At 63.6% G+C, this 230,686-nt stretch carries 173 protein-coding genes, 7 tRNA genes and 3 pseudogenes (2 of these 183 cut by a window edge); 61 read left to right on the plus strand and 122 right to left on the minus strand.

Translation table 11 applies throughout. The features are described from left to right. Nucleotides 1–2,587 carry the 5' portion of an InlB B-repeat-containing protein gene (locus CS006_RS01210; RefSeq protein ID WP_243386670.1) on the minus strand. Its footprint begins 1,154 nt before the window's first position, so only the first 2,587 of its 3,741 coding nucleotides appear in the window; it begins with the start codon at nt 2,585–2,587; its stop codon lies beyond the left edge, outside the window. Between the two features lie 108 nt (nt 2,588–2,695). Between CS006_RS01210 and CS006_RS01215 the strand changes: the two genes are divergently transcribed. Beyond that, on the plus strand, nt 2,696–3,244 hold the full coding sequence (locus CS006_RS01215) for a TetR/AcrR family transcriptional regulator (RefSeq protein ID WP_100509971.1): 549 nt from the start codon (nt 2,696–2,698) through the stop codon (nt 3,242–3,244). An 89-nt stretch (nt 3,245–3,333) separates the two neighbouring features. On the opposite strand, the gene CS006_RS01220 is transcribed toward CS006_RS01215, so the two are convergent. Together CS006_RS01220 and CS006_RS01225 are read right to left on the minus strand one after the other, a co-directional pair. After that, the gene (locus tag CS006_RS01220) at nt 3,334–4,035 is read right to left on the minus strand and encodes an ABC transporter ATP-binding protein (RefSeq protein ID WP_100509972.1); all 702 of its coding nucleotides are present in this window, start codon (nt 4,033–4,035) and stop codon (nt 3,334–3,336) included. 299 nt (nt 4,036–4,334) lie between these two features. Continuing rightward, nucleotides 4,335–5,642, minus strand: a complete 1,308-nt coding sequence (locus CS006_RS01225; RefSeq protein WP_100509973.1) for an ABC transporter permease — start codon at nt 5,640–5,642, stop codon at nt 4,335–4,337. 258 nt (nt 5,643–5,900) lie between these two features. Between CS006_RS01225 and CS006_RS01230 the strand changes: the two genes are divergently transcribed. After that, nucleotides 5,901–6,506, plus strand: a complete 606-nt coding sequence (locus CS006_RS01230) for a TetR/AcrR family transcriptional regulator (protein WP_100509974.1) — start codon at nt 5,901–5,903, stop codon at nt 6,504–6,506. 128 nt (nt 6,507–6,634) lie between these two features. After that, complete coding sequence (locus CS006_RS01235) at nt 6,635–7,249, plus strand: flavodoxin (protein ID WP_100509975.1); 615 nt, start codon at nt 6,635–6,637, stop codon at nt 7,247–7,249. 60 nt (nt 7,250–7,309) lie between these two features. Here CS006_RS01235 and CS006_RS01240 read toward each other — a convergent pair whose 3' ends face one another. The 6 genes from CS006_RS01240 to CS006_RS01265 form a co-directional block, all read right to left on the minus strand. Next, nucleotides 7,310–8,101 (minus strand): ABC transporter ATP-binding protein, encoded by a 792-nt coding sequence (locus tag CS006_RS01240; RefSeq protein WP_100509976.1) that lies wholly within the window; start codon nt 8,099–8,101, stop codon nt 7,310–7,312. Next, entirely contained in the window at nt 8,091–8,888 is a 798-nt protein-coding gene (locus CS006_RS01245; protein ID WP_100509977.1) for an ABC transporter permease, read from the minus strand. The genes CS006_RS01240 and CS006_RS01245 overlap by 11 nt, the downstream gene beginning before the upstream one ends. 112 nt (nt 8,889–9,000) lie before the next feature. Further along, nucleotides 9,001–12,330 (minus strand): bifunctional glycosyltransferase/CDP-glycerol:glycerophosphate glycerophosphotransferase, encoded by a 3,330-nt coding sequence (locus tag CS006_RS01250; RefSeq protein ID WP_100509978.1) that lies wholly within the window; start codon nt 12,328–12,330, stop codon nt 9,001–9,003. 84 nt (nt 12,331–12,414) lie between these two features. After that, on the minus strand, nt 12,415–13,695 hold the full coding sequence (locus tag CS006_RS01255) for a CDP-glycerol glycerophosphotransferase family protein (protein ID WP_165777170.1): 1,281 nt from the start codon (nt 13,693–13,695) through the stop codon (nt 12,415–12,417). Further along, nucleotides 13,692–14,228, minus strand: a complete 537-nt coding sequence (locus tag CS006_RS01260; protein WP_341476061.1) for an FAD synthase family protein — start codon at nt 14,226–14,228, stop codon at nt 13,692–13,694. The genes CS006_RS01255 and CS006_RS01260 overlap by 4 nt, the downstream gene beginning before the upstream one ends. A 49-nt stretch (nt 14,229–14,277) precedes the next feature. Further along, nucleotides 14,278–15,564 (minus strand): CDP-glycerol glycerophosphotransferase family protein, encoded by a 1,287-nt coding sequence (locus CS006_RS01265; RefSeq protein WP_100509980.1) that lies wholly within the window; start codon nt 15,562–15,564, stop codon nt 14,278–14,280. Nucleotides 15,565–16,159: 595 nt separating this feature from the next. On the opposite strand from CS006_RS01265, the gene CS006_RS01270 reads away from it, so the two are divergent. Then, a complete protein-coding gene (locus CS006_RS01270) occupies nt 16,160–16,681 on the plus strand; it encodes an NAD(P)H-dependent oxidoreductase (RefSeq protein ID WP_100509981.1) in 522 nt (173 codons plus the stop codon). A 118-nt stretch (nt 16,682–16,799) separates the two neighbouring features. Here CS006_RS01270 and CS006_RS01275 read toward each other — a convergent pair whose 3' ends face one another. Beyond that, nucleotides 16,800–17,765: an L-lactate dehydrogenase gene (locus tag CS006_RS01275; protein ID WP_100509982.1), complete on the minus strand. Its 966-nt coding sequence runs from the start codon at nt 17,763–17,765 to the stop codon at nt 16,800–16,802. Nucleotides 17,766–17,852: 87 nt separating this feature from the next. Then, complete coding sequence (locus tag CS006_RS01280) at nt 17,853–18,932, minus strand: AraC family transcriptional regulator (protein ID WP_165777171.1); 1,080 nt, start codon at nt 18,930–18,932, stop codon at nt 17,853–17,855. Nucleotides 18,933–19,097: 165 nt separating this feature from the next. Here CS006_RS01280 and CS006_RS01285 point away from each other — a divergent pair, with 165 nt between their 5' ends. Together CS006_RS01285 and CS006_RS01290 are read left to right on the plus strand one after the other, a co-directional pair. Beyond that, complete coding sequence (locus CS006_RS01285; protein ID WP_100509984.1) at nt 19,098–20,186, plus strand: glycerol dehydrogenase; 1,089 nt, start codon at nt 19,098–19,100, stop codon at nt 20,184–20,186. A 238-nt stretch (nt 20,187–20,424) separates the two neighbouring features. Next, a complete protein-coding gene (locus CS006_RS01290; RefSeq protein ID WP_207759978.1) occupies nt 20,425–21,081 on the plus strand; it encodes a sugar O-acetyltransferase in 657 nt (218 codons plus the stop codon). 18 nt (nt 21,082–21,099) lie between these two features. On the opposite strand, the gene CS006_RS01295 is transcribed toward CS006_RS01290, so the two are convergent. After that, nucleotides 21,100–21,945: a methyltransferase domain-containing protein gene (locus CS006_RS01295; RefSeq protein WP_100509985.1), complete on the minus strand. Its 846-nt coding sequence runs from the start codon at nt 21,943–21,945 to the stop codon at nt 21,100–21,102. 397 nt (nt 21,946–22,342) lie between these two features. Further along, nucleotides 22,343–23,620, minus strand: coding sequence for an MFS transporter (locus tag CS006_RS01300; RefSeq protein WP_243386580.1), 1,278 nt, complete (start codon nt 23,618–23,620; stop codon nt 22,343–22,345). Between the two features lie 153 nt (nt 23,621–23,773). On the opposite strand from CS006_RS01300, the gene CS006_RS01305 reads away from it, so the two are divergent. Further along, nucleotides 23,774–24,664: a LysR family transcriptional regulator gene (locus CS006_RS01305; protein ID WP_100509987.1), complete on the plus strand. Its 891-nt coding sequence runs from the start codon at nt 23,774–23,776 to the stop codon at nt 24,662–24,664. A 103-nt stretch (nt 24,665–24,767) separates the two neighbouring features. On the opposite strand, the gene CS006_RS01310 is transcribed toward CS006_RS01305, so the two are convergent. Next, nucleotides 24,768–25,559, minus strand: a complete 792-nt coding sequence (locus CS006_RS01310; RefSeq protein ID WP_100509988.1) for an ABC transporter permease — start codon at nt 25,557–25,559, stop codon at nt 24,768–24,770. A gap of 186 nt (nt 25,560–25,745) precedes the next feature. Next, entirely contained in the window at nt 25,746–26,537 is a 792-nt protein-coding gene (locus tag CS006_RS01315; RefSeq protein ID WP_100509989.1) for an ABC transporter ATP-binding protein, read from the minus strand. A 130-nt stretch (nt 26,538–26,667) separates the two neighbouring features. On the opposite strand from CS006_RS01315, the gene CS006_RS01320 reads away from it, so the two are divergent. Both CS006_RS01320 and CS006_RS01325 read left to right on the plus strand, forming a co-directional pair. Then, entirely contained in the window at nt 26,668–27,438 is a 771-nt protein-coding gene (locus CS006_RS01320) for a response regulator transcription factor (protein ID WP_207759979.1), read from the plus strand. Between the two features lie 37 nt (nt 27,439–27,475). Next, nucleotides 27,476–28,513: a sensor histidine kinase gene (locus tag CS006_RS01325; protein WP_165777172.1), complete on the plus strand. Its 1,038-nt coding sequence runs from the start codon at nt 27,476–27,478 to the stop codon at nt 28,511–28,513. Between the two features lie 151 nt (nt 28,514–28,664). On the opposite strand, the gene CS006_RS01330 is transcribed toward CS006_RS01325, so the two are convergent. Beyond that, nucleotides 28,665–29,288, minus strand: coding sequence for an endonuclease III domain-containing protein (locus tag CS006_RS01330; RefSeq protein ID WP_100509991.1), 624 nt, complete (start codon nt 29,286–29,288; stop codon nt 28,665–28,667). Nucleotides 29,289–29,418: 130 nt separating this feature from the next. Next, nucleotides 29,419–29,976, minus strand: coding sequence for a PadR family transcriptional regulator (locus CS006_RS01335; RefSeq protein WP_100509992.1), 558 nt, complete (start codon nt 29,974–29,976; stop codon nt 29,419–29,421). 205 nt (nt 29,977–30,181) lie between these two features. Between CS006_RS01335 and CS006_RS01340 the strand changes: the two are divergent. The 4 genes and pseudogenes from CS006_RS01340 to CS006_RS01355 all read left to right on the plus strand — a co-directional run. Next, nucleotides 30,182–30,814 (plus strand): annotated as a pseudogene (locus CS006_RS01340) (NADPH-dependent F420 reductase); the annotation flags it as partial. 241 nt (nt 30,815–31,055) lie between these two features. Beyond that, on the plus strand, nt 31,056–32,426 hold the full coding sequence (locus CS006_RS01345; protein WP_100509994.1) for an NADH:flavin oxidoreductase/NADH oxidase family protein: 1,371 nt from the start codon (nt 31,056–31,058) through the stop codon (nt 32,424–32,426). A gap of 24 nt (nt 32,427–32,450) precedes the next feature. After that, nucleotides 32,451–33,212: an SDR family NAD(P)-dependent oxidoreductase gene (locus CS006_RS01350; RefSeq protein WP_100509995.1), complete on the plus strand. Its 762-nt coding sequence runs from the start codon at nt 32,451–32,453 to the stop codon at nt 33,210–33,212. Between the two features lie 51 nt (nt 33,213–33,263). Then, a complete protein-coding gene (locus CS006_RS01355; RefSeq protein ID WP_243386582.1) occupies nt 33,264–33,632 on the plus strand; it encodes an ArsR/SmtB family transcription factor in 369 nt (122 codons plus the stop codon). Nucleotides 33,633–33,689: 57 nt separating this feature from the next. Here the strand turns inward: CS006_RS01355 and CS006_RS01360 are convergent, their stop codons facing one another. From CS006_RS01360 to CS006_RS01375, 4 genes are all read right to left on the minus strand, one after another. Continuing rightward, entirely contained in the window at nt 33,690–34,451 is a 762-nt protein-coding gene (locus CS006_RS01360) for a hypothetical protein (protein WP_243386584.1), read from the minus strand. A gap of 265 nt (nt 34,452–34,716) precedes the next feature. Further along, nucleotides 34,717–37,338 carry an excinuclease ABC subunit UvrA gene (locus CS006_RS01365; protein ID WP_165777173.1) on the minus strand — a complete coding sequence of 874 codons (2,622 nt, stop codon included), beginning with the start codon at nt 37,336–37,338 and terminating at the stop codon, nt 34,717–34,719. 116 nt (nt 37,339–37,454) lie between these two features. Beyond that, nucleotides 37,455–37,766, minus strand: a complete 312-nt coding sequence (locus tag CS006_RS11075; RefSeq protein WP_423734817.1) for a hypothetical protein — start codon at nt 37,764–37,766, stop codon at nt 37,455–37,457. A 293-nt stretch (nt 37,767–38,059) separates the two neighbouring features. Next, on the minus strand, nt 38,060–38,578 hold the full coding sequence (locus CS006_RS01375) for a helix-turn-helix transcriptional regulator (protein ID WP_100509997.1): 519 nt from the start codon (nt 38,576–38,578) through the stop codon (nt 38,060–38,062). 163 nt (nt 38,579–38,741) lie between these two features. Here CS006_RS01375 and CS006_RS01380 point away from each other — a divergent pair, with 163 nt between their 5' ends. From CS006_RS01380 to CS006_RS01400, 5 genes are all read left to right on the plus strand, one after another. Continuing rightward, nucleotides 38,742–41,837: a type I restriction endonuclease gene (locus tag CS006_RS01380; RefSeq protein WP_165777174.1), complete on the plus strand. Its 3,096-nt coding sequence runs from the start codon at nt 38,742–38,744 to the stop codon at nt 41,835–41,837. Continuing rightward, nucleotides 41,834–43,462, plus strand: coding sequence for an HsdM family class I SAM-dependent methyltransferase (locus CS006_RS01385; protein WP_100509999.1), 1,629 nt, complete (start codon nt 41,834–41,836; stop codon nt 43,460–43,462). Before CS006_RS01380 ends, CS006_RS01385 begins: the two co-directional genes overlap by 4 nt. Nucleotide 43,463: 1 nt before the next feature. Continuing rightward, complete coding sequence (locus CS006_RS01390) at nt 43,464–44,753, plus strand: restriction endonuclease subunit S (RefSeq protein ID WP_243386672.1); 1,290 nt, start codon at nt 43,464–43,466, stop codon at nt 44,751–44,753. A gap of 80 nt (nt 44,754–44,833) precedes the next feature. Continuing rightward, entirely contained in the window at nt 44,834–46,081 is a 1,248-nt protein-coding gene (locus CS006_RS01395) for an AAA family ATPase (RefSeq protein ID WP_165777175.1), read from the plus strand. Then, on the plus strand, nt 46,071–46,640 hold the full coding sequence (locus CS006_RS01400) for a hypothetical protein (RefSeq protein ID WP_100510002.1): 570 nt from the start codon (nt 46,071–46,073) through the stop codon (nt 46,638–46,640). The genes CS006_RS01395 and CS006_RS01400 overlap by 11 nt, the downstream gene beginning before the upstream one ends. 187 nt (nt 46,641–46,827) lie before the next feature. On the opposite strand, the gene CS006_RS01405 is transcribed toward CS006_RS01400, so the two are convergent. The 7 genes from CS006_RS01405 to CS006_RS01435 all read right to left on the minus strand — a co-directional run bounded on the left by CS006_RS01405 (nt 46,828) and on the right by CS006_RS01435 (nt 55,168). Continuing rightward, nucleotides 46,828–47,871, minus strand: a complete 1,044-nt coding sequence (locus CS006_RS01405) for a zinc-dependent alcohol dehydrogenase family protein (protein WP_100510003.1) — start codon at nt 47,869–47,871, stop codon at nt 46,828–46,830. 314 nt (nt 47,872–48,185) lie between these two features. Further along, complete coding sequence (locus CS006_RS01410; protein ID WP_100510004.1) at nt 48,186–49,163, minus strand: aldo/keto reductase family protein; 978 nt, start codon at nt 49,161–49,163, stop codon at nt 48,186–48,188. A 150-nt stretch (nt 49,164–49,313) separates the two neighbouring features. Beyond that, nucleotides 49,314–50,279, minus strand: coding sequence for an ATP-binding cassette domain-containing protein (locus tag CS006_RS01415; RefSeq protein ID WP_100510005.1), 966 nt, complete (start codon nt 50,277–50,279; stop codon nt 49,314–49,316). Nucleotides 50,280–50,289: 10 nt separating this feature from the next. Then, nucleotides 50,290–50,967, minus strand: a complete 678-nt coding sequence (locus tag CS006_RS01420; RefSeq protein WP_243386586.1) for a YczE/YyaS/YitT family protein — start codon at nt 50,965–50,967, stop codon at nt 50,290–50,292. Between the two features lie 52 nt (nt 50,968–51,019). Next, nucleotides 51,020–51,964 carry a hypothetical protein gene (locus CS006_RS01425; RefSeq protein ID WP_100510007.1) on the minus strand — a complete coding sequence of 315 codons (945 nt, stop codon included), beginning with the start codon at nt 51,962–51,964 and terminating at the stop codon, nt 51,020–51,022. A gap of 253 nt (nt 51,965–52,217) precedes the next feature. Continuing rightward, nucleotides 52,218–53,759 carry a DHA2 family efflux MFS transporter permease subunit gene (locus CS006_RS01430; RefSeq protein WP_243386588.1) on the minus strand — a complete coding sequence of 514 codons (1,542 nt, stop codon included), beginning with the start codon at nt 53,757–53,759 and terminating at the stop codon, nt 52,218–52,220. A 167-nt stretch (nt 53,760–53,926) separates the two neighbouring features. Continuing rightward, nucleotides 53,927–55,168: an MFS transporter gene (locus tag CS006_RS01435; protein ID WP_100510008.1), complete on the minus strand. Its 1,242-nt coding sequence runs from the start codon at nt 55,166–55,168 to the stop codon at nt 53,927–53,929. Nucleotides 55,169–55,396: 228 nt separating this feature from the next. Here CS006_RS01435 and CS006_RS01440 point away from each other — a divergent pair, with 228 nt between their 5' ends. The 4 genes from CS006_RS01440 (at nt 55,397) to CS006_RS01450 (ending at nt 61,081) form a co-directional block, all read left to right on the plus strand. Next, nucleotides 55,397–56,698 (plus strand): glycosyltransferase family 4 protein, encoded by a 1,302-nt coding sequence (locus CS006_RS01440; RefSeq protein ID WP_165777176.1) that lies wholly within the window; start codon nt 55,397–55,399, stop codon nt 56,696–56,698. A gap of 303 nt (nt 56,699–57,001) precedes the next feature. Continuing rightward, nucleotides 57,002–58,681, plus strand: coding sequence for an energy-dependent translational throttle protein EttA (gene ettA / locus CS006_RS01445; protein WP_100510010.1), 1,680 nt, complete (start codon nt 57,002–57,004; stop codon nt 58,679–58,681). Nucleotides 58,682–59,101: 420 nt separating this feature from the next. After that, on the plus strand, nt 59,102–59,383 hold the full coding sequence (locus tag CS006_RS10620) for a hypothetical protein (RefSeq protein WP_133119504.1): 282 nt from the start codon (nt 59,102–59,104) through the stop codon (nt 59,381–59,383). Nucleotides 59,384–60,208: 825 nt separating this feature from the next. Then, on the plus strand, nt 60,209–61,081 hold the full coding sequence (locus CS006_RS01450; RefSeq protein WP_100510011.1) for a PDDEXK family nuclease: 873 nt from the start codon (nt 60,209–60,211) through the stop codon (nt 61,079–61,081). 93 nt (nt 61,082–61,174) lie between these two features. On the opposite strand, the gene CS006_RS10625 is transcribed toward CS006_RS01450, so the two are convergent. Beyond that, nucleotides 61,175–61,570 (minus strand): hypothetical protein, encoded by a 396-nt coding sequence (locus CS006_RS10625; RefSeq protein ID WP_133119505.1) that lies wholly within the window; start codon nt 61,568–61,570, stop codon nt 61,175–61,177. Nucleotides 61,571–61,764: 194 nt separating this feature from the next. Between CS006_RS10625 and CS006_RS01455 the strand changes: the two genes are divergently transcribed. Further along, nucleotides 61,765–62,697 carry an acyl-CoA thioesterase gene (locus CS006_RS01455; protein WP_100510012.1) on the plus strand — a complete coding sequence of 311 codons (933 nt, stop codon included), beginning with the start codon at nt 61,765–61,767 and terminating at the stop codon, nt 62,695–62,697. A gap of 154 nt (nt 62,698–62,851) precedes the next feature. On the opposite strand, the gene CS006_RS01460 is transcribed toward CS006_RS01455, so the two are convergent. From CS006_RS01460 to CS006_RS01510, 11 genes and pseudogenes are all read right to left on the minus strand, one after another. Then, nucleotides 62,852–63,730 (minus strand): hypothetical protein, encoded by an 879-nt coding sequence (locus CS006_RS01460; protein ID WP_100510013.1) that lies wholly within the window; start codon nt 63,728–63,730, stop codon nt 62,852–62,854. 57 nt (nt 63,731–63,787) lie between these two features. Continuing rightward, nucleotides 63,788–64,387, minus strand: coding sequence for a DUF3180 domain-containing protein (locus tag CS006_RS01465; RefSeq protein WP_100510014.1), 600 nt, complete (start codon nt 64,385–64,387; stop codon nt 63,788–63,790). Between the two features lie 84 nt (nt 64,388–64,471). After that, nucleotides 64,472–65,449 (minus strand): annotated as a pseudogene (gene folK, locus CS006_RS01470) (2-amino-4-hydroxy-6-hydroxymethyldihydropteridine diphosphokinase); the annotation flags it as partial. A gap of 28 nt (nt 65,450–65,477) precedes the next feature. Continuing rightward, on the minus strand, nt 65,478–66,353 hold the full coding sequence (gene folP / locus CS006_RS01475; protein WP_100510016.1) for a dihydropteroate synthase: 876 nt from the start codon (nt 66,351–66,353) through the stop codon (nt 65,478–65,480). 186 nt (nt 66,354–66,539) lie between these two features. Beyond that, nucleotides 66,540–67,109, minus strand: a complete 570-nt coding sequence (gene folE / locus CS006_RS01480; protein ID WP_100510017.1) for a GTP cyclohydrolase I FolE — start codon at nt 67,107–67,109, stop codon at nt 66,540–66,542. Continuing rightward, nucleotides 67,109–69,226: an ATP-dependent zinc metalloprotease FtsH gene (ftsH, locus tag CS006_RS01485; RefSeq protein WP_100510018.1), complete on the minus strand. Its 2,118-nt coding sequence runs from the start codon at nt 69,224–69,226 to the stop codon at nt 67,109–67,111. The genes folE and ftsH overlap by 1 nt, the downstream gene beginning before the upstream one ends. Beyond that, a complete protein-coding gene (gene hpt, locus CS006_RS01490) occupies nt 69,226–69,789 on the minus strand; it encodes a hypoxanthine phosphoribosyltransferase (RefSeq protein ID WP_100510019.1) in 564 nt (187 codons plus the stop codon). The genes ftsH and hpt overlap by 1 nt, the downstream gene beginning before the upstream one ends. Further along, entirely contained in the window at nt 69,776–70,885 is a 1,110-nt protein-coding gene (gene tilS, locus CS006_RS01495; protein WP_100510020.1) for a tRNA lysidine(34) synthetase TilS, read from the minus strand. Before tilS ends, hpt begins: the two co-directional genes overlap by 14 nt. A gap of 8 nt (nt 70,886–70,893) precedes the next feature. Then, complete coding sequence (gene dacB / locus CS006_RS01500) at nt 70,894–72,405, minus strand: D-alanyl-D-alanine carboxypeptidase/D-alanyl-D-alanine endopeptidase (protein WP_133119506.1); 1,512 nt, start codon at nt 72,403–72,405, stop codon at nt 70,894–70,896. Between the two features lie 113 nt (nt 72,406–72,518). After that, entirely contained in the window at nt 72,519–73,745 is a 1,227-nt protein-coding gene (locus tag CS006_RS01505) for a glycosyltransferase family 2 protein (RefSeq protein WP_100510022.1), read from the minus strand. Continuing rightward, complete coding sequence (locus CS006_RS01510) at nt 73,746–75,272, minus strand: AI-2E family transporter (RefSeq protein WP_100510023.1); 1,527 nt, start codon at nt 75,270–75,272, stop codon at nt 73,746–73,748. Nucleotides 75,273–75,427: 155 nt separating this feature from the next. Here CS006_RS01510 and CS006_RS01515 point away from each other — a divergent pair, with 155 nt between their 5' ends. Further along, the gene (locus tag CS006_RS01515) at nt 75,428–76,351 is read left to right on the plus strand and encodes a glycosyltransferase family 2 protein (protein ID WP_100510024.1); all 924 of its coding nucleotides are present in this window, start codon (nt 75,428–75,430) and stop codon (nt 76,349–76,351) included. Between the two features lie 96 nt (nt 76,352–76,447). Here CS006_RS01515 and fucO read toward each other — a convergent pair whose 3' ends face one another. The 6 genes from fucO to galE all read right to left on the minus strand — a co-directional run bounded on the left by fucO (nt 76,448) and on the right by galE (nt 80,666). Then, nucleotides 76,448–77,599, minus strand: a complete 1,152-nt coding sequence (fucO, locus tag CS006_RS01520) for a lactaldehyde reductase (protein ID WP_100510025.1) — start codon at nt 77,597–77,599, stop codon at nt 76,448–76,450. Between the two features lie 359 nt (nt 77,600–77,958). Further along, nucleotides 77,959–78,034: transfer RNA gene (locus CS006_RS01525), tRNA-Phe, on the minus strand. A gap of 45 nt (nt 78,035–78,079) precedes the next feature. Then, nucleotides 78,080–78,153, minus strand: a tRNA-Asp gene (locus tag CS006_RS01530). Nucleotides 78,154–78,183: 30 nt separating this feature from the next. Next, nucleotides 78,184–78,255: transfer RNA gene (locus CS006_RS01535), tRNA-Glu, on the minus strand. Between the two features lie 396 nt (nt 78,256–78,651). Continuing rightward, on the minus strand, nt 78,652–79,458 hold the full coding sequence (gene trmB, locus CS006_RS01540; RefSeq protein WP_243386674.1) for a tRNA (guanosine(46)-N7)-methyltransferase TrmB: 807 nt from the start codon (nt 79,456–79,458) through the stop codon (nt 78,652–78,654). A 194-nt stretch (nt 79,459–79,652) separates the two neighbouring features. Then, on the minus strand, nt 79,653–80,666 hold the full coding sequence (gene galE, locus CS006_RS01545; protein ID WP_100510027.1) for a UDP-glucose 4-epimerase GalE: 1,014 nt from the start codon (nt 80,664–80,666) through the stop codon (nt 79,653–79,655). Nucleotides 80,667–81,065: 399 nt separating this feature from the next. Here galE and CS006_RS01550 point away from each other — a divergent pair. Then, a tRNA-Asp gene (locus CS006_RS01550) sits at nt 81,066–81,139 on the plus strand. Nucleotides 81,140–81,184: 45 nt separating this feature from the next. Then, a tRNA-Phe gene (locus CS006_RS01555) sits at nt 81,185–81,260 on the plus strand. A gap of 216 nt (nt 81,261–81,476) precedes the next feature. Here the strand turns inward: CS006_RS01555 and CS006_RS01560 are convergent. The 3 genes from CS006_RS01560 to CS006_RS01570 form a co-directional block, all read right to left on the minus strand. Continuing rightward, nucleotides 81,477–81,992 carry a low molecular weight protein-tyrosine-phosphatase gene (locus CS006_RS01560; RefSeq protein WP_100510028.1) on the minus strand — a complete coding sequence of 172 codons (516 nt, stop codon included), beginning with the start codon at nt 81,990–81,992 and terminating at the stop codon, nt 81,477–81,479. Next, nucleotides 81,989–82,657: a dihydrofolate reductase gene (locus CS006_RS01565; RefSeq protein ID WP_100510029.1), complete on the minus strand. Its 669-nt coding sequence runs from the start codon at nt 82,655–82,657 to the stop codon at nt 81,989–81,991. Before CS006_RS01565 ends, CS006_RS01560 begins: the two co-directional genes overlap by 4 nt. A 155-nt stretch (nt 82,658–82,812) precedes the next feature. Continuing rightward, the gene (locus CS006_RS01570; protein ID WP_243386676.1) at nt 82,813–83,613 is read right to left on the minus strand and encodes a thymidylate synthase; all 801 of its coding nucleotides are present in this window, start codon (nt 83,611–83,613) and stop codon (nt 82,813–82,815) included. Between the two features lie 208 nt (nt 83,614–83,821). Between CS006_RS01570 and CS006_RS01575 the strand changes: the two genes are divergently transcribed. Beyond that, nucleotides 83,822–84,235, plus strand: a complete 414-nt coding sequence (locus tag CS006_RS01575) for an OsmC family protein (protein ID WP_100510030.1) — start codon at nt 83,822–83,824, stop codon at nt 84,233–84,235. 76 nt (nt 84,236–84,311) lie between these two features. On the opposite strand, the gene CS006_RS01580 is transcribed toward CS006_RS01575, so the two are convergent. The 4 genes from CS006_RS01580 to CS006_RS01595 all read right to left on the minus strand — a co-directional run bounded on the left by CS006_RS01580 (nt 84,312) and on the right by CS006_RS01595 (nt 88,356). Next, the gene (locus CS006_RS01580; RefSeq protein ID WP_100510031.1) at nt 84,312–85,385 is read right to left on the minus strand and encodes a universal stress protein; all 1,074 of its coding nucleotides are present in this window, start codon (nt 85,383–85,385) and stop codon (nt 84,312–84,314) included. A 225-nt stretch (nt 85,386–85,610) separates the two neighbouring features. Continuing rightward, on the minus strand, nt 85,611–86,393 hold the full coding sequence (locus CS006_RS10710; protein WP_165777177.1) for a C40 family peptidase: 783 nt from the start codon (nt 86,391–86,393) through the stop codon (nt 85,611–85,613). A gap of 107 nt (nt 86,394–86,500) precedes the next feature. Beyond that, nucleotides 86,501–87,301, minus strand: a complete 801-nt coding sequence (locus tag CS006_RS01590; protein ID WP_133119509.1) for an NlpC/P60 family protein — start codon at nt 87,299–87,301, stop codon at nt 86,501–86,503. 125 nt (nt 87,302–87,426) lie between these two features. Then, nucleotides 87,427–88,356 carry a CHAP domain-containing protein gene (locus tag CS006_RS01595; RefSeq protein WP_100510034.1) on the minus strand — a complete coding sequence of 310 codons (930 nt, stop codon included), beginning with the start codon at nt 88,354–88,356 and terminating at the stop codon, nt 87,427–87,429. Between the two features lie 326 nt (nt 88,357–88,682). Between CS006_RS01595 and serC the strand changes: the two genes are divergently transcribed. After that, complete coding sequence (gene serC / locus CS006_RS01600) at nt 88,683–89,828, plus strand: phosphoserine transaminase (protein ID WP_100510035.1); 1,146 nt, start codon at nt 88,683–88,685, stop codon at nt 89,826–89,828. Between the two features lie 79 nt (nt 89,829–89,907). Here the strand turns inward: serC and manA are convergent, their stop codons facing one another. Beyond that, the gene (gene manA, locus CS006_RS01605) at nt 89,908–91,263 is read right to left on the minus strand and encodes a mannose-6-phosphate isomerase, class I (protein ID WP_100510036.1); all 1,356 of its coding nucleotides are present in this window, start codon (nt 91,261–91,263) and stop codon (nt 89,908–89,910) included. An 84-nt stretch (nt 91,264–91,347) separates the two neighbouring features. Here manA and CS006_RS01610 point away from each other — a divergent pair, with 84 nt between their 5' ends. Beyond that, the gene (locus CS006_RS01610; protein ID WP_100510037.1) at nt 91,348–91,602 is read left to right on the plus strand and encodes a DUF2530 domain-containing protein; all 255 of its coding nucleotides are present in this window, start codon (nt 91,348–91,350) and stop codon (nt 91,600–91,602) included. A 42-nt stretch (nt 91,603–91,644) separates the two neighbouring features. Here CS006_RS01610 and CS006_RS01615 read toward each other — a convergent pair whose 3' ends face one another. Further along, nucleotides 91,645–92,931 (minus strand): sensor histidine kinase, encoded by a 1,287-nt coding sequence (locus CS006_RS01615; RefSeq protein WP_243386591.1) that lies wholly within the window; start codon nt 92,929–92,931, stop codon nt 91,645–91,647. 226 nt (nt 92,932–93,157) lie between these two features. Between CS006_RS01615 and phoU the strand changes: the two genes are divergently transcribed. After that, complete coding sequence (gene phoU / locus CS006_RS01620) at nt 93,158–93,865, plus strand: phosphate signaling complex protein PhoU (protein ID WP_100510038.1); 708 nt, start codon at nt 93,158–93,160, stop codon at nt 93,863–93,865. Between the two features lie 189 nt (nt 93,866–94,054). On the opposite strand, the gene CS006_RS01625 is transcribed toward phoU, so the two are convergent. The 4 genes from CS006_RS01625 to lysS form a co-directional block, all read right to left on the minus strand. Beyond that, complete coding sequence (locus CS006_RS01625) at nt 94,055–94,792, minus strand: phosphoglyceromutase (protein ID WP_100510039.1); 738 nt, start codon at nt 94,790–94,792, stop codon at nt 94,055–94,057. Between the two features lie 108 nt (nt 94,793–94,900). Next, nucleotides 94,901–96,049 (minus strand): 1,4-dihydroxy-2-naphthoate octaprenyltransferase, encoded by a 1,149-nt coding sequence (gene menA, locus CS006_RS01630; protein WP_100510040.1) that lies wholly within the window; start codon nt 96,047–96,049, stop codon nt 94,901–94,903. Between the two features lie 107 nt (nt 96,050–96,156). Continuing rightward, entirely contained in the window at nt 96,157–97,419 is a 1,263-nt protein-coding gene (locus CS006_RS01635) for an MFS transporter (RefSeq protein WP_100510041.1), read from the minus strand. Between the two features lie 363 nt (nt 97,420–97,782). Then, the gene (gene lysS, locus CS006_RS01640) at nt 97,783–99,474 is read right to left on the minus strand and encodes a lysine--tRNA ligase (RefSeq protein WP_100510042.1); all 1,692 of its coding nucleotides are present in this window, start codon (nt 99,472–99,474) and stop codon (nt 97,783–97,785) included. A gap of 238 nt (nt 99,475–99,712) precedes the next feature. Between lysS and CS006_RS01645 the strand changes: the two genes are divergently transcribed. From CS006_RS01645 to CS006_RS01670, 6 genes are all read left to right on the plus strand, one after another. Beyond that, nucleotides 99,713–99,789, plus strand: a tRNA-Pro gene (locus CS006_RS01645). A 121-nt stretch (nt 99,790–99,910) separates the two neighbouring features. Continuing rightward, entirely contained in the window at nt 99,911–101,098 is a 1,188-nt protein-coding gene (locus tag CS006_RS01650) for an MFS transporter (protein WP_100510043.1), read from the plus strand. A gap of 137 nt (nt 101,099–101,235) precedes the next feature. Continuing rightward, a complete protein-coding gene (locus tag CS006_RS01655) occupies nt 101,236–103,332 on the plus strand; it encodes a DUF4037 domain-containing protein (RefSeq protein WP_100510044.1) in 2,097 nt (698 codons plus the stop codon). A gap of 244 nt (nt 103,333–103,576) precedes the next feature. Continuing rightward, complete coding sequence (locus CS006_RS01660; protein WP_423734818.1) at nt 103,577–104,272, plus strand: DUF4125 family protein; 696 nt, start codon at nt 103,577–103,579, stop codon at nt 104,270–104,272. Between the two features lie 289 nt (nt 104,273–104,561). Next, nucleotides 104,562–105,908 carry an NADP-specific glutamate dehydrogenase gene (gene gdhA / locus CS006_RS01665; RefSeq protein WP_100510447.1) on the plus strand — a complete coding sequence of 449 codons (1,347 nt, stop codon included), beginning with the start codon at nt 104,562–104,564 and terminating at the stop codon, nt 105,906–105,908. A gap of 241 nt (nt 105,909–106,149) precedes the next feature. Further along, on the plus strand, nt 106,150–107,583 hold the full coding sequence (locus CS006_RS01670) for a metallophosphoesterase (protein ID WP_100510046.1): 1,434 nt from the start codon (nt 106,150–106,152) through the stop codon (nt 107,581–107,583). A gap of 6 nt (nt 107,584–107,589) precedes the next feature. On the opposite strand, the gene CS006_RS01675 is transcribed toward CS006_RS01670, so the two are convergent. From CS006_RS01675 to CS006_RS01695, 5 genes are all read right to left on the minus strand, one after another. After that, nucleotides 107,590–108,249 carry an HAD family hydrolase gene (locus CS006_RS01675; RefSeq protein WP_100510047.1) on the minus strand — a complete coding sequence of 220 codons (660 nt, stop codon included), beginning with the start codon at nt 108,247–108,249 and terminating at the stop codon, nt 107,590–107,592. A 119-nt stretch (nt 108,250–108,368) separates the two neighbouring features. Next, nucleotides 108,369–108,456, minus strand: a tRNA-Ser gene (locus tag CS006_RS01680). Between the two features lie 166 nt (nt 108,457–108,622). Beyond that, entirely contained in the window at nt 108,623–109,780 is a 1,158-nt protein-coding gene (locus tag CS006_RS01685; protein WP_341476066.1) for an MFS transporter, read from the minus strand. Between the two features lie 703 nt (nt 109,781–110,483). Next, nucleotides 110,484–112,715: a glycoside hydrolase family 3 C-terminal domain-containing protein gene (locus CS006_RS01690; protein ID WP_100510049.1), complete on the minus strand. Its 2,232-nt coding sequence runs from the start codon at nt 112,713–112,715 to the stop codon at nt 110,484–110,486. A gap of 122 nt (nt 112,716–112,837) precedes the next feature. Then, nucleotides 112,838–114,157, minus strand: a complete 1,320-nt coding sequence (locus CS006_RS01695; RefSeq protein WP_165777178.1) for an MFS transporter — start codon at nt 114,155–114,157, stop codon at nt 112,838–112,840. Nucleotides 114,158–114,425: 268 nt separating this feature from the next. Between CS006_RS01695 and CS006_RS01700 the strand changes: the two genes are divergently transcribed. Next, the gene (locus CS006_RS01700; RefSeq protein ID WP_165777179.1) at nt 114,426–115,025 is read left to right on the plus strand and encodes a TetR/AcrR family transcriptional regulator; all 600 of its coding nucleotides are present in this window, start codon (nt 114,426–114,428) and stop codon (nt 115,023–115,025) included. Nucleotides 115,026–115,347: 322 nt separating this feature from the next. Here CS006_RS01700 and serS read toward each other — a convergent pair whose 3' ends face one another. Next, entirely contained in the window at nt 115,348–116,634 is a 1,287-nt protein-coding gene (serS, locus tag CS006_RS01705; protein ID WP_100510052.1) for a serine--tRNA ligase, read from the minus strand. Nucleotides 116,635–116,751: 117 nt separating this feature from the next. Between serS and CS006_RS01710 the strand changes: the two genes are divergently transcribed. Then, nucleotides 116,752–117,876, plus strand: coding sequence for a diacylglycerol/lipid kinase family protein (locus CS006_RS01710; protein WP_165777226.1), 1,125 nt, complete (start codon nt 116,752–116,754; stop codon nt 117,874–117,876). 64 nt (nt 117,877–117,940) lie between these two features. Here CS006_RS01710 and CS006_RS01715 read toward each other — a convergent pair whose 3' ends face one another. From CS006_RS01715 to CS006_RS01735, 5 genes are all read right to left on the minus strand, one after another. Further along, a complete protein-coding gene (locus CS006_RS01715) occupies nt 117,941–118,228 on the minus strand; it encodes an HPr family phosphocarrier protein (protein WP_100510053.1) in 288 nt (95 codons plus the stop codon). 277 nt (nt 118,229–118,505) lie between these two features. After that, on the minus strand, nt 118,506–119,918 hold the full coding sequence (gene fucP / locus CS006_RS01720) for an L-fucose:H+ symporter permease (protein WP_100510054.1): 1,413 nt from the start codon (nt 119,916–119,918) through the stop codon (nt 118,506–118,508). A 394-nt stretch (nt 119,919–120,312) separates the two neighbouring features. Then, complete coding sequence (locus CS006_RS01725) at nt 120,313–120,702, minus strand: VOC family protein (RefSeq protein WP_100510055.1); 390 nt, start codon at nt 120,700–120,702, stop codon at nt 120,313–120,315. A gap of 209 nt (nt 120,703–120,911) precedes the next feature. Next, nucleotides 120,912–121,760, minus strand: a complete 849-nt coding sequence (locus CS006_RS01730) for a PRD domain-containing protein (RefSeq protein WP_100510056.1) — start codon at nt 121,758–121,760, stop codon at nt 120,912–120,914. Nucleotides 121,761–121,779: 19 nt separating this feature from the next. Further along, nucleotides 121,780–124,155: a glucose PTS transporter subunit IIA gene (locus tag CS006_RS01735; RefSeq protein WP_243386593.1), complete on the minus strand. Its 2,376-nt coding sequence runs from the start codon at nt 124,153–124,155 to the stop codon at nt 121,780–121,782. Nucleotides 124,156–124,319: 164 nt separating this feature from the next. Between CS006_RS01735 and pgm the strand changes: the two genes are divergently transcribed. Then, a complete protein-coding gene (pgm, locus tag CS006_RS01740) occupies nt 124,320–125,996 on the plus strand; it encodes a phosphoglucomutase (alpha-D-glucose-1,6-bisphosphate-dependent) (protein WP_100510057.1) in 1,677 nt (558 codons plus the stop codon). Between the two features lie 799 nt (nt 125,997–126,795). Beyond that, entirely contained in the window at nt 126,796–127,386 is a 591-nt protein-coding gene (locus tag CS006_RS01745; RefSeq protein WP_133119510.1) for a hypothetical protein, read from the plus strand. Nucleotides 127,387–127,901: 515 nt separating this feature from the next. Here the strand turns inward: CS006_RS01745 and CS006_RS01750 are convergent. From CS006_RS01750 to CS006_RS01775, 6 genes are all read right to left on the minus strand, one after another. Continuing rightward, nucleotides 127,902–130,817: a fibronectin type III domain-containing protein gene (locus CS006_RS01750; protein ID WP_100510059.1), complete on the minus strand. Its 2,916-nt coding sequence runs from the start codon at nt 130,815–130,817 to the stop codon at nt 127,902–127,904. Beyond that, entirely contained in the window at nt 130,814–132,166 is a 1,353-nt protein-coding gene (locus CS006_RS10825) for a hypothetical protein (RefSeq protein WP_207759981.1), read from the minus strand. The genes CS006_RS01750 and CS006_RS10825 overlap by 4 nt, the downstream gene beginning before the upstream one ends. A 74-nt stretch (nt 132,167–132,240) precedes the next feature. Beyond that, nucleotides 132,241–133,173 (minus strand): heme ABC transporter ATP-binding protein, encoded by a 933-nt coding sequence (locus CS006_RS01760; RefSeq protein WP_207759982.1) that lies wholly within the window; start codon nt 133,171–133,173, stop codon nt 132,241–132,243. After that, on the minus strand, nt 133,170–134,384 hold the full coding sequence (locus tag CS006_RS01765) for a FecCD family ABC transporter permease (RefSeq protein WP_243386680.1): 1,215 nt from the start codon (nt 134,382–134,384) through the stop codon (nt 133,170–133,172). Before CS006_RS01765 ends, CS006_RS01760 begins: the two co-directional genes overlap by 4 nt. Next, the gene (locus CS006_RS01770) at nt 134,384–135,622 is read right to left on the minus strand and encodes a heme/hemin ABC transporter substrate-binding protein (protein ID WP_207759984.1); all 1,239 of its coding nucleotides are present in this window, start codon (nt 135,620–135,622) and stop codon (nt 134,384–134,386) included. Before CS006_RS01770 ends, CS006_RS01765 begins: the two co-directional genes overlap by 1 nt. A 211-nt stretch (nt 135,623–135,833) precedes the next feature. After that, nucleotides 135,834–138,983 (minus strand): fibronectin type III domain-containing protein, encoded by a 3,150-nt coding sequence (locus CS006_RS01775; RefSeq protein ID WP_100510060.1) that lies wholly within the window; start codon nt 138,981–138,983, stop codon nt 135,834–135,836. Between the two features lie 695 nt (nt 138,984–139,678). Here CS006_RS01775 and CS006_RS01780 point away from each other — a divergent pair. Both CS006_RS01780 and rpiA read left to right on the plus strand, forming a co-directional pair. Then, nucleotides 139,679–140,755: a ribonuclease H family protein gene (locus tag CS006_RS01780; RefSeq protein WP_100510061.1), complete on the plus strand. Its 1,077-nt coding sequence runs from the start codon at nt 139,679–139,681 to the stop codon at nt 140,753–140,755. Nucleotides 140,756–140,828: 73 nt separating this feature from the next. Then, nucleotides 140,829–141,527, plus strand: a complete 699-nt coding sequence (gene rpiA / locus CS006_RS01785; RefSeq protein ID WP_100510062.1) for a ribose-5-phosphate isomerase RpiA — start codon at nt 140,829–140,831, stop codon at nt 141,525–141,527. A gap of 93 nt (nt 141,528–141,620) precedes the next feature. On the opposite strand, the gene CS006_RS01790 is transcribed toward rpiA, so the two are convergent. Beyond that, on the minus strand, nt 141,621–141,710 hold the full coding sequence (locus tag CS006_RS01790) for a 30S ribosomal protein bS22 (RefSeq protein ID WP_004268639.1): 90 nt from the start codon (nt 141,708–141,710) through the stop codon (nt 141,621–141,623). 124 nt (nt 141,711–141,834) lie between these two features. Then, entirely contained in the window at nt 141,835–142,437 is a 603-nt protein-coding gene (locus tag CS006_RS01795) for a hypothetical protein (protein ID WP_100510063.1), read from the minus strand. 183 nt (nt 142,438–142,620) lie between these two features. Between CS006_RS01795 and radA the strand changes: the two genes are divergently transcribed. Further along, a complete protein-coding gene (gene radA, locus CS006_RS01800) occupies nt 142,621–144,138 on the plus strand; it encodes a DNA repair protein RadA (RefSeq protein ID WP_100510453.1) in 1,518 nt (505 codons plus the stop codon). A gap of 47 nt (nt 144,139–144,185) precedes the next feature. Here the strand turns inward: radA and CS006_RS01805 are convergent, their stop codons facing one another. Next, the gene (locus CS006_RS01805; RefSeq protein ID WP_100510064.1) at nt 144,186–144,845 is read right to left on the minus strand and encodes a hypothetical protein; all 660 of its coding nucleotides are present in this window, start codon (nt 144,843–144,845) and stop codon (nt 144,186–144,188) included. Nucleotides 144,846–144,994: 149 nt separating this feature from the next. After that, a complete protein-coding gene (locus CS006_RS01810; protein WP_100510454.1) occupies nt 144,995–145,909 on the minus strand; it encodes an HhH-GPD family protein in 915 nt (304 codons plus the stop codon). Between the two features lie 168 nt (nt 145,910–146,077). On the opposite strand from CS006_RS01810, the gene CS006_RS01815 reads away from it, so the two are divergent. The 3 genes from CS006_RS01815 to CS006_RS01825 all read left to right on the plus strand — a co-directional run bounded on the left by CS006_RS01815 (nt 146,078) and on the right by CS006_RS01825 (nt 148,684). Continuing rightward, the gene (locus tag CS006_RS01815; RefSeq protein WP_100510455.1) at nt 146,078–146,677 is read left to right on the plus strand and encodes a tRNA (cytidine(34)-2'-O)-methyltransferase; all 600 of its coding nucleotides are present in this window, start codon (nt 146,078–146,080) and stop codon (nt 146,675–146,677) included. Between the two features lie 337 nt (nt 146,678–147,014). Further along, nucleotides 147,015–147,287, plus strand: a complete 273-nt coding sequence (locus tag CS006_RS01820) for an ACT domain-containing protein (protein WP_094664857.1) — start codon at nt 147,015–147,017, stop codon at nt 147,285–147,287. A gap of 32 nt (nt 147,288–147,319) precedes the next feature. After that, on the plus strand, nt 147,320–148,684 hold the full coding sequence (locus CS006_RS01825; RefSeq protein WP_100510065.1) for a PFL family protein: 1,365 nt from the start codon (nt 147,320–147,322) through the stop codon (nt 148,682–148,684). Between the two features lie 238 nt (nt 148,685–148,922). Here CS006_RS01825 and CS006_RS01830 read toward each other — a convergent pair whose 3' ends face one another. Continuing rightward, the gene (locus CS006_RS01830) at nt 148,923–150,263 is read right to left on the minus strand and encodes an MATE family efflux transporter (RefSeq protein WP_100510066.1); all 1,341 of its coding nucleotides are present in this window, start codon (nt 150,261–150,263) and stop codon (nt 148,923–148,925) included. Nucleotides 150,264–150,697: 434 nt separating this feature from the next. Here CS006_RS01830 and CS006_RS01835 point away from each other — a divergent pair, with 434 nt between their 5' ends. Next, on the plus strand, nt 150,698–152,659 hold the full coding sequence (locus tag CS006_RS01835) for a DEAD/DEAH box helicase (protein ID WP_100510067.1): 1,962 nt from the start codon (nt 150,698–150,700) through the stop codon (nt 152,657–152,659). A 112-nt stretch (nt 152,660–152,771) separates the two neighbouring features. Further along, a complete protein-coding gene (locus CS006_RS01840) occupies nt 152,772–153,131 on the plus strand; it encodes an endonuclease domain-containing protein (RefSeq protein ID WP_100510068.1) in 360 nt (119 codons plus the stop codon). 163 nt (nt 153,132–153,294) lie between these two features. Here CS006_RS01840 and galK read toward each other — a convergent pair whose 3' ends face one another. The 4 genes from galK to CS006_RS01860 all read right to left on the minus strand — a co-directional run bounded on the left by galK (nt 153,295) and on the right by CS006_RS01860 (nt 157,792). After that, a complete protein-coding gene (galK, locus tag CS006_RS01845) occupies nt 153,295–154,542 on the minus strand; it encodes a galactokinase (protein WP_100510069.1) in 1,248 nt (415 codons plus the stop codon). 409 nt (nt 154,543–154,951) lie between these two features. After that, nucleotides 154,952–156,199 (minus strand): galactose-1-phosphate uridylyltransferase, encoded by a 1,248-nt coding sequence (gene galT, locus CS006_RS01850; RefSeq protein WP_100510070.1) that lies wholly within the window; start codon nt 156,197–156,199, stop codon nt 154,952–154,954. A 2-nt stretch (nt 156,200–156,201) separates the two neighbouring features. After that, complete coding sequence (locus tag CS006_RS01855; protein WP_100510071.1) at nt 156,202–157,005, minus strand: DeoR/GlpR family DNA-binding transcription regulator; 804 nt, start codon at nt 157,003–157,005, stop codon at nt 156,202–156,204. 37 nt (nt 157,006–157,042) lie between these two features. Then, on the minus strand, nt 157,043–157,792 hold the full coding sequence (locus CS006_RS01860; protein ID WP_100510456.1) for a polyprenol monophosphomannose synthase: 750 nt from the start codon (nt 157,790–157,792) through the stop codon (nt 157,043–157,045). Nucleotides 157,793–158,227: 435 nt separating this feature from the next. Here CS006_RS01860 and CS006_RS01865 point away from each other — a divergent pair, with 435 nt between their 5' ends. The 3 genes from CS006_RS01865 (at nt 158,228) to CS006_RS01875 (ending at nt 162,787) form a co-directional block, all read left to right on the plus strand. After that, a complete protein-coding gene (locus tag CS006_RS01865; protein ID WP_100510072.1) occupies nt 158,228–158,944 on the plus strand; it encodes a Crp/Fnr family transcriptional regulator in 717 nt (238 codons plus the stop codon). A 303-nt stretch (nt 158,945–159,247) separates the two neighbouring features. Continuing rightward, the gene (locus CS006_RS01870) at nt 159,248–161,479 is read left to right on the plus strand and encodes a transglycosylase domain-containing protein (protein WP_100510457.1); all 2,232 of its coding nucleotides are present in this window, start codon (nt 159,248–159,250) and stop codon (nt 161,477–161,479) included. A gap of 156 nt (nt 161,480–161,635) precedes the next feature. Further along, complete coding sequence (locus tag CS006_RS01875; protein WP_243386595.1) at nt 161,636–162,787, plus strand: NADH:flavin oxidoreductase/NADH oxidase; 1,152 nt, start codon at nt 161,636–161,638, stop codon at nt 162,785–162,787. A 73-nt stretch (nt 162,788–162,860) separates the two neighbouring features. Here the strand turns inward: CS006_RS01875 and CS006_RS01880 are convergent, their stop codons facing one another. The 3 genes from CS006_RS01880 to CS006_RS11030 all read right to left on the minus strand — a co-directional run bounded on the left by CS006_RS01880 (nt 162,861) and on the right by CS006_RS11030 (nt 166,248). Beyond that, entirely contained in the window at nt 162,861–164,012 is a 1,152-nt protein-coding gene (locus CS006_RS01880) for a quinone-dependent dihydroorotate dehydrogenase (protein ID WP_100510074.1), read from the minus strand. Nucleotides 164,013–164,181: 169 nt separating this feature from the next. Then, on the minus strand, nt 164,182–165,600 hold the full coding sequence (locus tag CS006_RS01885; protein ID WP_243386597.1) for a lipoate--protein ligase family protein: 1,419 nt from the start codon (nt 165,598–165,600) through the stop codon (nt 164,182–164,184). A gap of 144 nt (nt 165,601–165,744) precedes the next feature. Beyond that, complete coding sequence (locus tag CS006_RS11030; protein ID WP_100510075.1) at nt 165,745–166,248, minus strand: TM2 domain-containing protein; 504 nt, start codon at nt 166,246–166,248, stop codon at nt 165,745–165,747. Here CS006_RS11030 and CS006_RS01895 point away from each other — a divergent pair. Beyond that, entirely contained in the window at nt 166,234–166,419 is a 186-nt protein-coding gene (locus tag CS006_RS01895) for a hypothetical protein (protein WP_100510076.1), read from the plus strand. The two genes, CS006_RS11030 and CS006_RS01895, sit on opposite strands and share 15 nt — an antisense overlap. A 246-nt stretch (nt 166,420–166,665) precedes the next feature. On the opposite strand, the gene CS006_RS01900 is transcribed toward CS006_RS01895, so the two are convergent. Together CS006_RS01900 and CS006_RS01905 are read right to left on the minus strand one after the other, a co-directional pair. After that, the gene (locus CS006_RS01900) at nt 166,666–168,258 is read right to left on the minus strand and encodes a glycoside hydrolase family 43 protein (protein WP_100510077.1); all 1,593 of its coding nucleotides are present in this window, start codon (nt 168,256–168,258) and stop codon (nt 166,666–166,668) included. A gap of 3 nt (nt 168,259–168,261) precedes the next feature. Then, nucleotides 168,262–169,737, minus strand: coding sequence for a glycoside-pentoside-hexuronide (GPH):cation symporter (locus CS006_RS01905; RefSeq protein ID WP_100510078.1), 1,476 nt, complete (start codon nt 169,735–169,737; stop codon nt 168,262–168,264). Between the two features lie 285 nt (nt 169,738–170,022). Between CS006_RS01905 and CS006_RS01910 the strand changes: the two genes are divergently transcribed. After that, nucleotides 170,023–171,060 carry a LacI family DNA-binding transcriptional regulator gene (locus CS006_RS01910; RefSeq protein WP_100510079.1) on the plus strand — a complete coding sequence of 346 codons (1,038 nt, stop codon included), beginning with the start codon at nt 170,023–170,025 and terminating at the stop codon, nt 171,058–171,060. A gap of 154 nt (nt 171,061–171,214) precedes the next feature. Here the strand turns inward: CS006_RS01910 and CS006_RS01915 are convergent, their stop codons facing one another. From CS006_RS01915 to CS006_RS01950, 8 genes are all read right to left on the minus strand, one after another. Beyond that, nucleotides 171,215–172,255, minus strand: a complete 1,041-nt coding sequence (locus tag CS006_RS01915) for a 3-isopropylmalate dehydrogenase (RefSeq protein ID WP_100510080.1) — start codon at nt 172,253–172,255, stop codon at nt 171,215–171,217. A gap of 108 nt (nt 172,256–172,363) precedes the next feature. After that, complete coding sequence (locus CS006_RS01920; RefSeq protein ID WP_100510081.1) at nt 172,364–174,805, minus strand: S9 family peptidase; 2,442 nt, start codon at nt 174,803–174,805, stop codon at nt 172,364–172,366. 188 nt (nt 174,806–174,993) lie between these two features. Continuing rightward, nucleotides 174,994–176,253 carry an App1 family protein gene (locus CS006_RS01925; protein WP_100510082.1) on the minus strand — a complete coding sequence of 420 codons (1,260 nt, stop codon included), beginning with the start codon at nt 176,251–176,253 and terminating at the stop codon, nt 174,994–174,996. Nucleotides 176,254–176,331: 78 nt separating this feature from the next. Further along, nucleotides 176,332–176,757, minus strand: a complete 426-nt coding sequence (gcvH, locus tag CS006_RS01930; RefSeq protein ID WP_100510083.1) for a glycine cleavage system protein GcvH — start codon at nt 176,755–176,757, stop codon at nt 176,332–176,334. A 24-nt stretch (nt 176,758–176,781) separates the two neighbouring features. Continuing rightward, nucleotides 176,782–178,383 (minus strand): L,D-transpeptidase, encoded by a 1,602-nt coding sequence (locus CS006_RS01935; protein WP_100510084.1) that lies wholly within the window; start codon nt 178,381–178,383, stop codon nt 176,782–176,784. Between the two features lie 255 nt (nt 178,384–178,638). After that, on the minus strand, nt 178,639–179,712 hold the full coding sequence (gene nudC, locus CS006_RS01940; protein ID WP_100510085.1) for an NAD(+) diphosphatase: 1,074 nt from the start codon (nt 179,710–179,712) through the stop codon (nt 178,639–178,641). Nucleotides 179,713–179,776: 64 nt separating this feature from the next. After that, nucleotides 179,777–180,655, minus strand: a complete 879-nt coding sequence (locus CS006_RS01945; RefSeq protein WP_341476062.1) for an alpha/beta fold hydrolase — start codon at nt 180,653–180,655, stop codon at nt 179,777–179,779. A 31-nt stretch (nt 180,656–180,686) separates the two neighbouring features. After that, nucleotides 180,687–181,310: an NUDIX hydrolase family protein gene (locus tag CS006_RS01950; RefSeq protein ID WP_100510086.1), complete on the minus strand. Its 624-nt coding sequence runs from the start codon at nt 181,308–181,310 to the stop codon at nt 180,687–180,689. A gap of 164 nt (nt 181,311–181,474) precedes the next feature. Here CS006_RS01950 and trxA point away from each other — a divergent pair, with 164 nt between their 5' ends. Both trxA and CS006_RS01960 read left to right on the plus strand, forming a co-directional pair. Then, entirely contained in the window at nt 181,475–181,807 is a 333-nt protein-coding gene (gene trxA / locus CS006_RS01955) for a thioredoxin (protein WP_100510087.1), read from the plus strand. A gap of 189 nt (nt 181,808–181,996) precedes the next feature. Next, nucleotides 181,997–183,073: an aggregation-promoting factor C-terminal-like domain-containing protein gene (locus CS006_RS01960; protein ID WP_100510088.1), complete on the plus strand. Its 1,077-nt coding sequence runs from the start codon at nt 181,997–181,999 to the stop codon at nt 183,071–183,073. Between the two features lie 862 nt (nt 183,074–183,935). Here CS006_RS01960 and pstB read toward each other — a convergent pair. The 10 genes from pstB to CS006_RS02010 all read right to left on the minus strand — a co-directional run bounded on the left by pstB (nt 183,936) and on the right by CS006_RS02010 (nt 197,694). Next, nucleotides 183,936–184,715 (minus strand): phosphate ABC transporter ATP-binding protein PstB, encoded by a 780-nt coding sequence (gene pstB / locus CS006_RS01965; protein WP_100510089.1) that lies wholly within the window; start codon nt 184,713–184,715, stop codon nt 183,936–183,938. Nucleotides 184,716–184,754: 39 nt separating this feature from the next. Then, nucleotides 184,755–185,747, minus strand: a complete 993-nt coding sequence (pstA, locus tag CS006_RS01970) for a phosphate ABC transporter permease PstA (protein WP_100510090.1) — start codon at nt 185,745–185,747, stop codon at nt 184,755–184,757. Further along, the gene (gene pstC / locus CS006_RS01975; protein WP_100510091.1) at nt 185,747–186,706 is read right to left on the minus strand and encodes a phosphate ABC transporter permease subunit PstC; all 960 of its coding nucleotides are present in this window, start codon (nt 186,704–186,706) and stop codon (nt 185,747–185,749) included. The genes pstA and pstC overlap by 1 nt, the downstream gene beginning before the upstream one ends. Nucleotides 186,707–186,822: 116 nt before the next feature. Beyond that, entirely contained in the window at nt 186,823–187,956 is a 1,134-nt protein-coding gene (pstS, locus tag CS006_RS01980; RefSeq protein WP_100510092.1) for a phosphate ABC transporter substrate-binding protein PstS, read from the minus strand. Nucleotides 187,957–188,381: 425 nt separating this feature from the next. Beyond that, a complete protein-coding gene (locus tag CS006_RS01985) occupies nt 188,382–189,086 on the minus strand; it encodes a response regulator transcription factor (RefSeq protein ID WP_100510093.1) in 705 nt (234 codons plus the stop codon). Nucleotides 189,087–189,189: 103 nt separating this feature from the next. After that, entirely contained in the window at nt 189,190–190,608 is a 1,419-nt protein-coding gene (locus tag CS006_RS01990; protein WP_100510094.1) for a sensor histidine kinase, read from the minus strand. A gap of 128 nt (nt 190,609–190,736) precedes the next feature. Beyond that, nucleotides 190,737–192,113, minus strand: coding sequence for an Nramp family divalent metal transporter (locus CS006_RS01995; protein WP_423734819.1), 1,377 nt, complete (start codon nt 192,111–192,113; stop codon nt 190,737–190,739). A 77-nt stretch (nt 192,114–192,190) separates the two neighbouring features. After that, complete coding sequence (locus CS006_RS02000) at nt 192,191–192,922, minus strand: HNH endonuclease family protein (RefSeq protein WP_100510095.1); 732 nt, start codon at nt 192,920–192,922, stop codon at nt 192,191–192,193. A 34-nt stretch (nt 192,923–192,956) separates the two neighbouring features. Further along, nucleotides 192,957–193,811, minus strand: a complete 855-nt coding sequence (locus CS006_RS02005) for an aldo/keto reductase (protein ID WP_100510096.1) — start codon at nt 193,809–193,811, stop codon at nt 192,957–192,959. A gap of 34 nt (nt 193,812–193,845) precedes the next feature. Then, the gene (locus CS006_RS02010) at nt 193,846–197,694 is read right to left on the minus strand and encodes a thiol reductant ABC exporter subunit CydD/CydC (protein ID WP_100510097.1); all 3,849 of its coding nucleotides are present in this window, start codon (nt 197,692–197,694) and stop codon (nt 193,846–193,848) included. Nucleotides 197,695–198,295: 601 nt separating this feature from the next. On the opposite strand from CS006_RS02010, the gene CS006_RS02015 reads away from it, so the two are divergent. The 3 genes from CS006_RS02015 to CS006_RS02025 all read left to right on the plus strand — a co-directional run bounded on the left by CS006_RS02015 (nt 198,296) and on the right by CS006_RS02025 (nt 201,923). Continuing rightward, the gene (locus CS006_RS02015; RefSeq protein ID WP_100510098.1) at nt 198,296–199,300 is read left to right on the plus strand and encodes a zinc-dependent alcohol dehydrogenase family protein; all 1,005 of its coding nucleotides are present in this window, start codon (nt 198,296–198,298) and stop codon (nt 199,298–199,300) included. Nucleotides 199,301–199,864: 564 nt separating this feature from the next. Beyond that, the gene (locus CS006_RS02020; protein WP_100510099.1) at nt 199,865–201,256 is read left to right on the plus strand and encodes an MFS transporter; all 1,392 of its coding nucleotides are present in this window, start codon (nt 199,865–199,867) and stop codon (nt 201,254–201,256) included. 262 nt (nt 201,257–201,518) lie between these two features. Beyond that, nucleotides 201,519–201,923, plus strand: a complete 405-nt coding sequence (locus CS006_RS02025) for a VOC family protein (RefSeq protein WP_207759985.1) — start codon at nt 201,519–201,521, stop codon at nt 201,921–201,923. Nucleotides 201,924–202,240: 317 nt separating this feature from the next. Here CS006_RS02025 and CS006_RS02030 read toward each other — a convergent pair whose 3' ends face one another. The 4 genes and pseudogenes from CS006_RS02030 to CS006_RS02045 form a co-directional block, all read right to left on the minus strand. Beyond that, nucleotides 202,241–203,161: an AraC family transcriptional regulator gene (locus tag CS006_RS02030; RefSeq protein WP_100510100.1), complete on the minus strand. Its 921-nt coding sequence runs from the start codon at nt 203,159–203,161 to the stop codon at nt 202,241–202,243. 156 nt (nt 203,162–203,317) lie between these two features. Further along, on the minus strand, nt 203,318–204,358 hold the full coding sequence (locus CS006_RS02035) for an NAD(P)-dependent alcohol dehydrogenase (protein WP_100510101.1): 1,041 nt from the start codon (nt 204,356–204,358) through the stop codon (nt 203,318–203,320). Nucleotides 204,359–204,608: 250 nt separating this feature from the next. Beyond that, nucleotides 204,609–205,868: pseudogene (locus tag CS006_RS02040) on the minus strand (MFS transporter); the annotation flags it as partial. Between the two features lie 513 nt (nt 205,869–206,381). Further along, nucleotides 206,382–207,752 (minus strand): tetratricopeptide repeat protein, encoded by a 1,371-nt coding sequence (locus tag CS006_RS02045; protein ID WP_100510102.1) that lies wholly within the window; start codon nt 207,750–207,752, stop codon nt 206,382–206,384. Between the two features lie 117 nt (nt 207,753–207,869). Here CS006_RS02045 and CS006_RS02050 point away from each other — a divergent pair, with 117 nt between their 5' ends. Together CS006_RS02050 and CS006_RS02055 are read left to right on the plus strand one after the other, a co-directional pair. Beyond that, nucleotides 207,870–208,601: a gamma-glutamyl-gamma-aminobutyrate hydrolase family protein gene (locus CS006_RS02050; protein ID WP_100510103.1), complete on the plus strand. Its 732-nt coding sequence runs from the start codon at nt 207,870–207,872 to the stop codon at nt 208,599–208,601. 240 nt (nt 208,602–208,841) lie between these two features. Continuing rightward, nucleotides 208,842–210,659 carry an AMP-dependent synthetase/ligase gene (locus CS006_RS02055; protein WP_100510104.1) on the plus strand — a complete coding sequence of 606 codons (1,818 nt, stop codon included), beginning with the start codon at nt 208,842–208,844 and terminating at the stop codon, nt 210,657–210,659. A gap of 112 nt (nt 210,660–210,771) precedes the next feature. Here CS006_RS02055 and CS006_RS02060 read toward each other — a convergent pair whose 3' ends face one another. The 7 genes from CS006_RS02060 to CS006_RS02090 form a co-directional block, all read right to left on the minus strand. Continuing rightward, complete coding sequence (locus CS006_RS02060; protein ID WP_100510105.1) at nt 210,772–215,295, minus strand: beta-L-arabinofuranosidase domain-containing protein; 4,524 nt, start codon at nt 215,293–215,295, stop codon at nt 210,772–210,774. A gap of 446 nt (nt 215,296–215,741) precedes the next feature. After that, nucleotides 215,742–216,686 (minus strand): 5'-nucleotidase, encoded by a 945-nt coding sequence (locus CS006_RS02065; protein ID WP_100510106.1) that lies wholly within the window; start codon nt 216,684–216,686, stop codon nt 215,742–215,744. A 230-nt stretch (nt 216,687–216,916) separates the two neighbouring features. Further along, nucleotides 216,917–219,448 carry a Spy0128 family protein gene (locus tag CS006_RS02070; protein WP_100510107.1) on the minus strand — a complete coding sequence of 844 codons (2,532 nt, stop codon included), beginning with the start codon at nt 219,446–219,448 and terminating at the stop codon, nt 216,917–216,919. A gap of 432 nt (nt 219,449–219,880) precedes the next feature. Next, nucleotides 219,881–221,398: an L-arabinose isomerase gene (gene araA / locus CS006_RS02075; RefSeq protein WP_100510108.1), complete on the minus strand. Its 1,518-nt coding sequence runs from the start codon at nt 221,396–221,398 to the stop codon at nt 219,881–219,883. Between the two features lie 321 nt (nt 221,399–221,719). Further along, nucleotides 221,720–222,412 (minus strand): L-ribulose-5-phosphate 4-epimerase, encoded by a 693-nt coding sequence (locus tag CS006_RS02080; protein ID WP_100510109.1) that lies wholly within the window; start codon nt 222,410–222,412, stop codon nt 221,720–221,722. Nucleotides 222,413–222,456: 44 nt separating this feature from the next. Continuing rightward, complete coding sequence (locus CS006_RS02085) at nt 222,457–224,088, minus strand: xylulokinase (protein WP_100510110.1); 1,632 nt, start codon at nt 224,086–224,088, stop codon at nt 222,457–222,459. A gap of 313 nt (nt 224,089–224,401) precedes the next feature. Further along, nucleotides 224,402–225,505, minus strand: coding sequence for a LacI family DNA-binding transcriptional regulator (locus tag CS006_RS02090; protein ID WP_100510111.1), 1,104 nt, complete (start codon nt 225,503–225,505; stop codon nt 224,402–224,404). Between the two features lie 279 nt (nt 225,506–225,784). On the opposite strand from CS006_RS02090, the gene CS006_RS02095 reads away from it, so the two are divergent. Then, nucleotides 225,785–226,726 carry an AEC family transporter gene (locus CS006_RS02095; RefSeq protein ID WP_100510112.1) on the plus strand — a complete coding sequence of 314 codons (942 nt, stop codon included), beginning with the start codon at nt 225,785–225,787 and terminating at the stop codon, nt 226,724–226,726. Here CS006_RS02095 and CS006_RS10895 read toward each other — a convergent pair whose 3' ends face one another. From CS006_RS10895 to thrB, 3 genes are all read right to left on the minus strand, one after another. Next, nucleotides 226,727–228,967 carry an acyltransferase family protein gene (locus tag CS006_RS10895; protein ID WP_243386601.1) on the minus strand — a complete coding sequence of 747 codons (2,241 nt, stop codon included), beginning with the start codon at nt 228,965–228,967 and terminating at the stop codon, nt 226,727–226,729. It abuts the gene before it with no gap. Nucleotides 228,968–229,096: 129 nt separating this feature from the next. Continuing rightward, nucleotides 229,097–230,428 (minus strand): Maf family nucleotide pyrophosphatase, encoded by a 1,332-nt coding sequence (locus tag CS006_RS02110; RefSeq protein WP_100510113.1) that lies wholly within the window; start codon nt 230,426–230,428, stop codon nt 229,097–229,099. Nucleotides 230,429–230,469: 41 nt separating this feature from the next. Beyond that, on the minus strand, nt 230,470–230,686 hold the end of the coding sequence (gene thrB / locus CS006_RS02115) for a homoserine kinase (protein ID WP_100510114.1). The gene runs 830 nt beyond the window's last position; the window shows 217 of its 1,047 coding nt (coding positions 831–1,047); the start codon falls outside the window, past its right edge — the gene reads right to left on this strand; it ends in the stop codon at nt 230,470–230,472.

The following is a 230,686-nucleotide window of genomic DNA, read 5'->3' on the forward strand; positions in this document are numbered from 1 at the left end:
CGCCCTCGTAGAGCGTGACCTTGAGCCCATTGGGGACGTTGAGGCTGCGCACGTCGTCGTAGAGTTCGCCGAGCTCGTCCTTGCCGCTGTATGCGCCGATGCCGAGGTCCTTGTAGTTGCCGCCGTATCCGGCCGGGCCGTAGATGGCGTCGTAGACGCGCGTCACGCGGCTGTCGGTGAACGTGGCCTGGGCGACGGCGCTGGGCAGGCTGCCGGCGCGGTAGGCGATGGCCTTCACGGTCAGCGGACTGGATGCGATGGCGATGCTGCCGCCGGTCCAGCGCTTGCCGTTCGTCGATGACGGTTCGCTGCCGTCGGTCGTGTAGTACACGTCGTCGTCGGTGTTGTTCGGCGTAATGGCGAACGCGAGGGAGCCGTCGTCGGCCTTGGCGCCGTGGATGGTCGGTCGCGGCGTGGTCGCGGTCTCGCCATTCTTGGGCGTGAGCGTGAACTGGAGCGTGCCGCCCTGCCAGGAGAGCGCGTCGACGTGCGTGCCGGCCGGATGGGCGGTGTAGCCGTCGAGCGTGACGCTCACCGTGGCCGAACCGATGCCTTTGAGCGTCGCCTTGCCGTCGGCCGGGTTGACGTCGGTCGCCTTGGCGTTCGGATCGTCGGGCTTCACATGCACGACGGCCTTGGACGTGTCGGCGCCATCGGACGTCTTGACGACGACGGTCACGTCGGCCGTAGTCGGCACGGCCGCCTCGGGCGACGGATTGGTGCGGTAGTCGTAGGCGATGACGGTGTACTTGGGCACGACGTTGCCGGTGTCGACGGTGAACGTGCCGTCCTGGCTCCAGGCGACGGCCTTGCCGTCGGCGAGCAGCGTGTAGCCGGCCGTGCTTTTCGCCTCGATGCTGCCGTCGGGGTAGGAGGCGGTGATGGCGAACCTGCCGGATGAGGGGCGTGAGGTCGTGACGTTCGGCGCGGCGGTCGTCTTGGTGAACGCCCTGGCGCCGTTGATGCCCTTGGCGTCGGCGTCGATGGAGAAGTATTCGATGTGCTGCGTGAGCTTCGGATATTTGGCCGTGTAGGCGGCGGTCGCGTCGGAGACGGTCATGCCGTAGCGGCCCATGACCTCGCTCATGTCGAAGCCGAGGGCGTCGGAGTAGGCGCGTGCGGCGGCGTCCTTCACGCCGCCGACGTTGGTGTACGTGCGGGGCGTGCGGCGGACCTGACGGTAGACGGCGCCAAGGCCGCCGTACTTGTTGACCTGGTCGGCGAGTTCCTTCGTGTAGCCGCTGCCGTTGCCGAAATCGTAGGCCGAGTAGTCGTAGTCGTCGAAGAACCGCAGCATGTTGAACCGTGCGGTCACGTCGTACCAGATGTCGCCCCACGGGGATTCGGGGTTCTCGCCGGCGAGCTTGGCGTTCAGGTACGAGTCGATGTTCTTCTGGCCGGAGAGCACGCCGGAATGGTAGGTGGACGTGGTGAACGCGGTGCCGTTGTTCTTCAGCTTGTCGATGCCGGCCTCGCGACGGCCCCACATGGAGACGAGGTTGTTGGTCTCCTCGACGACGGCGAGCGGCGCGATGTCGAGCATGTGGCCGAACTCGTGGTCGTTGCCCCAGCCGTGCGACCCTTCGACGCTGGTGGCGACGCCCGGCCATACGCCCTCGCCGAGGTGGTACATCGTGTACCAGGCGAACATGGTCGAGGGGCTGGTGAGGTTCTGCGTCATCTCCAGCACGATCTTCATGCGCGTGGGCTTCTGCCTGGCGTCCGCGGCGTTCCCGTCGAATCCGAGCACGCCGTCGAAGTAGTCGAGTCGGTCGTTGGCGACCTTGTAGACGTTCCGGATCCATGCCGTCGCCTTGGCTTCGGTGTCGATGTCCTTGACGGAGTCGACCATCTTGGCGGCGCGCAGGTCGTAGACCATGCGGCCGAGCACGAGGCTGGTCATGTCCATGCCGAGGTCGGGGTCGTCGTTGAGCTGGCCGACGGCCGTGTCGACGCCGGCGTCGACGTAGGAGCGCAGTTCGGTCAGATACGTCCAGAACGCCTCGGGATGGGCGGCGTCGTACGTGTACAGCGGGTATTCGCCGAGAGACGGCCTGCCGTCCGATCCGTTCTCGTTTTCGATGACGACGGACGCCCTCTGCCCGCCGTCGTTGCGGACGAGCAGCACCTGGCCGACCTTGTTCTTGGTGGTGTCGTAGGTGATCTCGTTGACGCCGGCCTTGAGCTTGCCGCCGTCGTCGGCGCGGACGAGCGCGTGGTTGTTCGCGTCCACGCGGCCGGCCTGACGATGCGCCCACAATACGTTCGGGCCGTCGGCCGTCGTGTTCAGCGTGATCCTGAACTTCGCGGTGATGCCGGGACGGATGTAGTAGCCCGTCCAGTCGCCGTTCTCGAACTGGAAGTACTGCTGCGTGCGGGTCTTGTCGGTGTCCTTGCTGCCGGCGGTGGACAGCTCGATGGTCTTCTCCCCCGCCTTCGCCTCGGTGGCCGCCGTGCCGACCGTCGCGACGCCGGCCGTCGCAACGGCCCCCGGCAACGCGTTTGCCGTGGCTGGCAACGCCATGCCGCACAGCAACGCGGCCGCGGCCAGTACGGCGGCAAAGACCTTGCGGGACACTACTCTCATCAAGCCTCCTGAAACCCTCGTAATATAACGTTTTAACTATATAGGAGGGCTCAGAGTGCGCACCCTCCCCCTTGCCTCCCTGCGGGCGGGGTGCGTTATCATGACGGCATGGCTTCAACGCAGAGCAGACGCAACGATCCGGAACGCAGGCAGCGCATCATCGACGCATGCCTCGACGTCATCGCCGAGCGTGGCGTGGCGGGAACGTCGCACCGGGTCGTGGCCGCGAGGGCCGGCGTTCCCCTCGGCTCGATGACCTACTATTTCGACGGCATGGACGACCTGCTGCATCAGGCGTTCGGCCAGTTCGTGCAACGGTCCATCGACGTCTTCGCCGCCCGCATGGCCGACGTTTCGAGCACCGAGGCGGCCTGCGAGGCCGTCGCCCGGCATATCGAGGGCGATCTGCTGATCACGCCGCACGACTTCACCATCAATCTGGAGTTCTATACGATCGCCGCCCGCGACGGCTCCTTCCGCGATTTGAGCGAACGGTGGATGGCGGCGAGCCGCGCCGAGCTGGAACGGTTCTTTGATGCCGAGACCGCACAATTGCTCGACGCGCTCGTCGAGGGTCTGACCCTGCACCGCGCGTTCGGCGTGGCATCCTCCCCCGCCGCCATCCGCACGGCCATCCACCGAATCACGGGCCGGTAGTCCCGGAATCCGGAATCTATGGTGCCTTTCGGTCGTTTTTCGCCGTGAAAACGACCATTTGGCACCATGGATTCCGGATTCCGGGGTTTTTACCACTCGATGTCGGCGATGGGCGTCGGATGCTCGTTAACGCAAATCTCCGTGACCTTGCCGGAGCGGAAGCGAATCAATCGGTCGCCCATCGGCGCGAGCGCGGAATTGTGCGTGACCAGCGCAACGGTGATGCCGTTGTTGCGGCAGGAATCCTGCAACAGCTGGAGAATCTGCTTGCCAGTGTTGTAGTCGAGGGCGCCGGTCGGCTCGTCGCACAGCAGCAGCTTCGGGTTCTTGGCGAGCGCGCGGGCGATGGAGACGCGCTGCTGTTCGCCGCCGGAAAGCTGTGCGGGGAAGTTGCCCAGGCGCTCGCCGAGACCGACCTTTTCGAGCGTTTCGCGGGCGTCGAGCGCGTCGGGGCAGATCTGGCTGGCGAGTTCCACGTTTTCGAGGGCGGTGAGGTTGGGCACGAGGTTGTAGAACTGGAAGACGAATCCGACGTCGAACCGGCGGTAGTCGGTGAGTTCGGATTCGCTGGCGGCGGTCAGGGCGCGGCCGTCGAGGACGACGCTGCCGGAGGTGGCGCGGTCCATGCCGCCGAGGATGTTCAGCGCCGTGGATTTTCCGGCGCCGGACGCGCCGAGGATGACGGCGAGCTCGCCCTTTTCGATGTCGAACGTCGCGTGGTCGAGGGCCTTGACGGCGGACTCCCCCTCGCCGTATTGGCGGACCACGTCATGGAATTCCAGGAATGCCATTGTCTGCTCCTTTCGTTGCCGGCGTCCGTGTTGCGGAAGCGGACGTCGTGGATTGCGGATTGCGTCGGGTGCTGGCCATAAGTTTATTCAACAACTTGTAGAATAAAAATGACAACATCGTCCGTTATGTAGAGTTTTTCACGTCACGCGACGCAACAGGCCGGCACAAAACCACGAAACCCGCAATTCACGATGCCTTTCGGTTGTTTTTCGACATAAAAACGACCCTTTGGCACCTCAGATTGCGGGTTTCGGGAGTTTTGGACCGTATGCGGGGACGGATTCAGCCAGCCCTGCGGCTACTCGGCAACGGAGTCGGTCGCGGCCACCTTATGACGCCCCACGGGCATCATTCCCGCACAGACGAAGACCAGCAGTCCGACGCACAGGACGGCAAGCAACGGCATGGAGCCCGCATTCCACCAGCCGTCGCCGCGATACATCACGGCACGTACGCCATCGCCGATGAAATGCTGCGGAACCCAACCGTAGATCCAGTCACGCCAGAACGCCGGCAGCAATTCGGCCGGGAACAGACCGCTGGTCATGCCGAGGCCGAGACCAAGCACGCCGCAGCCGAGGCCAAGCGGCACGGCGATGTTCATGAGGCCGAGGAACACCGTCATGAGCGCGAAACTGGCGAGCCAGAGGAACATCACCATGGAGGCGGACAACCATCCGGACCCAAGCATGGCGAAGATGCAATCGGCCCCCAGGGCCACACCCAGGGACCAGACGAGCGCAAGACCAAGCTGCGTCCCGAACGAGCCCCAACGTTGGGCACGGCTGTCATACGACTTGCGTCGGAGCTGATTGGCCACAAGCAACGAGACGATCAACGACATCATATAGACGGGCATGATGAGTACATTCTGCCCCATCATCGTGGCGGTGGGCAGGGAGCTGTTGGTCGTCACACCGCCTTCGTTGAGCACGGTGGTCTTCACCGTGGCGCCGGTCTTCTCCAGCATGACCGGCAGGCTCTGCCTGAGCAGGTTGGCAAGCATCGGACTCTTGGCATTGTCGACGACCAGCTTGATTTCCGGCGCAGCTGTCGCCGGAGTCGTGGCGGTCTGCTGCGTGGAGACGGCCTTCTGCACCGCCTCCTGCGCGGCCTTCTGCACGAACCGCTGCGCGGCCGCTCCAGTGAACCCCTGCTGTTGCGCGGCGATCTGCGCCTTGGCCTGAGCCTGCGCCATGACCTGCGCCAGCTTGGTCGCGGATTCGATCTGCGTCTTGGCCGCAGCCTGCTTGGCATCCATCTGCTTGGCGGTGAAGTCCTTGGGGATAACGACGGCCGCATAGTAATCACGGTTGTCGAAGCCGTCGTCGACCTGCCGCTGCGAGTCGACCTCATGCCATGCGATTGCCGGCTCACCGTCGGAATCCGATGCCGCCTCCGTGACTTTGTCGACCAGCGTATCGCCGATGTTCACGGTCTTGCCCTGGACGGTCGCACCTTCGTCGAGCGAGAGAATCGCCACCGGCACGTTCTTCATGCTGGCGTTCATCATGGGATAGAACAGCAGCGCCATGAAGCATGACGCCACCGCTATCACCACCAGCGGCAGCGCGAACTTCGCATATCGTTTCGTATTTCCATGCATGGTTCTCTTCCTTCCTTGGCATCGTTCATGTTCATGCGTACAATGATTTTATTCATCACGGTGTCGAATAAAAATCACCAATATTCGACAAGATGTATAGTTTTTATACGGAGAACCACGCAACAGGCCGGCACAAACCCCGAAATCGGCGATCTGTGGTGCCTTTCGGTCGTTTTCACGCCGGAAAACGACCTTTTGGCACCATAGATTGCGGATTCCGGGAGTTTCGGACTGTATTTCACACGAAAGGACCACGATATGCCACGACCACGGGCGGCGGAACGGCCGGCGACGAAGAAGATGCAGGAGGCGTTCTGGCGGCTGCTGGAACAAAAGCCATACCCCAAGATCACGGTCAGCGACATCACGCGCACGAGCGGCCTGAACCGCACGGCGTTCTACTACCACTACACCAACATCGCCGAGCTGGCGGAGGACGCCATCGCCGCCATCTACGAGGACCAGGGCCTCAACGTCTTCATCACGCGGCTGATCCGCCAGCCCGACGACATCGACCTGCATCAGGAGTACGTCCGGTTCATCGACAACGACGAATACCGACGCAGCGTGCACAAGGTATCGCTCATCACCGGACCGCACGGTTCGACCAGCCTGACGCGGCAGCTGCGCGATTTCGTCGCGGACATCTGGCTCGGCCTGCTCGGACTCGACCGGCGGCGGCTGAATCCGGGGCAGAATCTCATTCTCAACTTCGCCTCGAACGGCATTCTCGGCGTATTGGCCAACGCGGACGCGTTGTTCAACGATGACGGCGCGCAATGGATAGCGCGCACGCGACTGCCGGAGACCGTCTCGCACCTCATCAACTCGCTGAAGGACCTCGACGACGACACGGACGCATGAAGGGGCCGGGCTGCGGCACACGGACGGACCACGGGACGTCGAACGGCCCACGTGACGGCGCCTCATCCCGCCGCCATCATCGTCGGAGTAGATTTGAGACAAGAGGATCCATCAATCAAGGAGGGGCCATGGCATCGGTCATCGTCATGTTTTCGCGCGCCGACGAGAATTATGAGGTCGGTTATGTGAAGGAGGGCAACACGGCGAAGGTGGCGGACGCAATCGCCGCGGCGACCGGCGCGCCGATCGTCGAGATTCTGCCGGCCGAACCGTATCCGACGACGTACGACGGCACGGTCGAGCGCGTCAAGCGCGAGATGGCTGACGGCGTGAAGGCGGCGATCGTCGTGCGCCTGCGCGGGGACGGTGCGCCTTCCGCCGACGCGACGGCCGACGGCAACGCGACAGGTGACGGCAACGCGTCCGACGGCAATGACGCCACAACGTCGGATGCCGTCGAGGCTGCGTTCGATGCCGCCGATACCGTGTATCTTGGCTATCCGATCTGGTGCGGCGAACCGCCGCTGGAAATCGACACGTTCCTGCGCAACCACGATTGGGCGGGCAAGACCATCCGTCCGTTCATCACGCATGGCGGCAGCGGATTCAAGGAGACGCCCGCGCATATCGGCGACCTGACCGGAGCCAAGGTCGTTCAGCCCGGCCTTGCCGTCTACGGCACCGTCGCACAGAACGACCCGGCCGAGGTCAAGCGCGCCGTCGCCGACTGGCTCGGCGAATAGTCGCGTTGGACGAAGCCTGAAATTCACCTGATTGACGGCTTCGTCCTTTGCGTCCCTCCCCTACGACTTCTCGTAGTAGGCGACGGCGTCGCCGATGCTGCCGGAGAAGACGGCATGGCCGTGTTGGATGACAATGCCCGTTTCGCAGAATTCCTTGGCCATGCGCGTCGAATGGGTGACGAACAGCACAGTCACGTTCTCCTTGGCTATGATGCCACGAATGCGGTCGCGGCATTTGGCGGCGAACTTGCGGTCGCCGACCGACAACGCCTCGTCGACGACGAGGATGTCGGGGCGGATGGACGATGCGAACGCGAACCCGAGGCGAGCCCTCATACCACTGGAATACGTGCGCATCGGCTGGCTGATGTATTTGCCGAGTTCGGAGAATTCGACGATCTCCGGGATGAGCTTTTCGGATTCTTCACGGCTCAGCCCCCACAACTGGCAACGCATGTCGATGTTCTCCATGCCGGAGAGCTTCATGTCAAATCCGGCGGAAAGCTCCAGCAGCGCGGAGACGCGGCCGTGCACCTCGACCGTGCCCGACGTGGGAAAGCATACGCCGGTGATCATCTTCAGCGCGGTGGATTTACCGGCGCCATTGTCGCCGAGCAGGGCCACGGACGCGCCGCGAGGCACGGTGAGACTCAGGTCGTCGGACGCGTTGACGGTGTCGTATTTCACGCGTTTCGAGAACGTGGCAAGCAGTCGTTGACGGTCGTTCTTGAACAGCTTGTATGTTTTGGTGACGTGGTCGAATCGTACGGCGACCGGTTCGGAAGCGTTTTCGTCGCGGATGACGGTGGCGTCGCCGATATGCGTGGTTTCCGCTATGACCTCAGATGACATCGGGCACCTCCGTATGCAGCCGTCGGTAGTTGTGCACCGCGAGCGCGGCTACAAGCACGAGCACGAACAGGAACGGCACAAGATCCTGCCATTGCGTCCAGAACCAGGTGTCGTAGACGAAGCAGTCGCGTATAGCCTCGACGCACCATGAGACGGGGTTGAACGCCATGACCACGCGGGCGGCGTGCGGCAGCGAGTCGAGACGGAACAGGATGCCGGACAGCCAGAAGAACGGCGTGCCCAGCGTTTTCATGAGTTTCGCGAAGTCGCGCGAGATGGCGCCGAGCGGAGAGAGCATCATGGACCATGCCACCCAGAATATGAACATGATGGCCATGACCAATGGCAGCTGCAGCAGGTAAATGCTGGGATAGATGCCGAAGATGGCCGATACGGCGACGGTGAACGCCATCATGCACGCCATGATGATGAGCAGCGACAGCGTGTAGAACGTGGAGATAAGCGACAGCGGGAACTTGATGCGGTTCACCAGATACGGATAGCGACGGTAGACGTCGCTGCCCGTGGTGATCATGTCGGACATGAAAAACCACGGGAACACGCCGGCCGCCAGCCACAGGAGGAACGGCTTGCCGTTGACGTCGGCCGAGGACCGGATGCCGAACCGCAGCGCGAACCAGAACACGAAGATGTAGACGGCCGGCTTGGCGAACAGCCACAGCTTGCCGAGCGCGGCGCCGCGGTAGGTCTTCACCAGATCGATCTTGGCGAGGTTCCACACCTGATGCCGCCACCGCCAGTTCTCACGAATGATGGAGAAAAGCATGAGGGTCCTCCTTTCGTGGTCTTGCTTCCATCGTGTTGAGAGGTTTGGCAATTACCTTGCCATAGCTGAAAAGACGACCGACAGATGAATACGAGCATGCCGGCCGCCTTTTTCATCGTTTCTCGAATACCTGCTTGTATATCTGCTCGCAGGCATGACCGGTCTCATAGGTGCAGTACCGTTCACGGAACGTCTGATATGCACCTCGATACTGCTGTTCGACTTCATCGGAACGACGAATCGCGTCGATGACCTCATCCGTGGTGAACAGTAGCGGGCCGGGGGCCTCGGATTCCAAATCGATGTTGAACCCGCGCAGATGATCGCGGTACTCTTCCAAATCATAGACATAGAACAGCAGGGGACGATTCAGCACCGCGTAATCGAACATCAGCGAAGAGTAATCGGTAATCACCATGTCGGAGATAAGGAACAATTCCTCCATACTCTTGACGTTGCTGAGATTGATTACACGCGAATCAAGATCCTCCTCGTTGAACCCGGACGCCGCGAATTGATGCACACGCAAGCCAAGTTGGTATTCCGGCCCGAGCTGGTCCGCGATCTTGGCGAAGTCAAGCTCAAGATCAAACCGACCCCGTCTTCTCCATGTAGGGGCATACAGCACCAGTTTTCTATGAGGGTCCACACCATATTTCCGTTTAAGATCGGCAATGTCTTCATCATTACGCATCTGGAAAAGGATGTCATTCCTCGGATACCCTGTACGTAGATAGTCCTTCTGATAGGCATAGCAGGATTTGGTAATCTCTTCGGCACGACTGCTCTGCACAACCAGGTAATCCCAGCGACCGCATCGGCGCAAAAACCTATCAACCGCCTCCGGGGTCGACAGTTCTCCCGGAACGTCCAATCCCAGAGTCTTCAACGGCGTACCATGCATGGTCTGAATTTCAATCTGGCCATTGCGTTTCTCATAGGAATCAACGAAATTGACATTATTAATCAAATACTTGGTTCGCGCCAAAGCGTAGTAATACGCTGCAGAACGCTTCACCACACGGCGTGCGTTACCGTCCAAGGCAATGCGCGGATCGTTGAGTGACCAAATGCAGGTATACTCCGGATGGTTTTTTGCCATGTATTCATACATTGCCCCAGGATTGCAATCGGTCTTGGCACCCCATGAAGATTCGAACACAATCCAGTTTTTCTTAATAGGCAGTAGGCGCATCAGCGGATAGAGATATTTGACGACGAGCCGACGACTACGCTTTGTACGGTCAAGCTTGTCAGCACTTCGTTTGACGATGACATGGAATCGCGTAGCTCTGGTAGCCAGCATATAGCGGTATCCCGAAACCCATCGTTTGTCAAAGAAATCGCGCTTATCGCCGGTGTTATATGCAACGTAAACGCAGCTGCCCTGCGCATTATGCCCTTTGACGTGTAGCTCATAGGTATCGTCTCGAAGCAATGCCGTCTGCTGCTCATCGCCAAAGTCAATAGTAACGGTAATCGTATGTACCCCGGCTGCTTCCCCGTCTTCGACGGTGAACGGAACGGGCACATTCACACCAAAGCGCCGTCCAACCAGGTTTACCCCGTCAATGGACCGGAGTTCGCCCAGATCATCCAGAACGATGGTGGCGACGTTCCCGACAAACGCACTGGATCGAGTCAGCACACCTTCTCTGAGCAGTTTGACTCCCAGCCGCCCTTCGCGATTCGCCACGTAATACAGCAGACCATCACCGCAACGCTTGAACCGCGGAGTGGTGTTCAGGTACCGTTCCGGGAAGGAGGTCCACGATTCCAAGGATTCCTCGAACTCACGGACTTCGGCAGAACCGTCGGAGAACAACAACCTGACCGTATGCTCATTCACCGGTTCGACGTCTGTGACCTCGTTCTCACAGGTGGTCACCGTGATACGCAGGTTGTAATTCAGATCGTAGCCGACCGACACCGCCTTGTCGCCAAGCCGAATCGCATATGGGCGAGGCCCGTCGCCGGCCTCGGGTTTGCCTACTTTCTGGAATCCGAAATCCATGTGGGCTGTCTGGTAGCGGCATTCGATGCAATACTCGCCATCCTCCAGATCGGCGAGGGCGTCAGCCTCGATGAACATCCGATATCCGCGGAATGCATTGGTCCGTCTAACGATACGCCGGTAGTCACGGCTGAGATTATAGGTATGCTTCTTGCCGTTCCGTTCCATTTCGACCGTGATAGGCATCACCTGTTCACCGTTCGCATCGACGAGGAACGCCTCGACATCGACGTCTCCCCGATGCTTCACGTCAAGCAGACGCGAATACATACGCCCGGTCACCATGAGCGATTCCTCATCAAGCCTTACATAACGAAGCTTCTGATACAGGCCGGAACGTTCCAGCTCACTCGTCATGCGATACAGTGACTTGTCTTCACCGAACGGATAGTTGCCGTAATACTGGCCATCGGACCTGTCGTATTTCACGCGAAGCGTCTTCATGCCACGTTTCTCGAACTTCAGCACCTTGAGCAGGGATTCAAGGTCATGGCGACGGATGTAATGGTATTTCAGACGATCGATGGCTCGAATATTCGCAAAGGCCTGATCGCTCACACGAGGCAGATAGTCGGCGAGCATGTCGATGACGGTCCTTTGATAGTCCTCGTCCACGGAACCAAGACAATTGACGTACATGCGCAAATCAAGGCTGAGCCATTTCTCATCCTTCGCCTCATGCAGTTCGGGCTCGGTCACATATTTGTCGAAGAATTCGTCAATCATCGTGACTGCCTTGAATCGATCAAGGAAGTTCTCGATTTCGTCACGCCGCTGGGTGATGGATGCCGAGGCGCCATCGCGGGCGCGCCACTTGTATACGATTTTGTTCAGATATGAGACGTTGTTGGCAAGATAGTGCGCACGCGTGGAAACGGGAAGATCCTCATACAACGCGCCTTCGGTCCACTGGAACGCATTTCGATCGTAGAAATCCTTCCTGAACAGCTTGTTCCAGGAAGTCGTGTCATACAGCAGATCGGGATTTTTGGTGATGTGCATGACTTCGGTGGCATTCCGGAAAGCACGACGATGAAGGCTGCTGGAATACGATCGACGCGAATTGAATCGCTTGACATCGCCGATGACCATGTCGCTGTGGTTTTTCTCACCCAGTTCATACATTTCTTCGTATGCATATGAAGGAATGACATCGTCGGAATCCGCGAAGCAGATGTACTCGCCATGCGCGAACCGCACGCCATAGTTGCGGGCATGGCCAAGACCGCCGTTTTCGATGTGGTGGCAGGATACAAACGGATATTCATCCGCGTATCGCTGGGCGATGACACCGCTGTCATCAGTGGATCCGTCATCCACAAGAATGATCTCATAATCGTCGATGGTCTGCTGGACCAATGAGTCCAGACATGCTTCCAGATATTCGCCAACGTTATAGATTGGAACGATTACGCTGACTTTCGTCATATATTCCCTCCTGTTGGTTCCTCTTCGTTGTCCCTGTTGTCTCTCGTCGATGACCGGCTGATGTGGCCGGTGAAAACTCGCCTACTAGCCGAAAATTCGGTGCAGCACACGTTCGGAGGCGTGGCCGTCGTCGTGGGGGCAGTAGGTCTGCACAAACCGGCGGTACTGCTCGCCATAGCGTTTCTCGTACGCGCCGAGTCCGAACAGCTCATCGATGACCTCATCAGTGGTCTCGCAGTTCGGCGCGGGAATCGAATCGAAATCCATGTAGAATCCGCGGATCCGATCCGCGTACCGGTCCCGGTCGGGCGTGAACAGCATCATCGGTTTGCCGGTGTTCGCATAATCGAACATCACGCTCGAGTAGTCGGTGAGCAATGCGTCCGCCGCCAGATACAGGTCGTTGATATCCCCGGTTTTCGAAACGTCGATGACGAATCCTTCGTACTTCGAGAAATCGAATTGGTTGGCGACATAGTAGTGCGGCCGGAACAACACCACCCACTTGTCGCCGAGCATTTCACACATCCGGTCGAAGTCGAGCAGATAGTCGAACGTGTATCCCACTCCCGGCCGGTACGAGTCGTCGCGCCATGTGGGCGCATACAGCAATGCCTTGTGCCCTTCGGGAATCCCCAGACTCGTGCGCAGGAGCCGAACCTTGGCGGCGTCCGCCGTCGTCAGGACGTCGTTGCGCGGGTAGCCCTCCTCGATGACCACAGCGGCGCGGCGCTCCTGCGGCAGGCCGAACGCGTCGCACAAGTGCTCGCTCGTATAGGCCGACGGCGAAATGAGATACGTCCATTTCCTCGCATCGAGACCGAATCTGGAGGCGAGTTCGGCCGTAGTGTTTAACGCGTTCGTCGTCTCGATCCGCACGTCGTAGCCCAGACGCTTCAGCGGCGTGCCATGCCAGCACTGCACGAACGTCTGCGCCTCGGACGGCCATACGTATTCCGGCAGACGCGTGTTAATGATGATCGTTCCTGCCGCCGCCAACGTCCTGAAATACTCCTCGCTGCCACGTTGGACGACGTTTGTGCGGGGCGCATCACGGAACAGGGCGGCCGTCTTGCCGAAAACGTCCGTCTTGGCCGACCATACGAAACGATAATCGTCGTATCGTTCGTCACGCAGCATCGCCTGATAGAGCGCCTTGGGAGAGCAGCTGACGGAGCGGCCGCCGAACGACTCGAAGAACACCAGATGCGAATCAACGTCGATGCCGGCACGAAGACGCTCATACCGACGACGCTGCACACGCCAGTACGCGTGCCGCACCGCCAGACGCAGTCGCGGCGTATGACGCAGGACGGCGAACCCGACCTTGCGCACCGCACGCCGCAGGCCCCCGACCGTTCTCACCGGGCGGCTCCGGACGCAACGGACCCGGGCGTCGTGGCCTTGTTGCCGGCGAGGCTCTTCTTCACCGCCGTGGTGGAGATGCCGTCGGTACGGTCGAGATACACGAGGTCGCACAGGCCGCGCAACGGCTCCTCGAAGCGAGGGCTGCCCTTCCAATCGCCGCCCATGCACACGACGTCCACGTTGTATTCAAGCACGTCGTTGCGCTTCTGCTCCCAGGTGTTCTCGGGAATGACGAGATCCACGTAGCGCAGCGCCTCAAGCATCTCCTTGCGCACGCTGTACGGGTAGAAGCTGCGCTTGCCCTTGCCGGCGTTGAATTCGTCGGTCGACAGCGCCACGATCAGGTAGTCACCGAGCGCGGCGGCGCGCTGCAGCAGCCGGATATGGCCATAGTGCAGCAGGTCGAACGTGCCGTACGTGAGCACGCGTCGCAGTCCCGTATGGTTGTCGTTGCGATACATCGCCTCGGTGGTCTGCAGCTCCACGGTGGCCGGATCGTATTTGAGCTTCCTTGCTTCCTCTTCGGTCATTGGTGTTCCTTTCTTCGGCTCTTCGATGAGTAGCGGTTCGGAAAAACGGTTACAGCACCGTGGACGCGGTCGGGACCCGCGCGGCCACGGCCGCCGCGGTCACCGGCACGGGCACGGGCACACGGACGGGCACGGCCACGGCCACATGCTCCCGCACGGCCTGCCGTTCATCGACCAGCGGCGTCAGCGCTCGGATGATGCGCTCGCATGATGACGTCGACGATTCGCGGACGTCGGCGATGCCGTACGATGCGCAGAATTCATGCAGGGCGGAGACGTCGTAGCAGTGCTCGATGCGGTCGCGGGCGATGTACTTCCCCAGATCGCGCGCGTCACGGAACGTCACCGTCGGCAGCATGGATTCCATATCGATGTTGAGACCGGGCGACGCGCGGTATTCGTCGATGTCGGGCACGTAGAACAGCGTCGGTCGCTTCAGCAGCATCGATTCGAAGGCGACGGCGGAATAGTCGGTCACGACGTAATCGGCGAACGACAATGCATCGATGGACGCGACGGAACGGAGGAACCGCAGACGGGCCCGGCCTTCCAGCCACGTCTCGTGCATGGTGTCGAGTGGGTGGCCCGAGACGACGAGAATCGCATCCTCGGGCAGGCTTTCATATAGCGACTCGATGTAGTGGCGATGCCATTGTTCGTCGGCGGCGTTCTTGCGGAACGTGGGCGCATACAGGACGATGGTGTGGTCACGCAACATGCTGTCGGAAAGTTCCAGCCAGCGGCGCGTGGCGTCGCTGTTGTACCGTCGTCGCGCCGCGTATTCGGGACGGGTCAGGTAATCCGCGCGCGGCAGTCCCAGCGGACGAATCGACCGGTCGTCGTATCCGAACGCGTCGGCGAGATCATGGACCGTGCCGGAGAATCCGGAGATGACGAACGCATAGCCACGATGCATGGCGAGGGCATGGGCGGCCTTGGAGGAACGGCCGGCCGGAGTGTCCAGCGACTGATATCCGAACTTCTTGACAGCGCCGAGCGCATGCCACATCTGCACGCATGGGGGCATCGCATCACGCAGACCGTCATGGTTTCGAGGGATGGAAACGGCGGGTACGTAGCCGTCGACGATGCAGAGCGTGGACGTGGACGACAACCACATCTGCTCCATCATCGTGACGATGCCGAGCCTGCCGCCCTTCCTCACCGTGCATCGGACTATGCGATGATTCGGGAACGCCTGCCGCAGATACGGTTCGAGAATGCGGAAATCAAGGGGATTGTGAGACTGACGCGACAACAGGACGATTCGACGACGACGTGGAAAACGGGCGAAGACGCCGCAGATCATCGTAATAAGCCAAGCAATGGCGTTCATCGCCAGTTCACCTCCCAGTCTCCCTCCCGAAAGAAACTGCGGTCAGTCTAAGCCCCCCCCCCCGCGACAAAATTACGTAGATAAAACGGGGGCAAAAGACTACGGCGACGAAAAATTGCGACATCATGCACCGTCATCCACGAGCATCCCATAGCACCAGCAACAAAAAAACCGCGTGATTGCAACGATTCGCAATCACGCGGACAAGAAATCCGATGGACCACAACACAGAATCACAGAAATGCGCCGCCGTCCATCACGGTTCGGCATATTTCGATGGAGGCCGATGCAATTTGCCGGCAACAGCGCCGCAATCCATCACGCTTCCCCAAAATCCGACGGATGGCGACGTATTTATCGGCAAACGCCGTCGTCCGCAAACCACCCGCAGGGCACAGTTGTTCACCCAGAACGTAAGTCGTATTGTTCCGTCGCACCGTCTGAGAAAGTGGATACGACACAGCAATATCTCGTTTCGAGGTATTACAATACGAATCACATTACGAAAACGCATGTCGGCACACATACGCACCACGCACCCATGCGTATCCATGCAGAACATGCGCAGAACAAGAACCCCTAGAAGGAGACAATCATGAAGACCTTGGTTCTCGTATTCCACCCCGACCTCAACGGACAGTCCCACATCAACGCCGCGCTCGCCAAGGCCGCCGGCGAGCTGGAGAACGTGACCGTGCGCGACGAGTACGCGCTCTACCCGGACGGCAAGATCGACGTGGCCGCCGAGCAGGCAGCCGTCGAGGCCGCCGACCGCGTGGTGTTCCAGTTCCCGCTGTACTGGCTCTCCTCCCCCGCGCTGCTGAAGTCCTGGGAGGACGAGGTGCTCCAGCACGGCTGGGCGTACGGCACCGACGGCCACGCGTTCGATGGCACGGAGTTCGGCGTCGCCGTCTCCGCCGGCTCCCCGGAGGAGGCCTACCAGCCCGATGGCGCCAACAAGTTCACCATCGACCAGATTCTCGTGCCGTTCGAAGCCACGTCCAACTACGTGGGCGCCACATGGATCAAGCCGTTCGTCACCTACGGCGCCTTCGGCCTCTCCGATGAGGCCCTGGCCGAGTCCGTGGAGAACTACAAGAAGTACCTCGCCGAGTAGTTCACAGCCCACGCGAGACTCGCGGCCCTGCAATCGCCGGGATTTGCAGGAATCCGCCCATTACAACGAAGCGGTTCCTCCGATGGAAGGAACCGCTTCTTCATATCGTCACATATCGTCACAACCGGTCGGCGATAAGCGAGCAATGCCGACGGACCACCTCGGCGGAGGCATGGAATTTCGCAAGCTCCTCATCGCTCAAATGCAGATCGACGAAATCGCCCACGCCACTGCCGTCAAGCGCGACCGGCAGGGAGAGGAACACGTCGTGTTCGCCATATTCGTATTCTCCATCGATGAGCGTCGAAACGGATACCACGCTGCGCTCGTTCCATAGGATCGTGCGCACGAGCCCGGCGACGGTGGCCGCGATGCCGTAGCTGGTGCCGCCGCGCAGCCCCTTGATATCAAGGCCGCGGCGACGTGTCGACTCCTCGATGCCGGCGAGCGTCACCCCCGGATAACGCGAGTGGTTGTCGGTCAGATACTGCGCGAACGATTTGCCGATGAACGACACCGTGGACCATGGCACGAACTGCGAGTCACCATGCTCGCCGATCACATAGCCGGAGACCAGCCGCGGGTCGAGCCTCGTGGTCTCGCCGATGATCGTCTTCAATCGCGCCGTGTCGAGCGCGGCACCCGAGCCGAACACCTGCGCACGCGGCAATCCGGTGCGCTTCCACGCGAACCAGCTGAGCACGTCGACCGGATTCGACACCATGATGAGGATGCCGTCGAAGCCGGAGTCCCGCACCCGCCGCAGAATCGGGTCGACGATGTCGATGGCCGCGCCAAGCTCCTGCATGCGGGTCTCCCCCGGCTTCGGCTTCGGCCCCGCCGCGATGATCGCCACGTCGGCGTGCCGACAATCCTCCCAACCGCCTGCACGAATCGTCACGAACCGGCCGAGAAATTCCAATCCGTCGGCCAGGTCCATGGCGAGACCCTGCGCCTTGTTCGGATGATGACCGACGATCACCAGCTCATTGCATAATCCCTGTTGCACGATGGCGCTCGCCACGGCCGAGCCGACGCTGCCGGTGCCGACGATGACGACCCTGCTTCTATTCGAAGTGACCATACGGCCACGCTAGCCCCAAGCGCCGTCCCTGCCCCGGCCCCGTCCACACTCCGACCGACATCCGTCCGGCACCCCACTCCGCACTCTTCACCCGCGTTCCCGCGCCCGGTATTCGCTCGGCGAGCAGCCCATGCGCCGGCGGAACACGTAGCCGAAATACGCCGACGACGAGAAACCGCATGCCGCGGCGATCTCGCCGACGGTCATGTCGCCGCCGACCAACAGCTCCCGGCTCCTGCCGATACGATAGTCGGTCAGATAGTCGTTCGGCGTACGGCCGGCATGGCGGCGGAACTGCTCGCAGCATGCACGCCTGCCGACCAGACCGGCATGGGCGATGTCGTCGAGCGTGATCTTTGACGCGACATTGGAACGGATGAACGCCACCATGACGAGGAACGCGTGCAGGGAATCGGGGCGGGAAACCGTGCGGCGGCCGCCGGGATTCGATTTTCCCGTTACGCCGCGCGGGCCGGACAGGCCGCTGGGCCCCGGCATATCGTCCGACCCCGCCCCACCGGATTCCGCCGAATCATCCGACAACGGTTTCCTTGCCACACGTTCCAATGCCCGGGAGCACAACGCAGCCGCCTGCGATGCGGCATCCAACGCGCGCAATCCGTCACGCGCGCAATCGCCCATCGTCCGGGCGAACTCGTCGATGCCGAACAGCAGTTCGCGGTCGACCGGCTCGTCGGCGGTCAGCATCACATAATCGACCATGCCGTCGCCCATGCGGTCCAGCATCGCATTCGCCAGGTTCGGCCACAATCCGCCGAAGAACACGGGATCGACCATGGCCGTCACGAAACGGCAGTCCTTTCGCTCGTCGGAGAACAAATAATGCAAGCGCCTCGAATTGATGAACACGCCCTCGCCGGCACGCATCCTCCGCGTCTCGCCGTTGACGACCAGCATCGTCTCACCGGCGACCACGTGAATGAATTCGAAGTCACGATGCCAATGGCAGACGATGCGGTAGCCGAACCGACGCAGATCGTCGCGACGGCCATACAACGGCAGGCCCGGCAGATTGTATTGCGGCCTTTCCGACAGGTCGGAGAAAATCGTCAGCGGATTGGTCGGCGGGACGGCGCCGGCGGGAACGCCCCCGCCCCGAACGGCATTGCCCCGAACGGCATCATCGTCATGCACACCATCAGTCACGATTTCTATAATAATCGAATCAATCTCAATATCATCAGTCCACGTTTGACCTGATTTCACTAGTATCGTTGCCTTCAACACAGCACACGGACGTTTATGAACCGTCATGATTTCCATATCGCGACGGTCGTATACCGACGCAAGCACCACTACAAGGAAGTATCCATGCGTAAAGTACTCTGCTCCCCCGGCAGCTACATCCAGGAGGCCGACGCCCTCAAGGCGCTCGCCGACGAATACCGCGAGCTCGGCTCGGCCGGCGCCTACCTGATCGTCGACCCGTTCATCGATTCGATGTACCGCGACCTCATCGTCTCCGGCTTCGAAAAGACCGAGACCCCGCACCATTACGAGGTGTTCAAGGGCGAATGCTCGATGACCGAGGTCAACCGCCACAAGGGCCTGCTCGACGGTAACGACGTCGTCATCGGCATCGGCGGAGGCAAGACGCTCGACACATCCAAGGCCGTGGCGCATTTCGCCGGCACGCCGGTCATCATCTGCCCGACCGCCGCATCATCCGACGCGCCGTGCTCGCGCCTTTCGGTGCTATACACCGACGACGGCCAGTTCGACAAGTACCTGCCGCTGCCGAAGAACCCGGACAAGGTCATCATGGACACGACCATCATCGCCAAGGCGCCGGCACGTTTCCTCACGGCCGGATTCGGCGACGCCTACGCCACCTGGTTCGAGGCCGCGGCCTGCATCAGGTCCAGCGCAATCACCATGACCGGCGGCCACGCCACCAACGCGGCCGAGGCGATGGCCCGACTGTGCCACGACCTGCTCGTCGCCGACGGCGTCAAGGCGCTCGCCGCCGCGAAGAAGGGGCTGTGCACGCCGGCGCTCGAGCAGGTGATCGAGGCGAACACACTGCTCAGCGGCATCGGCTTCGAGTCGAGCGGACTGGCCGCCGCGCACGCCATCCACAACGGCCTGACCGTGCTGGAGGGAACGCACAAGTACCTGCACGGCGAGAAGGTGGCGTACGGCACGCTCGCCCAGTTCGTGCTCGAGGACCGTCCGACCGCCGATTTCGAGGAGGCGTTCGGATTCTTCCGCGCGGTCGGCCTGCCCACCACGCTGGCCGGCATCGGCATCGACGACGCCACGGACGACGACCTGCTGAAGGTCGGCGAACTGGCCTGCGACCCGGCCGACACGATGGGCAACATGCCGTTCGAGGTCACGCCCGCCGACGTGGCCGCGGCATTGCGCGCGGTGAACGAGCTTGATGCCGTGATCGGCTGAGCAGCATCCGTCGAAAGCCTCCCCCGATGGATGCTACGGGAACCGTTCCGGCATCCATTATGCAGTCGGCCAGCGTTCGGGCGTAACCGGTGGAACCGGGCGTCACCGAACGTCGGCCGATATTTTTTGAACGCTGTCGTCGATATCGGCACCATCGATATCGACGCCATCAGCACCGCCACGACCGTCATATAATGTACAAACGTACATATTCATGTGAACCAAAGGAGATGACGGCATGACGACGAACACATACGACGTGACCGCGGACCTTACGCCGGAGGGACGCATCGAATGGGACCGGATGGTGGCGGGCGAGGTCTATCAGGACTCGCATCCGGAGATCGAACGCAAGCGCGCCGAGGCGAAACGACTGTTCGTCGCCTACAACCGCACCGACTACGAGGACGTCGCACGACGTCGCGATGTCATGGAGCAGCTGTTCGCGGCGGTCGGCGACGACGTGTTCATCGAACCGAACTTCCGTTGCGAGATCGGCCGCAACATCACCATCGGCTCGCACGCCTACATCAACTTCGACTGCGTGATGCTCGACAACGCGCCGATCACCCTGGGCGACTACGTGTGGATCGCGCCGATGGTCGGTCTGTTCGCCACGAACCATGCGCTCGATTTCGAGGAGCGCAAGGCCGGCGCCTGCCAGGCGAAGCCGATCGTGATCGAGGACGGCGTATGGCTGGGCGGGCATGTGACCGTACTCGGCGGCGTGACCATCGGACGCGGTTCGGTGATCGGTGCCGGCTCGGTCGTCACCAGAGACATCCCCGCCGGCGTGGTCGCGGTGGGCAATCCGGCGCGCGTAGTCCGGCCGATCACCGAGGCCGACAGGACCGGGTTCTGCGAGCGCATCGCCGCCCGCGACGCCGGCCGGTAGACGGCATGACGTCCGTCACTACCGGCGTACGGCGGTGAAGAAGAACCTTGGGAACGGGAAGATGATGCTGCCGTCGGATTGCGTCGAATAGGCCTCGCGCACGCGACCGAAGATCTCGCTTTCGAAGACGGCCCGTTCGGCGTCGCCGGGCAGCGCCTGCAGGTACGGCCGCAGTCCGGTGCCGCGATACCAGTCCATGATGGCCTCGTGCGACGGCAGGTTGTGCATATAGACGACCTTCCATATGCGGAAGTCCGCCACGAGTTCGCCGCCATGCAGCAGTTCCCAGTATTCGGGCGGCGTGAGGTTGTAGAACTCGCGTTGCTGCGGGAGCCGGTCGGCGTATTGCGGCGAATGCACGACGTCGGCGATGATGCGGTGGATGGGCTCCTCGTAGTTCATCGGCGTCTGCACGGCGAGCATGCCGCCTGGCTGCAGGAGGCCCAGCATGGCGGGGATGAGCCGCGGATGGTCCGGCACCCATTGGATGCACGCGTTGGAGAACACGACGTCGAAATCGTGCGGCAGGGCGTCGAAATCCGCCGGATTCGAGGCGTCGAACAGGGCGAAGTCGATGTCGGGATGGGCCTTGCGCGCGGCGTCAATCATCTCCGGGGAATTGTCGACGCCGAGGATTTCCGCATGCGGGTAGCGTTCGCGCAACACGGCGGTGCTGTTGCCCGGCCCGCAGCCGATGTCGAGCACGCGACGGACCGTGCCGTCGTCCGGCGGCAGTTGCGCGGCGAGGTCGCGCGACGGTTGCGTACGTTCCTTCTTGAATCGCAGATACTGTTGCGAGTCCCATTGCACAGTGTTGGTTTTGGTCGCCGATGTCGACGTGTCTGTCGCGTTCGTCGTGGTCATGTGGCCTACGATATGCCAAGAATGTCCGAAATACGGAATCTCGTTCGAATAATGATTACCCTAGCGCGAAGTCTTTGGCAGGGAACGACAAAAAGGGACATTTTGCCATTCCACGACAACGTCAATTTTTCTTATGAAAAGGAATCGCTGCAATTCCAAGGTTTTTGATTGGCATGGAATGTATTCTGCCAACAAAAACCGATTCCGTGCCAAATCGGATGGCACGGAATCGCAATATCGGAAAACCAACCGTTCCGCGCCACACAATCATGGCACGGAACGATTGATTTCGTCGTTTTCCCACTCCCATGCCAAACCGACCGCCACGGAGCGACATTACGAAGACCGCAAACGTTCCATGCCATGCCAACCTCGGTGCGGCCACGGCCGGTGACGCCTAGCGGTCACGCCAGCGCAGCAGCTCAAATGCAAGCACGTAGGCGAGCAGGATTGCGGAGGCGAGGAACACGCTGCGCAGCGCGAGCATGAGGCTCGGCAGGAACGTGGCGATGACGCCGAACACGGCCACGCCGATCGCGCCGCCGACCTGACGGAACGTGTTGAACATGGCGGACGCGATGCCCGACTGCGACGAATCCACGCTTTTCAATACCACGCCGGCGGCGGCGGGCGTAGTGACGGCCGCGCCGAAACCGACCACGCTCAACCCCGCAGCGATCACCCAGACGGGAATCGGCGCCGGGGCAAGGAATTCGAACATGAATCCGACGATCATGACGGACAGTCCCAGCGTGATGGAGAACTTCGACCCATGGGCGGTGATGATGCGCCCGCCGACGAGATTGCCGACGATGGTCACGAACGCGGACGGCACGAACACGAGACCCGCCGCGAACGCACCCATGTTGAGTTCGTTCTGCAGGAACATCGTGCAGATGAACACCATGCCATACCAGTTGAAGATCATGATGAAGCCGATCTGCAGCGCCACCTGCATGCCGCGCACGTGGAACAGGTTCAGCGTCATCATCGGAGCGACGACCTTCTTCTGCGAGAACAGGAACGCACCGAGCGTCACGACGCCGACGGTCAGCAGTGCGAGCGTGGCCGGATGGGCGAAGCCGAGTGAACCGACCTGGATGATGCCGGCGACAAGCGAGGACAATCCGATGAGTGCAAGTACCTGGCCGAGCCAATCGAATCGTATGGGACGCGACGGCGAGGCGGCGATCTTCGGCGCGACGGCGAGGATCATCAGGCAGAACGGCACGTTGATGGCGAAGACGAGGCTCCAATGGATCGGCGTGAGCAGGCCGCCGAGCAGCGGGCCGACCGCCGACGCCGACGCGCCGCCCGCGCCCCACAGCGCCAGCGCCCATGCGCGACGCTTCGGATTCGGATTGGCCTCGTTGATGAGCGCCATCGAGGCCGGCAGAATCAGCGCGGAGGCCACGCCGAGCACGCATCGACCGGCGACGAGCGCGGCCATGGACCATGCGAACGTGCAGAACAGCGAGGCCGCGGCGAACAGCGAGGCTCCGGCGAGGAACGAGGCGACCGCCGCCGCGAACGTGGTGAGGTTGGCGGAGAGTCGACCCGCGCGGTCGATGCGGCCGGCACGTTCACCGGCGCCGGAGCGGTCGATGCAGTCGGCGTGGTCGAATCGCCCACGGTCCGATACGACGTTCATTGATGTTTTGGTGAAATCGGTCATAATCTCCTGTATCTGATGGCACATGGTTTCGTTTGATGTTCCGTTTGGTTATTGCATTAGCCATGGTATTCTCGAAAACAGTTAAAAAACGGCGGTTTATGAATGCTTATGGTTGATAATCCATAAACCACAGGTTCATACGGAAGGGCATCGATGTACGACAGGCGGTTGGATGCGATTCTTGCGGCGGCGCAGCTCGGCAGCTTCAGCCAAGCGGCGGCGCAGCTGCACATCTCCACGCCGGCGCTCATCAAGCAGGTCAACGGCTTCGAGCAGGAGCATCGGCTCACGCTGTTCCATCGCACCCGCAGCGGCGTCACGCTCACCGACGCGGGCAGGTCGCTGGTCGCCGACGCCGCCGACATCATCGAGGAGTCGGATCGTGCGCTTCGGCGTGCCCGCCGGCTCGAAGGCGGCGGGGTGAGCATCCGCGTCGGGGTATCGCTGCTGCGTCCGGCCACGGCGCTGCTCGATCTGTGGCCGCGGCTGGCGCCGGCCATGGCCGCGCATCATCCGCCGATCCGACTGGAACTCGCGCCGCTTTCGGACGCGCCGGACGGTTTTCTTTACGAGCTTGGACGGCTGGGAGACAATGTGGATGTGGTGGTCACGGGTTTCTCGCGCGATGATTGGACCAATCCCTGCCAGACACTGCAGATGGCGACGTACCAGCTCTGCATGGGCGTGCCGCTGACAAATCCGTTGGCCAATCGGGCCAGACTCACCATCGATGACCTTTCTGGGCAGCGTGTGCATCTTCCGCAGTTCGGCGGCGTCATGGAGGAGGCGAGAAAATACCTGGCCCGCAACACCGACATCGAGCTCGTCAATCTCGAACGGTACGAGTTCGACGTGTTCAACGAGTGCGCGCAGTCCGGCGACCTGCTGCTGGCCAAGAGCATCTGGAGCAATTTCCATCCGTCAATCCGGCTGATTCCCATGGATTGGGACATCACGGTGCCGTATGGACTGCTGTATTCGCAACATCCGACGCCTCTGGTCCGTGATTTCGTAGCCGCCGTCGCCGAACTTACATGCGCATAGTCCCGAAATCCGTGATTCAGGGTGCGTTATGGTCGTTTTCGAGTCAAAAAAACGACCAAAAGGCACCATCAATAGCGGAAATCGACTGTTTCGGGACCGGCTCTCACCGTTCGGCGGGCGGCCTGTACTGGTCGTCGGCCGTGAAGCAGGTGCGATAGACCATCGCCATGATGAGGCTGTCGGCCACGAGCGTGAGCGCAGCGATGGCGGCGAACACGACGAACTGGTATTTCGCCGCGTTGATGGGGTCGCCGCCGGCTATGACCTGGCCGGCCATCATGCCCGGAATCGTCACGATGCCGCAGGACGCCAGCGTGGCCGTCGTCGGCAGCAGCCCGAGCCGAATCGACGAGACGATCGACGGGCGGGCCGCCTCCCATGCGCTCGCGCCCAGCGCGAGCATCGTGTCGATCTCATCGCGCCGCTCGTCCATGCTTTCGTAGAAACGACTCAATCCGACGGCCAATGCGGAGACCGTGTTGCCGAGCAGCATGCCCGTGAGCGGCACCACCAGCTGCGGCGCATACCACGGGTGCGGCCGGACCACCAGCTCCGTGACCAGCGCGATCATGAGCAGCATGGTGATGGTCAGGCTCAGCAGCACCGGACCGGCCAGGCCCTTCGGCACGCCCTTGGCGCGCGACAGCGTGATCTGCACGGCCGCCACCAGCATCACGGCGATCACCGCGAACACGAGCCACATGTTGTTCGCGCGGATCACATACCCCACGACGAAGCCCATCGCACAGAGTTGGAGCAGTGCACGGCAGGCCGACCACAGCAGCGTCTTGCCGATGTTGATGCGCATGAGTTCGCTGATGCCGGCCGCAACGGCCACCATCGTCAGGGCGACGACGAGGCCCCAGATGTCTATATTGTACGAATTGCCGGTCATTTGGACTCCTTGCTGAGATGGACTCCCCTCAGTCGGCAAAGCCGACAGCTCCCCTCGGCCACGAGGGGAGCCAGAAAGAGACGATCACCAATCATGCGGCCTCCCTACCAAGACGAACTCCCCTCAGTCGGCAAAGCCGACAGCTCCCCTCAGCCGCGAGGGGAGCCAGAGAAAGACGATCACCAATCATGCGGCCTCCTTGACGGAATCTTCGGCGGAGCCGCCGTCCCCGTGGGCGACGCGCATGGTCAGGCGGCCATCGGCGAGCGTGGCGATGCGATGCGCCCGGCCGTCCGGCGGCCGATGACGTATGCGCACAATCGCCATGCCGTCGGCCGCGGCGTGCACCATAATCGACGCGACCTTCTCCGCGTTGTCGTCGTCAAGGCCGGCGTCCACCTCGTCGGCGAGCAGCACCTTCGGATTCGTCAGCAGCGTCCGCGCCAGCGAGACGCGCGCCGCCTGCCCGCCCGACAGATCATGCGGCGGCCTCATCAGGTCGATGTCCTCACAGCCCATCGCATCCAACGTCTTGCGGATGCGCGCATCCGGCAACGCCTCTCGCGCACGAGCGTCATTGGAACGGAATAGCCTCGACAGTCCCCGCGTCCCGTTCGATGTCCCATCCCCATCGCCGCGCACCGCAAGCGTCCACGGCAGCCGAATCGCATCGGCGACGGTATAGCCCGGCAGAATCGGCTTCTGCGGCAGATATGCCACCATGCGCCGCCACTGCTGCGGCGTGAACTCACTCGAATCACGTCCTGCCAATGCGAGCGTTCCCGATGCATGGGAATTCAATCTGGCGAATGCGGTGAGCAGACTGCTTTTGCCCGAACCGGACGGTCCTATCAAGTCGACGATCTCACCGCCGTCGACGACGAAATCAATGTCACGAAAGATCTCACGGTCCCCATCCGGGGACGGCACGACGCACGACATCCCGGCCGCGTCGAACGTGAACGATTCCACTCCCATAATTGCGTACGTTACCGTCGGGCCGCAGCCACGACAATACCCAGCGTTTCTTAGCGGTTTCTTAGGCATACGGCGGTCTGATATAACCGGATGTAAGGCAGTTCCGACGCATGATGACGGAGGAAGCGGAATGATTGAAGAGACGACCCGTACCATGATGCCGGAGAATGACGCGACCGGCAGCGCACCGGCCACGCGCACGCTCGCCGTTCCCGAACGCATGGACCCGGAACGGCTGCTGCTTCCCGCGCTGCTGCTCATCGAGGACGACCCGAACCTCGGCTCGATGACCGGCGAAATGCTCGGCGACCATTATCGCGTGGACTGGGCGCAGACCGCATCCGACGCGCGAGACCTATTGAAATCCAACCGTTATGATGCGCTCATCGTCGACCGTCGCCTGCCCGACGGCGACGGCCTCGATCTCATCCGAACCTTGCGCGGCGGCGGCATCACCACGCCCGCGCTGGTGCTGACCGCGCTCGCCGACGTGGACGACATCGTCGAAGGCCTTGACTCTGGCGCCAACGATTATCTGACCAAGCCGTTCCATTTCGTCGAACTCGAAGCTCGGCTTCGCGCATTGCTGCGTGGATTCCATGCGCAGGCCGCGGCCGTCATGATCGGCGACTGGCTGCTCAAGCCCGACGCCGACGTCATCGAGGACCCGGACGGGCGGACCATCTCGCTCACCGACGCCGAGGCGAGGCTCCTCGCCGAGCTCGCCTCCTCGCCCGACCACGTCTTCAGCCGCGACGAACTGCTGTGCAGCGTGTTCTCCGGCGGCAGCGACCCCGGAACCGTGGATGTCTACGTGTCGTATATACGCGGCAAAACCACGAAGACCATCATCGAGACCGTGCGCGGCCGCGGATACCGCATCGGCGACCCGCAGGACTGATTCGAAGATCCAGGAAGATTCGGAAGGAAGACCGACGATGCACAATGATTCCCATTCCGGCGAATCCCCCGATTCCGTCATTTCCGCCACGGCGAACAGCGGCGGTTCCGGCAACGTGGCCGGGCTTATCAGCCGGCGCATGACCATTGCCATGGCCATAATCACCGTGGCCGGCGGACTCATATTCGTGCTTGGCGTGCTGTTCGGTTCGCGCCACGAATTCGCCGAACGCGGCCTCAACCCCAGCGCCATGTCGGTCGCCAAGGAATTCGGCTCGGGCATGATGGTCATCGACACGCGCAAGGCCGTTGCGCTCACCGTGCTGTTCGTGGCCTGCGTGGTCGCCGCCGTGGCGATCGTCGGCCACTATTACTCCCGCAAGGAGGTCGCGCCGCTGGAGCATGCGTTCGAGCTGCAGAAGGACTTCGTGGCCGACGCCAGCCACGAATTGAAGACGCCGCTCGCGGTGATCTCCACGCGCATCGACCTCATCGATTTCCGACGTCAGCGAGACCAGTCCATCGACGACGCGCTCGACGACCTGCGCGGCGACGTCGACCGCATGAACGCCATCGTCACCGATCTGCTGGTCGCTGCACGCGGCGCCGTGCATACGGAACCGGTGGCATTGGACGGGGTCATCGACCAGTCCGTCGCCGCCGTGCGCCCGCTCGCCGACAAACGCGGCGTGCACGTCGAGACCCGCATCGACGGAGATCCCGCACACTTCATCGTGCAGGGCAGCGCAGTCGGTCTCTCGCGCTGCGTGGTCGCCGTGCTCGACAACGCCATAGCCCATGCGCCGCGTGATTCCGCGGTGACGGTCGCACTCGGATATCGGCATCATCGCGACGTCGCCATCCGCGTGACCGACCGCGGCCCCGGCATCGGCGACAATCCCGAACGCCTGTTCCGACGGTTCGCGCGCGACGACGACGGCACCGCGCATCAGGGCTACGGTCTGGGACTGGCGCTTGCCCGCGACGTGGCCTCGCGATACGGCGGCACGCTTGACGTGGAATCCACGTCCGATGACGGCACCACCATGCGGCTTACGCTGCCGCTGACACGCTGAATCCGGCTTCGTTTCTGTCCTTTTAGGGTGCCTTTCGGTCGTTTTTCGACTCGAAAATGACCGAAAAGCACCGTAATGTCACGGAAATCGTGCTCGGCCTGCACTTCCCCACCGACGTGCTCGTCTCAGCGCTGGTCTGCCCGCTGATCTCCTACACGCTGTGGCGTATCTTCCACGACGCCAGGAACGATTCGGCCTTGGCGTCGTCGTCGCGGTAGGCCTTGCCGAATTCGTCGATCAGCCCATGGAACTCCTTGAGTTCGGCGACGTCCAATGACGTGGCGAGCACCGGCGGTTCAATGGCGGCATGGAACCGGGGATACCCCGCCGGCACGGTGAAACCGAGGAATTCCAACAGTCGTCGCGCATAGGTGTCGGCCACGAACGCACGCCTGTCGAACACGTAAAGCCTGAGGTCGTCGGCGGTCTCCCCGCCGATGCCGAACAGCGCCAGCAGCTCCCCGCGAAGCTCGGCGTCGGGGATGCCCGACGCCCCTTCGGGCGAGCCACCACAACGGTCGATGTACCAGCGGCTGAGCTCCCGCAACGTCCGGGACTTGTTCCGGTAGAATCCCGACGGACGGATGAGTCGCTGCAACATCGCATCATCCATGCCGGCGACCACGTACGGGTCGAGGGCGTCGGCATCCCGAAGCGCCGCAAGAGACCGGGCTGCGTTGCCCCATGCCGCGTTCTGGGTAAGCACCGCCCCGGTCATGATCTCGTACGGCCCGTCGGCGGGCCACCAGCCGGTCGGCCCCATCTCGCGCAGCATCACGTGAAACAGTTCCGTCAGATATTCCGGCGACGGCAATGCATACCGGCGGCGACCATGACGTCCGGGCCCGGCCGACGGTTGCGTCGCATGTCGCGCCGCCCGTCCGGACGTCCATTCCGTCGTACGTTCAGGCATCCGTGCCATGGTCCGACGAATCGTCCGTCATGTCGAGTTCCTCGCGCAGCCATGCGAGTTCGGAGGCGATCTCGGCGTCGTGCACACGGATGATGCCGCGTCGGTACGGGTCGTCGATCTGGTCGATCGACAGCGGGTTGCCGGCGTCGCAGTAGAAGAAGTGCACGTCCTGTCGGCTCAGCAGGTCGTATCGTCGCCGCAGCACGGCGTCACGGTCGTTTTTGTCGGGGACGACGGAAAGGAACGTCAATACGATCGTCCATTTGGTGATGTCGGTGATATAGAAGCCGTCGGCGTTCCTTAATTCGTCGATCAGGCGCGCGCGGCCGGCGTCGAGCAGCGTGAATACGCGGCGCTGACGGCCGTCGCGCGGCTCGGACCGTTCGGAAATCAGCCCGGCCTTGACCAACCGCGACGTTGCGGGATAGATGGCGCCGTCGCTGAACTTGCGGGCGAAGCCCTGCAGCTGCTCCATTTTCTTGCGCAGCTCGTAGCCGCACATGCATCGCTCGGACAAAAAGCCGAGAATCATCATCTCTATTACGCTCATGACCCCAGTATACCTCGTTTCGACACGCCGCGTTTAGACATATCTCGATTCGATGTATATAGTGATGACCAACGCAACGAAATACCTCGAAAAGAGGTATGTCGATGCGAGATAAAACGTCAGGACGAACGAACAGGACGTTGCGACAACGAGCACCGTCGGAACGTCCGGAAAAACAACCGGCGGCGAACGCCGTCGGACCGACCGAAAGGAACCCATCATGACGAACATCACCATCTTCGGCGCAGGCAACATCGGATCCGCCGTGGCCGGCATCGCCAAGAAGGCCGGCGCCAACGTGCAGGTCATCGACCGCAACCCCGACAAGGCCGCCGCAGCCGCCGAAGGCGTCGCCGGCGCGAAGTTCGGCGAGGCCATCACCGGCGACATCGTCGTGCTCGCCCTGCCGTTCCCCGCCTACGACGAGGCGATCGCCGCCTACGCCGACCAGCTGGCCGGCAAGACCGTGGTCGACGTGGCCAACCCCATCGACTTCACCACCTTCGACCTCGCTCTGCCGGAAGGCGCCACGTCCGCCGCCGAATGGCTGGCCGGCAAGCTGCCGCAGTCCACGGTCGTCAAGGGCTTCAACACCACGTTCGCCGCCACGCTGGCCACCGGCGTCAACGACGGCGAGCCGACCGTCGTGCAGCTGGCCGCCGACGACGAGGATGCCAAGAAGTCCGTCGCCGCATTCATCGAGGCCGCAGGACTGAAGACCGTGGACGCCGGCCCGCTCAAGCGCGCCCAGTACCTCGAGGGCTACGGCGCCCTGCAGATCGTCCTCGGCGTGACCGAGCAGACCCCGTGGACCGGCGGCTTCAAGGTCGTGAAGTAAGCGGACGGACTCCAGACGGACCGCCCCCTAATCCCCGGTGCAAACCGCACCCAAAACCCCGTTCCCCGCGATTCATGGTGCCTTTCAGTCGTTTTTCGGCTGATTTTCGACCAAAAAGCACCACGAATCGGCCGGAACGGGGTTTTCCGCCATGAGCGTTGCGCTCCAGCTGGCATATGCTAGTGTTTAAATGTCGAAACGTTTAGACGTTTAGATATATAGCGTATGGAAGGAGAGCACAATGACAGGAAAGATCACCACGGCGAACACCCGCATTCCGGCCAGCACCGGCATCCCGGCCAACGCTGACGTCACACAACGCCCGCTCGTAGCCGAGCCACTGACGCTGCCGTGCGGAGTGACGGTGAAGAACCGCTTCTACAAGTCGGCCATGAACGAGGCGCTCGCCGACCGCGACTGCGCGCCGACCGAAAAGCATGTGCGGCTATACCGGCGCTGGGCGGCCGGCGGCGCGGGCGTGCTCGTCACCGGCAACGTAATGGTCGACCGCACGCAGCTCGGCGAGCCCGGCAACGTGGCCGTCGAGGACGAACGCGACCTCGCCATGCTGCGCCGTTGGGCTGCGGCCGGCACCGAACACGGCGCGCACTGCTGGATGCAGATCAACCATCCCGGACGCCAGTCGCCCATCACCATCAACCGCAGTCCGGTCGCGCCGAGCGCCGGACGACTCGAAGGCGACTACGGCCGGTTCTTCGCCAATCCGCGTGAACTGACCAGACCACAGATTCACGACATCATCCGCCGGTTCGCCACCACGGCGGGCATCGCCAAGAAGGCCGGGTTCACCGGCGTGGAGATCCACGCGGCCCACGGCTATCTCATCAATCAGTTTTTGTCGCCGCTCGACAACCATCGCACCGACGAATACGGCGGCAGCCTCGAGAACCGGGCCCGCTTCCTGTTCGAGATCGTCGACGCCGTACGCGCCGAAGTCGGCCCCGGCTTCCCCGTCGCCGTGAAAATCAACTCCAGCGACGTGCCCACAGCCGTCAAGGTGCCGCGTTCCGCCGATGAAGCCGACGAGAAGACTCCCGGCGGCTTCGACGAAAACGAGTCCATCTGGGTCATCAAGCGGCTTTCGGCCATGGGCGTCGACCTCATCGACATCTCCGGCGGCACGTTGGAAAAGCCCGTCATCCAGACGAATTCCGGTGCCAAGGAGGACGAGGCGCGCGGCGTCTACTTCACCGACTTCGCCGAACGCATCGCCGGTACGATCGATACGCCGATTGCCCTGACCGGCGGCTTCCGCAACGCAGTCGGCATGGAGAAGGCGTTGTCAAGCGGTGTAACGCAGATGATCGGCATCGCCCGTCCGCTTGTCGTCAAGCCGAATCTGCCGAATCTCATCATGAACGCGAAATGGCAGGGCACGGTCCGTCTGCCATGGATCACCACCGGTCTCAAGGCGCTCGACAAAGCATTCGGCGGCATTCTCGTCATCAGCTGGTTCGAGTTGCAGATGAACCGCATCGGCCGCGGCAAATCGCCGGATCCGCGCATCGGCGGATTACGCGCGCTGCTGTTCGCCATCCGACAGCATGGCATCGGCGCCCTCGCTCCCCGCCGCCGCAAAGGCCATCAGTGAATACGAGGAACGGAAGGAAATGCCATGTCCATCGCCATCATCACCGGAGCCAGCTCGGGGCTCGGACGTCGATACGTCGATGCGGTAATCGCCGAATGCCCGGAGGTCGATGAAATCTGGATCATCGCCCGCAATGCCGGGCGACTCGCCAAGGTCGCCGCCGAATACCGGCATCCGCGCATCGTGTCGATGCCGCTTGACCTCGCCGACCCCCGAAGCCATACCCTGCTCGCGAACCGGCTGGAGGAACGACGGCCGGTCGTCCGCATCCTCGTCAACGATGCCGGCACCGTGCTCGGCGGCGAATTCGCAGGACAGGATTCGCGACGTATCATGCAGATGCTGAGGCTCAACGTCATCGGCATCACGATGATGACGCGCGTATGCCTGCCGTACATGCGGCGTGGATCGATGATCCTGCAGGTCGGTTCCGTGTCCGGATTCGCGCCGAGCCCGAACCTCTCCGCCTACAGTGCCAGCAAAGCCTACATACGCACGTTCTCCATCACGCTGCGTCAGGAACTGCGATCGCAGGAAGTCCACGTCACCGCCGTGCAGCCCGGGCGCATGAATACGGCAATGAACAGGGGGAGGAACGGTTCGGGACTCGATGGCGGCCGGCTCGGCTGGATCCCACAGCTCGACATGGACCGGTTGGCCCGAAATTCGATTCGCGCGGCGAAACGCAACCGCGCCACCTATACGATGGGAGCATTCAACAAGGCACTCGCCGTATTGACGAAAACCATGCCGATAAGCCTGTTCGTACGGTTTTCCGCGATGTGACCATGACGGTTCGCCGGTACAATGACATTCCGAACGGAAACGAGGTGGATGATGGCGGATACAACATGTGACGGACCGATTCGCAGTCTGGAGATTCTCAACGAATGCATTCCGCTGTTCGAGACGCTCAAGGACCCGAACCGGCAGCGGCTGCTTGTGCAGCTGGTGTGCGACGGCCCGCAGACGGTGGGCGAGTTGTGCGAATCCTCGACGCTGTCGCGCACGGCGGTCTCGCATCATATCAAGCTGCTTGAGCAGGCCGGATTCATCGACATTACCAAGGAGGCCACGCGCCGCATCTGCACGGCCCGCGCCGACCGTTGGATGCCGTTGCTCGACGAGCTCGCGGCCGCGCTCAAGGCCGACCTCGCCGCCGCCGAAGCGGAGCAGTCAGTGCAGGCCAAGCAGGCGGCGCAATAACGACACGGTCTCGGTCCGCGTTCCCGGCACGCAGCCATCCCGCACACGCCGCCGCAGTCACTCCCCCATGGCGGCGGCCATGTCCTCCCAGTCAAGTCCGGTGTCCTTGGCCCGCCCGTAGAAGAAGCGGATGAGACCGGGGAAATCCGGATGGTAGTCGAGCCGTTTGAATTCACGAATCAGCCCCCTGCGCACGTCGGGCGTATTGGGGTACCGGGTCTCGTAGACCGGCAGTCCGCATGGCCGCCATGCGCCGTCGACCTTGGCGATGCGGTTGACGATCATACCGCCGTGCGCGCCATCATATTTCGCCGCGACCGGCGGACACCACACGCTGTATTCGCCGCCGCGGATGAGGTCCTCCAGCACGATGCGGCCCTTCGCCGCGTTGGAATCGTGAATCCAGAACATCGTGGCGAAATTCGTTTCGGCGATCTGCCGCATATCGGCCAATTGGTCGTCGTTGATTCGCCCGCAGTCGTGGAGCCGTTCGCCGGCGACGCGGAACGGCGAGCGCCCGTCTCCGTCGGGACCGACCCGGTATCGCGGGAATCCTTCGTCGTCCTCGTCGTCCTCCGAGCTGGCGTCGACCGTGCATTCGTAGGAGAACCAGTCGCAGAACGACCATTCGATCAGCCGCAGCAGCTGGTCGGGATGCCGTTTGAACGGATTGAGGTTCACTTCATGGTAGAACCGGCGTCTCGCGGCCGTATATCCGTCCGGGTCGCATTCGCGGAACAGGTCGGCGATGTCGCCGGTATCGAGCATGGCCGCGCCCCGTGGTTCGTTCTCATCGTCGAGTATCGCTTGCTTCATCATCGCTCCCATCGTTGGCGGAATGTTGGAACATCAATGATTCCAACGTTTCTGCGGCTCCCTTCGACCGCAGGTGGTGACCACTGTAAGACGGCGCGGAACGGCCGGCAAACGCCTTCGACGGGAATGTGGATAAGTCGGATAATTCGATGATTGAAACGGAAAATGTGGATGATTCGGCCGCCTATCCGCCGATGTGGATAATTTCTGCGGGGGCCGGCGGAATCGCCGCCGGCCCCATGACATCCCGATTGCGACGATGCCGACACTACAGATACCGGCCGGTGACGCTTGCAGCGTCGGCGGCGATATCGGCCGGCGAACCGGCGGCGACGATGCGGCCGCCGTTCTCGCCGCCGCCCGGCCCCATGTCGATGATGTGGTCGGCGTTGGCGATGACGTCCAGGTCGTGTTCGATGACGACGACCGTGGCGCCGGCGGCGACCAGTCGGTCGAAGACGCCGAGCAGCACGCGCACGTCGAGCGGATGCAGGCCGATGGTCGGCTCGTCGAACACGAACACGGCGTCGGATTGCGCACGCCCCATTTCGCTGGCGAGTTTGAGGCGCTGCGCCTCGCCGCCCGACAGGGCCGGCGTCGGCTCGCCGAGCGTGAGATACCCGAGTCCCAGATCGTGCAGGGTCTCCAGCCGCGCATGGACCTTGCGCAAATCGGCGGTGGCATCCAACGCCTCGTCCACGCTCATGGCCATGAGCTGCGGCAACGTCAGCGGATGCAACGCCGCAGCGGCGTCGCCTTTCCTCGGTTTCGGCACGCGATGGATGCGGCTCGCCTCGGGCGCGTATCTCGTGCCGCGGCAGTCGGGGCATTCGATGTCCACGTCGGGCAGGAACTGCACGTCCAACGAAATCGATCCGGTGCCGTCGCAGGTCGGGCAGCGCAGCCGGCCGGTATTGTAGGAGAAGTCCCCCGCCTTGTATCCGGCGGCCTTCGCCTCCTCGCCGCGCGCGAACGCCCGACGCAGCTCGTCATGGATGCCGGCGTACGTGGCGACGGTCGACCGCACGTTCGCGCCGATCGGCGTGGCGTCGATGAGGTTCACGCGGGCGATGCCGGTGACGTCAGCGGCATCCCCGTCACCGCCGGAGGCAGTGTCATTGACGTCGCCGCTGCCTTCAACGCTCAGCGCACGCACGTGTTCCGGCAACGGCTCGCCTGCGGCACGCGCCTTCAACGCCGGAATCAGCGATTCCAGCACCATCGTCGTCTTGCCGGAACCGGAGACGCCGGTCACGACGGTGAGCCGGCCGCGCGGGATATCCACGTTCAGTGGCCTGACCGTATGCAACGGGCCGGTCTCCATATGGATACGGCCGTTCGCGAACATACCGTCCGGGGCGACGACGTCGCGCACGCGGGCGGCGCGTTCCTCCGTCAAAAACGGTGCGATTCGGCTTTCCGAAGCCTGCGCGACCTCGCCCACCGTGCCCTGCGCAATCACATGGCCGCCGTCGGCGCCGGCGACGGGACCCATCTCCACCAGATGATCGGCGGCCTTCAGAACCCGCACGTCGTGATCGACGACGACCACGGAATTGCCGTCTGCGACGAGGTCACGCATCACGCCGAGCAGACCGTCCACGTTCGCCGGATGCAGGCCGATCGACGGCTCGTCAAGCACATACAGCACGCCGGTCGTGCGGTTGCGCACGGCGCGGGCGAGCTGCACGCGCTGGCGTTCACCGGTCGATAGCGTGGCACCGGCGCGGTCAAGCGCAAGATATCCGAGACCAAGTTCAAGCAGCCGTTTCGCAACATCGAGGAACGATTCGCCGATGTTCCGCCCCATCCGCCGCATTTCCGGCGGCAGCATATCCGGCACGCCGCGCACCCATGCAACGGCGTCGTCAAGTGTCATCGCGGCGGCCTGTGCAAGGTTCATGTCGCCGATCCTCGGCGCTCGGGCGGCTTCAGACAGCCGGCTGCCACCGCAGTCGGTACACGGTCTCTCCACGAGGAATCGCGCCACGCGCTTCAGACCTTTCTCGTCCTTGGCCTTGGCGAGCGCGTTTTCCACCGTGTAGACGGCGTTGTAGTAGGTGAAGTCGAGTTCGGCGAAGTCGTCGGATTTCTTCGACCGGTACAGGATGTGCTTCTTGACGGCCGGACCGTTGAAGACGATGTCGCGTTCCTTGACGGTGAGCTGGTTGAACGGCACGTTCGTGCGTACGCCCATCGCGCCGCACACCTGCTTCATGAGGTCCCACATGAGCGAGCCCCATGGCAGCACGGCTCCGTCGTCGATGGATTTCGTCTCGTCGGGCACGAGCGCGGCGCGGTTGACCTCGCGCACGATGCCGGTTCCGGAGCAGGTGGGGCAGGCGCCGGCCGAGTTGAAGGCGAGGCTTTCCGCCCCGGGCCCGTGGAATTCCCTGCCGCAGCCGGCGCAGGTTATGGGCAGTTCGGCGGCCACGTTGAGACTCGGTCGGTTGCGGGCGCCGCAGTATGGGCAGACGTGCGAGCCGACGCGGGAGAACAGCAATCGCAGACTGTTGAGCAGCTCGGTCATGGTGCCGAACGTGGAGCGCACGCCGGGCACGCTCGGCCGCTGGTGCAGGGCGAGGGCGGCGGGTACGTGGCGCACGTCGTCCACCTGCGCGCGACCGGCCTGGGTGAGTCGGCGCCGCGTGTATGTGGAGAGGGCCTCCAGGTATCGTCGCGAGCCTTCGGCGTAGAGCACGCCCAATGCCAGCGATGATTTCCCCGATCCGGAGACGCCGGCCACGCCGACCAGCTCCCCCAGCGGAATGTCGATGCTTATGTTCTTGAGATTGTGCACGCGCGCGCCACGGACTTCGATGGCGCCGGGCCCGGATCGCCGCGGTCGCCGTGCGATCCGCCACCCGTCCCCGTTCCTGCCTTCAGTCATGCCTCCCATTGTAGGAACGGCGGGCGTCACGACAATTTCCTCGCGCAACTTGTCGCTTCGCACCCCGAAAACCGACGATTTGCGCGAGGAAACCGCAAAAATCGCCTATTCGCCTATTATACAGTGGCCGCATAGACCTCGTACGAGGCGTATTGCGGCAGGTCGTATCTGGTGATGGAGAACGGCTTCGACGCGCCTTCGGCGGGCTTGTCGACGTATTCATGATCGCCGTAGATGATACGCCCCTTGGCGTCGCGCAATACGACCGTGACGATGACGTCGCGCCGCTGTTTGCACCACAGTTCGCTGACGCCGGCGAGGCGGAGCAGCCGTTGGGTCTCCCGCAGGTCGCAGCCGAGTCCGAAGGCGAGCTTGATGGCGTGGTCGCGCCCCGGCCGTCTTTTGCCGGCGAAGACGTCGTACACCACGGTGGCGATGATGGTCGTGACCGTCGTGTCGATATCGCCGAATGTGAACGGAGAACTTGATGTCAGGTATTTAACATAATGCTAATTTGATTACATTTTCACATTGCATTAGATTGGATTTGATATTCAGCAGCAACGCCTTTGGCAGCACGCCACCGGCGATGACGTCAACGCCAAGAGGGGTATACGCATGAGCGAACGATTGAAGATCGCCATAGCGGTCGGTTCGACGGTCGCCGTCGCCGGACTCACCGCCTCGTTGATCACGATGCTGCTGTCGCGAAGGATGACGGCTAGCGACCGGATTTGCCGTCGGGGAGCATAAGGAACGCAAGTGCGCCGGCGGCGGCACCACTGGCGAGCGCGCCGGTGATGGCCGCGAGTATCTGCATGGCGGCGCCGGTCATCGGCCGGCCCGATTCGCCTCTGCCGCCATCATCGGCGGCACCGCGTTTGCCGCCGCGCTTTGCCCCGACAGTCTTCGACGGTGCATCCGCATCCTCGGCGGCGTCATCGTCGGCGATGACGCCATCGGCGGTGTTCTGCATCGGATCGTCGACCAGCGTCTTGATGACGCGGGCGAGGTCGCGGTTCTCCCGCTTGGCGATCTCCGCGTTGAACACGGTTCGCAGCGCCAGATACTGCAGCTTGGTCATGGGGCTTCTGCCGGTCTCGAGATTGGAGACGGTCTGTCTGGCCACGCCCAGTTCGTCGGCGAGCTCCTGCGTGGTCCATCCTGCGACCTTGCGCACGATGGACAGGTTCTCCTGGAACTTGTCTATCCACCGTCGTTCGATTTCCGGCACGGCCATGACGCCCTCCTTTCGCGCTGCCACCATCATACGCAACGCGATGGCTCGCAAGACGCCCGCCATCGTCAAATCCCCCGACCGCGAAGCGTCCTCATTATCATGAATATCAACCGACTCGACGATGATGACACGCGACGATGACAGTCTCGGGAAAGAAGGAGTCATGCACGGTCCGGAAGACAAGTACGTGAAGGTTCCGGCATTGGTTCATGCCACACGTCTGGGATGGAAGTACCGTTCCATCAAGCACGACAGACCGGGCACGGATTACGACCCCGGTACGAACATCTTCTACGACCTGTTCGCAGAATCCATCCGCCGCATCAATCCCGACCGCGGCATAGATGACGACCGCGTCCGGTTCCTCATCCGCAAGATCGCGGCGATATTGAGCGGCGACGATTTGGGCCGTGCGTTCTTTGAAAATCTCCAGCATGGTTTGGACGGCTATCGCCTTATCGATTTCGATAATCCCGAACGCAATGATTTCACCGTCGTCACCGAATTGACGTATGCGCATGACGACGATAATTTCCGACCCGACATCGTGTTCCTCGTCAATGGCATGCCGTTGTGTTTCATGGAGGTCAAGCGGCCGAACAACCGTGACGGCATTCTCGCTGAGCGCAATCGCATGTTCAGCAGGTTCCGGCAGCCGTTCTTCAGGCGGTTCGCGAACATCACGCAGATCATGGCGTTCAGCAACAACCAGCCGTATGACGACGCCGACCGCGATCCGATTCAAGGCTCGTTCTACGCCACGAGTTCATATGAGACGTTGTGGATGAACCGGTTCCGCGAGGAACCGCAGTCCGCGAAGGCCCTCGCCGCCACTCTTGCTCCGCGAAACCCAGACGAGGAGAAACGCATCCTACAAGACAACAACGTCATTGCCCTGTTTGACACCCCGGCGTGGAATGACTCCCTTGACCCGGCGACTCCGGCGAACGGCATCATCACGTCGCTGTTCTCCCGCAATCGTCTGCTGTTCCTGCTGCAATACGGTCTGTGCTACAAAGAGTATGTCAAGGACGCGAACACCGAAGACGCCGACGGCGCTGCAACGGGGGAAGGCGTGCATGTCATCGAGAAGCACATCATGCGCTACCCGCAGTTCTTCGCCTCGCAGGCGGTGCGTCTCACGCTCGACGACGGCGTGAAGCAGGGCGTGATCTGGCATACGCAGGGCAGCGGCAAGACCGAGCTGGCGTTCCTGCTCACCCGGTATCTTCGCGACTATTATCAGCGGCGCAACCGTATTCTGCGCGCGTTCTTCATCGTGGACCGTCTCGATCTGGCGGATCAGGCGAGCGATGAGTTCTCGGCCCGTGGCGCGCAGGTGCTTCGTGCCGACTCACGCGACAGGTTCATTGACCTATTGCGCAATCCGTCGGAGTGGATGCCGAAGAAGGGCGACGGTTCCGGTTCGGCTACGGCCCAGATCGCCGTGGTGAATATTCAGAAGTTCCGTGACGACGCTTCCGCCATCCGGGCCGAATACGGGCTGGACGAGCAGCGGCTGTTCTTCATCGACGAGGCGCATCGCGAATACAAGCCGGGGAAGAGTTTCCTCGCCGCACTGGTCAATGCCGACCGCGATGCCGTGCGCATCGCATTGACCGGTACGCCGCTGATTCGTCAGAAGGGCGGGGCGGACACGAAGCAGGTGTTCGGCGACTACATTCATACGTATTTCTATGACCGGTCCATCATCGACGGCTACACGCTGCGTCTGCTGCGCGAGGACATCAAACCGCAGTTCCGCGTGAGAATGAAGAAGATCATGGACGCACTGCGGGAGATCGACGGTCTCACCGACCTCAACGCGGTGTTCGAGCATCCGCATTTCGTGGAGCCGCTGATCGAATACATCGTAGATGACCTCGTCAACTCGCGTATCGCCCTGGGGCGGGAGAACGAGAACATCGGCGCGATGATTGTGGCCCGCACCTCGCAGCAGGCGCGCAACATCTACGCGGAGCTGCAACGCTACGACCAGGACATCTCCTCCGCGCTGATATTGTTCGACGAGGGCAGCAAGGAGGACCGGCGGAAGCTCCAGCGGAAATTCAAACGCGGTGGCATCGATATTCTCGTGGTCTACAACATGCTGCTTACCGGATTCGATGCACCCCGCCTGAAGAAGATGTATCTGTGCCGCAAGCTCGACGCGCATAATCTGCTGCAGGCGCTCACCCGAGTGAACCGGCCATATAAGCATATGGACCATGGTTTCGTGGTCGATTTCGTGGACATTTCCAAGGAGTTCGACAAGACGAACCAGGATTATCTGGCCGAACTCAACAACGAGCTGGGCGACGACATGGCGACGTACAGCAGTCTGTTCGACGATCCGAAGGTCATCGAGGCCGATTTGGACGACATCAAGGACACGCTTTGGGAGTACAGCACGGACGACGACCACGCGTTCGCCAAGGAACTGGACGCCATCGAGGACGTGAACGTGCTTTACGCGATTCGCAAGGCGCTGAACCGGTACAAGGAGCTGCGCAACCTCGCCACGCTTTACGGCCATACCGAGCTTGAGGACCATTTCGACATCGCCCTGTTCGGCAAGCTGCTCAACGAGGTGAACCTGCGCATCGGCCGCATCAACCAGCAGAAGGCGCTGGCGCTTGGCCGGCTCTCCACCGGAAGCCTCAACATTCTGCTGGAGAACATGGAGTTCAGCTTCGAGAAGGAGGGCACCGAGGAGCTGAGCATGGCAGACCGGCTCAAGCAGGCCATCCGCACGACCGGCGGCTCGTTCCAAGGCAATGAGGACCCGGACGACCCACAGTATGTGAATCTGCTCGAAGAGCTGCGCAAGAAACTCCTTAAAGCCAACATGACGGAGATCACCACCGAGGAGACCGCCGACCTCGTCAACGAGATCAACGAGCTCAAACGGCGGTCCGACGAACTGAACCGACGCAACGACCTGCTGGAACGCAAGTACGACGGCGATGCGAAGTTCATGCGAATCCACAAGGCGATGATGCGAGACGAGCACCCCGTGACCGACAGCAGGGCCACACTGTTCAAAGCGCTTTCTGCCGCCAAGAAGGTCGTGGATGTCATGGTGGAGCATAACGCGGCGTCCCTCGACCAGCCGGCATCGTTCACTCGCAGTCTCGGCCCGAAGGTGCTGAACGCGTTCCGTGAAGCCGGCGTGCAATGCTCCATCAGTCAGGTCAAATCCACGGCCGGCAGGATTTACAATGAGTACTCCGACGAAAGGAAGAGGAACCTCGCATGAACACCGTGATTCTCAACGACACCCTCGCCATGATCGACAAGCTGAAGACCGTGTGCGCGAATTACGGCCTGGCCAACGACAGCAGCGAATACAAGATCATCACCGAGGCGTTCCTGTACAAGTATCTGAACGACCGGATGCTCTACGAGTTCACGAAACTGCCCGAGTTCGCCGACTGCGACGACACGGCGGCGATCGAGGAGCGCTTTCGCGGCCTCGATGACGCCGACAGGGATATGATCCAGCAGCTGGAACTGGGTACCGTAGCCTATGTACGCCCCGAATGGATGGTCTCCTCGTTGTTCAACAGGCAGAACACCGACGACTTCGCCCAACGATTCGACGAGGCACTGCTCGGCATAGCACAGGACAACGTCGAAGTGTATTCGGTGAAGGCCGGCAACGCAGCCATCACCCTGTTCCAAGGCGTCTCACGGTTCATCGTGGAGGAGAACAAGCGCAACGGATTCTGCGCGGCTCTCATCAACGCGCTTTCGGACTTCAGCTTCGCCGACGCGTTCTCGCAGGGCTACGACTTCTTCTCGCAGGTGTTCGAGTATCTCATCAAGGACTACAACAAGGATTCCGGCAGCTACGGCGAGTATTTCACGCCGCACGCCATCGCGAACATCATGGCGCGGATTCTTGCGCCCGATGGCGACAAGAACGTGACGGTGTATGATCCGGCGGCAGGTTCGGGCACATTGGTTCTGGCGTTGGCGCACCAGATCGGCGAAAACAACTGCACCACGTATACGCAGGACCGTTCGCAGAAGGCCAACGAGTTCATGCGATTGAACCTAATCCTGAATGGCTTGGTCGGATCGTTGGAGAACGTGGTGCACGACGATACGCTCGTCTCTCCCAGGCATCTGGCGGCCGACGGCAGGAGTCTGCAGCGGTTCGACTACATCGTGAGCAATCCGCCGTTCAAATGCGATTTCTCCGATACGCGCGACACATTGGCTTCGGAGAAGTATGCACAGCGGTTCTGGGCGGGCGTGCCGAAGGTGCCGGCCAAGACACCGGAGAAGATGGCCATCTATCTGATGTTCATCCAGCATATTCTCTATTCGTTGAAGCCGGGCGGCAAGGCGGCCATCGTAGTGCCGACCGGGTTTCTGACGGCGAAGAGCAAGATCGAGCTGGCCATTCGCACGAAGATGATCGAAAGCGGCATGTTACGTGGCGTGGTCTCCATGCCAAGCAACATCTTCGCCAACACCGGCACGAACGTGTCGATACTCTTTGTGGACTCCTCGAAGCGGTACGACCATGCGCTGCTTGTGGACGCCTCGAAGCTCGGCACCAAGGAGAAAGTGGGCAAGAACCAGCGCACGGTGCTTTCGGACGACGAGATCGAACGCATCATCTCGGTGTTCAACGGCATGGAGGAGCAGGATGATTTCTCCGTGCTGGCCGACTATACGGCCATTGCGGAGAAACGGTATTCGTTCAGCGCCGGACAGTATTTTGAGGTGAAGATCGAATACGAGAACATCACCCCTAAACAGTTCCAAGCCGAGATGGCCGAGCACACGGACAAGCTGCGCGACCTATGGGCCGAAGGCGAGCGCCTGCAGCACGAGATCGAAGAGCAGATGAAGGCGGTGCGCATTGCGTAAGGTGAAGCTCGGAGATATTGCGGAGCTTTCGACTGGACCTTTCGGCAGTCAGCTGCATAAAAGCGATTACGTGGATGAAGGTATTCCCGTCGTCATGCCGCAAGATATCGACTCTCATCGCACGTTCAACGCTGCCGCCAATATTGATGAATCCGATTATTCAAGGCTTGGTCGTCACGCACTTGAAACGAATGACATTGTATTTGCCAGACGAGGCGAGGTCGATAAACATGCTTTCATTCGAGATGATGATCTACCGGCACTATGTGGCACAGGATGCCTGCGCGTACGTATTGATGGAAACAAAGCCAATCCGGAATTTATCTCATACTATTTGAGCGGCCCTGAACCAAGACAGTATCTTCGTGCCCATGCGGTCGGATCCAATATGCCGAATCTTAACACCGGTATTTTGTCGGATGTTGTCATAACTCTTCCTAATATCGACCAACAGAAGAACATTGTTGCTTTGCTTCATGCCATCGATGAGAAGATCGAGACGAATGGGAAAATCATCGCGGAGCTGGAGGCGATGGCGCGGACGGTGTATGACTACTGGTTCATGCAGTTCGACTTCCTCGACGAGCACGGCAACCCCTACCGCTCCTCCGGCGGACGCATGGTTCACAATCCCACCCTCAACCGCGACATCCCCGAAGGTTGGGAGGTTGCGATCGCCAACGACCTGGTATCCATAGACCGTGGCATTTCCTATTCTGCCGTGGAACTGTCGGACGAAGGTCGCCCGATGATCAACCTCGCCACATTCAACACCAATAGCACGTTTAAAGAATCCGGACTGAAGCATTTCGTCGGTGAAACAAAGGGCTCCAAGCTGCTGTCCCCTTTTGATCTGGTAATGTGCGTCACCCAACAAACCGCCATTGATCCGACCGGGACCACGGATGTCATAGCTAAGACGTTCCTCGTGCCGAATGTCTTCGATGAAGCCCCCACCATGTCGATGGATGTGGTGAGACTCATCGAAAAACGCGCTAACGTCCGCTTCCTGCTGAACAGGATGCTGTCACGAACCGACTATCATCGTTATGCCAGCGGATATGCCAGCGGCACGAAAATCAAACATCTCGACATCGAAGGCGCCCTCTCATTTCCCGTGACATTGCCGACGGACAATGCACTCATTGACAAGTTCGCCGAAATGTCAACGACATGGGCCAAACAAGTTTCGACAAGGCTGCAGGAATCCACTCGCCTTGCTCAGCTGCGTAACCGCCTGCTTCCTCTTCTCATGAACGGTCAGGCCGTCATCGACTCAGCCAACGTGTAAAGGCACGTCCACCCTCTCTTGTATGCTATAACCAGAAAATCTGGTTATAGCATACAAGAGAGGGGCGAGTCGTGCATATATTGAAATTCGCAATCAATGGACTCGACCTGTACCGCAACCAGTCCGTTTCCATGGATCTGTACGCCTCCGACCGCGTCTCTACGCAGAGCGTTACTGTTCACCGTCTTAACGGCATAGGGGCCGGCATTTGCACTCAAACCATCCTAGGCATCGCCGGACTCAACGCGTCCGGTAAGACCACCACGTTGCGTGCTTTGAACTTTGCACTAGATATTGCACGCGGCATTCCTCTGGACGCCGATCATCTCGTCTACGGTCCGCTCGTCGCACTGATGGATGCTCCGGCGAACACGCGCATCATCTTCACCAACGACGACAACTGGTATCTGCTGGAATCCGGCATCCGCACGGCGCGCGCCAAAACCGGCCAGGGAGACGGAGCTCCATACGAATCCGGCATCACGCTGCATTTCACCGAGGAACGTCTCTGGCGACATACCGGCAAGCCTGTACAGAAAAAGGAACTAACCGACTTCGCGGTGTTCAAGGAACACTGCGAGGAAATCCTGACCCGAGGCGTTGGCGGAGACCACGAGCTTGCGCCGGAAGCCAAACGATACATTCCGTCCTCTGCCTCCATCACATCCGGACTGTATGCCGATCAGGAGGACATGACGCCGGTGATGAATTATATTGACTCCTTCCGAACACCAGTTTTCGTCCCCTCAGTGGCTCCGGACATCGTACACACCTTTGACCGCAGCATCGAGAAACTGACCGTGGACGACGACGGCAAGGTCCACCTCAAATTCGTCGATGACAATCGGGAGCGCATCCTCGGCCAGTTCGATGCCGTTCAGATGCTGTCCGCAGGCACCATACGAGGCAGTCGCATCGTCAATGCCGCCGTTGGGGCACTTCGCGAAGGCGGCTATTTCCTCGTCGACGAAATCGAGAACAGTTTGAACAAGAAGCTGGTGGAAACCATCATGGACCTGTTCGCCTCTCCGGTGACCAACCCCAAGGGAGCGACGCTGGTGTTCACCACGCACTATCCGGAACTGCTTGACCATCTTGAGCGCAAGGACTGCGTCTATTTCGCCGTCAGGGACGAAAATCGACGCATACAGCTCATCAAGTACTCCGAAGGACTTGCGCAGGCAGCACCGAAGAAAGCCCGAGTGGAATCCAAGAAGAGCGAGATCTTCTTCTCCAATCTCGTCAAAGGCACCGCCCCCAAGGCCAAGGACGTGGCTGCGATGCGTCGGTACATCAAATCGATGACGGGAGCCGCCGATGCTCGATGACGATTCCCGTACGGCATTGCAGAACGCTCGCGTGCTCTTCGTCTGCGAAGGGTCATGCGAGCGCGTCGTCATCGAAACCTTGCTGGCCGCCGATAAACTTATCATCGACGAGGGCGCTGCTATCCGCGACACCATCACCGACAGGCCAACGACAAACTGCCGAGCCGCGAAAACCATCCAAGACGTATTTCTAGGGCTCGATTACGAGCAACCCGTAGCCATCGTCCGCATTCTCGATTCACGCAAGGAACAGTTCCACCTCTCATACCCGTATAACGAAACGGTTCCCGTGTTCAATTGCTACACGAGGCCGGAAATCGAAATGCTGGCCATCATCAAGGAAGATGAACTCGGCAAATACAACAGACGGGCCAAGAACAAGGCCAAGCCCAGTGAATTCTGCAAGAAGACCCTAGGCATGGGCCGCATCAAAAACGAAGCCTTCCTGCAAAACTACTGGTCAGACGCCGACGAGCTATGCCGCTGCTTGCTGGAATACCGAAGAATCCACAAGCCCGAGCAGAAAGACGAACTCACCATCGCCGACCTGCTGAAGTAGTGAATACGGCCACGGTCGATGTAAATCACGGTCCGAAACACCCGATACCGGCGATTTGGGGTGCCTTAGGGTTATTTTTCGCGGGAAAACGGCGGAAAGGCACCATGAATCGCGGGATTCGGGAATTTCGGCCCGTGTGTTGGCGGCACGACCATGCGAGGGCGGCGACACCGGCACACGTGGCGAGTCAGAAGCGAATCAGCGACTTGATGACCTTGCGCCGGTCCATGGCCTCGTAGGCGTCCTGGATGTGGTCGAGGTCGTATTCCGCGGTGAACACGCGGCCGGGGTTGATCTCGCCCTTGAGCACGGCGTCGAGCAGACCGGAGTCGAGGTCGTAGTGGCGCACGGGGGCGGGGCCGCCCTTGATGCCGATGTTGCCGTAAAACGTGCCTTCGGCGCTGATCTCCACATCGTGCGGCAGGCCCACGCGGCCGATGACGCCGCCGCGGCGGATGAGGCCAAGCGCGGTCTCGAACGACTGCCTGGAGCCGACGCATTCGAGCACGGCATCGGCGCCGTAGCCGCCGGTCATCTCCAGCACCCTGTCGATGGCGGCCTGGTCGCGTTCGGGCACGATGTCGGTGGCGCCGAACTCGCGGGCCACGGCGGCGCGGTCCTCATGGCGGCTCATGGCGATGATGCGGGACGCGCCGAGCATCCTCGCGGACAGCACGCCGCACAGGCCGACGGCGCCGTCGCCCATGACGACGGCCGTGTCGCCGGGCCTGACCTCGGCGGAGACGGCGGCATGGTAGCCGGTGGACATCACGTCGGCGATGGTGAGCAGCGAGGCGAGCGTGGCGTCGTCGTAGTCCTCGGGCGAGCCGGGAACCTTGACCACGGTGCCGTCGGCCTCGGGAACGCGCACGTATTCGGCTTGGCTGGCACCGAAGTAGCCGCCGTGGGGGCACACGGACTCGAAGCCGGCCTCGCACACCGGGCACTTGCCGCAGCTATAAGGGAACGGCAGCACCACGAAATCGCCGGGCCTGACGGATTTCACCGCCGGGCCGACCTCCTCGACCACGCCGATGGACTCGTGGCCGATCTGGCTGTGCTCGGGGTGCGGCGAGAGCCCGCGGAAGTACCACAGGTCGGAACCGCAGACGCAGGCGCGCACCACGCGCACCACGGCGTCGCCGTCGGATTCGAGGCGGGCCTTCGGCACCTCGCGTACGGCCATCTTCCCCGGGCCTTCGAAGATCGCGGCCTTCATTGTTGCTGCCATGTCGGTTCTCCTTCGATATCGGCGGACATGCTGCCGGCGTCATCCACGCCGGCATCCCGCTGTTCACTCTAGGAATCAAGAAGGGGAATAACAAATACGCCATACGCCAAAATCGTCATACGGTTCAGGCATGGCAACGGGAACGAGGCATCTTCACATCATTCCGGCATGTTTCATGTACGTTCGTACACATCGTGATGTATCATGGCAATACGACGACGCAGAACGTCGTCGTTCATGAATTCGCGCGGCGGATATTATTCCTTTTCTCCCCGCCGCGCGAATCAATCAATCAGCAATCGATCATCAATCAATCAGCCGACGTGGCGCTCGAAGCGGTGGAAGCCGGTGATGCGGTCGATCTCGGCCATGGCGTCGGCGGGAATCTCGAAGCCGGAGGCCTTGAGGTTGTTCTCCAGCTGGCTGGGCTTGCTGGCACCGGCGATCACGCAGCTGATTTCGGGATGCTGCAGAATCCATGCCATCGAGAGGATCGGCAGGTTGGTGCCGAGCCCCTCGGCCACGCCGCGCAGCTGCTCGACCTTGTCGAGGTTCTCGTCGGTGAGCAGGTCGTTAATCTGGTGGTCGGCCTGCCAGGTGGCGCGGGAGCCGGCGGGCAGCGGCTGGCCCTTGCGGTACTTGCCGGTGAGCAGGCCCTGCGCGAGCGGCGAGAACGTGGTGATGCCGATGCCGTGGCGACGGCAGGTGCCCATGATCTCATGCTCGATGTAGCGGTCCTGCAGGTTGTACTGCGGCTGCACCACGGTGATCGGGTACAGGTTGTAGCGGTCGATGATGCGCTGAGCCTCCTCGAGACGGGCCGAGCCCCACTCCTCGGAGACGCCGTAGTAGAGCACCTTGCCCTGGGCGACGAGGTCGCTCATGGCGCGCAGCGTCTCGGTCAGGTCGGTGGTCTCGTCGAAACGGTGGCAGAAGTACATGTCGAGGTAGTCGGTCTGCATGTTCTTCAGCGTCTGGTCGATGCTTTCGAAGATGTGCTTGCGGCTCAGCCCCCGGTCGTTCACGCCATCGCCGGTCGGGAAGTACACCTTGCTGGAGAGCACGAGCTCCTTGCGCGGGTAGTCCTTGAACACCTCGCCGAAGAAGCGTTCGGCGGCGCCGGCCGAGTAGGCGTCGGCGCAGTCGAAGAAGTTGACGCCGGAGTCGAACGCCAGCTTGATGGTCTGGCGGGCGACGTCCTCCTGGGCCGAGCCCTTGAGGTCGGTCACCCAGCTGCCGAGGGCGATCTCGCTGATCTTGAGTCCGGACTTGCCTACGCTGCGGTATTTCATCGGTTTGCTCCTTGTTTTCGGTTTCCGTCGCCATGCGACGAATAGTCAGACACACTTATGCGGCACAGCGATGTGTGCGCTCACATCCATGTTCAATATAACCGGTTCAAGTACGGTTGAACGCAAATCCGACACTCCGGCCGGCCATCGTCAGGCGCGGAACGCGGACCAGCGGCCGTCGCGGTGGCGCACCTCTATGGGAAAGCCGAACATGCCGCTCAGATGCTCCGAGGTGAAGCCGTCCTCAAGCCCGCCGGTGTAGGTGACGGTGCCGGGCATGGGGTTGCCCAGGTCGGGCGCGTAGATGTTCGGATGCGCGGCGAGATATTCGCGGTAACGTTCCTCGGGCATGTGGCCCATGAGCGCGAGATAGTCGAACCCGGCGGGAATCTCCTCGAGCTGGTGGGTGACGAGGATGACCGTCCGGTCGGAGGCACCCGCGAATTCGCCGTCGCCCTCCCCCAGCTTGCCCAACTCGCGCACGACGAGCTCGCGGCCGCCGAGGTCCATGCCGGTGGTCGGCTCGTCGAAGATCATGAGGTCGGCGGCGGACATGAGATTGCGACAGATCAGCACGCGTGTGCGTTCGCCTTCGGAAAGCCCGGCCATGCGCCTGCCGGCGAGGTATTCGATGCCGAAACGCTCCATCAGCGTATACGCGCGCTCGTATTCGGCGCCCTCGCGGCGGCGGGCGGCGCCACGCCGCGACGCCGCGAGCTCGACCACGTCGGCCGAGTCGCCCAGATCCTCGGGTACGGCGCGAATCGGCGCCGCGTCGACAATGACGTCCAACGGGTCGGCGGGAGGTGCGACCTCACGGCCAACGGCCGACGAGGCGAGCGCGATGCGACGCCCGGACGCGAACTTGTCGATGCCGCCGGGACGGTGTCCAAGCAGGGAGAGCCGGCCGACATTGGGGAACTGCCGCAGGCTCATCATGGCGATCAGCGTGGATTTGCCGATGCCGTTCGGTCCGAAGAGAATCCACTTCTCCCCGCGACGGATATTGAGGTTCACGTCGGCGAGGATCAGTCGACGGTCGCGCCAGAATCCCACGGATTCGGCGCGGACGGCGAAGGCGGCAGGGTCGTTGCGGTCGGCGGCGAAATCGGTCATGCGTCCGAACTTACACCGCGCCCTCGCCACGCTCAATCGCCCCGACGAATCGGATGTGCCTGTTGAAGAAGTTGACGATCTGGCCGGTGATGACAGCGGCGACGACCGTACCGACGCCCACGCCGTTGAGCCGGCCGAAGAACAGGAACGACATGATGGTCGACAGGATGATGAGCGACACGTCGAAGCAGACCTTGACGGTGCCGAACCGCACTTTCGTCACGACGGCGATGGCGCGTACGATGCCTTCGCCCGGCACGGTGACCAGGCCCGGAGAGACCTCCATGCAGATGCCGAACGCCAGGATCGTGCAGCCGAGCAGCAGTCCCAGACCGCGAAGCCACCACGTTTCGGGATTGAAGAACCACAGGGCGGCCATGCTCACGTCGAGCAATGCGCTGAAGACCACATTGACCACGATCTGCAGCAGCTGCACGGCGTGGAAGTCGCGACGCAGCAGGATGGCCTGCACGAGGATGAACACGGCGTTCATGACGAACGTGGTCATGCCGAAGCTGACGGCCGGCCAGTGCAGCGTGATCACCCACGGCACGCTGGAGATCGGCGAGGTGCCGAGATTGCTTTTCGTGATCAGCGCGATGCCGACCGAGTTGACGGCGACGCCGCCGCAGAAGCACAGCATCCGCTTGACGATATGCGGCAATCCCGTACGCTTCGGTTTTGACATGATCGCTTCCTCTCTCCTCTTCTCACGAAATCAACGTCATAGTATTCTGCCGTCACCCGCCGAACGCCACCTTGAACGCGACGACCGCCGCCAGCATGATGAGCAGCAGCACGGCACGCAGCGTGTAGCGCAGCAGCATCCGGCGCTCGTACCTGGCGCGGACCCGCCGCATCTGCGGGCTGCCGGGACCGTCCATCGGCACCTGCGGTTCGGCGGCGGCCATGCGCGCGACGTCGGCGTCGATGGCACTGCGTCCGGTCGGTATGAAAATGTCGTTCGCGAGAATGACCGGCACGAGATGTCGCAATCCCCTGATGCAGTTCAACGCAAATCCGTACACCGTGATCAACACGCCCAATGCATAGCCGTCATGCGTGGCCGTCCATGCGAGACCCAACGATATGAGTCCCGCGATAAGCAGCGCATAATACAGGAGGCCGGCCGCACGCCCGATGCGTTCGTTGGGTTTTGCGGCGAATGTCACGGCCCATACGCCGACGACGAGCATCGGGATGACGGACAGCGTCACCGTCGCCAGATAGCCGCGCGATATCGGTGTATTCCATAATGCGACGGTCATGACGCCGCCGATGACGGCGACAACGAGCAACAGCACGCCGACGGCGGTCATGCGTCGCCGTTCCGTACTGGACCGGACCGGCGGGGTCGTCCACCACCACGCGACGGAACCGAGTTGCGGACCGTATCGCAGATACGCCGCGGCGATACGGTCGCCGGCGCCGGCTGCATGGATGACCGCTGCCGCCCGCCGCCAGCCGATGCCATAGGTGAGCGCGACGGTGCCGACGACCAGCGAACCGATGGCCAGCCACGGGTAGGCGCGCGCTAGCGGACCGCCGCCATCATAGGCCATAACCGCAGCGACCAGCACTGCGAGGAAGACCACCAACCAGATCAGCGTTTTGGCGCGGATGCGACGGACGGCGGCGCGGTCCTCGGCGGTCGGCACGTCCGTGAAGGCCGGAGCGCCGTCCATGCTCCCATCGGGAGAGGCGGCACCGTACCCATCATCCGGGCCGATGGTGTCACGCCCGCCGTCCTGATCTTGCCCGCCGTCAACATACGGCCAGCCCTGGGGCGCACCTTCCCCTATGCCTCTGCCAGCTTTGCCCATGGCTCCATGCTCCCACCGAAATCAGCGAAATCCGAATTTTCCCCGCGCAAATCATCGCAAAACACGGTCAGAATCGACAATTCGGTAGGGTAAACCACGGATTTCGACGACTCGCTCACACATCCACGGCCTGCGGCTCCGGTTCGGGCGGCCGCCGCGTGGAGAAGCGGAACATGAGCGCGGCGAGCAGCACGCCGCCCGCCGCCATGCCGCCGAACACCCACATGCTGTGCGAGAACGCCAGCAGATACGATTCGGCCGCGCCGACCCCGCCCCGTACTGCGGCGGCGGAGAATTCGGCGAGCAGGGTGCTGGCGACGGCGGTGCCGATGGCGCCGGAGAGCTGCTGCACGGTGTTCATCACCGCGGAGCCGTCGGCATTGAGTCGTGCGGGCAGCTGGTTCAGCGCATGCGTCTGGTCGGGCACGAGCACGAATCCGGAGAACGCCATGAACAGCGCGTAGGCGATGGCCACGGCCCATACGCTGCCGGAGGCGAGCAGCAACACGGCATCCATGGCGGTGACGCCGATGAAACCGAATACGATAAACTTCGGCGGGAAATGCTGTTTCAACGCGCTGCCGATCAACGGCGCGCACAGGGCGCCGACCACGGCACCGGGCAGCAGAATCAGCGCCGCGACGAGACTGCCGAATCCGAAGCCACGCTGCAGCAGGATCGGCAGCTGGAAGTTCAGCCCGAGCACGCCGCCGGAGCTCATGAGCAGAATCAGCATGCCCAGCGAGAATCCGGAATAGCCGAACACGCGCACCTCCACCAGCGGCCGTTCCATACGCAGCTGCACGGCCACGAACACGGCGAGCACCGCAACGCTCGCCGCCAGCACCGCCCAGAACCGCCAGTCGCCGTTCCATTCGGCGAAGAAGCTCACCGCCACGATGAGCCCCGCAAGCCCCGCGGCCACCAGCGCCAGCGACGGCACGCTGATCGTGGCCTTGGCGGCGTCACCCTCATGCCGGATCTCGGGAATCGTAGCCGCGCCGAGCACGAACGACAATGCGAGGAACGGCAGCATCGTATAGAAGATCCAATGCCAGTTGAGCCATTCCATCACCACGCCGCCGAACACCGGTCCGATGGCGGGCGCCGCGCAGGTGACGAGGCTGACGATGCCGAGCATCATGCCGCGCTGTTCGAGCGGCGCCTTCTCGAGGATGATGTTGGTGATGAGCGGCAGCGAGATGCCGGTGCCGAGCGCCATGACGAGACGCGCGGCCAGCAGCATCGGAAAACTGACGGCGAGCGCGCCGAGCACGGTGCCGGCGGTGAAGATGGCCACGGCGGCGACGAACAGCGTCTTGGTGGCGAAGCGCCTCACCATGAACGGCGAGCTGGGGATGGCCACCGACAGCAGCAGCAGATAGCCGGTGGTGAGCCATTGCACGACGGCCGCGCCTACGGAGAACTCGCCCATCAGCGTGGAGTAGGCGATGTTGAGTGACGTTTCGGAAAGGATGCCGAGGAACGTCAGGATGGCCAGGGACACGACGGCGATGACGAGCTTCGGCTCGACCCGCGCCTTGCCGCCGTTGGACAGTCGTGTGGCCGGCGCGGCCGCGACCGCAGCCGAATCCGAATCCGAATCCGTTGTTGTCGGCGTTGGTGTTGACGACATCGTCCGTCCGGTTTCGCGCACGGGATACCTCTTTCGCTTCACTTCGACCGTGTCGATACGCAATCCGCAAGATTGTTGCATATCAAACAATTTTTCGACATCGACCATATTATCGGCAAATGTTTCGCGAAACTCATCATCGACGAATCACGACGGCGACGCCGCCCCTCTCGGAGCGCGGCTGCGGATCAGCGACGCCGGGCCGTATCGCGGCCGGCGAGCATGGCGACGACGCATTGCGCGGCGGCGAACGCGGTGAACAGTACGAGCGGCATCGTCCATCCGCCGGAGAGTTCGGCCATCGTGCCGAAGGCGAGCGGGCCGACCGACGCCAGTAGATATCCGATCGACTGCGCCATGCCGGACAACGCGACCGTCTCCGCGGACGTGCGGCCACGCAGGGAGATCAACGTAAGCGCCACGACCAACGCCGCGCCCTGCCCCATGCCGCCGATGACGCTCCACAGCAACGACAGTCCGGGAGCCAGCATCCAGCCGAGGCCGGCGACGACCATGGGCAGACTGGAGACCATGGCCGCGCAGACCTGGTTGCCACGCACCTGCATGAGCGCGGGAATCATCAGACCGGAGAGGATGCCCAGCGACTGGAAGACGAAGAGGTGCACGCCGGCGGTCGCGTCGCTGAATCCGGCGGCGGTGACGACCGAAGGCAGCCAGTTCGACATCGTGTAGAACGCTGCCGACTGCAAGCCCATGAACAAGGTGACCCACCAGGTCATCGACCGGCGCCACAGTGGCGTGGAATCAACGGCAGCTTCGACAGCGGCGGCGCCGGCAGACGAATCGATGGATACGGGAATATCGTCGGATTCTTGTGCGTCATCCGATGACATCGTCCCCCGCATCACACGAATCGACCACAACGCGGCCACGACCAGCGGCGGCACCGCCCATAGGGCGAGCGCCGGCCGCCATCCGCCAAGCATGTCGGCCAATGGGGCGGCGGTCAGGCCGGCGATGGCCGAACCGGTCGTGATGCAGGCCGAGTACACGCCTGTGGCCATGGAGACGTGGCCGGCATAGTCGCGTTTGGCGATCACCGGCACGAGCACGTTGCCGGCGGCGATGCCGGCGCCCACGGCCACGGTGCCCAACCAGACGCCGGCCGGCCCGCCGAACGAACGCACCGCATCGCCGGCTGCCAGCACCAGCAGCGCGGCGAGAATGGTCCGGTCGGCACCGAGTCGCGCCGTGACGAACCGGACCAGCGGGCTTACGGCCGCGAACGCCCACAACGGCATGGCGCCAAGCACGCCGAGCACGCTTTCGCCCCAGCCGAGGTCCTCGCCGATGCGCGTCAATACCGGTCCGACCGCCGCAATGGCCGGTCGCAGGTTCAACGCCACCAGAAAGATCAGCGCGGCGAGCAGCGCCGGCGTCGCCGCGGCGCTTCGGGTTTTGCGTTTCATGCCTTTCCTCCGTCTTCTCTCCTCGTTCTCCTGTACGAGGTTCATGTCTATCACACGGTCTGCCATGCGGTCAGGGGCCGTGCATCCATACATCACGGGACCATGCACGTCGCCGAAGCCTCCCGCAAAGCGTCGTCACGGCAACCGATGCGGCAACAATGGCTGAACAACGGCGAAACCGGGCCTTCCGTCGAATCCGTCGTCCATAGACTGGGCGGTATGGGTGGGATGACCGACGATATGGAACACGACGACCAGCGGTCCGCGACGCATGCCGAACACGGAAGGCGCCCGCTGCGCGTGCTCGTGGTGAGCGAATCGTCATTGGAGCAGACCAACGGCGTGAGCAACAGCGTGAAGCATATATTGCGCCGTTTCACCGACCGCGGTTTTGACGCGCAGGTTATCGCCCCGCAGCCGGCGCCGGAAAGCGGCTCGTTCGCGGGGTATCGCGTCGATGCGGTCACATCATGGCCGGTGCAGCACTTCAATGTGGCCATCCCGATGAAAAGCACGGTCATCGATATGATCGAGTCCGGCCCGCGCCCGGACGTCATCCATGTGGCGGCGCCGATCTCCCGGCTCGGCCATGCGGCCCTGATCGCCGGCGACGAGCTGGGCGTGGCCACGGTGGCCGTCTACCAGACCGACGTGGCGCAGTACGCGCGCCGCTTCGCCCGTCAGACCATCGACGGACTGGCCGGCAGCATGGCGCCGAAGCACACCGGCTGGCTGCGCAAGGTCGGCAAATCCGCGGGCGACGCCGCCGAGCAGATCCTCGCCGACCGCATCGCAAGACTGCACAACCAGGCCACGCTCACGTTGGCGCCGACCGATCAGGCCCGGCAACGTCTCGAGACATTCGGCGTCGAGCCGTCGCTGATCCGGCTGTGGGGACGCGGCGTCGATTCGACGCTGTTCAACCCGCGCCGGGCCGAATCGGAACAGGTACGGCAACTGCATCGCAAATGGAGCTACGACGGCGCGGTGCCGGTCGTCGGATATGTGGGACGTTTGGCGCCCGAAAAGCAGGTGGACCGTCTGACCTGTCTTTCGGGACTGGGCATCCGCCTGGTGATCGTGGGCGACGGCCCGTGCGCCGACGACCTGCATCGCCGGTTGCCGACGGCCATATTCACCGGCATGCTGCACGGCGACGAACTGGCCGACGCCTATGCCGCGCTCGACGTGTTCGTGCACACCGGCAATCAGGAGACGTTCGGCCAGACGATTCAGGAGGCCATGGCGAGCCGGCTGCCGGTGATCGCGCCGGCCAGCGGCGGCCCGCTCGACCTCGTCGACACCGGACGGACCGGCCTGCTCTACTCCCCGCGGAACGACAAGGCCCTGCGCGCCTGCGTCCAGCGCGTGATATCGGACGACGCGTTCCGCCGGCGCATCGCCGACAACGGCTTCGAGGCCATCCAAGGACGGACCTGGCCCAACGTGGTCGACAGGCTCATCGACTACTATCGCCTCGCCATGCAGCTCCGCCTCGCGCGCGACGGCGCGGAACACACGGGCCGATAGCGGATTAACGGCTCGCAACGGTCGGAACCCGCGATTCATGGTGCCTTCCGGTCGTTTTCAGGGCGAAAAACGACCTTCTGGCACCGCGAATCGGTGACAGCAGGTTTTACAGCGGGTTTTTCCGCCCGCCAAACGCCGTTGCATACGGCTGTAGATGGCCTGTAGAATAATGGTTTTGGAACTTTTTGCCACGCCTCGCGGCCATCACGACGATCGCGGCGACTTCCGACGATCGCGGCGAACGGGGCACGCAAATTTTGGGAATCAACGGAATACAACCAACGACAGAGATAAGGAACTCACTTGGCTGAATTCATTTATCAGATGATCAAGGCGCGCAAGGCCTACGGCGACCGCGTGATCCTTGACGACGTGACCCTGAGCTTCCTGCCCGGCGCCAAGATCGGCGTGGTGGGCCCCAACGGCATGGGCAAGTCCACGCTGCTGAAGATCATGGCCGGCCTCGACACCGTCTCGAACGGCGAGGCCACGCTGACCCCGGGCTTCACCGTCGGCATCCTGCAGCAGGAGCCGCCGCTGGACGACACGAAGACCGTGGGCGAGAACATCAAGATGGCGTTCGGCCCGATCGCCGAAAAGGTCGCCCGCTTCAACCAGATCGGCGAGGAGATGGCGAACCCTGACGCCGACTTCGACGCCCTCATGGAGGAGATGGGCAAGCTGCAGACCGAGATCGACGCCGCCAACGGCTGGGACCTCGACTCGCAGCTCGAGCAGGCCATGGACGCCCTCCAGTGCCCCGACCCCGACACCCCGGTGACCGTGTGCTCCGGTGGCGAGCGCCGTCGCGTGGCCCTGTGCAAGCTTCTGCTCGAGGCCCCCGACCTGCTGCTGCTCGACGAGCCCACCAACCACCTCGACGCCGAGTCGATCCTGTGGCTGGAGCAGTTCCTGCACAAGTACGAGGGCGCCGTCATCGCCGTCACCCACGATCGTTACTTCATGGACAACGTGGCCGAGTGGATCTGCGAGGTCGACCGCGGCCATCTGTACCCGTACAAGGGCAACTACTCCACGTATCTGGAGACCAAGGCCAAGCGTATGGAGATCCAGGGCGCCAAGGACGCCAAGCTCGCCAAGCGTCTGAAGAACGAGCTCGAATGGGTGCGTTCCTCGCCGAAGGCCCGTCAGGCCAAGAACAAGGCCCGTCTGGAGCGTTACGACCAGATGGAGCAGGAGGCACGCAACTCCAAGAAGCTCGACTTCTCCGAGATCCAGATCCCGCCGGGGCCGCGTCTGGGCTCCACGGTGCTCGAGGCCAAGCACATCCACAAGGCGTTCGGCGACCGTGTGCTCATCGACGACCTCAGCTTCACGCTGCCGCGCAACGGCATCGTCGGCGTCATCGGCCCGAACGGCGTGGGCAAGTCCACGCTGTTCAAGACCATCGTCGGTCTCGAGCCGCTCACCAGCGGTGAACTGAAGATCGGCGAGACGGTGAAGATCAGCTACGTCGACCAGAACCGTGCCGGCCTCGACCCGAAGAAGAACCTGTGGGAGGCCGTGTCCGACGGTCTCGACTTCATCGAAGTGGGCGGCGTCGAGGTACCGACCCGCGCCTACGTGGCCAGCTTCGGCTTCAAGGGCTCCGACCAGCAGAAGCTCACGGGCGTGCTCTCCGGTGGTGAGCGCAACCGTCTGAACCTGGCGCTGACCCTCAAGCAGGGCGGCAACCTGCTGCTGCTTGACGAGCCCACCAACGATCTCGACGTCGAGACGCTCGAATCGTTGGAGAACGCGCTGCTCGAGTTCCCCGGCTGCGCCGTGGTCATCTCCCACGACCGCTGGTTCCTCGACCGCGTCGCCACGCACATCCTCGCCTGGGAAGGCAACGACGAGAACCCTGCCAACTGGTACTGGTTCGAAGGCAACTTCCAGGCCTACGAGGAGAACAAGGTCAAGCGCCTCGGCGAGGATGCGGCCCGTCCGCACCGCCTGCACCGCAAGCTGACCCGCGCGTAAGGCTTCACCGCCCATCGCGGTTCCAATCGTCATCGCGGTTCCGGTCGTCATCGCGGTTCCGATCGACCGTCGTGATGCCAGTGGGCCATCGCGATTCCGAATTCAGCAGCGACGACATCAATGCAACGGCTCCCCTCAGCGGGAGCCGTTGTCATATGCGCGGCACAAGAAACTCCTCGCCCCCCCTACTCATCCCTTTCACATTCACCTTTCCCTTTCACCTTCACCTCCTCTCTCATCTTTCCGTCTTCACTTCTTCACTGCTCGACGTTCCCCGCTTGCGCGATGGACCGCTCCGCACATTCGCGTTTTCGCAGCGCAGTCCATCGAAAATCATCGCTTTCCAATGGATTACGATGCAAAACCAGCATATTGCGACGCAATCCATCGCGACCAAACAATCCACCTCGACAAAACCGCATGATTCCAACGATCTTAAAAATCAACCAATTTGATTTCGATGGACCGCTCCGCATATTCGCCAAATCGCGGCGTAATCCATCAGCAACCGGGCATTTCCGATGGATTACGCCGCAAAACCACCAATATGCGGCGCACTCCATCACGAACCATAGCAATTCCCCGAATACCATGGATTCCATGACTTCCCAGGACATCATCACCATTATCATCGTGATAGTCATCGGTGTCGCCGTGGGAGTCGTCATGCTCGCCGCCGGCATCGTCGCTCTTCGAGAATAACGCCTATTGAACAGCGTCCTTGAATGGCGGCGGTCCTCTCAACACCCCGACACACACTCGGGCATCCGTATCGCCGAAGCACGGTGGATGGGCTGGGCAAGACGCCCCGACGGCAAGACGCCCGTCTATGCATGGCGTGATTTCGACGGATACCACGAACGGAAGGATTAACGTTCCGTTGTCCTCGACCGCAGCTCCGGCCAGCGGAATATCAAACCCCTGATGTGTGGCCGGAACAGTGCCGTGACCACCGTGCGCATTCCAATCCGACCGGGTGCCGTGCACGAATCGACCGATGCCCCATTATCTGTACAATCAACGATGCCTTGCCGTCGATGCTCCTCCGCCTCCAAACGTATCCCCACGAACGACTGCATGCCACCGAACTCCACGTTTTCCGCTACCGAACCCCGATTGCCCCGATAATCCTCATGGCCGTGGGAGGCGCCTCGACCGCACTGGGGCTTGCCGCCGCCGTGCTTGCCATCATGGCGTGCACGATGCCGTAAGCCCCGGCGTCGTGAATTGCATGGTTGCGAACCACATCGTCGCCAGCCGCATCGTCGGTCGGATGCATTGGCGCTGTCGCCGGCCCTATCGGCACACTTCACATCACAGTTATCCACATTCCTCGTTTGGCTTCCGTCGGCGATTGGTTTTCCGTTAGCGTGAATATCACGACGTTTTGCACAGCATTCTTCATCAAGGGGGCCGAAGACCATGCGATACCCGAACCATCCACGACAGACCAACGACTCGGACCGGCACACCGGCCATCGGAATCATTCCCATCCCGTCAACGACAATGCACAAGACATCAGTACCATGAGCAAAACGCTGGCGACCAAACGGCAGAGCACCCTGCAACGATGCATCGAGGAGACGAGGAACGGCAAGCGGAAAATATTGTTTGGATTGACGACCGCTCTCGAATTGCAGATGGTACCAGTTCCCGAACAGTGCCGGCTCGACACCGATCGGCTGCATTCCGTGGCCAGCACGCGTGGACGCCGAATGAGCTCGAAGACCATGGCCTCACACGTCTGGACCGAATTCGACGGACCGTCGCAAATCCGTCTGTCTCCGTCCATATATGTGCTCGACCTGGTGCATACATGGGCCCAGATGGCACGGTTCGTCGACCTAGAACAGTTCATCGCACTCACCGACGCCGTTATATTCCGCATGATGATGGATGGTAAGCGAGATCCCCTGCAACGCATGAGCGAATTTCTTGAACAATCGTCATCGTTTGCCGGAAAACTGTTCTGCCGCATGGCATTGCGGCTTGCTCAGGAGAACGTATATTCCCCACAGGAGACGATATGCCGTCTTGCGTTGGTCTGCCACGGCGTCCCCTGCCCCGAAACGAATTACGTCGTGCCGGGGCTGACGTTCCGGTCGGGAGCGGCGATGACCGTGGACATGGCATGGCCGGAGGCTCGCGTGGCGGTGGAATACGACGGCGACCATCATCGTACGGACAAGCGGCAATGGCGACGCGACCAGGAAAAACGCGAACTGCTGCGACTGCACGGATGGATTGTGCTCGTCGTGACCGCGGATGCGTTGAAGGATGCCGAATCCCGAGCGTATTTCGCCTTTCAGGTGTCGAGACTGCTGATTTCGCGAGACGTCCGCGTGGATTTCCTCATCGAGGCGCGCCCCCTGGAGAAGATGTGCCGCCTGCCGCGGTGATTCCGCGGATTGCGACACATATAGGCTTGTCGGATGATGCCGAATATTGGATGCCGGATGTCAGATGCCAATGGTCTCTTATCCATGGCGCTCCTATCCATGGCGTAATCCAGGTTGCACAAGGTCGTCCGATGGATTGCAGCGCAAAATCGTCAAAATGCGGCATAGTCCATCGAAAATCGACTCTTTCCGATGGACTACACCGCAAAATCGGCGATTATGCAACGCAGTCCATCGCAGCCAGACAATCCTCCCCGACAAAACCGCATGATTCCAACGGTCTCGAAAATCGACCGTCTCGATTTCGATGGATTGCATTGCATATTCGCCAAAACGCAGCGCAGTCCATCGAAAATCATCGCTTTCCAATGGATTACGATGCAAAACCGGCATATTGCGACGCAATCCATCGCAGGCCATCATGTTTCGATGGGCCACACCGCGAATTGCCAATACCCCCGACATGTGAGCGCGCACCCGTCGTTTCATCGTCGACGCATCTGCGTTCCGTTCGGCAACACCGTCATCTTGCGTTCACCTAGCTCACGAACTTGTTACAAAACGGTCCTCTTTTTCTTTACGAGTCGTGGATAGACTGCATTGCAGAATGCAAAACGACGCCGGCGCTTCGACGCTGCAGACGCCAACGACCACTGCATGACAACACGACAAGCGAGGAATTCATGACGCAGGAAGAGACTCGGGAAGACCAGTCACCGCTCAATCATCTCATCAAGGTGCTGCGGCTGGGAGACCCGTCCCCCTACCGCAACCACACCTACATCAGCGGTGAGAGCCTGTACTTCCCCACCGGCCGCGTCTACGGCGGCCAGGTCATCGCGCAGTCGGTCGTCGCTGCGGCGCGTACCGTCCCCGAGGACCGGCTGCCGCATTCCATCCACGCGTATTTCATCGCCGCCGGCGACATCCGCCAGGACGTATTGTTCGACGTGGAGAATCTGCGTGACGGCCGTTCGTTCTCGGCCCGCCGTGTGAACGCCACACAGTCGAAGGGCCCGATTCTCACCGCCATCACCAGCTTCCAGAAGCATGGGCAGCAGGGCGTGGAGTTCGCCGACCCGATGCCGCAGAACGTCCCCGACCCCGAATCGCTGACCAGCGCCAAGGAGCTGATGAAGCCGTACAGCGCCCAGTCGCCGTTCGCCGAATACTATGCCGAGCGTTCGCCGTTCGACATCCGTCACATCAACAGCACCGTGATGCTGGGAACCGACGACAAGGCGGCGAGCGCGAACAGCGGCAAACAGATGGTCTGGATGAAGATCGACGGCCAGGTGGACCTGCCGCAGCTGTGCCATCGTGCGATTCTGGCATGCGGCTGCGATCAGATCATGATGGAGCCGATCGTCCGCCGCGCCGGATTGAGTTTCATGACGCCGGGCATCTCGTTCGCCACGCTCGACCATTCGATGTGGTGGTACCGCGACGTCGATATCAACCAGTGGCATCTGTATGTGCAGGATACGCCGACGGCGGCGCATGGCCGTGGCCTGAGCTATGCGAAGGTGTATTCGCGCGACGGCGAGCTTGTGGCCGCGATGAGCCAGGAGGCGATGATCCGCGTTCCGAATCCTCCGAAGGAAGCCGAGAAATAAGCTGAAAAGCGGGAAACCGAAAAAACAGGCGACGTGTCACCTCCCTCATCAGAGGGAGGTGTTTTCGTATCGGCTCCGATACCGACCGATATGCCGGATCACATTCGATGCGGCTGCTGCCGACGGCCACGACGGCCGCCGGCAGCGCCGATCGTCAGTCGCGCGGGGCGAGGACGTTGGCGAGATGCGCCAGCGTCATGGTCGATTCCGCCGGCAGATAGCGCGGATCGTCGTCATCGATCGTCGGGTCGGGGATGACGTACACCTGAGCCGGGGTGTCGGGGAAGATGGTCTCCTGCGCACGGGCCTGCTCGCGAATCCAATCGGCCAGCGATCGGTCGTTGTGGAAGACCAGCATGTTAGAGTCGCCCAATGCGGCGGCGATGTCCGCATACGTGGGATAGTCGAGGTTTGCGGCGATGGCGTCGCGGGCCCGAGTAATATCGGGCGCGGCGGTCTCGTCGAGATCGGTCAGCAGCGCGTCGAACACGGCGTCGATGCTGCGGTAGATGATCACCGGGTTCTTGCGCTGGTTCGAACGCGAGTACACGCTGGAGACGAACCATGCGCCGGGGTCGGCGGGCACGGCGCGCATCGGCTGGTTCTTCTTCCAGTTCTTCGTGCGTCGCACGTCCACGATCGGCTCGTCGTCGGGACGTTTGACCCGCACGTCCACATGGTTGCTCATCAACGCCCAGAGCGACCGGGCGTCCTTGAACCGCCGGGCGTTGCCGGAGCCGTCCGCCGCGGCGTGGGAGGCGCGCTGGGCGAGCGTCTTGAGACTGATGGTGTTGCCGGTCGGGGCGTCCGGTCCGTCGTCGGCGTCATCGTCGGCGAGCGGCGGATTGCCGTCGAGGACGTCGAGGATGTCAAGGAACAGGTTGCGAAGATTGTGATAGTAGCGGTCCGTCGTCAACGGATACTGTTCCTGCTCGCCGTAGACGTGCGTCGTACGGAAGCTGCCGTCATCGGCAGCCACCCGCAGGACGATGTCGCGCTCGCCGGGAACCGTGCGCAATTCATAACGTGTCATACACTCCATTGTGGCACAGCGGAGCCGATTGCGGAGCTTCTTGGCTATTGGACGGAATCAACGCGTCTTGCGACGGCCGTTCCGATGGTCCGTCCCGTCGGCGGTTCTGCCGGTCTTTTCCGCGCCGCCCGCACCCGCCGCGCCGGCGGTGCCGGCCGCCGGCGCGAGATTGCGGCGCCGTTCCGCCTCCTTGACCTTCGGATGCTCCGGACCGTCCTTCGGCGGCAGCTGGCACCAGTACTCCCCCACGATGCCGATGACCATGTCGATGAGGCAGATGACCGTGGCGACGCCGCATTCGAGCGCGGCGTCGCTGTAGAACTCCGCTTCGAGATGGCCGAGGCTCATGATGAGCTGGCCGCCGTACCATCCGGCGAGCGCCGCCCCCGCTATGCCAAGCGACTTCGCCAGCAGCAGCGTGTTGACGGCGCGGTCCATGCTCATGACCTTGATGTCGCCCTTGACGTATTTATGCACCTGCCATGACAGGACGAGCACGAGCGTGCCCAGCATGGCGAGCAGCAGGGACACGAGCCACGGGGCGCCCATGAGCGTGTAGGCGCTGTGCTCGGTGACCTTGACCAATGTGGCGCCGCAGAGGGTGCCCAGGACAATGGAGACCACGTACTGCCACCATGGTGTGCGTCGTACCTTCATGCCTTGCCTCCTTGGATTGAGGTTCGATTGTGGTTCGTTTCCCTGCTATGGATGCCGGAGCCGGAGATGCCGGCGACGCGGTCAGATGACCGATCCGCCGAGGATCCAGCTGTCGGAGACCTTCTCAATCCGGTCGCGGTCGGGCGTCTGCGCAAGCAGTTCGGCGACCGGTCCGCCGTGGGGTCCGGAGAGCATGGCCTCGGGTTCGAGGTCGGCCCATGGGGCGAGCACGAACGCCCGCTGCCAGGCGCGCGGATGCGGCAGGGTCAGATGCGGGTCGGCGCTGGTCTCGCCGTCGAAGTCGATGATGTCGAGGTCGAGCGGGCGCGAGCCCCAATGCACATCGCGGGAGCGGCCGTGCGCCGATTCGATGGTCTGCAGTGCCTGCAGCAGCGTTTCGGCGTCGAGCGTGGTGGTCACCTCGATGACGGCGTTGAGGAAGTCCGGCGTGCCGGGTTCCATGCCCCAGGCCGCAGTGCGGTAGAGCGGCGAGATGCCGTTGACCTGGTTGCCGGGCACGCCGTCGATGGCGACGACGGCGGCGCGCAGCGTCTGTTCGACGTCGCCGAGGTTGCCGCCCATGGCGATGACCGCGGTGTGGGGTGTATCGGGCCGCCTGCCGTCGGCGCCTACGACGGCGCCGTCCGCCGCTGGGTTCTGCGCGGCCGCGGCCTGCGATGCGGCCGTAATCGGCGCCGGTTCGGGGTCTCGGGCGCGTTCGATGGTCACGCTCACGTCGCCGAACGGCACCTTGATGGGCGCCTTGGGCTTGTGCACGGTCACGATGACGCGCTGGATGCGGTGCGACAGCAGGATGGAGTCGGCGATCTTCGTGGCGAGTCGTTCGATGAGGTCGACGTGCTCGCCTTCGATAACGTTGACGATGCGCTTGGCGATCTGCCCGTAGTCGACGGTGGCGGCGAGGTCATCGCTGGCGCCTGCCTCGGAAAGGTCGAGGAACATGGTGGCGTCGACGATGAACGGCTGCGGCTCGACGTGTTCGAAGTCGAGGACGCCGTGCGTGGCTTCGGCGCGTACGCCGGTGAGTCGGATGGAATCCATGATGGCCTTTCTTGTATGGTTCGGACGACTAGGCGGCGTACTGCTTCCAGATGGTGGCCGCACGGACGGCGGCGATGGACCGACGTACGTCGTGCACGCGTACGGCCCATGCGCCGTGTTCGGCGCACAGGGCCGACAGGGCGGCGGTGACGTTGTCCTTGTCGTCCATGGTCGGCTCCTCGATGCCGGCTTCGGCCAGCATGGCGCCGATGAACCGCTTGCGCGACTGGCCGATGAGCACCGGGTATCCGGTGGCCTTGAACGCGGCGAGACCGGCGAGCAGCGGCAGGTTGTGTTCGATGCCGGGCTTGGAGAAGCCGAGGCCCGGGTCGATGACGATGCGTTCGGGCCTGACGCCGGCGGCGATCACGTCGTCGACCTGCCGCATGAGTTCGTCGCGTACGTCGTTGAGGACGCCATGCTCGTAGTGCGAGGTGTCGGCGTCGGGCGCGGCGCCGCCGTGCGAGCCGGCGAGCCAGCCGCGCCAGTGCTGCACGATATACAGGCAGTCGTGGTCGGCGACGACGTGCGGCAGCTCCTTGTCGAGGCGGCCGCCGGAGACGTCGTTGATGATCTGCGCGCCTTCGTCGAGCGCCGCGGCGGCGACGGACGCGCGCGTGGTGTCGATGGAGAGCACGGCGCCGGGGTGGTCGATGAGCGCCGTGACGGCGCCGGTGATGCGCGTCAGCTCGTCCTCCTCGCTGACGCGTTTGGCGCCGGGGCGCGTGGATTCGGCGCCGATGTCGATGATGTCGGCACCGTCGGCCATCATGTCGGCGCCGTGCCGGCGTGCCTTGGCGGGGTCGAGCCACAGGCCGCCGTCGGAGAACGAGTCCTCGGTGATGTTGAGCACGCCCATGACGAGCGTGCGGGATGAATCATGCAATGCGTTGAGATCGGTCAATGGTACTGACGCCCCTTCGATGCTTTCTCGTGAATCTTTCTCACGAATCCTTCTTGGGAATCTTTGCTGGAAACCCGCCTTGTAATGTGCAAAAGCTCCCCTTGCCGAACGTGCGAAGGGGAGCTTCGACTCCGTCGTGTCCGTATCGATGTCGGGATATTCCGGATATCCCGACATTCCGACGGATCAGTGCTGGGAGAAGATGAGGCTCATGGCCTCGGCGCGGGTGGCGGGGTTCTTGAGTACGCCGCGCACCGCGGAGGTGACCGTGCGGGCCTGCGACTTCTTGATGCCGCGCATCGACATGCACAGGTGCTCGCATTCGGTGACGACGATGACGCCGCGGGCGTCCACGTGCTCCATGAGCGCATCGGCGATCTGCTGGGTGAGGCGTTCCTGCACCTGCGGGCGGCGGGCATACACCTCGACCAGTCGGGCGAGCTTGCTCAGACCGGTCACGCCCTCCTTGGAGGGGATGTAGCCGACGTGGGCCACGCCGTGGAACGGGAGCAGGTGATGCTCACACACCGAATAGAGCTCGATGTCGCGCACGAGCACCATCTCCTCGGTGTCCACGCGGAACCGTGCGGAGAGCACGTCCTTCGGGTCCTGCTGGAGTCCGGCGAAAATCTCGCGCGAGGCGCGGGCGATGCGGTCCGGGGTGTCGAGCAGGCCCTCGCGGTCGGGGTCCTCGCCAATGGATTTCAGGTAGAGGCGCACGGCCTGGCGCACGCCTTCCTCGTCGTATGCTGCCATCAGGCGGTGGCTCCTCCGTTCTGGTTCGGCTGCTGGCCCTCCAGCGGCTGGTTCATGCTCTTCTGCAGTTTCTCCGGAATCGGCACGGGAGGCAGGTCGGAGTCGGGGCGGCGGTCGTTCGACAGCCACACCTCGCGCACCGGCGCCTTGCGCACCTTGGAGAAGATGGCGGCGAGCTCCTTCTCGTTCAGCGTCTCCTTGACGAGCAGCTGACGGACGAGCTCGTCGAGCACGTCGCGGTTCTCGTTGATGATGTTCCACGCCTCGGTGTGCGCGGTCTCGACGAGCTTGAGCACCTCGTCGTCGATGATCTGCGCGGTGCGGTCGGAGTACTTGCGCGGGCTCAGGCCGTCCATCACCGTGGTCTGGTCGTCGTCGGACGCCCACTTGATGGCGCCGAGCTGCGAGGAGAAGCCGAATTCCACGACCATCTTGCGGGCGATGTTGGTTGCCTTCTCGATGTCGTTGGACGCACCGGTGGTCGGATCGTGGAACACGACCTCCTCGGCGGTGCGGCCGCCCATGGCGTAGGCCATCTGGTCGAGCAGCTCGTTGCGGGACTGCGAGTAGCGGTCCTGCGTGGGCATGACAGCGGTGTAGCCGAGGGCGCGGCCTCGCGGCAGGATCGTCACCTTGGTCACCGGGTCGGTGTTGTGCAGCGCCGCGGCGACGAGCGCGTGACCGCCCTCGTGATACGCGGTGTTGCGCAGCTCGTCGAGCGCCATGCCGGTGGAGCGACGGCGCGGGCCGCTCATCACACGGTCGATGGCCTCGTCGATGGCACGGTTGTCGATGAGCTGGGCACCGGCGCGGGCGCACAGCAGCGCGGCCTCGTTGAGCACGTTGGCCAGGTCGGCGCCGGTGAAACCCGGGGTGCGCACGGCGATCATGTGCATGTCGACGTCCGGCACGAACGGCTTGCCCTTGGCGTGCACCTTGAGGATGGCCTCGCGGCCGGCCAGGTCGGGGGCCTCGACGGCCACCTGACGGTCGAATCGACCCGGTCGCAGCAGAGCGGGGTCGAGCACGTCGGGACGGTTGGTCGCGGCGATGATGATGAGGTTGGTGTCGTTGTTGAAGCCGTCCATCTCCACGAGCAGCTGGTTGAGCGTCTGCTCGCGCTCGTCGTGGCCGCCGCCCATGCCGGAGCCGCGCTTGCGGCCGACGGCGTCGATCTCGTCGATGAAGATGATGGCCGGGGCGTTCTTCTTCGCCTCGTCGAACAGGTCGCGCACACGGGAGGCGCCGAGACCCACGAACATCTCGACGAAGTCGGAGCCGGCCATGGCGTAGAACGGCACGCCGGCCTCGCCGGCGATGGCGCGGGCGAGCAGCGTCTTACCGGTGCCGGGAGGGCCGTACAGCAGCACGCCGCGCGGGATGCGGGCGCCAAGCGCCTTGTACTTCGACGGGTCCTTGAGGAAGTCCTTGATCTCCTCGACCTCCTGCAGCGCCTCGTCCTCGCCGGCCACGTCGGCGAACTTGGTGTCGGGGGTCTCGCCCTCGAGCAGCTTGGCGCTCTTCTTGCCGCCCATGCCGAACATGCCGCCGGCGCCGCCCTGCATGCGGCTCATCAGCCACCAGAACAGCGCGAAGATGATGATGAACGGCAGCAGCGACGTAAGCAGGTACGTCAGGATGCTGGTCTGCGGCACGGTGGAGGTCCATCCCTTGGAAAGGTCGGCCTTCTGCACGGCCTGCGAGATCTGGCCGCCCTGCGCGAACACGTAGTAGAACTGGACGTTCTTGCCGTAGTTGCGGTCCTTGCCGGTGTCGGGGTCCTTCTTGTGGAAGTCCTCCTTGAGCTCCAGCTTCACCGTCTGCTTGCTCTCGGTGATCTCGGCGTAGTTGGCGGCGCCGTCCTTGAGCAGCTCGAGACCGTCCTGCGTGTTGATGGTCTGCGTGCCGCCCATCGAGAACATCTGGAATCCTGTGATGGCCAGCAGCACCAGCAGCGTCACCCAGATCCACGGCGACTGCCAGAACGGACGGGGGCCCTGCTGGCCCTGGCGTCCGTTGCCGCCCTTGTTGCCCTTGTTCCTGTCGTCACGCCGGCCCCCGCCGGGATTCGTGAACGGGTTGCCGTTATCGTTACGATTCGGCCCTGGGAAGCTCATTATTGTTGCTCTCCTTGGTAAACCTTGGGTGCCAGCACCGCGATCGAATCGAGGTTCCGGTACCGCTCGTCATAATCCAGACCAAATCCCACCACGAATTTATCCGGAATCTCGTACCCCTTGTATTTCACATCAATGTGGACCTCGTGTCGCGCGGGTTTCTCCAACAGGGCAAAAACCTCCACCGAGGCCGCGCCGCGGCGCTTGAGCTCCTTGATGAGCCAGTCGAGCGTGATGCCGGAATCGATGATGTCCTCGACGATCAGCACGTGACGTCCCTTCACGTCCGTCGAAAGGTCCTGCCTGACGGTGATCTTGCCCGACGAGACCGTGCCCGAACCGTAGCTGGAAAGGCTCATGAAATCCATGGTCACGGGAATGCTCAGGGCCTGCGAGAACGCCGCCAGCGTGTTGACGGCCCCCTTCAGCACGGCGATCAGCAGCGGATCCTTGCCGGCATAGTCACGATCCACCTGTGCGGCCACTTCTCGAATCTTGGCATCGATCTGCTCTTTGCTGACGAGCTCCTCAGCGATGTCGTCTTGGATATCAGCGATTTTCATGCACTCTATCATGGCACACGAGAATGACGTGACCCTGACGACATGCTGAATATGCGCTGGAAAGACGCACCGCTCCCTGACCATGCCAGTTCGCGACCAATGCATCGACGGCGTCGACGTGCCGCGAGGACGCCCCGGCGCCCGCATGAGCGAGCGCGCGGGCGATCACGCGGCCCCGGATGGCCGGATGCTCGCCGCCCAGCGCCGCGGCGTCGATGCGCGCGGCGACCGTCGGAGAATTGGACGACGAATCCTCGGGATGGTTCACGACCCGTTCGTATACCGACCTTGCCCGTTCGTCGATGTAGTCCTTGTCGCGCTGGGCGAAGCCGGCGCTGCGGCTCAGATGCTCCACGAGGTCGGTGTCGGTCAGATGGGAGAGATACGGCAGCAGGGCATGCCGCACGCGTGAGCGCAGCGGCAGGTCGGTGGAGAGGCCGCCTTCGTCGGCGGCGTCGCCGTTCGTGGGGTCGTCCCACCATTCGACGCCCCGTGTCTCGCAGATCTCGGTGGTCTGCCGGCGGGTCAGGTCGAGGAACGGACGGGCGAAGAGCACGCCGTCACGGTCGATGACCCGCGGCATGCCGGCGAGCGCGTCGAGGCCGACGGTGCGCAGCAGTCCGAGCAGTACGGTTTCGGCCTGGTCGTCGCGGGTGTGGGCGAGCAGCATGGCGACCGCCCGGTATTCGATGGCCGTTTCGATGAGCGCATCGTATCGGGCGGAACGGGCGTCGGCCTCGGTGCCGGCGCCGGTGGACGGCACCACCACGCGCCGTACGATCACGGGGTCCATGCCGAAGCCGCGGCATCGGCCGGCGGCTTCGTCCGCGACGGCGGACGAGCCGGCGACCAGCCCGTGGTCGACGATGACGGCGCCGCATCGTACGCCGAGGGTGCCGCATACGGTGGCGGTGATGGATGCGAGGGCGAGGGAATCGCGGCCTCCCGAGCACGCCACCAACACCAGGGGCGCGTCCGGTGACGGCTCGTGCCTGCCGTGTTCGCGCAGAACGGATGACTGTCGGGTGATGCCGATGTCGGCGAGGCATCGCCGTACGTCGCCGACGGCCTGACGGATGGTCGGGGTGTATGCCATGGCGGGGATCAGAGCTCCGGAAGCTTGCCTACGAGGGTGTCGACCGCGGTCATCGCCTCCCACATGTTGGCGGGCTTGTTCACGATGATCGAGAAGGTGAGCACGCCGCCCTTGGTGCGCGAGACGTTGCCGGTCATGGAGGTCACGTCGCCGAGGGTGCCGGTCTTGAGCCGGATGAGACCGTCGGCGGAGCCGGGCAGCTGACGATGCAGCGCCGTGCCGGAGAGGCCGCTGACGGCGAGGCCCTCGATGGCGGGGGCGTATTCGTCGTCGCCCGACGCATATTTCGCCTGCACCTGCATGAGCGCGGTGACGGTGAGCTTCGAGCCGGAGGACAGGCCGGAGCAGTCGGCGATGACGATGCCGTCGGTATCGATGCCGGCCTTGTCGAGGGCCTTCCTCACCGCAGTCGCGGCGCCTTCGGGCGAGTTCTCCTCGCCGGTTTTGAGCGCGGTGAGCCGGCCGAACAGTTCGGCCTCGGTGTTGTCGGAGTTCTTGAGCATGAAGGACATGATCTCGCTCAATGGGGCGGAGCTCACCGAGGCGATGGGCTTGCCGGAGTCGGGCGCCTCGCCCTGGCTGACGGAGCCGCCGACCTTGATGCCCTGCTTGCCGAGCTGTTTGGCGAATTCGGAGGCCACGCGGGCCGCGCCGTCGGCGAAGCGGGTCGGATACGCGGATTCCACGTCGGGGTTGCTCGGCTTGGTCGTGCCGCTCCAGTTGCGGGCCTCGTCGATGGCCATCGACGACATCGGCGCCGCATAGAGCATGTCGTTGCCGCCGTTGTTGCTGGAGATGGTGTCGGGGAATCGCTTCGTGCCGAAGAGCGAGTCGTCGTATGCGACCGACACCGCGGTGACGCCCTTGGCCTTGAGCGCGGCGGCAGTGCGCTGCACCAGGGTGGTCACGCCGGCGCGGCCGTTCACATGCGAGGCGTCGCTTGCCCCGGAGCCGAGCAGCATGTCGCCGTTGCCCTTGAGCACGATGCGTACGCTGCCGTCGCCCTGTTCGGCGCCGCCGTCGGCCAGATACACCTCGGTGTCGAGCGTGGACGACATGTCGAGCGCGTTGGATGCGGCGAACGCCGTCATCGTCTTCATGGTCGAGGCGGGCTCGCGCGGCGTGCCCTGGTTGCGCTGCACGATGGGATTGCCCTGCGCGTCGGCGATGACCAGCGAGTAGTCGTTGCCCACGCCCTTCGTCTTGGCGAAGGCGTCGACGAGAGACCCGGCCTTCGCCGCGTCGATCTTCGGACCGTCGTTGAGTTCGGCGACCATCGGCTTCGACGCGACCACGCTCGTCGCCTGCGGGAACTCCACGGTCCGGACGGGTTCGACTGTCAGCGGGCCTGGGACGATGTCGAACGCATCGGCGGCCACGTAGCCCATGCCGAGCACGAGCGTCACCACGGCGCTTGCCGCCACGACGCGCTTGCGCTGCGCGATCATGCGCTTGCGGGCGCGCAACGCGCGACGGGACTCCCCCGAAACGTTCCTCTGGTCGGATGCCACTGCGGTCACGGATCCTGCCTCATTTCGTCCATTGCGTTCATATGGCCGCGCGTGGAACCTCACGGCCCACGCGCGAATCCTTCAACAGCTTACCGCCATTCCTGCCGCCGTCCTTGTCGCCGTCAGCGTCCGCGGTGCTCGATGGGCTTCCAGCCCGGCTTGGAGAACATGGCCTGGAAGGAGATGGGGATGTAGCTCAGCAGGTAGATGGGGAAGCTCAGGCAGTAGGCCACGAGCTCCTTGTTCGTGGCGTCGATCTTGTCGCGCTCGGCGATGCAGGTGATGGCGGCGAGCAGCATCATGCCCAATACGGAGGCCACGCCGCCGACGATCCAGAAGTTCATGGAGTCGAGCTGGCTTTGCAGCGAGACGAAGCCCAGTGCGATGAACACGCCGGCGAGCACGGTGCGGATCACCGACAGCGCGGTGAAGGGGCAGATCAGCAGCGTCAGGTCCACGCAGGAGAAGTCGCGCTCCTTGATGGCGCGCCGCACGAGGGCGGGGCCGTAGTAGCGGAACACCTGCAGGAAGCCGCGCGACCAGCGCAGACGCTGCCTCCAGCTCTGCTTGAACGTCACCGGCTGCTCGTCGTACAGGATGGCGGTGCCACAGTAGCCGATGCGGTCGCCGTGCAGAATCGAGTCCATGGTGAATTCGAGGTCCTCGGTGAGCAGATGGAACTTCCATCCGCTGTTGCGCTCCATGATCTCGCGGGAGAACATGAATCCGGTGCCGCCCACATGGCAGCTGGAGCCGAAGATCATGCGCGAGCTGTTGAGGAAGCGGGATTCTCGCACGAACCACAGCGCGGAGCCGGACGACACCCAGTTGTCGTCGAAGTTCACGGAGTTGCGGAAGCTGGTGAGGATACGGAAGCCCGACTGGAACGCGTTGTTCATCTGCGCGAAGTATTCCTTGTCGAGCTTGTTGTCGGCGTCGAACACGAAGAACGCATCATACTGCTTGCTGGCGCCGGAGTCGATCATGTGGTTGAGCAGGAACGTAAGCGCATAGCCCTTGCCGATCTGCGTCTGGTCGAAGCGTTCGATCACATGACAGCCCTTGCTGCGCGCGAGCCCGGCCGTGTCGTCGGTGCAGTTGTCGGCCACCATCCAGATGTCGATGAGCTCACTCGGATACGACTGGTTGTGGATGCAGTCGATGAGGTTGCCGACGACGTTCTGCTCGTTTCGCGCGGAAATCAGCACGGCGTAGCGCTTGTTCCGCGGCGCCTCGGGGAACTTCTGCGGCTTGGCCACGAACGACGCCAGCACGCACACCACCTGGTAGATCATGCCGACGGTTCCCAGCACGCCCAGCAGTACGTCGATGAAGGCAAGCAAGGCCATCTAGCGCCACTCCTCCCTGGCGCTGCGGCCGGTGTCGGTGCCGGCGGCGCCATCATTGTCCATATTGTCGTCTGTATCGTCCCTGTCATCGCGCTCCGCGCCCTCGGCGCCGGAGCCGGCGTCCGGATTGAGGTCCGGCTTGCCGTCGGGGCATTCGTTCGCCCTACCAGATGATACGGCATTCTTCGGAATCGCCACGGTGCGCGAATCATCGAGCTCCTCGCTGGTGGCATAGGTCTCGAGCCGGTTGTGCGCGTATTCGAGCTCGCGGCTCACCGCGGCGTCATGCACGCGCACGCGGGTGCTCGACCCCTTGGCGGCGCGCGGCATATGGTCGCTCACCGGCTTGACCACATGCTCGTTGAACGCCTCCACGCTCTTGACCATCGGCGACTTCTTCACCGGCGTCGGGTCGGAGAGCAACGGCGAGTCGATGAGCTCGTAGCGCTTGGTGTAGGCCTTGAAGATGGCCTGGAAGCTGGCCGTCAGCGGCAGGGCGAGGAACGCGCCAAGCGCGCCGAACACGGAGCCGAGCGCCAGTACGGCGAGGAAGGCGATGGCCGGGTTGAGGTCCATGGTTCGTTGCGAGATCGCCGGCGAGAGGATGAGGTTCTCGATCTGCTGGTACACGACGATGTAGATGAGCACGAACAGCGCGTATTTGATGCCGTTCGTGCCCCACGCGGAGACGACCGGCAGCGCGCCGCCGATATACGTGCCGACGGTGGGGATGAACTGCGATATGAGGCCGCAGAATATGGAGAGCGGCAGCCAGTACGGGATATCGAGGCTCATCATGAAGATGGACATGCAAACGCTGGAGATCGCCGCGAGGATGATGCGGCTGTACAGGAAGTTCGAGATCTGGTCCTGCACGACCGTCCACACCACGAGGAATCGCTCCTGGCTTTTCGGCGCGACCCACTGGCACAGGCTGCGACGCATGGCGGGGAACGCGGCGGAGATGTAGTACGTCACGAGCATGACGGTCATGATGCCGAGCAGGGCGTTGAGCAGCGAGAACGTGGTGCTCAGCGCACGGTTGGCGAAATCGGTGACGGTGCTCGTCTGGATGCTCTTGAACACCTCCATGCCCAGCGATTCCAGATCGAGCTTCGTGTGGAACTGCCGTTCGACGACGTCGACGATCTGCGAATACAGTCCCGGCAGGCTTTTGACCATGCCGACGAGCTGCTGGACGAACATGTTGCCGAACAGCGTGAGCAGCCCCGCGAGAATGACGACCAGCGAGACCAGGGTGACGCCCGAGGCCACGCCGCGTCGCCAGCCGTGACTGATGAGCCAACGCACCACCGGCTCGACGGCCAGGGCGATGAACATCGATATGACGATATAGAGGACTATCGAGCTGATCTTGTCCCACGTGTTCCACACGAAAATCGAGGCGAACACGGCGATCGCCGCATACAGCAGGCCCCTGCCGTACCATTCGGGGGGCCGCCGCGGATCGCCCTTGTCGGGGAACACCGCCGCGAGATCGAAACGTTCATCCTGCCGTTCACTCATAGACGCCATTATTCCCACGAGAGATGACAACGGCATCGCGGCCGGCGAACAGTCCCGCGCGACCGCATGGGGAACGCATGGGGAACGCATGGGGAACATGCCGGGAACCGAACGCCGCCGATGTTCGAATCCTCGGCCCCGCGTATGGTTGAAGTGTGCTTACCGTTTCGATTGTGATTCCGGCATGGAATGAAGAAGAGCGAATCGCCGACTGCCTGCTCAACGCCACGCGGCAGACCGTGCGACCCCATGAAGTGATCGTGGTCAACAACCGATCCACCGACAACACCGCCGCCATCGTCGAGCAGTTCATCAGGGACCATCCCGACGACAACGTGATCCTGCTCGACCAGAACGACGAGCAGGGCCTGATTCCGACCCGCAACTACGGACTCAACCATGCGACCGGCGACATCCTCGGCCGGTTCGACGCCGACTGCATGATCAAGCCCGACTGGGTGGAAGTCGTCACCGGAATCTTCACCGAGGACCCGTCCGCGATGGGCGCGACCGGACCGGTCATGTACTACGACATGCCGTCGCGCCGGTTCGGCCTCAAGGGCGACAACTCCATCCGCAAGCGCATCTACCGCGCCGACGGCGGCCAGCCGCTGCTGTTCGGTTCGAACATGGCGGTGCGCGCCAGCGCATGGCGCCAGATCGCCGACGAGGTGTGCCGGGACAAGGCCGACGTGATGCATGAGGACATCGACGTGTCGCTGCATCTGATCGGCAAGGGCCTCAAGACCGTGTACTCGCCGCGCATGATCGCCGGCATGAGCGCACGCCGCATGGATACGTCGCTGGGCTCGTTCCGCAACTACATGCGACGCTTCAAGAACACGTTCGACGCCCATCCGCAGCATTGGCGCAAGCACAAGCCGGAGATCCTGTTCACGGCCATGTATCCGGTGATGCACATGTTCTACCCCGTGTGGCAGAAGGTGCTGGACACGGCCGACATCAATCCGGCCGAGGCCGCGTGGATCAACGAGCAGATGGAACTCGCCGAGAAGGAGGGCCGCGAACTCTACGATGAGACCCCCACCGACGAGGAATACGACGAGAAACACGAGTAGACTCGGCGGTTCACCTGCTCATACGGCAAAGGCTCCCCGCGGTTTCTTCGCGGGGAGCCTTGTCTTTTAATGGAATCCCTTAATGGAGCGCGGGCATCACATGAGGCTCTTGTAGATGGCGAGGATGTCCTCCTCGGTGGCCTTGCGCGGGTTGCCCGGCGTGCACACGTCGTTGAACGCGTCATGGGCCAGCGGCTCGAGGTCGGCCTCGGTGGCGCCCACCTCGCTGATGGTGGTCGGGTTCTTCAGGTCCACGGTCAGCTTGTGCACGGCCTGCACCGCGGCCTCGCGCACGGACTCGATGTCGGCCGTGTAGGCGTCGGCCACGCCGAACGCGTCGGCGATGTCGCGGAACTTCTCGCCCGTGTAGTCCTTGTTGTACTCCATGACCGGGGCCAGCAGGATGCCGTTGGCCACACCGTGGGCCACTCCCAGGCGGCCGCCCAGCGGGTGGGCCATGCCGTGCACCAGGCCGAGGCCGACGTTCGAGTAGGCCATGCCGGTGATGTAGGACGCGTAGGCCATCTGCTCGCCGGCCGGCACGTCGCCGTCGGCGCTCTTGGCGAGGTTCTTCGCGATCATGCGGATGGTCTGCATGGAAAGGCAGTCGGACAGGCTCCAGGCGCCCGGGGTGATGAAGCCCTCGATGGCGTGCGTCAGGGCGTCCAGGCCCGTGGCGACCTTGAGGCCGCGCGGCATGGAGTCGGTCAGGTCGGGGTCCACGAACGCGACGATCGGGATGTCGTGCGGGTCGACGGCCACGAACTTGCGCTTGTTCTTCGTGTCGGTGATCACGTAGTTGATGGTCGTCTCGGAGGCGGTGCCGGCGGTGGTCGGCACGCCGAAGATCGGCACGCTCGGGTTCTTCGTGTCGGCCAGGCCCTCGAGCGAAAGCACGTCGCCGAACTCCGGGTTCGCGGTGATGATGCCGATGCCCTTGCAGGTGTCCTGCGGCGAGCCGCCGCCCAGGCCGATGAGGAAGTCGGCGCCGGAGGCCTTGAAGCGCAGCACGCCGTCCTGGATGCACTCGACCGGCGGGTTCGGCTTGACGTTGTCGAACACCTCGTACGGCAGGCCGGCGGCATCGAGCACGTCGGTGACCTTCTTCGCGGTGCCGGTCTCCAGCAGCACCGGATCGGTGACGATGAACGCCTTCTTGAAGCCGTGCTTCCTGGCGACCTCGGGGATCTCCTTGATCGCGCCGCGGCCGAAGTATGCCGTCTGGTTGAAAATCATCCTGTAGACCATGAGACGTTCTCCTTTGACTTACCGTCTGTGTATTCAGTCTGTGTATTCGGTCAGGCAACCCCGTCATGGCGTTGCCAACGTTTTTATCGTACCGCCACTTGGAACGAAAACCCGTGAGCGCTCCCAAAATATTATAAAGAATCCCTATATATGGGACATATTGCAATCGATGACATTTTTAGGCCGCGATATCCCACATATCGTTCGCCCATAATGAATTCCATCCCACATCGTGACGACCCCATATCCCTCGCCCCATCGTCGCGACGACGACATCGGGCTTTGTTGTCAGATTTTGCTCCCCCTCCGGCCGAGATATGGAAAATCCCCGGTCGGGCACTGCCCGCCGGGGATTCCGCTGGTGGCTCCGAACGGCGTCGATCCGTTGACCTAGCGATTTTCAGTCGCTCGCTCTACCAACTGAGCTACAGAGCCATGAATAATGTAAAACCCGGCCAAACCGGGTTTCAATCATCCAAGCGACTCCGACCGGACTTGAACCGGCGACCTCCGCCGTGACAGGGCGGCGCTCTAACCAACTGAGCTACGGAGCCATTCGTTGTCTATCAGCCTTGCGGCTGAAGTACCCCCGGAGAGAGTCGAACTCTCGTTGTCAGATTGAAAGTCTGATGTCCTAACCGTTAGACGACGGGGGCGAACAACTCGATTGATATTACGGGAGCGACCCACATCGCGCAACTCCCGGCGTGTCGCAGTTGTCCCATCTCACTAAAACGCTGCAATCCCAACGTTTTCCAAGCGCTCCACCACGCCCACTCAACCAACAGGAACCGAAAACGTCCCGCAATTCCCATCCGTTCACACGCATATGACGAACAGGAACCAAGCATACCCACGCTTCCCGTCCGCCCACTCCCCCATAACCAACAGGAACCGAGACCAAGGTGCGGTTCCCTTTCGCCGCATGTCCCGCGACGAACAGGAACCGTACGTCTCGCCCGATTCCGTGTTGTCCGGCCATCGACGACGAAGGGGAACCGTACGTACGCAACGGTTCCCCTTGGTTGGACCACCCCGACGAACGGGAACGGTCACACGGCGCGATAGGTGAAGTCGTGAATCACTCGACCAGCGTCGATGCCCTTCCTTTCGAAGTTGGTGAGCACACGGCCGTCGAACCGCTCCGATTCGACGAAGTCGGCGTGCGGCAGCTGCGCGGCCATGTCGGCGGTGCCCTTGCTCACGTGCTCGGTCGGCAGGCTCACGGTCACGCCGCCGACGTTCCCGAAGTCGTCGCGACCGTCCATCACCTCGTGCACATGCAGCGCATAGTCCTCGATGTCGGTGGCGATGCGCCACACGCCGCCCGCACGCAGCGCGCGATGCACCTCGGCGGCGAGCGCCGGCTGCACGATGCGGCGCTTGTGGTGCTTGGTCTTGGGCCACGGGTCGGGGAAGAACGTCCAGACCTCGGCGAACAGGCCGTCGGCGGCGGCCTTCATGAGGTCGGGCGCGTTGACCTCGCATACGCGCAGATTGCGCAGTTCGTATTTACCGGCCTTGAGCAGCGCATGGGCCACTCCGGGCTTGTATACCTCGAGGGCGAGGAAGTTCACGTCGGGACGGGCCTGCGCGGCGGCGACGATGTTCTCGCCCTGGCCGGTGCCGATCTCGACGATCAGCGGATGGTCGTTGCCCCACGTACGCGCCGCGAAGTCGGCGTCGAACCGGAAGTCGAGTGCGATGGAGAGCTCGCGATGCTCGTATTCGGGCAGTTCGAGCAGATACTCCCCCGCGTAGGAGTCCCACGCCTTCTGGAGTCGCTTGTCGAGACGGGAGGAGCGGCGCACGAACGACATGAGCTCGCGGCGGCGCCCCGGCCCGGCCGTTCCCGGCATCGCGCCTTCGACCGCGCGGTATTCGTCAGGTACGGTGTTCGTCGTCTCGCTCATCGATGCTCCGTTTCGCTTGTCGGGATTGGTATGTCATACGTTGTGTCTGACTACACGATACCGAAGGCATACGAATACGGGCCGTCCGGTGATATCCGGACGGCCCGTGCATACGGAAGACGAGGACGAGGCGTCGAACGTCAGTCGGTCTGCTTCCAGTTCTCGACGTCGATGTGATGCTCGGGGTTGGCCTGCCATGCACGCCATGCGGATTCGACGATGTCCTCCACGTCGTACTTGGCGTGCCAGCCCATCTCCTCGTTGATGCGCTTCGGCGAACCGATCAGGTGCGGCGGGTCGCCGGCGCGGCGGCCCTGCACGTGCTCCTCGAACGGCAGGCCGGTGACCTTCTTGAGCTCGTCGACGATCTGGCGCACGGAGGTGCCTTCGCCGGTGCCGACGTTGAAGGCGTCGTACTTGCGCTCGTCACGGTCGAGGTACTTCAGGGCGGCGAGGTGGGCGTCGGCCAGGTCGGAGACGTGGATGTAGTCGCGCACGCAGGTGCCATCCGGGGTCGGGTAGTCGTCGCCGAAGATAAGCGGGGCCTTGCCCTTCTTCAGGCGGTCGAGCAGCATAGGGATGAGGTTGAGGATGGCCGGATCCTCGAGTTCGACGGGGCCGCAGCCGGCGACGTTGAAGTAGCGCAGGGCGCAGAAGCGGATGCCGTAGCGCTCCTCGCAGGCGCGGGCCATCCACTCGCCGAACAGCTTGGTCTGACCGTACGGGTTGATGGGCAGCATCGGCACGACGTCCTCGGGCACCACGTCGACCGGCGGCACGCCGTAGGTGGCGGCGGAGGAGGAGAAGACGAGCTTGCGGGTCTTCTCGGACTTGCTCATGCCGGTGAGCACATTGAGCATGCCGCCGATGTTCTGCTGGTAGTACCACAGCGGCTTCTCCACGGACTCGCCGACCTGCTTGCGGGCGGCGAAGTGGATGACGGCGTCGACGTCCTCGGCGTCGAGAATCTCGGCGAGACGCTCGCCGGCGCCGGGCGCGGAGATATCCATGCCGTACAGACGCGAGCCCTCGATGCGGGTGGGCTTGCCGTAGCTCAGATCGTCGACGACGACGACCTTCTCACCGGCCTGATGCAGGGCGTGGACCACATGTGCGCCGATATAGCCGCAGCCTCCAGTGACCAGAACAGTCATGGTGTTCCTTCCTATTACAATGAGCGAAGATCGTCGACATCGGCCCACTCGGTCATCGAGCGGCCGGATATCGAGATGTTAATTTTTGCTCGTTTTTGTTACTTTTTCTAACATCTTCAGTATAACGCAAATCCAGATGACGACAACCCCGACATGGCGGGGCCTCGGCCATACAAAAATCGGCTTTGCGGGCCCACCGTTTCGCCAAACCGCCGATTTTGCTCCTCCACATATGCCAAAGACTCGCAAATCCGCCAAAATTCACGGAATATCAACGATATTGAGGTCGCATATCCCACCGCAGAACACCTGCGACACGCCGAAGGCCACACCGAAGTTGCGTCATTCACAGACCTGTGTAATATATACATTCGTTGCCTGCACAGCAGACAGCAAGATGGCTCCGTAGCTCAGTTGGTTAGAGCGCCGCCCTGTCACGGCGGAGGTCGCCGGTTCAAGTCCGGTCGGAGTCGCTTGGATGATTGAAACCCGGTTTGGCCGGGTTTTACATTATTCATGGCTCTGTAGCTCAGTTGGTAGAGCGAGCGACTGAAAATCGCTAGGTCAACGGATCGACGCCGTTCGGAGCCACCAGCGGAATCCCCGGCGGGCAATGCCCGACCGGGGATTTTCCATATCGAGCCGGCCAGTCATGGGAAAGACGCAAAAAAACGGGCCGAAATCCACGATACCCACGATCTACGGTCTTGCTGCCGTTTTCAGCTGGGAAAACGGCAGCAAGACACATGAATCATCCGGTTCGGGAATTTCGGCCCAACATACGGTCTCTACGGTCTCGGCCTCAGGCCCTCAGATCTGCGTTTCGATCCAATCGACGATGTACGGTGCGACCTCCTCGATCTGGTCGATGGCCACGTCGAATTCGCGCGGACCGCCGTACCACGGGTCCACCAGGTCGATCTCGTCCTCATGGCCGGGCTTGGGCGTCGGCAGGTTCGGATCGAAGCTGCGGTACATGTGCACTTCGGCACGCTTGCCCGCCGGCAGCTGACGCAGCAGGGAATGCATGTGCGAGGCCGTCATGGGCAGGAACAGGTCGGTCTCCTCGATTTCCCTGCGCGTGATGCGATGCGCGAAATGGTTCGGGTTCACGACGTATCCGCGTTCGCGAAGCACCTTCTGCGCACGGCGGTCGATGGGATTGCCGTGCTCCTCGTCGCTGACGGCGCTCGACAGCACCCGCACGCGGTCGTCGAGCCCGCGTTCCTCGATGAAGTGCCGGAGGATGATCTCCGCCATGGGAGAGCGGCAGATATTGCCGGTGCAGACGGTCATCACGGTGTACTTGTGCGCGGAATCGCTCATGACTTCCTTTCGTAGTTGACGAAGCGGTAGCGTCGGATGCCTTCGGCCTTGGCCGGCTTCATCCAGCCGGTCTGTCCGGCGACCTCCCACAGGCCCGCCTCGACGTAGTCCTTCAGCGGAGGGGCGAAGGTGTCGGCGTCGAACTCGGCGTCGATCTCGGTGACGTACGCCTTCGATGCGAACGGCAGCGCCTCCTTGAAGATCTGCGCGCCGCCGATCACCCACAGCTCGTTGCGTTCGATGCCGTCGTCGGGGATGGATTCCTGACGGGCCAGGTCGAGCGCGTCCTCGAGATTGTCCATGACCGTGGCGCCGGCGGCGCGATAACGGTCGTCGTGCGAGATGACGATGTTGTCGCGGTTCGGCAGCGGACGGTACTTCTCCCCCAGCGACTCCCACGTCCTGCGGCCCATGATGACCGGATGGGAGATCGTCAGATCCTTGAATCGCTTGAGATCCTCGGAAAGATGCCAGGGCATGCCGCCCTCGAAGCCGATCGCGCCCTCGCGACCGTCCTTGGAACGGGCCTGTGCCCAGATGAGGTTCACGCGAATCGGGCGCAGACCGTCATCATGCAGGTCCTCGTTCGCCAGCTCCTCCTCGTAACGCCCGGCAGAACCGGGCTTGGGTTCGTGATAGCCGCTGCGGCTACTGTCATGCTCCATTTCGAAGCTCCTTCGATACCATGTTTATCGTGTGTTCGCGGCCGACGGCGGCCGGCGATGCATGCCGGCCGGGCCGCGGCCCCTTCATTTGCGGTCTTACGCATTGTAGACCAAGGTCATAGACCATTTCCCCGGCCATCGACGCCGTCGCCGCGTCAGACGGCGACCGGCGCCTTGATGGCGGGATGATGACGATAGCCGACGATGGTGAAGTCGTCGTAATCGTAGTCGAAGATCGAATCGGCCTTGCGGATGTCGATCGTCGGATACGGATACGGCTCGCGGCCAAGCTGTTCGAGCACCTGGTCGATGTGGTTGTCGTAGACGTGGCAGTCGCCGCCCGTCCAGACGAATTCGCCGGGCTCGAGGCCGGCCTGCTGCGCCATCATGAGCGTGAGCAGCGAATACGAGGCGATGTTGAACGGCACGCCGAGGAACATGTCGCAGCTGCGCTGGTAGAGCTGGCAGCTCAGTCTGCCGTCGGCCACGTAGAACTGGAAGAGCGCGTGGCAGGGCGGCAGCGCCATGTTCTCCACCTCGGCGGGGTTCCATGCCGAGACGATCATGCGGCGCGAGTCGGGATGGTGCTTGATGAGGTCCATCACGTTGGCGATCTGGTCGATGGTGCGGTTCGGGTCGTCGGGAGTGGGGGCCGGCCAGCTGCGCCACTGCACGCCGTAGACCGGACCGAGGTTGCCGTCGGCGTCGGCCCATTCGTCCCAGATGTGCACATTGTGCTCCTGCAGCCAACGCACATTGCTGGAGCCCTTGAGGAACCACAGCAGTTCGTAGGCCACGCCCTTGAAGTACACGGTCTTGGTGGTGAGCAGCGGGAACGCGTCCTTGAGGTCGAACCGCATCTGCTGGCCGAAGAGGGAGATGGTGCCGGTGCCGGTGCGGTCGGATTTGAGCGTGCCCTCGGTGAGGATCCTGCGCACCAGGTCCTCGTACGGCATGGGGATGTCGGTCTCGGGCCGGGCGGGGATCGCCGCGCGGATGTCGTCGAGCTGTTCTTGAGTCAAAGCCATGCCCACCAGTCTAGCGGCAGGCCGCGGCGCGACGCGGGTCTCGACGGCGCATGATCCCTCTGAGCGCTTACCGGCAATGCCCTACGGTACGGGTTACATTGGTATCGGCAATGATATCCACCACAAGGAGGAAGACATGGGCAAGCGTATTTGGGTAGAGCGCAACAAGGACGGCTCCTGGGACGCCCGTTCGGAGGACGGCGCCCACATCAAGTTCGGCAAGGGCAAGGGCCTGTTCACCCCCGGCGACCTGATGAAGGTGGCCCTGGCGGGCTGTGCCGCGCTGAGCAGCCAGTTCGCGGTGGAGCGGGCGCTGGGCGAGGGCGCCGGCGCGACGATCACCGTGGACGGCACCGCCGACGCGAAGCACAACGCCTACAGCGACTTCAGCGAGAAGGTGGAGATCGACGCCTCCGAGGCCGGTCTGCGCAAGGCGCAGGTCGACGACCTCAAGGAGCGTGTGCGCCGTCACATCGAGAAGGGCTGCACCGTGCAGCACACGTACGAGCGCGAGACCCCGGTGAGCCTCGCCATCGACATCAAGGAGTAGCCTCCGTCGTTCATGCGCGCATATGAAAGCCCCCTCGCCGGAGGGGGCTTTCGTCATATATAAGCCGTTATAGACCCTATGCCTTGTGCTCGGGGTCGATGGTGGCCTCGATATCGTGCACGGTGGCGTCGTCGGCCGTCGGCACGGTGACCTTCTGCACGCCCTCGATGTCGTCGAGCGGCTTGGTCGGCACTTCGGCGGGCGATGCCGGCACGGTGTCGAGACGCGACTCCGCGGCCTCCACGTACTTGCGCGGCACCACGTACACGGGGCTGACCGAATGCTGCAGCAACCCCTGGCTGGTGGAGCCGAGGATCAGACCGGTGAAGCCGCCGCGGCCGCGGGAGCCCACGACGACCACGTCGCTGGCGTGGCTTGCCTCGGTCAGCGCGGTGACGGCCGAGCCGGGCACCACGGACTTGGCGATGACCAGGTCGGGGTACTTCTCCTGAATCGGCGCGATGCGCACGTCGAGATCCTCCAGATAGGATTCCATGATGCTGTTGGCCTCGGTGCCGCCGGAGCCGCCGGACGCGAACATGCCCATGCCGCCGAAGCTCGGCACCGCCGACATCACCGTGAGCTTGGCGCCCCACTGGTGGGCGAAGTTGGCGGCGATGTCCAGGGCCTTGAGACCCCACTTGGATTCGTCGGAGCCGACGACCACCTTGGTGATGGTGTTGTTCAGGTGCATGAGGTTGCCGTCGTCGTCGGTGTACGGCACCACCACGATCGGGCAGTACGCGTAGGCCGGCAGGCTGGAGCTCGTGGTGCCGAGCAGGCGCTCGGCCAGACCGCCCTTGCCGCGGTTGCCGATGACGATGAGGTTGTAGTTGCGGGAAAGCTCGACGAACACGGAGCTCGGGTCGCCCGTGACGATCAGCGTGGCGGCCTCGACGCCCTGCTCGTCCGCGATGGCCTTCGCCTTGGAAAGAATCTCCTGCGCATCGGTGTGCGCCACATTGTCATCCCCCATGGCGGTGTATGTGGCGTCGAATGATACCGCCGCATAGCTGGGCAGCGAGTATGCGCAGACAATCTGCAGAGTCAGACCGGCGTGCTTGGCGTAGTTTGCCGCCCACCACGTGGCCTTGTAGCTGGCATCCGAACCGTCTACACCTACAAGAATGGCCTTTTCATTGACAGTCATGATGTTCCTCCCTAGTAGGTCGGGGAATCCATGCGCCTGTGCATGGCTCCTACTTGACTAGGATAGCGTCGAAATCGGCAAAACGGGGAACCAACATTCGCGAAACGCGTAACGCCGGGAATACGAAAAGGCGCTCCCTCGACCATGGTCGGGGAACGCCCGGGAATCCTTCTGCGACGGCCGGTTCGGTCGGTATCCGCATGGAACGCCGACGGCCCGGCGGCGTCACATCACGCGGTGGAAGGTGTATCCGCCGCCGCCCATCCAGCCGGGCGTCAGGTCGGAGATGGTCACCTCGGTGAACGTCATGTGGATGATCTTGCCGTTGCCCATGTAGATGGCGGCGTGGCCGGGACGGGCGACGATGTCGCCGGGACGGGCCTCGGATTCGGAGACCGTGGTGCCGAACGTCGTCAGGGCATGGGAGGAATGCGGCACGGCGATGCCGGCCTTGGCGAAGACGACCTGCACGAAGCCGGAGCAGTCCCAGCCGGTGTTCGGGTCGACGCCGCCGACGACGTACGGATGCGGGCCCATGAACGTGGCCGCATAGCTCAGCAGCGCGCTCGCGTCGGCGCTTGCCGGCGTGGAGACGGCCGCCGAGGAAGAACTCGAGGACGCGGAAGAGGAAGAGGACGACGAACGCTCCGCCGCACGGGACACGGCCTCGGCTGCGGCCTTTTCGGCCTGCTGCTCGGCCTTCTTCTCGGCCTCGGCCTTCTTCTCGGCCTCGGCCTTCGCCCTGGCCTCCTTTTCGGCCTTGGACTCGGTCTTCGGAACGTTCAGCGATTCGATGCCGCCGTAGTCGGCCTCGGAATCGACGTCGATGGATGTCGATTCCTTCAGCAGGCTGCCGTTGCGGGACTCCTGCCCCTTGAACGAACGGGACGACGTGACGGGCTCTTCGGCCTCGGAAGCGCTCGCGGCCGGAACCACAATGGCCGCGGAAAGCATGGTCGTCGCAATGGCTGCGGAAAGCATGGCAATGGATTTATGTGGTGTAATCATCGTTTTCGACCCTAGCAGACGAGCCCGAACAAAGCATCACATATGCGAAAATACGAGAAAACCCCAGCCGTAATCGACTGGGGTTTCTGCGAAAGCACGGGTTTCGCTCAGAGCGTGCCGCCACCCATGAAGGACGAACCGATGCCACGGACCTGAACGCCGCCGCCGGGGGCGGAATCGACCATCATGCCGTTGCCGAGGTAGATGCCCACATGACCCGGGGAACGGCCGGCGTAGTGGAAGAAGACCAGATCGCCGTACTTCAGCTGGGAGATGTCGGTGGTCTTGTTGGAGACCATGGCGTAGTACTTCTCGGGCCAGTTGGAGTTGGACGGATAGCCGAGGGCGAAGTCGACAAGACCGGAGCAGGTGAACGAGGACGTGCTCGTGCTGCCGGTCCACACATAGCCGGAGGGCTGGTATCCGGAGCCGATGACGGCGAGGGCGCGCTTGACGAAGTCGGAGCCGGCCGGAACGGTCACGCTGCCGGCGTCGGCGGTCGACGAGGAGGCACCGGTCGAGGAGGATTCGGACGTCGAGGTGCGCTCGCTCGAACGGGACGCCGACTGGGCGGCGGCCTCCTGAGCGGCGGCCTGCTTGGCGGCCTCCTCCTGGGCCTTCTTCTCGGCCTCGGCCTTCGCCTTGGCCTCCTTTTCGGCCTTGGACTCGGTCTTCGGAACATTCAGGGACTCGATGCCGCCATAGTTGGCGTTGTCCTTGACCTCGACCGACGTGGATTCCTTCAGCAGATCGGCGCTGCGGGACTGCTGGCCCTTGAACGAACGGGACGACGTGACCGGTTCGCTTTCGGAAGCGCCGGCGGCCGGGGCGACAAGCGCCGCGGACATCGTAGCGGCCGCAATCGCAGCGGCAAGAATGGCAATGGGTTTACGTGCTTTCATCATCATTTCGAAATCTTACTCACATATCTGGAAAAAACCTGACAACCCCTCCCCCTACTAGGACGATGACCCCGAGGGACGGGAAATGAAAACGACCCGCGCGCCACGGGCGCGGGGGTCGTCGATGACGGTCAGTAGTGGATGTACTGGAAGTCGTGAACGTTCTTGAACGTACGGCTGAACGGCTTGCCGTTGTAGGTGGCGCCGCACTCGCTGGTGGTCACGCTGCCGTCGGCGTTGACCTTCTCGACGATGGCCACGTGGCCGTACTGGGCGCTGGCGCCCTCCTGGCCGCGCTGGAAGACCATCACATCGCCGACGCGGGGGGTGTTGTCCACCCAGTAGCCGTGGGCGCGGGCGGAATCCGCCCACATGGCGCCGTCGCCGAAGTAGGAGCCGACCGGCAGATTGAGCTGGTGACGGCGGGTGTAGGCCCACCAGGTGCACTGGGAGAACGCGTAGGCGTTGCCGGTGTCGCCGGTGTCGTGGTTGGGGTTGAAGCCGGCGGGAACGGCGTCGCCGTCGCGGTCCATGAACGCGGCGACCTTGGCGTTGTTCGCCTTGGACTTCGACATCTGCGAGGCGTCAAGCGAATCGGTGGCGGAGGAAAGGCTCCACTGGGCGGAGTCGCTGGCCGCGGCCTGCGTCGTGGCGGAGCGCTCCTCGGAGCGGGAGACCTGGGTCGTGGCCGATTCCGCGGCATCGGCGGATGCCATGGAGTCGGCGACCAGCGTGGTGCCGCCCTTGTCGGCGGTGGGAAGATTGGCTGAGTTCGCGGTGGAAGCGTAGGTGAGGCTTCCCGCCGTGGCGGCCAGCAATGCGAAAGCCGAAGCGGTGATGAACTGCTTCTTGTGGGCCTGCTGCCTGGCGGCCTGGCGAATGGCCCTGCGGGTGCGCGGCACGGAGGCGTTCATCGCCTTGGCCACCTCGGGCACGAGGGCCATCGGGGTATTCGCATACACCACGGCGGCGGTATGCGCCGCGCGCATCTCACGTACACGAGCGGTCACAGCGCTGTTGACGCGCTGGGCGCCGCGTGCCTTATGAGCGGCATGTTTCATTACGAATCACTCCTTGGTTGTTCAATACCAAAAAACGATGATAACCAGCGCAGATGACGGCCACAAGCCGTCGACGAAACATTGCGCCGTCAAACGTTTCATGAACTTGACAGTCTGGATATTAGGTGCTAACAGCATTGCCCCTTGCAGACGAACCTTCCAAAAGGTTAAGAGATTGCAGGGTTTTCTCCAAATCGCCCCCGAATATCATCCCTGCGGACGATGGCCGTTCCCTCCTTGTATTTCCAAAGGAAACACCACGTTCACCGTATTGTCCAAATTCTCACATTATGAGAAAATACACCGGTCTCACTACGCTGGGGCCCATGATCGACACCGTGAAAATCCCTTCCTCCCTCCTGCCCGAAGACGGCCGTTTCGGCTGCGGGCCCAGCAAGATCCGTCGCAAGCAGATCGCCGCGCTCACCGAGGCCGGCACCACGCTGCTCGGCACGTCGCACCGCCAGCAGCCGGTGAAGCATGTCGTCGCCTCCATCCGCGAGGGTCTGGCGCAGTACTTCTCCATCCCCGACGGATACCAGGTCGCCCTCGGCAACGGCGGCGCCAGCGCGTTCTGGGAGATGGCCTGCGCATCGCTCATCGCCCGACGCGGCGCGTTCGGCACCTACGGTTCATTCAGCGGCAAGTTCGCGGCCAGCGCCGCCAACGCCCCGTTCCTCGAGGACCCGGTGATCTACAAGGCAGACTTCGGTTCATGCGCCCTGCCGAAGTACACGGAGGACGTGGACGTCTACTGCTGGGCGCACAACGAGACCTCCACCGGCGTGATGGCGCCCGTCGAACGCGTCGAGGGCAGCGTGGAGCAGCATGCGCTCACGCTCATCGACGCCACCAGCGGCGCCGGCGGCCTTCCGGTCGACATCGCACAGACCGATGCCTACTATTTCTCCCCGCAGAAGGTGTTCGGCTCGGACGGCGGCCTGTGGTTCGCCATCCTCTCCCCCGATGCCGTCGAACGCGCCGGACAGGTGGAGCACAGCGCGACGCTCGAGGGCGCCCGACGCTGGGTGCCGCCGTTCCTCTCGCTCACCAAGGCCCTCGACAACTCCCGCAAGAACCAGACGCTCAACACCCCGGCCATCGCCACGCTGGTGCTGATGAACGAGCAGGTGACGTGGCTCAACGAGCACGGCGGCCTCAAGTGGGCGACGAAGCGCTGTGCGAAGTCCGCGAACATCCTGTACTCGTGGGCGGAGCGCTCCGACTACGCCCGGCCGTTCGTCGAGGACAAGTCGATTCGCTCGAACGTGGTGGTCACCATCGACCTCGACGATTCGATCAGCGCGTCGAACGTCGTCGCCGCACTGCATGCGAACGGCATCGTCGACACGAACGGCTACCGCAAGCTGGGTCGCAACCAGCTGCGCATCGGCGTGTTCCCGTCGGTCAAGCCCGGCGACGTCGAGGCGCTGACGTACTGCATCGACTACGTCGTCGACCACATGAAGTGACGGATGCCGGCGGCGCGCATACGCGGCCGCGCATTCCATATATATAGGCGGACGATACGAGCCGCCCATATGGAGACGCTCATATGCCGGTGGAGGCCAACAGCAGGCCGCCACCGGCATATTGCGTTCCCGGGCCGCCGCCGTCGCCTGCGACGGGCGCGCCTTCCCCGACCGTGATGCGCATCTCGCCGTCGGCGGCGGGAACGAAGACGGCCTCGCCGCCGTGCAGCACGGCCGCTCTCCCGCCCCCCGCACTCAGATGTGCCTCGCCCCCGAGGCATATCGCCACGCGCGGCCGCGCCGGCGTGGCGAACCCGCCGGCGGAGGCCAGCGTCAGCGAGAACTCGCGCAGGGCCTCGGGCCGGTACGTCACCGCATCCGCGCCCAGACGCCGGCATTCCGCCCGGTACGGCGGCGCCGGCATGACGTCGACGTTGCGCAGCACGCTCGGCACGTCGCGGTGCTTGACGGTGAGTCCGGCACGCAGGACGTTGTCCGAGTTCGTCATGATCTCGGCGGCCAGACCATGGATATACGCATGCACGGTCCCCGGCGCGATGGCCACGGCCTCGCCGGGAGCCAGCCGCACGGCGTTCATCATCAGCAGGCAGGCCACGCAGGGGTCGCCGGGAAACGCGCTGGCCGCGACGATGGCGTTGTCCAGGGCGTCGAAGGCATGACGATCGGCCGCGCGTCGCTCCCCGGAACACGATGCGGCCAGCGACGAACGTGCGGCCTGAAGCAGCGGAACCCAGTCGATGGGGCCGGCCGAGGCGCCTGCGGACGTTTCGCCGTATGCGACGGCCGTGGCGAAGGCGCGGAAGACCCGTCGCTGCGTGAGCGACCATGCACGCGCGGCGATGGGCATGAAGACATCAAGACCGACGCCCTCGGCATCGAGACCTCCCGACAACGCATCGGCCATACGGTCCGTCAGCGGATGGCCGACCGCCCGCAGCAGGCGAACCTGACGGGGCAGCGGGGCGAAACCCACCGATGCGGCGAACGGCTCCAACGCCACCACCATCTCGTATTTGTCGACGGCGTCCTTGAACGAGCGACGCGGCGAGTCCACGGGCACGCCGCGCATCTGCTCGCGGTGGAACCCCGCACGCGCCTCGAAGGCGACCGGATGCACCTGGAGCGAGAGCGGCATGTGGACGGCGATGACCTTCATGAGATACGGCAGTTCAGGACCCCAGACGGACGAGACCCGCTCCCCCAGCATCGCCAACGGCTCGCGGCAAACAAGCTCATCAAGAGAAACCCCCTCCCCCGAACCTTCGGGAAGGACCGTGGACGGGGACTGCCGGTGCCCGCTGAACCACAGCTCCGCCAGGGGGCCGTCGACGGCCGTGAAATCGGGGAACATGGCCTGCAGACGATGCGACGACCCCCACGCGTACCGTTTCGGCACCGGTCGCATCGGCATCATGGGCATTCCTTCCTGGCGGGCGCGCCGCCCGTTCCGGCGACGTCATGACCCCATAAGGTTACCCCGAGTTGTAAGGTATTCTCTATGAAATTGGCACCCATCATCGATCCAGGCGCCCGCAAGCCCGGTCCGAAACCGGCTCAGGTGGACCTTCATCGGGTGTTTTTCCTCGGTACGGCGCTGTGGCTTGTGGCCGCGATCGTCTGCCTGATTCTCGTGTTGTGCGGCATCAACGCCGTGAAGTCGCTGATCGTCTGCGTCGCCGGCATGATCATCGGGGTTCTGCTGCTCACGTGGGAGCATTTCAACCGCTGGTACTACCGCCGTCTCGGCAAGTGACGCGGCACGGTGCGGCGTCGATGTCCGACGCCGCACCGGAGCCTATTGCGCCAGCGGCAGGGTGAAGGTGAAGGTGCTGCCCTTGCGCGGCGCGCTCCACACCGATACGGAGCCATGGTGCGTGAGCGCCACATGCTTGACGATCGCCAGGCCGAGGCCGACGCCGTCCTTGGTGACCGACGTCTGATTGCCGCCGCGATAGAAGCGTTCGAAGATGCGGGGCTGATCCTCGCGGGAGATGCCGCAGCCCTGGTCGACCACGCGGATGACGGCGTGCTTGCCGTCCTTGGATCTCGACACGGCCACGCCGACCGCCGACTTGCTCGGCGAATATTCGACGGCGTTCTCGATGAGCTTGACCACGGCCCCCTGCAACTGCTCGGATTCGGCATGCACCATGAGCGAATCGTCTCCGTTGACCACCAGGCGCACATTCTTCGCCTCGGCGGCGGCGCGCACGCCGTCGGCCGCATGGCGCACCTCGGCGAGCAGGTTGACCTCGTTGTCCTTGCCGGGCACGACCTTCTGCTGCGCCTTGATGAGCAGCAGCAGATCGGCGACGAGATGCCCCATGTGGGCGGCGTACTCGCGCACCTGCGACGCCTCCACCATGATGCGGTCGATGTCGACGTCGTCCTGTTCGAGATCCTCGCCCAGCGTCTCCAACGCCTTCGTGGGCCTGAGCAGCTGCTCGGTGACGTTGGCGACGAAATCCTCACGCACCTGGGCGAAACGCCGCTCCTCGCTCACGTCGTCGATGAGCACGACGGTCTTGTCGTCGGCGATCTGGCCGACGGTGACCTTCAGCCAGTTCGGCCGCGACACCACGTTGCCCTCGCCGTCGCGGGTCTCGGATTCCTCGTCGGCATTGATGACGAATGGGTCGGCGAAGCGTTTGGCCGTCTCGGTCATCAGCTCGCACGAACGCTTTCCGCCGGATTCGCGCACGCTGTGGATCGCGGCAAGCACGCGATCGTTCACGATGGTCTCGTCGTCCACGATGCCGAGGCGGTACGCCGCCGGACCGGCGATGAGCACCTCGTCGTCATCGTTGACCACGATGGACGTCGACGGCAGCACGGCCAGCAGACGGATGGTCTCGTAATCGAGATCGTCGTCGTCATCGTCGTCATCGTCGTCGCGGCCGGACGGCCTGAAGCCGATTCGGGCGCGCCAGTGCGCAATCGTATCGGCGTTGATGTACCGTGAAATAAACGGATACGCCCAGTTGTATATTTTGGCGATGATCGCGATGAACGCGATGAGGATCATCACACCGAATACGATGAGCACGATCGTCGAGAAGGCATCGGGGCTGCTGTTGGTCACCCTTCCATTGTGGCACGAGTTTCGATGCGGAAACGCAGGGTCTTCGCAATGGCGGGAAAACCACGGTACGCTAGTCCGTTGGCATAAGTGAATATCGAGTGAACACGGGGGTAAACACTCAGCCAATTCAGGGTTTACTCTCCGGGTCGGTTCTGGGCAATCTCCGTCCCTCCCCTAGAATGGGAGAGGTTGCACTCAGACCATATATGGAAAGGCAATGAGAACAATGCGCGTTATTTTCAACGAGGAGCTGAAGCAGGTAGCCGACGACCTCGACCGCATGGCACAGGAAGTGCGTACGGCGATCCTCGGCGCCGGCAAAGCACTGCTCGAGTCTGATGTCGAGGCAGCCCAGAGCGTCATCGATGGCGATCTGGAGATCGACGCCCTGGAAACCAGCGTCATCAACCAGTGCGTGCAACTGCTGGCCAAGCAGAGCCCCGTGGCGACCGACCTTCGCGTGGTCGTCTCCACGCTGCGTCTGGCCTCCACCTTCGAGCGTATGGGCGATCTGGCCCGTCACGTCGCGGAGATCGCACGCCGTACCTACCCGGAGTCCGCTCTGACGCCGGAGACCCGCGAGGTCTTCTCCCAGATGCAGGCCTTCCTCGACGAGACCACCAAGAAGCTGATCACCGCGCTCGACAACCGCGACGAGAAGCTCGCCGAGCAGCTGATCATCGATGACGACAAGCTCGACGACCTGCACCACGAGGTCTTCGATATCGTCAACGGCGAGAACTGGACCGGCAACACGCAGCAGACCATCGACGTGGTGCTGCTGGGCCGCTTCTACGAGCGTTTCGGCGACCACGCCGTCTCCGTCGCCCGCCGTCTGGTCTACATCGTCTCCGGCTTCGATCCGTCGAAGGCTCCGAAGACCAAGGCCGACTCCTCCGCCAACGACCCGTACCTGGCCGCTCCGGAGAACTGATTTTCTCGGAGCCGAGGCATCGGCTCGCCGAACCACAACAACCGCGATACGAAAGATCCCCGTCGGGCATGGGCCCTGCGGGGATTTTTCGTATCATTCGCCATATCGGCACGGCAACGCATGAAAGAGGCCCGCCGATTCATCTCGGCGGGCCTCTTCGTCAGAGCTTCAGGCCTTCACGGCCGGAAATCACTTGCCCTGGTTGGCAACGGCGGCGGCACCGGCAGCGGCGGCCTCCGGGTCGAGGTACTCGCCACGCGGCTTGATGGGCTTGAAGTTCTCGTCAAGCTCGTAGACCAGCGGGATGGCGGTCGGGATGTTGACCTTGGCGATCTCCTCTTCGGTCAGGCCGTCGAGCATCTTGACGATGGCGCGAAGGCTGTTGCCGTGGGCGGCGATCAGGACGGTCTTGCCGGACTTGAGCTCGGGGATGATCTCGGACTCCCAGTACGGGGTCACGCGGGCCACGACGTTGGCCAGGGCCTCGGTCTCGGGGACCGGGTCGCCGGCGTAACGCGGGTCGTTGTTCTGGGAGTACTGGTCGTTCGGGTCGATCTCGGGCGGCGGGGTGGCGTAGGAACGGCGCCACAGCATGAACTTCTCGTCGCCGAACTCCTGACGGATCTCGGACTTGTTCTTGCCCTGCAGGGCGCCGTAGTGGCGCTCGTTGAGGTGCCAGCTGCGCTTGACGGGGATCCACAGGCGATCAGCGGCGTCAAGGGCGATGTTGGCGGTGTTGATGGCACGACGCAGCAGGGAGGTGAAGACGATGTCCGGAAGGACGTTCTTCTCCTTGAGCAGCTCGCCGCCGCGCTTGGCTTCGGCTTCGCCCTGCTCGGTCAGCGGGACGTCCACCCAGCCGGTGAACTGATTGGTCTTGTTCCATGCGCTCTGTCCGTGACGGAGCAGTACTAGTTTGTAAGTCATAGTTAGCAGTCTAAGCCATTCTTGCGACGAAACTCCACAATCATCCACGCCCGAGGATGACCGGCGGGTGAACTTTTCGACGACCGTCCCATCGCCGAGCCGGCGCCGTCACCAGCCGTCGCCGGCCGCGATGACGTTGAGCGCGACGACGACGGCGAAGACCAGCGTCTGCATGCCGGCATAGCCCAGTGCGCGGCCGAAGTCGCGGCGGGCCATGGCGCGCAGCATGGCCACCGTCGCCGCCGCGAAGGCGAGCCAGGGAATCAGTCCCCACGGCAGCCACGTCATCATCATGACGAGTATGGAGGCCATCCAGTCGACCGCGCAGCACACGGCGAGCGCCGCACGCGAGCCGCGCTCCCCCAGTCGTACGGCCAGTGTGCGCTTGCCGTGCAGCCGGTCGTCGTCGATGTCGCGCAGGTTGTTGATCATCAGCAGCATGACCGCATTGAGACCGACGCATACGGCGGCGTGGATGCCGGTGCCGCTGATGCCGAACTGGCCCTGGTCGAACCAGACCCAGCTCCATTCGGAGCCGTCGCCGGGCGTGGCGAAGTCGATGACGGCGGCGTTCGGGATGCCGATGCCGTCAAGCGACTGGCAGATGGCGTATTGGGTGCCGAGCGTGGCCACAAGACCGAAGAACACGAATACGAAGATCTCGCCGAGGCCGGCGTAGCCATAGGGATGTCTGCCGCCGGTGTAGAACCAGCCGGCGAGCAGGCATACGACGCCGACGGCGATGAACCAGTACTGGCGGGAGACGACGGCGACGGCAAGGCCGCAGATGCAGGCGAGCAGTGCGGCGACGCCGGCGGCGGCGAGTACGGCCTTCGGCTTCACCAGACCGGAGGCGACGAGACGCTGCGGCCTGCCGGTGCCGGATTCGTCGTCGGCGCGATGGGCGTCGGTGCCGCGGACGCCGTCGGAATAGTCGTTGGCGAAGTTGACGGCGATCTGGAGGAACAGCGCGACGCCGGCGCACAGCAGGGTCACGCCGAGGAAGCGCGGCAGTGCGCCGTCGAGGGCGTACCACGGCGTGGCGCAGGGACCGTAGCCGGATTCCATGTCCATCCACACACCTTCGTCGGCGGCGATGCAACGCAGTCCCCAGCCGTCGTATCGGGACAAGACGCTCCATGCCGCGGCGGCGCCGACGACGACCGGTGCGATGGATGCGGGCAGCGTCCGCGGACGCGTGCCGCGCAGCCAGAGTCGTATGTTTGGTTTGGTTCCGCATTTGGTCATGTGCGGCATGATATACCTCCGTCGGGAAGGAGGAGCAAATAAAAAGGCTCCCCCGGGAGGGGGAGCTGGCAAGAGCCGATCGGGCCGAGAGGCGTGGAACCTGTTCGGCCGAATGGCTATCGTGTGGCGCCGTAGGAGCGGAAGAACAGGGCCATGAGGCCGATGTAGACCACGCCGACCGACATGACCAGAATCGCGCCGAGCTGCATGCCCATGGCGTCGGAGGCCAGGCCCATGAGCGGCGGGAAGATAGCGCCGCCGATGAGGCCGATCATCATGAGGCCGGAGACCTCGTTCTGCCGTTCGGGCAGATGCAGCAGGCCGGTGGTGAGCATGATGGAGAACACGTTCGCGTTGCCCATGCCGACGCAGGCGAGGCCCACGTACGCCAGCCACACGGGCATGCCGGAGAGGCCTGAGAACAGCAGGAAGCACACGGATGCAGCCGCCATGAGCCCGCCGCACACGCGCAGCATGGCCTTGCGGCTGAAGCGCTGCAGAAGCACCGATCCGGAGAGACAGCCGAGCGTGCGGAACGCGAAGTAGACGCTGGTGGCGCCGCCGGCGGCCTCGAGGCCGAGCGTGGAATGCTCCATGAGGATCTTCGGGGCGGTGGCGTTGATGCCGACGTCGACGCCGACGTGGCAGACGATGCCGATGAAGCACAGCAGGATGACCGGGTTCCTCAGCAGCGCGAAGCAGCCGGTGATGCTGGTATGGCCGGTGTCGGGCGCGTTCTCCTTGATGTCGTCGAAGCTCAGCATCACATAGGCGAGCACGGCCACGACCAGATAGATGGGGTACAGCAGCCACCACTTGCCGAACGTGACGGCGGCCCAGCCGGCGATCAGCGGTGCGATGAACGAGGCGATGGCCTTGACGAACTGGCCGAAGGTGAGCATGCCGGCGAGCTTCTCGTCATGGGCGAGGTTGCCGACGAGCGGGTTGAGCGAGACCTGCATGAACGTGTTGCCGATGCCGAGCAGGCAGAACGAGACGACGATGAACGCGAGCTGCGCGGCCTTGGCGGGGATGAGGTAGCCGATGATGGGCAGCAGGCAGCCGAGCGCGGTGATGGCGATGCTGACGAGGACGGTGCGGCGGCGGCCGATGCGGTTCATGAGCATGCCGGCCGGCACGGACAGCACGAGGAACCAGAAGAACACCATGGTGGTGAAGATGTTGCTCACCGAATCGGAGAGCCCGAAGTCGGACTGCACGTAGTTGGACGCGGTGCCGACCAGGTCGACGAAGCCCATCACGAAGAACGACATCATGACGGGGACCAGTACGGCGAAGGGGGCGTTGCCGAGCTTGTCGGCCTCGCCTGCGGCGTTCTGAGGCAGGACTTCCTCGGGAACGGTCTGGGAGGTGCTCATCGGTTACTCTTTTCTAGCGTTGCGTGGCGCCGGTGGGCCACGACGGGTCTGCGATGCCGGTAGCGCCTTCATGGGCCCGCCCGCATGAGCATCTGCGGCAAATATGAAGTAACGCCCTTAATCGATTAACGGAGTTTATTTATTGAACGTTCAAACCGCAAATCGTGACACGCTGACGCCGATGTACGGATTCGCCGGACGGAGCGCGAACACACCGCACACACTGCGAAACGCCCCCGGAAACACCTCGAAGCGTCTGCCGAAAAGCAAACGAGGCTCCCCATACAGGGGAGCCTCGCATCGAATCGAATCAGGTCGCCGCACGGGCCGCCGCAACACGGCCCCATGACCTTTCCGCGCGGACTACAGCGCCAGCGGCTTGACCAACGGGAAGGTGATGGTCTCGCGGATGGTGGCGCCGGTCAGGGCGATGAGCAGTCGGTCGATGCCCATGCCCATGCCGCCGGCCGGGGGCATGCCCACGCCGAGGGCCTCGAGGAAGTCCTCGTCGATGTCGCAGGCCTCCTCGTCGCCGGCGAGCGCATCCTTGGCCTGGGCCACGAAACGCTCACGCTGCACGACGGGGTCGTTGAGCTCGGAGTAGCCGGTGGCCAGCTCGAAGCCACGCACATAGAGGTCCCACTTCTCCACGACGCCGGGCTTGGAACGGTGGCCCTTGACCAGCGGGGAGGTCTCGACCGGGAAGTCGCGCACGAAGGTGGGCTCGTAGAGCTTGTCCTCGTAGAAGTGCTCCCACAGGTGCTCGACGAGCTTGCCGTGGTTCTCCACGTCGTCGCGTTCGACGCCGAGCTTGTCGGCGATGGCGCCGAGGTGCTCCACGGAGGTGCCGGGATGCTCGGGGCCGCCGTTGGGCACGATCTCCTCGCCGAGGGCCTCGGAGAGGGAGTCGTACATGCTGATGGTCCTCCATTCGCCACCGAAGTCGTATTCGGTGCCGTCGAGCAGCGTGACCTTGTGCGAACCGTAGACGTCCATGGCGGTCTTCTGCACGAGCTCCTTGACGAGGTCGCCGATGGTGTCGTACGTGCCGTACGCCTGGTAGGCCTCGACCATGGTGAACTCGGGGGCGTGCGTGGCGTCGACGCCTTCGTTGCGGAAGTCGCGGTTGATCTCGAACACGCGGTCGATGCCGCCGACGAGGCAGCGCTTGAGGAACAGCTCCGGCGCGATGCGCAGGTAGAGGTCGAGGTCGAACGCGTTCATGTGCGTGGTGAACGGACGGGCCGCGGCGCCGCCGTGCACGGTCTGCAGCATCGGGGTCTCCACCTCGATGAAGTCGTGGCCGGCGAAGGTGTGACGCAGCGAGGCGACGGCCTTGGAGCGGTTGCGCACCATGTTGCGGATGTTCTCGTCGGCGATCATGCCGATGTAGGGCTTGCGGGTGCGGGTGTCCTCGTTGAGGTCCTTGTGCAGGGCGGGCAGCGGCTGCAGCGCCTTGGAGGCGATGGCCCACTCGGTGGCGAACACGGAGAGCTCGCCCGTCTTGGAGGCGATCACGCGGCCGCGGATGTACAGGTGGTCGCCGAGGTCGACGAGCTGCTTGAACTGCTTGAGCGAATCGGCGCCGATCTCGCGCTTGGAGATCATGCCCTGGATCTTGGTGCCGTCGCCGGCGGAGAGCTGCACGAAGCACAGGCCGCCCGCGTTGCGCAGGAACAGCACGCGTCCGGCGATGCCGACCACGTCCTCGGTCTCGTCGCCGGCCTCGAGCTTGCCGTCGTACTTGGCGCGCACGGCCTCGATGGTGTCGGTCACGTCAAGATGGACCGGGTAGGGCTCCATGCCGCTGTTGAGCATCATGGCGCGCTTGGCGACGCGCATCTGCACCTGCTCGGAGTGGGCGAGCGGGCCGAATTCCTTGTTGGAGGGGTCGACGGCGTCATCGAGGGAGGCGCCGTTCCTCACGCGCTCGGTGATGGCGGCGTCCTGCTTGAGGAGCATCTCGGCGCGTTCGACGGTGGTCATGCGGGGGGTGGATTCCTGCTCGTTCTCGGCGGAATCAGCGATGGGAGTGTTCTCATTCGACTCAGTCATATCATCACAGTGTAGCGATGCGGCGATACACAGTCCCTCCGTCCACGAACACCTGAGTTTTGTGGTTTTTCACGGTCGGCGCGAAGCTTTTCGAGGCGAATGGGGCCTGATTCGGACGCGCCGGGTCACGGAAAACCGCAAAAACCGACCGCCCGCAGGTACGAATCCGCGAAATCATGCGCGACACGCCGATGTTTTGCCATAAATGACGACTCGTGTAATATCTATCGAGGTCTTACGGGCTGTAGCGCAGCTTGGTAGCGCGCTTCGTTCGGGACGAAGAGGCCGCGGGTTCAAATCCCGCCAGCCCGACCAGACAAAAACCCCGCTCATTGCGAGCGGGGTTTTTCATTATCTTCGCAACAGGCATCACGTCATTCGGATACCAGGAATCCGATGTCAGGGAAAAGACACCACACACCCCGGAAGAGGCATCATGAAGAAGAGTCTTATCGCACTGGCGTTCGGCGCATTCGCCCTCGGCGCCGCGGAGTTCGTGATGATGGGCATCCTCTCGCAGGCCGCCCGCGACATGCACGTCACCATCCCCCAGGCCGGCAACTTCATCTCCGCCTATGCCATCGGCGTATGCGCCGGCACGCTCATCCTCGTCTTCGGACGGCGCATACCTCCGAAGCGACTCATCCTGCTGTTCATGGCGCTGGTCGTCATCGGCAATGCGCTGTCCGCGTTCTCCGTCAGCGCCGGCATGCTCGTCGTCGCCCGCTTCATCTCGGGCCTGCCGCACGGCGCGTTCTTCGGCACGGCCACGCTCATCGCCAAGACCGTGGCCGACAAGGGCAGGGAGGCGCAGTCCGTCTCCATCATGGTGGCCGGTCAGACCATCGCCAACATGCTCGGCGTGCCCGCCGGCACCATGCTCGGCGAATTCCTCTCCTGGCGGCTCGCATTCGGCGCGCTCGCCGCATGGGCGGCCGTCACCATCGCGCTCGTGCTCGCCTGGATTCCGGCGCTGCCCGCCGTGAAGGACGTCGGCCTGGCCGGCCAGTTCGAGTTCCTGCGCAGGCGCGGCCCCTGGCTCATCCTCGCCGCCGTGTTCCTCGGCAATTCCGGCGTGTTCTGCTGGTGGAGCTACGTCTCCCCCTGGCTGACCAACGTCGGCGGATACGCCTCCGGCCTCGTGCCGATGCTCATGATGCTCGCCGGTCTCGGCATGGTCGTCGGCGGACTCATCGGCGGCAGGATCTGCGACGCGTGGCGCTACGCCGGCACCGCCGCCCTCGGCCAGAGCATCTCCATGCTCGGTCTCGTCATCATCTTCCTCGTTCCCGGCGGCCACCTCGGCACCGCCGTCATGACGTTCGTCGTGGCGTTCGGCCTGTTCTTCGTCTCCTCGCCGCAGCAGCTGCTCATGGCCAACGCCGGCAAGGGCGGCGGCGAGCTCATCGGCGGCGCCGCCGTGCAGGTGGCGTTCAATTTCGGCAACGCCGTCGGCTCCATCATCGGCGGCGCGGCGCTGAACGCCACCGGCATGGACTATCACTATCCCGCGCTGGCGGGCGCGCCGCTGGCGCTGCTGGCCGTCGTCTGCCTCGCCGTGTATTCGGTGCGCCACGAAACCAACACCGGCGCCTACGAACGCATGCGCCGCATCGAGGTGTGATATTACCGCCGCATCCCTTCGCTGTGGGTAATATCACACCGTTTTCACGCCCCTCCCCTGTTTCCCGAGCCCGCCGACATCTAGACTTGACGTGGATATGACAACCCGTTATCGATCACCGAAATCAAGGGGGATGCATGGGCAACGAAGCGTTTGACGTCAATGGTTTCATTCAGGGTCTCGACGCGATCTTCTCCGCGCACGACGCGGCCACGAAGGCCGAGCCGTATCTGCTGGATTCGCTGGCCGAGGCGCGTCGGCTCGCCGACGACGCCGGCCAGCTGACCGTCATCAACGAACTGCTGGGATTCTACCGTTCGCAGGGCCGACACGACGACAACCTGCCGCTGGTGAAGGAGTCGCTGGAACTGGCGAAGCGCATGGGGCTCGAAGGCAGCGACGCGTGGGCGACGACGCTCATCAACGCGGCCACGGCAACGCGTGCGGCCGGCAAGTACGACGAGGCCGAGAAGCTCTACCGCGAGGCGTTGGAGTCCAGTGAGAAGACGCTGCCGCCGACAGACCGTCGTCTGGCCGCGCTGCACAACAATCTGTCGATCCTCTATTCCGAGACGAACCGCCTGGAACCGGCCGAGCAGGAATTGCGCAAGGCGCTGTCGATTCTCGAATCGTCGAGCGTGAACGCGACCGAGGATGTGGACGTGGCATCCACGCACACGAACCTCGCGCTGATCCTCATGAACGAGGGACGTGACGACGAAGCGCTGAAACACGCGGCCGAGGCGCTGCGCATCTACAAGCGCGGGCATCTGGAGAACAGCGCCCACTTCGCGTCGGCCCTGGCCGGCTACGCGCAGGCCTGCTTCCACGCCGGCGACCTGGCGAACGCGGTGCGCGCCTACCGCAAGTCGCTGGCCGTGATCGAGGAATGCTACGGCCACAACGACTACTACACAATCACAAAGGAGAACCTCGACAGCGTGGAAGCGGCCGCGGCCAAGGCCGGCGTCGCCGTGCCGGCCGACGACGGCTCCGACTTCTGGGATGACGAAGGCTCGCGGTTCGCCGACGATTCGACGACCGCGACGAAACTGGCGGGCGCGGCGCAGTCGTTCGACTGGCATGTGGACAAGGAACGGCAGGCGATGACGTCGTCGGCCGCACAGGCCGCGCCGGCGGCCGCGGGCGCCGAGAACACGGCGGCTCCGAGCGTGCCGGCCGCCAAGCCCGTCGCCACGGCCCGACCGGCCATCACCGGGCTGAAGCTGGCGAAGGAATACTGGAAGAACTGCGGCAAGCCGATGATCGCCGACCGCTATCCGGAATACAAGGGCCGCATCGCCGCCGGCCTGGTCGGCCACGGTTCGGAATGCTACGGATTCGACGACGAGATCTCGCAGGACCATGACTTCGGCCCGCGTTTCTGCATGTGGCTGACCGACGAGGACTACGCGAAGATCGGCGAGCAGCTGCAGCATGACTACGAGACGCTGCTGCCGAAGGAGTTCATGGGCTTCACGGTGAAGGGCGCCGATTCGGCGACGCCGCGCGCGCAGGGCGCGGGCCGCCGCGAGGGCGCGTTCTCCATCGGCGACTTCTTCGAGGGCATCACCGGCTATCGCGAGGCGCCCGGCGACGATCCCGCCAAGGCGCACGAGTGGCTGATGCTTGACGAGGCGACACTGGCCGCCGCGACCAACGGCCAGATCTTCGCCGACCCGCTCGGCGCGTTCTCCAAGACGCGTCAGGGATTCAAGGACATGCCCGACGACGTGCGCATCGCGCTGATCTCGCGCCGCATCGGCATGATCTCGCAGGCCGGGCAGTACAACTTCCCGCGCATGATCAAGCGCGGCGACGGCGCAGCCGCCTGGCTGTCCATCGAGGAGTTCGTCAAGGCGGTCTCGTCGTTCGTGTACCTCATCAACGAACCGATCACCGTGGGGTATCTGCCGTACTACAAGTGGCAGTTCGCCGCACTGCGCAAGCTGTGCCGCGGACCGGTCACGCGCATGGACGACGCGGCCGAGCAGCTGGAGACGCTGCTTCGGCTCTCCTCGGCGGCCTGCTTCGGCGGCGCCGGATTCGGCGAGGGCGGCAAGGGCGCGGGCCCGGTCGTCAGGCAGGTGACGGAGGTCATCGACCACCTGTGCGCCGAGGTGCTTACGGAGCTGCGCCGCGACGGACTGACCCGCAGCGACGAGACGTTCCTCGAATGGCAGCGCCCGTACGTGGAGGAGCACATCACCAACCCCTGGCTCAAGAGCCTGTAACGCGGTTTGGTAGGGCTCCCCTCAGTCGGCTGGCGCCGACAGCTCCCCTCCGCCGGGAGGGGAGCCAATGAAGATGGAACTTCTGCTCCAGATCCCCACCGGCTCCCCGCCGAGGCCGAAATGCCCTTCCCCATTGGCTCCCCTCGTTGAGGGGAGCTGGCCGCCGAAGGCGGACTGAGGGGAGTCCACCATGCCCATCCGTCCACTTCAGCTTCATCACATTTCACAATCCAAGGAGATTCCGTTGTCCGAAGCAACCAACGCAACCCACGAAAGCGCCGACCACACGCTCACCAGCACGCTGTGGTACGACGAACAGAGCGACATCAACGAGCAGGCGCATAAGGCCGAACTCATCGTGCGCCACGAATGGAACCAGTTCCAGGAGGTCAACAACCAAGGAGGCCGCGCCAACTGCCAGGGCAACTGGCCGACGTTCCATCAGATGCGCATCAGCCAGTTCCTCACCTGGCGCATCGACCTGCTCGACAGCTACGCGCAGGACCTCGACGACGCCGACAAGGACGGCCGCAATCTGCTGACCGAGAAGTACGCGCGCATGATGGAATCCACCGAGCCGGAACGCTATCATGCCGAGCTCGAGCCCTCGCTGCCGAAGCTCGACCATGAGCGCGTGGAGGCACAGGAGGCCGTCATCAAACAGCAGGTGCAGTGGGCGCGCGAGTTCCGCGAGCGCTACCCGAAGCTCGGCGAGGCGATGCGCGTGCTGACCACCGACCAGGACGAAATCGGCACGACGTCGTTCGAGACGTATCTGCGCGGCGAGCTCGGCACGTATTCCGACCGCACGTTCCACAAGTACGCGCTGATGATCATCGACCTGCGCAACGCGGGCGTGAACATCACCGAGCAGACCATCGCCACGACGGTGATTCTCGGCGGCTTCGACGGCCTCGACGAGGCGGAAGCCGCGCAATAGTCCCGCAGCCGCGTCCGTACGGGCCGGGGCCGGTATCATACGGCCCCGGCCCAATGCGTCCGACGGTCCACGGACGCGAATCGGCAGGGCCATCCCGACCGATAGGGTTTTCCTATATGTGGAATAGGTATTCACTTGGGAGGCAATCTGACCTATGATGAGACTGTTCTCACCAATCAGAGCGTTGCCGCCCTTCCCCGCGATTACGTCACGACCATGAAGACCATGGCACAGGTGTATGTGCACAAGCGGGCATGACGGCGAGGCTCCCTACATGCTAAGGAGCATGATGCTGAACAACGAATATCTCAAGCGCGTCTACGATCAGGTGGAGCAGCGCGATGGTGACCAGCCGGAGTTCCTGCAGGCCGTTCGCGAGGTCTTCGAATCCCTCGAGCCGGTCGTCGAGAAGCACCCCGAATACGAGAAGAACGGCGTTCTCGAGCGCATCGTCGAGCCCGAGCGCATCGTCAAGTTCCGTGTCGCCTGGATCGACGACGAAGGCAAGGTGCAGGTGAACCGCGGCTACCGTGTTCAGTTCAACTCCGCCATCGGACCGTACAAGGGCGGCCTGCGCTTCCACCCGACCGTCAACGAGGGCGTCATCAAGTTCCTCGGCTTCGAGCAGATTCTGAAGAACAGCCTGACCACGCTGCCGATGGGTGGCGGCAAGGGCGGCTCCGACTTCAACCCGAAGGGCCGTTCCGACGCCGAGGTCATGCGCTTCTGCCAGGCCTTCATGACCGAACTGTGCCGTCACATCGGCCAGTTCACCGACGTCCCGGCCGGCGACATCAACGTGGGCGGTCGCGAGATCGGCTACCTGTTCGGCCAGTACAAGCGCATCCGCGACGAATACTCCGGCGTGCTCACCGGCAAGGGCCTGGAGTTCGGCGGCTCGCTCGCCCGCACCGAGGCCACCGGCTACGGCGTGTGCTACTACACGCAGGAGGCCCTGCGCGTGCTGAAGAACGATTCGTTCGAAGGCAAGACCGTCGTGATCTCCGGCTCCGGCAACGTGGCCATCTACGCCGCGCAGAAGGCCGAGCAGCTGGGCGCCAAGGTCGTCACCGTCTCCGACTCCAACGGCTACGTCTACGATCCGAACGGCATCAACGTCGACGTGGTCAAGCAGATCAAGGAGGTCGAGCGCGGCCGCATCAAGGAGTACGCCGAGCGCGTTCCGGGCGCCGAATACCACGAGGGCTGCTCCGGCGTGTGGACCGTGAAGTGCGACATCGCCCTGCCGTGCGCCACGCAGAACGAGATCGACGAGGAGTCCGCGAAGGCTCTGGTCGCCAATGGCGTGCAGGCCGTGGTCGAGGGCGCCAACATGCCGTCGACCCCGGAGGCCATCGCCGTCTACCAGGACGCCGGCCTGCTGTACGGCCCGGCCAAGGCCGCGAACGCAGGCGGCGTCGCCGTCTCCGGCCTCGAGATGAGCCAGAACAGCTACCGTCTCTCCTGGACGTTCGACGAGGTCGACGCCAAGCTGAAGAACATCATGGAGACCATCGTCGCCGAGTCCCTGGCCGCCGCCAAGGAATACGGCCACGAGGGCGACCTCATGCTCGGCGCCAACGCCGCCGGCTTCGTCAAGGTCGCCAACGCCATGGTCGCCCAGGGCGTGCTGTGATCAACGCATCCATCGCCCTTCGGCGATCGGCGACGCTCCCTCTGGTCTTGAATTGATTTCATAACCAGAGCCCCGCCCATCAAACGCAACGTGTGGCTGCCAAGACCGGTTCTCGGCAGCCACACGCATATTTCGCGACAAGCACCCCCTGAATATCGGCCACGTTAATTGAATAAAGATTCAGAAAGGGGACACCGAACATTCAGGTTCTCGAACACTCGTCGTAATACAGTGAGGAAGTATGACCCTTCGATTTCGCGAGAACGGCACGTTCCGTGTGCTGCAGATGGCCGACATCCAGGACGGCCCGAACGTCAACGAGGACACGATCCGCCTGATTCGCGAGGCCATCGCGGTTGCCGACCCGGACCTCATCGTGCTCACCGGCGACCAAATCCGCGGATACGATCCCGCCTTCATCGACACGTTCCTGCGTCGGCGCGGCGACCGGCCGGGCGCGCACGTGCGCTCGGTCACGAAGTTCGAGGCGGCCGTGCAGGGCGTGCACCCCGAGGATGTCGACGCCGTGACGGCCATGAACCATACGCGTGAGAAGGTGCGCGAGGCGTTCGCCTCGTTCCTCGAGCCGGCCACGACCGCCGGCGTGCCGTTCGCCGCCACCTACGGCAACCATGACTTTCAATGCGGCGTGCTCGCCGACGAGCAGGACGACATGTACCGCGAATTCCCCGGCTGCCTGAACCCGCGCAGCACTCCCGACGCCCCAAGCGCGCTGGCGGCCGATCACGCGAATCCATTGGCCTGCGAGCCGGGCACGTTCGCTCTGCCGGTCGAAGCCTCCGACGGCGGCGGACGCATCGCCATGAGCGTGATGATGGTGAACTCCGGCGACTATGCCGGCGAGGCGGGCGCCGAGGACGGCGAGCCCGGCCCCTACGTGGAAAACGACGAGACGGCGAGGGAGCAGCATCCCATCACCTTCAGCCTGTATGCGAACCATTCGCGCGCCATCGACCTCGCCGACAGCGCCGGCTACGGCTCCCCCAGCCCCGAGGCACTGCAATGGCTCGGCGACGTCCAGCGGCATCTTGGCGAGCGCAACGGCGACGGCCAACCGGTGCCGGCGATCGCGTTCCAGCACATCCCCCCGCAGGAGTTCTACCAGTGCCTGCGCGAGGTCCCCGCATGGACGCCGTACGCGGTGGAGGGCGCCCGCGCCTTCGCCGGCAAATGCTATCTGCTCGACGAATCGAAATGCCGTCCCGGTTCGATGCTTGGCGAAGCCATCGGCTGCGCCGACACGAACTGCGGCGAGGTGGCGGCCATGCGCGAGGCCGGCGGCTATTTCGCCCTGTTCGCCGGCCATGATCACAAGAATGCGTTCGTCGGCCGCGTCGACGGCTTCGACCTCGGCTATGCGCCGACCTGCGGCTTCACGTCATATGGTCCGAAGTCGGCGCTTCGCGGCATCCGCCTGTTCACGTTCCATGAGGATAATCCGGCCGCATACGACACCCGCATGCTCACGTACGGTGAGCTTATCGGCCGGCACAGCGGCAACGAGGTGCGCGTGTTCGTCGGCGACCATCTGGTGACCGACGGTGCCTCGCTGCGCAACGAGCTGCGCAAGCCGAAGGTCGCGGCGACGGTCGCGTTCTCCGGCGCCGCGCTCGCCCACGTCATCTGGCATGGGTTGATTCGGCGTCGGCACTGACCGACGCTAGAGCCTTACGCCCGCCTGCGCCAGCTGCGTGCGGGCGTCCATAGCGTTGACGAACACGAACGACCGGAATCCGGCGTCCCGTGCCGCCTCCACGTTCCACGGCTTGTCGTCGATGAACACCGACCGCGCGGGGTCGACGTTGAACCGTTCGGCGGCCAGCTCGTAAATGCTCCGGTCCGGTTTCTTGAGGCGTTCGACCGACGAGACGACCACGTCGTTCAGCAGCCGCATCGCCGGATACCGCGCCTGCGCGTATTCGACCGCGTCGGCGGTGAAGTTCGTCAATCCCCATGTGGGGATGCCGCGCGTATGCAGCAGTTCGAGCAGTGTATCCATGCCGGGAATCATGCCGCGGAAGGCGAGCTCGCGATGGGCGAGGTACAGATCGAATGCGTTCTCGTCCGGGGCGCCCTGATGATGACTGCGATAGTCGGCGGCCGCTTCGTCGGCGTCCATGCCGCCGTCAAGCAGGCCGTCGTAATGCCAGAATCCATGGTCGGCGTCCTCATCGTAGAACCGCTTCCATACGTCGACGGACGACTGTTCGGCGAACAGATCGTAGGTGCCGCCCTTGGGATCCCATTGCAGCAGCACGTCGCAGAAATCGAAGATGACGTTGATGTCGTCGGATTTACGGCTTTTCGGCGTATATGGCATGGAATCCCCCTGATATCGGTTGCTACTAGGCCACTGTACTCCCTGCCGGCGTTCGCTCTTTTCGTCGGTCCGTAACGAGCGAACGAAAAAGGCTCCCGGGCGAAAGACCCGGGAGCCATTGGCGGACAGGGCGAGATTCGAACTCGCGGAAGCTTGCGCTTCAACGGTTTTCAAGACCGTCTCTTTAGACCGCTCAGACACCTGTCCATGTGATGCGCGGACGCCGCAGGCGACATCCGCGTGAAAGCACGCGTTACATCATAATCCATAACGCTGGTTTCGACAAACCAAATCGTCGATATCGACGGTTTCCTCGCGCAAATCGTCGCAATCAGGGCGGGAAAACGACAAGTCGGACGAGGAAACCACCGGATTACGACTTCGCGGCAGCAGCCTCGCGACGCTTGAGGTCGGAGTTCAGCCATACGGCGGTCAGCCACGCGCATACGGCGAAGACGGCGCCGAACGGACCGAGCCAGCGCAGGCCGACATGGTCGGTCACGAGACTGCCGACGGCGGAGCCGAGCGCGATGCCGATGTTGAACGACATGGAGTTGAACGACGAGGCGAGGTTCAGCGAGCCGGGATGGGTGGCGGCGGCCACGTCCATGTACAGCACCTGCGAGGCGGTGTTCTGCAGATACATGAGGAAGCCGAGCACCAGCAGCACCACGCAGCCGATGACGCCGTTCATCACGGCGAACGGCAGCGCGACCATGAACACCGCCTGGATCAGATAGATCGGACGGCCCTTGACCAACGGCACGACGCCGCGGCCGCGGTCGCCGAGCCTGCCGCCGTACAGGTTGCTGGCGAGGCAGGCCACGCCGTATGCGGCCAGCGCAAGAGAGATGTACCGCGCGGGGATGCCGATCTCCTGTTCGAGGATCGGCGTGAGATACGTATAGAACACGTACGTGGATGCGGCGGCGAACACGACGGCGAGGATGCCGCCCCAGATGCGCTTTTCGGTGAAGATGAAGAACTGCGCGAGGAAGCGCGACTTCGGACCGTAGTGGTTCTTCGGCAGCACGATGCACATGATGACGATGAGCACGACGGTGAGGATGTTGATGACGTGGAACGACCAGCGCCAGCCGAACGTGTTCGCGATGGACGTGCCGATCGGCACGCCGAACACGGAGGCGATGGAGAAGCCGGAGAACACCCAGGCCACGAATTTCGTGCGGTTCTTCTGCGTGGCCACGTCGTCGGCGAAGGTCATGGAGATGGCGACCGTGGTGCCGGAGATCAGCGCGATGACGATTCGCGCGGCAACGAGCATGCCGTATCCGACGGCGAACGCGCACATGAGATTGCCGATGAGAAAGACCACGGCGAGGAAGAGGAGCGTGCGGAAGCGTTCGAACCGCGAGCTGATGGACGCGCCGATCGGGGTCGCCGGCGCGTAGACGAACGCGAACAGGGACACGAGGCCGCCTACGGTGGTCAGCGACACGTTGAGCCCTTCGGCGATGTCGGGCAGGATGCCGACGATGATGAATTCGCTCATGCCGAGCAGGAAGCTCATCGAGACCAGCGAGATGACCGGCAGCGTGAAGAACCGGTCGTCACGAAGGGCGGGACGGCCCGCGGATGCGGCGGACTTCGCCGCGGCCTTGGACGATTCGCTCTTGACGTTCTTCTGGCTGGCGCTGTTCTGCTCCTGCGTCATCGTTGGTCTCTTCCATACGAAGCCCCGTCTCGATCGACGCCGGCTGATTTACGGACACGCCGAACGATACTGGACGGGATTGGTGATTACTGAAACGAGAAAAAAGTAACGCTGTCTTCCGACAATTACCAACGCCTGCGACACGCCGTCAACCGCAATGGAGACAGCGTTTGCGCAAACTATGAGGGACGGTCAAGGCGGGAAAGAACGTCGTTCGCGTCATACGCCTTTGGCACGGAGTAAAGATTCATGATGACGTTTCGTTCCGTGCCATGTGACGTGGCACGGAGTGGAATTGGGCCTTGAAAATCCATTCCCTGCCATGATTTTCCGGCAGGGAACGCGACATCTCGGCGATATTGCGTTCCGTGACAGAATCCTGGGCGACCAACGTTCGGGAATCATTGAAATTCCAATGATTCCCGAACTTGACTGTGCAGGGAATCCGGCACGGAACGACGATAGATACGATGATGCGGTTCCGTGCCAGATATCCGTGGCACGGAACCGCATCATGAATCGATTATCGATCCCCCGATGAAGGACGAGAAGGCCGGCATCACTCGCCCACGGCGGCGGCGTAGTCAGCGAGGACGGTCTCCTTGAACCAGCGGCCCTTCGGCCCGACGAACGTGGTGATGCTGTTCAGCGGCACGGTGTAGAAGAACATGCGGTTCACCTCGTCGGTCGGCCAGAAGACGCCGCCGTTTCGTTCGAATTCGGCGGCACGATCGTTGAAGATCCGGGCGCCGACCGGGTCCTCGGACCACTCCTTGAGCGTGGACATGTCGGTCAGGTGCAGCGTCTTGCCATCGCCTTCGAGTTCGACGGCGGCCACGGCCTCCACGTCGCGCGAGGAGGAGGCGAATTCGATGACGTATTCGCCGGGCTCCACGTGCCAGTCCTCGAAGCGCTCGGACCAGTAGGCGAAGGCACGGTCGTCGAGGTCGAACGTCACCTCGCGGCTCTCGCCTGGCTTGAGGCTCACCTTGGCGAAGGCCTTGAGCTCGTGGCTGGGACGCACGGCCGGCGATTCATGGTTCGGGGCCACGTACAGCTGCACGACCTGCGAGCCTTCGCGCATGCCGGTGTTCGTCACGGTGACACTGGCCCTGGCACCGGTCGGTCCGGTGGCCTCGGCCTTCGCGTCGGTCATTTCGAACGTGGTGTAGCTCAGTCCGTAGCCGAACGGGTAGGCGACCTCGAGATTGCGGGTGTCGTAGTAGCGGTAGCCGACGAAGATGCCCTCGCCGTAGTCCACGTAGCCTTCGCCGCCGGGGAAGTTGACCATGGAGGGGTTGTCCTCGATGCTCACGGGGATGGTCTCGGAGAGTCGGCCCGTGGCGTCGACGTCGCCGTAGAGCACGTCGGCGGTCGCCTCGCCGCCCGCCTGGCCGAGCAGCCACGCCTCAAGGAGTCCCTTGGCGTCGGCCTGCCAGTCGCTGACGGAGACGACGGCGCCGTTGGACAGCACGACGACCACGTTCGGGTTGACGACGGACACGGCGTGCAGCACCTCGACCTGCTTGGCGGGGATGTCGATGTTCTCGCGGTCGTAGCCTTCGGATTCGGCGATGTCGGGAAGACCGAGGAACATGACCACCTTGTCGGCGTTCTGCGCCACGGCCACGGCCTCGCCGGTGAGGGCACCGTCCTGCGCGGCGTCGTCGAGCGTGAAGCCGGGGGCGAAGGCGTAGTCGGCGCCGCGTTCGTCGAGCGCATCAAGGAAGGAGCTCAGCTTCGTGGGGTTGATGTGCGAGGAGCCGCCGCCCTGGTAGCGCGGGGTGCGAGCGAATTCGCCGACGACGGCGATCTTCTCGCCGGCGGCGAGCGGCAGCACCGCGCCTTCGTTCTTAAGCAGCACGATGGATTCCTGCGCTGCGCGGCGGGCGAGGGCGTGGTGGGCGGCCACGTCGAACGTGTAGTCACGCTCCATGGCGGGGCGGGTCTTTTCGATGAGCCTGAGCATGCCGTCGGCCATGCGGTCGAGCTGGCGCTCGTCGAGACGCCCCTCCCGCACGGCGATGACCACGTCGTCGTCGGTGTTGCTCGGCGGCATCTCGAGGTTGAGGCCGGCGTCGAGCGAGGCGACGCGGTCGTGCACGGCGCCCCAGTCGCTCATCACGATGCCGTCGTATCCCCATTCGTCGCGTAGCACGTCGGTGAGCAGCCAATGGTTCTCGGAGGAGAACGTGCCGTTGATCTGGTTGTAGGAGCACATCATCGTCCACGGCTTGGCGTTCTTGACGATGTATTCGAACGCGGCAAGGTAGATCTCGCGCAGCGCACGTTCGGTGATGCGCGCGGAGACGCGCATGCGGTCGGTCTCCTGGTTGTTGGCGGCGAAATGCTTGAGCGAGGTGCCCACGCCCTGCGACTGCACGCCTTCAATGAGCGCGGCAGGCAGGTGGCCAGCGAGCACAGGGTCCTCGGACCAGTATTCGAAGCATCGACCGCCGAGCGGATTGCGCTTGATGTTCACGCCGGGGCCGAGGATGACGGCCACGTTCTCCTGCACGCATTCCTCGCCCATGGCCACGCCGACCTCACGTACAAGTTCGGTGTTCCACGAGTTGGCGAATCCGGCCGCCGGCGGGAAGCAGGTGGAGGGAACGGTGTCGTAGAGACCGTTGACGCCGTCGGCCTGCCGCATCTTGCGCAGGCCGTGGGGGCCGTCGGTGATCATATAGCCGGGGATGCCCTTGGATTCCACGCCGTTGAGATGCCAGGCGTCGGCACCGGAGGTCAGTGCGGCCTTCTCCTCGAGGGTCAGTTCGTTGATGTCCACCATGATGAGTCTCCTTTGCTGATGATTGTCGATGAAGCGTTGATGATTTGTCGTTATCGATGATTTCGGTGAAACGGTTGGGACGATCGCGCCGATGATCGCGTATCGCCGATGCCGACGGCCGCCTACTTCGCCTTGCGGATGATGGCGATGAACACGCAGGACACGGCCAGCACGATCGCGCCGATGAGGAACGCGAGCTGGTAGCTGCCGAACGCCATCACGATGAGCGAGGTGGCGACGGGTCCGGCCATCTGGCCCACGGTGTTGGAGAGGTTGAGAATGCCGAGATCCTTGCCGGCCTCCGCCTTGCTGGGCAGCACGTCGACGTTCAGCGCCTGGTCGCAGGCGTTGTAGACGCCGTATCCGAAGCCGTAGAGGCCAGCCCATGCGTACATGGCCCATGCGGTCGGGAAGAACGCGGGGATGAGGAAGCCAACGGCGATGATGAGCGCGGCACCGATGACGAGAATCTTGCGACGCTGGATGAAGTCGGAGAGCGGACCGGTGACGGCGGATGCGATGAGCGAGGCGATCATGATGATCACGGCGGTGATGGAGAGCACGGCGGCGGAGCCGGTGGCGTCGAGGCCGATGTACTTCTGCAGGATGTACAGCTGGTAGTTGACGATCATGTACATGGACGTGACCATGAACAGACGTCCGAACAGCGCGAGGTAGAAGTCGCGGCAGTTCTTCGTCGGCGGGGTGAACGCCTTGATGAGCGAGCCGAGGCCCTCGTTGGCGGCGGGCAGGTTCTGTGCGGAGGGCTCCTTCGGCCAGATGATGACGACGAGCAGGCCGGTGACGCCGAGCAGCACGCCGGAGAGCAGGATGCCGAAGCCGAGGTTGTGGATGAGCTGGGCGCCGACGATCTGACCGACCGACTGGCCGACGGTGACGCCGAGGCCGTAGGCGGCGGACATGCTGGCGCGGTTGTTCTCGGGCACGCGGTCGGAAAGCACGGCGAGGAACGGGGCGAGCAGCATGTTGAGGAACAGCTGGGCGCCGCACCAGCACAGGATGATCATGGCGGGGCTGCCGACCACGGAGGTGAGCCACAGGAACAGGCCGGCGAGCGCGGCGCCGACGACCATGAACGGCGAGCGGCGACCGAAGCGCGAGCGGGAGCGGTCGGAGAGCGTGCCCCACAGCAGGTTGGCGGCCAGGGCCACGAACGCGCCGATGGAGTTCAGCTGGGCGACGAGCGCGGTGGGGTTGCCCACGCCGTCGTCGAGGAAGCGCTGTGGCAGCAGGATGCCGATGGCGGCGGCGAACGGCGCGTACCACAGGATGCCGCACAGCAGGAATCCGAAGAGGAACCTTGCGCGTTGCGCCACGCCGATGGTCTGGTTGGCGAGTTCGTGCAGCGCCCCTTCGACGCCGGAGCTCTTGCCGGATGTCGAATCGTCGTGCCCGGCTTCGATTGATTGCGATGCGCTCATACCCATGTTCTCCTTTGAAACGAGCCCTCTCCCGCATTCCCCCATCGGGGCCGTCCTGCGGAACAGGTTTTTTGACGCTCGGTAAAATTTACCGTTAGGTAAAAACTATACCAATCGGTAAAATTTTGCAAGAACGGCGAAATTTCAGGCGTGTCGGAGACGTGTTGATTTACCGATTGGTAAAAACATGGGATATGATGGCAACGTCGACAGCCAACGATGGGTGGTCGACATGCATCATCAGAGAATTTCCGAGGAGAACGAGGCCATGAGCAAATTCGACAGCAAGCTCGACGTCATCCTCGACGCCGCCACCGAACTGATCTCAAAATACGGCTTCTACGGCACCTCGCTCGAACGCGTCGCCGAGCAGACCGGCATGAGCAAACAGAATCTGCTGTACTACGTGAAGAACAAGAACAATCTGATGACGCTCGTCATCCGCGACCGATACGACGATACGCCGGAGATGATAGAGCGGTTCAACGCGCATAAGACAGGCGACCCCCATTACATCGGACCGCTCACCCTGCCCGAATACTATCGGATCATCGCCGAGGTCAACGCCAAACGACCGGTGTTCGTCAAACTGTTCACCGTCATCAACGCGGAGGCGCTGGAACCGTCGCACCCCGCCCACGACTACTTCACCCACCGTGACGAGATGACCCGCGAACGCATACGCTCCGGCATCGACTGGAAGCTCCCGCCCGGCGTGGACCTATGGCAGGCCGTGCGCATCTGCGACTCGACCATGGACGGCATGCAGATCAAATGGCTTCGCGACACCAGCGTCCCGCTGACCGAGCTCTGGGCGGGGTGCGAGGAGATGCTCTTCCCCTCCCCCATCTGGGACGGCTATCGCTGACCGGCAGCCGATTCATGGCACGGAATAAAAACCCGTTACGATGTTTACGCATAATGCGGTTCCGTGCCAGATATCCGTGGCACGGAACCGCATTATGCGTAATTCAAGTATTCGCTGACGGGATCTCCGAGAGTCAACTCCCCTCAGTCCGCCTTCGGCGGCCAGCTCCCCTCAATCATGAGGGGAGCCTACGGGAAACAGCCTTCGTCGTGGAATACTACGGCCTGATGAAATCAGGCCTTCCACTTGGACGAACAGTCCAGTGGACTGTTCGTAGCAGGAGACGAAGCATCGAGCCTCCGTCGCGGAATACTGTAGGCCGTCAGGCCTCCCACTTGGTCGGCTCGATGACCTCGCGGCCGCCCATGTAGGGACGCATGGCCTGCGGAATCACGATGGAACCGTCCTTCTGCTGGTGGTTCTCGAGGATGGCGACGAGCCAGCGGGTGGTGGCCAGCGTGCCGTTGAGCGTGGAGACGGCACGGGTGCCGCCGTCCTCGGTGCGCTCGCGGATGTTGAGGCGGCGGGCCTGGTACTCGGTGCAGTTCGAGGTGGAGGTCAGCTCGCGGTAGCGGCCCTGCGTCGGCACCCAGGCCTCGCAGTCGAACTTGCGGGCGGCGGAGGAGCCGAGGTCGCCGGCGGCGGTGTCGATGATGCGGTACGGCACCTCGACCTTGCCGAGCATCTCCTGCTCCATGGCCAGCAGCGCCTGGTGCTGCGCGCGGGAGTCCTCCTGCTTGCAGTAGACGAACATCTCGACCTTGTCGAACTGGTGCACGCGGATGATGCCGGAGGTGTCCTTGCCGGCGGCGCCGGCCTCGCGGCGGTAGCAGGAGCTCCAGCCGGTGTAGCGCAGCGGGCCGTTGGACAGGTCGAGGATCTCGTTCTCGTGCATGCCGGCGAGCGCCACTTCGGAGGTGCCGACGAGGTACTGGTCGTCGGGCTCGCGCAGGCGGTAGATCTCATCGGCGTGGGAGTTGAGGAAGCCGGTGCCGGCCATGACCTCGGGACGCACGAGCGTCGGGGTGATGGCGAGGATGAAGCCGTTCTTCTCGGCCTGGTCGACGGCCATGGTGAGCATGGCGATCTGCATGCGGGCCACGGCACCGCGCAGGAAGTAGAAGCGGGAGCCGCCGACCTTGACGCCGCGGCGCATGTCGATGCCGGCCACGCCGGTGCCGAGGGTCAGGTGGTCCTTGGGCTCGAAGCCTTCGGCCGCGAAGTCGCGGATCTGGCCGACCTTCTTGACGACCACGTAGTCGTCCTCGCCGCCTTCGGGGGCCTCGGGCTCCACGATGTTGGACAGCTTCCACATGGCGGTGGTGTATTCCTCGGAGGCCTTGTCGGCCTCGGCCTTGAACTCGGTGACCTTGTTGGCGAGTTCCTTGGTCTGGGCGATGATGGCGGCCTTCTCGTCAGCCGGGGCGGAGGCGACCTTCTTGCCCATGGCCTTCTGTTCGGCGCGGGCGGTCTCGAATTCCTTCAGCGCGGTGCGACGCGCCTCGTCGGATCGCAGGACTTCATCGACGAGCTCAACAGACTCGCCGCGCTTGCGCTGGGATTCCTTGACGATATCTGCATGTTCACGAATGAATTGAATATCAAGCATAGGGCTTACGATAATGCCCGCGTAAGACACGCCCAGAGCGTGCGGACGGCCGAATTCGTGCAGAAAACGAAGAAATCGGAACGTTTGCGAGGCGGCCGTGAATCGATTCGTATGACAATGGGCTACATGTCTGTTGGATGGATCATCGTCATCGCTATCGTCGCCGTAGCAGCCCTGGCGGCAATCGTCGCCGCCGCAGTCGCCACGTATCGCCGCAGGAGGCTGATCACCACCATCGAGCAGCGCGACAAGGCGACCGCCACGTACGCGTTCATCCTCAATCCCTCCAAGCCCGGGGCGGAGGACATCCGCAATCAGATCATCGCGTTCTTCAAGGCCCGCGACCTCGGCTCCCCCATGTTCGTCGACACGCAGCTCGACAAGGACGGCAAGGCGTGCGCGCTCGAGGCGATGGACCGCGGCGCCGACGCCATCGTGGCGGTCGGCGGCGACGGCACGGTGCGCACGGCGGCGAGCGCGGTGGCCGGCACGGACCGTCCGTTCGGCATCATCCCCATCGGCACCGGCAATCTGTTCGCCCGCAACATGGGCATTCCGCTCGGCGACATCGACGCCGCGCTGCAGGTGGCCATCTCGCATGGTTCGCGCAAGGTCGACATGGGCCGCATGACGCTGCTGGACTCCGACGAGCCGCAGCGCCGCCATGCGTTCCTCATCATCGCCGGCATCGGCTTCGATGCCGCGATGATCGACGACACCGATCCGGCGCTGAAGAAGAACATCAGCTGGCTGGCGTATTTCGTGGGCGGTGTGAAGAACCTGTTCACGCCGAAGTATCGGGGCACGTTCACCATCTGCGGGCCGGACGGCAAGGAGCAGAAGTCCAGGACTACGGCGTTCCGCACGTTCATGGCCGGCAACTGCGGCCAGATACCCGGTTTCGCGCTCATGCCCGAGGCCTCGTATGACGACGGCATCCTCGATTTCGAGCTTATCGACACGACCGGCGGCATCATCGGCTGGGCGAATCTGTTCGGCGACGTGCTGCATCAGACGATAACGAGGAAGGCGGAGCAGAATCCGCTGTCGACGAATTCGTCGGTCGACCAGATCCAGGGGTCGCGTGCGGAAATCCGTCTGGAGAAGCCGGCGTTGGCGCAGGTGGACGGCGATATCCTCGGCAAGACCGCGCATATCGAGTTCACCGTGGAGCATCGTGCGCTGTGCGTGCGCGTGCCCGAGCCGGCGGCGCCGGCGGCGGCCGCCACGGCGACGGCATAGACCCTGAAACGGGCGCAGCGACCATAACGATTTCGGCCGGCGAATGTCGCCGGCCTTTTATTTATCATTCGTCGAGATTCGACGCGAGCATGGCGGCGAGCGCGTCCATCGCCGTACCGATGGCGGTGCGGTCGGCGTCGGGTCGTCCGTCGGCGTCCGTCGTCAATGTGACGACGTCGCCGCCGACGACGTTCAGCGACATGACGGCGAGGATCCCGCCGGCGTCGATCTCACGACCATCATGGTCCATGGTCACGTGAAGTCCGGAGTCGATGACGGCCTGCACGAACCGTGCGGCCGGCCGGGCGTGCAGCCCGAGCGGGGTGCCGATGGCGACCGTGCGCGTGATCATAGCGAATCCTTTCCACTGTCCCGTTGTCGAGGTCTCATCGAAGTCTCGAAGTTTCGTTGTCGAAATTTCGCCGCCGAATGACGACATGCTATTGCGCCGCACGGACCGGGCCGCATCACTCGGGACGGGTCTTGTCGCGAGGTACGGGCCGTGGGCCACGCAGGACGGGCGGTCCATGCGACAAGACCCGGCCCACATAACGTGAACCGGGTCGTCATCATGCCTTGCGTGATGGGCGGCGGCATCCGTCCTTCCGGGCGCCCACCTCGACAGGGGCTTATTCGGCGGTCTCGTCCTTCTCGGCCATGTCCTTGAGCTGGGCGGGGGTGTACTTGTCGCGCTTGAACTCGGTGATGAAGTACAGGCCCACGATGGCGAGCTCGATGGCCGGCAGGATGAAGGAGAACTGCATGGTGGAGGCGTCGGAGAGGGCGCCCTGCAGGGTGGGCAGGAAGGCGCCGCCGACCAGGGCCATCACGATGATCGCGCCGGCGGTCTCGGTGTGGCGACGGTCCTCGACGGTCTTCAGCGTGCGGGAGTAGATGGTCGGCCAGCCCGGTCCGAGGAAGAAGCTCACGGCCACGGCGAACCACACGGCGGTCATGCCGGGCAGGAACGCGGTGCCGAGCAGCACGATGGCGCCGCCGATCATGAAGATGGCGAGGACGCGGGTCTCGCGGAACCTGGAGAGCAGGTAGCTGGCGCCGAGTCGTCCGACGAAGAACACGATGTAGCTGATGATCATGAAGTTCGCGGCGTCACGGTCGGTCATGGAGGCGCCGCCCTGGTTGAGGGCGAGTCGGATGGTGAAGGACCAGATGCCGGTCTGGGCGCCCGCGTAGATGAACTGGACGGCGATGCCCTTCCAGAAGCGGCCGTTGTGGAACAGGTAGTTCATGGTCTCGCCGAGAGTGGCCTTGGCGACGGTGCCCTCCTTGGTGGCGGGGCGGCACTTCGGGAACTTGGTGATGGCGAACAGCACGATGAGCACGGCCAGCACGATGAGCAGGTACTTGTACGGCTCCAGCGTGCGGCTGAGTTGTTCGGCACCATAGGCCTTGGCGGCGTCGGGGGCCATCTTGGCCATTTCGGCGTGCAGGTTGGAGTCCTGGAACACGAGGTACTTGCCGAGCAGGATGCCGGTGATCAGGCCGAGGGCGTTCATGGTCTGGGCCACGTTGAGTCGCACGGTGCCGAGGCGCTTCGGACCCATCAGGGTAGCGTAGGTGTCGGCGGAGGTCTCAAGGAAGCTCAGGCCGATGGCCTCGACGAAGATGGCGAAGAGGAAGACCTCGTACGTCACCAGTCGGCTCGCCGGGAAGAAGATGAAGCAGCCGACGGCGAAGAACGACAGGCCGGCGATGATGCCGATCTTGTAGCTGGTCTTCTTGATGAACAGCGATGCGGGGATGGCGATGAGGAAGTAGCCGCCGTAGAAGGCGCTCTGCACGAACGCGGTGGCGAGGTCGCTCAGCGAGAACACGGCCTTGAACTGGGTGATGAGCACGTCGTTGAGGCTGGAGGCGACGGCCCAGATGCCGAACAGAATCGCCGTCATGGCGAACTGGAGCACCGGGGTGCGGTCGAGGTAGCCGTCGGAGAACTCGATCCACTTGGTCTTCCTGCCGGCGGCCTTGGTGGATTCGGCTTCCGGGGTCTCCGGAATATCGGTTGCGATTGCTTCGGTCATGATGTCTTCTCTCACGAGGCGCGCAACCAGACGATGATTGTCGGTGCATCGGTGTGCCGACCATGGCCGTCAACATCTGTCGTTGGCCTTGGCTCTGGCAAACACGCCGGGTTACGCGAATGGGTAATCAATACTCAGGCCCGCCGCCGCTTCGCCGCGACCGCCCGATACGGCCATGGCGTCGGCGTGCGTTCGTCGCATGCCATGCCGTGCCGCATCGGCTAGGAGCCTGGAGGATTCGCCGTAACCCGCAGAAAGCTAAGGCCAACGAAAGAAAAGGGCTTTCAGTTATGGATGTTCAGTTATATCGGTTATGGATTCGTACGTTTCGAATTCGGGATTTCAAATTCTCGGGGGCTCTCGGGATTCCGCGGAATCCCTCGGGGACGCCGCCTTAGAGGATCTGGCAGAATTCGATGGTCTCGTGGTTCGGTCCGAGGACGTTGAAGTAGCGGATGCCGTTCTCGTGGAACGTGGGGATGTGCTGGACGGAGCCCTCGACGAGGTTCAGACCGAGCTTCTCGGCCTCCGCGAACGCTGCATCGATGTCGGTGACATCGATGGCGAAGTGGTTGATTGCGCCGGTGACGCCGGCCGGTTCCGCCATCGTCCACACCTCGAGGACGAGGTTGTTCAGATGCAGGAAGGTGCAGCGGTCGTCGCCGTTCGGGTAGATGCCCTCGCACTCGAAGCCGAGCTTCTCGTAGTATGCGATGGTGCCTTCGAGATCGTTGGTGGGAATGCCGACATGGCCGATTCCTGTCAGGTGATCGCGAATGCTCATGATTCGTAGCCTCCATTGCCTACAGATTGATGTTTGCGAGATTCAATATACATTAACGTCGTTAATTGGTCAATCTCGGAAATAGCGGCGTGTCGAACGTTCGACGAATCAGCTGAATGATTTTCGAATAACGCGTGCGGCATCGGTGCAGTGGCAGACGAAGGCGTACGAAGGTACGTCGAGTCTGCCGATGTGCCGATGACGCTCCGTTATTCGGAAATCCCGCTGACGCGGGCAATGTGGAGGGCCAGATACGCAATCTCGTCCTGCGTCAGATTCGCGTCGAGGCGCATCTCCAGTATCGCGGCGATGCGTTGGGCGCACTGCATGGCGCGGGGGTAGGACTGGGTGATGGCGTGGATGATGGGCGCGGGTTCGTCGGCGAGCTGGTTGTTCTGGCGGATGCGGACGAAGAGGTAGCGCACGTGGGTGATGAAGCGGCTGACGTTGACGGAGTCGCGGTCGAAGACGATGTTGAAGGTCGCTTCGATGATGGTCATCATCTGTTGGATGACGCCGGTCATCGTGTACGTGTAGGAGAGGTCGCCGGTGGCGAATCCGGCGTTGACGAGGTGCATGGCGAGGGCGGTTGCCTCGTCGTCGGGCAGTGTCGTCCGGCCGGCGGCGGCGAGTCGGGTGTTGACTGCGGCGAGGAGACGCTGCCCCTGGGCGAATTCATCCGGGTAGAGGTTGCTGACTTCGGCGCGCAGCGGATAGGTGATGTGGGTGTCGTCGGCGAGACGCCGCAGGGCGTTGTCGATGTGGTCGCTCAACGATGCGATGACGGTGGTGTTGCCGGCGAGTTCCTCGAGGCCGGCCTCACGCAGGGCGTCGATGACGAGCCGCACGGTCTCGGGTTCGATGCCGGCGAGCATCTGGGCGAGATGGTCGGGGTCACGGCCGTCGGACGGCACGAATTTACGTACGATCTTCGTCGCGTCGATGGGTTTTCCGGGCTTGCCCTGGAATCCGATGCCGCGGCCGGTGAGCACGATCTCGGTGCCGTCGTCGTCTTTGGCGAGGACGACGTTGTTGTTGAATACGCGAAGAATCTCCATGCTGCTGCCTTTCGCCGCTTCACCGCCGGACCGCAATCACCGGGTCGCCGACGGCGGCATCGAATCCGGTGAGGGGGGTGACCGACGTCATCTTGGCGGTGTTGGTGATGGTCATCATCGTGGTGGCGTCGACGCCGGACCGACGCAGTTCCGCGAAATCGACCGTGGCCAGCGGATCGCCGGCCCTTACGCGTTCGCCTTTGGACACCGTCATGGTAAAACCCTCACCTTCCAGTCTTACTGTATCAACACCGACGTGCAGAAGGACCTCGATGCCGTCGTCGGCGCGGATGCCGAAGGCGTGTCCGGTGCCGGCGACGGTTTTCAACACGCCGGCGACGGGGGCGGCTATCGTACGGGGACCGTCATCGGCTTCGACGTCGGGACGGATGGCGACGCCGTCGCCGAGTGCACGCGAGGCGAAGACGGGGTCGGAAACGTCGTCGATCGGCAGCACGGCGCCGGCGACGGGCGCGACGACGGCGACGGCATCGTCGGCATCGGCATCAGCGGCGACGGCGGACCCAACGCCGACGGTGCCGTCGGCGCCAACGGCATCGGCATCGTCAACGGCATCGGCGTGGCCAGCGACGATGCCATCATCATCCGGTGCGTTTTCGGATATCCCCAGCGTTATCCCCTTCTCCCCCGTCGTTTGCGGATTATCGGCGTCTTGACCACCGACGCGTGAATCATCGACGTTTTCCGCGGAGGCTTTCGTACGATAGTCGAATATCGCGATAAGCGCCATCGGCACGACGAACGCGACCGCTATGGACGCCACATACACCCACATGCGGCTGAACAGCGGGATGGTCAGCAATGACGTGAACGCGAACGACCATGCGATGACGCCATGCATGACGCCGCCGGAAGGCGTGACCGACGGGAAGAACCAGCCAAGCAGCGCGCCGGTCAGGCCGCCGGCCGCACATCCGACGAGCATGCGCCGGTAGACGAGGCGATGCCGCAGATGGATGCCGTACAGGCTCGGCTCGGTCAGTCCGCCGAGCAGTCCGGCCAGCAGCGCGCCCGTGGCGGTGCGGCGCATGGCATCGTCGCGTTCTCGCACGGCGAGGAGCAGCACGCCGGCGGTCGAGCCGAAGCAGGCGAAGTTCCATACGGCCATCGGTCCCTGGATGAAGTCGTAGCCAAGCGTCTGCACGTTGACGATCATGAGGGCGTTGAGCGGCCAATGCAGGCCGATGGGCACGATGAACGGGTAGATGAGCGGCAGAAGCACGGCGAATGCGAACGGTGCGTGCATGCTCAGCCAGGCCAGCGAGACGCCAATGCCGTTGCTCAGCCACGCACCGAAGGGTCCGAGCACGAACGCGGTCAGCGGCGTGATGACGACCATGCTGACGAACGGCAGAAACACGATGCGTATGCTGCGCGGCAGCACGCGTTTGAGACCGCGATACAGCGCGGCGAGCGCCAGCACCATGATCAGAGGCACGAACACGTTGCCGCTGTAGTCGTTGAGATGCATGGGCAGGCCGAATACATGCACCGTGCAGGAACGCACGCCCAGCGTGGGGTCGGTGACGCAATCGGCGTCGGCGGCGTTCATCAGACCGGTGAACTGCGGGGTCATGAGCGCGGCCATGATCATCGCGCCGAGCCATGGGTCCACACGCAGTTTGTTCGAGGCGTTGTAGGCCACGATGATCGGCAGGAAGACGAACACGCCCTTCCACATCGCCTTGACGAACACCCAGCCGGCCGACGCCTCGTCGTTCGGCATGACGCCGAGCGCGAGGCACAGGTTCACCAGCGCGATGATGATGGACGCGCCGAGCAGCACGCCGATGATGGGACGGAACGAGTCGGACAGATACTCGAAGAACCAGTTGAGGCAGTGGGCTATGCGGCGGGTGATTCCGCGTTTCCCGTGAAACATGGCGAAGACGCCGGACGAGGGGAAGACGGTCGTGTCCATCTCGTGCGCAACGGGCGTGGAATCCGTGCGGTCGGGGGCATCGGGGGCGGCAGCAGCGGGGTCGGCAGCGGACGAATCGGCCTTCGCGGGCGCGGCGGCGAGCACGGCATCGGGCACATGCGGGACGGGCGCATCATCGGCCATGCCGCCGTCGCCCACGACATCGCAATCACCGTCGCACGACGATATCGCGTCGCGTACGGCCGGCATGGCCATCATCGCGTCATAGACGTCCTCGACGGCGCCGCCGATAACCACCTGATAGCGCTCGCCGTACTGGGCGACGGCGCCGAGGACGGCGGGATCGGCGTCGAGCGCGCGGGCGTCGACGCGCGAGGCGTCGCGCAGCTCGAATCGCAGTCTCGTGGCGCAATGGGTCAGCCCCCGGATGTTGCCGGCGCCGCCGAGTGCGACGACGATGGCCCGCGCCACCCGTCTGTCTTCCGTCCTCATATCACGCCTCCTCGCGTCTGCCTGACACTGTACCCAACCCGTCGCGCCGCCGCCATATCGGCCACGTAAACGGAACAATAACGAACATTAATGATTGCCCGAACAACCGCAACACGGGGAAGCGAACACGACGGATTTGAATCGGCCTGTGGCAGAATGGATTCATGGTTGCTAACAATGCGGGCAAGCCCGCCACCCCAGAAGATCTGATCAACGTCGATGAGGTCATCGGCAAGTACTATGACCTTGTCCCCGACTCCTCGATTCCCGAGCAGCGCGTGTCGTTCGGCACGTCCGGCCACCGCGGATCGAGCCTGAAGACCTCGTTCAACGAGGCCCATATCGTCGCCATCACGCAGGCCATCGCCGAATACCGCAAGAAGGCAGGCGTCACCGGCCCGCTGTACATCGGCCGCGACACGCACGCGCTTTCCGGCCCGGCCGAGAAGACCGCCATCGAAGTGCTCGTCGCCAACGGCGTGCACGTGCGCGTCGACTCGCGCGGCGACTACGTCCCCACCCCGGTCGTCTCCCAGGCGATCCTGACCCACAACCGCGCCGCCGACGGCTCCCAGCGCTTCACCGGAGAAGGCCTGGCCGACGGCATCGTGGTCACCCCCTCGCACAACCCGCCCACCGACGGCGGCTTCAAGTACGATCCCGTCACCGGCGGCCCGGCCCCGGCCGAGACCACCAACGCGATCGCCGCCCGCGCGAACGAGCTGCTCGACGACTACAAGTCCGTCAAGCGCGTGCCGTACGAGGAGGCCATCAAGTCCGACCTCGTGGAAGGCTTCGACTACCGCGACCACTACGTCTCCGACCTGGAGAACGTCATCGACTTCGATGTGATCCGCTCCTCGGGTGTGCGCCTCGGCATCGACCCGCTCGGCGGTGCCTCGGTGAACTACTGGCCGCTGATGAACGAGAAGTACGGCCTGTCGATCGACGTGGTGCGTCCCGAGGTCGACCCGACCTGGCGCTTCATGACCATCGACCATGACGGCAAGATCCGCATGGATCCCTCCTCCACGTACGCGATGCAGGGTCTGGTCGACGAACTCAACGCCGGCGCATGGGAGAAGTACGATCTCGTCGGCGGCACCGATCCGGACGCCGACCGCCACGGCATCGTCTGCCCGAACTGGGGCGTGATGAACCCGAACCACTACATCGCCGTCGTGGTGGAGTATCTGTTCGGCGGCAACCGCCCCGATTGGCCGGAGGGTGCGGGAATCGGCAAGACGCTGGTGTCGTCGTCGCTCATCGACCGTGTGGCCGCCTCCATCGGCGCCAAGCTCGTCGAGGTGCCGGTCGGCTTCAAGTGGTTCGTCGACCCGCTGTTCAAGGGCGAGGTGGCGTTCGGTGGCGAGGAGAGCTCCGGCATGAGCTTCCTGCGCCGCGACGGCCGTGTGTGGACCACCGACAAGGACGGCCTCATCCCCGACCTGCTGGCCGCCGAGATCACCGCCAAGACCGGCAAGAACCCGGCTCAGCTGCATCAGGAGCAGGTGGAGCGCTTCGGCGAGTCCTGGTACAAGCGCGTCGACACGCCCACCACGCTTGAGCAGAAGCAGAAGTTCGCGTCGCTGTCCGGTGACGACGTGACCGCCACGCAGCTTGCCGGCGAGGACATCACCGCCAAGCTCACCGAGGCGCCCGGCAACGGCGCCAAGATCGGCGGCCTGAAGGTGACGACCAAGGACAACTGGTTCGCCGCCCGTCCGTCCGGCACCGAGAACATCTACAAGGTGTATGCCGAGTCGTTCGTCTCCCCCGAGGCGCTCGACAAGGTGCTCGACGAGGCCGAGGTCGTCGTCGACAAGGCCCTGAGCGAGTAGTCTTCGGCCGATTCGTCCATCTCATCGAAGGGGTGTCCGATGCTTCACGCGTCGGACACCCCTTTCATTTCATGCCCATCTCTTCTGTGTCGGCATAACGTCGCCTAACGTCTGTGTCGGTTATAACGCACGCGTGCGCAAAACCCGACACCAACGATATCTGACCGTCGGTTATAACGCATGAATCCGTTATAACCGACGCAAGGAATCTCTTAGCGGCGGTTTTCCCACACGCGTGCGTTATAACCGACGCTTAGCGGTCGTCAGAGTCGGTTATAACGCATTTCCGTCATTTGATACGACCACACGCACGTGCGACGATAAACATCACGCACAGACCAGCGCGCACCTCATCATCATCCGAGGGTGGTCCATCCGTCAACATTTTCCGTACCACTTGCACTTGCATATGCGCCACACATACCGTCGAATCATGAAGACACATGCACCGACGGAACTACTGCTCGACGAAGCGGAACGAGAGCAACGGTGCGTCGTGGGAATGAACGAAAGACAGCGCAAACCGCTCCGCAGACGACGGGATACCGGCCTGCTCATATCGCCATACCGCAATCTTTATGCACGCGCATCATACTGGGAAACCCTCAATCCCATACAACGCCATATGCATATGCTGAGGTCGTTGTCACTGCTGCATCCGAATTGGTCGTTCGCGGGACTCAGCGCCGCATGCGCACACGGTCTCGAACATACGTATTCTTTGCATGACAACGGCAACATCACCATAGCCAGTCCTTTCCATCCGAATCATTGCGGAGGATCTCTTCGACGAATCTATATGAACGACATAGATGGAATATCGGAATGGCATTCATCATTGCGTGTGACGAACATATACCGCACACTGCTGGATTGCTCAATGCTGTATCCGTTTGCACAGGCATTGCCCATCTTCGATTCGGCGGCACGCCAAGGAACCGACATATCAGAGCTTCCCGAATACTGTCGTTCCCTGGGAATGGACAGCGCGGCGATAACGAAACTCTGCCTGAACACCGATCCTTTAAGCGAGAACGGCGGGGAATCATTCATACGGGCCATGATCGAGGAAACGAATTTCGTGATTCCACGTCTGCAGCGGCCGTTTCGCAATCCCCGTAATCCCGATGCCCCGTTCCGCGCGGATTTCTCGTGGGAACTGCCCGACGGAACCATCATCGTGGCCGAGTTCGACGGCATGGGCAAATATGTGATCGACGACGGGACGCGTCGGGGAATCCGAGCCCGAGTGTATGCCGAGCGCGAACGGGAGACGGCTTTGCGAGCAGATGGCGTTCGACGTATCGTCCGATTGGAATATGAGGACGCTTTGTATCCGGAACGACTGCGACGCAAACTGCTCGATGCCGGAGTGCCGCAACGTCGATGATGAGACGCTGCGGAGAGAACGCTGCCGCAAATACACTGCGCAACCGTATTGACGCCCGTCGCCGGCGGTTATAACGGATGCATCCGCAAAACCCGCCCCGCAATCACCGGTAGTGGCGGTTATAACGTACACGTATGTAAAACCCGCCCCGTAGCACCTTCTAGAGTCGGTTTTTACGGATGTATGCGTTATAACCGACCCTTATCCACCACCAATGGCGGTTATAACGCATGCTTGCGTAAAACCCGACGCTCACCATTCGCAGGAGTCGGTTATAACGCATGCGTTATAACCGACACGGTTGGAATGGTGGCCGAAGCGGCAGGACGACATCATCGACGGGGACGAGCACGGCGTCGCCAACGAGGTCGGAGCCGCTTTACGGCCCCATGACGGCCGCATCGGGGGGCTGTGGGCACGGTTCGGTCCCTGTTTGTTGGATGCCGTGGGCACGGTTTGGTTCCCGTCCGTTGGATGCCGTAGACGCGGTTCGGTTCCCGTTCGTCGTATCCCGGCTATAGGCCGAGACGGGAGTCGAGGGCGGCGGAGGGGTCGAGACCGAGACGGCGGCGGATGAACCAGCCGAGTCCCAGGGGCAGGCCCGCCGCAGCGGCCACGCCGCCGGAACCGATGGCGATGGTCTTCGCATTGTCGGCGATCAGCGGAGCGGTGGAGGAACCGGACGCCGAGGCATCCGCCGAACCGTCATCGGCAGCGTCGGGCGTCGGATCCGCAGAGGCCGCATCGGATTTCGTCGAAGCCGACTTCTTGCCGGATTTCTTTCCCGAGGACGAGCCCGCGGCAGAACCGGCGGAAGCCAGCGCACCACCGCCGAGTCCCGACGACGAGCCCGCCGAACCGCCGGAGGCCGATGCCGCCGCGGGGCTGCCGGAGCCGGCGCTCACCTTGAACGAGGAGTCGTACTGCACGGAAAGCGGCAGCGTGGGCTTGGCGAAGTCGCGCTGGCTGTTCGCCGTGTACCAGTAGGCCGACTGGCCGGTCTCCACCTGGAAGTCCACGAACGACTGCGGGAACGCGCCCCAGTAGGCTGCGTTCGCGGAGTCCTTGGCCGCCTGCGCACCGTGGTCGCCGCTGGCCTTCACGGCGACGCCCAGGTATTCGGGCGTCTTGGTGAAGCCGTGCGCATCGGCCGCCTTCTTCATGTCCACGCCCTTGAAGTCGGCGAGATGAATCGTGCGCGCCGAAAGCGTGACCCATTTGCTGGAGTCGTTCATATCGGCGCCGTATCCGGAGGCGGTGGCGGTGAGTGCGCCGTTTCCGGAGACGTCAAGTGTGAGCTTCGGGTCGGTGACGCTCCAGTAGGTCATGCCGCCGTAGTAGGCGACGGTGAACGAACCCGTCCACGAGATCTCGACCGAGCCGTCGGCCTGCACCGTGCCAACGCCCTTGGAAAGCACCACCTGCGATTCCGTGTTGATGGAGCGACCGTCGGCGCGCTTGGCCATCTTCACTGTCGAACCGTCACGGGCGAGGCACTTGCTGTTCCACGAGGCCGCAGCCCATTTGCCGGACGAATCCGGCTTCTCGATGGTCACGTTGCCGGCCTTGGCCTTGTAGAAGGACGCATCCCAGGTCTTCGAGGAACCGGTGTTGCCGGCCTTGCCCGCCGAGATGAAGTTGCAGCCGCCGTAGTAGGCCGCGGAGTTCGTCTCGTCATTGATGCCCCAGCGCAGGGTGACGTTCTTGTAGGTCGTGCCGCCGTTTGCGGAGCCGCCGTTCGTCGTACCGCCCGAACCGGAACCAGAACCGTCGTCCGAACCGGAACCGCTGCCGTCCGAACCGCCCGCCGTCGTGGTGACGGTCATGGCGTTTGATGCGGCGCCGGGTCCGAGTGCGTTGGTCGCGGCGATGGTCACGTCGTAGGTGGTCGAGGCCTTGAGCCCGGTGATCATGCCGCTGCGTTCCTTCTTGCCGAAGGATGCGATGACGGTATCCCCGCCGGATCGCGGCTTCGCGGTGGCTACGAATCCGGAAAACTTCGGATCGCCCTTCTCGCCCGGCGCCTTCCAGAACAGTTCGACACGGTCGCTGCCTTCGGCGTCGTGACTGGTCAGCGTCGGCGCGCCCGGCAGCCTGCCGACGACGAACGTGGTGCTCGTCACGGCGGCCGAGTCATCGCCGGCGGCCGCATCGTACAGTTCGAAGGTGTAGGTGCCGGCGAGTGCATCGGCGGGGATCGTGTATTCCCATGTGGCCGATCCGGCGGAGGCGGAGGCGGAGCCCGGTTTCAGATCCTTCGCCACGGTTTCGCCGGCGGGGCTGATGATGCGGCCGGCGTATGTCGTATCCTCGGCGAGGTTCTTTCCGGTGAAGGTGATGGCCTTGCCGCGTTCGACCGATTGCGCGCCGGCGGTCACGCCTGGTTTGGCTGTGCTTGGCTGCGACTTCCATGCGACGGTGATCGGCGAGGCGACCTTGCGCGGCTGGATGGTGTTCTTGCCGCCGCTGGTCGTGTACCAGTAGGACGACTGGCCGGTGGCGTTGTTGAATTGCACCCATGTGGCGGGGAACGACCCCCACCATGCGGCGTTGTCGCTGGTTTTCTCGGCCTGTCCGGCATGGGCGTCCGCTCCGGCGTCGGCGGTCACGCCGAGGTAGTCGGGCGTCGCGGTGAGTGTGCCCTTGTCGGCGTCGAACGTTATCTGCTGGTCGACGCCGCTGGCCGAGCCGGTGGTGAAATCGGCCAGATGGATGGTCGTGGCCGGCAGCTTCTCCCATTTGCTGACGTCGTTCATGTCGGCGGCGTATCCGGATGCGGTGCCGGTGAGCGTTCCCTTGCCGTTGCTGATGTCGAGCACGGGGTCGGCGATGGACCAGTAGGTCATGCCGCCGTAGTAGACGATGGTGAACGAAGCGCCCTTCCATTCGATGTGCGCGGAGTTCGTGGCGGTGTCGACGGTACCGGTGCCGTCGGTGAGCCGGACGATGTTTTCGGAATACGTGGGTTCGTCGCCGTTCATCGTCATGCCGCCGGTCTTACCGGCGATGGATGCGCCGTTGCGGTTGGTGCAGCGTTCGGCGAATCCGCCGACGCGTTCCATCGTGTCGTCGGCGTTGGGTTTGAGGATTTCGGCGTGGGCGGATTCGTCGACCGTGCGGTACAGCGTCTTGCCGTCGGTGCCGGTTTTGTTCGCCGTCCATACGCCGCTGCCGCCCGCGTCGCCGGCCGTGCCGGCGGACAGGGCGTTGCAGCCGCCGAAATACGATCCGCCGCCGGTTTCGGGGTTGACGCCCCATTCGAAGACGACGTCGGTCACGGCGGTGGACGACGAAGCGTTCGCCGACGTGTTCGTGTCGGTCGTGGCGTCGGCGGCGAAGGCCGGCGCGATCGCGGCGACCGATCCGGCGCAGACGGCCACGATGGAGGCACTGGCGCAGATGGTCTCGAGAATGGTCCGTCCGATGTTCATCGTTCGCCTTCCTTCCCTGCCGTATCAGCCGTCGTGCCGACGCCGGCGTTCGCCGCGCGGCGGGCGAAGAAATCGCGGACTCCGGCTGCGACGGACGAGCCGCCGGCCGCGGCACCGCCGACGTTCGCGGCCGTACGGTCGCCGGATGTTCCGACACCGTCGCCGGACGGTGCCGTATTGCCGACGCCGTCGCCGGACGATACCGGCGGCATGGCCTGCGTGGCCGCCGACGTGCCGAACGGCGCGGGCAGCGGGGCGTCCTCCACCAGCGACTGCACCTGGTCGGCGCGCCCCTGCTCCTTGAGCAGACGCTGATACTGCCTGCGGCGGCGTCTGGCCGATTTCATGGCCTCGCGCGCCCGCACGTCCTCGGCATGACGTTCACGCCTGGCTATCTCCTTGTCGAGCGCGGCCGGCGAGACACCGAGCAGCACCGACTTCATGGCGAGGTAGCCGCCGATGCCGGCCGCCAGCACGATGATGGCGATGCCGAAGATGATGATCGCGGCGACGATCAGCCATCCCGCGACACCCAACACCGGAATCTGCGCGCTCATTTCATTCCCTTCCGTCGTCTGCGATGCTGCCGCCGCCTCGGCGGCCTTCCTGGCGGCCTCTTCCTCGGCTTTCTTCTTCGCCGCCGCCTGGGCCGCGGCCTGCTTCTTCTTCGCTTCCTCGGCCGCCTTGGCCGCCGATTCGTCCGACGAATCCGAGGATGCCGTGTCGTCGGACGAATCGGATCCGGAATCCGAGGACGACTGCTCCGATGATTGGGCGGCGAAACTCAACGGCGTGAACGTCTCGTTACTGGAGTTGACGACGCCGTGGGCGCCGATGGTGATGATGCCGCATTGCACGGCCGTGCAATCGACTTCGGTCGGATTGTTCGACCGGTCGTAGCTGGTGAATTTCGCGCCGGGCACGGTGATCTTCGCGCTCCATGTGCCGTTCGCGGCGATCTGGCCGCCGTTCGCGGCCGACGCCGTCGAATCGCCGGGGAACGCGACGAACACGTCGTAGCCGGCGGGGTTGTTCTCGTCGTCGGGCACGTAACGGTAGTCCTCGCCGGTCACGCCGCCCTTCGACGGCTTCCACGAGTCGCCGTTCGGGTCGCTGACCCAGCCGAACAGCACGTAGATACCGCCGAATCCGCCCTGCACGGACTGGAATCCGCTGCCCGCAAGGTCGACGGTCGTCTTGCCGTTCGGATTGAGCGAGCCGCCTTCGACGGTCGCGCTCACCTGGGCGCCGGCCGCCTGTGCGGTGGGAACGCCGCGCACGGCGTCGACGGCGAACATCGCGACGAGCATAACGACGGCGACCGCGAATGCGGCCAGCCGCGTCGTCAACGGCCTTGCCGTCGTGCGCTTTCGCGCGGATGAAGGAACTAATCCGGCGATCATCCGTCGCATATACCGCGTCATCACGCCGCCTCCTGACCGCGCGAACGCGCCAGCTGTCCCAGTTCGGCGGCGGATGCGCCGGGGAATCCGCGATGGCGGCCGTAGACGTTGCGACGGACCGCCGGCCGTTTCGGCAGGATGACCAATCCGCCGTCCGGATGCGGCATCACCTCGATGGGACACTGATACACGTCGGTGAGCATGACGGACGTGAAGACCTCCTCGGGCGTGCCCACGGCGCGAAGCCGGCCACGCTCAAGCAGCGCGACGCGGTCGGACCATGCGGCCGCCGCGTCGAGCGCATGCACGATGACGACGACCGCGCATCCGGCCGCCGCGTAGTCGCGGCCGATGCGCATGAGCATCTCCTGATGCTTGATGTCCATGGCCGCGGTCGGCTCGTCGAGCAGCAGGATCGGCGCCGCCTGCGCGAGCACGCGCGAGAAGGCGGCACGGCCGCGCTCGCCGCCCGACAATGACGTATAGACGCGGTCGGCAAGCGGCGTGACCTCGGTCATCGACATCGCGGAATCGACGATCATGTCGTCGTCCATCTCCTCGGCGGTGCCCTCCCATGGGGAACGGCCCATGCGCACGATGTCGTCCACGCTGAACGGGAACGTCACGTCGACCGACTGCAGCAGCACCGAGCGGCGCATGGCCAGTTCGGTGGCGTCCCACGATGCGGCCGGCAATCCGAACAGCGAGATCTCGCCGTCGGCAAGCGGCATGTCGCCGGTGATGGCGTTCAGCAGCGTCGACTTGCCGGCGCCGTTCGGACCGACCAGCGACAGCACCTCGCCGGCGCGGACGTCCAGATCGATGCCGGAGAGAATGCGGCGCTCGCCGATTTCGACGCTTACGTCCTTGAGTTCGAGCACGCAGTCGCCGGGATTCGGCATCTGCGGCGTGCGATGGACGGTGTTCCATGGCATGCGGAGAGCCACGCTCATGCCCAACCTCCTGACTTGGATCGGCTGCGGCGAAGCAGCCAGAAGAAGAACGGTCCGCCGACAAGCGAGGTCAGCATGCCGATGGGCAGGTCGGCGAACTGGATGGTCGTGCGGGCGGCGAAGTCGGCGATGGTGAGCAGCAGCGCGCCGCCGAGCGCGGAGGCCGGCAGCAGCGTGCGGTGGCCGGGGCCGATGATCATGCGCAGCAGATGCGGCACGACCAGTCCCACGAACGAGATGATGCCGGCGAAGGCGACCGCGGACGAGACCAGCAGTGCCACGGCAAGCATGGAGAGGAAACGCAGGCGTTCCACGTTCACGCCGAGGTGACGGGCCGGCTTCTCGCCGAGCGAGAGCAGGTCGAGCCGGCGGGCCATGAACTGCACGGCGATGATGCCGATGAGGCACATGGGCGCCACAAGCGCCACCTGCTGCCAGCGGCTGCCGTTGAACGAGCCCATCTGCCAGAACACAATCTGGTCGCGCGCGTTGGTGGGCGCGGCGAAGGTGAAGAACGAGATGAGCGCGCCGGCGATGGCGTTGACGGCCACGCCGGTCAGAATCAAGGTGACGATTTCGGTGCGGCCGCCGCGCCGGGCCAGCAGATACACCGACATGGTGGTGGCCAGACCGCAGGCGAAGGCGAGGAACGGCGTGGTGAACGCGCCGAGGAACGTCCATCCCATGAGGATGGAGCAGCTGGCGCCGACGGCCGCGCCGGAGGAGACGCCGACGGTGCCGGGTTCGGCGAGCGGATTGCCGAACACGCCCTGCATGACGGCGCCGGCGACGCCGAGGGCCGCGCCGACGACGATGGCCATGACGATGCGCGGGAAGCGCACGTTCCACAGCGCCTCGTTGCCGAACGCGCGCGTCGGGCCTTCGAGCCAGTGGATGCCCATCTTGTTGAGCACAGAGCCGATGACCTGGTCGAACGGGATGATGAGCTGGCCGAGCGATGCGGAGACGACGGTCATGACGAGCAATCCGACGATGAGTATGACGAAGGTCATCGCCGTCTTGCCCATGCGCGGCTTGCCGGCGAGGCCGAGGTCGGCGGCGTTGGCGGCGATGTGCCGGCTGCGGGCCCGGTCGACGCGGGCTGCGGCGGCACGGATGTCGCCCGTGCCGGAGCCATCGGCCGCCGCACGCGGGGTGTCGCCGGCCACGCGTGGGGCCGATGCACTGGGGGCGTTGCCCGTCTTCTCCATCACTTGGTGTTCTCCTGCTTCATCTCGTTCAGCCGGTTTTCGACGACTTCCGGCTTGGTCTTGGGCTGGTAGGCCTGTTCGGGCACGTAGACGGCCGTGGCGAGCGCGGCGAGGACCTGTGCCGTCTGCGGGCCGAAGCTCATGATCTCGTAGTCGCTCATGTCGACGACGCGTCGATGCTGGCCGGCGGGCGTCTCCTTGATGCCGGGCAGTTCGAGCATGCCGTCGAGTCCGCCGGCCGATTGCACGCCCAGCGTCATGGCGAAGATGACGTCGGGCTTGGCCTTGATGAGCGCTTCGGCGTTGGTGGCGGCCATGCCCTTGAACCCGACCTCCTTGGCCACGTCGTTCGCGCCGATGGACTGGATGAGCGAGTCGGCGCCCGAGCCTTCGCCGAACCAGTAGTAGATGGATTTGCCGCGCACGTAGAGGAACACGATGCGTGGCTTGCGGTTCACGTCGGCCGGGGCCATGGTTTTCTGGATGGTCTGGATGGTTTTGCTTATTTCGCTGTTGGTGCGTTTGACGAGCTGCTTGCCGAGGTCGCTGACGCCGAGCGCGTCGGCGACCGCCTGGATCTGCGTGCCGACGCCGCTGACTCCGTCGTTGCTGGTGAGCGGCACGAACACGACGGGCACACCCGACTGTCGCAGCTGCAGCTGCACGTCGTAGGGGCCGATGCTGGTGTCGGTGATGATCACCGTGGGTTCGAGCGCGAGGATGGCTTCGGCGTTGAGGTCCATGCCGTTGACGGTGACCTTGGGAAGCTTGTCCATGCCGGAGGAGCCGGTGGCGGTGTCGCGGCCGACGAGGTTGCAGCCGAATCCGAGCGCGTAGACGGCGGCGGCGAGACCCCCGTTCTGGTTGAGCGCGAGGATGCGCGTGGTGTCGGTGACGGTCTGCTTCGGGCCGTCGGAGCTTTTGACGGTGACGGGCAGCTTCTGCTGCTCGAACGGCGCGTTGGAGATGGGTATGATCTGGTCGGAGCGCGTGTAGGCGGTGGTGGGGCCGGTGATCTCGCGCGGGTTCCTGAGCTTCGACTGCGTGACGTCGGGCAGTTTCGGCGGATTGGGCGTGGTGGAGGCGTCGGGCACATCGCACGAGTCGAGGCTGGATTCGGATATGGTGCCGATGTTGGCGCAGCCGGCCATGCCCATCAGGCACGCGACCGCGAGGAGCGACGCCAGCAGGGCTTTCGCGCGGCGTCGCGCATCGACGATCAGATGTCCGATGTTCATGAAGCGGGATTCCTTGGGATGGGTTTGATGACGGATGAGCGGGGGCCGAGCCAATGGAATCAACTCCCCTCAGACCGCCTTCGGCGGCCAGCTCCCCTCATTCATGAGGGGAGCCAGATGATGTGCCGCTTGGCTCCCCTCAGGATTGAGGGGAGCTGTCGGCGATAGCCGACTGAGGGGAGTCGAAAGGACACCCTCTCAGCCCCATCGCTTAGCGCAGGGCACGGCGACGGGCGGCGAGCACGACGCCCGCTCCGGCGGCCAGCACGACGGCTGCGGCGACGATGCCCATGATGGCGGAGCCGGTCTTGCTCAGCGCGTTGGGCTTCGTGGCGGTGCCGTTGGCCTTGGCGGCGGCGTTCGTCTTGTTGGACGAGGTGGTGCCGGTCGTGGAGCCGGAGGCGTTGCCGTTGGCGGAACCGTTGTTGTTGGAACCGTTGTTGTTGGAACCGTTGTTGCCGTTGTTGTTCTGGTTGCCGTTGTTGTTGGCGGTCGGGTCCTTCACGGTGACGGGCAGGGTGGCCGTGACCTTCTTGCCGTCGATGGTCGCCGTGATGGTGATGGTGGCGGAACCGGCCTTGCCGGCGACGACCTTCTGCTCGTCGTAGCCGACGGCGGCGGTGGCCGGGGTGTCGGCGTCGTCGGATTCGGCCGGGAAGCCGACGACCGACTTGTCGGAGGACTCCCAGGTCACCTTTTCGCCGCCGACGTTCTCGCCCTGGGCGAAGGCGTAGATGGTCTTCTCGTCGTTCACGTTGAGCGTGAGCGAGGTGATGGCCTTCTTGTTCGCGTCGGCGAAGGCGAGCTTCGGCTCGATTGCGGCGGGCTTGGCGGCTTCGGAGGCCGATGCGTCGGCGGAACCGGCGGCGTTCACGGCCGTCACGGTTGCCGTGTACTCGGTGTTCGGGTCGAGCTCAGTGAAGACGTGCTGGAAGGTGTTCGCGTCCACGTCCTGGGTGACGGCGTCGCCCTTGGACGGGGTGAGCGTGACGGTGTAGCCGGTGATGGCGCTGCCGCCGTCGGAGGCGGGCTTGGACCAGCTGACGAGCAGCTCGTGGGCGCCGGCCTGCTTCACGGTCACGTTCTGCGGGGCGTCAGGAGCGACGGCCGCGATCTCAAGGTCCTTGGCGGCGACGGCCGCGGACTGCCGGCCTTCGGCGTCGATGGCGACGACGGTGGCCTTGAGCGTGGTGCCGGGCTTGGCGATGCCGGCGAAGTCGGCGGTGTACTCGCTCTGGCCGTCAACGGCCTCGACGGTCTTGGTGGCGACCTGCTTGCCGTCCTTGTCGGAGACGACGACCGTGTACTTGGCGACCTTGGAGTCGTAAGAGCCGGCGGCCGGGGCCTTCCAGCTCACCTTGGCGTCGGCGTTGCCGGACTTGGCGAGGGTCACGTCGCTCGGCGCGGTCGGGATCTGGGCCTTGAGGGTGATGGCCTGGGCGGTGTCGAGGCGACGGTCGGTGATGGCCAGCTGGTGCGCGGCGATGGTGCCGACGATGTAGGTCTTGCCGTATTCGAGCTTGTTGGCGTCCACGTCGACGGTGCCGGTGAAGGCGCCGTCCTTGATCTGGCCGGGCTGAATCCATGCGGTGCCGACGAGCTTGCCCATGTAGGCCATGTTGAAGGCCTGGCCGGGCTTCCACACGGAGGAGTCGACGACGATCAGGTAGGTGCCGTTCGCGGCGGCGCCGCCGGTGAAGCCGGTGCCCTTGACGGTGAAGGTGTTCTTGACGGACGGGTCGATGTTCGAGGCCGGGCTGACCTTGATGCCCAGGTCGGACGCCGGATCGGGGTTCGGGGTCACGGCGTCGGAAGCCGGGGATGCGGCCGAGGAGCCCTTGGCATTCTTGGCCGTGACGGTGGCGGTATAGGAGACGCCTGCGGCGAGGTCGCCGAATGTAGCGGTGGTGGTGTTCGCATCGACGTCCTTGGTGACGGCGTCGCCCTTGGACGGGGTGAGCGTGACGGTGTAGCCGGTGATGGCGCTGCCGCCGTCGGAGGGGGCCTTCCAGTCGACCTTCACCGACGTGGCGGAGGCGACGGAGGCGGTCGGCTTGGCCGGGGCGGCGGGCGCGGTGGTCTCCGGCTCGGCGGTCTTGAGCGTCAGGTCGACGGCGTGGTCGAGGTTGCGGTTGGTCACGGAGAGCATGTGCGCGGCGAACGTGCCGACCACGTACTGCTTGGAGGCGTCAAGCGTGTTGGCGGGGATGTCGAGCACCTGGGTCCAGTTGCCGTCCTTGTCGAGGTTGGCGTAGCCGTCCTTCGGATCGTTGGCGGGACGCACCCACTTCTGGATGGTGAAGGCGCTCTGGTCGGTCGGGACCTTGCCCGGCTGCCACACGGACTTGTCGGCGATCACGACGTAGGTGCCGAAGGCGGCGCCGGAGCCGGTGTAGCCCTTGCCGGTCACGGTGATCTGCTGGTCCTTGGTCGGGTTGATGACGGTCGGGTCGGCGGAAAGCGTGCCGACGTTGCCCACCTTGGTCGGGTCCTCGGCCGTCTTGGCGGTGTAGGAGACGGCGATCTCGGTCGGGGCCTTGCGCTGGTCCGCGGCGCCGCCGGAGGCGTACCAGTACGGACCGGAACCGGTCTTGGAGACGAAGTCGAGGAACGGCTTCGGCCAGCTCTTGGCCTTGGTTCCCTGGCCGTCCACGTCGTTCTCGTTGAAGTCGGGGGTGACGACGGTGCCGTCGTCCTTCACGTCCACGTTGGAGAGCGTGGCGATCTCCACGTTCTTCTCCTCGGCGATCTTGCTGAACACGGTGGCGTCGTTCATGTCGGTGGCCCAGCCGCCCAGCGTGGCGGTGACGGTGCCCTTGCCGCCGGTGACGTTCAGCTTGAGGTCCTTGGCGTACCACTGGACCTGGCCGGAGTAGTAGGAGACGGTGAAGGAACCGGTCCAGGAGATCTCGGCGTTGTCCTTGTCGGCGTCGATGGTGCCGGTGCCCTTGGTCAGCTTGACGCGGTTGCCGCTGCCCTCGCCGGTGGCGGAATAGGCGGCGGGAAGGTCCTTGCCGTCGGGCGTGGTCTTGAGGCCGGCCCAGGTGGCGGCCGCATACGTGCCGTCGGCCTGCTTCTTCTCGATGGAGACGTTGCCGTCCGACTGCTTCCATTCGCTTTCCTCGACGAGGTCGTCGGCCGAGGTCTTGTCGACGACGCCGGCGCTCAGGAAGTTGAACGTGCCGGGATTGTAGGCGCGCCAGTTCGTCTCCTTGTTGAGGCCCCATGTCAGGGTGGCGTCGTCGGTGGTCTTCGCGGTCGAGTCGGCGGCGGAGGCGGCCGGCACGACGAGGCCGGCGCCGAGCGTCGCCACGGCGATCGCCGAGGCGAGTGCCGCGCTGCGTTTCTTGTTCAAGAACACTGATGTTCCTTTCGTCTTCATGTCCCCATGCCCTCATCCAACGGAAACCTGATGCGGATGCGGGGTCCAACACTTGTCCTCACGGGGGCGTCGCCTCGAAAAAATGCAGAGCTGACAGGCATGCTCCGTGAAGTTCGTACGCACGATACGACAAGGAAAAAATCATTCTCAAGTCTTGTTTTTTTCAGATTCATCCCGTAGTCGCGCACGCGCGATATCAAGAATCGTTCCCAAATTCAAGAGCTGTGATATACATCACATATCGAGATTGTGATGGGACCGGCCAGACGTGACGGCTCCCCTCTCCCGCGTGAAGTCGGACGGCAGCGGATTCGACGAACCGTCTCAGCCACTCGGCTCCCCTCCCTGAGGGGAGCTGTCGAACGAAGTGAGACTGAGGGGAGAACACCCCACACAGCACACCACCAACTCCCCTCAGTCAGGCTGCGCCTGACAGCTCCCCTCATGCATGAGGGGAGCCAACGAGATGAACCGTCCCAGCCGTGTCGGCCAAGGCATCCACTACCCTGACAATCATGACGATCACGGTATCCACGGATGGCAGCGCGTTGGGCAATCCTAATGCTGAGCCGTCAAGCAGACAGTCCAGTGGACCGTCTGTAGGCGAAGGGAGAGGCCGCCAAGGCCTCGACGGGACCGGTTGGATTGTCCAAACCACCACAAGGAGCTGAAACATGACGATCACGGTATCCACGGATGGCAGCGCGTTGGGCAATCCTAACGGTCCTATGGGCTGGGCGTGGGCGGACCACGAGACGAACGCGGGCGGCAGGCCCGGCCATGAGCATCCCGGCGACTGCGATGCGGGCGGCGCCACGAACGGCACGAACCAGATCGGCGAGCTGTGCGCGGTGCTCGAGGCGCTGCGCGCGCATCCGGGCGAGGAGCCGCTCGTCATCGAGACCGATTCGCAGTACGCCATCAACTGCTCGACCAAGTGGGTGCATGGCTGGAAGCGCAACGGTTGGAAGAACTCGCAGAAGAAGCCGGTGAAGAACGCGGAGCTTGTCAGGGCCATCGATGCGGAGATCTCCCGCCGCGCCGGTTCGGTGAAGTTCGTGTGGGTCAAGGGCCATGCGGGCAACGCCGGCAACGAGAAGGTGGACGAACTGGCGCGCACGTATGCGGGCGACTGCCGGTCCAAGGCGCGCGACGGGTATCTGCCGAAGGAGGGATGGCAGTCATTGCTGGGCTCCCCGTATTCCAAGGGCACCGACGTGCCGGCCGATGCACGGATGCTCCTGGACGGCAGCATCACGGCGGAGGAATACCATCTCGGCCGCGGCGAATCCAGCGGCGACGGCGCAGTCGGAGGCAATGGCACAAGCACCGGTTCGAAGACGACGAAACCGGCAGAGAAGCCAAAGTCCGCATCGGCGACGACGTCGAAGCCGATTGCGAAACCATCATTGGCCGAACTGCTCAGGGAACCCGAGGGCGTGCCCGACTACGATGCGGAGCCGCCGGCATCAGCAGCGACCGCGTCGGCGGCGCCGACACTCCAGCCGGAACCGGCACAGGAGTCGAAGCCGGAATCCGCGACGACGCCCCCACCCTCAACCCCGACCCCAACCGCCCACCGTCCCTCCGGTCTTCGGGCGCAGGGCACCGTGCGCATCACTCCCCCGCCGTCGAGCAGCCCGTCGTTCCAAGGCAGGCCCATCACCATCACCGGCACCATCACGTTCACCGGCACGGTGGCGGCGGACGGCACGATGGAGCTTGACGGCGACGTCTTCCTCGGCCGCTGACCGCACCGTTGCATACACTTGGTTAATGAATGTGTAGAACGTTCAAAAATCCGGTCCACCGAAGGAGAGAACCATGGACAAGGCACAGCAGGATGCATTGAAGAAGGCGGCGGGCATCGAGGCCGCCAAGCTGGTGACGAACGGCATGATCGCAGGTCTGGGAACCGGCTCGACCGTGCGCTTCCTCGTCGATGAGCTCGGCCGCCGCGTGCAGGAGGAGGGCCTTCAATTCACCGGCGTGACCACGTCCCGTCGCACGCAGGAGCAGGCCGAGGGCTACGGCATCAAGATCGTGGACGTCGACGATGTCGACCACATCGACGTGACCATCGACGGCGCCGACGAGGTGGACAAGAACTTCGACGGCATCAAGGGCGGCGGCGCGGCCCTGCTGTGGGAGAAGATCGTGGCCACGAACTCCAACAAGATCGTCTGGATCGTGGACGAGTCCAAGGTCGTCGACACCATCGGCGCGTTCCCGCTGCCGGTCGAGGTCATTCCGTTCGGCGCCGGCCACGTCATCAAGAAGTTCGAGGCCAAGGGCTACAAGCCCGTGCTGCGCCTCGACGCCGACGGCAAGGAAGTGCGCACCGACGAGAACAACTTCGTCGTCGACCTGCACCTGGGCCGCATCGACCACCCGCGCGAGCTGGCCGAGGATCTCATCAACACGGTCGGCGTGGTGGAGCACGGCCTGTTCCTCAACATGGTCGACACCGTGATTGTAGGCGATCCGAACGGTCCGCGCGTCATGACCAACGGCAACAAGTGACGCAACGTCACCTATGACAAAAGCCCCGGAACCGTAAGGTTCACGGGGCTTTTTCCTGCGTCTGCCCGACGCTGCGCCATACGGCGCTGAAGACTACTTGCGCTGGTGGCGAGTCTTACGCAGCAGTTTGCGGTGCTTCTTCTTGCTCATCCGCTTGCGGCGCTTCTTGATGACCGAACCCATCTCAGCCTCCGTTCTATATGTATCGAAAAGATTGCAACTTGCCCAATAGTACTACGGCTTTCGGACGAACACCACCCACGGCGCCAATCCGTGCCGCGGCCCCGCGCAGCCGGGCGCATGGGGACTACATGGGGAACTTCTGGTAGAACGCCATCACCGCGTCCTTGCCGCCCGTCACCTGGAAGACCACGGTGTCGTTCTGCCAGACGGCGACGGCCTTGGTGTCGTCGTCGGCGTCGGCCTTGACCACGTACGTGCCCTTGTTCGCGCCGGACACCTTCACGTTGCCGTGCGCCAGGGTGTCGCCCTCCAGAGCGGCCGTCAGCTTGTCGTACTGGGTCTTCGCACCGGAGGAGTTCGACCACTGGCCGATGACCATCGCCACGTCCTTCGACTTGGCGCCGGTGGAATACGTGACCGCATACTCCTCGACCGGCTTGGCGGATTCCCAGTCCTTCGTGGCCTCGACGCCGGTGCGCGCGTAGTTGGCGACGGCGTCGGGGAACGCCTTGACCAGTTCGCTGGCGTTCTTCGGCAGCGCGGACGCCTCGATGGTCGGGGTCGCCGCCGCGGACTGCGTCTGCATGCTCCGCGCATCGCCGCCGTTGTCCTTCATCGCCCAGCCGGGCCAGACGAACGCGCTGAACAGCGCGATGATGATGATCACCGCCGCGGTGACGATAACGATCAGACGACGTCGCGAGGAAGAAGAATTGGAATTTGGCATAGCGCGATTCTCTCACGCCGTTAGGACGCTGGCCGACAGGCATTGCATGCGCCGACGCCTGCAATGCCAACGGCCGCGATGTCCCTCCCGGCGAATCGCGTCGGCGTCTCCCGCCACCGCGACGAAACAGGAGGCGAGGGCCCCGCGGGGATTTTGTCGTTCAACGCCAATAGCGTTGGCGGCATGGCGAAATCCTCTACTCAGTTCCTGTGCTCCGAATGCGGATGGAGCGGCGGCAAATGGTTCGGACGCTGCCCCGAATGCGGTGAATGGGGCACCATCGAGGAGTTCCGCGAGGCACGGCCCCGCGCCGCCGCACGGACGCGCGGCACGGCGATGGCCGCCGGTTCCGCCGGCGCGGCCGCAGGCTCGCGTTCGGGCATCGGAGCCGCCACGTCGCATACGCAGGCGGCGCATGTGCCCGATTCCATGGTCGTGCCCATCACCAAGGTGAGCGAGGCCGACGTGACGCGCGTGCCGACGGGCTTCGGCGAATTCGACCGCGTGCTCGGCGGAGGCATCGTGCCCGGTTCGGTGGTGCTGGTGGCCGGCGAGCCCGGCATCGGCAAGTCCACGCTGCTGCTGGAGACGGCCGGCCGCGTGGCCAAGGCCGCGGCCGATGCGTCGGGGACTGGCAGCGACGCCGCTGGCGGCGCCACCGCCACCGGCGGCAAGGTCCTGTACGTCTCGGGCGAGGAGTCCACGTCGCAGGTGCGCATGCGCGCCAGCCGCATCGGCGCCGTCAACGACCATCTGCTGCTCGCCTCCACCACCGACCTCGCCACCGTGCTCGGTCTTATCGAACAGGTGAATCCGGTGCTGGCCATCGTCGATTCGGCGCAGACCATCATCTCGCAGGACGTCGATGGCATCTCGGGCGGCTCCTCGCAGGTGCGCGAGGTCGCCAGCGCCCTCATCGACGTGGCCAAGACCCGCGACATCCCCGTGCTGCTGGTCGGCCATGTGACGAAGGACGGCTCCATCGCCGGCCCGCGCACGCTCGAGCATCTGGTGGATGTGGTCTGCCAGTTCGAGGGTGATTCGCAGACCGCGCTGCGCATGCTGCGTGCGGTCAAGAACCGTTTCGGCCCGACCGACGAGGTCGGCTGCTTCGATATGAGCGGCGAGGGCATCGACGAGGTCGTCAACCCGGGGGCGCTGTTCCTTTCCGACGGCGACGACGCCACCGAGGGCACCTGCGTGACGTTCACCGTGGACGGCCACCGCAGCCTTCCCATCGAGATTCAGGCGCTGGTGACGAATTCGGTGCTGCCGACGCCGCGCCGCGCGACCAACGGCATCGATTCGAATCGTCTGGCCATGCTGGTCGCCGTATTGTATCGGCACGGCGGCATCCCATTGCTGAACAACGACCTGTACATCTCCACGATCGCCGGCGGATTGGCGAAGGAGCCGGCGTGCGACCTGGCCATCGCGGCCGCGTTGGCGAGCGCCGCCTTCCATGCGCCGATCGCCCGCGACTACGCGGCGATCGGCGAGATCTCGCTGACCGGCCAGATTCGTCCGGTGCCGCGTCTGGAGTATCGTCTGCGCGAGGCGGCACGTCTGGGATTCACCCATGTGGTCGCGCCCAAACGCCGTCGGGGCGCGAAGCCCATCGTCATCGACGGATTGACCGTCATCGAGGCGGATTCGGTGTCGAAGGCGCTGAGGGCGATGGGCGTGGTGAAGCGCCGGTAGCGGCGGTCCGAGGGGGAGCTGCCGCATGGCGGTCCGAGGGGAGCTGACTACTGCACGGTGATCGTCAGGGGATCGGATTTCACGGCCTTGTTGTCGCGCAGGCTCAATACGGCCACGTAGGTGCCGGCCTCCACATGGGGTCGGGAGGCGTCGTCCTGGCAGGTGGAGCCGGTGCGGTTCGTGTTCCATGTGACGGTCTGGATGTCCTTGTCGTTGCCGTCCATGAGCAGCATGCGCGAGTCGACGTCGCATGAGTCCGATCGCCATACCGTCTCGTTGCCGGATGTGATGGCCAGCACGCGCGATGCGTTCGACGCGTCGATGAGGCAGGACGTGTTGCCGCTGTGCAGAATCGACGTCTTGAAGTTCACCGTGCCGCCGACGCCGACGGTCGTATAGTCGGCCGACAGGTTCAGCGTGATGTTGGAGTCGTCGCAGTCGGGCACGCCGGCCGTGGTCCTGGACTTCGTCGTGCCGTCCGACGACGATTCGGCACCTGACGATTTCGTGCTCTTCGAGGATTTCGACGCCTTCGCGGTCTGTGACTGGGACTGTTCGTCGCCGCCGACCAACGCCTGCACGCCCCGGACCACGCCGTAGACGAGGCCGCCGAATACGGCAAGAACGGCTATCAGCACGATGACCGCCACGATGCGACGACGACGATAGATACGCTGCTGCTGTTTGCTGATTCTCCGCTTTGCCATAGTTCATGAGTGTAGGAACGTTCGGCGGCGAACGATATGGGACACGGCGATTCCTAGCGGCATTTCCACATCGGCATCGTCATGCGTGGCCGTGACGGGCCTCGTCGCCACTGACGCGGCGGACGTCATTGTGACGGACGCGGCGGACGTCATCGCGGCAGCGACAGCGAGCCGTCCTTGTTGATTTCGATGAGTCCGTCGTCGTCGAGCGAGGCGATGCATGCGGCGAGCTGGCCCTGGTCCGGCCACAATGATTCCGCTTCGGCGCGCGGCAGGCCGGCCGTCAGGCCGCCGTCGTGTCGCCGTCGAAGCGCGTTCAATACGATGCCGCGCACCTGACGGTCGGTGCCCTGGAACCGCTGGCGGGGCCGTGTGCGCCTCTCCCCCAGTCCCGGCCGGCCGGCGGCGAGGAACGCGCAGCATGTCGATACCGGGCAGACCTCGCACATCGGTTTCTTCGCCGTGCATACGACGGCGCCGAGCTCCATGACCGACTGGTTCCAGATGACCGACTTCGCCGTGTCGTCCGGCAGCGCGTCGTTGGCGAGGTCGCGTTCGGCGCGTGTTGCGGAGCCTCCGCGCGATTCGACGCCGAGCAGTACGCGGGAGAGCACGCGGCGGATGTTGGTGTCGATGACGGCGACGCGGCGGCCGAACGCGAAGCTGGAGACGGCGCTGGCCGTGTAGTCGCCGATGCCGGGCAGGGACAATAACGTGTCGTGGTCGTCGGGCAGTGCGTTGCCGTATTGGTCGGCGACGACGCGGGCGCACTCCTGCAACCGCAGGGCGCGACGGGGATAGCCGAGGCGCCCCCACGCGGTGATGACCTCGGCGGTGGAGGCCTTGGCAAGCGCGGCGGCGTCGGGCCAGGTGCGCATCCAGTCGGTCCAATACGGCACGACGCGGCTCATCTGGGTCTGCTGGCTCATGACCTCGGAGACCAGCACGCCCCATGGGGTGGTGCGACCGAACCGCCAGGGCAGGTCGCGGGCGTTCGCCTCCCACCATGCGGCGAGCCGCGCGCGCACCTGTTCGCGGGTTTTGTCAACGTGTTCTTCCTGCATCACAGCCACCATGCCAAAAACCATACGTCCGCGCAAATTCGGACCGTCGTCCCGCATGATGCGCCGTGTCGGTTGGCGTTTCTATCCTTGACGATTGTGAATACGGAACAGAACCCCACGAATCCCGCCGAAAACCACGGCGCCGACCCCGAATCCAAGGTCGAGAAGATGTTCGAGTACGGCTACCGTAAGTCGAACTACGGCCCCGACGAGCTCGTGACCGACGCCCATGGCAACCCGATCAGCGTGGTGGATGCCATGCTTTCGGCCGAGAAGGCCGCCGAGGCCGAGACCGTCACCCCGCATCTGTGCTACTACTCGCCGCGCATCCCCGGCAACACCGGTTCGGCCATCCGCCTGTGCGCGGTGACCGGCACGATCCTGCATCTGGTGGAGCCGCTGGGCTTCAACCTGCGCGATACGAAGCTGCGCCGCGCCGGCCTCGACTACCACGACATGGCGCATGTGGTGCTGCACCCGAACTTCGAGAATCTGGTGGAGTCGATGCCGAACTCGCGCATCATCGCGTTCACCGCGCATGCCACGAAGCTGTACACCGACATCGAATACAAGCCGACCGACATTCTGCTGTTCGGCCCCGAACCGGGCAACATCCCCGATCCGATGGACATCATGGAGGGCCCGCATGTGGCCGAGCAGGTGAGGCTCCCCATGCGCCCCTCGCTGCGTTCTTTGAACCTGACGAACTGCGCCTCCATCGCCATCTACGAAGCCTGGCGCCAGCTCGGATTCCAAGGCGGAGCGTGAGCAAAACAGTCCAGTGGACTGTTTTGTAGCGACGCGAGCGGCGATTCATCGAGCCGCGAGACGGAGACACAGTGTCCGCAGGACTCCTCCAGAAAACCGGAGCGTGAGCAAAACAGTCCAGTGGACTGTTTTGTAGCGACGCGAGCCGCGATCTCATCGAGCGGCGAGACGGGAACACAAGGTCCCTCCAACCGGGCGTGAGACAACGCGGACACCATCCACAATCCGCGGGTAGACTGGCGAAACACGGCTTTTTCACGGACGGCCGCCGCAATCAGGCCGCCGTCCGAAGCCGGGGATGGATTCAAAAACGGTCGTTGGTCTTAAGGGAGACTTCATGAACAAGGCAATCATCACCGTCGTCGGCCAGGATACGGTCGGCATCATCGCCCGCGTCTGCACGTATCTGTCGAAGCACCACGTGAACGTGCTCGACATCTCGCAGACCATCATCGACGGCTTCTTCAACATGATGATGATCGTCGACTATTCCGAATCCGACAAGGATTTCAGCGCCATGGTCGGCAATCTCGAGGACCTCGGCGACGACATCGGCGTGCGCATCCGCTGCCAGCGCGAGGAGATCTTCACCAAGATGCACCGCGTCTGAGTGTGATGCGAGCCTGCTGAAGGAGAAATACCATGCTGAATATCATGGAGGTCCACGAGACCAATCAGATGATCGAGCAGGAGAAGCTCGATGTGCGCACGATCACGATGGGCATCAGCCTGCTTGACTGCGCGGCCGCCGACGTGGACACCGTCTGCGACAACGTCTACAACAAGATCACGTCGTATGCCAAGGACCTGGTGAGGACCGGCGAGGAGATCAGCCGCGACTACGGCATCCCGATCGTCAACAAGCGCATCACCGTCACGCCGATCTCGCTGGTCGGCGCCAGCTCGTGCAAGACGAGCGACGACTTCGTCAAGATCGCGCATGCGCTTGACAATGCGGCGAAGAAGGTCGGCGTCGATCTGATCGGCGGCTATTCGGCGCTGGTCTCGAAGGCCATGACCCCGGCCGAGGAGCTGCTCATCAAGTCGCTGCCCAAGGCCCTGGCCGAAACCGACCTGGTCTGCTCGTCGGTGAACGTCGGCTCCACGAAGACCGGCATCGACATGAACGCGGTCGAACTGCTCGGCCACATCATCAAGGACACGGCCGAACTCACGAAGGACAATGATTCCTATGGCTGCGTGAAGTTCGTGGCGTTCTGCAACGTCCCGGACGACAACCCGTTCATGGCGGGCGGCTTCCACGGCGTGACCGAGGGAGACGCCGTCATCAACGTGGGCGTCTCCGGCCCGGGCGTGGTCTCCCGCGCGCTGGATGCCGCCAAGGGCAAGGACTTCGAGTTCCTGTGCGAGACCATCAAGCGCACCGCGTTCAAGATCACGCGTGTGGGCCAGCTGGTGGCCCAGGAGGCGTCGCGTCGTCTCGGCATCCCGTTCGGCATCATCGACCTGTCGCTGGCCCCGACGCCGGCGGTGGGCGATTCGGTCGGCGAGGTGCTAGAGAAGATCGGTCTCGAACAGGTGGGTGCGCCGGGCACGACGGCCGCGCTGGCCATGCTCAACGATCAGGTGAAGAAGGGCGGCATCATGGCGTCGTCCTATGTCGGCGGCCTTTCCGGCGCGTTCATCCCCGTCTCCGAGGACAAGAACATGATCGATGCCGCCGCGTCCGGATGCCTGACGATGGAGAAGCTCGAGGCGATGACCTGCGTGTGCTCGGTCGGTCTCGACATGATCGCCATCCCCGGCGACACGTCCGCCGCAACGATCTCCGGCATGATCGCCGACGAGGCGGCCATCGGCATGGTGAACCAGAAGACCACGGCCGTCCGTGTGATTCCGGTGGCCGGCAAGGGCGTGGGCGAGATGGCGAACTTCGGCGGCCTGATGGGCTACGCGCCGATCATGCCCGTCAACCAGACGAGCTGCGAGGCGTTCGTGACCCGCGGCGGCCGCATCCCCGCCCCGATCCACAGCTTCAAGAACTGATGGTTTGTGGGCCCCGCCCCGCAAACCATCATCCCGAGCGAGGCAACGCCGAGCCGAGGGATCCTTCACCACCCCATACGGCATCAACTCCCCTCAGTCCGCTTCGCGGACAGCTCCCCTCATTCATGAGGGGAGCCAACGAGATAATCCGTCTCGGCAGCCCGGCTCCCCTCAAGTTTGAGGGGAGCTGTCAGGCGCAGCCTGACTGAGGGGAGTTGCCCCGCTCCCTGTCGCACTGTCACCTATCGAAGAAACCGCGCCTGCGCATGTAGACGAAGTAATACGGCACCTCGAACAGCAGCATGGCGCTCCAGCCGATCGCGCAGGCGAAGCTGATGCCGTACATGCCCAGCGAACCGATGAGCAGCCACGTGAACACCGCACGCAACGACGCCTGAATGAACGTGGAGATCAGCGTAACCGACATGTTCCCCATGCCGCGGAAGAATCCCTGGATGCCGTTCGTGAACGACGGGAAGATATAGAACAGGGCCATCGTCGTCAGATACTGGCTGCCGAGATCGACCACGCGTGTCTGGTCGGCGGTGACGAACAACCGCATGATCGGCCGATGCAACAGCAGCACGACGACGCCGATGAGAATCCAATAGAGAAATTCCAGACGCAGTCCCGCACGGAATCCCGGTCGGATGCGCTCGGTCCTGCCGGCACCGCGGTTCTGCGCCACATACGTGGTGATGCCGTGCGAGATGCTCTGCTGCGGCGTAAACGCGAAATCATCCACGCGGGTGACGGCGTTGAACGCGGCGATCACATCCACGCCCAGCGAATTGACCGCGCCTTGGATCAGCAGCTTGGCGATCGGCTGAATCGACTGCTGCAACGCCGTGACCGAGCCATATTCCCACGTCTTGCGCAGCAGTGACGCGTCGATGCCGAATTCGCCGCGACGCAGACGGAAGTCGGGCATCTTCACGACCATGTATACGGCGGTCATCGTCATGGCGAGCGCCTGCGCGATGACGTCGGTCGTGGCCGCCCAGTCGATGCCGAAGCCGAGGAATCCGATGCATACGACGTCGAGCAGGCCGTTGACCACCAATGCGATGCTCAGAAACACCAGCGGTGTCTTCGAATCGCCGGCGCTTTTCAGCGCGGCGGCGAGCGCGTTGTAGCAATACGTGAACGGCACGCCGATGAACGTGATGCGCAGGTAGACGAGCGTCTGCGCGAACGCCGCCACGGGAACGTTCAATACGTGCAGCAGCGGGGGCATGAACGCGAATCCCAGCGCGGCGACGGCGACCGACAGTATCAGACCGGAGAGTATCGTCGTCGACATCTCACGACGCAGCCTGCCGAGGTCGTGGGCGCCGAAGTATTCGCTCATCAGCACGCCGGCGCCCATCGTCAGGCCGGAGATGCCGAGAATCAGCAGGTTCATCACGGGGCTCGCCATGCCGGTGGCGGCGAGCGCCTCCTTGCCGATGAACCGGCCGACGATGATGGCGTCGAGGGCGTTGTACGACAGTTGGAACACGTTGGTCAGCACCAGCGGCACCGCGTAGTTCATAAGATGAGGCGTGGGCCTGCCCGTCGTCATGTCGATTGTTGCCATGGTCACTTCCCTGTTCCGAACGCTCGGTTCTCCGGACGTTCGGCTCTCCGGACGTTCGACGTTTCATCGGTATCCTATGCCCCGTCGGCCGGTGGAACGCCGAGGATTGCCGACGATTGCCACGTTTGCCTCGAAATAGTGGCATCGGACGATTCGCGCAACGCGCCGCGTCAGGCGGCATGGCGTACAATGTTTCCTTGGCCGGGATACGGAAGAAAGCACCCGGCGTCGCTCACCATACAAGCATGATTCATCATCGGGGCACATCCAGTCGGCCGCTTCCCTATGCGAGGAAGTATGCGGCGTTTCCGCACGCATGAGGCCGAACCATGTATCGCGATCGTACGTATGCTTTTGAATCGCGATAAAAGAGGCGGGAGCAGTATGCCCGCCGTGTATTCAACAACGCTTTCTTGACGTTCCGAAAGGCAATAGTGTCCGATATCAATATGCCCGCCGAAGGCATGACCAACGAAACCGCGACCACCGACAACAGCGAGACCCGTCAGCCCACGTTCTTCGAGCTCGGCGTGCCGAAGCCCATCGTCCGTGCGCTCGCGGATGACGACAAGACCCATGCGTTCCCGATCCAGGCCGATACGCTGCCGGATTCGCTCAACGGCCGCGACATCCTCGGCCGCGGCGCGACCGGCTCCGGCAAGACGCTCGCGTTCTCCATTCCGCTGGTCGCGCGGATTTCGGAGCGTGCCGTGCCGACGCGCCCGCGCGCGCTGGTGCTGGCCCCGACCCGCGAGCTCGTCAACCAGATCGACGAGGTGCTGATGCCGCTGGCGCACGCCCGCCATATGCGCACGACCACCATCTACGGCGGCGTGCGTCAGAACCGTCAGGTCAACGACCTGCGCCGCGGTGCCGATATCGTCGTGGCCTGCCCTGGCCGTCTGCAGGACCTCATCAACCAGCACCGCTGCCGTCTTGACGACGTGGAGGTCGTGGTGATCGACGAGGCCGACGAAATGGCCGACATGGGCTTCCTGCCCGAGGTGACCAAACTGCTCGAACAGGTGCCGGAACACTGCCAGCACATGCTGTTCTCGGCCACGCTCGACCACGACATCGACTCGCTGGTCAAGCGGTTCCTGCACGAGCCGAAGATCCACGAGATCGATTCCGCCACCGCGCAGGTGGAGACCATGACGCAGCATGTGTTCCAGGTCTCCGCGAAGGACAAGCCGGGCGTGGTCGAGGCGCTGGCCTCGGGCAAGGGCAAGCGCATCATGTTCACCCGCACGAAGAACTTCGCCACCGAGCTGACGGCCAAGCTCATTGCGGCGGGCATTCCGACCGCCGAGCTGCAGGGCGACCTGTCGCAGAGCCTGCGCGAACGCAACATGCAGGCGTTCCGTTCGGGCGAGGTGCATGTGATGGTGGCCACCGACGTGGCGGCCCGTGGCATGGACATCAGCGGCGTGGAGCTGGTCGTGCAGATCGATCCGCCGCGCGACCCGAAGTCGTTCCTGCATCGTTCCGGCCGCACCGCGCGCGCCGGCAGGAACGGCGACGTGGTGACGCTGGTGACCTCGCATCAGCGTCGTGGCACGGCCCGCATGCTGCGCCGCGCCGGCATCGACTGCAAGTTCATCCGCGTGACGGCCGACTCCCCCGAAGTGCTCGAGCTGATGGGCGAGAAGGCGCCGCTGGTCGAAGGGTGGGAGCTGCCGATGCTGCAGCCGAAGACGCGCAAGCCCCGCCGCGAGGATTCCCGCGGCGGACGCGGCGAGCGCCGCCGTGGCGAACGTAATTTCCGGAGCGAACGTCGTGGCGAACGCAGGGACTTCAAGCGCGACCGCTTCGAACGCGATGATCGCCGTGCCGACCGCAAGGACTTCAAGCACGACAGGTTCGAGAAGTTTGACAAATTCGGGAAGTTCGAGAAGTTCGAAAAGAAGGACCGCTTCAGCAAGTCACGTTCCGAACGCAACCGTCCGGAACGTGATTTCGAGCGTTTCGAAAACGGCGAATTCCGTCGCAACCGCTTCGAGAAGAAGAATCATTTCGATAAGCAGGACCGATTCGAGGGCAAGCGCCGTTACGACGAGGACAACCGTTTCGAAGGCAGGCGCCGCGACAACCGCTTCGAGAAGGATGGCTACGGCAAGCATCATCGCTCCACCAAGCGCGACTACTTCGACCGCAACGACCGTTTCGAGCGTTCGGACCGTTTCGAACGCGACAGCCGTTTCGAGGGCAAGCGCCGCAACGACCGTTTCAACAAGACCGGTCGCTCCGGCAGGCAGGACCGCTTCGGCGACAAGGACTTCGGCAGGAACGACCGCTCCAACCGCGGCAACCGTCGCGACCGCTTCGAGCGCAACGACCGTGGCAACCGTCGAGGCTCCTTCGCCGGCAAGCGCCGCCAGCACTCCTACCGCTGACGGCATCGTCATCGGCTCCCCTCATGATTGAGGGGAGCTGTCCGCGAAGCGGACTGAGGGGAGTTGACCCGCCACACAGCATCGATGCGGCAAATGCCCTACACTCGTTTTCATGCCTGCCTATGACAAACGCAATGTCGCAAAAGCCAGAAATCTTCGTAAGGCCATGACACCATGGGAACGCAAACTTTGGCATGGATATTTACGTAACCGTCCCGAACATTTTCGGAGACAAAAACCAATCGGACCTTATATCGTTGACTTCAGCTGCAACGACGCCAAGCTGATAATCGAACTTGATGGGGGCGGACATTACACGGCAGAACAACAGACGTATGACCAAGAACGAACGGCGTTTCTGAACGCCAAGGATTTTACGGTTCTGCGCTTCACCAATATAGACATCGACAGGAATTTTGAAGATGTATGCGCAGTGATTGACCGAGAACTCGAACAACGAAGGAAACACTAGCTGCTCCGGAATCAACTCCCCTCAGTCAGGCTATGCCTGACAGCTCCCCTCAATCTTGAGGGGAGCCAACGAGATGACCCGTCTCAGACACCGCTCCCCTCATGATTGAGGGGAGCTGTCCGCGAAGCGGACTGAGGGGAGTTGACCCGCCACTCAGCGCAAATCAGGCGTTGCGCGATGCGGAGGAGCTTGCCACGGCCGAGAGTGCCCTCGGGGCGTGGAAGCCGCGGCGGGCGAATTCGTCGGCGATCTTCTGGGCGATCTCCTCGCTCTTTCCTTCATCGACCAACGCGATGATGGAGCCTCCGAAGCCGCCGCCGGTCATGCGGGCGCCGTAGGCGCCGTTGCGGCGGGCCACATCCACGGCCACATCGAGCTCGGGCACGGTGACCTCGTAGTCGACGGCCAGCGAATCATGCGAGGCGTTGAACAGGCGTCCGGCCTCCTCGATGTCGTTGTTGGCGAACGCGTGCACGAAGCTGCGCACACGCTCGATCTCGGTGACGACGTGGCGCACGCGCTTCTTCATCACTTCGTCCGGCAGTGCGTCCAGCGTCTCCTTGAGCGCCTGGAACGGGTCGCCGGCCTTCATGATGCCGTCGGCGCAGTAGCGCAGATTCGGCACCTTCAGAATCTCGGCGGCCTTCTCGCAGGTGGCGCGGCGCTCGGCATACTGGCCATCGTTGAGCTGATGCGGCGCCTGCGTGTCGAGCGCCAGCAGCTCGAGCTTGTTGGCCTTCAGGTCGAACGCCTGCTGCGAGACGTTCTCCAGCGGCGTGAGCTCGGGACGGCAGTCGAGCAGCAGAGCCTTGTTCTCCTCGCAGCGCATGGACGCGTTCTGGTCGAGACCGCCGGTGGAGGCGCCGGCCATCTCGTTCTCCGACCTGATTGCGGCGTTGATGAGCGTCACGCGGCCGGCATCGGACTGGCCATAGCCGAGACCGTACACGTCGTCCAGCGCCAGGGCGGTGGAGCAGGTCATGGCGGCCGACGAGCTCAGACCGCTTCCGAGCGGCACGCAGGAGACGAACGCGGCGTCGAAGCCGCGCACGTTAAAGCCCTTCTCGCGCAGCGCCCAGGCCACGCCGATCGGGTAGGCACCCCAGCCGTCGACGCCGCGGGCCTTGAGACCTTCGAGGTCGGCGGTCGTCACCTCGTCGGGGTTGATTTCGGAGACGACGCGCGCGGTCGTGTCGGTGCGCGGCTTCAGCGCGATATAGGTGCGGTGCGGCAGAGCGATGGGCAGGCACAGACCGGCGTTGTAGTCCGTATGCTCGCCGATGAGGTTCACACGGCCGGGGGCGCTCCACACGCCTTCGGGCTTTTCGCCGTATGTTTTCTCGAACAGTTCCGTAACGCGCGCAACACCCTCGTCCGCCTCGATCGGAGCGATGAATTCTACCTGAGCCATGATTCTCCTTCCTTGCAGCATGGCCGCCATACCCGAGCATATGGTGTTCGCCGGCAATGCACCATACCGTTCTCGAACAGATTTTGTTTAGGTATGTTAAGTTTTGTTCGCTTAATGAACAGTATAGTCACACTCGCAGTAAAACCGCAATCTGCGGCGCGTGATTCGCCAAGGGCCGGCGAAGCGTCGAATCAACTCCCCTCAGTCCGGTCACGCCGGACAGCTCCCCTCAATCATGAGGGGAGCCAAGAAAAAAGAGTCGAGGAGCCATCCCTTCAGTCCGCTACGCGATCGGCTCCCCTCGAAGGTCGAGGGGAGCTGTCAGGCGCAGCCTGACTGAGGGGAGTTTGACCTCATCCGCCGAACGCCCACATCACTCAAGTGCCAGCCGGCACCCGCGGAATGGCACTCAGGCGATGTCGATGTCGCCGAGCTCATGGAACCGCTTGGCGATAAGCTCCGGCGTGGTGTCGGAGATCCATGCGGCCATGCCCGATTCGGAGCCGGCGAGGTACTTGATCTTGTTCGCGGCGCGGCGGAACGAGAAGAACTGCAGGTTCAGACGGTAGTGCGCACGGCGCGGGTCGTGCACCGGGGCCTGATGCCACGCGGCGATGTACGGCAGGTCCATGCCCTTGCCGTCGCCCTTGTCGAAGAACGCGTTGCCGCGCTTGAGCAGCGTGGAGTACATCTGGGCGAGGTCCCAGCGCTCCTGGTCGTTGAGCTCGTCGAGCGTGAGCACGTCGCGTACCGGCGCCACATGCACCTCCAACGGCCAGCGGGCGGCGGCCGGAACGTAGGCCACCCAGCTGTGGTTGCGCATGACCACGCGCTCCTCGGCGTCCAGTTCGGCGTTCATGAGGTCCTTGAGCAGGTTGCCGCCGGTCTTCTCGAAGTACGCTTCGGTGTGCTTGAGCTCCTGCTCCATCTTCGGCGCGATGAACGGGTAGCAGTACACCTGGCCGTGCGGGTGGGCCAGCGAGACGCCGATCTCGGCGCCGTGGTTCTCGAACGGGAAGATCTGCTCGATGCCGTCCATGGCGGAGATCTCGGCGGTGCGGAACGCCCACGCCTCGACGACCGTGCGCAGTCGCGAGACCGGCAGGTCGGCGGGCAGGCCGTGCTCGTTCGGGTCGAAGCAGATGACCTCGCAGCGGCCGGCGGCCATCTTCTTCTCCCACAGCGGGTTGCCGTCCACGTAGGTCACGTCCTCGGAGCGGCCGGGCACGCGCACCATGGAGGGGAAGCGGTTCTCGAACACGACGACGTTGTAGTCGGTGTCGGGAACCTCGCCGTCCTGGTACGGGTCGCCGGGTTTGCGCGCGGCCAGCGGGTTGCCCTTGGCGGTGGCGCCGGGGCCGGCGGTGATCGGCCGGTTCATGCGCGCGGTGGCCATGGGGATCCAGTCGCCGGTCAGCGGGTCGCGACGCATCTCGGGGGCGGCGTACGGCACCTCCTCGCCGGCGGCGTTCAGCTGATTGCTGAAGCGGTAGGCCAGCGGACGCGGGTCGTTGAGCTCGCGGGTCCTGGCGCCGGAGACGTATTCCGGATCGTCGTCGAGGTAGAAGAAGTCACGTCCGTCGGCAAGCTTGGTCGGCGTGATGCGGATATGCTCCTTTGCATAGTCCCCGGGCACATACTGGGTGAATTCAGCCATTGCTATTCTCTTTCCTTGTCGGTGTCGCCCTGGGAGGCCAGGACGAGTTGTTTCACCAGATCCTTCGCCTGCTCGGCGTATTCGCGGCTCAGCCCGTCATCGGTGATGAGCACGTCGATGGAATCGAAACTCGCGAACATGGAGAGCGAGGTGTTGTCCCACTTGGTGTGGTCGGCCAGCACGATCTTGCGGTCGGCGATGTTGATGAGCGCCGCGTCGGTGGCCGACTCCAGCGAGTTGGGCGTCAGGAAGCCCCTTGGCATCGAGACGGAGTGGGTGCCGAGGAACAGCGTGTTGACGCGCAGCGACGAAATCACCTTGTCGGCGATGGGGCCGACCAGCGAGTTCGACCGGGTGAGCACGCCGCCGGTGACGATGACCTCGGCGTCCTTGTTCTCCATGGCCTGCACGAGTTCGGCCACGGGGATGGAGTTGGTGAGGATGGTGATGCCCGACGAGTTCTCGCTTTCCAGCAGATGCTGGGCGAACACGTAGGCGGTCGTGCCTCCGCCGATGGCGATCACGTCGCCCGGGGAGACGTAGTCGATGGCACTGCGCGCGATGGCGTCCTTGAGGCCGATGTCCATTTGCGATTTCACGGAGAACAGCGGTTCCGCAAGCAGCGTGCTGGTCGTCACCGCACCGCCGTGAACACGCTTGAGCAGACCTTTATCCGCCAGCTCCGCAATATCTCGACGGATCGTCATTGATGAGACGCCGAGTTCCTTGCTCAGTGCGGTAATGCGTACGGCCCCGCGGGTGCGGAGCCTACTCAATATCACATGCTGTCGTTGTGAGGAAATCATAGTAACATTATCGCACACAACTACTCAAAAAGTAAAATCAAATGAACATACGGCGTATTCCCCATTGCGTCACGCGCACCATGGCCTCCACCACGATCGCCGAACTCATCTTCGACACCCCCCGCGCCCGCTGCACGAACGTGATGGGCAGCTCGCGAATCGTGCCGCCGGCCGCGACGACATGCCGCGTCATATCGATCTGGAACACGTATCCGCCCGATTCGACATCGGCGAAGTCGATGCGCCGCAGCATCGACGCGTGATAGGCGCGGAATCCGGCGGTCATATCGAACACGCGGATGCCCAGCATCGTGCGTGCATACCATGAGCCGCCGCGGGAGATGAGATCGCGGTACCACGGCCAGTTCTCCATCCTTCCGCCGGGCACGCGACGCGAGCCGATCACCAGGTCGACGTCCGGCTCGCGGCACGAAAGCGCAACGAGCCGCGCCAGGTCCTGCGGACGGTGCGAGCCGTCCATGTCCATTTCGCAGATCACGTCGTAGCCATGGTCGAGCGCCCAGGTGAAACCGGCCAGATACGCCGGCCCGAGGCCGTTCTTCTCCCTGCGATGCAGCACATGGACGCGGCCGTCGGACTCAGCCATCGCGTCGGCCAGCCGTCCCGTGCCGTCGGGCGAATTGTCGTCGACGACCAGCACATGCACCTGCGGGCAGTGCCTGAACACCCCGCCGACGGTCGTCTCGAGATTCTCGCGCTCGTTATAGGTCGGCATCACCACCAGAACGGACGGCGACGCCGGCCATGTCGCGGCGTCGGCCGTCATGCTCGTTTTCGTCGCCGCAGCCTTCGCGTCATTCGTCGTCACGTTCATCTTCGTCGTCACGTTCATCTTCGTCGTCACGTTCGCCTTCACCGCATTCGCCGGCGTACCCATATCCACCGTCCTGTTCGCCTCCGCCACCGTGCACGTCCTTTCATCATTCTTCGAGACCGTCCGGCATTCAAGCTTCACACATTCGCCGACGACACGACAGTGTATCGGTTTCCAAATTTTTTCGCGGCACACGCCCGTCGCCCGGCATCCGCCGTTTCCCTACGAAACAACCGGATTCACGGCACAACGCCGACGACGGCTTACGACGTCCGGCATTGTGACGCTTCACATTTTCGCACGCGTATCATGAACCCCGCGCTAAACTAGACACTCTAGGTGTCGATTTCTGTCCAGGGACAACGAAGCACGGAGGTGAGGACCCTAGTGATCCACGAAGCCAATGAGTTGGAGGATCAACGCGACGCTCTTCTGCACACCGCTCTCTTCAAGCAGGTGCGTCCTGAGGAAGCCGACTTGCTGCTACCCCATCTTCAGCGCCGGTATTGCGTGAAGGGCGACACGATCTTCCGCGAGGGCGATACCGACCACCGTCTGTATCTGTTGGAGACCGGACGGGTCAAGCTGATTCGCGAATCCAGCGACCATCGCATCCACCTGCTGAGCATCCACGGCCGCGGCGAAGTGCTCGGCGAGATTCCTGTGTTCGATCCGACCGGAGGCCCGCGCACCGCATCCGCCATCGTGATGACCAACGGCACCGTCGTCTCCTCGCTGGAGCGCAGCGCCATCTTCGCATGGCTGGACGAGCATCCGCGCGTGGCCATCGACATGCTGCAGGTGATGGGCAACCGCGCCCGACTCAACAACGAACGCATCACCGACCTCGTGTTCGCCGACGTCCCCGGACGTCTCGCCAAGACGCTCATCGACCTGGCGCAGCGGTTCGGCGAACCGAGCGAGGACGGCCTCGTAGTGCCGCACGACCTGACCCAGGAGGAGATGGCCCAGCTGGTCGGCGCCTCGCGCGAGACCGTGAACAAGGCGCTGATGGAATTCACCCAGCGCGGATGGATCTCCCGCAAGGGCCGCACCATCATCATCTACCAGCCCGGAAAGCTGATTCGCAGGGCGCATCAATAAATGATGCGCCAGGTGGAACCCGCGACCGTCGGCATAGGAGGCTTACGCCACGATTCATTGGCTTCACCGCTCGATATATCGCGGCTCCGCCCGAGCCTACTCGAAAGTCCACCGGACTTTCTCTTCACGGCCCGGCCAGGCAAGCTGATTCGCAGGGCGCATCAATAGATGCCATGCTGCGGCGACGCCCGTCTCGATGCCACGTTTCCATGGGATTCCCAGAGAATTCCCATGGAATGGCAGTGCTGTGGAGATTGCACGGCCAGCGGTAAAAGGTAGAGTCGGCATTTTACAATGGGCAGCATGCCCGAAAAGAAACCAAAGACAGCACGTCGTGTATTCACGCTGATCCTTGCCTATATTCTGTTCTGCGTCACCGGTGGCGTGGTAGCGTCGGGATTCCTGCTTCCCGCAGTGTTCGGCGCCAACACCGTGGCCCAGAGCCTCACCGCACAGCTGAAGGCCGAAGACATCGACTTCGAGCTGGCCGACCTGCCGCAGCAGTCGCGTATGTACGCCCGTGACGGCAAGACCGTCATCGCCACGTTCTACGAGCAGAACCGCATCATCGTTCCGCTGAAGAACATCTCCGACTACATGCAGAAGGCGGTCGTCGCCCGTGAGGACCACCGATTCTTCGAGCATACCGGCATCGATCCGCAGGGCATCGCACGAGCCTTCGTGCAGACGTACATCAAGAAGGGCGACACCCAGGGCGGTTCGACCCTCACCCAGCAGTACGTGAAAAACATCCTCATCGACCAGTCGCTGGAGAAGGACGACCCGATCGCCGCCTACCACGCGCAGGAGGAGACCATCGCCCGCAAGCTGCGCGAGATGCTCATCGCCGTGGAGCTGGAGAAGAACTACAGCAAGGCCGAGATCCTGCAGGGCTACCTCAACATCGCCCAGTTCGGCAAGAACACGTACGGCGTGGAGACCGCCGCGCAGCGCTACTTCTCCAAGAGCGCCAAGGACCTCAACCTCGTCGAGGCCGCGACGATCGCCGCCATCACCAAGAACCCGACGAGCTACGACCCGACCGTCAACCCGGACGAGGCCGAGAAGCAGCGCAACATCACGCTGGATCTCATGAGCGAATGGGGCTTCGTCGACAAGTCGAAGACCGACGAGGCGAAGAAGATTCCGATCGAGAAGACGCTGCACCGCAAGACCGTGGCCGTGGGCTGCCAGTCGGCCGGCAACGCCGCGTACTTCTGCGACTACGCGCTGCATCAGATCGAGAACTCCCCGAAGTTCGGCAAGACGCTGGACGACCGCAAGAAGCTCATCAAGCAGGGCGGCCTCAACATCTACACCACCCTTGACGTGAACGCCCAGAACTCGGCGTGGAAGGCCGTCACCGACAACCTTCCCGTCAACGACCCGAGCGGCTACGAGAACATCATCGCCGCCGTGAAACCCGGCACCGGCGAGGTGCTGGCCCTGGCGCAGAACCGCATCTACGACGTCGCCGGCGCCCCGAACACCACGAAGACCTCGGTGAACTACGCCGTGGACCGCGCGGACGGCGGCGGCAGCGGCTTCCAGGTCGGCTCCACGTGGAAGCCCATCAACTTCGCGGCATGGCTCAAGGCCGGGCATTCCATGAACGAATCGCTGGCCACGTACACCAGCTACCCGGTGTCGTCGTTCCCCGGCGCGGGCCGCGCCTCCGAGGTCTGGGAGCTGCAGAACTCCGGCGGCGGCACGGTGAGCCCGGAGACCCCGCTGCAGGCGCTCAACCAGTCGCATAACACCACCCAGGCGTCCATGGCCCAAATCATCGGTCTGAACGCCATCGCCGACATGGCCAAGACGCTTGGCTACCATCGCCCCGACGGCCAGGCCATCGGCAAGCTGTCGCCGTCCATGGTGATCGGCACCATGCCGGCCTCGCCGCTGACCATGGCGAACATCTACGCCACCATCGCCGGCAACGGCGTGGAGTGCACGCCGATCGCCATCACCAAGATGACCAGCGCCTCCGGAAAGAACTACGAGGTGCCGAGCGCCAACTGCCATCAGGCCATCTCCAAGGAGATTGCGCACAGCACCGCCTACGCGATGAACCTCAACGTCACGCAGGGCATCGCCAAGGACGCGCAGCTGAGCGACGGACGCCGCACCTACGCCAAGACCGGTACGAGCGAGCAGAACGCACTGGCCACGTCCGGCTTCATCCCGCAGGTGGCGGCCTTCGCCATCATCACCAACGCGGAGAACTCGGGCCAGAACCTGTACGGCACCATCAACGGCGTCTACCGTTCCACCTGGTACGGTTCCGACATCGCACTGCCGACCTGGAAGCAGTTCATGGAGGGCTACATCTCGTCGGCGAAGCTTCCGGCCGACAACAGCTACGGCCTTTCCGACGAGACCGGCGGCTCGGCGAGCTCCGGTACGTCCAGCGGCAGCGAATCGGGCACGTCGTCCGGCACATCGGGTACGACCGGCGGAACGTCGGGAACCACCGGCTCCACCGGAACGGGCACCGGAACCGGAACCGAAGGCACGACCAACGAAGGACAGTAAGCAGGGCACGACCAAGGCATGACGACGGCCGGCAGGCCGGTGTCATGTGGTAGAACAGGCGTAGGGGGATAACCTCTACGCCTGTTCTGCGTTATGGCGTCCGTCCGCCGCGAATGCCATGAACCATCCGTATCGACATGTGGGAGGAACATCATCATGGCGAAGAAGGAACCGACTACCACCGCAACGGCCGTTGCGGCCAAGACGAAGACGGCGAAGGCCGTCAAGCCGCATCTGTTCGATCCGCTGACGCTGCGCGGCCTGGAGATCCGCAACCGCGTATGGCTGCCGCCGATGGACACGTATTCGGTGTTCGCAAGGGACGGCAAGCCCACGCCGTTCCACTACCAGCACTATGTCTCGCGTGCGCTGGGCGGCTTCGGCATGATCATCGCCGAAGCCACGGCCGTCAGCCCCGAAGGCCGCATCTCCCCCAACGACGTCGGACTGTGGAACGACGACCAGATCGCCGCATGGAGCTGGATCGTCGACGGCATCCGCCAGGCCGGAGCGGTGCCGGCCATCCAGCTGAACCATTCCGGACGCAAGGGCTCCACGGGCTCGTTCTCCATCGGCTACCGCGACCAGACCGTTCCGGCCGAGGCCGGCGGCTGGCGGACCGTGGCGCCGAGCGCCATCCCGTTCGGTGACTACGCCACGCCCCACGAGTTGAACGTCGATGAGATCCACGGCATCGTCGACCAGTTCCGTGCCGCCGCCGAACGCGCCGTACGCGCGGGATTCCAGGCCATCGAGATCCATGCCGCCCACGGCTATCTGATCAGCGAGTTCCTCGATCCGCTCACCAACGAACGCACCGACGAATACGGCGGCGACCTCGACGGCCGCATGCGCCTGCTCATCGAGGTGACCGACGCGATTCGCAGCGTCATCCCCGACACCATGCCGCTGCTGGTGCGCATCTCCGCCACGGATTGGGCGGCCGGCGGCTGGGACCTCGACCAGACCATCGAAACCGCGCGCGTGCTGCGCGGTCATGGGGTCGACCTGATCGACGTTTCGACGGGCGGCATCATCGCCGGCGTGACGATTCCCGTCGAGCCGGGATATCAGGTGCCGTTCGCGCAGCAGATCCGCAAGCGCGCGGACGTGCGCACCACGGCCGTCGGTCTCATCACCAAGGCCAAGCAGGCCGATAAAATCATCCGCCGCCGCGACGCCGATGCCGTGGAGATCGGCCGCGCGGCGCTGCGGAACCCGTACTGGCCGCTGCGCGCCGCCTACAAACTCGGCATCCCCGCCGAGAACGCGCCGTATCCGGACCAGTACATCGCCGGCGCGTTCTGACGGGCCAGCTTCGCAGCGGCGTGCCGGCAAGGTCTTCCCGAACCTCGCCGGCACGCCGCTCACCGAAACATCATCACCGCACGTCCACGCCGACGGCCTCGGCGACGTTGTCGAAGCCGTCCTCGTGGAGCAGCTCGACCAGTCCGCGCTTCAACGTGGTGATGTTCTGCGGCCCGCAGTACATCAGCGACGAGATGAACATGACCAGCGAGGCGCCGGCACGAATCTTCATGTACGCCTGCCTAGGCGTGAACACGCCGCCGATGCCGGCGATGGCGAACCGGTCGCCATACTCGCGGTAGGTCTGCGCCACCAGGGCGTCGCTGCGCTTGCGGCACGGCAGGCCGGAGAGTCCGCCCTTCCAGTCGGCGGGCACGTCGTCCATGCCGGTGCGGTCCTTCTGCAGGTTCGCGATGGAGACCCCCTGCACGTTGTGTTCGGCCAGCACGTCGAGCAGCTCCTTGAATTCGGGCCACGGCTTGTTGAGCGGCAGCTTGACGAGCACCGGCTGCGGACGGTCCACCTTGTCGAGTTCGGAGAACAGACGGTCGAGGTTGTTCGGGTCGCTGGTGAACGGCTCGCCGGCCATGGTGTTCGGGCAGGAGACGTTGACCTCTATCATGTTCGTGCGGCCCACGGCGCGTTCGAACGACGTGCGGTAGTCGGCGATGCCCTCGTCGAGGTCGCCGACGAGGTTGTCGTTCGTGCGGGCGATCGACACCGACATCTTCATGGTCTTCGCGTTCGTATAGGCCTTCTCCGCGCGGGCGATGACCTTGTCGGAGCCGATGTTGGCGAGGCCGGCGTGCACGACCATCGAACCGTAGTCGGGCAGGCGGTGGAACCACGGACGCGGGTTGCCGGCGCAGGGACGGGCGGTCGTCGAGCCGACGGTCTCGAAGCCGAATCCGGCGGCGTCGAGCACGGCCGGCAGGTCGCAGTTCTTGTCGAGGCCGGCGGAAAGGCCGAACGGATTGTCGAAGCGGATGCCCATGACCTCGGTCTCCAGGGCGGGATCGGTGTAGTCGAGCATCTCGCGCAGCATCCACATCAGCGGCTTCACCCGGCCGGCGGCGGCGCATCCGGAAATCATCGCGTCGTGCGCCTTGTCCGGCGGCATGGCGAAGAACATCTTCTTCGCCACGTTCCTGTAGGCGAAGGTGAACAGATTGGTGCTGGCCTTGTTGATGGCGTTCTGTACTGGCGACTGCGACACGTAACTCATACGTCCCTTTTTACACGCTTCCGCCGTCCGACGCCAAGGAATCCGAGAGATCCGGTCACGAAAGTTGGTTGTTCCGGTCACGAAATCCCTAACTTGGCCGAACCGTTCATAAGGGCCCCATAATCGACGTCCTTATGAACGGTTCGGCCAAGTTTCGTGGATATTCCGGTCAGGGGATGCGATATGTCCATTCCCGGGTTTCGTATTTGCCGACGGCCAGGGACCGCGCCTCGTCGATGACGTCGGCCGATAGGACGGACGGACGGGACGAGGGGATATCGGCGAGCGCGTGGTCTCGCATCGATTCGACGACGGCCTCGCGGCTCAATGCCGTGAGCGTGCGCAGCGGCGTCACGCGCTTCTTTGCCGAGGATACGGCCTTATCGACGAGTTTTTCCTTGGAGATGTGCAGCACGTGGGTCATGAGTTCGGCGTCGATGTCGTAGGCCATGGTGACGTGATGGAGGATGCAGCCAAGGCCGGACGTGACAGCGGAACCTTTCTCGCCGGCCACCGGCCGCTGCAGTGAAACGGACCGGTCCGGATGTTCCATCGAATGTTCGTCGTGTCCCGGTACCTGCCGAGGTGCGGGGAACCGGCGTTGGGCGGCGCCGCCGATCTTACCGCCGTCCGATGTGGCGATGTCGTTGAGAGGCTGCGGGACGGCGGGGATGCCGATGGCGTGGAGCGCCTTGAACGCCCAGTCGTCGCAGAGCCGATAGGATTCTCCGGCGGTCAAGCCCGCCGTGAACCCGGCCGGCACGTACAGCGAGTAGGTGATGGTGTCGTCGGGGCGGACGAACATCGCGCCGCCGCCGGTCATGCGACGCACGACCGTGAACCCTGCCGCCGCAGCCGCATGTTCGTCGACTTCGTTGCGTACGGACTGGTAGGCACCGATGATGACGGCCGGACTCCCCCACCGCCAGAATCTGAGCGTCGGCGGCATCCGGCCTGCGGCCACACGCCGCGCGATGACCTCGTCGAGCGCCATCTGCATGGCCGGATTGTACGGTTCGGCGTCGATGACGACGTCGACGCACGGCGTAAGCGTGGACCAGCGTTGGGTGAGGTCGTTGTGTTGTTCGCCGTGCGGATTGGGGTTGGCCGGACCGGAGTCGATGGATGTGTCGGTGCCGGAGACGCCGGCGCTGGGCTTGGTATCGGCGGGCTTGGGGTGACCAGCCGCCCCCGGACGGCGTTGCCGACAGCCCCCGCCAGCGGGGGCGATATCGGCGGAGGCATTGGCGATGGCACGCAATGCGGCCGTGACGATGGCGTCGGCCGTGGTACCGACCAACCGTGCGTTCGGATGGGCGGCAATCACGGCTTCGACGGAGGCAAGCAACATCGTCCCATCAACATCAGTACCGGCCGAGACGATGATGCGTTCGATGGCGGTGAGCAATGTCCGGTCGGATTCCGATGCACCGTGTGCATCGGTCGTATCATCCACCGTATCGATGAGGAAATCACCGTCGAGATGGGCCTCGATGATACGGTCCGGACCGGTCCCGTCTCCTTCGATTCGCACGGTCACCGCCACGAGCTTGCCACGCGGCGTCTTGCATAATCCCCTGCCGATCACGATATCCCCCTATTCGATCGTTACGGATTTGGCCGTCATGTCGATTGTCCGATAACCGGCCGATCAATTGACCGTTCAGACGCCCAGCCGAACCGGTCCCTTCCTGTCTCAGTTCTGCAATTCGTATCCGTTGGCGTCCCGATGTCACGGCGAACCCGGCTCGGAGGCGATGATCAGGATGCCTTCGACCAGTCCCCACAGTCCGGCGACGGCCGGTCCGATCACCACGATCCAGCCGACCACCGTCAGCAGCAGCTGGGCCAACGCCTTGCCGGTGTTGCCGAGGTAGAAGTTGTGGACGCCGAAGCAACCGAGGAAGATGCCGAGCAGACCGGCCGCGATCTTCGATTTCGAGCTCAGGCCGTAGCCGTAGGCGTACTGCGGCTGGCCGTACTGGGGTTGACCATACTGGGACTGTCCATACTGTGGCTGTCCGTACTGGGACTGGCCGTATGGCGGGAACTGCTGGCATCCGTTCTGGGCGTACCCGTTCTGCCCATAGGGGTTCTGCCCGTATGGATTCCGGGCGTAGGGATTGTCTGCATCATGGTCACCGGCACCGGCACCGGGCTGGCCGTAGGCGCTGCCGTACGGACTGTCATACGGCGGCTGCGGTCCTTGGGCGGACGGGCCATGCTGATTCGGCACGGCACCCGCCCCGAACTGCGGTTCGGTGCCGCGGTGTACTGGGCCGCGGCCTGCTCGGCCTCGAGGAAGGCGTCCTGCGCCGACTGCGAATACGTGGGCTGCTGCGGCTGCTGGAACGACGGCTGCTACGGTCCCGGCTGCGGCTGCATGGAATCATGGTTCAACGATTGATCGGACCGGTTCGCATCCTCCCCCAGGACGCGATTCGGAGTCTCACTATACTTCTGGGGCTCATTGTTGGTCATGCCTCCACGTTACCCGAGCGCTTCAACAACTGCGCGATTCCTGTTGGATTTCGCGATGGTCGTCACCATGCGAATGCGCGGCGAAGCCACGGATTCCGAAGAAAAAAGACGAGCGGAGATGAAGGAAGGAGGATCTCCGCTCGTATGATCGACGATCGTATGAGGATAGCGATCAGACGCTCACCTGATATGAAAAATCAGTGAACACTGCTTCACTGGCATTACGCCTGCCCATATCGATCGTATCCAGTCCGATGAAGTTGCCCGTATACCCTCCGGAAAGGAAGGCGATATCGGACTCGGCCAGCGTCTGGCTGGACTGGCCGTCGTTCACGACGAACTCCGCCGAAGGACCGGAAAGTCGGATATTGAACCGGTAGCTGCCACTGTCGGAAACCGGCACAGCGGCGATCTGTTCGAACTGACCGCGTACCGAACGTTGCAGCACTGCGTATGGACAGCCATCGTCGCCCGCGGTAATCATGAACAACACGTAGTTGGCGGTATCCAGATACAGCGTCATACCGGCAAGTTGCATGTAGTTCCGCGGCGTGTACTGCATGGTCACTGAAGCGTCACAGTCGAAAGCCGTCTGACGTGTGGCCACCAGATGCTGATCAAAGGCGGATTGCGGCGACTGACCTCCTCGGATAACCATTCCCTCGGAAGTAAGGTCAAGCCATGACGAGTCGGGAAACTGCCTCAACGTGTTCCAACGTTCAGGATCCAACCGAGAGCCAGTCAACGGATCGGAGAATCCCAAGTTGGCAGTGACATAATCACAGTCGACTCCCGCAGCATGGTCCGTCACCGTTAGACGCGGACCCGTCGCGGTCAATGACGGGTGATGTCCTCCGCCTGCCAATCGTAGCCAACCGTTATCGGTCCATTCCACACGCTGGATCGCAGTTTCTCGGCCGAGAATGGAGAACTCGTCGCCGTTCGGGAACGGACGAGTGCACAGATACGCCATGTACCATTCGTCACCATCGGTCCTCACCAAAGAGGCGTGTCCGGCACACTGCAGAGGCAGGGACCGGTCGTCAGCCGACGTAATCAGTGGGGTGTCCGGATCCGCCTCATACGGTCCCCAGATATTCCTGCTGCGCGCCACGGTTTCCTGATGACCTGCCTCGGTACCGCCCTCTGCGGTAAGCAGATAGTAGTATCCGTTGCGCTTGACGATCTGGGGGGCTTCGGTTTTACGGGCTTCGGTGCCACGGAAGATCACCTTCGGCTCGCCAATCAACGCGAGTGTTTCGGGATCGATACGCTGCATCACCACGCCGGCAGACTTGTTGTGGGTATCGAGACGGTAATCCCAAATTTCGTTGAGGAAATAGGCACTACCGTCGTCATCGAAGAACAGTGAGGGATCGAATCCGGAACTGTTGACATACACGGGATCGCTCCACGGTCCTTCGAGCCGTTCCGCGGTAACAATGTAGTTGTCGCAGTCCTTGTAGGGCACTTTCGTGGAGTTCACGTTGGTGTACACCACGTAGTACCGGCCGTTGCGATAGGTGGCGTATGGACCCCAGATCGAGCAACAGGTGGGATTGCCACGTAGCTCGACCATGCCGGGCTCGGAAAGCACTGAGGTTTCATAGCGCCAGCTGACCAAGTCGTCGGAGGAATAGATACGCAGTCCGGGCAACCACTCAAAGGTGGAGACGATGATGTGGTAGCACTCGTCATCACGGAAGATCACCGGATCGGGATTGAATCCAGGGAGCACCGGATTATGGATGATCGAGGAGACCATGACTCACCTCTCTTCCTTGGTGGCGACGGATTCATCGGCTACGAAAACAGCCTGGGATGCCTCACGCTCCGCCTGCGCCTCACGCTCCATCTCAGCCGCGTTGCGCTCCTTGAGTTCGGCGGAGATGCGGGCGTAGGTCTCCTTGTCGAGGTTGTAGAACTTCATGGAGAAGATGGCGATGAAATAGATGATGATCGGCACCACGGTGGTGGCAATCACGATGCCATGCAGTGCCGTATCGGTCTGTGTGGCGTTGGCCACATAGCCCGTTGCCCCGAGAATCAGTCCGGGGATCATGCCACCGAGTGCGTTGCCACATTTGAACACGAATCCGACGATGGCGTAGATCACGCCGCTCATGCGCTTGTTGGTCTTGTATTCGCCGTATTCCACACACTCGGGAATCAGCGCCCACATATAGGCAGAGATCATGCCGTTACCGATGGAAGCGATGCCACGGAACACAAAGATCCATACGATCCAGTTCGGACGGGCGAGAAACAGGCCCGCCATACCGATGATATCGGCTGAAATGGAAAGAATGATGAGCTGGAATTTGCTCAGACGATGCGCCAGCCATGGAATCGCAGGAATGAACAGCAGGGCTGGCAGCGTACCGGCCAGCGAATACCACTTGACCAGATCGGGGCGGCCAACATAGTAGGTAACGTAGTAGATGCCAGTGGAGCTGACGATGGACTTGACTCCGTAGATGACGAAGAAGAACACGCACAGCACGACAAGCGGACGGTTGTTGGCCAGCTGCTCGAACACATCCTTTACCTGAATGCGGGTGTGCGAGGCAGGAACCTTCACACGTTCATGCGTGGTGGCGAAGCAGCCCCACAGCAGCAGACCTCCGAGCGTACCCATTACAATCATCGTGAGCTGCCAGCCGGTAGCGGCACCAAAGCTCTCGGTAAGCCAATCGGAGAGGAATGGTACGAAGAACGCTACGACGACCTGTCCGATATTGGCAAGGAAGGTACGGAAAGTGGTCAGACTCACGGATTCTTGCTGATCGTTGGTCATGGCGGCAGTGAGACTGCCATATGGCACATTGACGCTGGTATAGCAGATGGACAGCAGAATGTAGGTCACATAGGCATAGATCAGCTTGCCGACGCCCCCGAAGCTCGGCACGGTAAAGCACAGCACGGCGAGCACTGCGAACGGGATCGCGCCGAACAGCAGGAACGGACGGTACTTGCCCCAACGCGTGTCGACCTTGTCGATCATGAATCCGAGGAACGGATCCGTGACGGCATCCACGATACGAACGACGAAAAACAGCAGCGAGGCCGCCGCCGCGGAAAGGCCAAACACGTTTGTGTAGAAGAACAACAGATAGGTGGACAGGCTGGCATAGATAAGATTGCAAGCAAAATCGCCCAGACCGAAGCCGATCTTCTCCCCGACTCCGATGCTGCCTATGGGCCTGATATGTGAGCCGGACGATGTCTGTGCCGTTGATTGCATGACTGCCTCTTTCCGATAAGTAACGATAAACTTCGATGTTTAAGTATCTTTTCGTTTTTAACCGATATTTTTAAGAAACTTTTCGTTGTTTCTAAACGTAAGATTACCATCCACCGATCGTTTGTCAATTCAAAACACTTAACGTGTCGCACGGAGGAAGACGATCGTTTCTCACAACTTGTGTGGTTTTTAGCAAACGCTAGGATATAGGGGTGTCGTCATCGGCCGTCGAAACGGCTGCGATACCAAATACGACAGAGAAATCGACACTGCGGCAGGGAAATCATGGCAAAGGAATCCGAACACGGCGAACCGGCAAAGCGCAAGATTACGCTTTCCGATATCGCTCGACAGGTAAATGTTTCCACGGCAACGGTATCAAAGGTACTCAACGGCCGCCCCGGAGTCTCCGAAGAGACACGTTCTACCATCGAGATGTTGCTGGAACGGAGCGGATACCTCAAATCCAATGCTTCCCAGCCTCCGACAAAACTCATCGAACTCGTGGTGCGTCATCTGGACAATATTTGGCTACTCGACCTGCTTCGCGGAGCCGAGGAAGCGTCACGCCAGCATGGCATCAGCATCGTAATCACCAAGGTGAAGGACGAGGACGAACTAGCGGATTCATGGATGAGCGAGGTGCTGGAACGTCGACCAATGGGCGTCATCATTCTGTTCGCCGTCCCTTCGCCTTCAGTGTCCAAACGGCTGGCTTCGCGCGGCATACCCTGCGTGTTCCTTGATCCTTGGGGAAACCCTTCCAACGACACATTGTCGATCCGCGCGGATAATTGGTCGGGCAGCCTGTTCGCCACCCGTCACCTCATCGAACTGGGGCATCGACGAATCGGCATCATCACCGGTCCCGATACCGCGATGTGTTCGGCATCCCGATTTGATGGCTACCGTGCTGCACTGACCGAAGCAGGCATTCCTGTTGACGATTCGCTGATCCGAAAAGGCATATATCAGGTGGATTCCGGCAGGGAGCAGGCATTGTCGCTGCTTGCAGACAGATCGTCGAACCAACCAACCGCCATCGTCGCAGGCAACGATCTGCAGGCCATGGGCGTATACGACGCTGCGCGACTGTGTGGCCTGCGCATCCCAGAGGATCTTTCCGTGGTTGGTTTCGACGACATCCAGACCGCCTCGTATATGGGACCGGCACTCACCACCGTCCGACAGCCTCTTGAGGACATGGCCGCAAGCGCGGTACGGATGATTCTCGATCGCCGAGAAGGTCATCAAGTTCAGGAAACGATGATTTTTCCCACTTCATTGGTGATCCGAGACAGTACGTCGAAACCTCGGGACTAGTTTTTTCGGTTACCCCCCCGCCCATCGCCAAAACGCCATGAATATGCCAAGGGCCGGAACCGTGCGGTGACGATTCCGGCCCTGTTGGGGAGACTGGGCGCCCGATGAGGCTCAGATGGCCGGGTAGGCGGCGGTCAGTCTCGGATCGCGGCGACTACAGACGGGCGAGGATGTCCTTGCCGACCTGCTCGGTGCTGCGCTGCGTGGAGCCGAGCTCCTCGATGTCGGCCTCGACGGCGGCGTCGATACGCTCGGCGATCTCGTCGTAGCCGAAGTGACGCAGCAGCATGGCGGTGGAGAGCACGGCCGCCGTCGGGTTGGCGATGCCCTTGCCGGCGATGTCGGGGGCGGATCCGTGGATCGGCTCGAACATCGACGGGTATTCGTTGCTGGCGTTGATGCAGCCGGAGGCGGAGTAGCCCACGCCGCCGACCACGGCACCGGCCTCGTCGGTGATGATGTCGCCGAAGAGGTTGTCGGTGAGGATCACGTCGAAGCGGCTCGGGTTGGAGACGAGGAAGATGGTGGTCGCATCGATGTGCAGGTAGTCGTGCGTGACCTCCGGGTACTCCTCGCCGACCTTGTCGACGATGCGCTGCCACATGTCGCCGGCGTTGACGAGCACGTTCTTCTTGTGCACGAGGGTGACGTGCTTCTTGCGCTTCATGGCCAGTTCGAAGGCGTAGCGCACCACGCGCTCCACACCGTAGGCGGTGTTGATGGAGACCTCGGTGGCCACCTCGTTCGGCGTGCCGACGCGGACGGCGCCGCCGGCACCGCAGTAGAGGCCCTCGGTGCCCTCACGCACGACCACGAAGTCGATGTCGCCGGGGTTGGCGAGCGGCGAGGTGACGCCCTTGTACAGCTTGGTCGGGCGGAGGTTCACGTACTGGTCGAGCGCGAAACGCAGCTTGAGCAGCAGGCCGCGCTCCAGGATGCCGGCCTTGATGCGCGGGTCGCCGACGGCGCCGAGCAGGATGGCGTCCTGCTTCTTGATCTCCTCGAGCTCCTCGTCGGGCAGGATGGCGCCGTCGCGCAGGTAGCGCTCGGCACCGAGCTCGAAGTTGGTGTAGTTGAAGTTCACGACGCCTTCGGAGGCCTTCTCCAGCACGGCCTGGGCGACGGGCGTGACTTCCTTGCCGATGCCATCGCCGGGGATGACCGCGATGTTCAATGTCTTGATGTCATTTGCCATACCCAACAGGGTAGGTGTCGCCGTCCGAAAACAATCCCGCCGTTCCGTCTTATGGACATATGCCGGCTCCCCTTCCCGAAGAGGGAAGCCGGCAGCGACAGGGACCGACTACTCCTCGATGCCCATGGCGGAGAGGCACCAGGCATTTTCGTAGGAGATCTCCTGCCAGCGCTTGTAACGGCCCGTCACGCCGCCATGGCCGGCCTCCACCTCGATCTTCGCCACGGCGTCGACCTCGGCGTCCGGCTCCTGCAGGCGGGCGATCCACTTGAGCGGTTCCACGTAGAGCACGCGCGTGTCGTTCATCGACGTGGTGACGAACATGGCAGGGAAGTGCCTCGTGCCGTACTCGCGCTCGCGCTCGTCGGCGTCCTGCACGTTCTCGTACGGCGAGTACTGCTTCATGTAGCGGTAGACCTCGGCGTTGTGCAACGGGTCGCCCCACTCGTCCCATTCGGTGACGGTCAGCGGCAGCGACGTGTCGAGGATGGACGTAAGCGCGTCGACGAACGGCACGTCCGCCTCGATGCCCGCGTAGAGCTGCGGCGCCATGTTGGCCACGGCGCCCATGAGCAGGCCGCCGGCCGAGCCGCCGTTGGCCACGGTGCGCTTCGGGTCGGCGATGCCGTTGCGCTGCAGGGCGGCCGTGACGTCGATGAAGTCGATGAACGTGTTCATCTTGTTGAGCTTGCGGCCCTGCTCGTACCAGCCTCGGCCGAGCTCGCCGCCGCCGCGCACGTGCGGCACGGCGTAGAGCACGCCTCGGTCGAGCAGGCTCAGACGCGGCACGGAGAAGCTCGGGTCGGAGCTGATCTCGTACGCGCCGTAGCCGGTGATGAACATCGGCGCCTCGCGGCGGTCGTAGCGCGCCGACATGTCCTCGTACGAGAGCGTCAGCTCGCGCGGCACCTCGATGACCTCGTCGGTCAGGCCCTCGCGCGCGCCCTCCAGCGCGGGGATGAGCCCGCGGCGCCACACCAGCGAGACGGGCACATGCTCACCGTCGCGCACGCGCACCCACATGCGCTTTTCGGCGTAGTCTGCGGGGTCGAAGTCGCCGAGCACGGTGGCGCGCTTGAGCAGCACGTCGGTGTCGGTCTCGGGATCGTATTCATGCAGCTCGCCCGGCTGCGTGTAGCTCACGGTCGTGTAGCGCATGCGCGGCGCGTCATACGAGGGGTTGCCGCTCATGCCGATGGAGTACAGCTTGCCGTCCACACGCGGCACGATGCCGCCGAATCCCCACGGGCGGCCGGCGAGGAAGTCCTCCTTGGCGGCGCGCTTGGGCATGACGGCCAGCTGCGGCAGGCTGTCAGCACGATACGACAGCGCCACGAAGTGCCGGTACATGGCGATGCCCTCGATGCGCAGTCCCTGCACGCCCTGCAGGATCTCCGGATTGTCGGGGATGTCGCTCAGCGTGCTGATGGACTGGTATCGGGTGGCGCGGGTCTGCGGCGTCGGACGGCCGCCGTGCGGCGGCTCGCATCCGGCGAGCGAGCCCTGCGCCACGCATACGCCCTCGCCGAGCGTGTACGGCGGCTGGTGGGTGCGCATGTCGATGACGTCGATCTCGAAGTTCGGGTTCGACACGTTGTGGATCACGAGGGCGACGGGGATGTTGCCGGCCTCGTCCTCGAACTCGGCGAAGCTCACGTCGTATTCGACGCCTTCGGTGCGTTCGATGAACGGCTTGAACTCGCCTTCGGGGTCGTCCACCGAAAGCATCAGCACCTCGGACGTGGTCTTCGACCCGGATTCGACGATGATCTGCTGTTCGTCGAACGAGATGCCGACGCCCACCCAGAATCGCTCGTCGGGGTCGTGATACACCTGCACGTCGTCGTCGGCGCTGGTGCCGACGCGGTGACGCCAGACGCAGTAGGGGCGCCATGCGGCGTCGACCTTCGTGTAGAACACCCATTTGCCGTCGGGCGTGATGCATCCGCCGCCGGCGACCTCGTGGATGGTCTCGGGGAAGTCCTTCCCCGTTTCGAGGTCGCGGATGCGCAGGTCGTAGCGTTCGTTGCCCGTCACATCCACGCTGTATGCCATGAAACGTCCGTCATGGCTCATGTCCATGCCGCCGATGCTGAAGAACTGGTGGCCCTCGGCCTCCTCGTTGCAGTCGAAGACGATCTCCTCGCCGACGGGCCGGTCGCCGCCGGCCGCGGCGATGGTCGGGGGATCCCAGTCGTCGGCGCCGCGGATGGGCACGCGGCACTGGATGCCGTACTGCTTGCCCTCCTGCGTGCGCGTGTAGTACCAGTAGCCGTTCATGCGCGTGGGCACCGACATGTCGGTCTGCTGCACGCGGGAGCGGATCTCCTCGAACAGCGTGCCGCGCAGCGTCTTCAATCCCGCCATGCGCTGCTCGCAGTATGCGTTCTGCGCGGCCACGTACTCCTGCACGCGGTCGGATTCCTTGTCGCGCATCCATTCGTACGGATCGCTGAACGTATCCCCTTGAGCGCGGCGTCGGCTGGGTTCCTTCACGGCCTCCGGCGGCTTGAGCCCTGCGACGTCCGTCCATCCATTGTCCACAGTCATACGCTCAAGTATCCCACGCTTTTATCGGTTTCTTATAGAATTCGGCGGTTTTTCGTCACGAAGCATATGGATTGGCGTCATTGATGACGGATAATGACGGCGATGGGGCCGCCGGACGATTCGTCGGCGGCCCCATCGGATGGACGGCGTGGAATCGGACAGCGATGAATCGCGATCGGGATTCCGCGTCAGTGGAAGAGGTTCCTGAGATACGGCATCATCGTGTTCATGAGATTGACGCCGTTCGGACCGTAGAAGACCGGCACGTCGGGCACGGGTGCCGGCACGACCGGCCCGGTGACCCGCTGCGGCAGCGAACGGCCCATGTCGCGCGGACTGAGCTGGCGGATGCCGATGGCGATCACACGGCCCTTGTAGCGCTGTGCGATGGTGGCGTACGTGCTCGGGTCCTTCTGGCCGTCGTCGCCGAGGAGGATGAACCTCATTTCGGGGAAGTCGGCCATGAGCTGCTCGACGAACTCCAGCTTGTGCTGCACGCCGGAGGGGATGAACGTCTTCGGACGCGGGTCGAGGTCGCGCAGCAGCAGCGGGCCTTCGGGGAACCCGTGGTATTCGATGAAGTGGCGGATGGAGCTCTCCACGTTCCACGGCGAGGTCGACAGGTAGAAGAACGGGGCGTCGGGGAACAGCTCGCGCAGCTTGGAGTAGAACACCGACATCGAGGGCACCGACATGCGCTTGCGCGGGTTGAGGAACAGCATGTTGAACACGGCCCGCCACAGCGTGGGCACCTGCGTGACCATCACCGTGTCGTCGATGTCGGAGATGATGCCGACCTTCGCGTCGGCCGGGATCGTATACAGCGTGGAGTGCACCGGATGGCGGCGGTCCACCGTGTAGGAGACGTCATGCCTGCCGGGCGTCAGCTCGCGCTCGGCCACGAGGTCGAGATAGCCCTGCGAATCGGAGACAGCGAATTCGCTGCCCTGCTCGCGGGCGCTGTCGAATTTGTCGTACTGTTCGGAATCCCCCACCTGCACGGTGACCAGGGGGATGGAGTCGATGCTGATCTTCACCTGCGTCTCGGCGGCGGGGACCATGAACGCGGCGCGGATGCCGCGTGTGACCAGACCGGCGGTGCGCTGCTCGGGAGCGTATACGGTGCGGCAGATCAGCCGCGAATACGCGCCGGTGCCATAGCCCACATACGGCTCCACGCGCGGATACCATCCCAGACGCCGTGCGATGGCCGTGGAGAACAGGCTCCACAGGCCGAACGTGTGGGTCACGGCGCGGCGTGTGGCGCGCACGGCCAACGGCTTGAAGTCGATCTGCTCGCGACGGCTCGCCGTGTCGAAGTTCGACGTGGACGGCTGCGCGACGATCGGGGTCTCGGCCTCGACGGCCGTGTCGGGAGCGGAATCGGCGTCGGCCGCCGTCCCGCGACCGGAGGGAGCATGGGAATGGATGGAATGGGAATCGACCATGGTCAACCTTAGGTAGTCTTCAATAGTCTTGTTCTCGCCGCGCCGCCCGAAGGCGGGGCGCGGCGCATGGAGGCGTCCTTACTTGCGCAGCAGGGCGGCGTATTCCTCGGCGTCCATCATGTCGGGTTCGTCGTCGTCAAGGGCGATCTTCAGCAGCCATCCCTCGCCGTACGGGTCGGAATCGACCACGGAGGGATCGTCGTATGCCTCGCGGTTGACGTACTTCACCTCGCCTGCGACGGGGCTGATCACCGGGGAGACGGCCTTGGAGGATTCCAGCGACACGATCTCGTCGCCGGCCTCGACGCGGGTTCCCGGCTCGGGGAAGTCGATGAACACCAGGTCGCCCAGTTCCTCGGCGGCATGCTCAGTAATGCCGATGACCACGGGGTCGACGGAATCGTCGAGCCACACGTGGTCATCGGAATACTTCAGGTGCTCGGGCACTTCGATGCTGCTGGCGGCTGCGGCCAGCTCATGGTCATAACGCTGTTCGTCAGTCATGACTCCAAGCGTACCCGCAGGCGTTTACCGCACGGCGCCGCTGGGCGTGCTGCCGGTCACTTCGACCATCGCGCCGATCGGCATGAAGTCGTAGACCCACTTGGCGTCCGCGACGTTCATGTTGGTGCAGCCGTGCGACTTGGGCGTGCCGCTGGCGATGCCGCCGGGGTTCCACGGGGCGCCGTGGAAGCCTTCGCCCTCGTTGTAGTAGGTGACCCACGGCACGTTCGGCGTCACGTAGTCCTCGCCGCGCATCGTCTGGCTCTCGTACTTGGTGTGCACGAAGAAGGTGCCGTTGTCGGTGGGCGTGGAGGGCTTGCCGGTGGAGACGTTGAAGGTGTTCACCAGGGTGGTGCCCTTGTAGGCGTAGGCCTTCTGCTCGCTGAGGTTGATGACCATGTGCGGGTCGCCGTTCGGCACGTCGTAGCGCACCTTGCGCGACTTGGTCTCGTACTTGACCACCTTGGCGTCGGCCTTGATGGTGCCGGAGGTGCCGTTGCGCAGCGCCGTGCACACCTGCTTGGTGGTGGCGGAGGCGTCGCTGTTGACCTCCACGCCGTTGACGCCCTTGACGTCGGTGGTGATCACGGTGCCGGCCGTGTTGACGACGTTCTGCTCGGCGACCATCTTCTGGTTCAGGGCGTCGGGCAGCGTGCTGGACAGGTAGGAGTTGATGGCGCTCTCGTCATACGAGAGGGCGATGGTGCCCTTGGTCGGGTCTTCGTTCACCTTGATCCACGTGGCGATCTGGTCGGCGGGGATGGTGAACGTCTTGGTGTCGCCGTTCGAGATGACGAGCTGGCTCGCCAGGCGCGCGTTCGCGTCGTCGGCGGCCTTCGTGGCGGTGGCGTCGCTGATCGGGGCCTTGATGGTCTCGGTGCCGATCTCGACGGACCTGGTGTCGCCGGGCTCGGCCTTGATGGCGTTGACGGCCTGCTGGACGGGGGCGATCTTCGGCGACTCGCCGTCGCGGCTGTTGGACACGACGAACTTCTTGGCGGACGAATCGTACTTGACGGTGGCGTTGACCACGCGGGAGTCCTCGCCGATCAGCTTGTCGGAGAGGAAGGTGGTCATGGCGAGCTTGTCGCCGCTGGTCTCCAGGGAGACCGAGGTCCTGGCGAAGGGGTTGACCGTGCTGATGAAGTTCTCCTTGTTGGCGTTCATCAGGTCGTTGACGGTCTTGTCCACGTTCACGCTCACGCCGAGGTCGGTGAGCGAGGCGGTGGTCGAGGCGCCGCCCTTGACGGTCACCTTGACGGAGGAGTTGCGCACGGCGTCGGTCACCGTGTTCTTCAGTTCGTCGGAGGTCTGGCCGGCGACGGAGATGGTGCCGAGGCGCACGCCGGGGGCGGCCTTGTCCTTGAAGTAGTACTGTCCGCCGATGATGTAGCCGGCGAATGCGGCGAGGACCACAACCAGCAGGGTAAGCGCGACGATCAGCCCGACCGGCTTCTTCTTCGTCCTCACGGTCGCGGCGCCGTTGAACACATCACCAGACGCCGATGCCGGCAGGGGGGCCATCGTTACGGTCTGCGCCTCGTCCGGCGCAGAGGCGGACGAAAGAAAATCGAAGGACGCGCCCTGTTCGGGCCTCCCGTTCTCGAAGTTCTGTTCGTTAGTCATGATCTTCCCATTTCTCGTGTATTTTCAACGTTCCCAACTATACCCGCGCAAATGACATTTCCCGAGGGCCGCAATTGTGATTAATCCGACAACGAACGCGCGGGAGAACTGTGTCCGTCGAGGGAGACCGTGTCCATTGCAGGGCACAGTGGACGATTCGCATGGCCGCCGGACACCACGTATCGAGGGCGGGGGTGCCTCGCCCCGCGACGCGGTCCCGAAGCCGGCCGCCAGACGACAATGACCTTATTGACCTTATTGCAGGGGCCGGCCGTACCATTCCTCGAGCATGTACCGGGCGATGGTGGCCTTGCCGGGCACCTTGATGCGCCCCATGATCATCGCGTCGGTGAACTCGTCGCGGGTGAACCACCGGGCGTCGGCCGTCTCCTCGTGGTCCACGCGGACCTCGGTGGTCAGCGCGCGGGCCTTGAACGCCATCATCAGCGAGGCGGGGAACGGCCATGGCTGGGAGCCGAGGTACTTCACCTCGCCCAGCGTGATGCCGGTCTCCTCCTTGGCCTCGCGGCGGGCGGCGTGCTCGAGGTTCTCGCCGGCCTCCACGAATCCGGCGGAGACGGAGTAGAGGTTGTCCTTCCATGCGGCGTTGTGCTGCAGGAGCAGACGGTCCGAGGAGTCCACGATGGCGGTGATGACCGCCGGTTCGATGCGCGGGAACAGGATGCGGTTGCCGTCAGAGGCGTTGGTGCAGCGCTGCGCCCATCCGGCGAGCGCCGGCTCCACGGGCGAGCCGCAGCAGGGGCAGAAGCGCTGGCGGTTGTGCCAGATGCCGACGGTGACGGCGCTGGTGGCGAGGCCGGCGTCGCGCGAGCCGACGTGCGGCGCGAAGCCGCGCAGGTCGACCCAGTCGAAGCGGGCCGCGGCCTTGCCTATCAGGGAGTCGTCGTCTCGTCCGAAGGTGTGGTCGGCGCCGAACTGGCTGCCGGGGATGTCGGAGGCGGCGCGGGTGATGTCGAGGGCCACGTAGTGGGTCTCGGGCGCGGCGCCGAGCCGGTCGGTGCCGAGGAAGATGGCGGTGACGCCGCGGTGCGCGCGCAGTTCGGCGCGCACATAGGGGCCGGGGACCAGTGCGGGACGGATCTTCGCCACGTCGTATTCGACCTTCGCGGCGTCGCCCTTGGGCACGGCGATGAGACCGTTGCTGATGAGCATCACCTGGGTGGCGGTCTCGCCGAGCACGGTGTCGATGAGACCCTCCTCGCCGCGCCGGTCGACCTCATAGTCGATGGTGCCCTGCGCCAGCGGCAGGAACGGCAGCGCCTGGGTGAGCGCCAGCGGCGAGAATACGGGGTCGGTGGAATCGGTCATGACAATCCTTACTGCTATGTCGGCTGTGTCGTCCGCATCGTCCGCGACGCCGACGGTCGTGGGCTCAGGCGCGGCGCTGGACGTCGAGGATGGCCTGCGCCACCACGTCGGGCTTTTCCACGCAGGTGAAGTGGCCGGCGTCGTCGACCACGGTGAACACGGGGTCGGTGGCGGTCATCGCCTCGGCCATGGGGCGCATGCGGTCCGGGGCGCTGGAGGGGTCGAGCGTGCCGGAGACGAGTCCGGCGGGAACGGCGATCTTCGCGAGCTGCGGGGTCTCGTCGGGGCGTCCGGCCGCCATGCGCTGGCGCCATGCCACGCCCTTGGGATCCTGTTCGCCGATCCAGCCGCTGAACAGGTCGATGAAGCCCTGCGAGCGCTTGAGCGCGGAGTCGCCCGGCTGCGGCTTGGCGAAGTGCATGACCGGCTCGACGGTGTCGTGCGTCTCGCATTCGTCGGCGATGCGCAGGCGGTTGGCGCGGGCCTCGGGGCCGTCGCCTTCGGACTTGGTGTCGCACAGCACCACGCCGGCTACGGCTTCGGGGTGCAGGCGGTGCACCGCGAGCGTGAGGTAGCCTCCCATCGAGATGCCCACCCATACGGCCTTGTCGTAGCCCGTGGACTTGAGGGCCGCGACGAAGGATTCGGCCATGCGGTCCATGGCCTCGGGGTAGGCGCCGTCGGCGGCGACCGGCCCGGTCTGTTCGGCACCGGGGATGGGGCACTTGCCGGCGCCCGGCATCTCCAGCCCGTAGATGGCGAACGGCGCCGCGCCCTGTTCGTCGGCCATTGCGGCCAGACGGCCGGCGCATACGTCCCATACGCGATGGTCCACGGGGAACGCGTGCACCAGTACCACCGGCGTCGGCGAGCCTTCGACGGCGGGGACGTCGCGGTACACGGTGTTCAGAATCGTCATGGTCGCGGGGTTGTCGATGGTCATGAAGAAATCACCTCGGTATGTTCGGTTGCGTCTATTCGGCCCAGGCCAGCGCGCGGCGGATGATGCGGTCGTGGCCGCCGGGCATCTGCGCCAGGTAGTCGGGGCGCAGCACTTCGGCGGGACTCACCCATTCCACGTCGAGCGTCTCGTCCTGCGGCTTGCAGTCGCCGGCGATCGGCACCACATAGCACAGGGCCACGGCGTGCTGACGGGGATCGTAGAACTCGGAGACGCCGGGCGTGGGGAAGAACTCGGCCACGGTGAACGGCTGCAGCGAGACCGGCAGGATGGGCAGCGCGATGTCGCCCAGGTCCTTGGCGATGTTGCGGGCCACGGCCTCGCGCAACGATTCGTGGAACAGCACGCGACCGGTGATCAGCGTGCGTTCGATGGCGCTGTCGTCGCCGGCGCGCAGCAGCGTGCCGACCTTGGATATGCGGCCGAGCTCGTCGGTGCGCACGGGCACGATCTCCACATAGACGATCGGCAGCTGGCGGCGCGCACGGTCGATGTCGGAGGAGTCCAGCCATCCCGGCGGGTTGTCGTGCCCCGATCCGCGGATGAAATCGTCGGGGGTGATGTCGTCGAATTCGCCGCGACGGCGCGACGCGTCGTAGTCGCCCTCGTCGGGCACTTCGTCATTCAGCACAGGCATGCCCTTATTATCAGACCGCCGTATGACCTTTGCATGTCTATGCGCCGTAAGCAATAGGGTCTTGTGTCGCGGCCACGCTATGAGATGCTTATGTACGTATGTCGTCGCCCTTGCGGCGACGCCCTTTGTTCCGTCAATCTTCCATGATCCGTTAGGGAGGCACCATGGCCACGCACGAGTTGACCGCCGAGAATTTCGAAACCACCGTCAAGGAGCACCCGCTGGTGTTCATCGACTTCTGGGCCACGTGGTGCGGCCCGTGCCGCGCATTCGGCCCGATCTACGAGAAGGCCTCCGAATCCCATGACGACGTGTGGTTCACCAAGGTGGACATCGACCAGCAGCAGGGTCTGGCCGAGGCCGCCGGCATCTCCGCGGTGCCGACGCTCATCGTCCTCAAGAACGGCGAGGTGGTCTTCAAGCAGGCCGGCGCGCTGCGCGCGTCCGATCTGGACACGCTGATCGACAAGGTCAAGGAGGAGACTCCCGCGGCCTGACGGCCATGACGATCATCCGTCCGACGCGGTCGCGGTCGCGACCGTCGGACGAATCGTCGAAATAATCTTTTTTATCACATTCGGCGCGTCGTTGTCGCATACGGCGCGCTGATTTTTTTGCCGCCGTCATCATGGGTCGGTAAGATATGGATGTTGTGTGAGACTCTGTAGGTCTACGTAAGGAGATTCATGGCAAGCCACCGCAAGGAAAAGGCTTTTATTCTCAAGCGCATCACCCGTCGTCAGTGGATTCGTCTGGGGGCGGGAGCCGCCGCCGCTGCGCTGCTGATCACCGGGGGTTTCGTCTCCCGTGACTTCTACACGAGCAACACGAACCGTACGAACACGTCGTCCATCACCTCGTATTCCGCCACGAAGAGCGACGAGGTCGACCAGTTCCAGGCCGCGTCCCGTGGCGACGCCCGCGCCGACATCAAGGCCGGACTGCGTGGCGCCGACGCGAACACGTCCTATGTGAAGGTCGTCATCAACGGCAACTCCCGCGTGGTGCTCGGCGAGAACTTCACCGATGTCAAGTCCGTGCTCGATCAGGGCAACATCACCCTCGAACCCGACGACTCCGTCTCCCCCAGCCTGACGACCAAGGTGAACGAGTCCACGGTCATCACCATCGACCGTGCCGGCTCCTCCATCGAGACCGTCGAGAAGGCCATCGCCTTCAACACCGTCGAGAAGAAGACGGACGCGCTGCCTTCCGGCACCAAGAAGGTGCAGGAGGAAGGCGAGAAGGGCATCATGCAGATGACCAACCTGGTCACCAAGGCCGGCGGCAAGGTCACCTCGTCGAACACGCTGAGCGCGTGGGTCAAGAAGGCCCCGAAGTCGAAGGTCATCCTCATCGGCACCGGCAGCACGCAGGCCGATTCCTCGTCTTCGTCCTCATCGTCCTCCTCCTCGTCGTCGAGCTCCACCGGCTCCTCGAACCTGGGCACCACGGTCCCGGCCAGCGACATGCAGAAATGGGCGCACGACTACCTGCTCGCCAACGGCTACAGCGAGGCCGACTTCTCCGCCACCGTGTACATCATCAACCACGAGTCCGGCTGGGATCCGACCGCCACGAACCCGTCCTCCGGCGCATACGGCCTGCCGCAGGCCCTGCCCGGCAGCAAGATGTCGTCCGCCGGCGCCGACTGGCAGACCAACTACCAGACGCAGCTCAAGTGGTTCCTCAGCTACTGCAACGAACGCTACGGCAGCGTGCAGGGCGCCTACAACTACTGGCTCGCCAACCACAACTACTGATCCGCGAATCCACGCCGATTCACGGATACCGAATCTCCGCAACCGAGGTCCCGGCACTTCCCACGAGGTGCCGGGACCTCGGCGTATATCGGCGGCCTCCCCGTCGACCGATCGCCCTGTTAACCGACCTCGACGTCAACCGACCACCCCGTCAATCCAGTCGGATTTGTGGGCCTATCGCGTCATCAAACAGAATCCAATAGGAGCCCAATAGGGGTTTGTGGGTCTAATCGGTCGCCAAAATCCAAAAGTGGGTCTATCCGTTCGCGAGGAAGGGATTTTCGGGATCCTCGCGTATGTCCTAGACCCACAAACCTCTTTATGAACGGATTGGCCCACGGTTATTGAATAGGCCAGACCCACAAATTTTCCTTGTGAACGGTCAGACCCACAAACCCGATTCGGCAGACCCACAAAATGATTGAGTAGACCCACAACATTGATGCGATAGACCCACAAAACCCGACTTGTATTTCTTGGGGCATGGTGCACATTCGATTCGAATCGATTCGATTCGTTTTGCCGCCATGCACTGCGGCCGAATACACGAATACACACCGGCCGCATATGCAAAAACTCCTGTCTGCGCGAGGCAGTACAGGAGTCTTGGTATCCCCCATCGGAGAGAAGAAACAGAACGACAGGGGAAGAGTCGGTCCGTTGGGGGCCGTGGTCCGTCAGGCGACCGGCGCGTCATTCGGTGTTGCACTCATAGATGAATGACGGGGCCGGAACCTTCGGGGCCCGCCGTCTCCCTCCGTCACGCCGCGAGGCCGAACGCCGGGCGAACGATGTCGCCGGCGATTCGACGCCGCGTCGTGGCGGACGGGAACGACCGCGGACGGTCCCCCAACGGTGAGGATCAGCCGAAGCGGCCGGAGATGTAGCGTTCGGTGTCTTCCTCGTGCGGGTTCTCGAAGATGACCTTGGTCTCGTTCATCTCGACGAGATGACCGGGCTGGCCGATCTCCTTGAGGTTGAAGAAGGCGGTGTAGTCGGACACACGGGCGGCCTGCTGCATGTTGTGGGTCACGATGACGATCGTGTAGTCCTTCTTCAGCTCGTTGATCAGATCCTCGACGGCGAGCGTCGAAATCGGGTCAAGGGCGGAGCAGGGCTCGTCCATGAGCAGCACCTGCGGGTGCACGGCCACGGCGCGGGCGATGCACAGACGCTGCTGCTGGCCACCGGAGAGGCCGATGCCGGGGTTGTCGAGACGGTCCTTGACCTCGTCCCACAGGTTGGCGCCACGCAGGGCCCATTCGACGAGCTCGTCGGCGTCCTTCTTGTCGACGGAACGGTTGTTGAGCTTCATGCCGGCGAGCACGTTCTCACGAATGGACATCGTGGGGAACGGGTTCGGGCGCTGGAACACCATGCCGACGTCGCGGCGGACGGCGACGGGGTCGACGCCGGGGCCGTAGAGGTTCTTGCCTTCGAGCAGCACCTCGCCCGTGACGTGGGCGCCGGGGATGATCTCGTGCATGCGGTCGAGGGTGCGCAGCACGGTGGACTTGCCACAGCCGGAGGGGCCGATGAAGGCGGTGACCTTGTTCGGTTCGATCTTCATGTTGACGTCCTCGACGGCCAGGAAGTCGCCGTAGTAGACGTTCAGATGGTTGACATCAATTCGTTGTCCCATGTTCTTTCCTTATGTTTTCCAGTGACGGCGATTACTCGATTACTTCTGCGTGCCTTCGACCGAGAACACCTTGGCCACGATGCGGCCGATGATGTTCAGCAGAAGCACGATGAGGATCAGCACGAGGGCGGCGGCCCATGCACGTTCCATACGGATGCCCGGCAGGCACGGCGGGTTGAGCTTGAGCGCGGCGGGCGTGCAGGTGGCCAGACCCTGGGAGTATTCGTTGTAGACGTACACCGGCAGCGTCGTCATACGACCGGAGAAGAGGTTGAAGTTGGTGTTGGCGATGAAGCCGGAGGCGATGAGCAGCGGGGCGGTCTCGCCGATGACTCGCGCGATGGCGAGGATCACGCCGGAGACGATGCCCGGAAGCGCGGTGCGCAGCACGATCTTGGTGATGGTGCGCTGCTTGGTGACGCCCAGTGCGTAGGAGCATTCGCGAAGGTCGCTCGGGACGATCTTCAGCATCTCCTCGCTGGTCTTCACCACGGTCGGGATCATGAGCAGCGACAACGCCACCGAGCCGACGAAGCCGTTGACGGTGCCGGGGCCGAGCAGGATGGTGAACAGCGAAAAGGCGAACAGACCGGCGACGATGGACGGGATGCCGCTCATCACGTCGACCAGCAGGGAGATGGTCTTGGACAGCGGGCCCTTCTGCGCGTATTCCACGAGGTAGACGGCGCACATGAGACCGATCGGGATGGAGATGACCATGGCGCCGAACGTGATCTCCACGGTGCCGATGATGGCGTGGAGGATGCCGCCGTACGGGTACATGCCGCCGATGACGCCGACCATGTTGTGGCTCAGGAAGTAGCCGTCAAGGCGCTTGTAGCCTTCGGCGAGGCAGGTCCAGAGCACGGAGACGAGCGGGACCAGCGCGATGAGGAACGCGATGTAGATGAGGACACGCATGGCGATGTCCTTGTACTTGCGCGTCTGGATGGAGGAGCGGCTGGGCTTGAACTTGTCGAAGTCGGGCTGCGGTCCGCGATGGAATTCGGGATTGGTTGCTGCGGCGGTCATCAGGCGTCCTTCCTATCCGTGATCTTGCGTGCCGCATAGTTCACGATGAACGTGATGACGAACAGCACGAGACCGGTGGCGATCAGGGTGCTCACGCCGAGGTCGTTGGCCTCGGGGAACTGCGCGGCGATGTTGGCTGCGATGGTCTGGCTCTGGGAGGCCTGCAGCAGCCTGAAGGAGTACAGCATGCCCGGGGACAGGATCATGAGCACGGCCATCGTCTCGCCGAGTGCGCGGCCGAGGCCGAGCATGGAGGCGGAGATCACGCCGGACTTGCCGAACGGGATGACCGCCAGCTTGATCATCTCCCACTTGGTGGCGCCGAGCGCCAGGGCGGCCTCCTGCTGGAGGGCCGGGGTCTGCAGGAAGATGTCTCGCGAGACGGAGGTGATGATCGGCAGGATCATCACGGCCAGCACGACGGCCACCGTGGCGACCGTACGCGGCGGGTTCGAGGCCGGGCCGCCGAAGATGTAGGTCCAGCCGAGGTACTTGGCGAACCAGTTCCACACGCCGACGATGTGCGGCACGAGGATCAGACCGCCCCACAGACCGTAGATGACGGAGGGGATGGCGGCCAGCAGGTCGATGACGGCCGAGAGCACGGCCGACAGCTTCGGCGAGGCGTAGTGGGAGATGAACAGTGCGATGCCCACCGCGATGAAGAACGCGATGATCAGCGCGAGTGCGGAGACCAGAATGGTTCCGAACACGAGCGGGCCGACGTACTGCAGGAAGTTATGGGCGGCGCCACCGGAGAAGTTCTCGATGGTCGCCTGGTTGGCGGCCTTGTCGCCGACGAGGAGCGGCAGGGCACGGACGAACAGGAAGATGAACACGGCCGCGAGTGCGACAAGAATCAGGATGCCGCAGGCGTAGGCCACTCCCTTGAACACTTTGTCGGCGGTCTTGCCGTCCTTGACGACGCCACCTACCTCCGACGTAGTTTGAGAAGTCACCTCATTCTCCTTCTGATGATTTGCGTACAAACGAGAAGGCGTCCCCGCCACTTCCTGACGACATCACCGTCGTGATTTCGCGCAAATGAAGCGATGGGGACGCGAACCCGATTGGGTTACTTGGTCTGGATGGCGTCGATGGACTTCTGGACCTCGGCGCGCAGGGTATCGGACATCGGGGCGGAGCCGGCGTTGGTGGCGGCGGTCTGCTGACCCTCGTCGCTCACCACGTAGCTGAGCCACTGCTTGGCGAACTCGGCCTTGTTGGCGTCCTTGTAGGTGGGGCAGGCGACGTCGTAGGAGACGAGCACGACCGGGTAGGCGCCGTCCTCGGTGGTGTTGTGGTCGAGCTTGATGACCACGCGGTTCTCGCCCTTGGCGGAGTCGTCCTTCGGGGAGGCGTCAACGACCTTGGCTGCGGCTTCGGCCGAGTACGGCACGTACTTCTCGCCGACCTTGACGGCCACGGTGCCGAGGTCGCCGGCCTGGGAGGCGTCGGCGTAGCCGATGGTGCCTTCGGCCTGGTTGACGGTGGAGATCACGCCGGAGGTGCCCTTGCCGCCCTGGCCGACGTTGTTCGGCCAGTTCTCGCCGACCTCGTACTTCCAGTTGGAGTCGCCGGCGGCGTCCTTGATGTAGCTCAGGAAGTTCTTGGTGGTGCCGGACTTGTCGGAGCGGTGGACCACGGTGATGTCGGTGGACGGAAGCTTGGCGTCGGGGTTCTGCTTGGCGATGGCGGGATCGTTCCACTTGGTGATCTTGCCGTCGAAGATCTTGGCCAGCGTGGCGGCGTCCATGTTCAGGTGCTTGTCGGTGCCGTTGAGGCCGGCCGACTTGAGGTTGTACACGATGGCGATCGGGGAGATGTAGACCGGAACGTCGAAGGCGGTCTTGCCTTCGCACACGCTCTTGGACTGCTCGACCTGGTCGGCCTCGAGCGGGGCGTCGGAGCCGGCCCACACGGTGGCGCCGGTCAGGAAGGTGCTCACGCCGGCGCCGGATCCGGACGGATCGTAGGCGATCTTGGCGTTGGGCTGCTTGGCGCCGAAGCCGGCGATCCAGGCGTCGACGGCGCTCTTCTGGGAGGAGGCGCCGGCGCCGGAGAACTCGCCGCTCAGCTGGGTGCCGGAGGCGCTGGAGCTGGAGGAGGAGCTACCGGCCGGGGCGTTGTCGCCGCAGGCCGCCAGAGAAGCCATCATTGCCAGGCCGGAAACCACGGCCATGGAGCGAAGCAGAAGATTCTTTCGCATAACTTATTCCCTCTTGTCTGTCCGCGTCCCCGGCAGGTCCGGGGCCGCCGTGCGTGCCACGTCTTGAAAACCATGTGGATGACGCACCTTTGTTATGACACTTAACAGATTATTGATGGTTTCGGGGGTCGAAAACCAAAATCGGTAAACAGTAAGTGAACTTGTGCTGATATCTGTTTTGTAGTATTTCCACGATGCGGAAATCACCGGCGTTCAACGCGGAAATCGTTGGAAAACCGCGATTCCCCATCGGATATCAGTATCATGCGCGCTTGTTGGTTGCCGATCGTCCTTTCGTCGAAAGAGGTAGGTACAAGAAAACCGTATGCAATATCTACGTAGATTTTGCATACGGTTATGAATGTACTACATGGCCGGCACCGCGGCGCGCCGGTCGCGCGGAACGCCGCGCGCCGCGTCCGCCGTCAGTCGGACGGCTCGTCGATCTTGTAGCCGAGGCCGCGCACCGTGGTGATGTAGTGCGGATGGGCGGAGTCCTCCTCGATCTTCGAGCGCACGCGCTTGATGTGCACGTCGAGCGTCTTCGTGTCGCCGACGTAGTCGGAGCCCCACACACGGTCGATGAGCTGGTGGCGGGTGAGCACGCGGCCCTTGTTCTGCATGAGGTATTCCAGCAGCTCGAACTCCTTGAGCGGGAAGAACACGCTTTCGCCGTGCACGGTGACGGCATGCTGTCCCACCAGCATGCGGATGGGCCCGCACACCAGCGGCACGTCGTCTCCGGAGACGTCGCCGGTGTCGACGCTCGCCTGGTTGCGGCGCAGCACGGCGCGCACGCGGGCGAGCAGCTCGCGGAAGGAGTACGGCTTGGTCACGTAGTCGTCGGCGCCGATCTCCAGACCGACGACCTTGTCGATCTCCGAGCTCTTGGCCGTGAGCATGATGATGGGCACACGGCTCTGCTCGCGGATGCGGCGGCACAGCGAGGTGCCGTCGAGGCCGGGAAGCATGAGGTCGAGCAGCACCAGGTCGATGCCACCCTTGGTGAACAGCTCAAGCCCCTCCTCGCCCGTGGCGGCGGCGATCACGTCGTAGCCCTCGTGCGTGAACTGGTAGACCAGCGGCTCGCGATAGGATTCCTCATCCTCGACGATAAGTATGCGCGTCATATACGTTGACTTCCCTTGATTTTTCGAGACTTACCCAGGCCGGCGAAGACTCCCCCGCCCTTACACAGACATGAACAGTGTACCCACATATCTTGCGCACAGGTTAATCGTTGGAGTGATTTTCCCCACTCGCGACCGGCAGCGTGATGGTGAACGTGGAGCCCTCTCCGGGACGGGACCACACGTCAATCGTTCCACCCGCCTCCTGCACGATGTGCTTGGTGATGGCGAGGCCGAGGCCGGTGCCGCCGGTCTCGCGCGAGCGGGCCGGATCGACCCGGTAGAACCGTTCGAAGATGCGGCTCTGCGCCTCGACGGGGATGCCGATGCCCTGGTCGATCACGCGGATGCGGACGAAACCGCCCTCCTGCTTGACGCTCACGCCCACATGCGTGCCCTTGGGCGAGTAGTGCACGGCGTTCTCCACGAGGTTCTTCACGGCGGTCTTGATGGCGTCGGCGTCGCCCTCCACGATCATCGGCTCATATGCCGGCTCCGCGGTGCCGTCGGCCGCGTCGCCGTCCATACCGCCCGACCTGCCGGCACGGTCGGCCTCGGTTCCGTCGGCCGTGTCGTTGGCCTCGTTGGTCTGAACGCCGACGGTGTCGTCGCCCACGTACATGCGCAGTTCGATGTTCGCCGCATCGGCCTGCACCGCGTTCTCGTCAAGCGCCTCGCGCACGACCTGCGGCACGTCGACCGGCCGGCGGTCGGCGGCCGCGAGGCCTTCGTCGTTCTGCACCTTCTGCAGCGCGATGAGCTTCTGCACGAGCTCGGTCAGGCGCTCGGACTCCTTCGAGATGCGGCCGGAGAAGTAGCGCACGGCGTCGGGGTCCTCGGCCGCGTCCGACACCGTCTCGGCGAGCAGCGAGATGGCGCCGGCCGGGGTCTTGAGCTCGTGGGATACGTTGGTCACGAAGTCGCGGCGCATGCGCTCGAAGTTGCGGCGCTCGCTCACGTTCTCGAGGAAGACGGCGTACAGTTCGTCGGCGCCGCCCGAAACGGCGATGTCGTCGACGTCGTCGTCGGGCATGATGTCGCTGTGTATCCGCGCGATGCGGCCGATGCGCACGCGCAGGTACATCGGCACGCGGTCGGTGATCCGGCCGGATTCGGGCTCGACGTGCAGTTCGATCTCGCGGTCGCGAATCTTGCCGTCGGAGACCACCTGGGCGAGGATATCGCGAATCTCGTCGTATTCGAGATGGTCGTCGGCCACGACGTCCAGCTGCTCGGCCAGCGGACTGACGTATCGCGTGTTGCCGAGTCCGTCGACGAGGATGACGGCGCTGCGCATCACGTCAAGCAGATTGTGGGCCGCGTTCTGCGCATTGACCCCCCTGCCGAACACCGAGGAGGCCGGCGGCTCGTTGTCCTGCGCGATCTTCCTCACCATCCGCAGGGCGCCGGCGTCGACGCCCTTGCGATACGACTGCCAGATGAGCAGCGCCGCGGCCGCCACCACGATGATGAGGATGATGAGGAAGAAGGAGGATTCCGTCGTGGAAAGTGAGATTGCCATTGTGCTCGACCGACCGTTCCGCCGGGCCGCGCGGGCCCGACTGTGTGCATACGCGACCGATGTGATTCGCGTGACTTCGGATTCGTCACCCACGATATGCCATCGTGGCAACAATGGCGGCCGTCAGGTCAATCCTGCCCGGCGAGCGTCAGCACGACGAGCACCACGTTGAGGGCCACGATCAGGGCGGCGACGAGGATGAAGACGACGTGCTTGACCGGTCCGTCCGCCCACTTGCCCATCAGCGTCCGATCATGCGTGTACCGCATGAGCGGGATGATGGCGAACGGTATGCCGATGGAGAGGATGACCTGTCCGACGACCAGCGCGAACGTGGGGTTGGTGCTGAACCACAAGACCACGAGCGCGGGCACGAGCGTGATGATGCGGCATGCCCACATGGGGGCGTCCACATGCAGCAGTCCATGCATGATCTCCTGGCCGGCGTAGGTGCCGACCGACGTGCTCGACAGGCTGGAGGCGAGCAGGCCGATGGAGAATATGGTGCCGATGACCGGCCCGAGCACCTGCACGACGGCGTGCTGGGCGCCTTCGATGGTGTCGGTGCCGGCCATGCCGTGCAGGGAGTTGGCGGCGAGCAGCAGCAGCGCGAGGTTCACGGTGCCGGCGAGCAGCAGCGCCCACACCACGTCGATCTTGGCGCCGAACAGTTCGCGCTTGATGCCCGGGCGGTCGGTGCGTCCGGCGAAGTGGTCGTTGACGAGCGTGGAATGCAGGTAGATGGCGTGGGGCATGACGGTAGCGCCGAGCATGGAGCTGGCCATGAGCACGGAATCGGTGGTGGTGAATCGCGGGACGAGACCGCCCAGCACCGATCCGGGGGCCGGCGGCGCAATGAACAGTCCGGCGATGAAGCCGAACGTGATGACGAGCAGCAGCGCGATGATCATCTTCTCGAACGCGCCCTGCGTATGGCCGCCCTGGAAGCGCAGCAGCACCGTGGAGACGGCGCCGATGATGCATCCGCCGACGAACAGCGGCAGCCCGAACAGGAGGTTCAGGGCGATGGCGCCGCCGATGACCTCGGCGAGGTCGGTGGCGATGGCGATGACTTCGGCCTGGGCGAAGAACAGCAGCCTGCCGCCCGGATTCATGCGGTTGCCCAGCAGCGCCGGTAGCGACTGGCCGGTGACGATGCCGAGCTTGGCGCTCTGGTATTGGATGAGCACGCTCATGGCGTTGGCAAGCACGAGCACCCATACCAGCAGATAGCCGTATCGGGCGCCCGACGTGATGTTGGCCGCCACGTTGCCCGGATCCACATAGGCGACGGCGGCCACGAACGCCGGTCCGAGCAGTGCGCTGAGCTTGGATTTGGCGTCGGTGTGCGGCGCGCCCAGCTTCGGCACGCTGTGCATGTGCTCGGTGTGCGGATGCCCGCTCGCCTCAAGCGCCTTCTCCTCGTCGGGATCGACATGATGGCGCCTCGCCGGTCTTGTGGACCGTACCGACGTCGCGGATTCCGCGGATTCTGTGGATTTCATGGATTCTGATTCGTCCATTCCTGGCCTCCCCGCCTATTGGTATAGCACCTCGGCGGACTTCCCACGTTTCCGCGCCTCTACTGACCCGGCACCGCCTGCCCGGGGCAGTCGTGGAGCACGCCGAGCATGGCCCGCTTCTCGGTGCCGGTCACGCTCAGCCCGTACTTCGCCTTCACGCCGATCTGCCGTGCCACGTAGTCGCATCGGTATGCGGTGTTCGGCGGCAGCCATACGGAGGCGTCGGCGTCGCCCTTGTCCTCGTTGGCGGGACCGTCCACGGCGAGCAGATTGTAGGGGTCGTTGCTGAACTCGTAGCGTTTCTTCGTGCTCCACTGGTCGGCGCCGGACTTCCATGCGTTGTTGAGCGCGACCACATGGTCGATCTGCACCTTGGCGCTGGTGGCCTGTCCGCGCACGAAATCAATGGTTTTGCCGGTATACGGGTCGTCGAGCGTCCCCGACTGCACCTTGCACCGTTCGGCGTTCGCATACCGCACGTCTTTGAGGTCGCGGGCGAGCACGTCGTTGCGCGAATCGCAGCCGTTGCCGTCCGGATCGTACTGCCGAAAGCCGAAGGCGTCACGCTTGTATACGGATGTCGGCCTGCGGCCGTCGACGACCGCAAGCGTGTTCAGCGTGTCGGCGGCGTTCCCCCGCGCCGTGTATTCGCCGGTGAGCCTCCCTGCGGTCTCGCTCACCCGAGGCAGCACGAGACCGGCCGTGACCCCGATGGCCACGGCCATCACCAGCAGAACCAGGAACCGCCCGAAGGCGGTTGTTCCGCGGAATCGCCTGCGACGATGCGCCATGAATCAGCCCTGATCGGATAAATCGAACCGACGGTCAGCTGTAGGAGAAGGTGCGCGGGTCGTGGCCGGCGCGCGTGGGGCCGTCGAGCGCGTCGATGGCGGCGTGCTCCTCGTCCGTCAGCGCGAAGTCGAACAGCGAGGCGTTCTCGATCTGACGCTCCGTATGCGTGGACTTGGGGATGATGATGGTCCCGTTTTCGATATGCCAGCGCAGAATCACCTGCGCATGGCTGACGCCGTGCGCCTCGGCGATACGGCCGATGACGCCGTCGCCGGCGTCGAGGTCGGCGCCGCGCGCCATGGGCGAGTAGGCCTCGACGGCGATGCCGTGCTCCTTGCAGTAGGCGACGACCTCACGCTGCTGCCATGTGGGATGCAGCTCAATCTGGTTGACCGTCGGGTATTCGCCGGTCTCCTCGTGCAGACGGTCGAGGTTCTCGGGCAGGAAGTTGCACACGCCGAGCGTGCGGACCCGGCCTTCGTCGCGCAGGCGCACGAACGCGCGCCACACCTCGTCGCTGCGCCAGTCGAACGGCGTGGGCCAGTGGATCATGTACATGTCCACGTAATCGGTGCGCAGCAGACCGATCTGACGGTCGAACGCCTTGAGCGCGGAATCGTAGCCCTGCTCGGAGTCGCGCAGCTTGGTGGTCACCCAGATCTCCCCGCGCTTCTCGCCAGTGGCGTAGCCGCTGTCGGAGAGCGCCTTGCCGACGCCGCCCTCGTTGTTGTAGCCGGCGGCGGTGTCGATGTGACGGTAGCCGGCGGCGATCGCCGATTCGACGACCGGCGCGGTGTGCTCGTCGTCGATGCGCAGCACGCCGAGGCCGATCTGCGGAATGCGGCTGCCGTCCGCCAGGGTGATGTCGGGGATGGGTCCAAACGTCATCGTGTCTCCTTACCGATGTTCGTCATGTCTTCGATCAGCATGTCCTTCCATCAGCGTAGTCGACATCGTCCGCATGGAGCACATGGTCGGCGATGCGCATGGCGGACTCCCGATGCGAGACCAGTACGATCGCCGGCGCGGCATGCCGCGTGGCGGGGATATCCCCAGACTTATCGACGTCGTCCACAGCGCCGTGCGCATTGCCGGACGCCGCGGCGCCGTCGGCGTCACCGACGTCACCGACGGCCAGCGTGCGGATGGACCGCAGGATCACGGCCTCGTTGAACGCGTCCAGTCGGCTCGTCGGCTCGTCGAACAGTACCAGATCGGCACGCCGTAGGAACATGCGGGCCAGCCCGATACGCTGGCGCTCGCCTTCGGAGAGGCGGTCTCCGAGCTCGCCCACCTGCGTGTCGAGGCCGTCGGGCAGCGACGCGATGAGGTCGTCGACGGAGGCCTTGCGGCAGGCGTCGAGCAGTCGGGCGTCGACGGATGCGGAGCCGTCGACGCCAGAGGCCGCATCGCCACCGTCCGCTTCGACGTCGGGCACGGCGATGAGCAGGTTCTCGCGTATCGTGCCGTCGAACAGATAGGTCTCCTGCGTCATCATGGTCTGGATGCGACGACGATGATGCGGCTCGACATCGCGGATGTCGACGCCGGACAGTGCGACGGCGCCGGACTGCGGGTCCCAATAATGCAGCAGCAGCTTGAGCATCGTCGACTTTCCGGCACCGGAACGGCCCTGGATGCCGAGCACGCCGGTCTTCGGCACCGAAATCGACACGTCGTTGAGCACCGGCCGGGCTTTCGCCGGCCCGAAGCCGGACTGTGGGTAGGCGAAGGTGACGTGGCTCATCGCCATGCCGTCGTAGCGCGGCGTCTCGGCACCGTTTTCGACGACGGCGGGAGCCTCGTCCATCAGAGAGAACAGGCGGCGCGCGGCGGCGAAGGTCTGCGTCAGGTTCGCCGGCAGTGCGCTCAATGCGAGCGTGGGGCCGAAGGAGCTGGCGATGAGCACCACGGCGATGGCCGATTCGGGGATGGACAGCGGCGTGCCGACGGACGCCCACCAGGCGACGGCCACGGCGGCCGCCACGAAGAATTCGACCAGCACGCCGCCGATCGCGGCGAACGAGCCGTTGGCCCGGCTGAGCCTGCCGCGCTCGGCCCACAGCGACTTCGTGCGCGAGGTGATGCCGTCGACGCGACGGTCTCCCTGACGGAAGCGGATGATCTCGTCGATGCCGCGCATGCCGTCGAGCACGTAGTCGTCAAGCTGCGAGGATTCGCGGCGGATGCGCTCGCCCATGGGCTTCACGCGGGCGGCGAACGCCTTGGGCAGGGCGGCGCCGACGACCAGATGGGCCACGACGAGCAGCAGGGCGTACCACGGGTCGAGCGCGGCCAATGCCACGGCGAACACGAGGGAGGTGACGGTGGCGATGGCGACCGGCGAGATGGTGTGGGCGAAGAAGATCTCGAGCAGCTCCACGTCGGTGGTGATCAATGCGATGAGGTCGCCCCTGCCGCGTCCCGCGAGTTTGGCGGGGGCCAGACGGCGCAGCGCGCCGAAGGCCTTGTCGCGGAAGAGCGCCAGCAGGCGGAATGCCACGTTGTGGTTCATGTACTGCTCGACGTATCGCATGGCGCCGCGCAATACCGCGCTGACGACCATCACGGCGACGGATGCGCCGAAGCCGAGCCCCCAGACGGGGTGGCCGGCGAGCGTGAGCACGGCGAAGACGCCGAATACGGGGATGGCCGCGGCGGCGAGGTGGCCGATCGTGCCGCAGACGACGGCGAGCGTCATGAATCCGCGCAGCGGCGACGCCACGCGCAGGAGACGCGCGATGAGCCTGCCGGTCGAGGAGGTATCCGCAGCGGCCGGGGCGGTGCGTCCGGCATCGTCCGATGTCGCGGTGCCGGTTCGTTCCGCAACGTCGGCCGGTATGGCAGCGGCATCCGCAGAGGCGGCCGCCACGTCATCCGAAGCAGCGGCGATCGCCGCGCCGTGGCCGGCCCCATCGAGGTCTTCCACCGCGCTCTGCGTACGGAACATGCGGGCGTAGACGCCGTCGGCATCGGCCATGAGCGCGGCATGCGGCCCGGTCTGTACCACGGCGCCGTGGTCGAACACCACGACAGTGTCGGCATCGACGGCGTTGGCCATGCGATGGGTGATCATGATGACCGTCTTATGCGCGGCGAGTTCGTGGATGGCTTCGAGGATCAGCCGCTCGCTCTCGACGTCCACGTTGCTGGTGGCCTCGTCGAATACGTATACGGCGGAGTCGTGGAGCAGGCCGCGGGCCAGGGCGATGCGCTGGCGCTGCCCGCCGGAGAGGTTGCCGCCGTCGTCGGCGATGGGCATGTCGAGTCCGTCGGCGCCATTGCGGACGATGTCGTCGATGCGGGCCGCATGCAGGGCGGCCATGAGCTCGTCGTCGCCGGCGTCGGGGCGGGCCATGAGCAGGTTCTCGCGCAGCGTGCCGCGGAACAGGTGGCTGGTGGCGGAGACGATGGTCACGTCCTGCAGCAGGGCGTCGAGCGTGAGATCACGCAGTTCGACGCCGCCCAACGTCAGCGAGCCTTCGTATCCGGTGAGGCGGCCGCTGATCAGACCGGCCGCAGTGGACTTGCCCGATCCGCTCGCGCCCACGACGGCGGTGAGCGTGCGAGGCCTGGCCGTGAACGTCGCGCCGTGCAGGGCGTAGGTCCCGGCGGGATCGTCATCGGAGGCCGTATCGGCGCCGTAGGCGAACGATACGCCATCGAACGTCACCTCGACGTCGCCGGCCGGCAGCGGGCGGCCGCCGTGCTCGGGTTCGGGGAGATCGAGCAGCGCGAAGATCTTCCGGCTCGACGTCATGCCGTTCATGGCCACATGGAAGTAGGAGCCGAGCTGACGCAGCGGGATGAAGAAGTCCGCGGAGAGCAGCACGACCAGCAGGAATCCGGTCAGCGGCAGCGCGACATCGGGCGAGAGATACTGCCAGAGCGCCACGATGATGCCGGCGGCGCTGCCGCCGTATGCCACGAGGTCCATCACCGACAGCGAGCGCAGCTGGATCTGCAGCACGTTCATGGTCATCACGCGGAATTCCTCGGCGCGACGGTTCATGACGGCGTGCGCGCGCTCGTCGGCGTCGAAGATCTTCAATGTTTCGAGCCCCTGGAGGTCGTCGAGGAAGGTGGAGCCGAGGTCGGTGTATTTGCCCCAGTATTTCTTGAAGACGCGGGCGGCGCTCATCGCCACGAGACCCACGATCAGCACGATCAGCGGCGCGCAGACGAGCAGCGTCGCCGCCGCGGGGATATTGACGGGCAGCAGCACGACGAACAGGGTGACCGGTGCAAGGATGCTGAAGAACAGCTGCGGCAGGAACAGTTCGAAGAAGGTCTGCACCTGTTCGATGCCCTCGCCGGCGAGCTGCACCACGTCGGCGGTTCGCGTGACGTTGGGATATGAGGGACCGAGCGTGAGCATCTTGCGCATGAGCTTCTGCCGCAGCGCCAGTTTGACGCGTTCCGCGGCGAGGAAGCCGAAGTGCGTGGCGGCGCGGGTGGCGGCGTAGCGCACGGCGGCGATGACGACGAACGCGGCGGCATACACGGCGATGGCATGGCCGTCGGGCGCGGGCACGAAGGCGGCGAGCCGTTCGAGCGGCGTCGGCGTGACGCAGCCGCCGTTCGGGTCGACCTGACAGACCGCCGCGACCGGCGCATTGCGGTCGACGGCACGCAACAGATCGGCGAGCGCGAGCACCACGGTGACGGCGAACGCGATGTTGGCGATCAGCATCACCCACAACGCCGCGACCTTCGCCGCCACGAGCCGGCCGATGCCGGGGGCCACCGAGAACAATCGTTTGTCGAACATGCAGTCCCTTCCATATTGGAACATCCCCGCCGGGAAATATCCCGCTTGAAAATATCCCCACCACGGTAGCGTGATTCGCCGGTCTTGGGAAGGGTCGATTTGGTCACATTCGGTTTTGCCGGCGTCCCGACGTCTTTCGGCGGCGGGCCGCGATGCCCTTGCCGACGGTCGGGGTTCACAGTGGACACGTCACAGATGCCGCATGTTTGACAAAAGACAATCGCTGATATTTCAGGCGTGTCGCCAGTTTTACAAATTATATTTGCAAAAGTCTTTTCTATAAGCTATAGTCAGTATCAACAACGCAACGAAGCAGCCGCCGCACAGGCGACGAAAACCAACCGCCATTCAACGACGACAGGAGGTGAACCACCATGATGAACTTCTTTGCCGATTCGGCCCTCGCGGAAGTGCAGTTCCGTCACCGCAGGGAACGTCTGGTCGGCCGCCTCACCCACATGTAAAGACCTTCGGCATACAGCCCTTCTGCGACACGGCCGTCGCCCGACATCCCCTTCCGGATTCATCACCCCGGATTCAACGAAGAATTCAAATACCAAACCACTTATCTCACGGACTTTTACATAAGAAGGAAATCATCATGAAGGCTCTTGTCCTCACCGGCGTCAAGCAGTTCGAAATCCAGAACCTGCCCACCCCCGAAATCGCACCGAACGAAGTGCTCATCAACACCGCATACGCCGGCGTATGCGGCACCGACCACGACCTGTACGCCGGCCGCCCAGGCTCCGCCGCCGCCGTCCCGCCGATCGTGCTCGGCCACGAGAACTCCGGCATCGTCGAAGCCGTCGGTGCCGAGGTCACCAACGTCAAGCCCGGCGACCGCGTGGCCGTCGACCCGAACATCTACTGCGGCCAGTGCGAGTACTGCCTCACCCAGCGCCCCGAACTGTGCGACCACCTCAGCGCCGTCGGCGTGACCCGCGACGGCGGCCTCGCCGAACAGTTCACCGCCCCCGCCTCCGTGGTCTACCAGCTGCCCGACAACGTGAGCCTGCGCGACGCCGCCGCCATCGAGCCCGTCTCCTGCGGCGTGCACGGCCTCGACCTGCTCGACCTCCACCCCTACCAGAAGGCCCTCGTGATCGGCGACGGCTTCATGGGCCAGATCTTCGCCCAGCTGCTCCAGGCCTACGGCGTGCATCAGGTGGACCTCGCCGGCATCTTCGACGACAAACTCGCCCGCAACAAGGAGAAGTTCGGCGTCACCGAAACGTTCAACACCACCCGCGAGCCGATTCCCGCCGACGCCTACGATGTCGTCATCGAGGCCGTCGGACTGCCCGCCACCCAGGCCCAGGCCGTTGCCGCCACCAAGAAGGGCGCCCAGGTGCTCATGTTCGGCGTCGGACCGCAGGAGGCCCACTTCGAGATGAACACCTACGAGATCTACAAGAAGCAGCTGACCATCCAGGGCTCCTTCATCAACCCGCTGACCTTCAAGGACGCCATCGCCCTCGTCTCCACCGGCAAGATGAACATCGGCGGCCTCATCAGCCACGAGCTCGAACTCGAAGAGGTGCAGGACTTCCTCGACGGCAAGATCAAGGGCGTCTCCAAGGCGGTCGTCAAGGTCGGCAAGTAAGCCTCGCTTCACTGCTGGGATGAGCGGGAGGGGTGTGCCCTTCGCTACACACTCAAGGCCGTTCGGCCTCGCTCCGGGGTTTGTTTGCAAAGCATAACAAACCCCTCCGCTGCCTACGGTTGCGAAGGGCGCACCCCTCCCTCCACCACGGTGGCGCGAGTACTTGGCCTCAAGGGTGTGGGAGCGGTAGCGCTCCATGCCTCTGGCTCCCCCTGAAGCTCAGGGGGAGCTGTCAGCCGCAAGGCTGACTGAGGGGGTTTGCCCCTCACGATACGAACCAATCCTCCAAGGTCCGATACGCATTCTGCGATCGTAGGCTAGTGAAGGGGTGCGCTGGGCTCTGCCAAGCCACACCTCGGAGCGAGGCCGCTGAGCCGTTAAAAGAACAGTCCGGTGGACTGTTCTTAGGCGATGCGAGCAGCCACCAAGGCTGCGAGGGCCAGCATCAGCTGGCTGCCTTGAGTGTGTCGAGCATCATACATCGGCACGTGGCGCGGCACAGCATTCACGCACACATTCGAAAAATTCCGCAATGAGGCGGGACACAGATTAGGAGAGACGACAATGATCAGGCTTTTTGAGAAATTCGGTATTCCACGGACCCTGCTGCTCGGATTCCTTGCCGTGGCCATCTTCATGACCGGCGATGGATTCGAGCTCACCTTCCTCTCCAAATACATGGTCGACCAGGGCTTCACCGCCTCGCAGGCGTCCCTGCTCGTCACCGTCTACGGTCTGTTCGCCGCACTCGGCGGCTGGACGGCCGGCGTGCTCGCCGAGATGTTCGGTGCCCGCCGCGTCATGATGTTCGGCGCATGCTGGTGGATCGGCGTGCATCTCGTCTTCCTCGGTCTCGCCCTGCCGAGCGGCATCTACCCGTTCATCCTGGGCATCTACGCGGTGCGTGGCATCGGCTACCCGCTGTTCATCTACTCGTTCGTCGTGCTCATGGCGCAGTACATCCCGCCGGCCCGACTCGCCTCCGCCACCGGCTTCTTCTGGACCTGCTTCTCGCTGGGCATCGGCGTGTTCGGCGCCTATCTGCCGAGCTACATCATGCCGCACTTCGGCGAGTACCGCACCTTCTGGTTCGCCCTGCCGTTCTCGATTATCGGCACCATCATGTGCTTCTTCTGCGTGCCGAAGAACAAGGTGCTCAAGGGCGACGGCCTGAGCACCACCGAAAAGCTGAAGGAGCTCACCGACGGCGCCACCATCCTGTTCACCAACCGCAAGATCGCCATCTGCGCCGTCATCCGCATCATCAACAACCTGCTGCTCTACGGCTTCCCAGTCATCATGCCGCTGTACCTGTGCACCACGAAATACGGCGGCATCAACATCTTCAGGACCGAGGAATGGATGCGCATCTGGGGCTTCGTGTTCGTCGTCACGCTGATCTTCAACACCTTCTGGGGCTGGTTCATGGACCGCTTCGGCTGGATCTGGCCCATGCGCTGGTTCGGCTGCGGCGTGCTGGCCGTCGGCTCCGTGCTCTTCTACTACATGCCCCGCTGGTTCGGACCGAACGCACTGATGATGATCGTCGCCTCCATCGTGGTCGGCATCGGCACCTGCGCGTTCTCCTGCCTGCCCACGGTCATGACGCTCGAGGCCCCCGACAAGCAGGGCGCGGCGCTCTCCGCCTACAATCTCGCCGCCGGCCTGACCACGTTCGTCGGCCCCGGCATCGCCACGGTGCTGCTGCCCGTCATCGGCATCGAAGGCATCTGCTGGACGTACGCGGCGCTGTACGTGGTGGCGCTGCTGCTCACGTTCACCCTGCATCCGAAGCAGCCCGGCTTCGACGAGAAGGGCCATCGCATCCCCGGCGCCAGGACCATCGGCGACGAGCTGGTCGAAGAGGCCGAGCAGGACATCACCCTCGTGGCCGCTTCCACCGCCAGCACCGGAAGCCCCGACGCCAAGACCACCAAGGTCATGGCCACCGCCTGACCACGGCTACCTTCCGGCTCCCCCTGCCTTGCAAGGGGAGCTGTCAGCCTCCAGGCGTGACTGATGGATTCGCCGGTCACGCCTCGGATTCCGAGCTTCACGCATCATCCTCCCCTGAACATCACCGTCGTACATCAATCGACGATTGCATCAAAGTATCATCATTCGGCAAATGGCGCGGCATTGCGGCGACGCCAGACACGACACGACTCCATACACTGAAATCACTCAAATCACCAACCCTCGCAAAGGAGCATCGACCATGGCCGATCCCAAGCCCATGACCGCATTCACCACCGATTTCCAACATTCCGGCATGCCCGCCAAAAACCTCGACGAAACCATCGAGTTCTACACGAAGAAGCTCGGCTTCGAGCTGGCCGGCCTGTTCCACAACGGCGAGAACCGCTGCGCGTTCCTACGCTACGGCCATCTGACCATCGAGACGTGGGAAGGCGACCCGGCGCCGATGGAGACCGGCGCCATCAACCACTGGGCGTTCGACACCCCGGATATCGAGGCCGCGTTCGAGAACGCCAAGGCGCTCGGCCTGCGCTTCAAGGACACCGAGATCCAGTCCATCCCCTCGTTCTGGAGCAACGGCATCCGCTTCTTCAACGTCTACGGCCCGAACAACGAGACCATCGAGTTCTGCCAGATCGTGTGAGGAAAAAAACACGACGAAAAGTGGCACGGGGTACGGGATTCCAGAGAATTCGTACTCCGTGCCACTTTTCTTAGCCGTATGCCCTTCGGAATCGTTGAAAAATCAACGATTCACATATCTCTGCGTACGTGAATTCCGGCACGGAACGAACAAAGCAATCGTTCTGTCGTTCCCTGCCAGGAAATTCCGCCACGGAACGACAGAACTCGTCATATCGACATTCCCCGCCAAGATAACCAGCCACGGAACGTGAGCCAAAACCCCTGCCATGGAATTGTTCTTCGGCAGTATCCCGTACGACGCTGGCGACCACCCACTCACCGGCCGGCATGGGCCTTGCGATACTTGGACGGTGTCATACCGGTCCGGGCCAGGAACCGACGGTTGAAATTGGAGGCATTGGCATAGCCGCTCAGTCGCCGGATTCTGGCGATGGGCATCGTCGTGGTGGTCAGCAGTCGGCATGCACGGCCGATTCTCAGCTGGCAGACGAAATCGGAGAACCCGATGCCGGCCACGTTCTTGAAGAACCGGGAAAACGTCGACGTACTCATCGATGCGGACCTCGCCGCCTGTTCGAGACTGACATCATCGAGATTCGCCGATATATAGGCGATCGTCGAGTTTATGGCGGCCTCGGCGCCGACCGCGGTATCGGGATTGTAATCCGGCGTGACCACCGTGCGGGATTCCTCTGCCGGAGCCTGTTCAAACACCGAAAGCAGAGCGACGAGATCGGCGACCCTCCATGACGGCGTATGACCGCCCATGGCCACCAGCAGATCGCCCGCGACCTTGGCCGACTCGCCGGAAAGCACGATGGCCTGCTGCGAGCGCCGCAGCACCCGTTCGAAACCAGCGGCCTCGGGGAAGATGCCCATCAGTCTGCGAACGGTCTGGGGACGGACGTGGCAGAGCACATCCCGCTGCGGCAACCGCTCCCCCGGGATGATGTCGGACAGCCAATTATGCGGCAGGTTTGACCCGACCATCGCCACATGACCGGCTTCGAACGGCATCAGCCCATCCCCTGCCATGAACTGTCCGCTGCCTTCACGAATGAGATGGAATTCGATTTGCGGATGGTAATGCCACTTGGCCAGCGAACTCGGGTATCCGTGGCATGCCCATCTGATCGAGGCGTCGGACTCGGGGACGATCACCTCAAGCGTTCCCGAACCGGAATGCGCATCGGCGTCGAATCCCCCGACCACCGTGCTTATCGGCCATGCATTCATGTCAATGCCCCTTGCCTATATTGCCGTGCCCCGTATCGTAAAGATGATGACGATGCTGTCGTTCCGTATCATACGACGGGAGGCCATCGACAGAACATCGATGGCCTCCCCATGTTCATACCCGAAATGTCACGGGACGGAGCGAGGCATCGGGAATCAGTCCCTGTCCACGGTGATTTGCAGCTTGATGTCGCCCGGGCGACCCTCGTCCATACGGTCGAAGGCGGCCTTGGCGTCCTTCATGGCGAACGTGTCGGTGATGAACGGCTTGAGGTTGAGCTTGCCGCTGGCGACCAGGTCGATGGCCTTCTGATACACGTTGGCGTAGCGGAACACGTTTTCGATGCGGACCTCGGTGGCCTGCAGCTCGGTGATGTCGATGGACACCGGGTTCACGGGGATGCCGACGAGCACTGCGCAGCCGCCGGGGGCGATGAGCTTCCAGAAGGTCTCGAACGCCTTGGGGGCGCCGGAGCATTCGAACGCCACGTCGGCGCCCCAGCCGCCGGTCTCCTCGCGCACGCGCTCGACCAAGTCCTCCTTGGTGAGGTCGACGGGGATGATGCCCGGAATCTGGCCGATGATGCCGAGCTTGACGTCGGAGACGTCGGAGATGATGACCTTGGAGGCGCCGCCGGCGAGCGCGGCGGAGGCGGTGAGCATGCCCACCGTGCCGGAGCCGGTGACCACGCACACGTCGCCGGGCCTGATGCGCGCCTTGGTGGCGGCCCACATGCCCACGGCGGTGGGTTCGAGCAGCGCGCCCTCGCCGAAGCTCATGTTGTCGGGCAGATGGTAGGTGAAGGCGGCCGGGTGGATGACCTCCTCGCACAGGCAGCCGTCGACCGGCGGGGTGGCGAAGAAGCGGACGGCCGGGTCGACGTTGTACATGCCGAGGCGGCTGGCGCGGGAGGTCATGTCGGGGATGCCGGGTTCGAGGGCCACGCGGTCGCCGGGCTTGAAGCCGGTGACGCCCTCGCCCACTTCGATCACGGTGCCGGCGGCCTCATGACCGAGGATCATCGGCTGCTCGACCACGTACTTGCCGACGCGGCCATGCGTGTAGTAGTGCAGGTCGGATCCGCAGACGCCCACGGTGTGCGGGGCGATACGCAGCTCGCCGGGGCCGGGGGCCGGAACGTCTGGGACCTCGCGCACATTGATGACGCCCTGCTTCTCGAGAACTACTGCCTTCATGGTGATACTCCTTTGTTGTTGGGGTTTATAGGGTTGGTTTGTTGTTGTTGAGGTTCGGGTCTATCGGGTCTGCCGGGGTCGCCGGATTCGCCGGAACACGGCCGAACGATCGTCGGTCATTCGGCCGGCCGGTTTCACTGCCAAGCCGGGTCAGGCCCGCCGCCGCGGTGATGACGGACTCGGCGCCGCCATCGATGGCTGCGACACGACCACGCTGTTCGCCCGGCTTATCAGTCGAATCGTCGGCAGTCTGCGCCACGGCGAGGCAACGACCATGCTCGTCGAATCCGGGCTGCTTCGGTCGGATGAAGAGCGAGATGGCGGAGCCGCCGATGTAGCAGATTGCGTAGGCCCAGCACACGCCGGCGAAGCCGACCGTCTCCAGCAGGATCGTCGCGATGAACGGACCGCAGAACGTGGTCAGTCCGGAGGCGAGGTTGTGTGCCGAGACCGCCGCACCCTTGTGCTCGGGCTCCAAGGCGGGGAAGATGGCGCCCATCGGCACGAATGCGGAGATGCCCATGCCCAGCACCACGGCGCACACATACATGACCGGCAGATTATGGCCGAGGAACTGCGGCACGTAGTACATGGCGAGCGTGCCGATGGCGGAGAGCCAGCAGCCCCACCAGCGCATCTGGCGCATCCAGCCGAAACGGTCGCCCATACGGCCCCAGAACACGTTGCCGAACACGGTGACGACGAAGAGCAGCCCCCAGATGGTGGACCATTCGGTGACCCGGAACCATGCACCGCCGCCGTTGTTGTGCGTGGCGAGGTACAGCGGCATGATGACCGGGAAGCCGTACAGCGTGAGGTTGCAGATGACGCGCAGCACCGCCGCGAGGGCGATCTGCCGGTTCTGTCCGAGGATGGTCACGCCGCGGGAAAGCTCCTGCAGCTTCTCCGTGGTGCTCATGGTATCGAGATTCTCATTGGTGGTCTTCGGCACGAAGAACAGACAGATGAGCATGCCGGCGATGGAGAACGGCAGCGATACCCACAGCGAATAGTATTCGCCGATCACCGGGGTGATGAACGCCGGCAGATAGGCGCCGAACACGCCGATGCCGAACGAGTAGGCCGTCCAGAACCATCCCATTGCCGAGGCCAGCTTGCCGGGGTCCACGGTCTGCGCCAGCAGCACCACGAACGAGTAGATGAACAGCGGGTAGCCCATGCCTCGCAGCGCATACACCAGCAGCATCAGCGGATACATATGGCTGGGAAGCGCCACGCCGATGAACACCAGGTGCAGTCCGATCCACGAGACGGCGCCGATGAGCATGATGCGCTTGGCGCCGAAGAGTTCGGCCAGCACGCCCGACGCCCATCCGGCCAAGGCCGCCACCAGTCCGTACATGGTGAACAGCATCGACGCCTGCGCCGAGGTGAATCCCTGATCGACCACGTACTTCGAAAGGAACGTCAGTTCGAATCCGTCTCCCGTCATGAATACGCCGATTGCCAGGAATCCTGGCAACAGTCTTCGCATCAGCCCCTGCGCCATGCTCGTCTCCTTACCGTGGAACTTCGTTGTCATCCGCCCGTCTTTGAAGCGTTAATACAAGTTTCGTTCCGAAAAACCACGGTTTTATGGCTGTCCACGGTAAAGAATTGATACTTTTTTGCAATGAGCGTGACTACATGCCCGGTATCTCATCGATGAGGATGCCACGTCTTCCGTCTCAACAACCACGAGAAGTGACACGGAATAAGAATCTTCGACAATTCCGTACTCCGTGCCACTTTTCTTAGCCGTATGTCTTTCGGAATCGTTGAAAAATCAACGATTCACATATCTCTGCGTACGTGAGTTCCGGCACGGAACGCAACAACGCGGCATGTACGCATTCCCTGCCATAGAGGCCGGCCACGGAACACAACATGCGACGAAATACCACTTCCGTACCAAAATCCCCGCCATGGAACGACATATACGGCAGGATGACACTTCCCTGCCAAAACGTCCGGTCAGGGAACACCGATATTGACGAGAAATATGTTCCCTGCCGCGCACAACCTACCGTATGACGAGATACAGCAGCATGGCGGCCACGATGACCACCAGTCCGATGACGATCACCACCGCCAGACCCGCGCGGATGCCGAACACGCGTCCGCGTTTCGGTTCGCGCGGGTCGGTCGCACGCCCGCTTTCCAGCAGCGTGGAGAACGCGCCGAACGCCACGAGCAGCGATCCCATGAGGATGAGCACCATGAGGGCGCGTGTGGGGAAAGCCAACCCGTCGCCCAACTGGATGGACGCGATGACGAACGAGATGATGCCGGCGAAGAAGCCGATGAACTCGAGCATGTCGATGCGTTCGTTGTCGAACCGGCGGCCGAGTTCGTCCATCTTGTCGTCGAGTTCGTGGGCGCGTTCCCGCTGCGCGGACTGCGCGTCGTCGATGACCGACGACAGCGAGCGCATGTTCGACAGCATGTTGCAGGTGTTGCGCGCGTCGAAGATCTCGTTCATCTCGGTCACGTACGTGCTTTCCTTGATGGTCCTGCCGCCGCCGGCCGAACCGTCCGTTCCATCCCCTGCCGAGTCGCCGTTCCCGCCGAGAGATTCCCGCCATGCGTTGTATCGTGCGTTTTCGATGTCGACGGCCTGCGAGAACTCGCGCTGCGCCTCGCCGTATCGGCCGAGGCAGGCGAGGATTCGCCCGTAGCTCACGTGGAAGATGGGATGCCAGCCTTCGCGCGGCCGTTTGTCGAACGCGGCCAGCAGTCCGTTCAGCGCCGCGATGTCGTCGTCCTCGGGCATCTGCCGGCCGGAGGAGATGAGTTCGCGTTCCACTCGGTCGAGGATCTGCTCGGTGTAGGTGTTGAGGAAGCCGATGTGGTCGGGCGCGATGTCGAGCGCCCGTCGCGCGGCCTGTTCGGCGCGCGGCTCGTCGCCGCCGTACAGGTGGAACATCGACAACGCGTACTGATACAGCGAGAATTCGCCGAGACAGACGTTCATCAACGGCACGAACCGACCCCAATAGCGCAGTCGCCGTTCGGCGTCGAATTCGCAGCGGTGGAACCATTCGAAGGCGATGAAGAACGCGGGCAGCAGCGCAAGGTCGTTCTTGTGGCGGGCACTGACGTCGAGCACGGAGTCGCTGATGTCGATGGCGTCGGCGCGGTCGAACGTCTCGTGTTCGATGACGTCCTCGCGCAGGTAGCGTTCGAATTCGGGATCGTCGGGCGAGACGCCGGCGAGATGGCCGTAGATGCCGCGCAGTCGTTCGATGACGTCCGTCGACACCGGAAATTCGGAGCCGGCGAGCTCACGCAGCAGGGCGTCGGCTCCGGGGAAGGCCGACGCCGACGCGGATATGTTGTCTTCGACGGAAACGCCGTCGTTCCTGGAACCGTCCGTCGCGGGGTTGTCGGTCATCGAAGGCCCTCCACTCATGTGCCCATACGCTTGTGCGACCCATATAATCGCAATTGACATCAGTGTATCGCCGCGAAAGCGACGTCGGGGCATTGATGCGGGAACGACAGGAAAGGAATGCCGATGAAGCCCGTGGTGGCGTTGATGATGCAGTATTCGGAGACCGTGGACGGCGCGTTCGACATCGACCCCGGCTATCTGCGGCTGCTGGAGTTCGCGGGGGCGAACATGCTGACCGTGGACCCGTCGGATGACGACGACTATCTGCTGGCCATGCTCGACCGCGCCGACGGCCTGCTGATTCCCGGCGGCAACGACATCGATCCTGCGCTGTACGGCGGCAAGACGCTGCCCGGCATGGACGAGCCGGTGCCGCTACGCGACCATGCCGAGGCGACGCTGCTGCGCGCCGCCTACGAGAAACATATGCCGTATCTGGGCGTATGCCGCGGATTGCAGATGATGTGCGTGCTGGCGGGCGGCAATCTCTACCAGCAGATCGCGGATGATGTTCCCGGCTCGCTCGACCATTGGCAGAAGACGCCGTTCGCCGAGCCGTCGCATGACGTGCGGCTGCTGCCGGGCACTCCCCTGCATCGCATTCTCGGCCGTGATTCGCTGCCGGTCAACAGCGTGCACCATCAGGCCGTGCATGAGACCGGTGACGGCGTGGAGATTCAGGCCGTCGCACCGGACGGCGTCGTCGAGGCCGCGTACCGCCCGGACCGCGAGTTCTTCATGGCCGTGCAATGGCATCCCGAGCAGACGCCGGCCGATGAGCCGAGCCGCCATCTGGCCCGTGCGTTCGTCGAGGCGTGCGACGGGTATCGGCGGGGACGGGCCTCGTAGACGACGCGCGCCATCGTTCGCCTGCCGTCACACGGGCCGTCTGCCGTCACACGTGACGAGGGGCGGACCACGTGACGGCACGACGCCTTTGTATTCGCATACAACGTCGCGCGGGGAAGTTGTGGGGCAGGACAATACACCGGACGCCACGGCACCGTACCATGGAAACGGATTGTCATAATTTTCGCCGGAATCGCGGGCGCGCAACGAAACGCATGGAGCGCCGAGAATCGAGGACCTATGAAGGAATACACGGAACCGGGAACCATCGAGGTGGCCGACGACGAGACCCTGTACTCGCTGCTCACCGACCGCATCGAACGCACGGGCGAGGACACGGTGATCGCCAGCCGCAAGACCGGCCCCGGCTCGTGGGCGAACATCACGACCGGTGAATTCCATCGGCTCGTACTGGCCTGCGCGAAGGGATTCATGGCGTTCGGCGTGAAGAAGGGCGATGCGGTGACGCTGTTCTCCGCCACCCGCTGGGAGTGGGGCGTGCTGGATTTCGCACTGGCGGCCATCGGCGCGGTGAACGTGCCAATCTACGACACCGATTCCGCCGCCCAGGCCAAGCGCATCCTCAATGACTCCGATGTGAAGATCGCCATCGCCGACGACGCCGAACGCTTCGACCGTCTGCATTCGGTGATGGACGAATGCCCGGCGCTGCAGCGCATCCTCATGCTCGACTCGAACGCGCTCGGCGCCTTGGAGGGCCTTGGCGTTTCGGTGAGCGACGAGGCATTGCAGGAGCGCATCGACTCCGTGCACGCCGACGACCTGGCGACCATCGTGTACACGTCCGGATCGACGGGCGCACCGAAGGGCGCGGAGCTCACGCACCGCAACTTCCTTTCCATCGTGCGTGCGGGATTCATCTGCATGAAGGAGATGATCTGCGACGACCATCCGCGCCTGCTGCTGTTCCTGCCGCTTGCGCACTGCTTCGCCCGATACATCCAGTACTGCTCCATCGGCTCCGACGACGGCGTGGTCGGCTACCTGCCCGACACGCATTCGCTGCTGCCCGACCTGCGTTCGTTCCGCCCGACGTATCTGCTCGGCGTGCCGCGCGTGTTCGAGAAGGTGTACAACGCCGCCTCGCGCAAGGCCGGCATGGGCATGAAGGGCCGTCTGTTCGCGAAGGCCGCCGAGGCCGCCCGCGATTGGTCACGCACCGCGCAGGAGGGCCGTCGCCATACGCTGAGGCAGATCTCCGAGCACGCGATGTACGAGTCGGCCGTGTATCGCACGGTTCGCGGCGCATTGGGCCCGAACATCAAGTACGTGGCCTGCGGCGGCGCGCCGCTCAACCCCGACCTGGCGCACTTCTTCGCCGGCATAGGCCTGCCGATGATCCAGGGCTACGGCATGACGGAGACGGCGGCGCCGTTCACCGTCACGCGTGTGGACGACAACCGCATCGGCACGGTCGGACGCTGCGCCCCCGGATCCTCGGTGCGCATCTCCGACGACGGCGAGGTGCAGGTCAAGGGCGCGAACGTGTTCCGCGGCTACCACAACCTGCCCGAGAAGACCGCCGAGGCGTTCACCGAGGACGGCTGGCTGAGGACCGGCGACCTCGGTTCGCTCGACGACGACGGCACGCTGACGATCACCGGCCGCGCGAAGGACATCATCATCACGGCCGGCGGCAAGAACGTCTCCCCCATCCCGATGGAGGAGATCATCAACACCTGCCCGATCGTGGACCATGCCGTGGTCGTGGGCGACGGCCGGCCGTTCATCGCCGCCGTGGTGACGCTGGACGTCGAGGGACTGGCCGCATGGCTGCCCGCCCACGGCCTGCCGGCGTCGACGCCGCTCGCCGAACTCGTCGACAACACGATGATCCGCAACGAAATCCAGGTGTATGTGGACCGCGCGAACGCGCAGGTCTCCCGCGCCGAATCCGTACGCAAGTTCGTCGTATTGGCCGACCATTTCACACAGGACAACGGCTGCCTGACGCCGTCGCTGAAGGTCGTGCGTCCGAAGGTCCTGAGCGTATTCGCCGACGTCATCGACCACGACATCTACGCCAACAAACGATGATCCAAAATCGAAACTTGGTAAAAACGGTCATAAGGACCTCGAAAATCCGTCCTTCATGACCGTTTTCACCAAGTTTCGTTACGACACGTCGTCGAGGCAGACTCTCGCGCGGTCAGGTGCGACGCCTGCGCAGGAGGACCACACCGGCTCCGGCGAGCGCGAGGGCCATGAAGGCGATGACGCCCACGGCCGTGCCCGTCCGGCTCAGCATGCCGGTCTGCTTCTGTCCATCGGCCCCGTTCCGGTCCGAGACCCCGCCGATGTCGGTCTGGCCGTCGCCATTGGCCGAACCGCCGTTGCCATTACCGTTACCGCTGGCTGAGATGCCGCCGTTCCCGGAACTGCTCGGACCGGGGTTCGGCTTCGGCTGCTCGCCGCCTCCCGTCTTCATCAGCGCCTTGCGGGCGGCGGTAAGGGCGTTCAGCGCGGTCGTCACCTGTTCAGGCGTGGCGTTCGGGTCGGCGAGCGTCTTCTCGGCGGTGGCGAGTGCCGTCGTATAGGCTTTCCACGTCGTTGCCGTGTAGTCCTTTTCGTTCAGTCCCTCGGCCTTGACCGCGGCGATGGCGTCCTTGAGCGGTTTGCGCTGCTCGTCGGTGGCCGGCTTGCTCGGCTCCGGCTTTTCGACCGGGTGAACGGCGGCCATCGCGGCCTTGAGGTCGGCGGTGGCCTTGGTCACCGCCGCCTGTGTGGCGTCGGCCACATCGACGGTCTTTTCGGCGGCGGCGAGCGCATCCTTGAACGCATCCCACGCGTCGTCGGCCTTGTAGTCGTCGGCGTTCATCTTCCTGGCCTCGTCCACGGCGGCCTTGAGCGCGGTCTTGTCGACCGTGGCCGTGCCGGCGACCTTCGCCCAGGTGACCATGCCGGTGGAGTTGCTGGCGGTCACGTAGGTCTCGCCGTCGCTACGGTTATTGGTCGCGTAGAACGGGATGGCCTGGATGCTGATGTCCTGCGACGAGTCGCCGTCGACGTACTTGGCCTTGCCGGTGATGACCATGGTTCTGCTGGCTTCCATGCCGGAGACGATCTCGCGGTATTCGGCCTTAAGCGTGTTCTTCCGGTCGCGTTGCAGCACGATCTTGCGCGGGTCGAAGTTCGCGATGCCGGAGTTGGCCTGCCTGTTGCCGGCCTTCTCCATGGAGAAGACGAGCGGTCCGCGTTCGATGACGGCCTTGCCCTGCTGGTCGACCACCTTCTCGTTGCCTTCGGTGAGCTTGATCTCCATCGGGAATCCGAGCTTGATGACGTCGCCCTTCTTCCATTCGCGTTCGATGGAGACGTAGCCCTTGGTCGCGGCGGCGGAGATCTTCTGCCCGTTGACGGTGATGGTCGGCGTCTCGTCGGTCTGTCCCTTGAGCCAGCTGGGGATGCGCACCTTGAAGGTGAACTTCCTGGCCTGTGCCGGGTTCACGGTCATCTCGACATTGCCGTCGTTCGGGTAGGCGGTCTTCTGCGTGACCTCCACCTTGGTGCCGTTGACGTTGATGTTCGCCTGACTGCCGATGTACATGTTCACGAACACGTCGTCGCCGTGCGTGGTGTACATGTATTCGCTCAGTCGGGCGAGCGTGCGCATGAGGTTCGGTGGGCAGCAGGCGCAGGCGAACCAGCTGGAGCGTCCGAGCGTGCCGCCGTTCTTGGTGGGCAGTTCGAGCCTGTTGGCGTAGTAGAAGCGGTCGCCGGTCATGTTCACGCCGTCGAGGATGGCGTTGTACATGGCGCGTTCCACCACGTCGGCGTATTTGGCGTCCTCATGCACGAGGTTCATACGCAGGTTCCAGTTCGCCAAGGCGATGGAGGCGCAGATCTCGGCGTAGGAGTCGTTGTTGGGCAGCTCGTAGTCGGCGCCGAAGTCCTCGCCATGGCTGGCCACGCCGATCGATCCGGTGACGTACATCTTGCGGTTGGCGACGGAATCCCACACGGCGTCGAGCGCGCTGAGGTATTCCTTCTCGGTTTCGCCGCCGACGAGCCTGGCCACGTCGGTCGCACCCGCGTACAGGTAGTTGGCGCGTACGGCGTGGCCGACGGCGTCCTTCTCCTGGGTGAACGGCAGCTTGTCCTGCGAGTATTCGCGCTGGCCCGGCGTGTAGCCGTCGTACTGGCTGTCGCGCAGCTTCGGGTCCTCGCCGCGGCGGTCGATGAGCGTCTGCGCGGTCTTGACGTACGGGGTGCCGGCGCCGGCGCCCTCATGCTGTTCGACGAGTTCGGAGAATTTGGCGAGCGCGAGCTCAATCTCCTCATGTCCGGGCACTTCGTGGCGCTTGCCGTTGGGGCCGAACAGGTTCACGATCTCGTCGGCGTAGCGTTTGGCGGCCACGTACATGCTGTAGTCGGGCTTGCCGATGCCTTCGCGGTAGCGGGTGTATGCCACGGCCGATTCGATGAAGTGGCCGGCGTTGTACATCTCATGATTGTTGAAGTTCCTCCAGCGGTGGGTACCGGGGGCGCGGCCGCCCGCATAGTCGGAGGAGCGCAGGGTGAAATGCGTGTTGATGTAGCCGTCGGCGTACTGCACCTTCTGGATGAGGTCCACCCATTCGGCGACCTTCGCCTCAAGTTTGGCCTTTTCGGCCACGACGTCGGGGTCGGTGTCGCCGTCCATGGAGGCGAGCGTGTAGCTGATGGCCTCAAGCGACTTGTAGATGTCGGAGTCCTGGAACACGTATCCCTTGAACGCCGAATACTCCTCGCCGTTGAGCTTCCTGACCGCGTTCCTGAAGTTGGGCTCACCGCCGGACGCCTCTTCGATGTGGCCGATGGACACCTCCAGCGACTTCATCATGTTGACCTTCTGCTTCGGAGACCAGAAGTCGTCGGTGAGCTTGACGTTCTCGAACGTGACGGATGTGTTCGCCGTGGAGGCGGCGGCCTTCTCGTTCACCTTCACCTCGGCCTTGGCCGGCAGCTGCACGCCGTTGACCGACACGGTGCCGTTCACTTCGAAGGACTTGCCCACCTGGTCGGCGGCGTATTTGGCGGCGTCCACCTTGTCCCACGTGACGGGCATGAGCTTGGAGTCGAACGTCTCGCCGAAGTCGTAGGAGACGGTCTTCTGCCCGGTGTTGTGCGTCGATGGGGTCGGATCGTCGAACTGGATGCCGTTGACGACGACGGTGTTGGGCAGAATCGGCGCGGCGCCGGCCACAGTGGACGTCGTGTAGGTGTCGACGCCGGTGACCTCCTCGACGGTCACGGGGAAGGTGGCGTTGCGCACCTCGCCGGTCTTGATGTCGGTGATGGCCACCTTGACGGTGCCGTCGCCCTTCTTCTGGCCGGTGATGGTGGCCTTGGCGGAGTCGGCGCCGGCCGTGACCTTGAGGGCGTCGCCTTCGGTGCTCCACGCGTACGTGAAGTTGCCGTTGTAGTCGTCAGGCAGCGCGGAGGCGGTGTAGGTGGCGTTCTCGCCGTTGATGATCTTCTTCTTGCCGGTGATCTTTCCGGCGATGAACTCGTTGGTGACGGTGGTGCCGTAGACCTCCCATTCGCCGATGCCGATGCCGGTCTTGGCGTCGACGCCGTCGGGACGGTCGACCATCAGACGGATCTTCGTGGTCTTGATGGGGCTCTTGGCATTGATGGCCACGCCGTTCCACATGCGGTTGTCGCCGTTGACCTTGCCGTCGGTGGCCTTGACGCCCACTTCGTCGGTCGTGTTGCCGTCGGCGTCGACCATGCCGGTGACGTCGGCCCACTGGCCGGTCCTGTGGTCGAAGTACTGCAGTCTGGCGCTCTTCGGATATCTGACGCCACCACCGTCGGCCCACCACATGACGCGCATGCTTTGGATGTTGCGCGGCTCGTCCCACTGCAGTTCGACCGGTTGCGGATAGTCGAGGTCGCCGGCCTGCTTCCACGTGTTCCAGGAGGTGTCGCTCTTGCCGGCGAGCGTCCTGTTGTTGATGTTGGCGGCGCTGGTGCCGGAGTTCGTGTATGTCACGTTGGCGGTGGCTTCGGGCGCGATGTTCTTGCCTTCGGCGATGCCGGGCTGGTAGTCGGCCGACTGGGCGCCATAGGCCTCCCATTCGCTGATGCCGATGCCGTTCCTGCCAGTGCCGTTGCGCTGAATCTGCATACGCAGCGCCGTGGTTTCGATGTCGCCGTCGAACAGCACCTCGTTCCAGTACTTGTTGGCGCCGTTGAGTCCGTTGCCGTCGGACGTGTCGTATTTGACGCCCATCTGGTCGGTGCTCTTGCCGTCCTCGTCCTTCATGCCGGTGAGCCGGGCCCAGGTGCCGTCGTCCTTGAGGTATTCGATGGTCGCGGACTTGGGGAACGTCACATGGTCGCTACTGGAGATGTCGTTGCTGTCTGCCCACCAGATCACACGAGATCCGGAGAGCTTCTGCTTGCTTTTCCACGTCAGCTGGACCTTGGTCGGATAGTCGACGGTGCCCTGCGACCAGGTGTTCCATGATGTCGCCGCCGCGCCGGCCTCATAGCCGTCGTTGACGTTGGATGCCGGGGTGTTTTCCTTCTCGGCGCTCGCGGTGGCGTAGATGGCCAGATTGGTGAGGTTTTTGTTCACCCAGTCGACCGCGGCCTGGGCCGGCGTGACCGAGAACACCATGGCCATGCTGACCAGTATGCCGGCCACCGCCATCAGCAGCCGACTCTTCAGTACGGGTTTTCGCACGTTTTCTCCTTACTTCCTCATAAGAGAAACACACATCATCGTGAGATGTCATGTATGCGCCTTCTCTCCGTAGAGTGAGCGCTCACATATCATTATAACAATTTCATATACAATGTAACCGATTTCACATAAAATTGGGAAAATATACCCATTTGTTGCGAAATATTTTCGCAACAAATGGTCGTCCAAGGGCCTCGACCTTCCGGATCCCATCCCGCCAGATTCTCTCAACCCAATCCTCCGCCAAGTCATCCCGCCAGACTCCCTGACCCAATCTTCCGCCAGACCATCCCACCGGCCCCGTCCGACATTCCCCCTCCCACTGATTTTCTCGTCCGCCCCACTCACTCAATCCCGCCGCCCAAAATCGAAACTTGGTAAAAACGGTCATAAGGACCTCGAAAATCCGTCCTTCATGACCGTTTTTACCAAGTTTCGGGTAAGGATCACGACCCGTCGTTGCGGATGCCGAAGGGGATGTGCACAGCGGGGATCTTCAGTGACGGATTCTCGAGATTCGACAATTGGTCGTCGAAGAAGATGTGCGGCTGGACCTCGTTGAGGAACGGGGTCTTGTTGAGGCCGCCGAGGAAGAACGCCTCGTCGACGGCCAGCCCCTTCTCCTCGAGCGTACGGATGGCGCGTTCGTGCGCCGGTGCGCTTCTAGCGGTCATCAGATACACGCGCAACGACGGCTTGTGTTCGGCCGTGCTGGCGCGCGCGGCCCGCTGCAGCCGGTTCAGTCCCTTGAGCAATTGCTCGAGCGGGCCGTTCTCGAGCGGCCGGTCGGCGTTCATCATCTCGTGTTCGCCGTACCGTTTGGTCGCGTGTTCGGGGTCGATGGCCTGGACCTGCTGGAACAGGCGTTCGGAGGAGTCTCCGGCGAGCACGCCGTCGAAATCGAAGGCGACACGCAGTTCGCCGTCGTCGGCGATGTGCTGGCCGTTGAACGGCAGCACGAGTCCGGCCGGCAGCCCCTTGCCCACGGCGTTCTTGACCTCGTCGGCGTTGGCCGACAGGAACAGCGCCATGTTGAATTCGCGCATCAGCGGGAACGTGGACGCGCCGCCGCGGAACACGGCCCGCGTGATGTCGAGGTCGTAGTGACGGATGCTGTTCATGATGCGAAGGCCCGTACGCGGACTGTTGCGCGACAATACGACGACCTCGACGCCTTCGTCGGGATCGTCGAACAACGTATTGAATTTCAGGAGTCGCGATACGAACGGGAATGCGGTGCCGGGCTCGAGCGGGTCGTCGACATGCTCCTGCTGGTATCGCTCGTATGGTCCGACGCCGTCGCGGTCGTAGATGCCGTTGGCCTCCTCGAGGTCGAACAGCGCGCGCGACGATACGCCGATGACCAATGCCTTGCGTGATAGATCGGCCATGATGTCCCCCTGCCGTCGATGCCGATATGCCGGTTCCCTCATTATCGGCCATTGCCGAACATTGTATCGGCCGAGACGAAAAAGCCTCCCTCATCGGAGGGAGGCTTCGGTGGTCGATGGTCGGCCGACATGATTGCCGGTCGACCGCCGAGGTCACGGGTCGGTTCGTGTAATCATCGGACGGTGTGCACTCTCCGGCCGATGACCACACGAACCGCAGTTACCGCGAATCAGGCCTTGCGACGGCGGACGATGGCCGCGCCGGCAAGGGCCGCGATGGCGGCGAACACGGCGATGCCTGCCACGGCTGCGCCCGTGCGACCCAGCTGCTTGGCCGGGGTCTTGGGCTGCGCCTGCGGCTTGGCGGCCGGGGTCGTCGGCTTTTCGGCCGGCTTGGACGGCTCGACGGGCTTGGCCGGGGTGAGCGGCGTGGCGGGGATTGAGGTGTGGTTCACGAACGCGATGGCGTCGACAGCGGTCTTCGTGCCGTCGGCGGCGGTCTTCTCGATCGCGGTCTTCTCGATGGTCAGTCCGCCCTTGGTGTCGTCGACCACGGTGTACGTGACGGCGTAGGTGGTGTCGTCGTACTTGACGTTCTTCTGGGCGTCGTTGGTTTCGGCCACCTTGTAGGTGTAGGTGCCGGCCTTGTCGAAGGTGACGGTGCCGAAGTTCACGCTGCCGTCGGCGTCGTTCTTCGCTGTCGGGTGCTGGAACTTCGGGGCGTCCTCATCGTCGGAGGCGGCGGTGAAGGTGAACTGGTCGTCGGCGAGCTTGGTGCCGGTGAGGGTCTTCTTGGCGGTGAGCGGGTCGGAGGTCACGTCGCCGGTGACGGCGTACGTGTTCTTGAACTCGCTGCTGGCGGTGCCGGGCGTGGCGACGGCCACGAGCTGGCCCTTGCCGTTGTCGGTGACCTTCACGTTGACCACGTAGGCGTGGGTGTCATAGGTGACGCCGGGGATGTCGCCCTTGATCTCGTAGATCTTGAACGAGTAGTCGCCGGCCTTGGCGAAGGTGATGTCGCCGAAGTTGAAGGCGCCGTCGGCGGCGGTCTTGTCGACGGTCACGGTGGTGTCCTTGGGCAGCGTCACGTCGCCGGCCTTGACGGCCGCGGCGGTGTCGTCGTTGTTGGCGTCGAGGGTGAAGGCGAACTTGTCGGTGTCGAGCCACTTGTCATCGGCACGGCCGGTGAACGTCTTGGTGCCCTTGAGGTTGTCCTTGCCGCTCAGGGTGACGGGCTTGACGCTGTAGGTGTTGGTCACGGTGATGGTGCCGGAGTCGGCCTTGCCGGCGGCGAACTTCTTGTTGTTGTCGCCGGAGATGGCGACGGTGTAGCCTTCGGCCACGGTCGGCTCCTTGACGCTCCACGTGTAGGCGTCGAGACCGGCGGGGACGATGACGTCCTTGGTCCAGTTGCCGGCCTCGTTGAGGATGACGTCGGCGTACTTGGCGCCGTCCTTGTCGAGTTCGACGGTCACGTCGGACTTGGGGCCGCTGCCGGCCCAGACCTTCTTGACGGTCACCTTGGAAACGGGCACGTCGATGTTGCCGTGGGGCAGCGGGAACGGAGTGCCGGACTTCACGGTCTCCTTGCCGTTGACGGAGGTGACGACGTCGTAGCTTACCGTGGCGTCGTCGTTGGACGGCAGCGTGGATTCCTTGCCGTTCTCCACGGCCTTGTCGTAGGCGGCCTGCGTGGGCTTGAGCGTCACGGACAGCTCGTACTTGACGGCGTCAAGGTTGGTGGAGCCGAGGTTCCAGGTGATGTTCTTGCCGTCGACGGTCGGGACGGGCGCCGCGGCCCATGCCTTGCCGTCTTTGGTGGCGGTGAACTTCGGGGTGCCGTCGGCGAAGGTCACGTAGTCGGAGAGCGTGTCCTTGATGACGACGTTGCGGTAGGCGGCGGAGGTGGTGATCTTCTCGAAGATGCTGTTGAACGCATCGTTGAGCTTGGCGGAATCGCTGCCGTCGAAGAAGGTGCCCTCGGCCTCACGGGCGAGGTCGTCCATGCGTGCGTTGGCGTCGCGGTCGGCGCTCACGGAGTACAGCACGGCGTTGCCGCGTCGGTTGGCCTCGGCGAGAGCGGCGGCGTAGTTGAGGCCGCGCGGGTCGTCCTGACCATTGCCGGTGTATCCATTGCGGCCGTCGTTGCGGAAGGTGGGCAGGCCGTCGGAGAGGAACACGATGTACTTGGTGGCGCCGGGACGGGCGGATACGGCGTTGGCCTTCTCGAGGGCGTCGTCCCAGTTGGTGCCGCCCCTGTTGTTGCCGTTATAGTTCGGCTGGCCGCCGATGGCTGCGGCGACGCCGTTGGCGCTGGTGGTCCAGTTCGTCGCGTCCTGCGCGGTGGTTTCGAACGTTACGACGGACATGCGCACGGCATCGGCCTTGGCGTTGTCGGCGGTGAGCAGCTTGTTCGCCAGGTCGGTGGCGGCCTTCTTGGCGGTGTCGAAGCGTTTGCCCTTCATGCTGTTGGACTTGTCGACGACGAGTACGATGTCGGCCGGCGTGGTCTTGACGGCGCTGTCTTCGGCGGTCTTGCCGGTGACGCTGAGCTTCATCGTGTAGGTGCCGTCGCCGTTCGGCGTGACGGTCTTGGAGCTTTCGGGCTGCGGCAGCGTGGCCGTGGTTTCGGTGGCCGAGGCGACGCTGGCGCCGGCGATGGCCATGGTACCGAAGGTGGCGATGGATACGACCGCCGCCACGGCTGCCTTGGCGATGCCGCGCAGGCCGCGTTTCTCGGCATGCGTACGCAAAGGACTCATTTCATTCTCCCCTCATGCGGACTCGCGTCGTGGTAGCCTCGATGACGCGGAGTCCGCGAATCAGTGAAATATCCGTGGATATAGTTCAATGAGTCACGCTAGCTTTTGAATCCCCGGCGGATGAACCCCCTGACGACCCCTCGAAAATAAGGGAACGCTCCCCTGTTTGACGATGCCGCATTGTGATTGCCTGATGGATGACGATCAGTCGAAATCCCCCGTTTTCAACAAATCATCACATAGTGTTCTTCGTCACGTCATCCCCGATGCGCCAAAAACAACAAGCCCCATTCGGAATATTCCGAACGGGGCTGACAAATCCGTCAATCAGTGACGAAATCATTACATAACGCGTGTGGCTTCGGTACGCTGGAAGATGAAGGCGTACGAAGGTACGTCGATTCTTCCAGCGTGCCGAAGACACTCCGTTATTTAGTGACGGTTGTTGAGGCGGTGGTACATCTCGGACAGCTCCAGCTCCTTCTCGAACTGGCGCGTGGTGGTGTTCTCGTCGATGACGGCGAGTTCGACGCCGGCGATGCGGGCGAAGTCCTCCCAGGCCTCACGACCGACGGAGGTGGTCATGCAGGTGTGGTGGGAGCCGCCGGCGGTAATCCAGCACTGGACGGCGGTCTTCAGGGACGGCTGCGGCTTCCAGACGGCGCGGGCGCACGGGAGCTCCTTGAGGGAGCCCTGCGGCTCGACGACGTCGACGACGTCCATGAGGAGGCGGAAGCGTTCGCGCTCGTCGGCCATGGAGACGACGACGGCATCCTTCTTGGGGGCGCCGGAGAAGACGAGGCGGACGGGGTCGGCCTTGCCGCCGATGCCGAGCGGGTGGATCTCGAGCTTCGGCTTGGCGATGGTGCCGATGGACGGGGAGACCTCGAGCATGTGGGAGCCCATGTCGAGCTCGTTGCCTTCGGTGAAGTTGTAGGAGTAGTCCTCCATGAGGGAGGCACCACCTTCGAGGCCGTAGCCCATGACGGCGCCGATGCGGACGAGGACGGCGGTCTTCCAGTCGCCTTCGGCGGAGAAGCCCCAGCCGTACTCGGCGGGGAAGCGCTGCGGGCCGACGCCGGGGAGCTGCGGGAGGGCGCCGAGGTCTTCGAAGTTGTCGACGCCGGCGGTGCAGCCGTTGGCGCGCATCATGTTGACCATGGCGGCCTCTTCCTTGGCGGCGATGAAGAGGGAGTCGTACTTGGCGTCGAGGAGGGCCGGGTCGATGTCGTACTTGGCCTTGTAGTCCTCGATGATCTCCTTGACCTGGTCGTCCTTGACGGCGTCGTAGGCGGCGACGAGCTCGTTGACGGCCCAGGTGTTGATGGAGGCGCCGAAGACGCGCTCGGCTTCGGTCTTGTCGCCTTCGGTGACGGCGACGTTGCGCATGTTGTCGCCCCAGCGCATGACCTTCATGTTGTTGGAGGCGTCCCAGCCGGCGCAGGCGCGGGCCCAGGTGCCGACCTTCTCGGCGACTTCGGGGTCGGTGTAGTGGCCGACGACGATCTTGCGCGGGATGCCGAGGCGGGAGACGATGTAGCCGAACTCACGGTCGCCGTGGGCGGCCTGGTTCAGGTTCATGAAGTCCATGTCGATGGTTTCCCACGGGATTTCCTTGTGGTGCTGGGTGGCCAGCTGCAGGAGCGGCTTGGTGAGCACTTCGAGGCCGCGGATCCACATCTTGGCCGGGGAGAAGGTGTGGCACCAGGTGATGACGCCGATGACGTTGGGGTTGGCGGAGGCTTCGACCATGAATTCCTTGACGCCGTCGGAGGACTTCAGGGTGGGCTTGAGGACGATCTTGGCCGGGATCTTGCCGGTCTTGTTCAGGTAGTCGACCATTTCGCCGGAGTGGATGGCGACCTGGCGAAGGGCTTCCTCACCGTAGAGGTCCTGCGAGCCGACGCCGAACCAGATTTCCTTGCCCTCGAAGGGGTTTTCGAATGCCATAATTGGCTCCTTTTGTGTTGTGGTTACTTCTTTGTGTAAGTGTTTGAGTTATTGCACGGCCCGACGTGTGCGGATTTGGCACGGCGGGAGGCGAAGGCGTACGAGGGTACGTCGAGTCTCCCGCCCCCGCCGTGCCGGAGACGTTCCGTCAGGTCTGACGCGTGCGGCCGCAAGGCGCGGACAACGAAGGCGTACGAAGGTACGTCGGGTCTCCCGCAACGCCGCGGATGTTCCGTCGATGCGTGTGTCATCAAGGCGCGGGAGGCGAAGGCGTACGAAGGTACGTCGAGTCTCCCGCAACGCGGATGACACTCCATCGAATCAGTGCTGGCCGTAGACGTTCTGGTAGCGGTCGTTGAGCTTGTCGATGTCGGCCTGGTCGATCTCGATGATGTCGCCGAGCTGCCTGGCGGCCCACATCGTGTGCGCGACCTCCTCGGTCATGGCGGCCGCCTTGACGGCGGCCTCCGCGTCCCTGCCGATGGTGAACGGGCCGTGGTTCTGCATGAGCACGGCCGGCGACTTCGGGTACTTGGCGAGGGTCTCGACGACGCCCTTGCCGATGGCCTCGGAGCCGATGAGGCGGAACGGGCCGACCGGCACGGGGCCGCCGAACTCGTCGCCCATCATCGTCAGGCCGCACGGGATGTCCTGGCCCGTGGCCGCCCACGCGGTCGCGTACGTGGAGTGCGTGTGCACCACGCCGTACACGTCGGGCATGTGGCGGTAGATGTACGCGTGCGAGGCGGTGTCCGAGCTGGGGGCCTCGGAGCCGTCGACCACGTTGCCCTCGAGGTCGGTGACGACCATGGAGTTCGGGGTGAGGTTCTCGTAGCGCACGCCGGACGGCTTGATGACCATCAGGTCGGCGGTGTGCAGGCGCTGGGACACGTTGCCGGCCGTCCACACGACCAGGTTCCACTTGATGAGCTGCTGGTGGAGGTTGGAGACCACCTCGCGCACCTGCTTGACCTCGGCACGCACTTCGGGACCATAATCAGCCAGAGTTGCCATGTTCGGCTACCTTTCTTCGTTGTTTGTTGACGTTGTGGGAAAAATCACTTGCTTTCGAGGTCGATGTTGCGCACGGCGCTCTTCTCGATCGCCAGGCCGGCCTGGAAGCGGGCGAAGAAGTCCTCGAAGCCTTCGACGTCCTTGGGGTCGGGCGTCTCGGTGGTGGACTGGGCGTCCTTGAAGACGCGCTGGTCGAGGTACTCGTCGAGCGGCCACGGGGTGTGCCACAGGTAGTCGGCGAGCACGGCCATGCCCCAGGCGCCGCCTTCGGCCGCGGTGGTCATCACCTTGATGGGGGTGTCGAACGCGGCGGCGAGGATCTTCTGCGCGACCTTCGGGGTGGTGAAGATGCCGCCGTGGCCCACGAGGGAGTCCACCTTGACCTCTTCGTCCTTGGTCATGACGTCCATGCCGATCTTGACGGGGCTGAACGCTGAGAACAGCTGGGCGCGCATGAAGTTGGCGAGGTTCATGTTGGCTTCGGGGCTGCGGGCGAAGAGCGGGCGGCCCTCCTCGAGGCCGGCGAGGAATTCGCCGGAGCGGAACGGATAGTTGAGCAGGCCTCCGGCGTTGGCGTCGGCCTGGTCGCTGATGGCGAGGCGGAACAGGGTGCCGTAGAGGGCGCCGGTGTTCACGGGCTGGTCGATGGCCTTGGCGAATTCGCCGAAGAGGCCGACCCAGGCGTTGAGGTCGGAGGTGAAGTTGTTGGCGTGGCTCATGCCCGCGAGGTCGCCGGCCGGGGTGGTGACGAGGTCGACTTCGGGGTGCAGGCGGGCGAGCTTCTTCTCGAGCACGACCATGGCGAAGATGGAGGTTCCGGCGGAGACGTTGCCGGTACGCACGCGCACGGAGTTGGTGGCGACCATGCCGGTGCCGGCGTCGCCTTCCGGCGGAGCGAGCACGATGCCGGGCTGGAGCTTGCCGGAGGGATCGAGCAGCTTGGCGCCTTCGGCGGTCAGCTCGCCGGCGGGGGTGCCGGCGACGAGCGGTTCGGGCAGCAGGTCCTCGATGTTCCACGGCTGGGCGGCGACTTCGGGCAGGGCGGAGAACTTGGCGAGCAGTTCCTTCTCCCAGGTGTGGGTGGTGGGGTCGATGGGGAACATGCCGGAGGCGTCGCCCACGCCGAGCACCTTCTTGCCGGTGAGCTTCCAGTGCACGTAGCCGGCGAGGGTGGTGAAGTAGGCGACCTTGCCGACGTGCTCCTCCTTGTTGAGCACGGCCTGGTAGAGGTGCGCGATGCTCCAGCGTTCGGGGATGTTGTACTGGAACAGGTCGGAGAGCTTGAGGTGGGCCTCGTGGGTGTTGGTGTTCTGCCAGGTGCGGAACGGCACGAGCAGTTCGCCGTCCTTGTCGAAGGCGAGGTAGCCGTGCATCATGGCGGAGAAGCCGATGTGGCCGATGCGGGTGAGTTCCACGCCGTAGGCCTGATTGACGTCCCATGCCATGGCGCCGTAGGCGCTCTGCAGGCCCTTCCAGATCTCCTCGACGGAGTAGCTCCACAGTCCGTCCTCGAGGTGGCTGGCCCACTGGTAGTCGCCGGAGGCGATGGTGTTGTAGTTGTCGTCGATCAGCACGGCCTTGATTCGGGTGGAACCGAACTCAATGCCCAGCGAGGTCTTGCCCGCACGGATCTTTTCGACGATTCCCGAGATGTCCATATCGGAGGCGTCGCTCATGTGTCTACTCCTTGTTGTTCCGGTCAGTATGTGATTACCAACGTCGTTGTTGCGCATCAGAACCTGCGGACCTTCTGGAAGTGACCATCGAACCCGTGGTTGTGAACGCTCACATTCTAGTTACTATGGTACAACCCGCCACGCCGACAACGCAACGTCTGACGTCAATTTATTTGATTTGTTATGAAACCCCTCCCGTCCCCGTCGGCGGAGGAGCCGATGCATCGCATCGGACTCCATCCTACCGCCGGCGGGACGACCCGAGGGGAGCCACGCGCCGCGGAATGCCATCGACGGCGCCACCGGCGCCCGGTCAGCGGGTCGGTGCGGCCGTCGACTTGCGCACGATGAGCGGGGCGACGATCGTGGCGACGCCGTGATGCCGCGGCAGATCGAGCTTCGGCGCCGCAGTCGTCTCACCCTTCGTTCCGAGGAGTGAGAACAGCGTCCTCATGGCGGCCACGCCCAGCGCCGAGAAATCGGGACGGATGGTGGTCAGCGGCGGAATGGCGTTGTCCACGCCGGGCATGTCGTCGAATCCGACGAGGCTGACATCCTTCGGCACGTAGAATCCATGCTCGTACAGCGAGCGCCGGATGCCCGTGGCCTGCAGGTCATTGGCGGCCACGATGGCGGTGGGCAGCTGCGTCTTCGGGTCGTCGAGCCCGGCGAGATAGCGTTCGAAAAGATCATATGCCGACTGCGCGGACCAGTCGCCGACCTCAAGCGTGCGCGATTCGATGCCGGCGGCGGCGCTTTCCTTCTCCCATGCGAGGCGACGGGTCGCGGCGTCGCGCCAGTCCTGCGGACCGGCGAAATAGATCGCCCGGCGATGCCCCTGTTCGGCGAGATGGTCGACGATGGAGCGGATGGCCGACCACTGGTCAACGCCGAGGCACACGGTGGTCGGATCCTTGGCGATGATCTCCTCGATGTCGACGTCGGACGACCCGTGCGACGACGTGAGGATCACGCGCGGCACCTTCAGTCGGGCGGAGAGCGCGGCCTCGACCATCGGTTCGGTCGGGGCGACGAACACGAACGCCTCCACGCCCTGGTCGAGGCAGGCGTTGGCCACCTCCTCGAAGGCCTTCTGGGTGTATTCGTGGTCGTTCATGATGGAGATGGACACGTACAGGCCGTGCTTGCGGGCCATGGCCTCGATGGACGAGATGGTGGAGAGCGGGCCGTGGTAGCTCATGCCTCCGGCGATCAGCGCGATGGTGCGCGTGCGCTGCGTGGCGAGCGCGCGGGCGGCGCCGGACGGACGGTAGCCGAGCTCGTCGATGGTCGCCTGCACCTTGGCCCGCGTGGTCGGCGACACGTTCGGGGAATGATTGATCACGCGCGACACGGTCTGGTGGGAGACCCCTGCCGCACGGGCAACCTCGAAGATGGACACGCGCTTGCTCGACATACCTCAAAAACCTCCGGCCTCGTCGTTCGTATCTCGCCGTGTCTCGTCGTCGTCCGATCGCCTTCGGAAAATCGTTTGACATATCTCCGTTAGCGCTCACGGCTTCTTGTGACCAATGGTAACGGCAATTCCCTACGACACGGCGCTGCAACCCGAATTCCGTCCTCGAATTTCACACTCCTCCCCCTATGCCCCCAAACCGCGATGCGAGCGTCGGGACGCGGTTCATGATACGGGGCCTGTGGCAGTATTGACGCGTACCAAACGGAGGGGAGCATCATGCCAGGCCTGTTGAGCGCAATGCAGGGGTTCTGTGTAATCGGCATCGTCATCGCGGTGGGATACGTCGCCGCGCGCATGCATATCGGAGGGCCGCAGGGCCAGATGGTGCTCAACCGCTTCAGCTTCTTCGTCTCGAGTCCATGCCTCATGTTCGCGATCCTCTCGAAGGAGCCGATCTTCGAGATCTTCCACTCGTCGATCGTCGTGGCGTTCTTCTCGGCGGCGCTCGTCGGCCTGCTGTTCGTCATCCTCAACCGTCTGTTCTTCCATATGGGCGCGGCCGACACGACGATCGGCGCACTCAATTCGCTGTATCTCAATTCGAACAACATCGGCCTGCCGATCGCCACGTACATCCTCGGCAATCCGGCGCTGGTCGCGCCCATCCTCGTGATGCAGCAGGCCATCTTCACGCCCGTGGGCCTCACCGTGCTCGACGTGACCACCAAGGGCAAGGTATCGCTCAAGGAGATCGCCAGGCAGCCGCTGCACCAGCCGCTGCTCATCGGCTCGCTGCTGGGCATCATCCTCTCGGCCGTGAACGCGAAGACCGGCTGGTTCCTGCCGAACTTCCTCTTCGACCCCATCAAGATGATCGGCGACTCCGCCGTGCCGATGATCCTCATGGCGTTCGGCATGTCGCTGCACGGCACGCGGCCGATGCAGCAGAAGTCGTCACGTCCGGCGATCCTCACCGTCGCGATTCTGAAGAACATCGTGATGCCGGTCATCGCGTTCCTGCTCGCCTACTTCGTGATGGGCTTCCGCGGCGCGACGCTGTACGCATGCGTGGTGCTCGCCGCGCTGCCGACCGGCCAGAACGTGTACAACTACGCGGCGCGATACAACGTCGGACTCACGTTCGCCCGCGACGGCATCCTGCTGTCCACGATGACGTCGCCGGTGTTTATTGCGGTCATCGCAGCACTGCTGAGCTGACTACTGGCCGCAGACGGCCTGGCGCAGCATCGTGGCGTAGGCCGCAGCGCCGGTCATGCCCGGGTGGATGCCGTCGTCGCCGAAGTATTCGCTGTGGCCCTCGCTGTAGCCATGCCAGTCGATGATGCCGACGTTGGGGTTCTTCGCGGCGGCCTGGCGCAGCATCGTGTTGTTGTTCGTCTCCTGCCACGGGTACGGCATGCGGATGGTCACGAAGAACGTCGGCTTGCCGCCGGTCGCGTCGATGAGCTTCTGCACCTCCTGCTCGTTCTCGATGATGCCGTTCGTGCCGAGGCCGAAGATCACCACGCTGCCGTTGTGCCCTGCGGCGACGTCGGCCTGATAGATGCCAACGGCCTCGGGCATCTGACGGTTCGGCTTGCCGTCGATGAACCCGTTCGGGAACGTCTCCTGGATGAACTCCGACGTGCCGGACGTCACGGAGTCGCCGACCATCATGATGTCGGCGCTGCAGCTCTGCGTGGCGGGATCGTAATGGTATTTCGAGATGTCGAAGTTGTTCGGCACCTTCTCCGCCTTCGATGTGACCGTCGGCGTGGGCTTCGCGGAGGCGGCGGCGCTGGCCGACGCCGACGCCGTCTTCTTGGGTTTCGGCTTCGGCTTGGGTTTCAGCGGCCTGCCGGTCGTCTGTTCGGCGAGTTCCGGCCGCAGTTGGACGGCGCGGGACTGCGCGATCTGCGCCCAGTTGACCGGCGCCCATGTGAGTGCGATGACGACGATGACGCCGAGCGCCGACATCACCCACGCACCGGGACGAAGACCGGAGGAGCGGAGGAAACCGAACGGCGAACGACGTGGGGCGGAAGCGACGGCGGGCGTCACAACCGCCGTGGCCGGAGATTCCACCGGCAGCGGCGACACATCCGGCACCGGCAGCCCCGGTATCGGCCTCCCCACGGGAGCGGGGGCCTTGTCGAGGTCGATTGATTCCGAAGAGGCCGGCCCCGACGTCTTCGGTTCCGCCGCCACAACCGGCTTCGCCGTATGCTTCCTCGCGGCCTCGACCAGCTGATAGAACACCTCGCCGGCCGCGATGATAATCGCGAACTGCACGAGCCATCCCCACCACGGCAGCGCCTCGGTGCGCGTGGCCGGGTTCATGATCTGCAGCAGCGGATAATGCACGAGATACAGGCTGAATGAACGCGACCCTATGTAACGCAGGGGCGCGCAGCCAAGCACCTTCGGCCAGATGGCGCGTTCCTGCACCGTACAAGACAGCGCGATCAGCGACACCACGGCGGCCACGGCATAGCCGCCCCGATACATATACGACAGATAGCCGTTGGCGAACCAGAATCCGGCGAGCAGGGCCACGAGCGCCACGGCGCCGAACACGTCGGCGAGGATGACGGCGACACCGCGACGAGACGCAGACGCAGACGCCGTATCGGAGGCGGAAGCCGGGGCGATGGCGGACGGCACGGGCATCGTCGACGCACCGGCCGGCAGCGGCACGGATGGCAGGCCGTCGACGGTCCGCGCGGGCATCGATATCGGTCCGACAGCGGGGATCGCGGGCTTTCCTGCCGTCTTCGGCGCCATCCAGATGGCGAGCAGCGCGCCGGCGGCGAGCTCGGCGAAACGGGTGTCGGTGCCGTAGTAGACGCGGGACGTGCTGGCCGGATCGAACAGCAGGAACATCGCCGCGGACGAGGCGATCATGATGACGACGACCACGATGGAACGAATCCATTTCGATTTCGTCAGACGGCCGAGCACCATGAGCAGCAGCGGCCAGAGGATATAGAACTGCATGGTGACGCCGAGGAACCACAGATGGGTCAGCGGCGACGGCAGGCCGGCGGCCTGGAAATACGGGACCTTGCGGAAGATGTACACCCAGTTGCTGGCGAACAGGGCGCCTGGCAGCGCATCGGAGACGACCTTCTGCAGCAGGCTCGGCGCGAACAGCCATACCAGCGCCGGGGTGACGGCGATGATGGCCAGCGTCGGCGGCAGCAGCCGCTTGACGCGGCGCACAAGATAACGGCCGTATCCGAACGTTCCGTCGGCGTCGACGACGCCGAGCACGGAACGCGTGGCCAAAAATCCGGTGATGACGAAGAACAGCGTGACGCCGATGAAGCCGCCCTGCAATAGCGACGGCCTCGTATGGAACGCGATGACGCCGATGATGGCCAATGCACGCAGGCCGTCGATGCCGGCGAAATGCGTATGCCTCGCCGGCGAGCCGCTCTTCTCTCTGATTTCGCTCACGGGTACAGCGTACCCCCTCCCCCACCGCCGTGGGTTACGGAATCTTGAATTATCGCGGCCAAATCAACTCGTCGGGATCACGGTCATCGCCGTGAGACCACCGTCGCCCGAGGAAACGTGAACGGAAAACTACCGGTCGAAGGTGGTGGCGGCGATGCGGCGCAGACGCTCCTCGAACCGAGGCCAGTCGGTCTTCATGGCGGTCAGGAGCTTCAGGTTCCTGACCTCGTCGAACGGCACCCATGCAATCTCAAGGCTCTCATCGTCGTTGGCGCGCGGCTCGACCGTGTGCCCCGGCTTCTCGAACGCGAAGACGGTGGTGTAGCCCCACGGGCCGTGGTCCTCGAGATACGAGCCGACGACGGTGATGTTCTCGGGGCGGATGTTCGCCTCCTCGAAGCTTTCGCGCAGCGCGCCCTCGAGCGGGCTCTCGCCGTCGGCGATGGCGCCGCCGGGAATGCCCCACGTGCCGCCCTCGGCGCTCCACAGGGCGCGATGCTGCATGAGCACGTCGGTGATGATGCCGGTCTCGGCGTCGCGACGGGCCAGCAATACGCCGGCGGCGCCGTTGAGACCCCAGTGCTTGTGCCCGCACGCGCAGTCGATGAACCCGTCGCCCGGCTGCAGCACGTTCTCCTTGGGGGTCTCCCACTCGGAGTTGATGGTGCCGCCGTTCTGCTGGGTGTCGCGGTCGAGGTTCCACAGGTCGGTCCAGTCGATATCGAGCTCCTCGACCAGCTGCCGGGTGAGGGGCAGGCTCAGGCCGATGATGCCGCTCGGATCGCCCTGGATGCCGTCGATGAACGCGCCGCCGAAGCCGTCGAGCGTGAAGGAGCCGGCCACCTCGAGCGGCTCGCCGGTGGCGATGTAGCGTTCGATGTCGGAGTCGGAATAGTTCGCGAACGTCACCTCGGCGTGGCTGGCACGGCTGACCATGCGGCCGGTGGCGGCATCGATCACGCAGTGGCCCGTCCACAGGGTGCCGGTGCGGCCGCGCATGAGGTGCAGGCGCTCGCGGGCGTGCTCCACCGTGTGCGGCTTGCCGTAGGGCACGCCGTCGAGCTCGAACATGGAGTCGCAGCCGATGATGAGCGGACCGGCCATGGCATTGGTCATGCCGCGGTGCTGTTCGAGGGCCTCCTGGATGGTGGAGGTTTCGCAGACCGTTCCGAATCCGTCGGAAAGCGGGTGGGAGACGTGCTGCTCGCCGACCGCGGTGGCGGCGGTGGCGGCGATGGCGAGATAGTCGCGGTACACGGCGGCGGCCTTGGCGCGCGCCAGCAGCGGCACGCGCTCCTGCGTGGTCATGTCGTCTGGGCTGATGCCCTGCTGCGCCGCAGTGTTGACCACGACGGCCGCCTCGTCGACATGCGACACGCGAATCGTCGGGCGGATGCCCGCGTGGAACAGCACATCACGGCGCGCCTTGGACTTGGACGCGAGAATCACCGGAATCGCCAACGGAAAAACCTCTCCTCAACTACAGGACGTTCAAGAAACCGTCAGGCTTCTTCCGGTCCGAACAACACACCCTGGCGGTCGATGGCCGGATGCAGCATACGCCAGTGGCCGGCCGACAGCCAGTTCTCGAACAGCAGATTCGTCAGGGCCGCGGAATCGTCGCCCTCGTGCAGCACCAGCACGCACGGGCCGGCGCCGGAGATTGTGGAGGCGTATCCGTGGGCGCGCAGGAACGTCATCAGCTCCCACGACTGCGGC

The organism is Bifidobacterium primatium (genome assembly GCF_002802875.1).
Classification (GTDB): Bacteria; Actinomycetota; Actinomycetes; order Actinomycetales; family Bifidobacteriaceae; genus Galliscardovia; species Galliscardovia primatium.

Excerpts from the sequence above, each read along its gene's own strand:
- CS006_RS01215 (WP_100509971.1), top strand. The coding sequence starts at position 2,696 with ATGGCTTCAACGCAGAGCAGACGCAACGATCCGGAACGCAGGCAGCGC.
- CS006_RS01220 (WP_100509972.1), bottom strand. The coding sequence starts at position 4,035 with ATGGCATTCCTGGAATTCCATGACGTGGTCCGCCAATACGGCGAGGGG.
- CS006_RS01225 (WP_100509973.1), bottom strand. The coding sequence starts at position 5,642 with ATGCATGGAAATACGAAACGATATGCGAAGTTCGCGCTGCCGCTGGTG.
- CS006_RS01230 (WP_100509974.1), top strand. The coding sequence starts at position 5,901 with ATGCCACGACCACGGGCGGCGGAACGGCCGGCGACGAAGAAGATGCAG.
- CS006_RS01235 (WP_100509975.1), top strand. The coding sequence starts at position 6,635 with ATGGCATCGGTCATCGTCATGTTTTCGCGCGCCGACGAGAATTATGAG.
- CS006_RS01240 (WP_100509976.1), bottom strand. The coding sequence starts at position 8,101 with ATGTCATCTGAGGTCATAGCGGAAACCACGCATATCGGCGACGCCACC.
- CS006_RS01245 (WP_100509977.1), bottom strand. The coding sequence starts at position 8,888 with ATGCTTTTCTCCATCATTCGTGAGAACTGGCGGTGGCGGCATCAGGTG.
- CS006_RS01250 (WP_100509978.1), bottom strand. The coding sequence starts at position 12,330 with ATGACGAAAGTCAGCGTAATCGTTCCAATCTATAACGTTGGCGAATAT.
- CS006_RS01260 (WP_341476061.1), bottom strand. The coding sequence starts at position 14,228 with ATGACCGAAGAGGAAGCAAGGAAGCTCAAATACGATCCGGCCACCGTG.
- CS006_RS01265 (WP_100509980.1), bottom strand. The coding sequence starts at position 15,564 with ATGAACGCCATTGCTTGGCTTATTACGATGATCTGCGGCGTCTTCGCC.
- CS006_RS01270 (WP_100509981.1), top strand. The coding sequence starts at position 16,160 with ATGAAGACCTTGGTTCTCGTATTCCACCCCGACCTCAACGGACAGTCC.
- CS006_RS01275 (WP_100509982.1), bottom strand. The coding sequence starts at position 17,765 with ATGGTCACTTCGAATAGAAGCAGGGTCGTCATCGTCGGCACCGGCAGC.
- CS006_RS01285 (WP_100509984.1), top strand. The coding sequence starts at position 19,098 with ATGCGTAAAGTACTCTGCTCCCCCGGCAGCTACATCCAGGAGGCCGAC.
- CS006_RS01290 (WP_207759978.1), top strand. The coding sequence starts at position 20,425 with ATGACGACGAACACATACGACGTGACCGCGGACCTTACGCCGGAGGGA.
- CS006_RS01295 (WP_100509985.1), bottom strand. The coding sequence starts at position 21,945 with ATGACCACGACGAACGCGACAGACACGTCGACATCGGCGACCAAAACC.
- CS006_RS01300 (WP_243386580.1), bottom strand. The coding sequence starts at position 23,620 with ATGACCGATTTCACCAAAACATCAATGAACGTCGTATCGGACCGTGGG.
- CS006_RS01305 (WP_100509987.1), top strand. The coding sequence starts at position 23,774 with ATGTACGACAGGCGGTTGGATGCGATTCTTGCGGCGGCGCAGCTCGGC.
- CS006_RS01310 (WP_100509988.1), bottom strand. The coding sequence starts at position 25,559 with ATGACCGGCAATTCGTACAATATAGACATCTGGGGCCTCGTCGTCGCC.
- CS006_RS01315 (WP_100509989.1), bottom strand. The coding sequence starts at position 26,537 with ATGGGAGTGGAATCGTTCACGTTCGACGCGGCCGGGATGTCGTGCGTC.
- CS006_RS01320 (WP_207759979.1), top strand. The coding sequence starts at position 26,668 with ATGATTGAAGAGACGACCCGTACCATGATGCCGGAGAATGACGCGACC.
- CS006_RS01325 (WP_165777172.1), top strand. The coding sequence starts at position 27,476 with ATGCACAATGATTCCCATTCCGGCGAATCCCCCGATTCCGTCATTTCC.
- CS006_RS01330 (WP_100509991.1), bottom strand. The coding sequence starts at position 29,288 with ATGCTGCGCGAGATGGGGCCGACCGGCTGGTGGCCCGCCGACGGGCCG.
- CS006_RS01335 (WP_100509992.1), bottom strand. The coding sequence starts at position 29,976 with ATGAGCGTAATAGAGATGATGATTCTCGGCTTTTTGTCCGAGCGATGC.
- CS006_RS01345 (WP_100509994.1), top strand. The coding sequence starts at position 31,056 with ATGACAGGAAAGATCACCACGGCGAACACCCGCATTCCGGCCAGCACC.
- CS006_RS01350 (WP_100509995.1), top strand. The coding sequence starts at position 32,451 with ATGTCCATCGCCATCATCACCGGAGCCAGCTCGGGGCTCGGACGTCGA.
- CS006_RS01355 (WP_243386582.1), top strand. The coding sequence starts at position 33,264 with ATGGCGGATACAACATGTGACGGACCGATTCGCAGTCTGGAGATTCTC.
- CS006_RS01360 (WP_243386584.1), bottom strand. The coding sequence starts at position 34,451 with ATGATGAAGCAAGCGATACTCGACGATGAGAACGAACCACGGGGCGCG.
- CS006_RS01365 (WP_165777173.1), bottom strand. The coding sequence starts at position 37,338 with ATGACTGAAGGCAGGAACGGGGACGGGTGGCGGATCGCACGGCGACCG.
- CS006_RS01375 (WP_100509997.1), bottom strand. The coding sequence starts at position 38,578 with ATGGCCGTGCCGGAAATCGAACGACGGTGGATAGACAAGTTCCAGGAG.
- CS006_RS01380 (WP_165777174.1), top strand. The coding sequence starts at position 38,742 with ATGCACGGTCCGGAAGACAAGTACGTGAAGGTTCCGGCATTGGTTCAT.
- CS006_RS01385 (WP_100509999.1), top strand. The coding sequence starts at position 41,834 with ATGAACACCGTGATTCTCAACGACACCCTCGCCATGATCGACAAGCTG.
- CS006_RS01400 (WP_100510002.1), top strand. The coding sequence starts at position 46,071 with ATGCTCGATGACGATTCCCGTACGGCATTGCAGAACGCTCGCGTGCTC.
- CS006_RS01405 (WP_100510003.1), bottom strand. The coding sequence starts at position 47,871 with ATGGCAGCAACAATGAAGGCCGCGATCTTCGAAGGCCCGGGGAAGATG.
- CS006_RS01410 (WP_100510004.1), bottom strand. The coding sequence starts at position 49,163 with ATGAAATACCGCAGCGTAGGCAAGTCCGGACTCAAGATCAGCGAGATC.
- CS006_RS01415 (WP_100510005.1), bottom strand. The coding sequence starts at position 50,279 with ATGACCGATTTCGCCGCCGACCGCAACGACCCTGCCGCCTTCGCCGTC.
- CS006_RS01420 (WP_243386586.1), bottom strand. The coding sequence starts at position 50,967 with ATGTCAAAACCGAAGCGTACGGGATTGCCGCATATCGTCAAGCGGATG.
- CS006_RS01425 (WP_100510007.1), bottom strand. The coding sequence starts at position 51,964 with ATGGACGGCGCTCCGGCCTTCACGGACGTGCCGACCGCCGAGGACCGC.
- CS006_RS01435 (WP_100510008.1), bottom strand. The coding sequence starts at position 55,168 with ATGAAACGCAAAACCCGAAGCGCCGCGGCGACGCCGGCGCTGCTCGCC.
- CS006_RS01440 (WP_165777176.1), top strand. The coding sequence starts at position 55,397 with ATGACCGACGATATGGAACACGACGACCAGCGGTCCGCGACGCATGCC.
- CS006_RS10620 (WP_133119504.1), top strand. The coding sequence starts at position 59,102 with ATGATTCCAACGATCTTAAAAATCAACCAATTTGATTTCGATGGACCG.
- CS006_RS01450 (WP_100510011.1), top strand. The coding sequence starts at position 60,209 with ATGAGCAAAACGCTGGCGACCAAACGGCAGAGCACCCTGCAACGATGC.
- CS006_RS10625 (WP_133119505.1), bottom strand. The coding sequence starts at position 61,570 with ATGAAACGACGGGTGCGCGCTCACATGTCGGGGGTATTGGCAATTCGC.
- CS006_RS01455 (WP_100510012.1), top strand. The coding sequence starts at position 61,765 with ATGACGCAGGAAGAGACTCGGGAAGACCAGTCACCGCTCAATCATCTC.
- CS006_RS01460 (WP_100510013.1), bottom strand. The coding sequence starts at position 63,730 with ATGACACGTTATGAATTGCGCACGGTTCCCGGCGAGCGCGACATCGTC.
- CS006_RS01465 (WP_100510014.1), bottom strand. The coding sequence starts at position 64,387 with ATGAAGGTACGACGCACACCATGGTGGCAGTACGTGGTCTCCATTGTC.
- folE (WP_100510017.1), bottom strand. The coding sequence starts at position 67,109 with ATGGCAGCATACGACGAGGAAGGCGTGCGCCAGGCCGTGCGCCTCTAC.
- ftsH (WP_100510018.1), bottom strand. The coding sequence starts at position 69,226 with ATGAGCTTCCCAGGGCCGAATCGTAACGATAACGGCAACCCGTTCACG.
- hpt (WP_100510019.1), bottom strand. The coding sequence starts at position 69,789 with ATGAAAATCGCTGATATCCAAGACGACATCGCTGAGGAGCTCGTCAGC.
- tilS (WP_100510020.1), bottom strand. The coding sequence starts at position 70,885 with ATGGCATACACCCCGACCATCCGTCAGGCCGTCGGCGACGTACGGCGA.
- CS006_RS01505 (WP_100510022.1), bottom strand. The coding sequence starts at position 73,745 with ATGGCCTTGCTTGCCTTCATCGACGTACTGCTGGGCGTGCTGGGAACC.
- CS006_RS01510 (WP_100510023.1), bottom strand. The coding sequence starts at position 75,272 with ATGAGTGAACGGCAGGATGAACGTTTCGATCTCGCGGCGGTGTTCCCC.
- fucO (WP_100510025.1), bottom strand. The coding sequence starts at position 77,599 with ATGGTCTACAGGATGATTTTCAACCAGACGGCATACTTCGGCCGCGGC.
- trmB (WP_243386674.1), bottom strand. The coding sequence starts at position 79,458 with ATGCCGGGAACGGCCGGGCCGGGGCGCCGCCGCGAGCTCATGTCGTTC.
- galE (WP_100510027.1), bottom strand. The coding sequence starts at position 80,666 with ATGACTGTTCTGGTCACTGGAGGCTGCGGCTATATCGGCGCACATGTG.
- CS006_RS01560 (WP_100510028.1), bottom strand. The coding sequence starts at position 81,992 with ATGAGCGATTCCGCGCACAAGTACACCGTGATGACCGTCTGCACCGGC.
- CS006_RS01565 (WP_100510029.1), bottom strand. The coding sequence starts at position 82,657 with ATGGAGCATGACAGTAGCCGCAGCGGCTATCACGAACCCAAGCCCGGT.
- CS006_RS01570 (WP_243386676.1), bottom strand. The coding sequence starts at position 83,613 with ATGCCGTACGAGGACCTGGTGCGCAGGATCCTCACCGAGGGCACGCTC.
- CS006_RS01575 (WP_100510030.1), top strand. The coding sequence starts at position 83,822 with ATGGGCAAGCGTATTTGGGTAGAGCGCAACAAGGACGGCTCCTGGGAC.
- CS006_RS01580 (WP_100510031.1), bottom strand. The coding sequence starts at position 85,385 with ATGACTGTCAATGAAAAGGCCATTCTTGTAGGTGTAGACGGTTCGGAT.
- CS006_RS10710 (WP_165777177.1), bottom strand. The coding sequence starts at position 86,393 with ATGATTACACCACATAAATCCATTGCCATGCTTTCCGCAGCCATTGCG.
- CS006_RS01590 (WP_133119509.1), bottom strand. The coding sequence starts at position 87,301 with ATGATGATGAAAGCACGTAAACCCATTGCCATTCTTGCCGCTGCGATT.
- CS006_RS01595 (WP_100510034.1), bottom strand. The coding sequence starts at position 88,356 with ATGAAACATGCCGCTCATAAGGCACGCGGCGCCCAGCGCGTCAACAGC.
- serC (WP_100510035.1), top strand. The coding sequence starts at position 88,683 with ATGATCGACACCGTGAAAATCCCTTCCTCCCTCCTGCCCGAAGACGGC.
- manA (WP_100510036.1), bottom strand. The coding sequence starts at position 91,263 with ATGATGCCGATGCGACCGGTGCCGAAACGGTACGCGTGGGGGTCGTCG.
- CS006_RS01610 (WP_100510037.1), top strand. The coding sequence starts at position 91,348 with ATGAAATTGGCACCCATCATCGATCCAGGCGCCCGCAAGCCCGGTCCG.
- phoU (WP_100510038.1), top strand. The coding sequence starts at position 93,158 with ATGCGCGTTATTTTCAACGAGGAGCTGAAGCAGGTAGCCGACGACCTC.
- CS006_RS01625 (WP_100510039.1), bottom strand. The coding sequence starts at position 94,792 with ATGACTTACAAACTAGTACTGCTCCGTCACGGACAGAGCGCATGGAAC.
- menA (WP_100510040.1), bottom strand. The coding sequence starts at position 96,049 with ATGCCGCACATGACCAAATGCGGAACCAAACCAAACATACGACTCTGG.
- CS006_RS01635 (WP_100510041.1), bottom strand. The coding sequence starts at position 97,419 with ATGAGCACCTCCCAGACCGTTCCCGAGGAAGTCCTGCCTCAGAACGCC.
- lysS (WP_100510042.1), bottom strand. The coding sequence starts at position 99,474 with ATGACTGAGTCGAATGAGAACACTCCCATCGCTGATTCCGCCGAGAAC.
- CS006_RS01650 (WP_100510043.1), top strand. The coding sequence starts at position 99,911 with ATGAAGAAGAGTCTTATCGCACTGGCGTTCGGCGCATTCGCCCTCGGC.
- CS006_RS01655 (WP_100510044.1), top strand. The coding sequence starts at position 101,236 with ATGGGCAACGAAGCGTTTGACGTCAATGGTTTCATTCAGGGTCTCGAC.
- gdhA (WP_100510447.1), top strand. The coding sequence starts at position 104,562 with ATGCTGAACAACGAATATCTCAAGCGCGTCTACGATCAGGTGGAGCAG.
- CS006_RS01670 (WP_100510046.1), top strand. The coding sequence starts at position 106,150 with ATGACCCTTCGATTTCGCGAGAACGGCACGTTCCGTGTGCTGCAGATG.
- CS006_RS01675 (WP_100510047.1), bottom strand. The coding sequence starts at position 108,249 with ATGCCATATACGCCGAAAAGCCGTAAATCCGACGACATCAACGTCATC.
- CS006_RS01685 (WP_341476066.1), bottom strand. The coding sequence starts at position 109,780 with ATGAGCTTCCTGCTCGGCATGAGCGAATTCATCATCGTCGGCATCCTG.
- CS006_RS01690 (WP_100510049.1), bottom strand. The coding sequence starts at position 112,715 with ATGGTGGACATCAACGAACTGACCCTCGAGGAGAAGGCCGCACTGACC.
- CS006_RS01695 (WP_165777178.1), bottom strand. The coding sequence starts at position 114,157 with ATGAGCGCATCGCAATCAATCGAAGCCGGGCACGACGATTCGACATCC.
- CS006_RS01700 (WP_165777179.1), top strand. The coding sequence starts at position 114,426 with ATGAGCAAATTCGACAGCAAGCTCGACGTCATCCTCGACGCCGCCACC.
- serS (WP_100510052.1), bottom strand. The coding sequence starts at position 116,634 with ATGCTTGATATTCAATTCATTCGTGAACATGCAGATATCGTCAAGGAA.
- CS006_RS01710 (WP_165777226.1), top strand. The coding sequence starts at position 116,752 with ATGGGCTACATGTCTGTTGGATGGATCATCGTCATCGCTATCGTCGCC.
- CS006_RS01715 (WP_100510053.1), bottom strand. The coding sequence starts at position 118,228 with ATGATCACGCGCACGGTCGCCATCGGCACCCCGCTCGGGCTGCACGCC.
- fucP (WP_100510054.1), bottom strand. The coding sequence starts at position 119,918 with ATGACCGAAGCAATCGCAACCGATATTCCGGAGACCCCGGAAGCCGAA.
- CS006_RS01725 (WP_100510055.1), bottom strand. The coding sequence starts at position 120,702 with ATGAGCATTCGCGATCACCTGACAGGAATCGGCCATGTCGGCATTCCC.
- CS006_RS01730 (WP_100510056.1), bottom strand. The coding sequence starts at position 121,760 with ATGGAGATTCTTCGCGTATTCAACAACAACGTCGTCCTCGCCAAAGAC.
- CS006_RS01735 (WP_243386593.1), bottom strand. The coding sequence starts at position 124,155 with ATGAGGACGGAAGACAGACGGGTGGCGCGGGCCATCGTCGTCGCACTC.
- pgm (WP_100510057.1), top strand. The coding sequence starts at position 124,320 with ATGGTTGCTAACAATGCGGGCAAGCCCGCCACCCCAGAAGATCTGATC.
- CS006_RS01745 (WP_133119510.1), top strand. The coding sequence starts at position 126,796 with ATGAACGACATAGATGGAATATCGGAATGGCATTCATCATTGCGTGTG.
- CS006_RS01750 (WP_100510059.1), bottom strand. The coding sequence starts at position 130,817 with ATGAACATCGGACGGACCATTCTCGAGACCATCTGCGCCAGTGCCTCC.
- CS006_RS01760 (WP_207759982.1), bottom strand. The coding sequence starts at position 133,173 with ATGAGCGTGGCTCTCCGCATGCCATGGAACACCGTCCATCGCACGCCG.
- CS006_RS01765 (WP_243386680.1), bottom strand. The coding sequence starts at position 134,384 with ATGGAGAAGACGGGCAACGCCCCCAGTGCATCGGCCCCACGCGTGGCC.
- CS006_RS01770 (WP_207759984.1), bottom strand. The coding sequence starts at position 135,622 with ATGAACATCGGACATCTGATCGTCGATGCGCGACGCCGCGCGAAAGCC.
- CS006_RS01780 (WP_100510061.1), top strand. The coding sequence starts at position 139,679 with ATGACGATCACGGTATCCACGGATGGCAGCGCGTTGGGCAATCCTAAC.
- rpiA (WP_100510062.1), top strand. The coding sequence starts at position 140,829 with ATGGACAAGGCACAGCAGGATGCATTGAAGAAGGCGGCGGGCATCGAG.
- CS006_RS01790 (WP_004268639.1), bottom strand. The coding sequence starts at position 141,710 with ATGGGTTCGGTCATCAAGAAGCGCCGCAAGCGGATGAGCAAGAAGAAG.
- CS006_RS01795 (WP_100510063.1), bottom strand. The coding sequence starts at position 142,437 with ATGCCAAATTCCAATTCTTCTTCCTCGCGACGTCGTCTGATCGTTATC.
- radA (WP_100510453.1), top strand. The coding sequence starts at position 142,621 with ATGGCGAAATCCTCTACTCAGTTCCTGTGCTCCGAATGCGGATGGAGC.
- CS006_RS01805 (WP_100510064.1), bottom strand. The coding sequence starts at position 144,845 with ATGGCAAAGCGGAGAATCAGCAAACAGCAGCAGCGTATCTATCGTCGT.
- CS006_RS01810 (WP_100510454.1), bottom strand. The coding sequence starts at position 145,909 with ATGCAGGAAGAACACGTTGACAAAACCCGCGAACAGGTGCGCGCGCGG.
- CS006_RS01815 (WP_100510455.1), top strand. The coding sequence starts at position 146,078 with ATGTTCGAGTACGGCTACCGTAAGTCGAACTACGGCCCCGACGAGCTC.
- CS006_RS01820 (WP_094664857.1), top strand. The coding sequence starts at position 147,015 with ATGAACAAGGCAATCATCACCGTCGTCGGCCAGGATACGGTCGGCATC.
- CS006_RS01825 (WP_100510065.1), top strand. The coding sequence starts at position 147,320 with ATGCTGAATATCATGGAGGTCCACGAGACCAATCAGATGATCGAGCAG.
- CS006_RS01830 (WP_100510066.1), bottom strand. The coding sequence starts at position 150,263 with ATGGCAACAATCGACATGACGACGGGCAGGCCCACGCCTCATCTTATG.
- CS006_RS01840 (WP_100510068.1), top strand. The coding sequence starts at position 152,772 with ATGCCTGCCTATGACAAACGCAATGTCGCAAAAGCCAGAAATCTTCGT.
- galK (WP_100510069.1), bottom strand. The coding sequence starts at position 154,542 with ATGGCTCAGGTAGAATTCATCGCTCCGATCGAGGCGGACGAGGGTGTT.
- galT (WP_100510070.1), bottom strand. The coding sequence starts at position 156,199 with ATGGCTGAATTCACCCAGTATGTGCCCGGGGACTATGCAAAGGAGCAT.
- CS006_RS01855 (WP_100510071.1), bottom strand. The coding sequence starts at position 157,005 with ATGATTTCCTCACAACGACAGCATGTGATATTGAGTAGGCTCCGCACC.
- CS006_RS01860 (WP_100510456.1), bottom strand. The coding sequence starts at position 157,792 with ATGACGGCCGACGCCGCGACATGGCCGGCGTCGCCGTCCGTTCTGGTG.
- CS006_RS01870 (WP_100510457.1), top strand. The coding sequence starts at position 159,248 with ATGCCCGAAAAGAAACCAAAGACAGCACGTCGTGTATTCACGCTGATC.
- CS006_RS01875 (WP_243386595.1), top strand. The coding sequence starts at position 161,636 with ATGGCGAAGAAGGAACCGACTACCACCGCAACGGCCGTTGCGGCCAAG.
- CS006_RS01880 (WP_100510074.1), bottom strand. The coding sequence starts at position 164,012 with ATGAGTTACGTGTCGCAGTCGCCAGTACAGAACGCCATCAACAAGGCC.
- CS006_RS01895 (WP_100510076.1), top strand. The coding sequence starts at position 166,234 with ATGCTGATTCGGCACGGCACCCGCCCCGAACTGCGGTTCGGTGCCGCG.
- CS006_RS01900 (WP_100510077.1), bottom strand. The coding sequence starts at position 168,258 with ATGGTCTCCTCGATCATCCATAATCCGGTGCTCCCTGGATTCAATCCC.
- CS006_RS01905 (WP_100510078.1), bottom strand. The coding sequence starts at position 169,737 with ATGCAATCAACGGCACAGACATCGTCCGGCTCACATATCAGGCCCATA.
- CS006_RS01910 (WP_100510079.1), top strand. The coding sequence starts at position 170,023 with ATGGCAAAGGAATCCGAACACGGCGAACCGGCAAAGCGCAAGATTACG.
- CS006_RS01915 (WP_100510080.1), bottom strand. The coding sequence starts at position 172,255 with ATGGCAAATGACATCAAGACATTGAACATCGCGGTCATCCCCGGCGAT.
- CS006_RS01920 (WP_100510081.1), bottom strand. The coding sequence starts at position 174,805 with ATGACTGTGGACAATGGATGGACGGACGTCGCAGGGCTCAAGCCGCCG.
- CS006_RS01925 (WP_100510082.1), bottom strand. The coding sequence starts at position 176,253 with ATGGTCGATTCCCATTCCATCCATTCCCATGCTCCCTCCGGTCGCGGG.
- gcvH (WP_100510083.1), bottom strand. The coding sequence starts at position 176,757 with ATGACTGACGAACAGCGTTATGACCATGAGCTGGCCGCAGCCGCCAGC.
- CS006_RS01935 (WP_100510084.1), bottom strand. The coding sequence starts at position 178,383 with ATGACTAACGAACAGAACTTCGAGAACGGGAGGCCCGAACAGGGCGCG.
- nudC (WP_100510085.1), bottom strand. The coding sequence starts at position 179,712 with ATGACCGATTCCACCGACCCCGTATTCTCGCCGCTGGCGCTCACCCAG.
- CS006_RS01945 (WP_341476062.1), bottom strand. The coding sequence starts at position 180,655 with ATGACCATCGACAACCCCGCGACCATGACGATTCTGAACACCGTGTAC.
- CS006_RS01950 (WP_100510086.1), bottom strand. The coding sequence starts at position 181,310 with ATGCCTGTGCTGAATGACGAAGTGCCCGACGAGGGCGACTACGACGCG.
- trxA (WP_100510087.1), top strand. The coding sequence starts at position 181,475 with ATGGCCACGCACGAGTTGACCGCCGAGAATTTCGAAACCACCGTCAAG.
- CS006_RS01960 (WP_100510088.1), top strand. The coding sequence starts at position 181,997 with ATGGCAAGCCACCGCAAGGAAAAGGCTTTTATTCTCAAGCGCATCACC.
- pstB (WP_100510089.1), bottom strand. The coding sequence starts at position 184,715 with ATGGGACAACGAATTGATGTCAACCATCTGAACGTCTACTACGGCGAC.
- pstA (WP_100510090.1), bottom strand. The coding sequence starts at position 185,747 with ATGACCGCCGCAGCAACCAATCCCGAATTCCATCGCGGACCGCAGCCC.
- pstS (WP_100510092.1), bottom strand. The coding sequence starts at position 187,956 with ATGCGAAAGAATCTTCTGCTTCGCTCCATGGCCGTGGTTTCCGGCCTG.
- CS006_RS01985 (WP_100510093.1), bottom strand. The coding sequence starts at position 189,086 with ATGACGCGCATACTTATCGTCGAGGATGAGGAATCCTATCGCGAGCCG.
- CS006_RS01990 (WP_100510094.1), bottom strand. The coding sequence starts at position 190,608 with ATGGCAATCTCACTTTCCACGACGGAATCCTCCTTCTTCCTCATCATC.
- CS006_RS01995 (WP_423734819.1), bottom strand. The coding sequence starts at position 192,113 with ATGAAATCCACAGAATCCGCGGAATCCGCGACGTCGGTACGGTCCACA.
- CS006_RS02000 (WP_100510095.1), bottom strand. The coding sequence starts at position 192,922 with ATGGCGCATCGTCGCAGGCGATTCCGCGGAACAACCGCCTTCGGGCGG.
- CS006_RS02005 (WP_100510096.1), bottom strand. The coding sequence starts at position 193,811 with ATGACGTTTGGACCCATCCCCGACATCACCCTGGCGGACGGCAGCCGC.
- CS006_RS02010 (WP_100510097.1), bottom strand. The coding sequence starts at position 197,694 with ATGTTCGACAAACGATTGTTCTCGGTGGCCCCCGGCATCGGCCGGCTC.
- CS006_RS02015 (WP_100510098.1), top strand. The coding sequence starts at position 198,296 with ATGAAGGCTCTTGTCCTCACCGGCGTCAAGCAGTTCGAAATCCAGAAC.
- CS006_RS02020 (WP_100510099.1), top strand. The coding sequence starts at position 199,865 with ATGATCAGGCTTTTTGAGAAATTCGGTATTCCACGGACCCTGCTGCTC.
- CS006_RS02025 (WP_207759985.1), top strand. The coding sequence starts at position 201,519 with ATGGCCGATCCCAAGCCCATGACCGCATTCACCACCGATTTCCAACAT.
- CS006_RS02030 (WP_100510100.1), bottom strand. The coding sequence starts at position 203,161 with ATGAATGCATGGCCGATAAGCACGGTGGTCGGGGGATTCGACGCCGAT.
- CS006_RS02035 (WP_100510101.1), bottom strand. The coding sequence starts at position 204,358 with ATGAAGGCAGTAGTTCTCGAGAAGCAGGGCGTCATCAATGTGCGCGAG.
- CS006_RS02045 (WP_100510102.1), bottom strand. The coding sequence starts at position 207,752 with ATGACCGACAACCCCGCGACGGACGGTTCCAGGAACGACGGCGTTTCC.
- CS006_RS02050 (WP_100510103.1), top strand. The coding sequence starts at position 207,870 with ATGCCGATGAAGCCCGTGGTGGCGTTGATGATGCAGTATTCGGAGACC.
- CS006_RS02055 (WP_100510104.1), top strand. The coding sequence starts at position 208,842 with ATGAAGGAATACACGGAACCGGGAACCATCGAGGTGGCCGACGACGAG.
- CS006_RS02065 (WP_100510106.1), bottom strand. The coding sequence starts at position 216,686 with ATGGCCGATCTATCACGCAAGGCATTGGTCATCGGCGTATCGTCGCGC.
- CS006_RS02070 (WP_100510107.1), bottom strand. The coding sequence starts at position 219,448 with ATGAGTCCTTTGCGTACGCATGCCGAGAAACGCGGCCTGCGCGGCATC.
- araA (WP_100510108.1), bottom strand. The coding sequence starts at position 221,398 with ATGGCATTCGAAAACCCCTTCGAGGGCAAGGAAATCTGGTTCGGCGTC.
- CS006_RS02080 (WP_100510109.1), bottom strand. The coding sequence starts at position 222,412 with ATGGCAACTCTGGCTGATTATGGTCCCGAAGTGCGTGCCGAGGTCAAG.
- CS006_RS02085 (WP_100510110.1), bottom strand. The coding sequence starts at position 224,088 with ATGAGCGACGCCTCCGATATGGACATCTCGGGAATCGTCGAAAAGATC.
- CS006_RS02090 (WP_100510111.1), bottom strand. The coding sequence starts at position 225,505 with ATGTCGAGCAAGCGCGTGTCCATCTTCGAGGTTGCCCGTGCGGCAGGG.
- CS006_RS02095 (WP_100510112.1), top strand. The coding sequence starts at position 225,785 with ATGCCAGGCCTGTTGAGCGCAATGCAGGGGTTCTGTGTAATCGGCATC.